We start from the raw sequence: 184,902 nt of genomic DNA, 5'->3' as shown, positions 1-184,902 counted from the left end.
CCGGCGCCGCGGCTGGCGAGCAGGTCGTCCTCGTTGACCGTCACGTCGCCGCCATTGGCTGCCGGCGTCAGGTCGGTGATGGTCGGCGGCGTGTTGCCGATCGAGATCGTCAGCGTGGTGTGCGAGGTGTCGCCGTCGCCGTCCTTGATGGTGTAGGTGAAGACGTCGTCATGGCCGCCGGCGGTGCCGGCGTCGCGGACATAGGTGTAGGAGCCGTCGGCATTGAGCGTCAGCTTGCCGTAGGTGCCCTGGATGACGGAGCCGACGGTGGCGGCGCTGTCGAGATCGGCATTGGTGTTGCCGGCCGCGACGCCGACCACGGTTGCGCCGTCGGCGCCCTTGGTGTCGGCGCCGGCCGCATTGCCGTCGCTGCCCGCGCCGGTCATGACGTTGCCGCCGATCGAGGCGAACGAGCCCGCAGGCACGGCATCGGTGTCGGCGACCGCGGTCGGCACGTCGTCGACGATGTTGACGGAGAGCGTGCCGGTGGCGTTCTGGCCGTCCTGGTCGGTGAGCGAGACGGTCATGTTCTCGAACAGGCTGTTGGTGCCCTGGCCGGCGGCATGCGCCTCGTTGTCGTTGAGCGTGTAGGTGTAGCTGACGACGCCGGTTGCGGCATTGTAGCCGGTGACGTTGAGCGTGTTGCCGAGCGCCGTGGTGAAGGAGCCGGCGCTGAAGACGCCGTTGGTGATGAAGGCGTGGCCGTCGATGCTGAGCGTGGCGATGCCGTCGGGCGAGGCGATGGTGAAGGTGCCGCCCTGGGTGGTGCTCTCCTTGGAGGTGTCGGAGCCGGCCGATTCACCGGCGCCGCGGCTGGCGAGCAGGTCGTCCTCGTTGACCGTCACGTCGCCGCCATTGGCTGCCGGCGTCAGGTCGGTCACGGTAGGCGGCGTGTTGCCGATCGAGATCGTCAGTGTCGTCGAAGACTGGTTTCCGTCGCCATCCGTCAGCGTGTAGTGGAATACGTCGTCCACCCCGCCCTTCGTCTCCGCGGCGCGGGTGTAAGTGTAGCTGCCGTCCGAGTGCAGCACCAGCGTGCCATACTCGCCGACGATCGACACTCCGGCGCCCGTTACCGTCTGCGCCGATCCCGCGCCGTCCTTGCCATAGGCCGACGTAACGCTCGCGCCGTCGGCGCCCTGGATATCGGCGCCTGTCGCGTTGCCGTCGCTGCCCGCGCCGGTGATGACGTTGCCGTCGATCGACGCGTGTGAGCCCGAAGGCACGGCATCCGTATCCGCAACAGCAGTCGGCGCATCGTCGATGATGTTGATCACGAGGGTGCCGGGAGGTGCGGCATCGCCGTCGGAGTCGGTCACGCCGACCGCGAAGCTCACACTCGTGCCGTCGCCCGAAGTGTTGGTGTTCAGCGTGTAGCTGTAATTGATCGTGCCGGTGCCGGTAGCCGCGTCGAAAGAATAGCTTGCGGTCAGCGAGCCTGTGGCGTCGGTGAAGGTCTGCGCCGCGGAGGTCAGCACATGGCCGCCGAGCGTGACTTGCGCCACGCCGTCCGGCGAGGTGAAGCCAATGGTGCCGGAAGTGGTCTCGGAGGTGTTGGAGTTGTTGCCGGAATCGCCGTCGGCGATCTCGCCGGAACCGGCCGGCAATCCGCCGTGTGGCGGCAGGCCGGCTTCGTTGACGCTCGCTTCGCCAATGGTCCCGATCGACGGCGTGGAGTCCGGCTTAAGCAGGGACGGGAACAGTTCGCGGTTCTCCGGCTGTCCGAACGCCAATGCCGTTGGCGGCAAAAGTGCCGACAGGCCGAAGCCGTCGCCGATCCCGCCAGGCGGCACCGAGAAGTCTCCGCCGGCGCTGCTTGGCGAGCCATTTCCGCCGGCCGAGATCGAGCCGTCGGCGCCGAAGGCGACATCGACATGGCTGGCTTCGAGCGCGGCGATCAGGGCAACGCGCGGCACCTCGACATCGCCGATGATGAAGGTCGGTACGTTGAGCGCGCCGTCCTTGATGACGATCTCGGCGCCGTCCGGCTGCACCAGCACCAGATTGTGCCCGTCGACCTTGATGTCGTCGATCGAGACATTGGCCGGAAGCTTCACGACATTGCCGGCCTCGGCGTGATATTCATGCGCAACGTACGAGGCTGCCGTGTTCGGTGCTGGCGCGTTTCCGGCAGGGGCGTTGGCGGCAGGAGCGTTGCCGTCCGCCGCCGGCTTGGCTGTGCTTTGTGCGTTCTGGGCGTTGCCGTCGCCCTTTGCCGGCGCGCCGCTTCCCACATCGACCGGCACAGGTTCGCCGGCCGCTGCTGCCGTCTGGCCGCCGGAGGCCTGGGCGACTTGGACGCCCGAAATGACACCCGAAATCGGCTGTTCGCCGACAGTCGCGTGCTCGTCCGAGAAATTTGAAACGGCGTCGAATTCGATACTGGTCGTCATAGCTCAAGCCCCCTTCGGCATTTCCCGGCAAGAGACATGCGGGGCTCGAACTTTGCAACGTACCTTCAATCTTTTTGATATACTTGAATATGCATGGATTTGCATTTTTTACACTTGGTAAATCGCAACGATATATCCAATTATATATCTTCAGGAGCGCCGCCGAACCGGCTGGGGAGCGCGGCGGCAGTTCGACAAATTCAAGTATAAATTTGAATAAAATTTGAGACAAAGCAGAATAGATTGATTCGCGGAAACTTACCCACCTTCCTTTCCGATAATTTGAGACAAGATCGGTAGCGTCCACAGTCAAAGGTGGGCGTCATGAAAATACAAAAAGCTGCCTCGTCGGCGTCGAGGGTCAAGGTTCTGCTGCTGGCAATCGGCCTGGCCGGTCTGCCGAATGCGTCGTCGGCCAGCGCAGTCTCCGTCGCAAGTCCCGCCTCTCAAACGCTGCCTGCGCCGGCCGATCTCGGCGGCGTTTCGCTGGCCAGATTGCAGCCATGGCAGCCTGTTGCCGCCTACCGGGTCGGCGGTACCGCCAGTGCCTATGCGCCTCTCGAAGTCCGCCCGGCGGCAAGTTCTGCGAGTGGAGAGGCTACCCCCGGCGTCGATCCGATCCGGATCGACCCGATCCAGGTTGACCCGATTCAGACTGGGGCGATCGTTCCGGGCGTGTTCGGGTCGGTCGCCTTGTCCATGCGCAACTTCCCGGTCGCCGCGCGCTGGGCGCCTGTCTACAAGGCGATTATCGACTGCACGGCCGGAAGTGCCTGCGATCGTGAGAACGCTGCGTTTGGGGAGATCGTCGGCATTGCAGCCAACAAGGCTTTTCGCGACAAGCTGGACTTCGTCAACAGCAGCATCAACCGGCTGATCGCCTATCGCAAGGACAGCGTCGTCTACGGCATGCTCGACTACTGGGCGAAGCCGTCGGAGATCCTCGAGCATCGCGCCGGCGATTGCGAGGATTTCGCGATCCTGAAGATGGCGGCGCTGTTGCGCGCCGGCATCCCGGCGCAGAGCATGTCGCTGGTCGTGTTGCAGGATCGCCGCCGGAAATTCTTCCACGCGGTGCTGTCGGTGAGCACCGGAAGGGGCACCTTCATCCTGGACAGCCTCAGCAACGTTGTGGCGATGGACCGCGATCTTCCCGATTATGTCCCGCTCTATTCCTTCAGCACCGACCGCGCCTGGATCCACGGCACGAAAGCCGGCGCACAGATCGCCGACATCGCCGGCGGTTTCGCGACAGTGGCGCCCGGCGAAGGCGCTTCGCCCGATGTGACGGTCACGTCGGCAGGCTCCGGTTTCGCAACGAAATAGGCGGCTCGCCTCTTTCAACCGTTTGAGACGAACGCCATCAGCAGCTCCGGCTCTGTGACTGGCGCGCGCACCGCGCTGAGCTGGCCCCTGTAGCGGCGCTCGCCGGCGCCGATGACGAAGCCGGTGGTGACGGGTGTCTCGCCATTGGCGTCGAGCCGGGCAAAAACGTCGACGACGTTGAGGTCCAGCGCCAGCTTGAGGTCCTGCCTGCCGTCGTCGCCCGGCGCGTTCGGCAGCTGGCGCCTGACCAATTGCTGGAACGGGGCATTGAAGGTCAGGATCTTTTTCGACGAAGACAGCGCGAAGGCGGGCGAGGGGCAGGCGACCAGGATCGCGTTGATGGTCCGGATCGAAGCGAGCTTGCGCAGTTCCATGCTTTCCTCGGCCAGGCCGCGCATGCATGCGACCCGGATCGCCGATGTGAGATTGCCCTGGTCGGGATGATTTTCGGCGATCTCCGCGACCAGCATGCCGATCGTGCATTTGCGGCTTTCGGCCATCTGCTTCAGCGACACCCAGAAAGCGCGCTCCAAACGGATGCCGCGGCGCACGCCGCCACGCGCCACGACGCGGAACTCCGGGCCGAAATCCTCGGCTGCGAGCGGCGGCAGCAGCCGGTCGCGCGGAGTGTCGGGGCGTGCGGCGCTATCGTTCACTCATCGCCTCCTGGCGCGCCTTGTTGATGGGCTTCAATAGATAGTTGAGGATCGTCTTGCGCCCGGTCTTGATATCGACCGAGCAGATCATGCCGGGGATAATCGAATAAGTCTTGCCGTTCCTTTGCAACGTGGATTTCTCGGTCGCGACGCGCACTTGATAGTAGGGCTCGCCCGTCTTCTGGTCGACCAGGCTGTCGGCGGTGATGTTGGAGACCTTGCCTTCGATGCCGCCGAAGATCGAGAAGTCGTAGGCCGTGACCTTGATCAGCGCGTCCTGGTCCGGCTGGATGAAGGCGACGTCGCGCGGCGAGACCCGCGCCTCGACCAGCAGCGTCTCCGAGGTCGGCACGATGCCGGCCACGACCGCGCCCGGCTGGACGAAAGCGCCGAGCGTGTTGACATCGAGCGTGTTGACGATGCCGTCGACAGGCGAGCGAATATCGGTCCGCGCCACCTTGTCGGTGGCGCCGCGAATGGTTTCGTCCACCACAGAGAGGTCCGCCAGCGCCTGCGTCAAGTCGCTCAATGCTTCCTGCTGCAATTGCAGGCCGAGCTCGTCGACTTGAAGCTGCGCCTCGGTGATGGCCGCCTTGCTCTTCTTGATGGTCTCTCCGGCAAGGTTGAGCTGCCCGCGCAGATCGGTCTGCTCCCGCTCGACGCGAATCTGTTCGGTCCTGGCCATCAGGCCTTTCTTGACCATCGATTCGACGAGCGCCGTTTCCTGGTCGCTGACGGCGAGGCTCTTGGACAGGCGGTCGGAATTGGCGGTTGCCTCGTCCAGTTCCTTCTCGCGCTGATCGAGACGCGACTTCAGCACCGACAGCTTGACTTGGAAGTTGTCCCGGCGCGCAACGAGCAGCTTCTGCTCGTTGTCGCAGATCTCCGGGGCAGTCTTCTGGATGTCGGACGGACAGGGGAACGCGCCCTCGAGATTGCCGCTCTGCTCGAATTTGAGCCTGGCAATGCGCGCCTGCAGCGCCCGCGCCTTGGCCTGCTCCTCACCCAGGCTCGAGGTGTTGCCTGTGTTGTCGAGGCGGATGATCAGATCGTTCTTCCTGACGGTCTGGCCGATCTTGACAGCGATTTCCTGGACGACGCCGGCTTCGCTCGCCTGGATGATCTGCGTCTTGGAAGCGGGGATGACCTTGCCGTCGCCGCGCGCGATCTCATCGACCTCGGCAAAGGATGCCCAGGCGGTGAAGGCCACGAACAGTGCCCCTATGATGTATACGGACGCCGAAGCGAAAAGCGGCGGCCGGTCGTCTTTTGCTAACATTCCCCAACGTCCCGGTCAGGCATTCGCCTTTTGCAATGCCTGGATGACTTGTTCCTTTGCTCCGTCCGCGACCACGCGCCCCTGCTCGATGACGATGAGGCGGTCGACCAACTCCAGCATGCTGTAGCGATGGGTCGATACGATCAGCGTCGTGTTGCGGTCGAACGCCACCTTGAGCTGCCTGATCAACTGCCGTTCCGAGGCCAGGTCCATCGAACCCGACGGCTCGTCCAGGAACACGATTTTCGGCTTGGTCAGCAGCAGCCGCGCGATCGCCACGGCCTGCCTCTGGCCGCCCGACAGATTGGTGCCACGCTCGCCGACATTCATGTCGTAGCCGCGCGGATGGCGAGAGACGAAGTCGTCGACGCCCGCGGCCTTCGCCGCATCGATGATTTCCTCGTCGGTCGCGTCCGGCGCGGCCATCAGGAGGTTTTCCTTGATCGTGCCCGAAAACAGGTCGCCGGCCTGCGCGACGATACCGACCGCGGCACGAACTTCGGACGGGTGGTATTGGCGGATGTCGATGCCGTCGAGCAGCAGTTCTCCGGACGTCGGCAGGAACAGCCGGCCGATTAGGCGCCCCATCGTGGTCTTGCCGGAGCCGATGCGGCCGATGATGCCGATGCGCTCGCCGGGGCGGATTGCAATGTTGAGCCCGTTCAGAACCTCGTTTTCGGTGCCTGGATAGGCGAAGCCGACATTCTTGAACAGCATCGCGCCGCTGCGGATCGGCCGGTTGACGAAGCCAACCGTGTCGGGCCGGTCCTCCGGCTGCGACATGATCGTATTGACGATCCTGAGCGACAGCACGGCTTGCCGGAAGCGGGAGAGTGTGATGGCGATCTGGCCGAGCGGCGCGACCGCGCGGCCCGCCAGCATGACCGTGCCGATAATCGCGCCGGTCGAGACCTGGCCTTCCGAGAAGGCATAGGCGCCGGCAACCACCAGGGCGACGGTGACGAATTGCTGGATGGCGCCGGTGATGTTGCCGGCAGCGGCGGAAAGCTCCTTGATCTTCTCCGAGGTGTTGGCGGCGTTCTTCGAGTGCTCGCCCCATTTGCGCAGCAGATAGGCCTCGGCGCGCAGCGACTTGATCGTCTCCAGCGTGGAAATGGACTCGACCAGGAGCGCCTGGCGCTGGGCAGATTCGTTCATCGAGGCGGCGACCCGCCTGCCGATGCGCCTCTGTGTCACCAGACCGACAATGACGGCGATGACGAAGGCGAGCGCCGGTATGATCACCAGCCAGCCGCCAATAGCGTAGATGACCAGCAGGAAGACGAAGACGAAAACCGTGTCGATGAAGACGCTTATGGTATTCGAGGTGAAGAACTCGCGCACGAACTCATATTGTGTGACACGATTCGCGTATTCGCCGGTCGATCCCGGCCGCGCCGAAAGCGACGAGTTGAGCACTTTCTCGAACAGCAGATAGGAAATCCTGAGATCCGCCTTGCGCCCGGCATAGTCGATAAGCGAGGCACGGGCCGTCTTCAGCAACAGGTCGAACAGGATGGCCGCGCCGATCCCGAGCGCCAGCACCCAGAGCGTCGAGATCGCCTTGTTCGGCAGGATGCGGTCGTAGACGTTCATGGTGAAGATCGGCGAGGCGATCGCCAAGAGGTTGATGAAGACCGCCGACAGCACGACCTTCGAGTAGGTGCGCCAGAACGCCCCCATCGTTCCGGTCAGCCAATGGCGTCTTTCGATCTTCGGCGCCGTGCCGACCGTCATCTCCTCGGCGGTGTTGGCATAGGTGATCGAGAATGAGGCGCCACCGCTGATGTAGCTCTCGGCAAGCTCCGATTTGCCGATCGTGGTGCGGCCGTTTTCCTGCGGCGCCGTGAGGAACTGCCCGGTTTCCGTTTCGGCGAGCAACGCAACCGGCAGTTGGCTGGCGCGGAAGACGATGGCCGGAAGATCGACCCGGCCGCGCACGAAATCGCGATGGTTGAACGCCTGGACCTCGAGACCGATCCGTTCGGCCAGATGCCTGATGTCGTCCGGCTCGATGCGCGTGTCCGAAATCGGCACCCCGGCAAACAGCACGGTCTCGGCGCTCGGCCGGCCGAGATAGGCTGCAATCGCCGAGAAGCAGGCTTTGAAAGCCTCCTTGGGCGAGATGATATTAGGTTGCTGGTTCACGATCCGCCCGAAGGACCAGAGATCGATGCTTACATCGGCTACTTCTTCCTGACCGGCGCGAGGATGTCGAACGGCAGATCGTTCTTCTGCTCCGATGGTGTGCGCGCATAGGTTTCGGTATCGGCTGTCGCCGGCGTGCCGAATTCGCTGCGCGCGTAGGCGGCTGCCTGCTTGGCCGGCTGGATGTTCAGCGTCTTCAGCAACTCCCCGGTCGCGGCCAGCAGCCGGTATTGGGCAAACAGCGACGCGTAGGACGAGGTGTCGGCCAGCGTCGCGGTGTTGAAGCGCGTGTTCTGCGCATCGAGCACGTCGAGCAGCGAGCGCTGTCCGACCTTGAACTGCTCGCGGTAGGAGGCAACCAGCCTTTCGTTGGTTGCTGCCTGCAGGCGCAGCGTCTGCGCAAGTTCCGCCTGGCGGAAGCGGCGGTCCCAAGATGTGCGGACGGCTTCCTCGATCTCGCGCAGCACCTGATGCAGCGCGAGGCGCTGCTCGCTGGTGCGGCGGATCTGCTCCTGCTCGTTGGCTTTGTCGATGCCGCCGCGATAGAGATTCCAGCGCAGCACCACCCGAGCCTGCAGGTCGCTGGTGTCGCCGTCGTCGCCGTCGATGTCATAGCCGCCCCGCGCGACACCCTCGGCGGTGATGGTGGGGCCGTATTTCGCCCGCGCGGCGTCGACCAGCGACGCGGCAGCATCGATGTCGCTGTTGGCCATGTGGACGCGCGGATTGTTCTGTCTGGCAAGCCCGATCGCGTCATCGAGCGAGCGCGGCAGCGCGCCGGCCACATCGGCCGGCCGCGACGGGTTGGTCAGCGGCTTGCCGACATTCTTGAAGAAGCGGATCTTGGCCGCTTCCAGTTCCTCGGTCGCCTCCTGCATCCGCGCCTTGGCGGCGTAAAGCCGCTCCTCGGCCTGCTGCCGGTCGGCATCGTTGAGCGCGCCGCCCGCGATGCCTTGCTTGATGTCGCCGAGTATAGACTGATGGAAGCCGAGGTTCTTCTTCGCTTCGGCGACGATCGACGCCTGCAGCATGTATTCGAGATAGTCCTGGACGACGGCAAGCCCGATGAATTCGGACCGTTCCAACACCCTGAAGGAAGCTCCGTCGACGCGCGAGGCCTGGCGGTTCAATTCGGCCCGTCTCGCGCCACTGTCATAGAGCGTCTGTGAGACGGTGAGGTCCGCTTCGTTTGGATAAAGCGCGTCATGGTCCTCGTCGAGCGCTCGCCGGGAGTCGTTATCCAGACGGCGGACGCCGGTCGACGCTTCGAGATCGACGCTGGGAAGATAGAGCCCTTTCGCCTGGCGCAGCTCGAATTCGATGGCTTCGCGGTTTTCGATCGCCTGCCCAATCTCCGGATTGGATTCGACCGCGACTGCTACAGCTTCCTTGAGCGTGAGTGCGCTGGCGCTTCCGCAAGCCAGCATCGACACCGTCATGGCAAGCGCAAAGCGCCAGCCGACGGTCACTTTACCCGTCCTGGTCATTTCTACCCCGTGACTATCCCCGCGCCTTTTTGTTTTTGTCAGCGCTTATTTCGCCCAAGCCTGCCACCGGAGCTTGCAACGAGTATCTAGCAGATTTTTCGCGGATGGGAGGACTTATTGATTTGGAGCGCTCCAAAAGCACGGATTCCAGCCATTAGTTCCGGCGGATGTAGCAAAAATGGCACAGAAAACGATCCTCGCCGAGGGCGCCGTTCAGTTGAAACCGACCGCGAACACTATTTTCCCTAAATAAACAGTAAGTCCGCACAAAGGAATCGACCGAGGCGTCGCTCACCGTGCCAACTTTGGCGGTCAGATCGGCACTTGGCATGAACCGCGGCATCTGCCCTTCCTCCGGACATGGCCAAGGCTTTGAAACACCTGAAGGTTGCGGATTGCTGCGGGAAATCTGCGCCGGTCCTGCAAGACGTGCGCACGAAATTGCCATGGGTGGCTGGTTTTGTTGGCAAACGGGGATCGTTCCCTGTATTGCGGGCTGAAGCAAAGCATGGACGTTCTTGTATGACAAATGTCGCCCTGACCGGGCTTGCCCGCGATCTCGCCCGGCGCGCCGCCGACGGCCGCCCCGTGCGCATCGGCGTCATCGGTTCCGGCGAGATGGGCACCGATCTGGTGACCCAGGGCATGCTGATGCCGGGCATTTCGATTGCGGCCATTTCCACGCGCCGCCCGCACACGGCTCGCGACGCGATCCGCATCGCCTATGGCGACGATGCAATGGCTGCCGAAGCCGAGACCGCCTCCAAGGTAAGCCAGGCGATAGAAAGCGGCAGGATCGCCATCACCTCGAATGAAATGCTGGTCACCAATCCGCTGATCGACGTCGTCATCGATGCCACCGGTAAACCCGGCGTCGCCGCCGATTTCGACCTGATGGCCATGCAGCATGGCAAGCATCTGGTGATGATGAATGTCGAGGCCGACGTGACCATCGGCTGCTACCTCAAGCAGCAGGCGGATCGGCTCGGCGTCGTCTATTCGGTCGGCGCCGGCGATGAGCCGTCGAGCTGCATGGAGCTGATCGAGTTCGCCTCGGCGCTCGGTTATACCATCGTCTCGGCCGGCAAGGGCAAGAACAACCCGCTCAACCACGACGCCGTTCCCGACGATTATCGGGATGAAGCGCTGCGCCGGAACATGAACCCGCGCATGTTGGTCGAGTTCGTCGACGGCTCCAAGACCATGGTCGAGATGTGCGCCATCGCCAACGCCACCGGCCTGGTGCCCGATGTTCCGGGCATGCACGGTCCGAAAGCCGACCGTGATCAGCTGGCCAAGGTGCTCATCCCGCGCGAGGACGGCGGCATCCTGTCGAAGAAGGGTATCGTCGACTACACGATCGGCAAGGGCGTGGCGCCTGGCGTCTTCGTCATCGTTGAGGCGACGCATCCGCGCGTCGTCGAGCGCATGGACGATCTCCATGTCGGCCACGGCCCTTATTACAGCTTCTTCAGGCCGTACCACCTGACCTCGCTGGAGGTGCCGCTGACCGCAGCCCGCATCATGCTCTACGGCAAACCCGACATGGTGCCGCTGCCTAAACCGGTGGCCGAGGTCTGCGCGGTCGCCAAGCGCGACCTCGCCGCAGGCGAGATCTTCGACGCCATCGGCGAGACCTGCTACCGCTCCTGGACCATGACGGTCGCCGAGGCGCGCGCCAGCCGTGCCGTGCCGGTCGGACTGCTCGAAGGCGGCAAGGTCCTGAAGCCGGTCAGGAAGGGCGAACTCCTGACCGCCGACAACGCCACGCCCGACCAGACGACCAAGCTATTTGCCCTGCGCCAACTGCAGGACGAGATGCTGTATGGCGTGAGGACTACTTCCCCAGCTCTATCGATCTGAGCCGCGCCGCTTCCACCGCGTCGGTCAAAAGCTTCGTCAGCCGGTCTTCGCCCATCAGCACTGCAAGCGCTGCGGCGGTCGTGCCGTTCGGGCTGGTGACCTGCTGGCGCAGCACGCCCGGCTCCTCATCGCTTTCGGCGGCAAGCGAGGCTGCACCATAGACGGTCTGCAGGGCGAGCAGCTTGGCTGTCTCGGCCGGCAAGCCGGCCTTCTCGGCGGCGACCGTCAGCGCCTCGATGAAATGGAAAATATAGGCCGGGCCGGAACCGGAGACCGCGGTCACGGCGTCCATCAGGCTCTCGTCGTCGATCGTCGTCACGACACCGCTCGCCGACAGCAGCTCGGCGACGAAGCGCCTGACATTGTCGGGAACGAGCGGGTTGGAAAACACCACCATCATGCCCTTGCCGATCGCCGCCGGCGTGTTCGGCATGCAGCGCACGATCGGCGCGAGCCCGCCCAGGATCTCCGCGAAGGTCGCGACCGGCGTGCCCGCGGCGATGCTGACGAAGGTGGTCCTGCCGTCGCCGAAGCGCTTGTAGCTTGCCGTCACATCGCGGATGACCTGCGGTTTCACGGCGATGACGACGAGATCGGGCATGGCATCGGCGGGAATTGCGGATGCGTCGGCCGCGGCGCCGCAACCAAGATGTTCGGCTCGCCTGCGCAACTCGGCATTGGGCTCGACCACGAACACCGCCGACGGCTCGAGCTTGCCGGATTTCAGCCAGCCAGAGAGCATCGCGTAACCCATATTGCCGCAACCGGCGAGAACGAGCCTGATGGTCATCGAAACCTCCGCAAAGAGGGCTCTCCTTAGCCGCTCGCGCGGTTGCGGAAAAGTCCAGTCTCAAGGAGATCGATCGGCCAGATCAGTCGGGGCGGCGAGCCGAGAGAGGTCGCAGCGACACTTGTCGTAGGCCAAGCACGCTGCGGCCCTGCCGGCGATTCCGCGAGGCGGTGCGCGTTCTGACCGAAAGCCGCTCGCGCCGCCGCTATTTCTAAAACACCCCGTCTTCGCTAAAAGCGGCCTTCGATAAAAGCAGCCGGTTTCGGGTTTACGGCATCCGACGACGTTTTGACGGGATTGGCCTGTCGAATTTTCGTGAAAATGCCGCGCGGCATTGACCGCTTGCGCGCCGCGTTCGCGTGCCGACTGCTGGATTGAGGATCAGGGCTGCGTGCGAGGCGTGGCCGCGCAACAGTGTTGAAGGTGAATGATGGCCGAAGTGATCGACGGGAAGAGTGTCGCCGCAGACGTGGTATCGAAGGTCAAGGCGCTGACCGCCGAGCTTTCGGCCAAGGGCGCGACCAGGCCCGGTCTGGCGGTGGTGATCGTGGGCGAGGATCCGGCAAGCCAGGTCTACGTCGCCTCGAAGTCGCGCACGGCCAAGGAGTGCGGCTTCCATTCGCTCCAGCACACGCTGCCGGCTGAGACGACCGAAGAGCAGCTGTTGAAGACCATCGGCGATCTCAACGCCGACCCGTCGATCCACGGCATCCTCGTGCAACTGCCGCTGCCCGGCCATATCGATGCCGGCAAGGTCATCCAGACGATCGCGCCGGAAAAGGATGTCGACGGCTTCCACTTCATCAATGTCGGCAAGCTCGGCACCGGCGAGCTCGAGACGGCGTTCGTGCCCTGCACGCCCGCCGGCTCGATGCTGTTGATCCAGCGCGTGCGCGGCAAGGACCTTTCCGGCCTCAATGCAGTCGTCGTCGGCCGCTCCAACATCGTCGGAAAGCCGATGGCCAATCTGCTGCTCGCCGCCAACTGCACCGTCACCATTGCCCATAGCCGTACCAAGGACCTGCCGGCGCTGGCGCGCACCGCCGATATCCTGGTCGCCGCCGTCGGCCGTCCCGAAATGATCAAGGGTGATTGGGTGAAGCCCGGCGCCACCGTTATCGATGTCGGCATCAACCGCATTCCGGCGCCGGAGAAGGGCGAAGGCAAGTCGCGGCTGGTCGGCGACGTGGTCTATGCCGAAGCGGCCGGGGTCGCCGGCGCCATCACGCCGGTCCCCGGCGGCGTCGGACCGATGACCATTGCCATGCTGATGGCCAACACTGTAGCTTCCGCCTACCTCGCGGCTGGATTGAGGCGGCCGTCCTTCTGATCGGAAAGCAGCATCCTTGCCGAATCTTACTGCTCCTGTTGAACGGCCGGTCATGAGCGATCCCGTTCAGGGCGGGCGGCAGTTCGGCTTCCTGCTGGTCGACAAGTTTTCGATGTTCTCGCTGGCGGCGGCGATCGATTGCTTCCGCTCGGCCAACCGTCTGCTCGGCCGCGATTATTACGGCTGGACGACGATATCGGCGGATGGCGACGCGGTCATGGCTTCCAACGGCCTTCCGCTCAAGATCGACTATTCAGTCGCCGACATGCCGCCGGTCGATATCCTGTTCGTCTCGGTCGGGCTCACCACCGAGTTCCCCGGCAAGAGCAAGGTGCTGGCGGCGCTGCGCAGCTGGGGCCGCCGCGGCAACGCGCTCGGCGCGCTCTCGGTCGGCTCCTATCTGCTCGCCGAGGCCGGCCAGCTCGACGGCTACCGGTGCACTATCCACTGGGAAAACCGCGCCGGCTTCATGGAGCGTTTTCCGGACATCAACTGCACCGGCAACGTTTTCGAGATCGATCGCAAGCGCTACACCTGCGCCGGCGGCACCACCTCGATCGATCTGATGCTGGAGATCGTGCGCGGCGATTTCGGCTCCAACCTCGCCAATGGCGTCGCCAACCAGTTCCAGCACGAGCGCATCCGCTCGGCCGGTGACCGCCAGCGCGTCGGACCTGAGCGCGACCTCACCGGCAAGTCGGAGAAGCTGAGACGTATCGTTGAGCTGATGGCCGACCATCTCGATGAGCCTTTGTCGGCGGTGCAGCTTGCCAAGTCGGCGGGCCTGTCGGTGCGCCAGGTCGAGCGCCTGTTCCTGCGCCATCTCAACGTGACGCCGGGCCGCTACTACATGCGGCTCAGGCTCGAGCGGGCGCGCGAATTGCTGCGCCAGACCAATATGCCGATCCTCGACGTCGCGATCGCCACCGGCTTCACCTCCCACTCCTATTTCGCGCAAAGCTACCGGCTGCAGTTCGGCCGTCCGCCGTCGGAAGAGCGCCGAACCACCTATTGAGCGACTTGCCGGCCATCGGACTTGTCTGCAAAGCCCGGCTCAAATAGCTTTCCCGGCGCGGACGGGGGTTCACTCAGGAGATTTTCATGGCGGGACTGGCACGGAGCGTTGCTGCGGCGATCCTCCTTTTGTCGATGACCACCTTTGGCTTTGCCGCCAACAAGGTCATCATCATTCTCGATGCATCCGGCTCCATGTGGGCCCAGATAGACGGCAAGCCGAAGCTCGAGATCGCGCGCGAATCGCTGCGCACGGTGCTGCAGTCGGTGCCGGGCGACGACGAGATCGGCTTCATGGCCTACGGGCATCGCCAGAAAGGCAGCTGCGCGGACATCGAGCTGATCGTGCCGCCGCAGGCGGGTTCGGCGAGCGCGATCTCGGCGGCCGCCGACAGCATGAAATTCCTCGGCAAGACGCCGCTGACGGCGGCCGTCAAGCAGGCCGCCGAAGCGCTGAAATACACCGAGGACAAGGCCACGGTCGTTCTCATCACCGACGGTCTTGAGACCTGCGGTGGCGATCCGTGCGCGCTCGGCAAGGAGCTGAAGGAGACCGGCGTCGACTTCACCGCCGACGTAGTCGGCTTCGGCCTGACCGCCGACGAAGGCAGGCAGATCGCCTGCCTCGCCGAGAACACCGGCGGAAAATACATCCAGGCCTCCGATGAGAAGGCATTGCAGCAAGCGCTGGTCGAGACCGTCGCGGCGCCGGCGCCCGCGCCAGAGCCTGCTCCGGCCCCGGCGCCGGCGCCTGCACCCGAACCCGCCAAGCCTGAATTCAACTTCATGCCGAGCGTCGTCATGGCTGAAGGCGGCGATGCCATCACCGACGGCAATGCCTGGGAGATCTACAAGGCCAAGTCCGACGCCTCGCGCGGCGATCAGGTCATGACCGAGTATGGCGAACTCAAGATCAATCTCGAGCCGGGCGATTACATTGTCGTCGGTCGCGCCGACGAGGCAAGGAGCGAGCAGAAGATCAAGATCGAAGCCGGCCAGACCTACAGCCCGTTGTTCACGCTGAACGCCGGAACCTTGGTTATCCACCCGCATGCGAGCCAGGGCTCGGAGATCAGCGGCGAGGCGCGTGTCGACTTCGCCTATCCGGGCGGCAGCACGACCCACTATGGCGACACCAAGGCCACCGTGCCCGCCGGCGAGCAAAAGGTGACGGTGCAGATCGGCGCCGGCACGGTGACCGAAACCATCCAGCTTGCCGCCGGACAGACGGTCGAGAAGGATATCGTGGTCGGCGTCGGCCATGCCGTGCTTAACGCCTACTACACCGCCGGCGGCGACAAGGCCGACAATTCCGGCATCGGCTTCGAGATCGTCAAGGCGAAGAAGAAGATCGACGGTTCGCGTGAAAGCGTGGAGCACTCCTACGGTCCGGACAGCAAGTTCTGGCTGCCGCCGGACGACTATGTCGCGCTAACCACGCTCGATCTCGCCGTTGTCGAACAGCCCTTCAGCATCAAGGCCGGCGACAACCAGGATGTGAAGGTGGCTCTCGGCGCCGGCGTGCTGGCAATGTCGGCGCCCGGCGCCTATTCGATCGAGGTGTTCTCGTCAAAGAAGGATGCTGAGGGCAAGCGCAAGTCGCTCGGCCTGACCTATGGCGACAGCTGGCAACAGACTATCCCCGCCGGCGACTATGTCGTCGTGCGGCACATGTCCGATCAGGGCCAGGACAAGGAAATGCCGGTGACGATCAAGGCCGGTGAGCGGAGCGAGATCACCGTTCAGTAGGCATCGCCGTCCGCAAACGAACGAAAAAGGGTAACCGCTGTTTTGCCCCCCACGTTGCCCGCTGACGCCTGATCTGTGATCAAGGTTCCATGGATGAGCGAGAAGCAGTTTCTCCATGGACACGACATTGGAGGTTCTCACGACACGGCGGGGCCGACGTGAGGCGCATCGCCAATGGCCGGATGAGGTCAAGGCACAGATCGTTTCGGAGGGCTTGCGTCCGGGCGTGACGGTGAACGAAGTAGCGGAGCGCCACGGGCTGGAGGCCAACCATCTGTCGTCCTGGCGAACGCTGGCCCGGCAGGGCAACCTAGTTTTGCGTGCGCCAGAGGAGATCTGCAAACTCAATGCTGTTGACCCGCAGGCCTACTTGACCACCACGCTTACCGCCATCGTCAACGGCCACAAGCGGAGGCGGATCGATGAGCTGCTGCCTTGGAACGATCCGCTTGAGTAACGCGTGCACAAAAATCGGGCCGGGCCGAAGCGGACAACCCTGGTTAGAGCGTCATAGCTTGACCAGTTGCTTGCCGAAGTTCTCTCCCTTCAACATCCGAACGAAAGCGTGGGGCACGGTCTCGATCCCTTCCGCAACATCTTCCCGTGTCTGAAGCAGTCCCTGTTTGTACCATGACAGCAGATCGGCAATCGCGGTCTCGTATTCTCCTTCGTGGTCGTCGAGCAAGAACCCTTCTATGCGCGCACGGGTGATTAGTGTCCTTCTGAGATGCCTGACACCGATATCAGGCTGGTCAAACCGGTTGGCCAAGGCAATAGTCCCGACAACCACCACCCTGCCAAAGATGTTGAGGTTTAACATGGCTGCATCGTGAATCGGCCCGGCGGTGTTGTCGATAAAGACATCGACGCCGCTAGGGCATGCGGTCGCGACATCTGCCACGAGATCAGCGGAGCGTCGATGATTGACTCCAGTCCGATATCCAAGCTCCCTGCACCATTCCAGCTTCTCGTCCGAACCCGCAACAGCGACTGGGTCGAACCCTTTGATCCGCGCGATCTGTCCCGCAATCTGCCCCACAGCTCCTGAAGCGGCAGAGATCAACACCGTTTCCCCCACCTTCGGAGTTGCGGTTTTGAGGAGGGCAAAGTAGGCGGTGAGACCGGGCATGCCAAGATAGCTCAGTACGGCCTGAATCGGAGCGTCGGTTGTCGTCACGGGCTTGGCTGACGCGGCCGGGATCACGCTGAACGGCTGCCAACCAAAATGATCGCTCATCACGAGGTCGCCTGGCTTGAAGTCTGGAGACTCAGACGTAATTACCTCGCCAATTCCGCCGCCACACATTAGATCGCCAATTCTAAAACCAGCAGCATAATTCTTCGCGGGGCTGATCCGACCGCGCATATAGGGATCGACGGAGAGCCACAGAGTTTTCACCAGCAGCTCACCATCCGCAGCCTCGGGAATTGAACGCTCCTCCAGGCTCCAGTTCTCGACGGAGGGCATTGCGGAAGGGTAGCTGCGAAGTATCCAGCTAGGATTTTTGGACATGTCCGTCTCCTCAATTTGAGCGTTCGCCCCATTGATGCATGATTTCGGCTTCCGTGTTAAAGAGCGCACGGTGAGAGACATTATTTTGAATTTCGGAAGAATGGCGGATGGATATGATCGAGGCCATGAAGGTAGCCGTGGCAGTCGCCAGGCATAACAGCTTCTCTTCTGCGAGCCGGGATTTGCGCCTTTCCGCTGCCTCGGTAAGCCGCATTGTGGCAGACTTGGAGACCGATCTCGGCGTACGTCTCTTTAACCGCACCACCAGGCAGATCAATCTGACGGATGCCGGGATGGAGTTCGTGCAAAAGAGCACCGGCCTCCTGGAGGAGCTTGATCAGATGCGGAGCGCAGTACGCGAACGCCACGAAACCCCTCGCGGCCAACTCCACGTCTCCTGCGTAACGGCGTTTGGTAATGAGTGCCTGGCACCAGCGGTTCCTGAGTTCGTGCGACGGTTCCCGCAGCTCGATGTCTCAATCGACCTTGGCAATCGTTTGGTTGATCTCATTGGCGAGCACTTCGATGTCGCCATCCGGGTAGGACCGTTGAACGATTCATCCCTGATTGCGCAGAGGATTTTCACGCAGAGGATCGTGTTCGTCGCGACACCCCAGTTTTGCCAGCAATATGGGACACCCAGGACCTTGGACGAGATCAGGGCGTGCCCATCCGTTACTCAGGTCAGCGGGGAATGGGGGCGCGTTCATAAGTTTTCGCATCAAGGAAAGGTCATTGACTTCGAAGTGCCGCAGCAATTGACAATGAACTCAGCGCGAGCGGTGAGAAACGCCTGCCTAGCGGGAGGGGGGTACTCCCTCTTGGGCGATTTCATGGTCGCCCAGGATATAGCGGAGAACCGCCTCGTGCGGCTGCTGCCGGATCATGAACCCATGGAGCAACCGATCTTCGCCTTCTACGCTCAGCGACGTCACACCCCACGTAAAGTCAGGGTGTTTATTGATTATTTGGCGGAGGTCTTCAGTGGCAAGAATACCTCGTGAGACCTCTTGTCTAGGTGCCGATGGCACACCGCTTACGACAAAGGGCGGCTCCGAGCGGCGGCTCAGAGCCGCTCTTTTTTTAGCAGATTGACGTTAGGCATTTGCGAAGGCGGCGGCGCCGTGGTCGGCGCGGCCGACCAGTTGGCGAAAGCCGGCGAACAGCTCGCGGCCGAAGCCGAACTCGTTGCCGATCAGGTCGGCATCCGCCGTGCGGCGCAGCGCGAACTCCGTTCCCGGCACCAGCACCTCCAGCGTGCCTGCATCGGCGTCGAGGCGAATGATGTCGCCGTCATGGATCCTGGCGATCGGCCCGTCCTCGACCGCTTCCGGCGTCACATGGATCGCCGCCGGCACCTTGCCGGAAGCACCCGACATGCGCCCGTCGGTCACCAGCGCGACGCGCTGGCCGCGATCCTGCAGCACGCCGAGCACGGTGGTCAGCTTGTGCAGTTCCGGCATGCCGTTGGCCTTCGGCCCCTGGAAGCGGATCACGGCGACGAAGTCGCCGGTCAGCGTGCCCGACTTGAAAGCTTCGTTCAGCCCCTGCTGGCTGTCGAACACCTTGGCCGGCGCCTCGATGACGCGCCGTTCGGGCTTGACCGCAGAGGTCTTGATCACGGCATGGCCGAGGTTGCCGGCAAGCACCTTCAGTCCGCCGGTCGGCTGGAACGCCTTCTTGAACGGCGCCAGCACCTTCTCGTCGCCGCTCTCGAGCGGCGCCGCTTCACGCACGACGCTGCCGTCGGCGCCGAGCTTTGCCTCGACAGCATAGGGCCGCAGGCCTTCGCCCCAGACCGTCTGCACGTCCTCGTGCAGCAAGCCTTCGTCGAGCAACTCGCGGATCAGGAAGCCGAGCCCGCCGGCGGCGTGGAAATGGTTCACGTCGGCGAGTCCGTTCGGGTAGACGCGGGCGAGCAGCGGCACGGCCTCCGACAGGTCGGAGATGTCCTGCCAGGTAAGCGAAATTCCGGCTGCCGCGGCCATGGCGATGAGGTGGATGGTGTGGTTGGTCGAGCCGCCGGTCGCGTGCAGGCCGACCACGCCGTTGACGATCGAGCGCTCGTCGATCATGCGCCCGACCGGCGTATAGGCATTGCCGAGCGCGGTGATCGCCAGCGCGCGCTTCGCCGCCTCCCTGGTCAGCGCGTCGCGCAGCGGCGTACCCGGGTTGACGAAGGAGGCGCCGGGCGTGTGCAGGCCCATGATCTCCATCAACATCTGGTTGGAATTGGCGGTGCCGTAGAAGGTGCAGGTGCCCGGCCCGTGATAGGATTTGGACTCCGCCTCGAGCAGCTCGGCGCGGCCCGCCTTGCCCTCGGCGTAGAGCTGCCGGACCTTGGCCTTCTCGTCGTTCGGCAGGCCCGACGTCATCGGCCCGGCGGGGATGAAGACCGCCGGCAGGTGCCCGAAGGTGAGCGCCGCGATCACCAGCCCGGGCACGATCTTGTCGCAGACGCCGAGGAAGACGGCGGCGTCGAACATGTTGTGCGAAAGGCCGATCGCCGCTGCCATGGCGATCACGTCGCGCGAGAACAGCGACAGTTCCATGCCTGGCTGGCCTTGCGTGACGCCGTCGCACATTGCCGGCACGCCGCCGGCGACCTGGGCGATGCCGCCCGCTTCGCGTGCCGCGGCCTTGATAAGCGCCGGAAAGGTCTCGAACGGCTGATGCGCCGACAGCATGTCGTTGTAGGAGGTGATGATGCCGAGGTTGGGCACGCGATCGCCGCCGAGCGCGACCTTCTCCGATGGGCTGCAGACGGCAAAGCCGTGGGCGAGGTTGCCGCAGGAGAGCACCGCGCGGTTGGCGGCGCGTCCCGACGCCTCCGCGATGCGGCCGAGATAGGCTTCGCGGTCGGCTTTCGAACGTTGGCGGATGCGTTCCGTGATGGCTTCGATGTCGCGTCTGGCTGTCATGGCTGGTCCTTTCGGGCCCCGGAAAACGTCCTCCCACAGCCTCCGGGGCTGTTCCTTTGCTGAAATCAGGGTGCCCAGAACACCTCTACCGGTATCGGCGCCGCCTCGAGCACGTTGCGGACGGGCTTTTTCATGCCCGCTCCCATCGCGCCGTCGAAGGCGATGCGCTTATCCTCTCCCTCGATGTGGAGCGCGATGAAACCGGCGGCAACGATCCGCGCCATCGACAGTGTCAGCCGCGGCTCGCCGGCGCTTTGCGCATGCACGGGCAGCACGATGCGCGGGGAGGACGGGTCGATGAGCTCGGCGAGATTGCGGGCATCGGGAAAGAAGGAGGCCGTGTGCCCGTCGGCACCCATACCAAGCACCACCACATCCAGAGGCCAGGGCAATGATTGCAGGGCCTCGCTGTCCGACGCCGCTGCGTCCTCGATGGTCGCCGCCTCATGGTAGAGCGGCACGAAGCGCGCTGCCGCTGCCTTGTTCTGGAGCAGGTTGGCCGCCACCAGCCCGGCATTCGAGCGCGGCGAGGAGGGCGGCACGAAACGTTCGTCGACCAGCGTCACGGTGACCTTGTCCCAGGCGATCGGGATTAAAGAGAGCGCGGCGAAAAACTTTGCCGGCGTCGTGCCGCCGGATACGGCGAGGAATGCGGTGCCGCGGTCGGTGATCGCCTTGGTCAGGCGGGCGGCGACGTGGCCGGCAAGGGCCGCCGCCAGCTGCTGGCGGTCGGCAAAGCCGTTCCAGGCGTAAGCGGCCCCGCTCAATTGCTCTCGTGCCATGTCCGTCCGTCACGTTCGATGAGCGCGATGGAGGCCGACGGACCCCAGGTGCCGGCCGTATAGCCCTGCGCTTCCTGCCTAGCGCTTTCCCAGGCGTTCTGGATGGGATCGATCCACTTCCAGGCCGCCTCGACCTCGTCGCGACGCATGAACAGCGTCTGGTTGCCGCGCACCACATCCATGATCAGCCGCTCGTAGGCGTCCGGCGCGCGGCTGTGGAAGGACTGCGCGAAGCTCATGTCGAGCGAGATCTGGCGCAGCCGCATGCCGCCCGGCCCCGGATCCTTGATCATGATGTACTGCTTGACGCCTTCGTCCGGCTGCAGCCTGATCACCAGCTGGTTGGCGAAGATCGGCCCGGCGCTGTCGCCGAAGATGGAATAGGGGATCGGCTTGAATTCGATGACGATTTCCGAAACGCGGGTCGCCAGCCGCTTGCCGGTCCTGAGATAGAAAGGAACGCCGGCCCAGCGCCAGTTGCCGATCTCGGCTTTGAGGGCGACGAAGGTCTCGGTGTTGCTGTCCTTGCCGAGTTCCTCCACATAACCCTTGACCGGCCCGCCGGCGGAGGCGCCGGCGCGATACTGGCCGCGCACCGTGTGTTTCGGCGCCTCGTTGCCGTTGATGCGCTTCAGCGCCCGCAGCACCTTCAGCTTCTCGTCGCGCACGGCGTCCGCGTCCATCGAGGACGGTGTTTCCATGGCAACCAGGCAAAGCAGCTGCAGGATGTGGTTCTGCACCATGTCTCGCAGCGCGCCGGCTTTGTCGTAGTAGGTGACGCGGTCCTCGAGACCCACGGTCTCGGCCACGGTGATCTGCACATGATCGATATGGGCGGAGTTCCACAGCGGCTCATAAAGCGCGTTGGCAAAGCGCAGCGCCATCAGGTTCTGCACCGTTTCCTTGCCGAGATAGTGATCGATGCGGAAGATCTGGCTTTCGTGGAAATCGTCACCCACGGCGTCGTTGAGCGCTCGTGCCGAGGCGAGGTCACGGCCGATCGGCTTCTCCAGCACGATGCGCGAGTTCGGGGTGATCAGCTTGTGTTCCTTGAGCTGATGCGAGATGTCGCCGAACAGCGCCGGCGCCACCGCAAGGTAGAAGGCGCGGATGCGGTCGCTGTCGCCGATGGCCTTCTTGAGCTTGTCGAAGCCGACGCCGGAGGTGGCGTCCGCCGAGACATAGGAAAGCCGAGCAAGAAATGTGTCCAGTTCCTTCGGCTCGATGTCGGCCGGATTCACATGGTCCGATATCGCTTTCTTGGCGAAGGTCTGGAACTCGGCATCGCTCATCTTCGCGCGCGACGTGCCGATGATGCGCGTCGGCTCCGAAAATTGGTGGTCGCGCTGGCGGTGGTAGAGCGAGGGCAGAAGCTTGCGCTCCGACAGGTCGCCGGTACCGCCGAAGATGATGAAGTCGAAAGGCTCGACAGGGATGATCTGGCTGGTCATGGTCAGTCCGGTTTGATGCCGCTAGCCGGTAGCGGGGCTGATATATTCTAATCGATTTAAATCGTCCAGTGTCATGGTGTCACATCCGAGACCAATCGCTGGACAATCGATTGGGCCCAAATGCGGCCTTGACACTGGCGCCACCGGGAGGCTTGTCGGCAAGCAACAGCTTTCCGGAAGCGTTCGCGCCTGCAACATAGAACCTGAATGTGACGAAAGCTAAGGGAGAATGGCGACCGCCGGCCCTTCAATGATGGGGAAAACCATGCGTCTGCAAAACAAGGTTGCCATCATCACCGGCGCGGCGTCGGGCTTCGGCGAGGGCATGGCGAAGCGCTTCGCCGAGGAAGGCGCGCGCGTCGTGGTTGCCGACCTCAATGCCAAGGGCGCAGCGCGCGTGGCGAAGGAAATCGGCGACAACGCGATCTGGACCCAGACCGACGTCTCGCAACGCTCCGAATTCGACGAGATGGTGTATGCCGCCAAGAGCGCCTTCGGCCGTGTCGACATCATGGTCAACAATGCCGGCTACACCCATCGCAACGGCGACATGCTCGGCGTCGACGAGCAAACCTTCGACCTGATCACCGCTGTCAACATGAAGGCGATCTATCATGCCGCGCTTGCCGTGGTGCCGATCATGGACCGGCAGGGCGGCGGCGTCATACTGACCACGGCTTCGACAGCCGGCATCAGGCCGCGGCCGGGCCTCACCTGGTACAACGCCTCCAAGGGATGGGCGATCACCGCCACCAAGTCGATGGCGGTCGAACTCGCCCCGAAGAACATCCGCGTCAATTGCCTCTGCCCGGTCGCCGGCGAGACCGGCATGCTGGAGAAGTTCATGGGCGCCGACACGCCGGAGATCCGTGAAAAATTCCGCGCCTCTATCCCGCTCGGCCGGCTGTCGACGCCGCTCGACATCGCCAACGCGGCCCTCTGGCTGGCTTCGGACGAGGCGGCCTTGATCACCGGCGTGGCGCTGGAAGTCGACGGCGGGCGCTGCATCTGAACCGAGGTCGCGGCGGCTGCAGGCCGCCAAGAGCGTCCAGATCAGGCGCCGGTCTTGACGAAGCTCTTGTAGATCCAGCCGCGTTTGCCGTTATAGACGATCTCGCACCATTTTTTGCAGCTCATCACCTGCACAGCTGACTTGGCAGGCACAGTGACGATCGCGGCGGCGCCGTTCTTCGGGCCGGAACGCATGGTAACAGCCCTCAGGACGCGTCCATTGGTGCCAGTGCCGGCGTTTTCGGGCTTCGGCTCGTCCTGGGCCGCATCGTCGGGTGCCGCCGGCTGAGCCTCGGCAACCTGGGGCTTCGCGTCCGGGATGGCGGCGGTCTGGGCCGCATCCATTTTGTCGTCAGGCTTTTTTGCGCCTGCCGCTTGGGCAGCCGCCGGCGCAGGCGCCGCGACCTCAGCCAGAGCGGCCGAAGCATCGTTTCCGGACGCGGATTCGGCGAAGGCGGCAACGGCCGGTTCGTCGTTCTGCGTCGCCGGCTTCTCTGCGGCCTGAGCGGATGAGGCCGGCGGAGCATCCGCCGCGGGCGCAGGCTCACCAACCGTGCCGTTCCAGCGGGGATTGTTGGAAGCCAGTGCCGGGATGGCGGCTTCTCGGGATGCAGTCATGGGCGAAACCGCATCGGCCTTGCGCGCGGCTTGCGGCGCGGCGGCGACACTGACAGCGCTCGATACCGTCGGAGCGATTTTCTTCGTCTTGACCGGGATCGCGGGGACGGTCTGCTCCGTTTTCGCGATCGCCTGCCGCTCATTGGCCGGCAAGGCCAGCCAAAGCGCCACCGCCGCTACGCCAAGCAGCGCCGCGGTGCCGACGGCCGCGATCACCAGATGCGCGTTCGACTGCAGGCCCTGCCAGAACGAGGGCCGCATGTCATAGCCGAACCGCACGGCAAAGTGCCGTCGTTCCGGCGCACCGAAACTGAAGGGCTCGTTCACCTAAACCACCTCCAACAACCGGGCCGACGTTCTTTCGATCTTGCCGCAAACCATTGGCGGCTGATCGGCATCGGTCCCGAAATTTCCAGCGGGCAGGCCCGCGCAAATCCCCGTCTTATCGCCCAGAACCGGCATCTTTTACCGCCGATTATGGCATCAGTGCGCCTTTTTGCGAAATTCTGCGCGTTTGTTAAGGATTCCGCAACGTGCCGTTAGGGAAGCGGACTTGTCGAATTAACAGCTTCTGCACATGTTCCGGCTTCAGATCCTGCGGCGCAGTGCGAACCAGTTGAGCGCCAGAAACAGCAGCGGTGCGCGTAAACAACAGCTGTCCGGGAAGGCGGGAATCTTCAGATACTCGATCAGCTTCAGCGGTCGCGATTGCCCGCGACCGTCTCGGCGTAGAGCTTGCCGAAGAAGTTGGACAGCATGATGCCGTGGCCGGAATACCCGCCCATCGAGGCATGCGGAAACGCAGGTGAATGGTGAATAGTGAATGCTTTGCTAGAGCGCTCTGGCTGCGTTCACCCATCCAATATGAAATTACTCACCATTCACTATTCACCCATTCACTCGACGAAGTGGCCGCTCACACATTCAGCAACAGATACTCCCGCTCCCAAGGGCTGATCACTTCCATGAATGTCTCGAACTCGGCTCGCTTGATGGCCGCATACGTGGCTGCGAAGGATTTGCCGACAATGGCGCCAAGCTCCTTGTCGGCCTCGAAAAGGTCCACGGCCTCGAGCAAGCTGCGCGGCAGGTCGATCTCGTCCTCGTTGGCGGTCGTCAGCACCGGCGGCTCGGCCTGGACCTTGTTGTTCATGCCGATCAACCCGCAGGCAAGCGAGGCGGCAAGCGCCAGATAGGGATTGGCGTCCGAGGACGGAATCCGATTTTCGACGCGCCGCGCCGCTGGATCGGAACGCGGCACGCGGAAAGCCGTCGTGCGGTTGTCGTAGCCCCACTTGTTGTTGACCGGCGCCGACGCAGCCTGCGTGAGCCGCCGATAGGAATTGACGTAAGGCGCAAGCATCACTAGCGCGTTCGGCACGTGTTTCTGCATGCCGCCGATGAAATGGAAGAACGCATCAGTTTCGGCGCCGTCCTCGGCCGAGAAGATGTTTTTGCCGGTCTTCTTGTCGACCACCGACTGGTGGATATGCATGGCCGAGCCAGGTTGCCCCTGGATCGGCTTGGCCATGAAGGTGGCGTAGATTTCGTGCTTCAGCGCCGCCTCGCGGATCGTGCGCTTGAACATGAAGACCTGGTCGGCAAGCTCGATCGGATTGCCGTGACGCAGGTTGATCTCGAGCTGGCCGGCGCCCTCCTCGTGGATCAGCGTATCGATCTCTAGGCCTTGCCGCTCCGAGAAATGGTAGATGTCGTCTATCAGTTCGTCGAACTCGTTGACGCCCGCGATCGAATAGCCGGCGCCGCCGCCGATCGGCCGCCCTGAGCGCCCGACGGGCGGCGTAAGCGGATAGTCCGGATCGGGGTTCTTGCGTACCAGATAGAATTCGATCTCGGGCGCCACCACCGGCTTCAGCCCCCGGTCGTCATAGGCGGCCAGCACGCGCTTCAGCACGTTGCGCGGCGTGAATTCGACGGAGCGGCCATCCTGGTGGACGAGGTCGCAGATCACCGCGGCGGTCGGATCTTCCTCCCAGGGCACGACGGTCAGTGTCGAGAGATCGGGCAAGAGCTTCAGGTCGCCGTCGTCCTCCGGATAGTGGAAGCCATTGCCGTCTTCCGGATAGCCCCCGGATATCGTCGTCATGAACACGGCTGAAGGCAACGCCAGCGATGTGTTGGAGGTGAATTTCTTCGACGGCATCATCTTGCCGCGGGCGACGCCGGCCTGGTCCGGCGTGATGCACTCGATGTCCTCGATGCCGCGCCACTCCAGCCAGGCGCTGGCTTCCTTCCAATTCTTCACACCGCGTTCGTTTTTCAAGAAGGCAGGCGTGCGGGCGCGTCCCCCCCGGCTCGACGGACGGACTTCCTTTTTTTCAGGCGGCATCATTCACCAGATTGTGTTGCGGATTTCAAAGTATAGCCGGGCGCCGTGGCGGAAGGAAAGGGGAGGCGCCCGCGTCGCCACAGGCAAGCCGAGACGCAGCCCAAAGGAACCGGCGTGCCTGTCTTCTTGCTGGCGGCGCAGCGCCACAGGGTCTAGATGAGCCTGTAAGCAAAGGGTCGCACATGTCCACTCCACGTTTGACCACCATCGGCTTCGATGCCGACGACACGCTGTGGCAGAACGAGCAGTTCTTCCGCCTGACCGAGAAGCGTTTTGCCGCCTTGCTGGCCGAGCACGGCGATCATGAGCACATCGCGGCACGGCTGCTCGAAGCGGAAAGGCGCAACCTCGCCCTCTATGGCTTCGGCATTAAGGGCTTTACGCTGTCGATGATCGAGACGGCCGTCGCGATCACAAACGGCGAGGTGCCCGGTTCGGTCATCGGCGAAATCCTGGCTGCCGGCCGCGAGATGCTCAGCCATCCGATCGAGCCGCTGCCGCATGCCCGCGAGACGGTCGAAAAGCTGGCGGGCTCCTACCATCTGGTGCTGATCACCAAGGGCGACCTCTTCGATCAAGAGCGCAAGCTCGCGCAGTCGGGAATGGGTGATCTCTTCGATGCCGTCGAGATCGTCAGCGACAAGAGCGCAGCCACCTATGCCCGCATCTTCAGCCGCCATGGCGACGGTCCGCAGAACAGCATGATGGTTGGCAACTCGCTCAAGTCCGATGTGGTTCCCGCCATCGAGGCCGGTGGCTGGGGCATCCATGTGCCGCACGAATTGACCTGGGCGATCGAACACGCCGAGGCGCCTGTCGCGGCGCCGCGTTTTCGCGAGATCGCAGATCTCGGCGAGTTGCCGGCACTGGTCGAGGCAATAGCGAAGCCCGGCTGAGCGTCGCCTCTGCCTAGCCGCGGCCGACCAGGCGATCGATTACTGGTTGCAGCCTTTCGGGCGTGATCGGCTTGGCGACCACGGCGTCGACCACGCTCGACAGGCCGAGGCTGTCCGGCGTGCCATTCCTGGTTGAAAGCAGGATCACGGCGGGCCGCGCCTTGCCGGAAGCGCGCCGCAGCGCGTCGATGCCGGACAGCAACCTGTCGCAATCCCTGTCGTCGGGTCCGCCATCGAGTATGATTGCGCCGGGAACCAGGCCGGCCAAAGCTTTCTCGGCCGCCTCCGGTGGCTCCGAAATCGGCTTCAGCCCGGACTTTTCCACGATTTTCGATACGACGACCCGGTTGATCGACGATTTGCCGACCACCAGCACCTTGGAGATATCCGCCGGCAGCCGGGCCGCCGCGCCACGGTCCGCCGGTTTCATTGGTTTTTCAGAGTCGTCACGATTGGCGGGACACATGTATGGCGGAGGCTCTGGTTCAATGCAGGGTTGAAACCTTAAGCGCGCAATTGGCGCGAGATCGCCAGCGGTGTCAAGCAAAAATAGTGGAAAATGATAATATAGGAAGAATTGCTAAAATCCGGCGCAAGTTCTCCCCAGCGCCACGGCCACAATTCGAAAAAACGAACGTCCCCCGGAACGTATAGCACACGGGAGACACTCGCGAGTGATTGTTGACGTTACGTCAGCCTTGGTTCTGATGGGTGACGATCACTGGGATCAAAAGATCACCCCAGTTGCCGTCTCCGCCATGGTGCCTGGCAGAGCGCACCAGCTCGACGGACACACCTGCTTCGACCGCCTTCATCACAGACTGGTTGAGCCTGTGCAGGTCGTTGGCAAGCATGCGGATCGTCGCCTGCTGATCGACGCTCATCGCGCTTGATTGTTCTTCGGCCCGTTCCTTGACCCGGCTTATCGATGCCATTGCTGTTCTCCTCGACGTAAGTGCCCTTCGGGCGTTTCCTCTGGTGTTGTCATTACTCGGCCGCCGGCCTGAACTGGGCGTGCTCGGTCGACTCATGCATGGCGGTGGTCGAAGACTGGCCGCCGGAGATCGCCATCGAAACGGCATCGAAATAGCCGGTGCCGACTTCGCGCTGATGCTTGGTCGCGGTATAGCCATGGACCTCCGCCGCGAATTCCGCCTCCTGCAGTTCCGAATAGGCCGCCATCTGGCGCTCCTTGTAGCCGCGGGCCAGTTCGAACATGCCGAAGTTCAGCTGGTGGAACCCGGCCAGTGTGATGAACTGGAATTTGTAGCCCATGGCGCCGAGTTCCTTCTGGAACTTCGCGATGGTCGCGTCGTCCAGGTTCTTCTTCCAATTGAACGACGGCGAGCAATTATAGGCGAGCAGCTTGCCCGGGTGGTGCTTGTGCACCCCTTCAGCGAACTTCCTTGCCTGCTGAAGATCCGGCTTCGAGGTTTCGCACCAGATCAGGTCCGCATGCGGCGCGTAGGCGACGGCGCGCGCGATGCAGGGCTCGATGCCGTTCCTGACGTGATAGAAGCCCTCGACCGTGCGGCCGGCGTCATAGTCGACGAAAGGCCGGTCGCGCTCGTCGATGTCGGAGGTGAGCAGCTTGGCGGCTTCCGCGTCGGTGCGCGCCACCACCAGCGTCGGCGTGCCCATCACGTCCGCTGCAAGCCGGGCCGCATTGAGGTTGCGGATATGCGCTGCGGTCGGGATCAGCACCTTGCCGCCGAGATGGCCGCACTTCTTCTCCGACGCCAACTGGTCCTCATAGTGGACGCCAGCGGCACCGGCCTCGATGAAGGCCTTCATGATCTCGAACGCGTTGAGCGGCCCGCCAAAGCCGGCTTCGGCGTCGGCGACGATGGGCGCGAACCAGGTCTCGACCGAAAGACCCTTGCCTTCGGATGTCTCGATCTGGTCGGCGCGCTGCAGCGTGCGGTTGATGCGCTTGACCAGCTCCGGCGCCGCATTCGCCGGATAAAGCGACTGGTCCGGATACATGGCCGACGCGGTGTTGGCGTCGGCCGCGACCTGCCAGCCCGACAGATAGATCGCCTTCAAGCCCGCCCTGACCTGCTGCATGGCCTGGTTGCCCGACATGGCGCCGAGCGCATTGACGAAATCTTCCTCGTGGATCAGCTTCCACAGCCTGCTCGCGCCCATCTCCGCAAGCGTATGGCGAATCTGGACCGAGCCGCGCAGCCGCTTCACGTCCTCCGCCGAGTAGGGCCGTTCGATGCCGTCGAAACGGCCCTCCGGCGCGGACGGGACGAGGTTGTAAAAATCAGTCATCGATTGCTCCAGGTCAGTCTTGCTTGTTTAGATGGCCCGTTTGAGGGACGTATCTGTGGGCCGTTCACGTGTTACATTGTTTACATTGCGCCGCAAAAGTCGCCAGAAAAACCGGAGCTTGCCCGCTAAAATACGGGAAAACTGGTGTTGCGTTTGACAGGTCGGGGCTGTAAATCTGTCATGATTGTAAAAAGCTGGATGAGCCCGCGACGGCGCGCCGTTATGTAAAACTCTTTTCAAGGTAGCCGATTGGCCGAGCAGAAGATTTTCGCCGGGCCGCGCATCCGCCGGCTTCGCAACGCCAAGGGCCTGACCCAGACGGCGATGGCCGAAGGCCTGGGCATCTCGCCGTCCTACCTCAATCTCATCGAGCGCAACCAGCGGCCGCTGACGGTGCAGCTGATCCTCAAGCTGGCGTCGGCCTACAAGATCGACCCGCACGAATTGCAGGGCGAGACCAAAGGATCGATCGCGGCGCTGAAGGAAGTGTTCGGCGATCCGCTGCTGGCCGGCGAACTGCCGGGCGACCAGGAACTGATCGACCTCGCCGAGATCGCGCCGAACGCTTCCGCCGCGATGGTGAAATTGTTTCGCGCCTATCGCGAGCAGGCCGATCGGCTGTCGGATCTCAATGAACTCCTGGCGCGGGAGGGCAGGGCGACCGCATTGTCCGGCACGCGCCTGCCTGTCGACGAAGTGCACGAGACTTTCGAGCGCAGGCCGAACCATTTCGCCGCGCTGGAGGAGGAAGCCGAGGCCTTCATTTCGCTGCTCGATCCAGGCGACGACCTGTTCGGCACGCTGAAGGCGTGGCTAAGGCGCGAGCACGGCATCGTGGTCAAGGTGCTGCCGGTGGCCACCATGCCGAACTGGCGCAGGCGCTACGATCGCCATTCGCAACGCCTGTTCCTGTCAGAGCGGCTCTCCCCCTTCGATCAGCTGCGCGAGGTCGCCATGGAGGCGAGCCTGATGCGCATGACGGTGGCCGTGGCGGGCGAGATCCAGACGTTGAAGCTCGGCACGGACGAAGCGCGCCGCTTAGCCCGTTTCGAGCTCGGCCGCTATGCGGCGCACGCGCTGATGATGCCCTATCACGCCTTTCATGCAGCGGCCGTCCGCGCCCGCTACGACATCGACGTCTTGCGTTCGCGCTTCGGCGTCTCCTTCGAGCAGGCGGCAAACCGCCTGACCATGCTGCAGCGGCCGAGCGCCTCAGGCGTACCGTTCTTCATGCTGGAGGTCGACAGTGCCGGCAACCGCTTCCGCAAGGCGGGCAGCCTGGGCTATCCGCAAAGCCGTTTCGGCGGCGCCTGTCCGAAGCTTCCTGTCCATGCGGCCTTTTCGCAGCCGGGCCGGATCCTGGTCGAGGCGGTGGAAATGCCGGACGGGGCCGAGTTCCTCTGCATCGCCCGCACGCTCGAAGGGCCGCAAGGCGCCTTCTCCGAGCGGCCGCGGCGCACGGCGCTTCTGCTGGGCTGCGACATCGGCTTTCGCGACGAGATCGTCTACAGCGCGGCGCTGCCCGGACCGTCCGCCGCCAAGGCCGCGCAGAGCACGGCATATGCAACGCCGGTCGGCCCGGCCTGCAGGCTCTGCGAGCGCGTTGGCTGCCTGGCGCGCGCCGAGCCGCCGGTGACCCGGCCGCTTGGCCTCGACGAGATGGTGACGGGTCTCAGCGCCTTCGATTTCCAGGGGTAGCACCCCCGCCAGCCGCAGCGGTTCGGCGGCCCGCAAGCCGGCTTTGTCCTACATTTCAGCGGATGCTGGATCACGCCTGGCTCGAGCATTTGCGCTACGCGAATGGGATATGGTGTGGTCGTCCGTGGTGGATCGTGCCGCCGGCAAATCGCTGACAGTCTCGCCTATGACCGATACCGCCTCGTCTCGCGTTGCCTTGGCCGCCGTCTCGCCGCGCGAGGAGCGGATCGGCATGCTGCTGGTCTTCCTGTCGGCGCTGATGTGGAGTTTTGGCGGCACCATCGCTCGCTTCATCCATGTCGGCGACAGCTGGACCGTGGTGTTCTGGCGCTCGATCTGGGCGGTGGGCTTCCTCGTCGCCTTCATGCTCTGGCGCGACGGCTGGCGCGGCACCTGGAGATTGTTCCGCGACATGGGCCTGCCTGGGCTGGGCGTCGCTCTCTGCTTCGCCACCGCCTCCACGAGCTTCATCGTCGCGCTCGCCTACACGACGGTCGCCAACATCTTGTTGATGCAGGCCGGTGTCCCGCTTCTGGCGGCCATGCTCGCCTGGGTGCTGTTTCGCGAACGCGTGACCCCAGGAACCTGGGTCGCCATTGCCGCCGTCATCACCGGCGTGGCCATCATGGTCTCGGAATCGCTTGACGGCGCCGTCTCGCCGATCGGCGATGGCCTGGCGCTGCTGATCGCGGTGATGTTGTCGTTCGCGACCGTGATCACCCGGCGCTTTGCCCATGTGCGCATGGTGCCGGCCACTTGCCTCGGCGCATTGCTCGCCGGTGCTTTTGCTGCCTCGCAAGCCACGGAATTCACCGTCTCCGGGCGCGACATGGGCTTTCTCTTCGCCTTCGGCGTCATCAATCTCGGCGTCGGTCTTGCTTTTTTCGCCATGGGCGCCCGCCTGGTGCCCGCGGCCGTCGCGGCGCTGCTCGGCACTTTCGAGCCGATCCTCGGTCCGATCTGGGTGTGGCTCGTCCATTCCGAGGTGCCGTCGGGGCGCACCATCATCGGCGGCGCGGTCGTCATCGCCGCGCTGCTTGTTCATATTGCGTTTGAGTTCAAGCGGCAGACCCGGCCCGAGCGGCCGGGCATCACCGGGCTGCCGTCTCCCAATTGATGCTCGCGTGTCTTCCCCATTGACAACTCCGCTGCGGGCCGGGCAGGCTGCAATTACGGCAACAACAAGACAGGCGTATCTTGCCAAGTGACTCCGCCGGCCTCATCGAGGCCGGACCGCATCGTTACATCTCTGCTTACGCCGCGGCCAACGCCGCTGAGGCCGTCCGAACAGCTTCCTGGAAAGGAGGCAAGGGCGGCGCCCGTCACTCAACGATCCGGCGCACTGCCAGGCGCGCGCGCTTGTGGCTCTCCGGAAATCTCCATAGTCTGAAACAAACGCCGTCCCGCGCCCATGTCGCGACGAGCCGGCACGGGAACACTCACCAAAGGAGAATATCATGATCCGCAAAGCGCTCTTGCTTTCGGCGACTTCGGCCTTTCTGACGCTCTTCGCCGCGAGCGGCCATGCCGACGACCGCGTCGTCAACGTCTATAACTGGTCGGACTATATCGACAGCTCGATCATCGAGGACTTCACCAAGAAGACCGGCATCAAGGTCGTCTACGACACTTTCGATTCCAACGAGATCCTGGAGACGAAGCTGCTGGCCGGGGGCAGCGGCTATGATGTGGTGGTGCCCAGCGCCAATTTCCTGGCGCGCCAGATCCAGGCCGGCGTCTTCCAGAAGCTCGACAAGTCGAAGCTGCCGAACATCTCCAACATGTGGGATGTCATTTCGGAGCGCACCGCCAAGTATGATCCGAACAATGAGTATTCGGTCAACTACATGTGGGGCACCGTCGGCCTCGGCTACAACGTCAAGAAGGTGCAGGCGGCACTCGGTACCGACAAGATCGACAGCTGGGATGTGTTCTTCAATCCTGAGAGCCTCGCCAAGCTCAAGGATTGCGGCGTCTATGTGCTGGATTCCCCCTCCGACATCATTCCGGCCACGTTGAAATATCTCGGCCTCGATCCAAACAGCACCTCGCCCGAGGATATCGCCAAGGCCGAGGCAGCCCTGCTCAAGGTCCGGCCGTATATTCGCAAGTTCCATTCCTCGGAATACATCAACGCGCTGGCAAACGGCGACATCTGCCTGGCGATCGGCTGGTCGGGAGATGTGTTCCAGGCGCGCAACCGCGCCGAGGAGGCCAAGCAGGGCGTCGAGATCGGCTATTCGGTGCCCAAGGAAGGCGCCCAGATGTGGTTCGATCAGATGGCGATCCCCGCCGACGCGCCGCATGTCGCCGAAGCGCATGAGTTCATCAATTACATGATGACGCCGGAAGTCATCGCCAAATCCTCGAATTATGTGCTCTACGCCAACGGCAACAAGGCTTCGCAGCAGTTCGTCGACAAGGCCCTGCTGGAGGACACCTCGGTCTATCCGGACGAGGAGACGACCAAGAAGCTTTACACCGTCCAGCCCTACGATCCCAAGACACAGCGCATCATCACGCGCACCTGGACCAAGATCGTCACCGGCCAATAGGCATCGAGAGGCGATCCCGGCAGAAACGGCCGGGGTCGCTTTCTTTAGGAGCAATTCCAGCAAAAGTGTGGGACGGTTTTCCGCCCGGAATTGCGTCAAAAACAAAAAGCTGAAGCGGTTCGGCGTTTCCTCGAAACCATGAACCGTTCCAGCGGAACGAAACAGACCCGGAGTGGGACATGAAATCGCTTGGCAGCATCCGCAGGGATTTCGCGCCATGGAATGATCCGAGCGCCAAGCCGTATATCCAGTTCGACAAGGTGACCAAGAAGTTTGGCGACTTCACCGCCGTCAACAATCTGTCGCTGGCCATCTTCGAACGTGAGTTCTTCGCCCTGCTCGGCGCCTCGGGCTGCGGCAAGTCGACCCTGCTCAGGATGCTCGCCGGCTTCGAGGAGCCGACCGCGGGGCGCATTCTGCTCGACGGCCAGGACCTGCGCGGCATTCCGCCCTATAAGCGGCCGGTGAACATGATGTTCCAGTCCTACGCGCTGTTTCCGCATATGACGGTGGAAAAGAACATCGCTTTCGGCCTCAAGCAGGAAGGCATGCCCGCTCCCGATATCGAAAAGCGCGTCGCCGAGATGCTGAGGCTGGTCAAGCTCGAGCAGTTCGCCAAGCGCAAGCCGCACCAGCTTTCCGGCGGTCAGCGCCAGCGTGTGGCGCTTGCCCGCTCGGTCGCCAAGCGGCCGAAGGTGCTTTTGCTGGACGAGCCGCTCGGCGCGCTCGACAAGAAGCTGCGCGAAGAGACGCAGTTCGAACTGATGGACCTGCAGCAGGAACTTGGTCTTACCTTCGTCGTCGTCACCCACGACCAGGAGGAAGCCATGACCATGGCCGACCGCATCGCCATCATGGACAGGGGCGAGGTGATGCAGGTGGCGACGCCGGCGGAAATCTACGAGGCCCCGACGTCGCGCTTCGTGGCGCATTTCGTCGGCAATGTGAACATGTTCGAGGGCAAGGTTGCCGAGCGGGCAGCGAATACGACGCGCATCACCGGCGCGACCGGTGCGCAGATCGTCGTCGATAATGCCGCCGACACCACCAAGGGCGCCGACATCGTCTTCGCGATCCGGCCCGAGAAGATCAAGGTCTCGTCGAGGAAGCCGGCAGATGCCGTCAATGCGCTGGAAGGCGAAGTCTATGACGTTGCGTATCTTGGCGACATGACCGTCTACCACATCAAGCTCGACGACGGACAGATGGTGCGGGCAAGCGCGTTGAACGCTGCCCGGGTCAGCGAGGACCCGCTGACCTGGAACGACCGCGCCTGGGTCTCCTTCCGGCCGGACGCCGGCGTCGTGCTGACAAGGTAATAGGGCGGCCATGACCAATATCGCCGCCGCCCCTTCCTCGGCCGAAACCGCCGCTCAGTTGCCGACCAAGCTGGCGAAGGGTTTCGTCGACCGTCTCGTTATCATCGTTCCCTATCTCTGGCTGCTGTTCTTCTTCCTTGTCCCGTTCATCATCGTCTTCAAGATCTCGCTGTCGCAGACGGCGATCTCGATGCCGCCTTACACCCCGGTGCTCGATTTCGGCGACGGCATTTCCGGATTCTTCGCAGGCTTTCGCGAACTCAACTTCGACAATTACACCTGGCTGACTCAGGACGCGCTTTACTTCAACGCCTATGTGACCAGCCTGATCATCGCGGGCATCTCGACGGTGTTGACGCTGGTCGTCGGCTATCCGATCGCCTATGGCATGGCGCGCGCGCCGGCGACGATCCGGCCGACCTTGCTGATGCTGGTGATCCTGCCGTTCTGGACCTCGTTCCTGATCCGCGTCTATGCCTGGATCGGCATCCTGAAACCCGAAGGGCTGCTCAACCAGGTGCTGCTCGCCAGTGGCCTGATCAGCCAGCCGCTGGTCATCCTCAACACCTACACCGCGATCTTCATCGGCATCGTCTATTCCTATCTGCCCTTCATGGTGCTGCCGCTCTACTCGTCGTTGGAGAAGGTGGACTATTCGCTGATCGAGGCGGCGCAGGATCTCGGCTGCCCGCCGATCGGCGCCTTTTGGAAGATCACCTTCCCGCTGTCGCTGCCGGGCGTGATTGCCGGCTGCCTGCTGGTCTTCATCCCGGCGGTCGGCGAGTTCGTCATACCGGACCTTCTCGGCGGCTCGCAGACGCTGATGATCGGCAAGACGCTGTGGAACGAATTCTTCGCCAACCGCGATTGGCCGGTCTCGTCGGCGGTGGCGGTCATCCTGCTCCTGGTGCTGACCGTCCCGATCATGTTCTTCCAGCAGGCTCAAGCGAAAGCCCAGGAGCAAGGCAAATGAACGGCACCTGGAGCCGCTTCAACATCACCTCGATCGTGCTCGGCTTTGCCTTTCTCTATCTGCCGATCGTGCTTCTCATCGTCTTTTCCTTCAACGAATCGAAGCTCGTCACCGTCTGGGGCGGCTTCTCGACGAAATGGTACGTGTCGCTGTTCCACAACCAGGGCCTGATGGACGCCACCTGGGTGACGGCCCGCGTCGGCGTCATCTCGGCGACCGTTGCGACCGTGCTCGGCACGCTGGCGGCGATCACCTTGACCCGCTACACACGCTTCAAGGGGCGGGTGCTGTTTTCCGGCATGGTCTTTGCGCCGCTGGTGATGCCGGAAGTCATTACCGGCCTGTCGCTGCTCTTGCTTTTCGTGGCCGTCGGACTTGACCGAGGCTTCTTCACCGTCACGCTCGCCCACATCACCTTCACCATGTGCTTCGTGGCCGTCGTCGTGCAGTCGCGCCTGGTCTCCTTCGACCGCTCGCTGGAAGAAGCCGCGATGGACCTCGGCGCGCCGCCGGTGAAGACCTTTTTCCAGATCACCTTGCCCGTCATCTTGCCGGCGATCATCTCCGGCTGGATGCTGGCCTTCACGCTCTCGCTCGACGATCTGGTCATCGCCTCCTTCACCTCGGGCCCTGGCGCCACGACGCTGCCGATGAAGATCTACAGCCAGGTGCGCCTCGGCGTGACGCCGGAGATCAATGCCGCCTGCACCATCCTGATCGCTGTCGTCGCGATCGGCGTCATCATTGCCTCGATCGCCAACAAGCGCCGCGAGGTCCAGCGCCAGCGCGATGAGCAGGCGGCGCAACGCGGATAGGGAACAAAGACGGGCGCGACCTGCGCCTTGTTCTATTGGCCTGAAACGCCGCGGCTGATCGGCGAGATGAACGGAGTGCTCCAGTTGCCGCCGACGAAGAACAACGATTGCTTTGGGGGCTGCGGCGCCTGCACCGCTGTCTGACCGGCGGTAGCCGGTTGTTGGGCCGGCTGTTGCTGCGCAGGTTGTCCGTTCGGGATGATGCCGCCCGAGAGCGCCAGCCCGCGCCCGGTATAGGAGGCGATGCCCGAAAGCCAGATCTTGTACTTCTGTGCATTGACCTCTGCCTTGTCCAGCCGCGCCACACCTTTCGAGATGCTCGCCTTGATCTCGGCGCCGTCGATGGGCAGCGAGCCGTCGGCGACGTCGTCGAGGGCGAAGAATCCGCCCTGTTCGTTGCGCTTGAGAAAGGCAGGCAGGTTGAGGCCGTTGATCGAGCCCGGCCCGAACGTCGCCGAGAAAGACCCGTCGGCGTTCTCGAAGATCGAGTCCCAGGCCTTGCCCGGCCCCTTCAGAATGACCGAGACGGTTCCGGTTCCGGCCGGCACCAGCCGCGTCATCCCCGCCGCGGTGGCGAAGGCGCCGGTGTCGACGTCCGATGCCAAAAGCCGCAACTCGACCTGAGTGCCGTCCGGCTTGCGGTCGAAGCGCAGGCTGCTCTGGATGTTGCCGTTGAAGGCCGACGCGTCGGAGATGTCGAACACGGCAAGCCCGTTCTTGACCTGCGCGGTCGCGGCGACATCGGCAAGCTGGATCGGGCCGGCGGTGGCGTGCGCCGCCGACAGCCTGAGATCGAGGTTGATCTTGTCGGCGAAGCCGGTGTCGAACTCGCCGGGGCCTGCCTGGCCGGCCGGAGCGATCGGCGTGAAAGCGGAAAGGACCGATCGAAGATCGAGCGCATCGAACGCAAGCGTGCCGGAAACAACGGGAAGGGGCTCGCTGAACGAAAAGTCCAGCGCTCCCATGCCGGGGTTGTTGTCCAGCGCCACCGTCGTGTTCTCGAACTTCGCGCGCCCCGCCGAGGCCGCCACCTTGCTCGCGACCGAGACGGAGCCGATCGCAGCACCAGGCGCCATGCCGGCCTGCGACCATTCAAGCAGGCGTCGCAGCGAAGGGGCGGTGAATTTCGCTTGGCCGTCCAGATAGCCGTTCTCCGACATCGAGGCGACGCCGTCGAAAGAAAGTGTGGCGGGCGCCGCCTTGAAGGCGAGCGTGACGGGCGCGACCCCTCCGGCAAACAGCACCAGCGGCTTCGCCGAGGAAAAATCGATCTGGACGCTTTCGCCGCGCCATATGCCGGTCGCCGTGAGCGCGGCGTCGCTGTTCATCGCCGCCCAGTTCACCTGGCCGCTGAGGCTGCTCAGGATCTCGGTATCCTTGCCGCCAACCGAGGTCACGACGCGGCCGTCGCGGAACTCGACGATGCCGAACGGATCGGAAGGGAGTCTGCCGAGGTCGGGCTTCTGCGGGTTCGCGGTGACCACGCCGCGCGCAGTGTCGATCGAGCGGGTGATGCGGCCGCCGGTCGGCAGCGGCGGCAGATAGAGGCCGTTCGCCTTGCGCTCCACCCTGATGGTCGGCCGCACCAGCCTTGCCGTTGAGAATTGGACGTCGCCCTGCACGGCGGCCATGGCCGAGAGATCGACTTCGACGCGCTCGGCTTCGATCACCGGCGGCGCGTCGGTCTCCGTCCATTGCGACAGCGTCACATCGCTGAGGATTGCCCGGAACTTAGGCCACACCTCGATGCGCGGCGAGCCGTCGATCGTCACGCGAAAGCCGCTCCAGGCGCTCAATTCCCAAGCGATGCGGTCGCGTACGATGCGCGTCGAGGCAATCAGCGGCAAGGCAGCGACGGCGAGCGCGATGACCAGCACCGCAACGCCGATTACCCATACCCCGCGCCGGATCAAAGATGATCTCATCTCGCCCCGTGAGTTCCATTGCCGACAAATCGCCCGACGGGTGTAGCCGAGCGCCGACGCTTTTCAAGTCTTTATGGCCCTCCGATGGCGTTTGCGCCGTGTCCTTGTCGGCCATTTCAACAAAATCTTGCTCTGCTGCGCTGCGGTATGCATAAGCGATAAGCCCGTCCGGTCCGCCAACGCCACGCCGGTTTTTGGACAACGACGCAGGCGACATCAGGCTTAATTGCCGCAATCGCGACGCGCTTTGGGAGGAACGATATGGCTGCCGACACCCCCTTGTGGACGCCGACGCAGGACCGGATCGCCTCCGCGCCCATGACTGCCTTCATGAAAGCTGCGGCTGGCAAGTCTGGCCAGGCTTTCTCCAGCTATGCCGAGCTCCACCGCTGGTCGATCGACGACCGCGAAGCGTTCTGGGACCTCGTGTGGGACTTTTGCGGACTTGTCGGCGACAAGGGCGAGCGGGCTCTGGTCGATGGCGAGAAGATGCCTGGCGCCGCCTTCTTTCCCGACGCGAAACTCAATTTCGCTGAGAACCTTCTGAAAAAAACCGGCGGCAGCCTGGCCATCGTCTTCCGCGGCGAGGACAAGGTCGAGCGCCGGCTGTCCTGGAACGAGCTCCATGCGCTCACTTCGCGCCTGCAGCAGCTCTTCCTGTCGATCGGCGTCAGAGAGGGCGATCGCATCGCCGCCATGATGCCGAACATGCCGGAGACGGTCGCTGCCATGCTGGCTGCCGCCTCGATCGGCGCGGTCTGGTCTTCCTGCTCACCTGATTTCGGCGAACAGGGCGTGCTCGACCGTTTCGGCCAGATCGAGCCGGTCGTCTTCATCGCGCCTGACGGCTATTGGTACAACGGCAAAGCCATCGAGGTCGCCGACAAGATCCGCGCGGTGGCCGAGAAACTCGCGACCGTGCGCAAGGTGCTGATCGTCGACTATCTCGGCACGTCGGCCGATGTCGCCGCCACCATCGACAAGGCCGAGGCGCTGGAAGGAGCGCTCTCGCCCTTTGCCGCCAGGCCGCTCGCCTTCGAGCGGCTGCCTTTTTCGCACCCGCTCTACATTCTGTTCTCCTCCGGCACGACCGGAATCCCGAAATGCATCGTGCACTCGGCCGGCGGCACGCTGATCCAGCACGTCAAGGAGCAGCGGCTGCATGCCGGCCTGCTGGACGGCGACCGCTTTTTCTACTTCACCACCTGCGGCTGGATGATGTGGAACTGGCTGGTCTCGGGCCTCGCCTCGGGGGCGACGTTGCTGCTCTATGACGGTTCGCCCTTCTACCCCGACGGCAATGCGCTGTTCGATTTCGCCGATGCCGAGAAGATGACCTATTTCGGCACTTCGGCGAAATTCATCGATTCCGTACGCAAGGCAGGGCTGAAGCCGATCGACAGCCACGACCTTGCAAGCGTGCGGACCATCTCTTCCACAGGCTCGCCGCTGTCGCCGGAGGATTTCCGCTTCGTCTATGACGGCATCAAGAAGGACGTGCATCTCGCCTCGATATCCGGCGGCACCGACATCGTTTCCTGCTTCGTGCTGGGTGTCCCGACCGAGCCGGTCTGGACCGGCGAGATCCAGGGGCCGGGCCTCGGCCTGGCGGTGGACGTGTGGGACGACGACGGCAAGCCGGTCCGGCAGGAGAAGGGCGAACTCGTCTGCACCAAGGCATTCCCGTCGATGCCGATCGGCTTCTGGAACGATCCGGACGGCAAGAAGTACCACGCGGCCTATTTCGAGCGCTTCGACAACATCTGGTGCCATGGCGATTTCGCCGAATGGACCGCGCATGGCGGCATGGTCATCCATGGCCGCTCCGACGCCACGCTCAATCCAGGCGGGGTGAGAATAGGCACGGCCGAGATCTACAACCAGGTCGAGCAGATGCCGGAAATCCTGGAGGCGCTCTGCATCGGCCAGGATTTCGACAACGACGTGCGCGTCGTGCTGTTCGTGCGGCTGGCCGCCGGCGTGAGCCTCGATGAGGATCTGGAAAAGCGCATCCGCGCCAGAATCCGCTCGGGCGCCAGCCCCCGCCATGTGCCGGCGAAGATCGTTGCCGTCACCGACATCCCGCGCACCAAGTCGGGCAAGATCACCGAGCTTGCCGTGCGCGACGTGGTGCATGGTCGCGCCATCAAGAACAAGGAAGCGCTCGCCAATCCCGAAGCGCTGGAGCTGTTCAGGAACCTGCCGCAGCTTGCCGATTAGGTCTTCCCGGCATGGTTAAGAAATAGTGTCGATCCAATTTACCTAGATTTCACGAGTGGTACACATTCGTAAATTTTTTTGGCTCCCGGTAAGGACTTGTTAAGGGACGGCGCCGATAGTCGCGTGTAACTTGAGGGAGAAATCCCGTTCCTCGTCCCCTGAGGTTCAGCTCAAGCCCCGTTGTGACAGCATCCCATTTTCCAAGGCGTCCTCCAGGGCGCCTTTTTCTTTGACCGAAGCTTGTCTTGCGGATCGTTATTCGGCCAGCACGCGCGTCGATGGGAACACGACCTCGACCAGCGTGCCTTCGCCAGGTGTCGATGTGATAGTGAAGCGGGCACGGTTGGCCTCCACCATCGCCTTGGTCAGAGGCAGCCCGAGGCCAGTGCCGTCGCCGCGGCCGCGTTTGAGCGCATTGATCTGCTTGAAGGGCTTCAATGCCTGCTCGATCTCGGCCGGCGTCATGCCGATGCCGGTATCGCGCACGCGCATGACGACGTCGCCGGAGGTCTCGTAGGCGGTGGACACAATCACTTGGCCGCCGGCCTGGGTATAGCGGATGGCGTTGGAAAGTATGTTCAGCGCAATCTGGCGCACACTCCTCAAATCCGCCACCACTTCCGGCAGCCGCGAGGCGAAGCTCGAGCGGATGATGACGCGCTCGCGGTTGGCCTGCGGCTGCATCATCGCCACCGTTTCGGCCAGCGTGTCGTTGAGCGACACCGCCTCATAGGCCATCTCCTGCTGGCCGGCCTCGATCTTGGAGATGTCGAGCAGGTCGTTGACGAGGTCGAGCACATGGTTGCCCGAACGGTTGATGTCACGCAGATAGTCGCGGTAGCGGTCGTTGGCGACCGGGCCGAACTTCTCGTCCACCATCAGTTCGGAAAAGCCGATGATAGCGTTGAGCGGCGTGCGGATCTCATGGCTGATGCGGGCCAGGAAATCCGTCTTCTGCGAGGAGGCGCGCTCGGCCACGGCGCGCGCTTGGGTAAGGTCTTCCTCGGCCCGCTTCCACTGCGTGATGTCGCGCACGACGGCGCAGAAGCCGCTGTCGTTGGGCAGCCTGCCGATGGTCATGAACAGCGGGATGAAGCGCCCTTGCGCCTCGCGGCCGATCACCTCGCGCCCGTCGTTCAGCAAGCTCGCCACGCCAGGTTCGGAAAGGCCGACGAGATAGTCGCGCGCCGCGCGCTGGCTCTCGATGGCGAACAGCGAGGCAAAGGGCTTGCCGGCGATCTCGTCGCTGTCGAAGCCGAACAGGGCTTCAGCCGGGCGGCTGATCGAGCGGATGTTGCCGTCGCGGCCGATCAGCACCACGCCGTCGGTGGCGGTGTCGATGATGGTGCGCATTTCGGCGATGCGCGACTTCAGTTCGGACACGTCCGGCTGCTGGTTCGGCTCGTCATTGGCCGCGCTGAGATGGGAGGAGGGCGCCTCGTCCTCGCCCGAGCGACGAACCACCAGCATCAGCGCCTTGCCGCCGCGCCACGGCACCGAGCGCAGGAGCGCATCGATCGGGAATTCCTGGCCCTGGCGGGTTGTGACCTTCAGCGAACGGTCGCTTTCGTCGCTCTCGCCATCATCGGCGTAATGGTCGGCGAACAGCGCGCCGAGCCCGCCGGCATCGGCAAGGTCTTCCAGCGCGTCGTAGCCGGTGAGCTCCAGGAACGCCTCATTGGCATAGTGCAGCACGTCGCCGGAATGGATGAGCAGCGGCACAGGCAGCCTGGCGAGGATGGACGTGTCGGGAGCCCTGTCGCCTTCCCCGGTGGAGAAAGCCGAGGGCACGAAGCCCTCGAGCTTGAGCGGCGGCACCGTGAGGCGCGGCCTTTTCGGTGGCGGCGCTTTCGCTTCGCCAGGCTGTCCAGCCGCGGGCAGGGCGCCATCCCTGTCGGAACCGGCCCAGTCCTCGCTGTCTTCCGCGTCGCGAAAATCGTCGGCGGTCATGCCGTCGTCGTCGCCAGCGCCTGCCTCAGGGGCAGGGGCTTCGGCTCCTGGCCGCTCGGCCGTCGGTTCGGCTGCCCTTTCCGCCGCTGCGGTTTGGCGCCTGTCGGGACCCGCTTCCTCCGCTTCATCGGCGGCTTTCTCGCGCCCGGCATAGTTGAGCAGCGACCCGGAGGCGGCGGGCGTTTCGTCTTTCCCAGCGGCTGCCTCGGGAACATCGAGGCCATCGAGCCGAGCCAGATCCTTCTGATCTTCCGCCTCGGTCTCCGCTTCGGCCGTACCAATGGCCTCGTTGCCTTCCGGTATGGCCGGCTCAGGCGAGGTCGCGTCAGTCGCGTTCAGATCGGAGTGGTCGGTCTTCCTCTCACCGGCCAACGGTTGTTCGGCCGTGGGAGCAGCCTTGTCGGCGGTTGCAGCCGCATCTAATTGCTTTTGAGCACCCGCGGTTGCGCCGCTTGGCGGCTCGGCCGGTCCCGAACTGTCCTTCCGCAGCCGCTCGCCGATCTCGCGAAAGGCGCTGCGCTCGAGGATCGACAGCCCTTTCTCACTCGCCGGCCTGTCATTTCCCGGCTGCTTGTCGTTGGCCGGCTGCCTGTGCTCGGCCAGCCGGATCACCTTGTCGGCATAGCGGCGCTCCGGCTTGGGCACGATGGTCAGCGCCGGCACTTCGCCCAGGAACGGGTCGGCAGGTTTCGCCGGCTCGGCCGCGGGTTGCCCGGCGGCAGGTTCGGGTTCTGTCGGAGCGGCGCCATTGGGCACCAGCGCCATGCCGAGCGCTTCCGGGTCGACAACGGCGTCGCCGCTGCGCGCGACGCCGAAGCCGCGGAAGCCTTCGAAGGCGCGGCTGCGGCCATAGACCGGCAGCGCCGCAAGATCGACGGGGATCTTCAGGTCCGTGCCCGCCACCGGCCACAGCACCGAGCGTCCCGACCAGGTATCGCGCCGCTCGAGCAGAGTGGCGATCTCGCCCGATGCGTCGAGGCCGAAAGTCGTCGCGACATCCCTGAAGCGGCGACCGATCACATCGGCGGCGGGTTTGCCGACGATATCGGCGAATTCCGGCGACAGCGCGCTGAACTTGCCTTCGGCGTCGGTCCGCCAGACGAAACGCAGCGGCGGCGCCGAACGGTCGATTTTGCGCGCCGCGCTCGGCTCGGCCGCCGCCGTTCCGGCGGTGTGCTGCCGGCTTCCGGCCGCGACCTCCGCCGGTCCGATCTGTGGCGGCCTCTCCGGCCCCTTCACGTCGTGGCCGCCGGCATTGAAATACCAATGGTCATGCTGCGCCGGGCCGGCACCGCCTGCCAGCGCAGCATCCGGCGCGTGGTCGGCCGTGGCCGCGGTCCCTTGCGTTGGCTGGGCGTCATCCGTGGCCGCTGCCGGGACCGCGTCTGCCTTTTCGCCCTTTGCCGCGGCCGGAGACTGGGTATTGTTCTCTCGGCTCGGCTCGGCGATGACTGTGGTGTTTTTGTCTTCGGAGATGGTGGGCGCGCCTTCCGGCGCTGCCGACTTACCGGCGTCGGGCTGGTCGTTCCGCTCGCCGTCGAGCTGGTCTTCGTCGATCACCACCAGGAGATGGCGCGCGTCGGTCAAGCGCGCAAGCCCGGCCGGGTACGAGGTGCTTGCGCCGGGAACAAGCCGCTTGACGATGCGGTCTCCAGCACTTGCCACGTCCGCGACCAGGGCAGCGAGCGTCTCCGGCCTGATGCCGAGCGCGGCAAATCCCTCCGAAGCCGCCTCGACATGGCCTTGGGCGTCGACGAAGGCGATGAAATGTCCGGCCTCGGTGAAGCCGCCAATGGCGCGGCTGGCTATTTCGGCGGCGCCGCGCGAGCCGGTCTGCGCCGCGGGCATCGCCAGCATGATCGCCTTTTCGCCGTCCGGCATCGTTACCGCGCTGGCGAGCAAGCCGACGGCGCGGCTGACCATGCCGGTCGCCAGCCGCACGGTGACGGCGCGGTCGCTGCCGATATCCGGAAAGCCGCTGGTCGCCATGATCTGCCGCCTGGCAATTAGCGGCAGCCGCGCGGAAGCGCCGATGATTGCTTCGATTTCCGGATAGCCGAATACCGCGGCACCTGGCCCGTTGGCCCAGATCACCTGCTCGAGATCGGCCGACAGTATGGCAAGCGCGTCGCCGGCGGCGAAGCGCTGGCGCACCGCGTCGAGCACGGCGACGTCGAGGAAGGAGTAGTTTTCAGGCGGCATGCGCTGGCAGACCTTCCAGGCGGGCTTTTTGAGTTAACGCTTTGTTAATAAAAGCGTACGGGACCAAGGTCCACAAGCCATGCCGTGTATCGGCCGAAATCTCTGGGCTCTTGGTTAATGGCGGGGCGATTTTTTATGGTGCAGTGCAACAAAGATATTGCAATGCACAAAACTTGCCTTTATATTGCCATCATACATGAACGAGACGGCTTTCCGTCAAAGCCGCTGCCCTTGAAAGGTTGGAAAATGTCCAAGACTGCCAAGACCGAGACCATCGAGAACGTTGAATTCCCGAGCTTTGACGCTTCCAAAGCCACCGACCAGATCCGCGCCTTCGCCGAGAAGGGCGTCGAGCAGTCGAAAGAGGCCTACACCAAACTGAAGAACGGCGCCGAGGAGACCCAGAAGGTTCTGGAGTCGACCTACGAGACCGCCAAGACCGTTTCCGGCGATGTCTCGCTGAAGACCATTGCCATCCTTCGCGCCAATGCCGAGGCCAGCTTCTCGCACCTTGAAGCCCTGGTCGGCGCCAAGACGCTGTCGGAAGTCGTCGAGCTGCAGACTGCCTTCCTGCGCAAGCGCGCAGAGATGGCCGTCGAGCAGGCCAAGGACTTTCAGGCCGTCGCCTCCAAGGCTGTCGAGGACGTCTCGAAGCCGGTGAAGACCGCTTTCGAGAAGGCGTTCAAGGACATCAAGGCGGCCTGATTTCAGGCGCAACTCAACGATGCATCAAAACGTCGCATTTCGTCAGACAAATGGATGTGCGATGAATTGATGAGATGAATACCCGGAGTGTGAAACCTCCTCCCTTTGCTCTCCGGGGTGACCAGCCAGCTCCTCCTCCCGCTGGCTCGTAACAGGAAAAGGCCGGCACCTCCTCCCGCCGGCCTTTTCTTTGCCCAATCAGGACTGCGCGGGTTCGTTCATCGGATCTTTGCCTCATCAAAGGCCTTGAATTAGACTCCGATAATCCGTATTGGACGCATCGCCGACGACGGAGCGGACACGGGGAATGATTTTCTCTTCGGATTGCGCTCAGGCGGATGTGCCGTTGTAGCTCAGTTGGTTAGAGCACCAGATTGTGGATCTGGGGGTCGCTGGTTCGAGCCCAGCCAACGGTACCATCGATTCCTGGCGGTCACGTCGCGCTTCCGGCCGCCGCGTCCCAATCCTCAATTGGGTGACGAAGCATCGCCGGGCGACGAAGGGCAGCTCAGGCTGAGCAGCCCGCGCACCTCGCAGAAGGCCAGGCGCCTCTCATAGCCGGTCTGATGGCCGACGGCCTCGTTCTGCGCCATCGTGAAAAGACCTGCACGACACTGACTGCGAGCAGTGTCAGGGCCGTGTTCCGAAGCGCCTGTTCGGCAGCCGTCCCGCCGCCCGCAACCATCACGCCCTGCGCCTGGTCGATGGCGCGCCGCAACGAATGTGGAATGAGAAGCTGCAGCGTCGCGGCAACGAAAGTCGAGGCGATGGTCATCGCCACCTGCCAAGTATGGCGCAGCGTCATGCCCAGATGCGCAGCAGGGGTGCCGAGACCTTTCCCCGAAGGCTGTCCGCCACCTGCCTGACGCGGCGGAAAGAAGCAGGCACGACGATCAGAGTCGACATTGTATGGGGATATCACTATATAGCGGCGGCTTTCGGTTTCTCGCACCTTGGCTGCGCCTGCGAGATCGCCGTAAATGCGTGGTGTTGTGACGGAAATCGGTCTGAAAAACCGGAAGAAAGCAAGTAAAAACAACAGAGCGGATCTTTGACGGTCCTGGCCAAAGCATCATCCTCAACAATCTGAACGTGTCCCTCGAACCTTTCCAGTCCTTCGGCTCCGCGGACCCTGGGCAAGACATCTTGTCCCATGGGCAAGGCATCTTGTCCCATTGGCAAGACGTCTTGCCGGCAGGGGCCGACTCGGCTCGAATGGGCCTGCGTCCCGTGGCGGGACGCGAGCGTTCATGACTACCAACCGGCATTGCCGCTAGGGAAAAGCAGTATGAGTGAACATGCGATCGAGTTCTTGCGCGGATGGATTGGCGAAAAGGTCCAATGCCAGCATTCGCCGGTGAAGATCGACGAGCAGGCCGAAACTCTCGCCAAGGAGTGCTGCGCCAAGGCCGCCGAGGAAGGCATCCTTCTGGAAGACATCCAGGAAGAGGTCGGCGACATCCAGGAACTGATCGCTTCGCGCCTTGAGGAAGTCGCCGAGGAGAGCGAGCAACAGACGACGTCGGACAAGCCGTCCGAATAAGATACCGTGCGCGCGGTTTGTCTGAGCTCAGCCGGGCGTCCGGCTTAGCCGAAATTGTCCTTCAGCCACGCCTTTGGCAGCGCCGGCACGAAATTGCCGTCGCGCCCGGTCATGTCCTCATTGGCGACGAGCGCGTTGAGGATCGCCTCCTCCACCCCTTGCACCACAGCATCGAAGAACGGGTCGATATCGACATCGGGAATGAACTCCGCGCGGGCGACGCGGCCTGAAGCCGCCAGCGCGGCCTCGGGATTGGCGGTCGAGAAGGCAAGAAAGATATCGCCCGAACTGTGGTAGCCGTAGCCGCCGGTCAGGGCGATGCCGAGCGGCACGCGCCTGGCGAGGCGCTTCATCTGGTGCGGCAGGAATGGCGCATCGGTGGCGACGACGGCGATGATCGAGCCCTTTTCGGCGCGCGGCGTGCCTTCGCGGATCGCCGGCTCGGCGAGTTCCGGCCCGACATGCCGGCCGCGAATGGTGAAGTTGCGCCGCTTGCCGAAATTCGCCTGCACGAACACGCCGAGCGTGTAGCTTCTGTCCTGCCATTCGACGATTCGCGAGGCGGTGCCTGACCCGGCCTTGAAGCCGAACGAGATCATGCCGGTGCCGCCGCCGACGCTGCCTTCCTCAATCGCGCCGTCCTTCGCGCCGTCGAGCGCCGAGGCGACATGCTCGAAGCTCACATGGTGGCCGTTGATGTCGTTGAGGAAGCCGTCATAGGTCTCCGCCGCCACCGGCAGGCCCCAGGCGCTGTCGAGCGCCGCCGGCAGCATCCGGCTCATCCAGCGTAGCGCTCCGTCGCGGGTAAGGCCGCAGGAATGGGTGTTGGTGATGGTAACCGGCAGGTTGAAGGCGCCGGTCTCCTCGATGATATGCGTGCCGGTCAGCTCGCCATTGCCGTTCTGGCTGAACACGCCGGCAAACACCGGCGTCGCCAGTTCGCCCACAGGTCTCGGCAGGATCGCAGTCACGCCGGTGCGCACCGGTCCTATCCCGACTTGCAGCGGGCCCCCGCCGGCAATCAGCGTCGTATAGCCGACCGCGACGCCCGGCACGTCGGTGATGGCGTTGAAGCGGCCGGGCGTGCCGTCCAGTGCGATGTTGAACGAGCGCAGGCGCGGCTTGCCCGACGGCGTGCGCAGATGCGGGTCGCTCCTGCTCATTTCAGAACAACGAGCCCTGGTTGCCCGGCTCCTTGGCCTTGCCCGAGGGCTTGGCGGCCAACTTCGGCCGCGCGCCGCCGCTGGTGGCGATGGCCTCTGCATTGCCGTCGGCGAACTCCAGCTGCAGCGCCGCACCCGGCGCCAGCTCCGCGACGCGCTTGACGACGGTCCCATCGGCGTCCTTGACCAGCGCGAAGCCGCGCGCCAGCACGGCCTTGTGCGACAGCGTGGTGAGCAGCCGGTCGGCCTGGGTAAGAGCGGCACGCAGGCGGTCAAGCCGCCGCGCCATCGCCTGCTCTTGGCGGCGGGTCAGTCCGGCCAGCGTGTCGGCCTGCAGCTTCTGGCGCCTGACGACCGGCGCCGGCGACAGCCTTGCCGAGTTGCGCTGAAAGCGCGCCCGGCTTTGCCGCACAATTGCGAAGAACGCGGCCCGCGCGCGAGCGATGTCGCGGCCTGTCAGCCTGCGCGTCTCATTGAGGCGGCGCGACAAGGTGGCCGGCGTCAGCCGCTGCCGTTCCAGCCTTGCGCGCTTGCGTTCGATGCTCACCGTCAGCCCGCGGCCGAGCCGGCTCGTCGCTTCGTCGAAGCGCCTGCGCGGCAACGCCAGCAGCTGGTCGGGTGAGGGGAGCGCCCGCGCCGCGGCGCGCACCGCCTGGCGCTTGCGATCCAGGTGCCGCGAGGTGCAGGCACTAAGCCGCGCGCCGAGATTTGCCAGTGTCGCTTCGAGCTCCGCCTTGACCGGCACTGCCATCTCGGCGGCGCCCGTCGGCGTCGGCGCCCGCATGTCGGCGACGAAGTCGACCAACGTCCAATCGGTCTCGTGTCCGACGGCCGAGATGATCGGGATGCGCGAGGCGGCGACGGCGCGCGCCAGCCCTTCGTCGTTGAAACCCCAAAGGTCCTCGAGGCTGCCGCCGCCGCGCGCCACGATCAGGAGATCGGGCTGGCGGATTGCGCCGTCCCAGGTCAGTGCGTTGAAGCCGTTGACGGCTGCGGTCACTTCCTTTGCGGTCGTGTCGCCCTGGACCCGGACCGGCCACACCAGCACAGTGAGCGGAAAACGGTCCTTGATGCGATGGATGATGTCGCGGATCACCGAGCCCGTGGGCGAGGTGATGACGCCGATGACGCGCGGCATGAATGGTAACCGCCGCTTGCGGCCGGCATCGAACAGGCCTTCGGCCTGCAGCCGCCGCTTGCGCTCTTCCAGCAGCGCCATCAGCGCGCCGGCGCCGGCCGGCTCCAGATTGTCGATGACGATCTGGTAGTTGGATTTTCCGGGATAGGTCGTCAGCCTGCCGCTGGCGATCACTTCCATCCCTTCCTCGGGGCGGAATTTCAGCCGCGCCATGGTGGTCTTCCAGACCACGGCCTCGATCCGCGCACGGTCGTCCTTCAGCGCGAAATAGGCGTGTCCGGAGGAATGCGGGCCGCGGTAGCCGGAAATCTCGCCGCGCACCCGCACATTGCCGAAAGCATCCTCGACCGTGCGCTTCAACGCGCCGGAAATCTCGCTCACCGTATATTCGGTGGCATTGCTGCGTGATTCGGTTGCTGCTTCGCTCATGCTCTGATTGGGGAACGCTTATCGGGCGGCGTCAAGGCAGAGCTGAAATCTCGCTAATATTATAACGCGATCTTAAGCCCGATTTGCTTTGACTGGCGGTAGCAAGAGCCAGCCGGAAACACATGAGCGCAACCGCCAACACCAGACCTTTGACGCATCAGGTGACGCTGACCGTGCTGACGTTGGCCGTCTTCGCGCTGGCCATGGTCGTCGGCTTCGGCATCTACGCGGCGGCTCAGGCTGACAACGCCTCGCTCGAACGGCAGAAGATATTCATCGACGAGGGTTTGAAGGACCAGATTGCGTCTGTTCAGCGTGAGCAGGAAAGCGTTGCGGTCTGGGACGACGCGGTCGCCAATGTCAGGGCCGGCAATTGGACCTGGATCGAGGAGAACCTCAGCGTCTGGATGTATACCTATTACGGTCACAACCGGGTCTACATTCTCGATGCCGCCAATCGTCCGGTCCATGCCATGCAGGAAGGTAAGGTGGTCGATGCGTCCGCCTATGGCGATGACGAGCCTGCCTTGCAGCCATCCATCGAGAAGCTGCGCCGCATGCTGGCTGAGCCACAGAAGGCGGACGCTTCCGGCCAGCCGGCCAAGATGGTCGCGGAGGACCTTGTGTCGCTCCAGGGAAAACCGGCGATCCTAAGCGTCATGGCGCTGGTGCCGAGTACGGACCGGGTCACGCAGGCGCCCGGCACCGAATATCTGCACGTTTCGGTGGAGTTCATCAACGACGCGGTCATCGGCAAGATCGCCAAAAAATATCTGCTCGACGGCGCGCGTCTCGTGCCGCTGTCGCAATCGGTCGGAGCCGCTGCGGTGCCTCTGGTCGATTCCCGCGGTATCATCCTCGGTTATGTCGGCTGGGACCAGGAACGGCCAGGTCTCACGCTGGTGCGCAAGATGGCCCCGGCGCTGGTCTTGGCGCTGCTTGTCGCGGCCGGCGTTCTGGCGTTTCTGCTGCGCAGGCTCCGCCGCGCCTCGTCCGCGCTGCAGACAAGCCAGGACGAGGCGCAATATCTCGCATTCCACGACACGCTCACCGGCCTGCCCAACCGGGCTTTGTTCGAGGACCGCTTGCGTCGGGCCCTGCTCAGGGCCAGCCAGGATATGGCGGTTCACGAGATGGGAAGGGTGGCGCTGCTTTATCTCGATCTCGACCGCTTCAAGCACATCAATGACACGCTCGGCCATCCGGCGGGCGATGAGCTTGTGCGTCAGACAGCGGCCAGGCTCCAGCACACCGTTCGCGAGGTGGACACCGTGGCGCGGCTGGGCGGCGACGAGTTCGCGCTGATCCTCGTCGACATCCGCGATATCCGTGCCGCCGAGGATATCGCCGAGCGGCTGCTGCAGAAGTTGCAGGAGCCGTTCAAGCTCATGGAAGATCAGGTCTTCGTCAGCGCCTCGATCGGCATCGCGCTATCGGACGGCGGCGAAACGGATGCCGACGATCTGCTGCGCGAGGCCGACATCGCGCTTTACGAAGCCAAGAAGAACGGCCGGGGCCGGCACCAGGTCTTCGCCGGCGACATGGACGACCTGCTCTTGCGCAAGCGCACAGTCGAGACCGAGCTTCGCAAGGCTCTCGACGGCGGGACCAGCATCAGGCTCGCCTACCAGCCGGTGTTCGCGGCGAACGGCAAGACGATCCTCGGCGCGGAGGCGCTGATCCGCTGGGGGCATGACGTGCATGGCGCATTGCCGGCGGCGCAATTCATTGCCATCGCCGAAGAGCGCGGCATGATCGGCCAACTCGGCGCGTGGGTGCTGCAGGAGGCCTGCCGTTTCGCCGTGCGAACCGACCTGCCGTGGCTCGCCGTCAACGTATCACCGCTGCAGTTGCGCGACGCCGGCTTTCCCGAACAGGTCGCGTCGATCCTTGCCGACACCGGGCTGGCGCCGCAGCGCCTGCAGTTCGAGATCACCGAAAGCGTGCTTCTGGACAACAGCGATGCTTCGAGGGCGGCTCTGACCACCTTGCGGCAGTTGGGCGTCGGCATCGTTCTGGACGATTTCGGGACCGGCTATTCATCGCTCAGCTACTTGCGTCGCCACGCCATCGATAAGCTCAAGATAGACCGCTCCTTCGTGCGGCTTCTCGATGGCGACGGCAACTCGGCCGCGATCGTCAAGGCCCTGATCGATCTTGCCATGGCGCTCGGGGTCGACGTCACCGCCGAGGGCGTGGAGACCGAGGCGCAGAAGATGCTGCTGGTCGCAATGGGCTGCCGGCAACTCCAGGGCTATTTCTTGTCGCCGCCGCTTGAGCCGGTCCAACTGCTCGGCCTTTCTGGTCTAGCTTCGCCGGACGAGATTCAGCCCGCCGCCGCTCGCGCCTGAACCCCTACCATCCAGGCAGGATCTGGTTTGCCTTGGTCCGCTTCATCTTGGCGAAGGCGAGTGCCGCGAAGTCGAAGCTTCCCGTCTCTTCGCTGACCGGCACGGAAATATTGTCCAGGCTTTCCGCGATATGGCGGGCCAGAGCATCGACGATCTCCGGCTGCGAGGTCTGGCCGCGCATGATGCCGATGCGGCAATCCGGCAGCGCGTCGAACCCGTCGGCCTCGCCGAGCACGCGCATGCCGGGCCTGAGCGCGCATTCCGGCAGCACCGAGATGGCGAGGCCGGAAAGCACGGCGGCGGTGATCACGGTCGCCGAGAAGCTGGAGAAGAGCACGCGGTATTCGCGGTTCTGCCGGTCGAGCACGTCGACCGCCGCGCGCCGCCAGATGCAGTTCGGCCGGCCGAACGCCATCGGCAGGATTTCCTGCTCATGCGTGGCGTGGTTGGCCGAGGTGACCCATAGAAGCGGCTCGCGGCGCACCACCTCCGACTGCCCGCGCGTGTCGTTATGCGTCACCAGCGCGAGATCGAGATTGCCGCGCTTGATGTGCTCGACCAGCCCCGGCGTCGGCTCGCAGATGACGGTAAGCTCCACACGCGGGTTGGAGCGCGAGAAGCGCGCCATGATCTCGGGCAGGAAGCGGTCCGCATAGTCATCCGGCGTGCCGATGCGGATCGTGCCTTCGAGCCGCTGGTCGTCGAAGGCCGCCAAAGTCTCGCGGTTGAGGTAGATCAGCCGCCTTGCATAGGAAAGCAGCCTCTCGCCTTCCTCAGTCAGCTTGTTGGTGCGACCATCCTTTTCGAACAGCGGCTTGCCGATCCGCTCCTCCAGCCGGCGCATCTGCATCGACACCGCAGACTGTGTCCGGTGCACCTCCTCGGCAGCCCGCGTGAAGCTGCCGGTGTCGGCAATCGAGATGAAGGTCTGCAACTGATCAAGATCGAGCGGCGCTTTCATCGGTCCAATCCATCATTCGTGTTGATGATAAAGATTAGAAACATTCGTTGGATTAATCAATCGCGGCGTGGCAAATTGCCATTGTCCACATGAAGGCACAGCATGTCGCCCAAAAGTGGCCTCCCGGTGTTGGGGGCAACGACATGCGTCACGTTAACTGTATCGAGACCGCAACGGCGTTCCTCCCAGGCGCCGATTGCATGGTTTCGTCCGCTCGACTCCGAAGGAGAGACTGACATGACCACGATCGAATTCGCCTCCGAGACCCCGCGCATCACCACGCGTCCGGCCGTTGCGACCCGCGTGCTCAATGCGGTCGCCGATGCCTTTCGCGCGTGGAAAAACCGCCGCGCCTTTTATCGCCTTGGCGAGATGTCGGATGCCGAGCTTGCGGATATCGGCCTGACCCGCGCCGACCTCCACGTCGCCGTCAGCGTGCCTTTCGGCCGCGATCCGACGGTGAAGCTGCGCGCAATCGCAGAAGAGCGCGTCGATATGATCGAGGACCTCGCCCGCAAGGTCGCCTGAGCGGCTTCGCCGGCTGCGTTTGCGCTCGCGCTGAACCTTTCGAGGGCTCGGCGCGACCAAGTTTCATGCAGGCTCCCACACTCCCTGCCGGTTCCCCGCCGGCCTGCCTGCACATTGCCCGGTTCCCCTCCAGGACCGGGCATTTTTCTTTTGAGTTGAGCGCCCTACCGTCGGTCCATCCCGCGCTTGAACTGGTCGAAGATCGTCTCCATGCCCTTCTGATATTCCTCGCGCTGCTGCGCGCCGGTCTCGAACATCCTGCCGAAGATGTCGTCGAATGGATTTCTCGGCCGGCCGCTCGGATTGGTTTGCGGCTGCGGCTGGGATTGCTGCGGCGCCTGCTGTCCGTCTGGCGTGCCGAAACCGCCGCCTTGCCGCAGCATTTCCTCGAACATCTTGCCCAGCGGATTGTCGCCGTAAGGGTTCGGCGCCTGCTGCGGTTGGCGTTGCGGCCGTTGGGCGCCGCCGCCGAACATGTCTTGCAGCACCTTGCCGAGCGGATTGTCGCCATAGGGATTTGGCGCCGGCTGCGGGGCCTGTGCGCCGCCTACCGCCTGCCGCATCATCTCCTCGATGATCTCGCCGAAAGGATTGCCGCCGCCACCGAAGCCGCCGGCGGCCTGCATCTGGCTGTTGGTCTGCTTGAACAATCCGCCCATCATCATCGACGCCATCGCCGGCAGCATCTGCTGCAGCACCTGCTGGCTAAGGCCGGTCGCCTGAGCGGCCTGGGCTGCAACAGCGCGTGACAGGTCCTTCGAGCCGAACAGATGGCCGAGAATGCCGTTGCCTTCATCGATGCCTTGCGGCGTGAAGGCCCGGGTTGCGTCCTCGAAATACTTGGCGTGCTGGCCGCTCGCCATCGCCGTCATGAAAGCACCCATTCCATAGGGATCGGCGGTGTTGCGCTGAAGCCCCTGTGAGAAGGCCGGCAGCAGCGCCTGCACCGCGGCCTGCGCCTGCTGCATCGAAAGGCCAAACTGCTGGGCCAGCGCCTGCATGCCGGCGCCGTTCTGGGCTTGCAAAAAAATATCGAACAGGGAAGGCATGAGATCTCCTCCGCAATATCCTCACGGAGGAGCCTATTGCGTTTCCATCACCGATTGAAGCAGCTTTTGCCGAGCCACGGCTCAGGTGGCCGGCGAACGGTCAGTAGGCATATTCCATGAACACCGGCTCGATCGAGCCGCCCCAGCGCGTGTGATATGCCGAAAGCATCTCCTCGGCGCTGGACGTGCCGCGCGCCACGACCTCGTCGAGCGTGTTGAGGAACGAGGTCTCGTCATAGCCGTCGCGGTTCTTCTTGGCGCGGTTCTTCAGACCCGTGCGGGCGATGGCCAGCACGTCGCGGGCAACCTCGCGCAAGGTGGCGTTGCGGAATGGCGCCGAAATCCCGTGCTCCGGCACGGCGTTGCGCATCGCCAGCGCTTCTTCGTAGGTCCAGCTCGAGGTCAGCGTCTCCGCGGCGTCGAGTGCCTGCTCGTCATAGAGCAGGCCGACCCAGAAAGCCGGCAGCGCGCAGATGCGCCGCCACGGTCCGCCGTCGGCGCCCCGCATCTCGAGGAAGCGCTTCAGCCGCACATCGGGGAAGAGGGTGGAGAGGTGGTTCGCCCAGTCGCCCATCGTCGGCAGGCCGTCGGGCACTTGCGTGCGCGCGGCACCCGCCATGAACTGGCGGAAGGTGTAGCGCGTCATGTCGTGATACTGCCCGTCGCGGATGACGAAATACATCGGCACGTCGAGCGCCCATTCGACATAGTCGGCAAAGCCGAAATCCGGCGCGAAGCAGAATTCGAGCATGCCGGAGCGCTGGTTGTCGGTGTCGCGCCAGATGTCGCCGCGCCAGCTCTGCAGCCCGTTCGGCCGGCTCTCGGTGAAGGGCGAATTGGCGAACAGCGCCGTCGACAGCGGCTGCAGCTTCAGCGCCACCTGCATCTTGCGGCGCATGTCGAATTCGCTTTCGAAGTCGAGATTCACCTGGATCGTGCAGGTGCGATACATCATGTCGAGGCCCTTGGAGCCGACCTTCGGCATGTAGCGAGTCATGATCTCGTAGCGCGACTTCGGCATTTTCGGCGTTTCGGCAAGCGACCATTTTGGGCTGCCGCCGAGGCCGAGGAAGCGGATGCCGAGCGGCTCGGCGATCTCGCGCACCTGCGCCAGATGCGCGTTGCCTTCGCGGCAGGTCTGGTGGATCGTCTCCAGCGGCGCGCCGGAGAGCTCGAACTGCCCGCCCGGCTCCAGCGAGATCGCGCCCTGGCCGGTCGGCTCGACCAGGCCGATGATGCGGCCGGCATCCATGATCGGATCCCAGCCGAGCTTTTCCTGCATGCCTTCCAGGATGGCGCGGATGCCGCGCTCGCCGCCATAGGGCACCGGCGCGTTGCCATCGACATAGAAGGGGAACTTCTCGTGCTCGGTGCCGATCCGCCATTTGTCGCGCGGCTTGTTGCCCGCCGCCAGATAGCCGACGAGTTCGTCGATGCCTTCGATGGGCTGGATATCGGTTGTGTCGCGCGCCATAAGAAAGCCCTCCGCAGCCGTCAGCTAGCCGCCGGGCGCTAGATGGACGAAATGCCAGTAGCCGATCAAGCGAAAAATCCTGAGCCACGCCTCAACTGGATTTGATCACCAGTCGCCGATCGTCGCCTGCATCACCGCGAGCGCCGCGACCGCCGCGGTGTCGGCGCGCAGGATGCGCGGCCCGAGCGGAATGGCGCTGACGAAGGGCAGCGCCCGCATCATCCTGCGCTCGTCATCGGAAAAGCCGCCCTCCGGCCCCACCAGCAGCGCGAGTTTTTTCTCGCTTACCTTCTGCAAGGCTGGCAGTGGATTGTTGGTCGAGGCATCCTCGTCGCAGAAGATCAGCCGCCGTTCCTTGTCCCAGCCGCCGAGCAGCCGCTCCAGCTTCTCTGCTTCGCACACCTTTGGCACCGCCAGGATGCCGCATTGCTCGGCCGCTTCGACGACATTGGCGCGCAGCCGATCAATGCCAGGCTTGGCCACTTGTGTGTGCTGGGTGATGACCGGTTGCAGGATGCCGGCGCCCATTTCGACCGCTTTCTGCACCAGATAGTCGAGCCGGCCCTGCTTCAGCGGGGCGAAGCAATAGACAAGATCGGGCAGCGGCGGCTGCGGCCGCTGCAGGGTAAGCACCTTGAGCCGCACGGCTTTCTTGGTCTTGGCGGCGATCGAAGCCGACCACTCGCCGTCGCGGCCGTTGAAGAGCAGGACCTCCGCGCCTTCGCCGAGCCGCATCACATGCGCGAGATAGTGGCTCTGCTGCTGTCCAGCATCGAATTCGAAGCCCGGTCCGAGATCGTCCGGCACGAACAGCCGCTGCATTTTGTAGTTGGCGCGCATGGCCGAGCAATGGGCGAGGCGCGGGTTGTCGTCAAGTATCGGCGGACGGATGCCAGACCGGCGCGTAACCATGTCTCAGCACCGAAACACTTGTGGCAGGCGTGAGCAGTCGCAGCGATCGCCCGGCGAGGCGATTGAACAAGAAGGGCTCGGCATAGCCTGCGAAGGACCATTCGAGCGCCTTGCCGGCGCGGAGCGCGTAGGCGGTCTCACCCTCGGCCACGACTGCTCCATCCGGCAAACCGGCGAGTTCGTCCGATGAGACGGTCGGCGGACGCCCGCCTGAGGCCAGCCGCTCCTTGTGCAGCCGCTTGTCGACCATCGGCGCGCGCGGTTCGGCAATGCCGAAGACCTCGCCGAAGCGCCGCACGAAATCGGCTGCCCGCGCGCGCCGGCAGAAGAAGCAGGGCCGGTGCCCGGCCGCGAGCGCCGTCACCTCGTCGAGAAAGAACAGCTCGGTCCAGCCGGCCTTTGCTCCAGGCCGATTGAGGCCCATCGGCTCGCGTCGCACGCCGCGGAATTGGCAGACGCAGATGATCCAGGCCGGCAGCGCCCAACGCTTCCTCAGAAGCGTTTTAGTCTCGGGGTCATGGATGATACCGCGATTACCGGTGAAGAGGCCGCGCTCGGGCACGGCATGGATGACGCCGAACGGATCGACCCGGTTCTGCAGTGGCATAGCTTTCTCTCCGGCGCGCGGCTTGGCTGAAACCGAGGCGGCATGATATCGCTCCCACGGTCATTTTCATGTCAGCAGGGATTCGGGGATGCGGGTGCTGGTGGTCCAGAACTACGACAATACCGGCCTCGGCCAAGTCGGCGCCGCTCTCGCGGAGGCTGGCGCCGAGCTTGACTTGCGCCGCCCCTACCAAGGCGATCCGCTGCCCCGGGACGCGAACGGTCACGATGCCATGGTGGTTCTGGGCGGGGGGCAGAATGCGCTGGCCGACGACGACTATCCCTATTTTCCCGCCTTGCTCGAATTGACGCGCGATTTCGCCGGCAAGGACCGATCGGTGCTTGGCATCTGCCTCGGCGGCCAGCTCGTCGCCCGCGCCTTTGGCGCCGACAACCACATCGGCGGTGCGGTTGAATTCGGCTGGTGCGGGGTGTCGCTGACGGCCGAAGCCAAGCACGACCCTGTTCTCGGCGCCTTGCCGGAAAAGTTCCCGACTTTCCAATGGCACGACGATACGTTCGACCTACCCGAGAAGGCCGTGCGGCTTGCGGGCAATGATGTCGCGGCGAACCAGGCTTTTCGTATTGGCCGCGCCGTCTATGGCTTCCAGTTCCATTTCGAGGCGGATCGCCCGCTGGTGCGCGACTGGAGCACCTCCTTCGCGGCGCTGATCGCCGAGCGCCATCCCGACTGGACCGGCAGGCTCGACTACGAGATGGCTAGCAACGGACCGCACGCCGACGCCGCAGGGCTCGCGATCGCGCGTGCCTGGGTGGCGACGATCTGACCGTCGCACCGCCGCGGAGCGTGACATAATTGGCACGCGGCGGCAGTTCCGCCTGGGGAAAACGCACTTCATTCTTGGTTTGTGTCCGGCCGCCCGCCTAAGAGGGCGCCCTCTGTATCGTCCGTGCAACCGCGATGAACCTGTTGTGTGATCCAAGCGACACACCGGCGATACAGAATCTGCTTAGAAGCGCGAAATCGTCGAAACATTGAGACGCATTTTATCGTTTCAACGCATTGGTAACCGCCTCGTGCACAGATGCAGAAAGCTCAACCAGAGATGACGTCCGTGAAAGCAGCGCTTTTGTCCTTTGTAATGCTGTCTGCCATCGTCGTGTGCGGCCTCGGCATTTATTCTGCCGACGCTGCAAACAATCACCAGGCCGTCGACGGCTACGGCGTCACCGCCGCGCTTCGCTAGAGCCTGATCCTTCCCGACAAACGGAAAGCTGATCCCACACTTGGGGTCATGGCCAGAACGCCATTCCCTCGACCGTCAGAATGCGCTTTTCAGCGCCGTCGACGGCAAGTGCGCTGAGCGTTCCCGCCTGCCAGGCGAGCGTGTCGAGATTGACGCGGTTGGCCATCACCTCGACGTCCGGCACCGGCGTATGCCCGTGCACGATCACTTTGGGATACAGCCCCGGGTAATTGTGGAAGACGTCGCGAATCCAGATCAGGTCCTGCTCGTTCTGGCTTTCGAGCGGCACCCCCGGCCGGATGCCGGCATGGCAGAAGAAGAAGTCGCCGAAGCACGCTGAAAAAGACAGCGAGCGCAGGAAGTCGACATGGGCTTGCGGCACTGCTTCGACCAAGGCCGCGTGTCCGTGCGCCAGCGCCTCGTCCGACCTGCCGAACCAGCTGCTGCCGGTCGAGAGCTTCACCCCGTATGACGCCGCCGTCTGGACGCCGCCATAGCGCATGAACAGACCCTCCGGATCGGGTTTGGCAAGGAATTCGAGCATGCCGATGTCATGGTTGCCGGCAAGCATGATGTTGCGGGGATCACGGCTCCGCGCCTCGATTAGGAATTCGATGACGTTCCTCGAGTCCGGTCCGCGGTCGACATAATCGCCGAGATGGATGATGCGCCAATCGGACTTTGGTCCGTACTCCAGATCGCTTGCTATCCGGCTGTGCATGGCGGCGAGCAGGTCATGACGGCCATGCACGTCGCCGATGGCATAGATGCGTATGCCTTTCGGCCCGCGCGCGTCGAGATAGTGGATGCCGGCTTCAGTCAAGGCGACGTCTTCCCGTGTCTGTCATCACGGGAAACTAGGGCGGATCGGTGAATAAGCCCCTAGCGCCGCAGCTGGTCCTTGCCCATGTCGGTTACCAGACGCTTACCGCACAGCGCCAGCGTGATGTCCATCTCCTTGCGGATGATCTCCAGCGCCTTGGTGACGCCCGCCTTGCCCATCGCGCCGAGTCCGTAAAGGAACGGCCGGCCGATATAGGTGCCCCTGGCGCCGAGGCAGAGCGCCTTGAGCACGTCCTGACCCGAGCGAATGCCGCCATCCATATGCACCTCGATCCGATCGCCGACAGCGTCGGCGATCTCTTCCAGCACTGAGATCGAGGAGGCGGCGCCGTCGAGCTGCCGCCCGCCATGATTGGACACGATGATCGCGTCGGCTCCCGTCTCGGCCGCCATCAACGCATCCTCCTTGTCGAGGATGCCCTTCAGGATCAGCTTGCCGCCCCAGCGCTCCTTGATCCAGGCGACATCCTTCCAGGACAGCTGCGGGTCGAACTGCTCCGTCGTCCAGGACGACAGCGAAGAAACGTCGCCGACACCCTTGGCGTGGCCGACGATGTTGCGGAAGGTGCGGCGCGGCGTGCCCGCTATCCCCAGGCACCAGCGCGGCTTGAGGGCGAGATCGATAATGTTGGCGAGCGTCATCTTGGGCGGTGCCGACAGCCCGTTGCGCACGTCCTTGTGACGCTGACCGAGGATCTGCAGGTCAAGCGTCAGCACCAGCGCCGAGCATTTCGCCGCCTTAGCGCGGTCGATGAGATTGACGACGAAATCCTTGTCGCGCAGCACGTAGAGTTGGAACCAGAACGGCTTCTTGGTCACCGAGGCGACATCCTCGATCGAACAGATGCTCATGGTCGAGAGCGTGAACGGCACGCCGAATTCCTCGGCCGCCTGCGCCGCGAGCATCTCGCCGTCGGCATGCTGCATGCCGGTCAGCCCGGTCGGTGCCAACGCCACCGGCATCGCCACCTTCTCACCGATCATGGTCGATTCCAGCGAGCGGTTGCTCATGTCGACCAGCACGCGCTGGCGGAATTTTATCTTGCCGAAGTCCTCCTCGTTGGCGCGGTAGGTGCTCTCCGTCCAGGCGCCGGAATCGGCATAGTCGAAGAACATCTTCGGCACCTTGCGGCGCGCCATGTCCTTGAGGTCGGCGATGGTGAGGATGTCGCTCATGGTAGTCCCCGCGTGATCAGTGCTTAGGAGCGTTTGCGTGTCGGTTCGATGTCGCCGGCTTCCGAGCGCTGCCTGAGCCTCAGCCGTGACACGCGCTGCCAGTCGCCGCTGCGCTCGGCCTCAGCCATGGAGCGCTCGACATAGGTAATGTGGTCCATCGCCGCCTTGCGGGCGGCGGCAGGATCCGCCGCCTTGAGCGCGGCGTGGATTGCCCGGTGCTGCTCAAGCAACGCCTCGCGCGCGCCGGGCACGGTGAAGACCAGCAACCGGTTCTGGAACACGCCCTCGGAGAGCAGCCGGTAGCAGGAGCGCAGCGTGTGCAGGAGGATGATGTTGTGCGCGCATTCGCAGACCGCGTGGTGGAATTCGACATCGATTTCCGCCTCGTCGTCGAAGTCGCCGGTACGGTGCGCCTCGTCCATGCGCGCCATGATGCGGTCGAGCAGCGCCAGATCCTCGGGCGTCGCTCGCCGCGCCGCGTATTCGGCCGCGATTGCCTCGACTTCGCGCCGGTATTCCAGATAATCGGTCACCGCCTTGCGGTGCATCGAGATCAGATCGGTCACCGGCTTGGTGAAAAGCTGGCCGATGACGTCGGCGACATGCGTGCCGCCGCCCGGTCTGGTGGTCAGCAGCCCGCGTCCTTCCAGCGCCTTCAGCGCGTCGCGCAGGATCGGCCGCGACACGTCGAACTGACGCGCCAGCTCGCGCTCGCCCGGCAGCCGGTCGCCGGTGCGCAGCACGCCCTCGAGGATCAGGCTCTCGATCTGCTGCACCACCTCGTCGGCGGTGCGCGAATGCTCGATCCTGGAGAAGATATCGCTCAATGGAAGCGCGCCTGGAAACGGAATGGATGTCGCGCAGATCTAAGCCTCCGTCGCCAACTGGTCAAATTATTTATCCAATTCGCCGAATCAGGTCGACTCCTCGGCGGCTCTGTGAATCGGCTGCAGCTGAAATTTGCTGTTTACGGCCCCTGCCGATTGCCGCAAGACAACGCGATTGCACGAAGGGTCGAAACCAGGGGGACCAGCCGTGTCGGACGCCAATCTCGAATTCCAGCCGCGTGCCCAGGGCAGCGTCATGGGCTTTCCGGCCCATGAGGGTCGCCCCGGCGCGCTAGGCGAGGTCCATGCTCGTCCGCACCCGCTGGTCGAGAAGCCGCGCGTGCTCATCCAACTCTCGTTCATGACCGAAGGCGGCTCGGCCGTCGACCTTGCCGTGCTGTCGGACCTGTCGCGGCGCTTGGGCATCGCAGCGCCCGAACGCCATGCCCGCCACCATGCCATGAAATGGGGCAAGGGCACCTTGCGCTGGGAACGGCACACGGAGTTCTCGACCTATCTCTGGGAAGGGCCGCTGGCCGAAAGCAGCCGGGGCCAGGAGGACTCGCCTTTCGGCAACGGCTTCTCGCCGCCGGGAACGGTGATCTCCGGCATCCGGCTCGAAATCCGCAAATGGACGCAGGCGAGCGAGAAGCTGATCGCCGGCTTCGATCCGACCAGCCTCTGCTATTCGCTGGTCGAGCGCGGTGCGGCGGCCATCGTCACCGACTTTCGCCAGGATGGTGACGGGCTGACCCGCATGCTGGTGCTCGACCGCGGCCTGACGCCGGCCAGCACCGGCGCCTTGTCGCAACGGCTGATCGACATCGAGACCTACCGGACGCTCGCCATGCTTGGCCTGCCGCTGGCGCTGACGCTGTCTGGGCGCGCCCGCCGCATCGAGGACCGGCTGGCGCAGACGACGCTTGAAATGAAGGCGGTCGAGACCCGCGATAGCCAGACCTTGCTCGCCGACCTCACCGAACTTGCCGCCGAATTGGAGGCCGATGCGGCATCCAGCCTCTACCGTTTCGGCGCCAGCCGCGCCTATGACGGCATCGTCAGCGAGCGCCTGGAGGCGCTGGATGAGGAGTCGGTACAGGGCTACGACACCTGGGCAGGCTTCCTGCAGCGGCGCATGGCGCCGGCGATGCGAACCTGTCGCTCGGTGGAGGAGCGCCAGGCGAACCTCTCGCGAAAACTCACCCGCGCCACCACGTTGCTGCGCACCTGGGTCGATGTCGACGTCGAGAAGCAGAACCGCGACCTGCTGGCCTCGATGAACAATCGCGCCAGGCTGCAGTTGCGCCTGCAGCAGACGGTCGAAGGCCTCTCCGTCGCTGCCGTCTCTTATTATGTCGTCGGCCTCATCGGCTATGTCGCCAAAGGCGCGTCGAGCTTCGGCCATGCCTTCGCGCCGGAAGTCGTCACCGCGGCTTCGGTGCCGGTCGCCATCCTGCTCGTCTGGTGGGGCGTGCGCCGCGTGCGCAGGATGCACTCCGAACCGGCCAAGCATCCGGGCGAGTGAACTTCCCCTCGACCGGGAGATTTCCCGAAGACCACAGAGAGGGCCGCGGCGCGAGAAGCTCCAGGATCGTCCTCGACGCCAGACGAGCCGGCGGTTACGTGAGGCGACCCCCCTGACCGCTTCGCGGCCATCACCCCTCGAGGGTCCCTCAAGCGGGAGAAAGCCAGCGGCAGATTGCCGCTGCGAAAGCTCGGCCGTCGTTCGCCATCCGATTTCGACCAAACCAGCGTTTGCAAGGAATGCTCCCGGCTGGTAAAAGATTTTGACCAGTCGAGTGGAGGAGGCTTCGATGTCCGGCCTTGCCATGCCCAAGCCAGATGCCGGGACGCTGCGCAGGCGCGCCGAGATCGTCGCCGACATGCGCATCATCGTTCCGGGCGAGGGCGTTGTCGACACGGCCACCGAGATGCGCGCCTTCGAGAGCGACGGCCTGACCGCCTATCGGCAACTGCCGCTGGTCGTCGTGCTGCCCGAGACGGTGGCGCAGGTCTCCCGCGTGCTGAAATATTGCAACGAGCGCAATATCCGTGTCGTGCCGCGCGGTTCCGGCACGTCGCTGTCGGGCGGCGCGCTGCCGCTCGAAGATGCCGTGCTTCTGGTGATGAGCCGCTTCAACCGCATCCTCGCGATCGACTATCCGAACCGTGTCGTCGTCGCCCAGCCGGGCGTCACCAATCTCGGCATCACCGCCGCCGTCGAGCACGAGGGCTTTTACTATGCCCCCGATCCATCCTCCCAGATCGCCTGCTCGATCGGCGGCAATGTCGCGGAGAATTCCGGCGGCGTGCACTGCCTGAAATACGGGCTTACCGCCAACAATGTGCTGGGCATCCAGATGGTGCTGATGAATGGCGAGGTGGTGCGGCTCGGCGGCAGCCATCTCGATCAGGAAGGCTATGACCTGCTCGGCGTCATGACCGGCTCGGAAGGCCTGCTCGGCGTCGTTACCGAGGTGACGGTGCGCATCCTGAAGAAGCCGGAGACGGCACGCGCGCTGTTGATCGGCTTTCCGACCAGCGAGCAGGGCGGCCAATGCGTCGCCGACATCATCGGCGCCGGCATCATCCCGGGCGGCATGGAGATGATGGATCGCCCGGCGATCCACGCGGCCGAGGATTTCGTCCATGCCGGCTATCCGCTGGATGTCGAGGCGCTGCTGATCGTCGAGCTCGACGGGCCGAGCGTCGAGGTCGATCATCTGATCGGTCTCGTAGAGGCGATCGCTTATCGCAATGGCTCGACCACCTGCCGGATATCGCAGTCGGAGCAGGAGCGGCTGAGCTTCTGGGCCGGACGCAAGGCGGCCTTCCCGGCCGTCGGCCGCATCTCGCCCGACTATTACTGCATGGACGGCACCATCCCGCGCAAGCAGCTGCCGCGCGTGCTCGCCGGCATGCGCGATCTCTCCGAAAAATACGGGTTGGGGGTCGCCAATGTCTTCCACGCCGGAGACGGCAATTTGCACCCGCTGATCCTCTACGACGCCAACGTGCCGGGGGAGCTCGACAAGGCCGAGCGTTTCGGCGCCGACATATTGCGGCTGTGTGTCGAGGTCGGCGGCGTGCTCACCGGCGAGCATGGCGTCGGCGTCGAGAAGCGCGATCTGATGCCCGAAATGTTCAACCAGACCGATCTCGAGCAGCAAATGCGCGTCAAATGCGCCTTCGATCCCAGCCATCTGCTCAACTCCGGCAAGGTCTTCCCGCAGCTCCGCCGCTGCGCCGAGCTCGGCCGCATGCACGTGCATCGGGGCCAGGTGGCGTTTCCGGACATTCCGAGGTTTTGATGGGAACGTCTCAGAACCTGGGTTCCTCGCCCCCGCTTCGCGGGGGGAGGAACCGGAGATTGCAATGACCACCTTCACCCCATCCAGCCCCGCCGAAGTCCTCTCCACCATCCAATGGGCCGCCGCGGAGGAAAGCCCGCTCGAAATCCTCGGCCATGGCTCCAAGCGCGGCATTGGCCGGCCGCTGCAGACCGAGCATTGGCTCGACCTGTCGACGCTCACCGGCGTCACGCTCTACGAGCCGGCCGAGCTGGTGCTTTCGGCACGCGCCGGCACGCCACTCGCCGAAGTCGAAAAGCTGCTTGCCGAGAACGGCCAGCAATTCGCCTTCGAGCCGATGGATTACGGGCCGCTGCTCGGCGGCGAGCCGGGTAAGGGAACGCTGGGCGGCGTGCTGGCTTCCAACCTATCCGGTCCGCGCCGGCTCAAGGCGGGTGCGGCACGCGACCACATTCTCGGCATATCGGCGGTTTCCGGCCGCGGCGAAGCCTTCAAGTCGGGCGGCCGCGTCGTCAAGAACGTCACCGGCTACGACCTTTCCAAGCTGATGGCGGGGAGCTGGGGCACGCTCGCCGCGCTGACCGACGTCACCTTCAAGGTGCTGCCGGCGGCGGAAACGGAGGTGACTTTGGCCATTCGAGGCCTGCTCGACGATGCTGCCGTTGCGGCTATGGCGCTGGCGCTGGGCTCCAGCGCCGAGGTCTCGAGCGCCGCGCACCTGCCCGAGCGGATCGCCGCGCGGGTCGCCGCCGGCCATCTCGGCAGCGATGCCGCGACGCTGCTGCGCGTCGAAGGCTTTGGCCCCTCGGTCGTCTACCGTACCGAGGCATTGCGGAACCTGCTCAGCAAGGCCGGCCCGCTGCAGGAAATTGCCGGCGAAGCGTCGAAGGCGATCTGGCGCGACATCCGCGACTGTGTGCCTTTTGCCGATGGCGGCGCAGGGCCGGTCTGGCGCGTCTCGATGCCGCCGTCTGAGGCGCATCACATGGTGATGGCGCTGCGCATGCAGGCGGCGGTCGATGCCTTCTATGATTGGCAGGGCGGGCTGGTGTGGCTTTCGATGCGCGAGGACGACCCAGAGGCGGAACTGCTGCGCGGTCTTATTCGCAAATATGGCGGCGGCCACGCCACGCTGGCGCGCGCGTCTGCCTCGCATCGCCCGGCGCTCCCCGTTTTCGAACCGCAACCGCCGCATCTGGCGGCGCTTTCCGCGCGGGTCAAGGCCGAGTTTGACCCGAAGCACATTCTCAACCCCGGCCGCATGGCGCCTACTTCCAGCTCTGCTACTCTTCCTCAGTCAACGGAGGGAGCAGCACCATGAGCAATGCCAATCCAGGCCCGGGCAGCGGCTCGCGCCAGACCGATCGCTGGCTTGAGCCGGGCCAGACCAACGCGCTGGTCATCTACATTCTCTATCTCGCCAGCCTTGTCGTCGGCGTCACGGGCGTTATCGGAATCGTGCTCGCCTACATCAATCGCGGCAAGGCGGGCGGCTATGTCGAAAGCCACTACACATTCCTGATCAGGACGTTCTGGATCGGCCTTCTCTACGCGCTGATCTCGGTGGTCCTGATGATGCTCGCGATCGGTTTCCTGCTGATGTTTGCGGTTGCCGTCTGGTTCATCGTCCGCTGCATTCTCGGCCTGCAGGCGCTGCAGCGTGGCGAGCCGATCAGGGACCCGCAAAGCTGGCTTCTCGGGCAATGAGAGCATGATCCAGCAAAGTGGAAACCGGTTTGCGGATCATGCTTAGACGATAAGGACATTTTTCGTGCAGACCAATTTTTCAGCCGCGCAGCTCGCTGACCCGCATGTCGCGGAATCGGAGAAGATCCTGCGCAAATGCGTGCATTGCGGCTTCTGCACCGCGACCTGCCCGACCTATGTGACGCTCGGCAACGAGTTGGATTCGCCGCGCGGCCGCATCTATCTCATCAAGGACATGCTGGAGAACGGCCGGCCGGCGGACAAGGAGATCGTCACCCATATCGACCGCTGCCTGTCCTGTCTTGCCTGCATGACGACATGCCCGTCAGGCGTGAATTACATGCATCTGGTCGATCATGCCCGCGCCCACATCGAGCAGACCTACAGACGGCCGCTGCTCGACCGGCTGACCCGCGCCATGCTGGCTTTCGTGCTGCCCTATCCGGGCCGCTTCCGCGCCGCGCTGAAGCTCGCCCGGCTCGGCCGGCCATTGATCGGCCTGTTGGAAAAGCTGCCGACCCTGAAGCCGGTCGCCGCCATGCTGAAGCTTGCGCCGTCGTCGACCCCGCCGGCATCGCCGATCGCCTCACCCGGGGTGCATGCGGGGCAGGGCACGAAACGCGGCCGCGTCGCCATCCTCACCGGTTGCGCCCAGTCGGTGCTCGATCCCGCCATCAACGAGGCGACCGTCTCGCTGCTGACGCGGCTCGGCGTCGAGGTCGTGGTGCCGGAAGGCGAGGGCTGCTGCGGCGCGCTGGTGCATCACATGGGCCGCGAGGATCAGGCATTGGCTTCGGCCAGGCAAAATGTCGACGCCTGGATGCGCGCAATCGACCAGGGCGGGCTCGACGCCATCATCATCACCGCGTCCGGCTGCGGCACCACCATCAAGGATTACGGCTTCATGCTGCGTCTCGATCCGGCCTACGCGGAAAAGGCGGCTCGTGTCTCGGCGCTGGCTAAGGATATCACCGAATATCTCGCTGCCCTCGACCTGCCCGAGCCGGTGCGCAAGCCGGGCACGATCGTCGCCTATCATTCCGCCTGCTCGATGCAGCACGGCCAGAAGATCACCCGTCAGCCGAAGGAGCTTTTGGCCAAGGCGGGCTTCGTCGTGCGCGAGCCGCGCGAGGGGCATCTCTGCTGCGGCTCGGCCGGCACCTACAACATCCTGCAGCCCGACATTTCGGCCAAGCTGCGCGACCGCAAGGTGAAAAATATCGAGGCGACCGGGGCCTCGTTGGTGGCCACCGGCAATATCGGCTGCATCACCCAGATCGCGTCCGCGGCGAAGCTGCCGGTGGTGCACACGATAAAATTGCTCGACTGGGCCTATGGCGGTCCGAAGCCGGAAGGCGTTTCCGAGAAAAGCCTGGTCGCCCCCGAATAGCTACTCAGCCGCCAGCTGGTCCGCCACACCGTAGGTCGCGCGGTAGAGCGCGCGCTGACGGTTGAGCGCCACCATGGTGTTGCGCAGCAGGATCGCCACCGTCAGCGGGCCGACGCCGCCCGGCACCGGCGTGATCCAGGAAGCGACCTCCTTGACGCTCTCGGTGTCGACATCGCCGACGATGCGGCTCTCGCCGTCCGGGCCGATCTCGGAATTGATGCCGATGTCGATGACGCAGGCGCCGGGCTTCACCATCTCGGCCTTGATCAGTCGCGGCCTGCCGACGGCGACGAACAGCGCGTCCGCGCGCCGCGCATGCGCCGCCACCGAGCGCGTCATGTGATGGCACACCGTCACTGTCGCACCCTCGCTCATCAGCAGAAAGGCGATCGGCTTGCCGACGATCTCGGAATGGCCGACCACCACCACCTCGAGGCCTTTCAGGTCGAGGCCGGTCTCTTTAAGCAGTTCGACCGATGCGGCCGCCGTGCAGGGCGCGAGGTCGAGCTGGTTGTAGACGATGTTGCCGATCGAGGCCGGATGCATGCCCTCGACGTCCTTCAGCGGGTGCACCGCCGCCTGCAGCGTCTTGATCGGGATATGCGCCGGCACCGGCCGCTGGATGATGATACCGGTGACGCGCGGATCGGCGTTGAGGCCGTGAATGGCGGCTTCCAGCTCGCCCGCCGTGATGTCGGCGGCAAAGCGCCGTTCCTCGAAGCCGATGCCGGCAAGCCCGGCCTTGGCGCGCTGGTTGCGCACATAGACGTCGACCGCGTCGGTGTCGCCGACGGTGATCGAGACCAGCTTCGGCGGGAAGCCTTCCGCTGTGGCGATGGCCGCTTCCTCGCGTACCGAAGCGATGATGCGCTGGGCGACCGGACCGCCCCTGAGATAGCGGCTGTCGTCGGACCGGGTCATAGGTGGAACCTCTGCCTTCTGGAGCAACTCCAGAAGGGCGGTTTTCCGTCCGGAATTGCGTAAAACCAAGATTGTGCGCTGCAATAGCAGAGGTGCGCCGGGAAATCAGCCCCGAATGCGAAGCATGCTGCTTCCGGGGCGACCCGTTGACGGGCTTGAAACGAAAAGGGCAGCGCGGTCTCCCGTGCTGCCCTTTCGTGACTGGCCGTATCCCCACACGGCCCGTCCCCCGTTAACTCGATGCCAGTCTAAGCATGTCTATCAAAGGCGCGCTATGGCTTGAGGGCAACAGCAAGCGCCAAAACTGCTCAGCGCCGCCTAACCGGCTGATTCGCAATTACTATATCACCTCGACGGTTGTTCCGACATTGACGCGCTCGTAGAGGTCGACAACATCCTCGTTGCGCATGCGGATGCAGCCGGAGGACACCGCGCCCCCGATCGTCCAGGGCTGGTTGGTGCCGTGGATGCGGTATTCCGTGGTGCCGAGATAGAGTGCGCGCGCGCCGAGCGGGTTCTCGATGCCGCCGGCCAGATAGGTCGGCAGGTAGCGACCCTTGGCCGCCTCGCGGGCGATCATTGCCGCCGGCGGGCGCCAGTCCGGCCACACTTTCTTGTCGGTGATCTTGTGCGTGCCCGACCATTCGAAACCGGGCTTGCCGGTGCCGACACCGTAACGGCGCGCCTTGCCGTCCTTCTCGACAAGATAAAGGAAGTTCTGGTGGGTATCGATGACGATCGTGCCCGGCCTCTGCGGCCCGTCATAGGCGACTTCCTGAGGCAGGTAGATCGGGTTGATCTGTGGCCGCATCACCATGCGCTTGGCAGGCTGCCGCACGGCTGCGGTGCGCTGCTGGTCGGGCTGCGCCTGGAAAAGCCGCCGCAGCGGCTGCTGGGTCGCCCGGCGGCTCGGGCGCACGATCCCTGGCGCATGGCCGAGCTGCAGCACCCAAGGCGCTGAAAGATCGGGGCTCACCATCACGGGCGGCCTGTCGGCATAACGGTCATTGGCGAAAGAGGTCGTCGCGCCGGCGGCAAGCACCGCGGCTGCGCCGAGCACGAAAGTGAACGCTGTCTTCATCGGAACGCACCTTGATCGTCGAACTCGTCCAAGAGCAGGGAAGAGCCCTCGGCGTGGCGATCCTTGGCGCTGAGCGGCAAGCAAAACATGAATCGGAATGCGTAAAATGCCGACTTGTCAGTAAACTTTGTGGTGTGGTTACCGGCCGGTTCAGGAATCTGGTAAAGCCACGGTAAAACCGACGCTTGCGCGCATTAACGGACGGATTTCTAACAATGGAACAAGAAAATGCCGGCCTGCTCGATGGCCCCGACGGTATCGCGCGCTGCTTCTGGCACGGCAATCTGCCGGACTATCTGGACTATCACGACCATGAATGGGGCCGGCCGGTAGCGGACGATCGCCGGCTCTTCGAAAAGATCTGCCTCGAAGGTTTCCAGTCCGGTCTCTCCTGGCTGACCATCCTGCGCAAGCGCGAGAATTTCCGCGAGGCTTTCGCCAATTTCGACTTCGACAGGGTGGCGGCGTTCACCGACAAGGATGTCGAGCGTCTGCTCGGCAATGTCGGCATCATCCGCCATCGCGGCAAGATCGTCTCGACCATCAACAACGCTAGGCGCGCCCGTGAAATGGCCGATGAATTCGGCTCGCTGGCCGCCTGGTTCTGGAAGTTCGAGCCGGGGCCTGACGAGCGGCCGACGGTTGTCGACCTTGCGCATCTGCGCGCCAATCCGACGACGGCGGTCTCGGTCCGGATCTCGAAGGACCTGAAGAAGCGCGGCTGGAGCTTCGTCGGCCCGACGACCGTCTACGCCTTCATGCAGGCGATGGGCTTGGTCAACGACCATCTCGAAGGCTGTGTCTGCCGGGCAGAGGTGGAGGCCGAGCGGCAGAGGTTCAAGAGACCGAAATAGCGTCACCTCTACCTGCCCCTTATGGCCCCCTTGTGGGCAGGTCGCGCCGAAGGCGCGGGTCGGGTCGCAAAACCGAGTTCTCGCCTCCGACGCTACGCGTCCTCAGATTGGAGGGTGGGGCAAGATCAGAGGCTACCGGCGCTAGTCAGAAACAGCCCGGCGATGATGGCCGCCACGGCGGCAAAGGCCGGGTAGATCACCAGCAGTCCGGTCACCAGCGCGTCGCGCACCGTCGGCTTGTGGGCTTCTGCCACGACCCCGAACGGCCCTGCGGGCTGCTGCGCCGGCTTGGGGGTGGCGCTGTCGGCCGGCCGGAGCTTGGGAACCGGCTTGCTCTCAATGATGTCTTCCGTGGTCGTCATGGCCCGAACCCTTATTTCGGCGCGCTTTATGGTCCTTGATTGTGTCGGCAGCATGCCGCGCTGGTGACGCAATTGTTTCGTTCTTGGCGCCGTTTTGTTTCGAAGGCGCGGCCTTTCCTTCTCGCACAAGGAGAAGGGAAGGCGCCAACCCTTGCCGCCCAAGGCGGTATCGTCTAGGACACGCCCGCTCGAAATAAGTCAGCGTTCACATAGCGAAAAGACCCATCCATGGCCGACAAATCGGAAAAGACGAAAGCGCGCCTGCCGCGCGGTTTTGCCGACCGCAGCGCAGAAGACATTCGCGCCGTCGAGAAGATGATGGCGACTATACGCTCGGTCTATGAGCTTTACGGTTTCGAGCCGGTCGACCAGCCGATGATCGAATATACCGATGCTTTGGGCAAATTCCTGCCCGACCAGGACCGCCCGAACGAAGGCGTCTTCTCGTTCCAGGACGATGACGACCAGTGGCTGTCGCTGCGCTACGACCTGACGGCGCCGACGGCGCGTTTCGTCGCCGAGAATTACGACCGCCTGCCGAAACCCTATCGCAGCTACCGGTCCGGCTGGGTGTTCCGCAACGAGAAGCCGGGCCCCGGCCGCTTCCGCCAGTTCATGCAGTTCGACGCCGATACGATCGGCACGCCGGGCGTCGCCGCCGACGCCGAGATGGCGATGATGATGGCCGACGTGATGGAGGCGCTTGGCATCAAGCGCGGCGACTACGTCATCCGCGTCAACAACCGCAAGGTGCTGGACGGTGTGCTGGAGGCGATTGGGCTTGGCGGTGAGGAGAATGCTGGGCGCAGGCTGACGGTGCTGCGCGCCATCGACAAGCTGGACAAGCTCGGCCCGGAAGGCGTGAGGCTGCTGCTTGGCCCGGGCCGATGGGATGGCGGCAAGGAAGGCGAAGGCGATTTCGCAAAGGGCGCGGGGCTGAACGACGCGCAGGCCGAATCGGTTCTTCTCGCAACGGCAAGGAACGGCCAGGCTGGCCAGGATTCCAGCGTCGGTGCCAACGCTGTGTATCAGGAAGGCGTCGGCGAACTTGCAACGATTGAAGCTCTGGTCAGGGCTGCAGAATATGGCGAGGACCGCATTGCGATGGACCGCTCCGTCGTGCGCGGCCTCGAATATTACACCGGCCCGGTCTTCGAGGCCGAGCTGCTGGCCGAGATCCCCAACGAGGACGGCCAGATCGTGCGCTTCGGCTCGGTCGGCGGCGGCGGCCGCTATGACGGGCTGGTCTCGCGTTTCCGCGGCGAGCCGGTACCGGCGACCGGCTTCTCGATCGGCGTCTCGCGGCTAATGACGGCGCTGAAGAACCTCGGCAAGCTCGACACTTCCGACGTCATTGCGCCGGTCGTCGTCCTGGTCATGGATAAGGATACGGAAAGCCTCGGCCGCTACCAGAAGATGGTCGCCGATCTGCGCGCCGCCGGCATTCGCTCGGAAATGTATCTCGGCGGCGCCGGTATGAAGGCGCAGCTGAAATATGCCGACCGTCGCGGCAGCCCGATCGCCGTCATCCAGGGCGGCGACGAGCGCGTCAAGGGCGAGGTGCAGATCAAGGACCTGATCGAAGGCGCGCGCCTGTCGGCCGAGATCACCGATAACGCGGAATGGCGCGCCGCGCGCCCGGCGCAGGTGACGGTGGCGGAGAGCGAGCTGCTCTCCGAGGTGAAGAAGATCCTGGCAGCGCAGGCCGAGGAGCGGGCACGTGGCAAGTAGGGCGCCAACCTCTCCTTCTCCCTTTGTGGGAGAAGGTGGCCGAGCGAAGCTCGGTCGGATGAGGGGTGTTCCAGGGAGCGCCGGCGTCTCATTCCTTCCAGCACCCCTCATCCGTCTTGGCGCTGCGCGCCAATCCACCTTCTCCCACAAGGGGAGAAGGGAAGGTGGCGGTTTATGACTTCCCGCTATCCCGCCATCGCCGCCGACGTCGCAAAACTCTTCGCCGCGCGCGACACCCACGCGGTCGAGGTGGCCGTGCTGCAGCCGGCCGACCCGTTCCTCGACATGGCGGGCGAGGATCTGCGCCGCCGCATTTTTCTGACCGAAAGCGAGACCGGCAAGACGCTGTGCCTCAGACCGGAATTCACCATTCCGGTTTGCCTTGACCACATCGCCAGCCAGGCCGGCACGCCTCGGCGCTATTCCTATCTCGGCGAGGTGTTCCGACAGCGCCGCGAGGGCGGCAACGAGTTCTTCCAGGCCGGCATCGAGGATCTCGGCGATCGTGATACCGCCGCCGCTGACGCGCGCTCGCTGGCCGACGCGCACGCGCTGCTCTCGCTGGTGCTGCCCAGCGTGCCGCTCGCCATCACGCTCGGCGACCAGACCTTGTTCGAGGCGGTGCTGGCCGCGCTCGGCCTGCCGCGTGGCTGGCGCATGCGCCTCGCCCGCGCCTTCGGCTCGGCGTCGATGCTGGAAGCGGCCCTTGCCGACCTCGCCAATCCGCCGCGCAACAGCCAGCTGTCGGGTCCGGTGGCCTTGCTGGTGCTCGACAGCGATACCGACGGCCTCGCCGCTTATATCGCCGCCGGCATGGAAGAGGCCGGGCTGTCGGCCTCCTCGGGCCGCGCCCCGGCCGACATCGCGCGGCGGCTGATCGAGAAGGCGCAACTGCGCAGCGTGCGGCTGTCCGACGAGGCGTTCTCGGCGTTGAAAGGATTTCTCGAGATCGACGTCGCGCTGGGCGGAGCAACTGAGGCGCTGGAAAAATTCGCCGCCGCTGCCGGCCTGTCCCTTGGCGCGGCGCTCGAAAATTTCGCCGCCCGCGCCGAGGCGATCGCGGCGCATGGCCTGCCGGTCGAAAAGATCCGCTATGACGCCGCCTTCGGCCGTCCGCTCGATTACTATACCGGTCTCGTCTTCGAGATTGCTGCGCAGGGTGGCGACCGTCCGCTGGTGGGCGGCGGTCGTTACGATCGGCTGCTGACGCTGCTCGGCGCGAAGAAGGCGATCCCGGGCGTCGGCTTCTCGGTCTGGCTCGACCGCATCGAAGCATTACGGGAGCCCACGCGATGATCACGCTGGCAATCCCATCCAAGGGCCGGCTCAAGGAGCAGTCGCTTGAAGTCCTGGCCAAGGCCGGACTGGCGGTCACTCTGCCCCAGGACGACCGCAAATACCGCGCCCGGATCGAGGGCCTCGACAATGTCGAGGTGGCCTTCCTCTCCGCGTCCGAGATCGCTGGCGAGATCGGCCAGGGCGCGGTCGATCTCGGCATCACCGGCGAGGATCTGCTGCGCGAAAACCTCGCGGGCTGGGAAGCACGCGCCGAGATCGTCGCCCGTCTCGGCTTCGGTCATGCCGATGTCGTCGTGGCGGTGCCGGATATCTGGCTCGACGTCGATACCATGGCCGATCTCGACGATGTCGCCGCCGATTTCCGCCAGCGTCATGGCCGGCGGCTCAGGATCGCTACCAAATACTGGCGGCTGACGCAGCAGTTCTTTTCGCTGAAGCACGGCATCCAGGTCTACCGCATCGTCGAAAGCCTCGGCGCCACCGAAGGCGCACCGGCGGCCGGCCTTGCCGACGTCATCGTCGACATCACCACCACCGGCTCGACGCTGCGCGCCAACCATCTCAAGGTGCTGGGCGATGGAATAATCCTGAAGTCGCAAGCCTGTCTCGTTGCTTCCAGGAAGGTCCGCGACGCGGCCGATGAGGCACAGTTGCGTGGCATCGCCACGAAGATGGCTGCGCTGGTCGCTTAACCCATACCTTCGGCGGGTTTCCACCGTCCCAGCAGGCTGATAGGCTGGCTCATCCCGGGAGGTGACGGCGATGGCGATCAAACTCGACGAGCTCATGAACGCCACCAATCTGCGCGGGCGCGGAACGCATGGCACCTTCATTGCTCCGATGGACGGCAGGGCGCATGTCTCGGGCGACCGTTCGACGCCGTTGCTCGACAAAACCATTCCGGAACTGTTCTCCGATACGGTGAGCAGATACGCCACGCTCGATGCCGCCGTCTTCGTCGGCCAAGACAAGCGCTTCACCTGGAGCGAGCTGTCGGATGCGGTCGACGCGCTGGCCGCCGGCTTCCTGGCGCTCGGCCTGGAGAAGGGCGATCGCGTCGGCATCTGGTCGCCCAACCGCTGGGAATGGGTGGTGACGCAGTTCGCCACCGCGCGCATCGGCCTGATCCTGGTCAACATCAACCCGGCCTACCGGCTCAGCGAGCTGGAATATGCGCTCAACAAGGTCGGTTGCAAGGCGCTGGTCACGGCGGTCAGCTTCAAGACCTCCGACTATCTCGGCATGATCGAGACGCTGGCGCCGGAGATCGCCAAGGCCGAGCCCGGCAAGCTCGAGGCAAAGAAGCTGCCATCGCTGAAGATCGTCATCCGCATGGGCGAGGACAACTCGCCCGGCATGTTCAATTTCGGCGATGTGCTCGCAATGGCCGGACGCGACGAGCATGACAGCCTCGATCGCATCTCCGAAAGCCTGAAGCCCGGCGACGCCATCAACATTCAGTTCACCAGCGGAACGACGGGCGCGCCGAAGGGCGCGACCCTCACCCATTCGAACATCGTCAACAACGGCAGCTTCGTCACCTCGGCGATCGAGCTCACCGTCGACGACCGGCTCTGCATCCCTGTGCCGCTCTATCATTGCTTCGGCATGTCGATGGGCACGATGGGCTGCGTCACAAAAGGCGCCACGATGGTCTTCCCGGGCGAAGGTTTTGACGCGGGCGCGACGCTCAGAGCCATCGCGCAGGAACGTTGCACCGGCCTTTACGGCGTGCCGACCATGTTCGTCGCCATGCTCGATCATGCCGATTTCTCTAGATTCGACCTCTCCAGCCTGCGCACCGGCATCATGGCCGGCTCGCCATGCCCGATAGAGGTGATGAAGAAGGTGGTGTCGCTGATGCATATGGCGCAAGTGACCATTGCCTATGGCATGACCGAGACCAGTCCGGTTTCTTTCCAGAGCAGCGTCGACGACCCGCTGGAAAAACGCGTCTCCACGGTCGGCCGCATCCATCCGCATGTCGAGGTCAAGGCGATCGGCGCCGATGGCGCCACCGTCCCGGTCGGCGAGCCGGGCGAGCTCTGCACGCGCGGCTATTCGGTGATGAAGGGCTATTGGGACGACGCGGAAAAGACCCGCGAGGCGATCGACGCGGACGGCTGGATGCACACCGGCGACCTCGCGACGATCGACGCGGAGGGCTACTGCAACATTGTCGGCCGGGTGAAGGACATGGTCATCCGCGGCGGCGAGAACGTCTATCCGCGCGAGGTCGAGGAATTCCTCTACCGCCACCCCAAGATCAAGGAAGTGCAGGTCTTCGGCATTCCCGACGACAAATATGGCGAGGAGATCTGCGCCTGGATCGTGCTGAAGCCCGGCCAGATCGCCACCGCTGAGGAGATCAAGGCCTTCTGCAGCGGCCAGATCGCGCATTACAAGGTGCCGCGCTACATCCGCTTCCGCACCGAGCTGCCGATGACGGTGACCGGCAAGCCGCAGAAATTCCTGATGCGCGAGGCAATGGTGGAGGAACTGGGGCTGGTGGCGCAGAAGACGGCGTGAGGCGGGATTGATCCGGAAATATTCAGCCTTCGCAAAACGCGCTCGAAGCGCAACTGCCGACCACGCGTTTGGATGGGATTATGGACAACGAGTTCCCAAATTTCGCGGCGCTGAAGGCCGCCAAAATCGAAAACGTGGACTATCGCATCGTCGTGCGGCGTGGCGCTCGAACCGGCAATGCGATCGTCCTCGCCCCGCACGGTGGGAAGATCGAGCCCCGCACCTCCCTGATTGCCGAGACGGTGGCAGGGAGCGATCTGGATCTGTATTGCTTTGAAGGACTGATGCCGCACAACAATCGCGAGTTGCACATAACGTCAAATAACTTTGACGAGGAATCCGCGCTTGACTTGGTGCGGGCGAAGTCGATTGTCGTTGCTATCCATGGTCGCCAGGATCGGGACGATCCCTCGACAATCTATATGGGCGGCAAGGATGCCGCGCTGATTACAGAGATAGTTCGGCGCCTCCAGGAAGCCGGCTTCAACACCAAAAGGGACAACCATATTTTTCCAGGCATCGGCGATTTGAACATCGTCAATCGTGGATTGACCGGCAAAGGAGCGCAGCTGGAGATACCCTTCTCCCTGCGCCAGCGGCTGGGGAACGAGCCGGAACTTTTGGGAAAATTCTGCACGGCGGTTCGCAAGGCGATTGACACCGTCGATGCCAGAAGCTGTTCGATCGTGTCCTAAAGCCGCCTCACCCAGACCGGCAAGGCGAGTACGCCACGCACGCGTGAAGTCCTAGCACGGGTGCTTTGTGGATGGTCGTTGTCGGGGAGGGAAACGGCGTGGACCACGGCATCTCGACGTTTCGGTGGGCTGGAACAGCCGGCGCCGCAACTCCTCGCGCATCCTCGGCAGCAGCGGGTCGGCTTTCTGCAAAGAAGTCGAACGCCGGGTGATCGGTCCGTCCGCTTCGCAATGATGTCGGCTGGGGTGTTTCCCACAGGCTTTTCCGCTAAATTCGCGGAAACGCAGGGGCTTCAATGACTGGTTTCGCGCGGTCGGTGACTTCCTACACGATGCCATTGGCCGCCCTGGTGATGGCTGTCGCGGTCAGAGCCAGCGGCCTTTCGGTGGACGAAGGTTCGCTGAACATCAGGATTGTCGTTGGAGCGCTTTCGAGTGCGATCATGTTCATCACAATTTTCGTGGTGCTCGACCACGCCGAGGCAGTGGCCCGGCGCGTGGGGGAGCCGTACGGGACGTTGGTGCTGACCTTTGCCGTGACGGCAATCGAAGTGTCGATCATCGTTTCCATGATGCTGCATGGAGAGAACAACCCGACATTGGCGCGCGAGTCCGTCTTCTCGACGGTGATGATTATCTCTACCGGCGTCGTCGGTACGTGTCTCACGCTTGGCGGCTGGCGTCATCGCAAGCAGGCAATCGTTCGGCAAGGGACCAGCGCGTATCTCGCGGTTCTGATCGCGCTGACTGTCATGACGCTTGTCCTGCCGACCTACACCCAGACGACGGATCCAGGCACGTTTTCGGCGGGCCAGCTTGGTTTTGTGAGCGTCCTTTCAGTGCTGCTCTATGCAAGCTTCGTGTTCGCCCAGACCGTTCGGCACCGGGACGACTTCGTCCAGGAACAGGCGCACGACGTTTCGATGCGAACTGCCCTTCACGAAAGCCTTTCTGTCGGCGTTCTGCTGCTGGTGAGCGGGCTGATCGGCATCGTCATGCTGGCCGAGCAGGTCGCCGCCGGTGTCGAGGACACGCTCGTTGCCTACCAGGTGACCCAGGCCGACAGTATCGTGGGAGCGATGATCGCCGGGCTGGTTTTGATGCCGGAGGCCATTTCGGCGGTTCGCGCCTCGCTCAACAATGAGCTGCAGCGCGGCCTCAACGTTGCGATGGGTTCGGCCTGCGCCACCATCGGTCTGACGATACCGGCGGTCGCGGCCGCCAGCCTGCTGACAGGCCGAGGGTTGACCCTTGGGCTTCCGGCGGCTGATGCGGTACTTTTGGCCCTGGCGCTTTTCATTTGCAGCGTAAGCTTCAGCACCGAAAGAACGACATTCCTGACCGGAATGGTTCATATTGTGGTGTTCTTTACCTACGTATTTCTCATATTTGTGCCGTGAAGGCTTGCAATCGAACGAGGGATAGAGAACTCGAGGTTGGGACCCGCACTATCGGATTTTCGAAGCGGGCAGCGTTAGCTCCGGTAAGCAGCAGAAGCTTCCGATACGGGGCGTTGGCTGAGAACTGGGATTGGGCAAAGCTCAGAAACCAGGGTCAGCTCGCCAGCACCGCATTATCCAATCCCCGTATGATCTTTGCCAGTTCCACGCATTCGTCCTGGCGCACCTTGCTGCGCCGCCATGCGAGGCAGATCATGCGCTGCGGCATCGGCTCCTGGAACGGCACGATCTTGAGGTCCGGCATGACGCCGGCGGCGCTTGCCGCCATTTCCGGAACCAGCGTCACGCCCAGCCCATGCGCCACCATCTGCAAGAGCGTGGTGAGACTCGTGGCGCCATAGCTTGCCATCGCCACCGGCCGAACATTGCCGCAGACGGCCAGAGCCTGTTCGCGCAGGCAATGACCTTCCTCGAGCAGCATCAGCCGTTCCAGCGCCGGGCTTTCCGGCGGCACGGGCGGCGAGGCGAAAGCCGGATCGCCGGCGGGCACCGCAAGGAAGAAGCGGTCCGGGAAGAGCTCTTCCGCGACAAGCCCCGGATGGTCGAGCGGCAGCGCGGCGATGAAAGCGTCGAGCTTGCCCGAGACATTGTCCTCGACCAGCGATGCCGTCACCGCCTCGCGCAGTTCGAGCTGCAGGCCCGGGAAATGCTTCTTTAGTTCCGGCAGGACCCACGGCAGGAGATAGGGCGCTACGGTCGGAATGATGCCCAGCCGGAAGCGGCCTTCCATCGCAGGGCGGCCGCGCCGGGCGGTTGTCTCGACGTCACGTATATCGGCAAGAATGCGCTCGATGCGCGGCTGCAGCACAAGTGCTTCGTCCGTCATCCGCACCGCCTTGCCGCCGCGCTCGAACAGAAGACAGTTCAGCCGCTCTTCCATTTCGGCGATCTGGGCGGAGAGCGCCGGCTGGCTGACGCCGGCAAGCTTCGCGGCGCGGCCGAAATGCAGCGTCTGCGCCAGCGCGTCGAAATAAAGCATCTGTCGCACGGTGAGGCCGATCATAAGGAAAGCTTATCAAAACGAACAGGAAAGGCAATTTGTCTTTATCGCCAAGCCGGCCTAGGCTGGAATCATTCCAGATTGGCGCGGCCGCTGGCCGGCCCCGAAATCTGCGCAGAATCAATCTCGGAAAAATCAAAACCCTGGAGAGTAAGATGGACGCGAAAACCGACGACAACAGCGCTGGCAAATGCCCCGTGGCGCATGGATCCGCCGGCAGGACCAATCGGGATTGGTGGCCGAATCTGCTCGACCTTGGCGTTCTTCATCAGCAGTCGAACCTCTCGGACCCGATGGGCGAGGATTTCAACTACGCCACCGAATTCCGGAGCCTCGATCTCGATGCCGTGATCAAGGACCTGCACCATGTGATGACCGACTCGCAGGACTGGTGGCCGGCCGATTTCGGCCATTACGGACCGCTCTTCATCCGCATGGCCTGGCACAGTGCCGGCACCTATCGCATCGGCGACGGGCGTGGCGGCGCCGGTGCCGGCCAGCAGCGGTTCGCGCCGCTGAACAGCTGGCCGGACAATGCCAATCTCGACAAGGCACGCCGGCTGCTGTGGCCGGTCAAACAGAAATACGGCCGCAAGATCTCCTGGGCCGACCTGATGATCCTTGCCGGCAACGTCGCGCTGGAATCGATGGGCTTCAAGACCTTCGGCTTCGCCGGCGGCCGCGCCGACGTGTGGGAGCCGGAGCAGGACGTGGATTGGGGCTCCGAAACGAAGTGGCTGGACGACCAGCGCTATTCCGGCGACCGTGAACTGCAGGGCCATCTCGGCGCCGTTCAGATGGGCCTGATCTACGTCAACCCGGAAGGCCCGAACGGCAAGCCGGATCCGGTCGCCGCGGCCCGCGACATCCGCGAGACCTTCCGCCGTATGGCCATGAACGACGAAGAGACCGTGGCGCTGATCGCCGGCGGCCACACCTTCGGCAAGACCCATGGCGCCGGCGATGCCTCGCTGGTGGGCGTGGAGCCGGAAGGTGCCGGCATCGAAGCGCAGGGCCTCGGCTGGTCGAGCAAACATGCCACCGGCATTGCCGGCGACGCCATCACCTCGGGCCTGGAAGTCACCTGGACCACGACGCCGACCAGATGGAGCAACAATTTCTTCGACAACCTGTTCAACTTCGAATGGGAGCTGACGAAGAGCCCGGCCGGTGCCAATCAGTGGACGCCGAAGGGCGGCGCCGGCGCCGGCACGGTTCCGGACGCGCACAATCCCTCCAGGCGCCATGCTCCGGCCATGCTCACCACCGATCTCGCGCTGCGCTTCGATCCGGCCTATGAGAAGATCTCGCGTCGCTTCCACCAGTACCCGGACCAGTTCGCCGACGCTTTCGCCCGCGCCTGGTTCAAGCTCACCCATCGCGACATGGGCCCGGTGGTTCGTTATCTCGGCCCGCTCGTGCCGAAGGAAGAGCTGATCTGGCAGGATCCGATTCCGGCGATCGACCACGAACTGGTCAGCGAAGAGGATATCGCCGCGCTGAAGGCGAAGATCCTGGCGTCCGGCCTCACGATTCCTGAACTGGTCTCAACTGCCTGGGCCTCGGCCTCGACCTTCCGCGGCTCGGACAAGCGCGGCGGCGCCAATGGCGGCCGCATCCGACTCAGCCCGCAGAAGGACTGGGAAGTCAACCAGCCCGCCCAGCTTTCGAAGGTGCTGGCAAAGCTCGAAGCCATCCAGCAGGAGTTCAACACGGCGCAGGCGGGCGAGAAGAAGGTCTCGCTCGCCGACCTGATCGTGCTCGGCGGCGCCGCCGCGATCGAGAAGGCCGCGAAGGACGGCGGCAATGAGGTGAACGTGCCCTTTACGCCAGGCCGCATGGACGCTTCGCAGGAGCAGACCGATGTCGAATCCTTCGCGGCACTCGAGCCGAGGGCCGACGGCTTCCGCAACTACGTCCGCGGCAGGCTGCCCATGTCGGTCGAAGCGATGCTGGTCGACCGCGCGCAGCTCCTCACGCTGACGGCGCCGGAAATGACGGTGCTGGTCGGCGGCCTGCGCGTGCTCGGCGCCAATCATGGCGGCTCAAAGCACGGCGTGTTCACCGACAGGCCGGGCACACTGACCAACGACTTCTTCATCAACCTGCTCAGCATGGCGACCATCTGGGATCCGGCGACCGGCTCTGGGCCAGACGCGGATGAGGTCTATGAGGCGCGCGACCGCAAGACCAAGCAAGTCAAGTGGACCGGCACCCGCGCCGACCTGATCTTCGGCTCGCACTCGCAATTGCGTGCGCTGGCCGAGGTTTACGGCTCGGCGGATGCCAAGCAGAAGTTCGTCAAGGACTTCGTGAAGGCGTGGACGAAGGTGATGAATCTCGACCGGTTCGAACTGGTCGCGAAGTAAAGCATGTCTCCCGAGAGTGGGAGCCGCTTTTCGGCACAAAGGCAACTAAAGCGCACGGAGCGAAACTGAAAGATCGCGATGCGCTTTAGCACTCATCCTCCCCAGAAGGCGCGGGTTCATGCCCGCGCCTTTTGCATTAGGTATCAGTCTTTTTCGAAGATGCCAGTCTTGGCGACGATGCCGGCGATCGCCCCGCCGATCAGTGGCGCGACGATGAACAGCCAGAGCTGGCCGAGCGCCGCCCCGCCCGAAAACAGCGCCGGGCCGATCGAGCGCGCCGGATTGACCGAAGTGCCCGTCACCGGGATCATGGCAAAGTGGAGCCCTGCCAGCGTCAGGCCTATCACCAGGCCGGCAAAGGCCGTCGTGTGCTTGGCGTTGGTGACGCCGAGAATGACGGTGACGAAGGTGAAGGTGCCGATCAGCTCCCACAGGAAGGCCGAGCTGATGTCCCATTTCGCCTCGTCCCAGCCATTTGCGCCGAAGCCCCCGGCGTGGCCGCCGGCCTGACCGGTGACGATGATCCACAGCGCCAGCGAAGCGATGATGGCGCCGATGATCTGCGCGATCCAGTAAGGCAGGACTTCCCTCGCCGGCATCCGCCCCGCAAGGAACACGCCGAGCGTCACCGCCGGATTGAGATGCGCGCCCGAGATCGGGCCGATCGCATAGGCCGCGGCGATCAGGCCGATGCCGAACGCCAGGCCGATCCCTTCCTGTCCGAGCGGCAGCGCGCCGCCGAAGCCGCCCGTGACGACGGAGGCCGTGCCTATGAACACCAACAGAAACGTGCCTAGAACTTCTGCCAGATAAGTCTTCATTGCCCTCTCCTCATAGGATCCGCCAAAACGCGTTTTCCGCGTCGCGAATCACAGGCGAAAGAGTATTCATGCCGGCAAAACTTGGAAAGCTGAGTGTTAAGCCAGCGGTCTTGCTTTGCATCCGCCAGTCAACACATTAGAGAAGTTTCATGTGCGAGGCGTTTTTCTTGTTATCCGCTGATCGCCGACTGCCGCGAAAGAACCTTCCGCCTGTTGCATGGACGATGGCATGGGACAGGTCGTTTTGGCTTCACCGCAAGAGAAGTGTTTCAATCGGAGCCGGAAAGGCTCTAAGAGCAGGGCTGGAAGCAACGATAGACGGAAGCAGGAATGAGACTGGGCGGAAGGCTGGCGGCGGCCATCGAAGTGCTTGAAGACATCGGCCGGCGGCATCGGCCAGTGGCCGACGCCTTGCGCGACTGGGGCTTGTCGCACCGCTTTGCCGGTGGCGGCGACCGCGCGGCGATCGGCAACATCGTCTACGACGCGCTGCGCCGCAAGCGCTCGGCCGGCTGGCTCTTCGGCGAGGAGACGCCGCGCGCCATCGGCTTCGGCGCGTTGCTGCTGGAATGGGGCCAGACGGCGCGGTCGCTGAATGACGCTCTCGACGGCGACAAATTCGCGCCGCCGCTGCTCAGCGCCGCCGAACTGAAAGCGGCAGCCTCCGGCAGGCTCGCCGATGCGCCGGATGCCGTGCGGGCCGATGTTCCGGACTGGTGCGCGCCGCTCCTCAAACACGCCTTTGGCGATGCCTGGGTCGAAGAGGGCGCGGCTCTCGCGATGCGCCCGCCGCTGGATCTCAGGGTCAATGCGCTGCAGGCAGACCGCGGCAAGGTGCTGACGGAACTCCAGGGCACCGGTGCAGCAGCTGCCGCAATCGCGCCGCACGGCATTCGCATCCCGCCGATCAATGGCGACGGCAGGCATCCGAACGTCCAGGCCGAGCCCGCCTTCCAGAAAGGCTGGTTCGAGGTGCAGGACGAGGGCTCGCAGCTTGCGGCAGCGCTCGCCGGCGCCGAGCCAGGCATGCAGGTGCTCGACTATTGCGCGGGCGCCGGGGGCAAGACCCTGGCGCTTTCGGCAGAGATGGACAATCGCGGCCAGGTCTTCGCCCATGATGCGGAAAAGGTCCGGCTGGCGCCGATCTTCGAGCGCATCCGCCGCGCGCACAGCCGCAACATCCAGGTCGTCAGCAAGCCTGCGGAACTCGCGCCGCTCACCGGTCACATGGACCTCGTGCTGATCGATGCGCCCTGCACCGGCAGCGGCACCTGGCGGCGGCGCCCGGACGCCAAGTGGCGGCTGACGGACAGACAGCTCGATGCCCGCAAAGGTGAGCAGCAGGCGATCCTCGACATGGCGCAGGCTTTCGTGAAGCCCGGCGGGCTGCTCGTCTACATCACCTGCTCGGTGTTCGATGCCGAAAACGGCGAGCAGGTCGCCGCCTTCCGCGAGCGCCACGGCGATTTTGCGCCGGTCGACCACCGCCAGCTCTGGGACGGCCGTTTCCCCGGCCACGAGGGCGCTGCGCGTATTGGCGAAGCCGGTGGCATCTCACTGTCGCCGGCGCTCAGTGGCACTGACGGGTTCTATTTCCACGCCCTGCGCAGGGCCGCATGAGGGCGGCCGGCATTTGCTGCGGTGCAACATAAGCGATTGCCTGTCCTGCCTGCCTCTGCAATAAGCTTCGCCAGCAAAAATGAGGCGAAGGCCATGGCAGCCAAAATCGTACCCGCTCCCGATTATGAGGATCGCGTCAGGACTTCCTTTGCCCGCCAGAAGGCCATGGCCACCATCGGTGCGGAGCTGACGCTGGTCACGCCCGGCATCATCGAGATCGAGATGCCCTATGCCCCTTCGCTCACCCAGCAGCATGGCTTCTTGCATGCCGGCGTCATCTCGACCGCGCTGGACTCGGCCTGCGGCTATGCCGCCTTCTCGTTGATGCCGCAGAATTCCAGCGTGCTGACCATCGAATTCAAGGTCAACCTGCTCGCACCGGGGAAGGGCGAGCGCTTCCTATTCCGCGGCTCGGTGACCAAGCCAGGCCGCACCATCATTGTTGCCGACGGCCAGGCCTATGCTTTCGCCGCCGATGGCGAGGCCAAGCTGATCGCCACCATGACCGGCACAATGATGACGGTGGTTGGCCGCGACGGCATCGAGGGGTGATCCATGGCCAGCGTTGCGCGGTTAGGGGAAAAATCCGTCCTCTTCGTCATGGCGGCCGAGGCCGAATACGGTCCGCATCTCAAAAAGCGGTTCACGCCGCTGATGACCGGCGTCGGCCCGGTCGAGGCCGCCGTGCGCCTCGGCGCCGAGCTCGCCACGTTGAAGGCCGAGAATGCGCTGCCGGATCTCGTCGTGTCGCTAGGCTCCGCGGGAAGCCGAACGCTCGAACAGACCGAAATCTACCAGGCCGTGTCGGTGAGTTACCGCGACATCGACGCTTCGCCGCTCGGCTTCGCGAAGGGCGCGACGCCGTTCCTCGACCTGCCCGTGACGGTGCCGCTGCCCTTCGTCATTCCCGGCATCAGGACCGCGACGCTGTCGACCGGAGGCGCCATCGTCACCGGGGCCGCCTATGACGCGATCGACGCCGACATGGTCGACATGGAGACCTTCGCCTGCCTGCGCGCCTGCCAGCTGTTCGGCGTGCCGCTGATCGGCCTGCGCGGTATTTCCGACGGCGCGGTCGATCTCAGGCATGTCGGCGACTGGACCGAGTATCTGCACGTCATCGACGAGAAGCTGGCGGCGGCGATAGGTCTGCTAGAGCAGGCGATTGCGTCCGGCGCGATCGGCCTTACTTAATGCATGTCGCCCAAAAGTGCGCAGCGGTTTTGGGAGAACGACATGCATCAGATGAAACTTGAAGCTCGTCGCCTGGGCCCGTTCGACGCGACGCGCTTTAGGCGTTTTGGCAAGGACCGAACGCCGCAACGCGCACCATTGCGCCGAATCGGTTCTTTCTTTAAAGGCTCGCCATGACGACACATCCCGACACCGTTCTCATCATCGACTTCGGCAGCCAGGTCACGCAGCTGATCGCGCGGCGCGTGCGCGAGGCCGGGGTCTACTGCGAGATCGTTCCGTTCCAGTCAGCCGCGGAGGGCTTCCGCCGCATCCGGCCGAAGGCCGTCATCCTGTCGGGCAGTCCGCACTCGACCGTCGACATCGGCTCGCCCCGCGCGCCCGACGAGGTCTTTTCGTCCGGCATTCCGGTGCTCGGCATCTGCTATGGCGAGCAGACGATGTGCGCTCAGCTCGGCGGCAAGGTCGAGGCCGGCCATCACCGCGAGTTCGGCCGGGCCTTCCTGGAGATCGAGGACGACTGCGCGCTGTTCGAGGGTGTCTGGGCCAGGGGCACGCGTCATCAGGTCTGGATGAGCCACGGCGACCGCGTCACCGCCATTCCGGAAGGATTCAAGATCGTCGGCACCTCCACCGGCGCGCCCTTCGCAGCGATTGCCGACGAGGCACGGAAGTTTTACGCGGTGCAGTTCCATCCCGAGGTCGTCCATACCCCGGACGGCGCGAAGCTGCTGAGCAACTTTGTCCACCATATCGCCGGCCTCAGCACGGGCTGGACCATGGCTGCCTATCGCGAGCAGGCGGTCGAGGCGATCCGCAAGCAGGTCGGCAAGGGCAAGGTGATCTGCGCGCTATCAGGCGGCGTCGATTCCTCGGTCGCTGCGCTCCTGATCCACGAGGCGGTCGGCGATCAGTTGACCTGCATCCTCGTCGACCACGGCCTGATGCGGAAGGACGAGGCGAAAAGCGTGGTGGAGATGTTCCGCCAGCATTACAACCTGCCGCTGATCCTGGTCGACGCTTCCGACCGCTTCATTTCGGCGCTGGAAGGCGAGAGCGATCCGGAAAAGAAGCGCAAGACCATCGGCCGCCTGTTCATCGAGGTGTTCGAGGAAGAGGCCAAGAAACTTGGCGGCGCCGACTTCCTGGCGCAGGGCACGCTCTATCCCGACGTCATCGAAAGCGTCTCCTTCTCCGGCGGCCCGTCGGTGACGATCAAGTCGCATCACAATGTCGGCGGCCTGCCCGAACGCATGAACATGAAGCTGGTCGAGCCGCTGCGCGAGTTGTTCAAGGACGAGGTGAGGGCGCTGGGCCGAGAGCTCGGCTTGCCCGAAAGCTTCATCGGCCGCCATCCGTTCCCGGGTCCTGGCCTTGCCATACGCTGCCCGGGCGGCATCACCCGCGAGAAGCTGGAGATCCTGCGCGAGGCCGACGCCATCTACCTCGACGAGATCCGCAAGGCCGGCCTCTACGATGCCATTTGGCAGGCCTTCGCCGTGCTCTTGCCGGTGCAGACCGTCGGCGTGATGGGCGACGGCCGCACCTACGAATTCGTCTGCGCGCTGCGCGCTGTGACCTCGGTCGACGGCATGACGGCCGATTTCTACCACTACGACATGAACTTCCTGGGCGCCGCCGCCACCCGCATCATCAACGAGGTGAAAGGCATCAATCGCGTCGTTTACGACGTTACGTCGAAGCCCCCGGGCACCATCGAGTGGGAATGATTCAGGCCCATCCGAACACCGCTGAAATTGCGCTAGAGTTCGATCTAAGTCACTGAGATAAAAAGTAGTTTTGGCCGGCAACCTTCGCCGGTTATCGGTGTGCGTCGTTTGGAGCTGCCGTACCGGTTGCCGGACCTCACCCACATTGCCACGATGATTTTTGACAGTACCGTCCATAGAGGGATTCTGACGGTACCTTTTCCACGCCAAGCAGCTGAAAACTAAAGGTAAATTCTGCAAATCAGCCCTCAAAACCTGATGACGGTACTTTAAGCTTCCGCGAAGTTCGGCCATCAGGCGATTACGTTCAATGGCTCGCCATAGCTACCATTTGCAAGGTCCACGAGCCCTGGCGGGAGCAAGGCGGAACAATCCGATTGCCGGCGAGTTTTCAAGATGAAGGGCGCATCTGTTTCGGAGGAAGACTGGGATGAAACGCGTCCTTGCCCAAAATGCGGTACGGCTGATGCTGGGCGGCGTAACCGCCTGTCTGCTTACGGTCGTTGATATCCCCAACCCGATTGCACCATTCTCGCTAGTGTCGCAGGCAAGGGCCGCCACCGAGGTTTCGATCAGCACATTCTACGAAGACCTGTCGTCCCATGGCGATTGGGTCTCGTATCATGGAGCGACCGTTTTCGTGCCAGTTGATGTACCTGACGATTGGCGCCCGTATACCTTGGGCCATTGGGTCTATACAGAGGAGTATGGCTGGCTCTGGGTATCCGACGAGCCATTCGGCTGGGCGACGTACCATTACGGCCGGTGGGGCTATGCCGACGATATCGGCTGGTACTGGGTTCCGGGCACTCGCTGGGCGCCAGCATGGGTGACTTGGCGTCGTGACAGGGAGCACATCATTTGGGCTCCGCTGCCGCCGCGCCGTGATCCGGACTTGATTTCAATCGAGGTAACCTTCGACACGACGCCGGATTATTACTGGGTTGTGGTCCCTAGCCGCGAATTCCTTGCTGCCGACGTTTCTGTCGCTGTTATCCGTGATAGGTCCGAATTTGTGCGGATTGTCGAGGCGGCCCAGCCGGCCGGCGACGTGACCATCCAGAACAACGTGGTGGTCAACAAAGTCATTGATGTTGATGTGATCGAAAAGGAGACGGACCAGAATGTGACTGCCGTCAAGGTCAGCAAGACCGACGCGCCCGAGCAGTCCGGCAAATTGGAAAATGACACGGTCGCGGTCTTCGAAGGTGAGGTGAAAGCCGACCCCAAGGCAAAACCAGCTAAGTTAAAGGACATCGAGCAGGTGAAGCAGGTTCAGGCTGGCCGTAAATCGAAGCCGACCGAAGGCGCAAGGGCCGATGGGGCGGAGCCGGAAGAGACCGCCAAGCCTGAGCAGCCCGCCGCCGAGCAGCAGGAGGCCGAGCCGGAACAGGCCGCCAAGCCTGAGAAGCCGAAGGGCAAGAAGCAGCCCGCCGCCGAACAGGAGGCCGAGCCGGAACAGGCGGCCAGGCCCGAGAAGCCGAAGGGCAAGAAGCAGCCCGCCGCCGAACAGGAGGCCGAGCCGGAACAGGCTACCAAGCCTGAGAAACCGAAGGCCAAGAAGCAGCCCGCCGCCGAGCAGCAGGCCGAGCCGGAACAGGCCGCCAAGCCTGAGAAACGAAAGGCCAAGAAGCAGCCCGCCGCCGAGCAGCAGGCCGAGCCGGAACAGGCGGCCAAGCCTGAGAAACGGAAGGCGAAGGAGCAGCCCGCCGCCGAGCAGCAGCAGGCCGAGCCCGAGCAGGCGGCCAAGCCCAAGCCACGAAGCCAGAAAAACAAGGCGTGCGATCCGCAGACTGACGCGAACTGCTAGGCGGCCGCGAAGGAAAGTCGATTGCACAGCCGCCGGAGTTACCCGGGGCGAGTCAGCGACACTCGTCTTTGCAGTCCGAGTCCCTGCGATTCTCCCCGACGTTCCTCGGCTCCGATAGCGTCGGATCCTTGGCGGCGGATGGGCCCAGTGCCGGGACGTTGTTCTGAACCGTCATGACCAATGTTCGGCGGCCGGCGCGCGCATGTCGGTGGGCGGGCACTGAACGCAGCAAGGACGAAGCAGTCGTGGCGCTCGAGGAGAAATTCACGCGCTATCGCCAGAGACGCTGACGGCTGGTCTGCGCTATGCCGAAGCGAAGGGCATGTGAAATCGGGGCAGGGCGATGTTGGAACCATTGCCATTTGCCACAGAAGCCGGGCTAGGCCGCGCGTGAGCCTTAGTGGGGTGCAGAAAACGCGTCAGGGGGCCCTATTTCGTTCACCAGTCGCGCGCCTGTCGAGCGGCGGCACTCGACAAAGCCGCCGGTGAACAACTCCTGGGACCTTCGCCCCTTGTCGAAGTTCGGTAGCTGGGCGGCGCTGTTGCGTCGGGATGGCATATCGGGCCCGATTGGAACGGGCTGATCAGAGGAGACCCGACAAAAGAGCCGTCCCTCACACCGTCGGGCTCTTTCAATGCATTGGCGGCGCTTTATCGAAGAGCTTTCCGGTGACCAGCTACACCGTTGAAACGATGTCGGGGACGGATGCAGTATTGCCTACGCGAGGACCACCTCACCTAAAGAAGCCGCTGAATGGGTGACCGGCCGCCACGTACAGGACCGGCGAGACGAGACCCAATGGGTTCGCGTCACCGACGACACCAAGCGAGCGGTCTACAATTTGCTCCAGATAGGAAAAGCCCGCCGCCGAGACGGACCGGGTCCCTCACTTGTTAGCCGCCCGCGGCGCAAAGATTTCAATTCCCAACATCTCTCGCCGTGCGACTACGGGGGTCGGCAGAAGGCAAACGGCGATTTAAAAACACGCAATAGAAAATTGCGATGAAAATAGAGGCAGAAGCCCAAAATTTGACAACGCGTTGAAGCGGAAGCGGCCGTTGAAAACTTGAGTTGAAATTATAACCAACTGTAACTGATCGATTTTTTTGCCCGGCACTTTGGACTGTCAGGTTTGGCACGTCGCTTGCACCCGCAATGTTGCAATGCAAAACAACCAGCTTGGGAGTGTGCAATATGAGGGGCAATTTCTCGACAATAACAAAATTGTTTTCGGCCGGCGTGATCGCTGCCGGCCTGTCGATATCGGCTCCCGCCAGAGCGGCCGACGACACGATCAAGGTCGGCATCCTCCATTCGCTCTCGGGGACCATGGCGATTTCGGAGACGACGCTGAAGGACGTCATGCTGATGCTGATCGAGGAGCAGAACGCTAAGGGCGGCCTGCTCGGCAAGAAGCTCGAGGCGGTTGTCGTCGATCCGGCCTCCAACTGGCCGCTCTTCGCCGAAAAGGCGCGCGAGCTGATCTCCAAGGACAAGGTCGCGGCGGTCTTCGGCTGCTGGACCTCGGTGTCGCGCAAATCGGTGTTGCCGGTGTTCTCGGAGCTCGACGACATCCTGTTCTACCCCGTCCAGTATGAGGGCGAGGAAAGCGAGCGCAACGTCTTTTACACGGGTGCTGCCCCCAACCAGCAGGCCATTCCGGCCGTCGACTACCTGATGAGCGCCGATGGCGGCTCGGTGAAGCGCTGGGTGCTCGAAGGCACCGACTATGTCTACCCGCGCACCACCAACAAGATCCTCGAAGCCTATCTGAAGTCGAAGGGCGTGCCGGCCGAGGACATCATGGTCAACTACACGCCGTTCGGCTTCTCCGACTGGCAGACCGAAGTCTCGGCGATCAAGAAATTCGGCTCGGCCGGCAAGAAGACGGCCGTGATCTCGACCGTCAACGGCGACGCCAACGTGCCGTTCTACAAGGAACTGGGCAACCAGGGCATCAAGGCCGAGGACATTCCAGTCATGGCCTTCTCAGTCGGCGAGGAAGAACTGGCCGGTCTCGACACCGGACCGCTGGTCGGCCACCTCGCCGCCTGGAACTATTTCGAGAGCGTCGACACGCCCGAGAACAAGAAGTTCATCGACGACTGGCACAAGTTCATAAAGAACGACAAGCGCACGACCAACGACCCTATGGAAGCCCACTATATCGGCTTCAACATGTGGGTGAAGGCAGTCGAGAAGGCCGGTACTACCGATCCGGACAAGGTCATCGACGCCATGGTCGGCGTCTCGGTGCCGAACCTGACCGGCGGCTATTCGACGATGATGCCGAACCATCATATCACGAAGCCGGTGCTCATCGGCGAGATCCAGGCCGACGGCCAGTTCGAGACCGTCTCGCAAACGCCCGGCCTTGTGATGGGCGACGAATGGTCCGACTACCTGCCCGATTCCAAGAACCTGATCTCCGATTGGCGCGCGCCGCTCAGTTGCGGCAACTTCAACGTCGCCACCGGCAAGTGCGGCGGCAAGGGCACCAACTGATCCTCCCAGGTCTGTCGGGTCGCCGCGTGGCCCCGCGATCCGAGACCGCGGCCCGGGCGGGCCTTCGCGTCCCGCCTGGGCAGAAATCTCAAACGTTCGAGATCCGCTGAAGCTGATGATCCTGTTGCGCGCGATTGGCTTGATGCTGCTGCTGACGATGGCAAGCCTGCTGCCGTCGAAGGCAGGCGAGGCCGATCTTCGCGCGGCAATAGCCAAGTTCGCTACAGCGACTAATTTCTCGGCCACGGAAGCCATCGTGCGCGAGCTCGCGGCCAGCGGCGATCCGGCCGTCGAAAGGCCGCTGTCGGCGCTCGCCGACGGCAACCTCTATATTCGCAAAGCCGATTCGCAGGTCTTCATCGGCAAGGACGCGGCGAGCGGTGTCGAACTGCTCGATCCTTTCAGCGGCGACAAGTCCGCCGATGCCGCCAAGGCCGATCTCACCAAGATCAAGGTCAACAACGGTCTTCGCCGCGCCATACGCGACGCGCTGGGGACGCTGACGCTGCGCGCCAAGGACGCGAGCGTGCGCCTTGCCGCCGCCGCGACCATGTTCAAGACGCCCGACGCGGCGAATATCGAACCGCTCGATGCCGCGATCGCTGCTGAGACCGACCCAGCCGTCAAGACGATGTTCGTGCAGGCGCGCGCGGCGTCGGTTCTGGTTTCCGACAAGCCGGAAGCCGACAAGCTCGCCGCCATCTCGGCCATCGCGACGCGCGGCGACCGCGATGCGCTTTCCCTGCTGACCTCCGTTGAGGCTGGCGCGCAGGGAGCGGTCAAGAACTTGGCAACCGCCGCGATCGGCCATATCAATTCGACGCTGGCATTGTGGGATGCCGGCCAGAACATCTGGTACGGCATATCACTCGGATCGGTGCTGCTGCTCGGCGCTATCGGTCTCGCCATCACCTTTGGCGTCATGGGCGTCATCAACATGGCGCATGGCGAGATGGTGATGCTCGGCGCCTACACCACCTTCGTCGTCCAGCAGGTGATCCGCACGTCGTTTCCGAGCCTCTTCGACTGGTCGCTGGTCATCGCGCTGCCGCTCGCCTTCCTGGTCTCGGCGCTGGTCGGCCTCGTCATCGAGCGCGGCGTCATCCGCTTCCTCTACGGCCGGCCGCTGGAGACGCTTCTTGCCACATGGGGCGTCTCGCTGATCCTGCAGCAGTCGGTGCGCACCGTCTTCGGCCCGACGAACCAGGAGGTCGGCAATCCGTCCTGGATGTCGGGATCGTTCGACATCGGTCAATTGGCCATCACCTGGAACCGGCTGTGGATACTGGTGTTCGCGCTGCTGGTGTTCGGTGTGCTGCTCTACGTCATGAAGCGAACGCCCTGGGGCCTGCAGATGCGTGCCGTCACCGCCAATCGGCGCATGGCCGCATCCATGGGCATCAGGACGCCTTGGGTCGACGCGCTGACTTTCGCGCTCGGCTCAGGTATCGCCGGGATCGCCGGCGTGGCGCTCAGCCAGATCGACAACGTCTCGCCCAATCTCGGCCGCGGCTACATTATCGACAGTTTCATGGTCGTGGTCTTCGGTGGCGTCGGCAATCTCTGGGGCACGCTGGTCGGCGCCTTCTCGCTCGGCATCGTCAACAAGTTCCTCGAGCCGTACGCCGGCGCGGTGCTTGGCAAGATCGTCGTGCTGGTACTGATCATCCTGTTCATCCAGAAGCGGCCGCGCGGCCTGTTCGCGCTGAAGGGCAGGGCGGTGGAAGCATGATCACGCAGCGCTTCTTCGGCGCCGACCGGCGCATCGCGATCGCCATCCTCGTCCTGCTGGCGGCGGCCGCCATCGTGCCGCTGCTAAACCTCGCGGTGTCGCCTCAAAGCGCTTTCTACATTCCGCCTTACATCGTCTCTTTGGTCGGGAAATATCTCTGTTACGCGCTGCTGGCGCTCGCGCTCGATCTGGTCTGGGGCTATTGCGGCATCCTTTCGCTCGGCCACGGCGCCTTCTTCGGGCTCGGCGGCTATGCGATGGGCATGTATCTGATGCGTCAGATCGGCTCGCGCGGCGTCTATGGCAATCCCATCCTGCCGGACTTCATGGTGTTCCTGAACTACAAGGAACTGCCCTGGTTCTGGCACGGCTTCGACCATTTCTGGTTCGCGGTGCTGATGGTGCTGGCCGTGCCGGGCCTGCTTGCCTTCGTATTCGGCTGGTTCGCCTTCCGCAGCCGCGTCACCGGCGTTTATCTCTCGATCATCACCCAGGCGATGACCTATGCGCTGCTGCTTGCCTTCTTCCGCAACGACATGGGTTTCGGAGGCAATAACGGCCTGACCGATTTCAAGGACATCCTCGGCTTCAACATCCAGGCCGACGCGACGCGCTCGGCGCTGTTTTCGGCAAGCGCCGTGACGCTGGCGTTCGCCGTCTTTGTCACCGCGGCGATCGTGCGCTCCAAATACGGCAAGCTGCTGATGGCGGTGCGCGACGCCGAAAGCCGCACCCGCTTCCTCGGCTGGCGGGCCGAGAATGTAAAACTCTTCGCCTTCAGCGTCTCGGCCGTCATGGCCGGCATCGCCGGCGCGCTCTACGTGCCGCAGGTCGGCATCATTAATCCCGGCGAGTTCGAGCCCGCCAATTCGATCGAAGTGGTGATCTGGACCGCCGTCGGCGGGCGCGGCACCATCGTCGGCCCGATTATCGGCGCGCTCCTGGTCAATGCCGGCAAATCCTGGTTCACCGGCGTGCTGCCTGAATTCTGGCTATTCGCGCTTGGCGGGTTGTTCGTCGCCGTAACGCTGTTCCTGCCCAAGGGCGTGGTCGGCATGTGGGATAGCTGGCGCGGCAAGGCCAGGGCGCTGCGCGCGGCCTCGCTCGCCGCGAAAGCCGGCATCGACCCGCCGGAAGCGCAGCCGAAGATCGAGCGCTCGGCGGCGAGAACGCCGGGCGCGTGGTCGGCCAACGGCCCCGAACCGCAGCCGGCGGAGTAAGCGACCATGAGCAAGTCGAACACCATCCTCTATCTGGACGGCGTCTCGGTCTCCTTCGACGGCTTTCGCGCCATCAACAACCTGTCGCTGGTGCTCGACAAGGGCGAGATGCGCGCCATCATCGGACCCAACGGCGCCGGCAAGACGACGATGATGGATATTGTCACCGGCAAGACGCGGCCGGACGAGGGCGAGGTATTCTTCGACGGTCGGGTCGATCTCACCAGGCATGACGAAGCCGAGATCGCCATGATGGGCATCGGCCGCAAGTTCCAGAAGCCGACCGTCTTCGAGAGCCACAGCGTCGAGGACAATCTGATGCTGGCGCTGAAGGGGCCGCGCTCGATCTTTCCAGCGCTCTTCCACCGCGGCTCGCCGAGCGGGGCCAGGCGCATCGACGCCATCCTCGGCATCATCCGCCTCGGCGACAAGCGCGGGGAGGTCGCCGCCAATCTCAGCCATGGCCAGAAGCAGTGGCTGGAGATCGGCATGCTGCTGGCACAAGACCCGAAGCTGCTCCTCGTCGACGAGCCGGTCGCCGGCATGACCGACGCGGAGACCGAGGAGACGGCGCGCCTGCTCAAGGACATCGCCCGCGACCATTCGGTTGTCGTCGTCGAGCACGATATGCATTTCGTGCGCGAGCTCGGCGTCAAGGTCACCTGCCTGCACGAGGGCTCGGTGCTGTCGGAAGGCACGCTCGATTTCGTTTCGGCCGACGAACGCGTCGTCGAAGTCTATCTGGGGCGCTGAGCATGATCTGGCGGGTCTCGTTGCATCGTTTCGACCTTTCCTTCCTCAGGTGCTGGAGAAGGGGCTGACCATGCTCGAAGTCTCCGACGCCACGCTCCATTACGGCGCCGCCCAGGCGCTGCGCGGCGTTTCGCTGAAAGCGGGCGCGGGCAAGATCACCTGCGTACTCGGCCGCAACGGCGTCGGCAAGACCAGTCTGATGAGATCCATCGTCGGCCATCATAGGCTGACGAGCGGAAGTGTTGCCTTCGAGGGGAAAGCGCTCGAGCGGAGCGCGGCGTATGACCGCGCCCGGTCGGGCATCGCATTCGTGCCGCAGGGCAGGGAAATCTTTCCCCTGCTCACGGTGCGCGAAAATCTGGAATCGGGGTTCGCACCGCTGAAGCGCGCCGACCGCAACGTTCCAGCTCATGTCTTCGAGCTGTTTCCAGGGTTGAAGCAGACGCTCGGCCGCCGCGCCGGCGACTTGTCCGGCGGCCAGCAGCAGCAGCTCGCCATAGGCCGCGCGCTGGTGATGCGGCCGAAGCTGCTCGTGCTCGACGAGCCGACCGAAGGCATCCAGCCATCAATCATCAAAGACATCGGCCGCGCCATCCGCTATCTGCGCGACCAGGCGGGGATCGCGGTGCTTCTGGTCGAGCAGTATCTGGATTTCTGCCGCGAGCTTGCCGACGAGGTCAACATCATGGATCGCGGCCAGATCGTGCATACCGGCCCCGCCGAGGATCTGGACAGGCCCGATGTACGCAAGCTCCTTACTGTCTAGGTTCAGTCGTCATCCTTTGGCCGAAGCGCCGCAAAACAATGTCGTTTCGATGGAAAGTCCGTAGAAGCGCGCCATGTTCTGCGCGGCATCCTGCGTTCGACATTAAGCCGATAGGGCTGAGCAAAGCATGGGATAAGAATCGCCGATCGGGGAATGCTCGTACAACGACACTTATGAATCGCTTGTCGCGCAGCGCCCACGCGTTCCAATCCGCGGCCGCGGTTTGCTGGGGGCGAACTCCAGTCTGAGCCATCCGAAAGCGACCTTTCTGCTCACCCAACAAGCCGTCATTCGGACAGATGGAAAGCTCCCTTCTTCCGCGTCAAAGGACGCCTGAGCCCAGGGGATCGACTCGCCTCGTCAGGCTCCGCGATTGAAGCGATCTATCCTAAAATCGTCGAGGGCCGTTTCGCAGTCGCCGGTGGTGATGAGCTCGGCCATGGCGTCGCCGACACCCGGACCGAGCTGGAAGCCGTGCCCGCTGAAGCCGAAGGCGTGGAACAGGCCCGGCGTCGTCGACGAGCGTCCCATGACCGGCAGCATGTCGCGGACATAGCCTTCGCAGCCCGACCAGGTGCGGATGACCGCGACTTGCGCGATCGCCGGCAGCAGCCGCGCGACGGCCCGCAATTGCGTCGGCAGGCGCATGGGGTCGGCGGCCGCATGGCCTGGATCGAGGTCCACCGACACTCTTTCGGCCGCGCCGCCGAAGACGATGTTGCCACGCTCGACCTGACGCAGATAGGCGCCATAGTCCTTGTCGCGCGTCCAGATGCCGACCACCGGCAGGATCCGGTGCGGCAGTGGCTCGGTCACACCCATTTGTGGACCGCGGGCATCGAGCGGGACCTCTTCGCCGAACAGCGCGGCGACGCGCGCGCCCCAGGCGCCGGCGGTGTTGAGCAGGCATTCTGCAGCGAAAGCGCCTTTTGAACTGGCGACAAGGAAACCGGAGTCGGTCCGCTCGATCTTTTCGACCCGAGCTTCGTCGATGATTTTCGCGCCCAGCTTGCGGGCGGCCTCGGCGAAGGCCGGCGCGATCAGCCGCGGATTGCCGCTGCCGTCATGCGCAGAGAACGACGCCGCGATCGCGTCCGGACCGAGGCCGGGAAAACGCGCGCGGATCTCGCGCGGGCTGAGCTGCTCCAGCTCGAGTCCCCAGGGACGCGCCGCCTCGGCATAGCTGCGCATGTCGGCGAGACCGCCTTCATCGAAGATCAGCCGCACGTGACCGGTGGCGCGGAATTCGACATCGCGCCCCAGCTTTTTTTCGGCCTCGCCCCACAGCCGGAGCGAGCGGTGGGCCAGCGGAAGCTGCGACAGATGACGCCCCGTGCGCCGGATGTTGCCGAAGGAGGCGACGGTTGCTCCACTGCCGATCCGGTTGCGCTCGATCAGCGTCACGCGGGCGCCGCGCCTGGCCAGGAAATAGGCGGAAGCCGTCCCCATCAGGCCGCCGCCCAGCACGATCACATCCATTGTCGTTCCTTAGCGCAGAGGGCTGATCCTGATCCATCTTGTCGGCGCCGCGGCAATGCGTCAAAGATGGCTTTGGATAAAAGCCATAAGTTTTACCTATGGAGTAGGAATGCGGGCCCGGCAGCTCGAAGTGTTCATCGCCGTCATGCGCGCGGGCACCGTGACCGCCGCGGCGCGAATGCTGAACATCTCCCAGCCCGCGCTCAGCCAGATACTGCTCCACACTGAGGACGAGCTCGGCTTCACGCTGTTCGAGCGGGTCAAGGGCAGGCTGCGGCCGACCCCTGAGGCGCTCGAGATCTTTCCCGATGCCGAGAGGCTGTCGGCGGGGCTCGACGGCCTGCGCCGCAAGACCACCGATCTGCGTCTCGGTCGGACTGGACTGGTGCGGGTCGCCGCCTCGCCGCCGCCGGCCATGGCGATATTGCCGCGCGCCTTCACCGCATTTCGGGCGCAGCATCCCGACATGCTGCTGCGTTCCCATAGCGCGCCGATCGCCGCGATTGTAGACATGCTGCGCGCCGGCGATGCCAGCCTCGGCGTGGCCATGGATGACCGCCTGCCTCCCGATATCGAGGCCGAGGTGATCGGCAGCGTCGGCTTCGCCTGCCTGCTGCCGCGCGGACACGCGCTGCAGAATAAGCCCGAGCTGACGCTCGCTGATCTCGTGGGGCAGGAACTGATATCCTATCGCGGCAACACGCGTCCCGCCGACGAGCTGGCCCACGCGGCCCGCGCGCAAGGCGTGGCGCTTTCGCCGTCGCTGGAGATCGACATTTCGATCTCTGCGGTCGGCTTCGTCCAGGCCGGCCTGGGCGTGGCTCTCGTCGACGCGCTGCTGCCGTGGCGCCAGTTTTCCGGCCTCGCTGTCAGGCCGCTGGCGGGCGGCCCGGAGTTCCCGATTGCGCTGCTCACGTCGCGCGCACGAGCCCTGTCGAGGGCCGACGAAACGATGCGCGATGACATCCGCGCGGCCTGCTCCGCCGTTCTCGGCGAGCATAGCGTCAAGGTATAAGTAGGACTTATATTCTTGCCCATCATCCATCTTGGACCGTGACTGTTCGCTCGTGCGAGTTTCCGAGCAGACAGAGAGGGACGCATCATGGATGGAGCCATTGCGGCGGATGAGGCACGGAAGGAGGCCGACTGGAAGGTCGGCGTCGACATCGGCGGGACATTCATCGATTTCTGCGCGCTCGAAGCAAACTCCGGACGCGTCGCTTCGCTGAAGGTGCTGACGACGCCGGAAGATCCGGGTGCCGAGCTGATGACGGGGCTCACCTTGCTAGCCGAACGCGAAGGCTTCGACCCGACCCATATGACGCGCTTCGTGCACGGCACGACGGTCGGCATCAACACCATCATCCAGCGCAAAGGCGCGCCGCTGGCGCTATTCACCAATGCCGGCTTCGAGGACGTGATCGAACTCGCGCGGCTTCGCATGCCGGACATGTATTCGCTGTTCTGCGCGCGGCCGGATCCGCTGATCTCGCGCGACATGGTCTTCGGCATTCCGGCCCGCATGCTGGCCGATGGCAACGAATCCCAGGCGCCCGACACGGCGGCGGTGGAGAGCGCGGTCGCGGCCGCGAAAGCGAACGGGGCGCAGGGGATCGTCGTGTCCTTCCTTCATTCCTGGCGCAACGCTGCGCAGGAGGCTTCGGTCAAGGCGGCGATCGCGCGCTTGGCGCCCGACCTCTTCGTCTTCACCTCCGCCGAGGTGTGGCCGGTCATCCGCGAATACGAGCGCAGCTCGACCGCCATTCTCAATGCCTATGTCCATCCGCGCGTCTCTGGCTATCTGACCGCGCTGGAAGAGCGGCTGAAGCATCGCGGCGTGCCGGCCCGGCCGATGCTGACGAAGTCGAACGGTGGGCTGATGAACGCCGCCGAAGGCAAGCGCGCCTGCGTGAATATGCTGCTGTCGGGAACGGCCTCCGGCGTCATCGGCGCCTCGTGGCTGGCGCGTCAGGCCGGCGAGGATAAGGTTCTCACCCTCGACATCGGCGGGACCTCGGCCGATTTCGCGCTCATCATAAACGGCGAGCCTCAGTTCGGCACCGGCGAGCTGATCGGCGAATTTCCGCTCCATATCCCTTCCGTATCGGTGAGCTCGATCGGCGTCGGCGGCGGCTCGATCGCCAGCGTCGACGCGCAAGGAGTGCTGCGGGTCGGGCCGGAATCGGCCGGTTCGACGCCGGGACCTGCATGCTACGGCCGTGGCGGCGAGCGGGCGACGGTGACCGACGCCATGGTGGTGTGCGGATGGCTCGGCCATAGCGAGATGGCCTATGGCCAGCTCAGGATCGAGACCCAACTGGCGCATCGCGTGGTCGGCGAGCTTGCCGCCCGGCTCGGCCGTCCGGTCGAGCAGACCGCGCAGGCGATCCTCGACATCGCGGTGTCGGAAATGTTCGTCGAGGTTGAGAAGCTCGCCTCGCGCGCCGGCGTCGATCTGCGCGATTTCACGCTGATGCCATTCGGCGGCGGCGGCCCGATGCTCGGCGCCTTCCTGGCCCGCGAGCTCGGCATCAAGCGCGTCATGGCGCCCCGCCGCCCCGGCGTGGTATCGGCGCTGGGTGGGCTGGTGGCTGATCTGCGCGGGGACTTCATCCGCACCATCTTCAGCCCGCTATCCGGCGCGTCGCTTCCCGGAATCCGCGAGGCCTTCGAGGCGCTGGCGCAGGAGGGCCGCGACTGGCTTGCGGCGCAGGGGCACGATGCGGCCGCGCAACTCACACTCTCCTGCGACATGCGCTACTTCGGCCAGAGCTATGAGATCGAGGTTGTCCTTTCGCCCCAATGGCTGGCGGACGGCGACGCGGCCGCGATCGAGCAGGCATTCCACCGCACCCATGAGCAGCTCTACGACTTCCACGATCCGGACGGCGCGATCGAGCTTGTGAATGTACGGCTGTCCGCGATAGGCGCAGGTCCGGCGCTCTCCTTCCCCGAGACCGAGGAGATCGACGTCCCGACCCATCCGGCGCGCCGGGTGCCGGTCTATACCGGTCTGACCGTCGAGACCGTCGACCTCCATGACCGCCAGACCCTGGTGCCGGGCAGCGCGTTTCACGGGCCTGCGGTGGTAGTGCAGGAAGATACCACCTTCGCCCTCCCCGCCGGAACGCAGGCGCGGGTCGATCGCCACCTCAATCTCGTACTGACTTTCGCGGAGTGACGCCTTGTTCGACCGCACAAATCTTCAGGTTCTGGCTAACCATGCCCGCGCGGCGGCCGAGAACATGGCCCACACGCTGCACCGCACCGCGCACTCCGCCTTCGTCAAGGAGACGCAGGATTTTACGGTGATGCTGATGGACCGCTCGGGAGCGACCTTCGCCGTCCCGATGGAGCTCGGCGCCACATGGTACCCCGGGCTTTCCTATCACCGTGCGATCGCCATGGTGAACGACTATCGGCCGGGAGACGTCGCCTTCACCAACGATCCCTATTCCGGCCACGTCGCCACGCACGCACCCGACACGCATTTGTGGAAGCCGGTCTTCGTCGACGGCGAGATCGTCGCCTGGACGGGAGGGCACATCCACAACACCGACATGGGCGGGGCTGTGCCGGCTTCGCTCAGCCGCGCGCTCACCGAAATCCATCAGGAAGGCGTCCGCTTTCCGCCGATGAAGCTGGTGAGGGAAGGTGTCTTCGACGAGACGATCCTCAGCATCATGAGCACCAATGTGCGCAAGCCGGACCTCAACATCGGCGACATCAAGGCGCTGGTCGGCGCACTCAACACCGGCGAGCGCAAGATCCAGGCGATGGTGAAGAAGTTCGGCAAGGCCGGCTTCGTCGAAGGCGTTGCCGCTCTTCTTGACCATGCCGAGGCGCAGGCGCGGGACGTGCTGCGCACCATGCCCGACGGCACCTGGCAATTCGCCGACTATGCCGATGAGGATTCGGTCGAGGCCAATCCCTGCCGGCTGAAGCTGACGCTGACGATCAAAGGCGATGAGGCCGTGCTCGACTTCACCGGCTCCGATCCGCAGCTCGGCTCCTCGCTCAACGTGCCTTCGGGCGGCGACCCGCGCCACACGATGCTGCTCGTCGGCGTCTATTACGTGCTCTACACGCTCAACCCGAAAATCCTGCTCAACGCGGGCCTCACCCGGCCGTTCACCTGCATCACGCCGCAAGGTTCGGTGCTGAACCCCGTCCATCCCGCCGCCGTCGGCATGCGCTCGCTCACCTGCGCCCGGCTGCGCTCGGTCATCTTCGGGGCCTTCTCGCAAGTGCTGCCGGAGCGCTTGCCGGCGGCGCCGGCCGGCAACAACTGCATCGTCAACGTCATGACCATCGATGAGCGCACCAGCCGGAGCGTCATCGCGGCGGTCAACCCCGTCGTGGGTGGCGGCGGCGCGATGCCGCATCGCGATGGCACCAATGGATCGGGCGCCGATGCTGCCTATCTCAAGAACACGCCGATCGAGATCACCGAGACCGAGACGCCGGTCGAGTTCGTGAAATATGGGCTCGCCCAGGACAGCGGCGGTGCGGGCCGCTGGCGCGGCGGGCTGGCGACCGAGATGGCTTTTCGTGTCTTTGCCCCCGACTCCCGGATTACGGCGCGCAATCGCGACCGCAGCTTCTTCCGTCCCTGGGGCGTGCTGGGCGGCAAGGCGGCCGGCCTGTCGGACATGGTCGTCAATCCGGGCACCGGCCGCGAGCGGCGGCTGGGCAACATCGACACGGCGGTGCTGCAGCCGGGCGACGTGCTCGAGATCCGATCCGCCGGCGGCGGCGGACGCGGCGACCCGTTTCAGCGCGAGCCCTGGCGGGTCGGTGAGGATGTGCGGCGCGGCTATCTCTCGCCGTCCGCAGCCGAAAGCGACTACGGGGTCGTTATCCGCGGCGGCGAAGTCGACGAGCGCGCGACGGAGCGGCTGCGCGCGAGGCACACGCCGTCCGTCGGCCATTTCCATTTCGGGCCGGAGCGCGACAGCTACGAAGCGCAGTGGACGCCGGCCGCCTATGACCGGCTCCACGCTCTGCTGGACGCCTTGCCGATCCACTGGCGGTTCTTCGCCAAGACGGAGATTTTTCGCCGCATGAAAGGTCGCTCCGGGCCGGAAGGCGTCCAAGCGGCCTTCGAGGCGGTCTGCGAACGTTTTCCCGAGCTGCCTCGTCCGGGGCCGGTACGAGAGGCCGCCGAATGATCACGGTCGGCCGCATCGTCCGGCTGGCCGAGCGCGATCGCGAGGAGGTGCAATTCCTTCTCGACGGTGAGACGCGCAACGCGCTGGACGGCGACACCGTGCTGACGGCAATGCTGGCTTCAGGACATGCGCTGCGGAGTTCCGAGTTCGGTCCCGAGCCGCGCGCGGGGTTCTGCCTGATGGGAGCCTGCCAGGACTGCTGGGTGTGGCAAGAAGGGGGACCGCGCCTGCGTGCGTGCACAACTCTTGTCGTCGAAGGCATGCGGCTGCGCACGACGCCGCCGGAGAACTGGCCGTGAGCGAGCCCTCATCGCCGCGCATCGTGATCGTAGGTGCGGGCCCCGCCGGCATAAGGGCCGCGGCGACACTGGTCGACGCCGGGCTCCATCCGGTGGTGATCGATGAAGGGCACCGCGCGGGTGGGCAGATCTATCGCCGCCCGCCTGCCGGGTTCGTCCGAACTCCGGAGCAGCTGTACGGCTCTGAGGCGGACAAGGCGCGCGCATTGCATTTGCTCTTCGACCGGATGGCCGATGAAGGGCGGCTCACTTATTGCGCGCGCAGCTCCGTCATCGCCGTGCATGAGGGGCGGCTGCATGTGCTGGGGGAGGGCGGCGCGGAGGTCGTCTTCTACGACCGCCTGATCCTCGCCACCGGCGCATCCGACCGCGTCGCTCCGGTCCCTGGCTGGCAGAACGCCGGCGTCTTCAGCCTTGGCGCGGCGCAGATCGCGCTCAAGGCGCAGGGCGTCGCGCTCGGACGGCGCATCGTGCTTATCGGGTCGGGCCCCTTGCTGACGCTGGTTGGCATGCAACTCCTCAAGGCCGGAGCGGATGTGGCGGCGGTGCTCGACACCTCTTCCTGGCGCCAGCAGATGCGCGGGTTCTGGGGACTTGCCGCCCGACCAATCGTGGCGTTGCGCGGGCTGGCCCTGCGGGCGCGGCTTGGTCGCCGCTACCACGCTGGCGTGACGCCTTTGCAAATCGAGGCCGATGGACGGGGTGTCACCGGGATGCGCTGGCGCGACGCCGGCGGCCGGGAGCGCGTCACCCCATGCGACATGATCGGGATCGGCTGGCACCTGCGGGCGGAGACTCATCTGACTGACCTTGTGGGATGCGCCTTCACCTATGACGAGCAATGGCGGCAGTGGCTCCCGAAGACCGACCGGATGGGACGGGCCGGCAATGGCATCTACCTGGCCGGTGATGGGGCTCGTCCTCTCGGGGCGGACGGCGCGGAGATCGCCGGGCGCCTTGCCGCGGCGGCGTGCCTTGCCGATCTTGGAAGCCCAGTGCCCTCCGTCGGCGCCGACCTGCGCAGGCTCGCACGGCTCGAGCGCTTTGCCCGCGGTCTGGCCCAGGCCTTTCCTTGGCCAGGCGCGATGGTGAGGGCGCTTCCCGACGATACGATCGTCTGCCGCTGCGAGAACGTCACTGCCGGGGCCGTGCGCGAGGGCACGACTCTCGGCGGCGGCGAGGCCAACAGGGTGAAATCGCTCTCGCGCGTCGGCATGGGGCGCTGCCAGGGGCGTTATTGCCAGTTGGCAGCCGCAGAACTCATCGCAGCCCACGCCGGCTGTAGGCCCGAGGATGTCGGCCGGTTTCGCGGGCAGGCCCCCATCCGGCCTGCCCCCATCGGTGCCTTTCTTCGGGAGAGCTGATGCAATCCGGAGGGTTCACCTGCCAAGCGAGGTCGGAATGTCGCGTTTGAAACTAGAAGTCGGCGACCTTGCCCCACGCCGAAGCAGCGAAACGCCGCGGATCGTAGGATTTCGGATCGACGATCGGCTCCAACCCGGTGACAAGATCGGCGACGAGGTGCCCGGCACCGGGTCCGATGCCGAAGCCGTGACCCGAAAATCCGGCAGCCAGGAAGAAGCCTGGAACGGCGTGGATCTCGCCGATGGCCGGCACGCCGTCCGGGGTGCTGTCGATGTAGCCCGCCCAGGCCGCGCTGATCTTCGTCTGCCGCAGCGGAGGCAGCAGCTCGAGCGCGCGGGCATGGGTCAGGCGGATGGTCGCCTGATCCGGCATCGGATCGAGGATACGCATCCGCTCCATCGGCGTCGGCCGGTCGAGCCGCCAGCGTTGGAGCGTTTCGTGGCCTGAGCGCACCCCCTGCAACCCGCCGGGCGCGAGGCTGCGCCAGCGCTTCAGGAACATGGGGACGAACTGCGAAGCGAAGCGCAGCTGCTGCGGCGTCACGTCGACGCGTCCGCGGCCGCTTATGGCGAGCGTGTAGCCGCCGTCACCGCGCCGCGTCGCCGAGATTTTTGCCGTGTGTAGCGCATCCGGCAAGCCCCCCGCGCCGGGCGAGACGGACAGTATGGAGGAGCGGATCGAGGCCTGCGGGAAGCGGAAGCCGAACTGACGGCAAAAGGAGGACGCCCAGGCGCCACCGGCCAAAACCGCCGCCTTCGTGCGGATCGTACCGCTTTCCGTGACCACGCCGCACAGGCGACCGCCCTCGGTCTCGATACCGCGCGCGGCGCAATTCTGATGCACCGTGCCGCCAAGCTGGACGATGGCGCGGGCGACCGCTGGCGCGGCCTGCGACGGATCGGCGGTGCCGTCGGTCGGCGAGAAGACGCCGCCTTTCCAGGTACGGCCGGTGGCGCGGCCCCGCCCGCTGGCCTCGGCGCTGTCGAGCATGTGCGTGGTGACGCCCGCTGTTCTGGCGAAGTCACGCCAGCGCGCCCAGCCGGCCAGTTCCGCCTCGTCATTGCTGAGATAGAGCAGGCCGCAGCGGCGAAAGCCGGTGTCCTGGCCGCTTTCGGCCGCAAAGCGCTCCCAGAGATCGAGGCTGCGCGTCGCCATCGGCAGCTCGCGGGCGTCGCGGTTCTGTTGGCGGCACCATCCCCAGTTCCTGCTGGACTGCTCGGCGCCGATGCGTCCTTTTTCGACAAGCGCGACCTTCAAGCCGCGCCTAGCCAGGTAGTAGGCCGCGAAGACGCCGACAATGCCGCCGCCGATCACCACCGCATCCGCGGATTGCGGCAGTTCGTCGGATGTCTCGATCTGTTGCAGCGGCGCGCGCATGGTCCTCTCTCTGCCTTTGAGGCTCGAATCTAGCGCGTTGCGCAGGCAGCCGCTGCCGCAGTTATGCTTCAGGCAGAATTTTATTCCGTAGCGCGCAATGAAATCGAGAGTCCCTGCGTGTCAGAGCAGGCCCATCGGATAGACAGGCCTGCGGGCTGTGGTAGTGTCACGGCTAGAGAAGTGGCGGCATTTTGTGCTGTGGCTTGCGTTCTTCGGAGATGGACGTGAAACTGGATCGGATCGACATCAAGATTCTGCATGAATTGCAGAAGAACGGCCGCATCACCAATGTGGAATTGGCCGAACTGGTGCACCTGTCGCCGAGCCCGTGCCTGATGCGGGTCAAGAAGCTCCAGTCGGAAGGTTATATCGAGGGCTATTCCGCGCAGGTCAACATCGGCAAGCTCGGCCAGACACTGACCGTGTTCACCGAAATCACCTTGAAGAACCATCGCCAGGTGGACTTTGCCCGCTTTCTCGCCGTCGTCGAGAAGATCGATCAGGTCATCGAATGCCACCTCGTGTCGGGCGGTTACGACTATCTGATGAAATTCGTGACCGCCGGGATTGGCGAGTACCAGACGATCATGGAGCGGCTGACCGATATGGATATCGGCATCGACAAGTATTTCAGCTTCGTGGTGCTGAAGTCGCCGATCGTCAAATCGCACATGCCGCTGCCCAGCCTGTTTCCCATGTAGTCAGCGGGTAGCTGTGCCGGGCGCTGCAGTTGTCTGCTGCGGTCCGGGCTACAGGACCCCGGGCTGCAATAGTGCGCGCAACGCTTTCAACTCGGCTTGCATCTCGGCGATCATCCAGGCGCGGATATCGGAGACGATCGACCGCACTGGCCGTGAGCGAGGTGCAATCAATTCATGGGTCCGTCCGGTGTTGATCTGCCTGTCCGAGGCCGGAACGAGCGTTGCCTGAAGCAGTGCCCTTGAGACATTGCTGAGCCAGCCGAGCGCCACGCCTTCTCCGTTCATCGCGGCTTGAAGCACGACCGCGTAGTCCGAGAATTCGAGCCATTTCGCCCTGCTGGTCTTGCGGTGGGCTACGCTGCCCCAGGCGTCCAGCCACTGCTCCTTGGCGTCGGTGAGATGAAGCAGGATATGACCTTCGCCGTCCGAGTCATGGTTCAAGCGGCCGTGGTGCGACAGATAGGATGGGCTGCACACCGGAACGATGATTTCCGGCGAGAAGGCCCAGCGGTGATAGTGGATGTCGTCGTCGGCCAGGATTCTGGTGGCAAGCTCGACATTCTCGGCGGGTCCTCGCAGAACGCCGGCGATGAGTTCGAACCTCAGGTCCACGTCGGGAAATCGCGTGTTGAACGCCGTTAACCTCGGAACGAACCAGTGCGTAGCGAGAGAGCTCGAGAGCGAAAGGGTAACCACCGGCTTTGCGGCACTGTTCCGCTTGATCGTGCCGATCGCCTCCTCGATGCCGTCAAATCCTTCCCGTACAGCCGAATAGAGGGCGCGCCCCTCCGGGGTCGGGGACAATCCCGTTGGACCGCGCGTGAACAGAGCCACGCCGAGATCGGCCTCCAGCTGAGCGATGCTGCGGCTGATCGAGGGTTGCGTGACGTTGAACTCGCGCGCTGCAGCCGTGAAACTTCCTGAACGGACAGCGGCCTCGAAAACGAGGAGTCCGCGTGCGGATGGAACGAGTTTTGCGAAGCCAGCCATACGCCAAGCGTATAGCCGCCCCAACAATTTTCAAGCTTTCCTGCAGTCCTGCAAATCGCGAACTATAACCCTCATGAATGGTTCGGAGCAGCATGTGCCGGCAGCGGCATTCCAAGCGGGGAGCACATCCGGCGATCCACTGCTTCAGCCGTTTCGGCTCAAGGGTCTAACGCTGCGCAACCGCGTCGTCAGCACCAGTCATGCCTCAATGCTGGACGAGGGTGGCCTGCCGCTCGAGCGCTATCAGCGCTATCATGAAGAGAAGGCGCGCGGCGGCCTGGCGATGACTATGGTCGGCGGCTCGGCGATGACGTCGCCCGATTCGAGCTGGGGCGGCGGTCAGCTGGATCTTTCCAGCGATCGCATCATCCCTCATCTCCAATCGCTGTCGCAGCGAATTCATCGCCACGGCGCGACGGTCATGTGTCAGGTCTCGCATCTCGGCCGGCGAGCTACTGCCTATGCCGGTCACTGGTTGCCCCCGGTTGCGCCGTCACGCGTCCGCGAGACGCGAAACCGGAATTTCCCCAAAGAAATGGACGCCGGGGACATCGACAGGATCGTCAAGGACTACGCCAGTGCCGCCAGGCGCTGCGTTGACGGCGGCCTGGACGGCGTCGAGACCGTCACCGGCGGCCATCTGATCGGCCAATTCCTGTCGCGCAGAACCAACAGGCGCACGGACGCTTTCGGCGGCTCGCTGGAAAACCGCGCGCGTTTCGGGCTGATGGTTCACGAAGCGATCCGCCGCGCGGTGGGCGACGACTTCGCCGTCGGGATCCGCTTCGTGATCGACGAGGCGGTCGACGACGGATCGGATTTCGAGGAAGGCCTTGCCTTCGCCCGGCTGTTCGAGCGCGAAGGCCATGTCGATTTCTTCAACTGCATCTTCGGCCGCATGGACACCGACTTGTCGCTGGCCGAGCAGAATATGCCCGGCATGTTTATCAGGAGCGCGCCGTTTCTGCCGTCGGTTGGGCAGTTCAAGCGGGAAACCAGGCTGCCGGTCATCCACGCCGCCGCCATCAGGGACGTAGCCACGGCGCGGCACGCGATCCGCGCAAACCTTGTCGATCTGGTCGGCATGACTCGAGCGCATATTGCCGACCCGCATATCGTCAACAAGGTGATGAGGGGCGAAGAAGACCGCATCCGCCCGTGCGTCGGCGCGTCCTACTGCCTGTACAAGAAGGTCCATTGCATTCACAACCCCGCCAGCGGCCATGAAACGACCGTCAGCCACATCATTGACCGGACCGAAACGCCGAAACGGGTGGTCGTCGTCGGCGGTGGTCCGGGCGGGATGGAGGCGGCCCGGGTCGCCGCCGAGCGCGGGCACAGCGTGACCTTGTTCGAAGCTGGGGCCCGGCTCGGCGGGCAGGTGCTCGTTGCGGCCTCGGCTTCCGACCGCAAGGATCTGATCGGTATAGTCGACTGGCGCGCCGAAGAGCTCGCGCGCCTGGGCGTGGATGTCCGCCTCAACACCTATGCGGACGCAGATGGAGTGCTTGCCGAGAAACCGGATGCCGTTATCGTCGCCACAGGCGGCATCCCGGACATGGAGTGGCTGGAGGGCGCTGAACATTGCGACAGCGTCTGGGATATCTTGACCGGGGTCATGCCCGCGAAGGCCGATGTGCTCATCTACGATGAGACTGGACGCCAGGCCGCCATATCCTGTGCCCTGCATCTTGCCCGCCTGGGACATGCGGTCAGCCTGGCCATGGCTGACGACACCCTTGCGATCGAGACACCCTATCCGGACCGGGTCAGTTTCCGCAAACTCGCGTCCGAACTCGGCATCCGGGTCGTCGGCGATCTGCGGCTCATCAAGGCAGCGCGCCACGGCAACGGCATCGCCGCCCGGTTCCGGCATGAGCTCACCGGTGCAGAAACGGAAATGACCGCGGCCCAACTCATTGTCGAGCGCGGCACGGCACCTGTGGAAGATACCTATCAGGAATTGCGTGCCCGCTCCGCCAATGAGGGCGTCACCGACATCGCGCTCATGACGGGAGTGGCGACAAAGGGGGTGCAAGGGCTCCAAGCTCCAGGATCCTTCGTCCTGCACCGCATTGGAGACGCGGTCGCCAGCAGGGACATCTACTCGTCAATCTATGAGGCCTACCGGCTCTGCTCGCAACTGTAGTCCGGCGAATCCCCTACGGTCAGTTTGGTCAGCGGTGGCCGTACTGGCTGACCAGCTCGGGGTCGCGGACGAGGCCGTCGAGCCAGGTCGGATCGAGCTTCGGCACGGAGGAGAACAGAAGTTTGGAATAGGGGTGCGTGGGCGACTTGACCTTGTCGGGCGTGATCTGCTCCACCCGCTCACCATTGTACATGACCATGATCTCGTCGCAGATGGCCTCGACGACGGAGAGGTCGTGGCTGATGAAGATATAGGAGAGCCCCAGCTCGCGCTGCAGCTCCTTGAGCAGCTCGATCACGGCGGACGCTACAACCGTGTCGAGCGCTGAGGTGATTTCGTCGCAGATGATGAGCTTCGGACCGGCCGCCAGCGCGCGCGCGAAGTTCACGCGCTGCTTCTGGCCGCCCGAGAGCTCCGAGGGGTGACGGTAGCGCAGCGACCTCGGCAGGCGCACCATGTCGAGCAACTCGTCGACACGCTTCGAGCGCGCCTGCCTGTCGAGCCCGTGATAGAAGGCCAGCGGTCGCGAGATGATGTCCTCAATGGGCTTGGCGGGATTGAGCGCGGTATCGGCATACTGGAACACGATCTGCATCTCGCGCAGTTGGTCGCGAGTGCGTTTCCGGGCGGCGCGCTCCAGTGCCTTGCCGTCGAAGACGATATCGCCGGTCGCCGCCGGATGAATGCCCGCGATGGCGCGCGCCAGCGTCGATTTTCCGCAACCGGACTCGCCGATGACACCGAGATTGCGGCCCTTCTCCACGATCAGGCTGACGGAATCGACCGCGCGGATAACCGGCTGCCCGTCACGTTTCACCGGGCCGTATCCGGCTATCAGATTGTCGATGCGAAGCAGCGGTTTTGGTCCGGAATCTTCATCGGCCCGTATCTGCCTCGACTTCGGCTCGAAAGCGGCCAGCAATTCCCGTGTATAGGGATGCTGGGCAGCCGAAAGGATTCCGGCCGTCGTGCCGGTCTCCTGCACCTCGCCGCCCTTCAGCACCACGATGCGATCTGCGATCTGGGCGACCACCGCGAGGTCGTGGGAAACATAGACTCCCGCTATCCCGCCCGCCTTCATCACCGACTTGAATGCTTTGAGCACGTCGATCTGGGTCGTCACGTCGAGTGCGGTCGTCGGCTCGTCGAAGATGACCAGCTTGGGATCGCCGATCAGCGCCATGGCGGCCGCCAGCCGCTGCAATTGCCCGCCTGAAACCTGGTGCGGATAACGGGCGCCGATACCGTCCGGATTAGGCAGCGACAAGGCCCGGAACAGCTCGACCGCGCGCTTTCGCGCCTGCTCGGGTGGCATCAGGCCGTGGATGCGCGTGACTTCGATCACCTGCTCCATGATGGTCGACGAGGGGTTGAAGGCGGCGGCGGCGCTTTGCGGAACATAGGCGATGTCGGTGCCGCGCAACCTGGCGCGTTCCCGCTCGGTAAGCGCAGCCATGTTCTTGCCGTTGACATTGATCTCGCCGCCAGTAATCCGGCAGCCGGGCCGCGCATAGCCCATGAGGGAGAGCGCCACCGTCGTCTTGCCGGAGCCGCTCTCGCCGATCAGGGCGACGATCTCGCCATCGGCGATGTCGAGGCTGACGCCCTTGATGATTTCGACCAGACGTCCGGCGTCGGTCTTTGCCTCGATCCGAAGGTTTCTGACCTCGACGAGATTGGTCATGCGTCCCGGTCCCTGATCTTCTGCGGCAGGTTGTCGATTAAGAGGTTGACGCTAATGGTCAGGCTGGCGATCGCCAGCGACGGCACGATGACGGCCGGGGCCGCGAAGGGCAGGCCGCCGATGTTCTCGCGCACCAGCGCGCCCCAGTCGGCTAAAGGCGGCTGCAGACCGAGCCCGAGGAAGGACAGGCCGGAGAGCAAAAGCACGATGAAGACGAAGCGCAGGCCGAAGTCAGCAAGCACAGGCCGGATGATGTTCGGCAGGATCTCGGAGCCGATGAGATAGATAGTGCTCTCGCCGCGGACGCGGGCGACGGTCATGAAATCCATGGTGTTGATGTTGACGGCAAGCGCCCGCGCGAAGCGGTAGGCGCCCGGGATGTAGATGACGGCGAGCGTCAGGATCAGCACCGGGATCGATGAGCCGACCGCGGCGACGACAACAAGGCCGAACAGCTTGCTGGGGATGGAGTTCATGGCGTCGAGGAAGCGGCTGAGGCAGGTATCGAACCAGCCGCCGGTGACGGCCGCGATCATCCCCAGCACGACCCCTGAAAAGCAGGCGATCGAGACGGCGGCAAGCGATATGCCGACGGTGTAGCGTGCTCCCATGAGAACCCTGGAGAGCATGTCACGCCCTAGATAGTCCGAGCCGAGCCACAGGCCCTGGCGCATCGGGCCGAAATAGTCGTCGTCGACGATATCGCCGATCGGATGGGGAATGATGTAGGGCGCGAAGATCGCGACCAGCGTCCACGCCAGAATGACCAGCGAGGCCACGACGCCCACGAGGTTGTAGCTGTGGCCCAGGAAGGACCGTCGGGAGGATGCCGCGCGCGCCACTGTCATCTGAGCCTCGGGTTGGACATGATGGCGACGATGTCGGCGGCCGTGATGAGCAGGAGATAGCCAAGGCAGAAGATCATCGCGCAGCTCTGGATCAGCGGCAGGTCGCGGGTCGCGACCGCATCGACCATCAGCTTGGCGATGCCGGGATAATTGAAGATCGTCTCGACGATGATGACGCCGCCGACCAGATAGGACAACGAGAGCGCGACCGCGTTGACGATCGGCCCAAGCGCGTTCGGAAGGGCGTGCTTGAGCACCATGCGGCTGCGCGAGGCGCCTTTGAGAAGCGCCATCTCGACATAAGGCGTTGAGAGCGTTTCGATCACCGCGGCGCGCGTCATGCGGATCATTTGGGCCGAGATGACGAAGGTGAGGGTAATCACCGGCATCGAATAGATGCGCACGAGGTCGGCAAGCGAGTGCGCCTCGTTGACCGAAGACAACGCCGGCAGCCATTTCAGATAAACGGCAAAGAGCAGGACGGCGAGGGTCGCGACCATGAATTCCGGCACGGAGATCACGCCGATCGAAAGCACGGTGACGGTGCGGTCGTAGACGGAGCCGCGCAACATGGCGGCGGTGATGCCGAGCGTCAGCGCCAGCGGCACCGAGATCAGCGTGGTGATGCCGGCGAGCTTCATGGTGTTGACGAAGCGCCCGCCGATCAGGGCCGCGACCGGCATTTCGTTGGCGTAGGAGGTACCGAGATCGCCGTGGAGCAGACCGACAAGCCAACGCAGGAAGCGCAGGATCGCCGGATCGTTGAGATGCATGGCCTCGCGCAGGCCGGCGACCGCCTCGGGCGTCGCCGCCTGCCCAAGCAGGATCGACGCCGTGTCGCCCGGCAGCATGCTGGTGGCGAAGAACACGGCGAACAGGACGATCAGAAGGGTGACGATCGCGATCGCCAGCCGCTTCAGCACGAGGTTTAGAACCCCAGACTTCATGGAAGCTCCCTGCGGTTGCGTTCGGCCAAACAATCTTGCGCAATGCAGTGCAGGGGACCGGCTGACCGGTCCCCTGCAGGCGCCTCTTAGGCTTCGAGCCAGAGGTATTCCGCCATTGCGTACCCCATCATGCCACCGAGCGGGTTCGCCTCCAAACCCTTCACCTTGCTGGAGAGGGCATCGACGTTGGAGATGTAGGCCGGGATGATGGTGCCTGCTTCCTCGGAGATCATGGTCTGCATCTGCCCGTAGATCTCCTTGCGCTTGGCCTGGTCGAGGAGGCCGCGCGCCTCGACGAGCAGCTTGTCGAACTTCTCGGACTTGTACTGGCTTTCGTTCCAGGGCGCGTTGGAGGCGTAAAGCAGCGAGAACAGGATGTCCGGCGTCGGGCGCGGATTGATGTTGCCGAAATGGACAGGCGCCTTGAGCCAGTAATTGTCCCAGTAGCCGTCGGATGGGACCCGCTGAACGTCGAGCTTCATGCCGATTTCCGCGCCGGCGGCCTGGATGATGACCGCCATGTCGATCGACGAGGTCGCGGCGTCCGAGGCGACCACCGGAATGGACTGGCCGAGCAGGCCCGCCTTCTTGAAGTGGAACTTCGCTTTGTCCGGATCGAAAGTCTTCGGCTTGAGGTCCGCATTGTGGAAGATGTTCGCCGGCGAGACGGGCTGGTCGTTGCCGATTTCGCCGAGGCCGCGCAATGCCGATTTCACGATCTGCTCGCGGTTGACGAGGTATTTCATGCCGGTCACGAAATCGGCCTTGCTGCCCGGATCCATGTCGAGCCGGATGTTGAGGTCCGTATAGTTGCCCGAGGTCGTCTTCGACAGTTCGAAGCCCTGCTGGCTCTGCAGCAGCTTCATTGCGCGCGGATTGATCGCGGCAGCAAAATTGATATCGCCGGAAAGCAAGGCGTTGACCCGGGCGCTGTCGTCGCTGATGGCGATGAATTCGAAGGAGTCGAGATAGGGCTTGCCCGACTTCCAGTAGTTCTTGTTCTTGGTGACGACCGAACGGACGCCCGGTTCGAACGTCTGCAGCACGAAGGCGCCTGTGCCGTTGCCCTTGGAGAAGTCGGTGGTGCCGTCGGCCACGATCATGAAGTGGTGCAGCGCCAGGATGGTCGGAAGGTCGGCATTCGGATCGGCCAGGGTGATTTCGACCGTCGATTTGTCGACCGCCTTGAAGCCGGTCATCTGTGCGGCGATCTTGGCGACCTTGGAGCCGACCGCCTTGTCGAGATGGCGCTTGAGCGAGAAGACGACGTCGTCAGCCGTCAGGTCCTTGCCGTCGTGGAAGGTGACGCCCTTGCGCAGCTTCACCGTCCAAGTCTTTGCGTCTTTGCTGTCGATGCTTTCGGCCAGTTCCATCTGCGTCTTGCCATCCTTGTCGAGGAAGGTCAGACGGTTATAGAGCGAGCAACACCGGACATAGTCGGTGGAGAGCGATGCCTTTGCCGGATCGAGCGTGTCGGCCGTCGATGACGACCAGCCGGCCGCCTTGAAGTTTCCGCCGGAGACCGGCGTGGCGGCGACGGCCTGCGTGGCACGGCCAAGCACAACGCCGCCCGCGGCAACCGCGGCGCCGCCCGCCAGCAGCATCTTGAGGAGTTCGCGGCGGCTCGCGCCTCGCCGGATGGCGTTTTCGACCATCGCATCGTCTGCTCCGGTCCAGTTGGTGATCTTGTCGGTCATGTCATTCCCCTTTCGTTGGTTGGTCAGGACGCGCGTCTTGCTGCGGCTTTTCCGGGCTTGGGTTCAGGTTCGTTCTTTCATGCTCTCCCGCACGGCCGCCGCAAATGCGGCCATCGAGGTGAAGTGGTAGTCCGGCACGGTGAAGCGCTCGGGCTCGATCGTGCCGCCATAGCCCTTCTGGGCATGACGGCGCTCGATCCAGCAGTTGGTCATGCCGAGCGCCCGGGATATGCCGATGTCGTGATGCTGGCTTTGCGCGACGTGCAGGATGTCGTCCTTGCTGTCGCCGCGCGACGCCACGAAATCGAAGACTTTCTGGAAAAAGGCGGGATCCGGTTTTTCCGTGCCGGTATCGTCGGCAGTGAAGGTGGCAAAAAAGGGCGATCCGAGCTGCTTCTCGAAATGGTCGAGAGCCCAGCGCCGGGCATTGGTCATGGCAATCAGCTTATGAGACGTCGCAAGGTCGGCCAGCGCCGCCCTGCTGTCGGAGAAGCCCTGCCAGACGCTGGCCGAGTCCCGCAGGCGGGCGCCGTATTTCTCCTCGGCCGGCAGGCCGAGCCGCGGTGCGATGACCATGTAGACACGTGCGAGATCGTCGGGGAACAGGTTCGCATCGGGCGTGTAGCGGGCCTGCCGGTAAAGGGCCAGCGCTTCTTCGCCGTCGATTGAGACACCGGCGTCCGCAGCGATCCCGGCCAGGCAGGTCGTTATGCCGCCTTCGAAGTCGATCAGCGTGCCGACCACATCGAAGGTCATGTATTTGAATTCGCTAAAGCCCCTGGCCAAGACTGGCTCTCCTCTGCGCGCGGCCGAATTACTAATGCTGAACAGAACAAAATTCCGTGCTGTCCGGGGCGTCGGCCTTTTTCAAAAGCCCGGAAATCCGGGCTTTCTGGCCTTGTCTTAAAAAGCAGTCTGGCACTTCCCCCGCGCTGGATTCGCCGAAAAGGCGCGAGGTAGCGGCACAAAATTGCGAAATCGTCTGCCGCGGCGATATTTCGAGATGCGAAAAATGCGTCGCCCTTCATGCAAGCGCCCGGCGGACATCGGCGTCGTCCAGCGTCTGGTCCAGCGTCCGGCGCGTGCGCTCGATGATCGCATCGATGTCGCCGTCGGTGCAGCAGAGCGGTGGGGCGTAGCCGAGAACCCCATGCGCGAAGGCGCGGATGATCAGGCCATTGTCCCACGCCCTGTCGAAGACGCGCCGCGCCGGCATGGCCGAGGCCGGAAGCGGCGTTTTCTTCTTTTTGTCGACCACCAGCTCGATGGCGGCAAGCATGCCGCGACCCCGCACATCGCCGACCAATGGATGGTCGCTCAAGGCAGACAGGCCCGCCATCAAGCGCGCGCCGGCCCTGGCGCCGTTCTCCAGAAGGCCTTCCTCATAGAGCTTCAGCACCTCGAGCGCGACGGCGGCGCTGACCGGATGGGCGGAATAGGTGTAGCCGTGGCCGACCGCCGAGGCGCCTGCGCCATCGGCGATGACGTTATAGACATGATCGGCCATGAAGACAGCGCCCATTGGCACATAGCCCGAGGTCAGGCCCTTCGCGGTGGTCATGAAGTCGGGAACGATATCCTCCTCCGTGCAGGCAAACAGGGGGCCGGTGCGGCCGAAACCGGTGATCACCTCGTCGGCGATGAACAGGATGCCGTATTCACGGCAGAGTTCGCGCATCGCCTTGATCCAGCCTTTCGGCGGGACGATAACGCCACCCGAGCCCTGGATCGGCTCGGCGTAGAAGGCGGCGACCCGCTCCGGCCCGATCTCCTCGATCTTCGCCTTCAGCGCGGCGAGCGATGCGGCGATGATCGCGTTCGGGTCATCGCCAACCGGATTGCGATAGGGATAGGGCGAGGGGATCTTGTGCTGCCATTCGAACGGAATGCCGAAACCGGCATGAAAGGCGGGCAGGGCGGTCAGGCCCGCGCCGACCACCGACGATCCGTGATAACCCTGCTCAATGGAAATGAACTGGTCGCGTTCAGGCTCGCCTCTGGCATTCCAGTAGTAGCGGACGAACCGGATCGTGCTGTCGACCGCGTCCGATCCCCCGAGCGTGAAATAGACGTGATTGAGATCCCCCGGCGCCCGGTCGGCCAGCTCCGAGGCGAGCCGGATGGCGGGCTCCGAGCCGAGATCGAAATAGGCGGTGGCGTAGGGCAACTCGCGCATCTGCCGGGCCGCTGCTTCGACGATGCTGTCGTGACCATAGCCGGCATTGACGCACCACAGTCCGGCGAAGCCGTCGAGAAGTTGCCGGCCGGACGCATCGGTCACGGTAGCGCCCTTCGCCGATTTCAGCACCCGCACGCCGAGCGCCTCATGGCCGCGATATGAGGCGACCGGATGGATGAGATGGGCGCGGTCGAGTTCGATCAGGGAATTGGCGAGCATTGTTGTCCTCCGGGCTATCCGAGCGCCTGGTTGGCGAGGGCGTAAACTTTTGGCCTGGCCTGTTCGGCCCCATTCTTGGCCGGACGGTCCATAGCGACGCCGCCGCCGACATGAGCGAGGCCGATTTCTCCGAGCCAGCCGGCGATGCCGGTCCTGCTTTCGGTATCCACGCGCAGGAAAGCGCCAGGGCGAGACGCGGCGAAAAAGCTGATCAGGGCCTTGGCGTCGTCTGCATTTCCGGCGATGACGGGGCCGATCACCTCGCCGCGTCCGAACGGGCGGATTGCGGCATAGGCCGCGATGACGCCACTGCGGCGGATGACGGCGAATTCACCCCGCTCGGCCAGCGCATCGATCAAAGCTTCACGGTCGGCGCCGTAGGCGTCACGGTCCAGGGCCTTGATTTCCGGCAGATGGTGCGCGCCCGCGGCTTCCACACCGTCGGAAGCCTCAAGCGCTGCCACCTGGCCCTGATGCTGAAGAATCGTGCCCGAGGGCACGAAGCCAAGCTTCTCATAAAGGGGCATGCCGTCGGTCGTGGCGACGAGCCGCAGCGGACGGTCGCCGGCAAGGGCGATGGCCCGTTCCATGAGCCGGCGCCCGAGCCCTTTGCCTCGCGCGTTCCTGTCGACGATCACCATGTTGATCATGGCGCAATCGGCACCGTAAGCCGTTACCAGGATTGTCCCTGCGACCCGGCCCTGGTCGTCGAGCGCAACCGCGCCGCTCGAAAGCTGCAGCGCCATCTGCCAATCCTGCGGGCGATGCGGCCAATTCTCCTGCCGAGATAGCCCGACTGCACCCTCGATATGATCCGGCCCGAAGTCCTGGAGTTCGATCTCGCCTTGCTGCATGATGCACCTTTCAGTCTGACCCCAAGTCTCGATCATCAGTGCGCCCCAGATCGTCTGAAGGTCTCGACTACGGCGGTATCATTCGCCGTTGCTGAGGGGGTGCGCCGCATCTTGTGCTGGCCCCTATGGAACTGGATGCGTTTAGCGCCTCGACCGGCGGCATCCTTCGACGCTCAAGATGCTACAGCGTGCCAAACGGAACCGCGGATACGGAACTTTCTGCTTTCGGCAGCCGCTTTTCGGTCAAGTGGGTCGCTTCCTGCCGGCCTATGATGAAAGATGTCCCAACACGGATGTGCTTCCACGGAGATCGACGGATATGGCTTCTTTTAGGCCCAAATACATCACCTTCGACTGCTACGGCACGTTGACCAATTTCCAGATGGCCGAGGCGGCGCGTGACCTCTATGGCAGCCAGCTCGACGAGCCGCGCATGCAGGCGTTCATTAAGAACTTCGCGGCTTACCGGCTCGACGAGATCCTGGGCGACTGGAAGCCCTATGCCGACGTCGTCCACAACGCGCTCGAGCGCGCCTGCAAGCGCAACGGCGTCTCCTTCAGCCCGGACGACGCCACGATGGTCTATGAGCGTGTCCCGACCTGGGGACCCCACGCGGACGTTCCAGCTGGCCTGGCGAAGGTTGCCAAGGAAATTCCGCTGGTCATCCTCTCCAACGCCATGAACGCGCAGATCATGTCCAATGTCGAGAAGCTCGGCGCGCCATTCCATGCCGTTTACACGGCTGAACAGGCGCAGGCCTACAAGCCACGCTTCAAGGCTTTCGAATATATGTTCGATAGGCTGGGCTGTGGCCCGGAGGATGTTCTTCACTGCTCGTCCTCGTTCCGCTACGACCTGATGTCGGCGCATGACCTCGGGATCAAGAACAAGGTCTGGGTCAATCGCGGCCACGAGCCGGCCAACCCCTATTACGGCTATGTCGAGATCGCCGACATTTCCGGTCTTCCGGGCGTGGTCGGGCTTTGAAACTGACGGATTGCAAATGAAGCTGGTCTCCTACTGGCACGACACCGCTCCAGTTTTTTCCGGCGGGGCGCACGGCCCGGTCGAGGGACACTACGACGCCGCCATCATCGGCGGCGGCTTCACCGGCCTCGCCGCCGCCCGCCAACTGGCGAAGGCCGGCGCCAAGGTGGCGGTGCTGGAGGCGGAGCGGGTCGGCTGGGGCGCGTCCGGACGCAATGGCGGGCACCTGAACAACGGCCTCGCCCACAGCTACCTTTGGGCCAAGGCGGAACTCGGCAAGGAGCGCGCGATCGCGCTCTACCGGGCGCTGGACGATTCCGTCGACACGATCGAGGCGCTGGTCGCCGAGGAGGGCATCGACTGCAACTTCCGCCGCGCCGGCAAGCTGAAGCTCGCCTCCAAGCCGCGGCATTTCGAAGCGATCGCCCGTAACTTCGAGGCCGTCCATGCCGAGGTGGATCCGGATACGGCGCTGCTGTCGCCGAACGATCTCAAATCCGAGATCGGCTCGCCCTTCCATGGCGCGATGCTGTCGAAGAAGAGCGCCATGATGCATATGGGCCGCTACGTGGCCGGGCTGGCGACGGCCGCGGTTCGCCATGGCGCCGTCATCCACGAGAATGCGGCGGTGACGGATCATAGGCAGTCGGGCACGCGGCATCAGCTGACCACCTCCCGCGGCCGCATCAGCGCCGACAATGTGCTGGTGGCGACCGGCGCCTACACCACGCCGAATTTCGGCTATTTTCGCCGCAGGATCATTTCCGTCGGCAGCTTCATCATCGCCACGCGACCGCTGAGCGACGCCGAGATCGCCGCGACCATGCCCGGCAACCGGACATGCGTGACCTCGATGAACATCGGCAACTACTTCCGGCTTGCGCCGGACAAGCGCCTGATCTTCGGCGGCCGCGCACGCTTTTCGGCGACATCGGACCAGCGCTCCGATGCCAAGAGCGGAGAGATTCTGCGGGCAAGCCTCGCGGCGATCTTCCCGCAGCTCGCCAGGGTGGAGATCGACTATTGCTGGGGCGGGCTGGTCGACATGACCAAGGACCGCTTCCCGCGGGCCGGCTACCATGACGGGGTCTGGTACGCGATGGGCTATTCCGGCCACGGCGCCCAGCTTTCCACCCATCTCGGCATGATCATGGCCGATGCCATGCTTGGTCGCGCGGACCGCAATCCGATGAAGGGGCTCGAGTGGCCTGCCATTCCCGGCTATTCCGGCAAGCCCTGGTTCCTGCCGATGGTCGGTCTCTACTACAAGGCGCTCGACCGGATCCAGTGATCGGGGCTGGGGTTTAACCCAGCCCGCCCATGTGGAAGCTCTTCAGTTCCAGATATTCCTCGATGCCGGCCTGCGCGCCCTCGCGCCCGAGGCCGGACTGCTTGACGCCGCCGAAGGGGGCTATCTCCATCGAAACCGAGCCGGTGTTCAGACCCACCATGCCGAACTCCAGCGCCTCGCCGACGCGCCAGGCGCGCTTCAGGTTCTCGGTGTAAAAGTAGGAGGCAAGCCCGTAAGGTGTGCCGTTGGCAAGCGCGACCGCTTCCTCTTCCGTCTCGAAACGGAAAAGCGGTGCGACCGGACCGAAAGTCTCCTCGCTGGCGAGTTCCATTTCGTTTGTCGCACCGGCCAGCACCAGCGGGGCGACATATTGAGGACCCTCCGGCAGCACCGGCTTCTCGGTGACGATCGTCGCGCCTTTGGCAAGCGCGTCCTCGACGTGCCGATTGATTTTCTCGACCGCCGCCATGTTGATCATTGGGCCGATGGCGACACCGGGCTGCGTGCCCGGTCCCACCGTCAACGCATTGACGCGGGCGCTGAGCTTGGCGGAGAAGGCGTCATAGACTCCGGCCTGGACGAGAATGCGGTTGGCGCACACGCAGGTCTGGCCGCCATTGCGGAACTTCGACGCCAGCGCCCCCTCGACGGCGAGGTCGAGGTCGGCGTCGTCGAAGACGATGAAGGGCGCGTTGCCGCCGAGCTCGAGGCTGAGCCTTTTCACGCTGTCGGCCGCTCCGCGCATCAGCAGCGAGCCGACCCTGGTCGAACCGGTGAAGGAGATCTTGCGCACGGTCTCATTCGCCATGATCTCGTTGCCGATCTCGGCCGGCATGCCGGTGACGATGTTGATGACGCCGGCGGGAATACCCGCGCGTTCGGCGAGCACGCCGAGCGCCAACGCCGAATAGGGCGTGAACTCGGACGGCTTGATCACCACCGTGCAGCCGGCGGCCAGCGCCGGCGCAACCTTGCGGGTGATCATCGCATTGGGAAAGTTCCAAGGCGTGATGATGCCGCACACGCCGACGGGTTCCTTCAGGACGATGATGCGGCGGTCTGATGTAGGCGAGGGGATGGTGTGGCCATTGATCCGGCGCGCCTCCTCGGCGAACCATTTGACGAAGGACGCTCCGTAGCGGATCTCGCCTTTGGCTTCGTCCAGCGGCTTGCCCTGTTCCGTGGTCAGGATCAGCGCGAGATCGTCCAGATGCTTAAGCATCAGACCATGCCAGGCCTCCAGCAGGGCGGCGCGTTCGGCGTGGGTCTTCTTTTTCCAATCCCGATAGGCGGAAGCCGCGGCCTCTATGGCCGCGCCGGCCTCCGGGCCGGCCATGTCGGGCACTGTGCCGATTGATATCTGTGTTGCCGGATCGATCACATCGACCGTTCTGCCGGAACCTGCCGCGACCCATCTGCCGCCGATCAGGCCGGCCTCGCGGAAGAGGCTTTTGTCTTTCAGGCTTTTCATGGAGAACGACCTCGCAAATCAGGTGAGCGCCGCGACAACGGCGGATGTGATGGCGTCCGTACGATCTTTGCCGGCCGTGGTTCCCACCCCTCGCGCCGTTGTCGCTTCGATCGCGTTCATGACGCCGCCGGCTGCGTCCTTTTCGCCCAGATGGTCGAGCATCATTGCGCCCGACCATATGGCGGCGATCGGGTTGGCGATGCCGAGGTGGGCGATGTCGGGCGCGGAGCCGTGCACGGGCTCGAACATGGACGGCGCCGAGCGGTCGGGGTTGATGTTGGCGGAAGCCGCGTAGCCGAGCCCGCCCTGGATCGCCGCGCCGATATCCGTCAGTATGTCGCCGAAGAGATTGGAAGCGACGACCACGTCGAGGCTCTGCGGATCCATGATCATGCGCGCAGCGAGCGCGTCGACGTGATAGCTGGTCACGTCGACGTCCGGATAGTCGGCGGCCAGCTTGCGCGTGATCTCGTCCCAGAACACCATTGAATATTTCTGCGCGTTGGACTTGGTGACGGAAGCCAGCCTGCCACGCCGCGCCCGTGCCTGCTCGAAGCCGAAGCGCAGGATGCGCTCGACACCGGCCCGGGTGAAGATCGAGGTTTCCACCGCGACCTCGTCCAGCGTGCCTTGATGCACACGCCCGCCGGCGCCGGAATATTCGCCTTCGGTGTTTTCGCGGATGCACAGAATATCGAAGCTCTCGGCCCGCAGCGGCCCCCTCACACCAGGCAGCAGCCGGTGCGGCCGGATATTGGCGTATTGCACGAATGCCTTGCGGATCGGCAGCAGCAGCCCGTGGAGAGAAACGGAATCAGGCACCTTCGTCGGCCAGCCGACGGCCCCGAGCAGGATGGCGTCGAAGCGGCGCAATGTCTCGATGCCGTCCTCGGGCATCATGCGGCCGGTTTCCTTGAAGAAACGACAGGACCATGGAAACGCGGTCCCAGTCAGGGCAAAGCCGGAGTGCTTGGCCACGGTTTCCAGCACCGTCCAGGCGGAGGCGGTCACATCGCGACCGATGCCATCACCGGGGATCAGGGCGATCGAGTAGGTCTTCATCGGCATCTCTTCACAGGCTGATCAGGACGCTCTTGGTCCTGCGGTTGGCGAGATAGGCCTCGCGGCCAAGGTCCTTGCCGATGCCGGAGCGCTTGTAGCCACCGGTCGGCAGGATGTGGTCGCGCGAGCGGCTGTAGCGGTTGACCCACACCGTGCCCGCTTCCAGCTTGCGCGCGAGACGGATTGTGCGAGACAGATCGGCGGTGAACAGGCCGGAAGCCAGTCCGTAGGTCGGATGGCTGGACAGCGCCAGCGCCTCGTCTTCGGCCTCGAAGGTCTGGACCGTCAGGACCGGGCCGAAGATTTCCTCGACGATCGCCGGATTGACCTGGTCGACATTGGCGATCAGCGTCGGTTCGTAGAAATAGCCGGGGCTGTCCATAAAGGTGCCGCCGGTCAGGCATTCGCCGCCGCCCTCGACCGCGGCCCGCACGATGGCGTCGACACGTCCCCGCTGCCGTTCCGATATGATCGGCGAATACCGCGTCGTCTCGTCCCAGGTCGGGCCGGGCTTCACTGCCTTCATCTTTTCCAGAATCGAGGCCGTCAGCTTGCCGGCCACACTCTTCTCGACGATCAGGCGCGTGCCGGCCACGCAGGCCTGGCCGGCATTGAAGGTGACGCTGCCGGCGATTGCGGCCGCCGCCTTGTCGAGATCGGCATCGGCAAAGACGAGCTGCGGGCTCTTGCCGCCGAGCTCCAGCGTCATCGGCTTGACGCCGGTGCGGGCGACGTTCTCCATGATCGCTGAGCCGGCGCGGGTCGAACCGGTGAAGCTGACCTTGGCGATCTCGGGATGGCCGGTCAACGCCGTGCCGGTCGTGGGACCGTCGCCGAGCACCACGTTGATAAGTCCTGCCGGCAGGCCGGCTCTGACGGCGAGCTGCGCCAAATGAACGGTCGAGAACGGCGTCATTTCGGACGGCTTCAGCACGACTGCATTGCCCGCGGCCAGCGCCGGGCCGAGTTTCCAGCCGGCCATCGAGATCGGAAAATTCCAGGGCGTGATCGCGGCCACGACGCCATAGGGTTCGCTCATGATCATGCCGAAACTGGCGTCGTCGGTCGGCGCGAGTTCGCTGCCTTCCTTATCGGCGAACTCGGCAAAGAAGCGGATCTGCTCGGCGGTCACGGCGATGTCGCCGGCGGCGAGCTGGCCGACGGGCCGGGTCGAGGACAGTGCCTCGATCCTGGCGAGCGTTTCGGCTTCCGCTTCCATCAAATCGGCCCAGGCGTGGAGCGCCCTGGTGCGCTCGCGCGGCCGGACGCCGCCCCAGTTGCTGGCTTTCAGCGCCGCCTTGGCACTTTCCACCGCCCGGTCCACCAAGTCCGCACCGGCCACGGGGCAAGCGGCATAGGACTTGCCATCGGACGGACGGCGCATTTCGATCGCACCCCCGGCCGAAATCAGCTCTCCATCGATGAAGTGGCCGACGGGAAGCGAGATTGTATCGGGATCGAAGCTCAGGCTCATGGGCAACCACTCGGCAGCATCGGCCTCAGCCTAGCCCGTGCCGACACGCAGCATGCGCTGTTCGGCGATCCGCCGCCGACGAATGTTGCGTGCTGGGGACAAGAGACGGCAAAATCTTCCGCGGCGGTCAGGGCCTGCGCGGGCGCTCGCTAGCCCACTGTGACGTAGATCTTGCGCACGGTCTCGATGGTCTTCCAAACACCCGTGAAGCCCGGCTTCATGACGAAGCTGTCGCCGGCCCGGTAGGTCACCGTTTCGCCGGCGTCGGGCGTGATTTCGACCACGCCGGCGAGGATATGGCAGAACTCGAAGGTTTCCCCCTTGATCGAGCGCGTTTCGCCGGGCGTGGCCTCCCAGACGCCGGTATGGACAAGGTCGTCCTTGGCCACGTCCTGCGCCCAGGTTTTGAAGGCGGGATTGCCGGCAATGAGCCGCTCCGGCAGCGCGGTCGATTCGCGGGGCGAAAAGCTCGGGTTGATATCGATGGACTTGAGCAGGGACAAAGGATGGCCTTTCCAGTTGAGTTTCAATAACCGCGCGACCGGTCGACGAGCCCGATGGGATCGAGCCCGGCGCGGTGGCGCTTGATGTTGTCGATGACGGCCTGGGCGGCGGTCGCGGGTTGGGTCACGCTGGCTATGTGCGGAGTGAGGATGATCTTCGGATGCGACCAGAACGGATGTCCCGCGGGCAGCGGTTCGGGATCGGTCACGTCGATCATCGCCGACGACAAATGGCCGCTATCGAGCGCGGCGACAAGCGCTTCGTGATCGAGCTGCGGGCCTCGACCCGTATGAACGAGAGCCGCCCCGTCAGGCAGTTTCGCGAACAGGCCGGCGTTCAGAAATCCGCGCGTCTCCTCGGTCAGTGGCAGCAGGCAGATCAGTATGTCACTGGCCGCCAGCATCTGCTCCAGCCCAAGCTCGCCATGATAACAGGTCACCCCTTCGAGCCGCCGCGGGGAGCGGCTCCATCCGGAGAGCTGGAAGCCGAAAGGTTTCAGCCGGTCGAGGACGGCTTGGCCAAGCTGTCCGAGGCCGAGCACGCCGATCCGGCGCGACGCGGCTTGAGGCTGAGGGATGTCGCGCCATTCTCCGGCGCGCTGCTGCGCCAGATAGGCCGGCAAGTTGCGGTGGAGCGCAAGCACGGCGAGCGTCACATACTCCTGCATCATGCGCACGATGCCCTCCTCGACCATGCGCACGATCTTCACCGGCGCGGGCACCGCGTCGAAGCGGAACTGATCGACGCCGGCGCCGATGGAGAACAGGATTTCGAGGTTGGTGTAGCGGTCGAGGTTCTCCGGCACCGTCCAGGTGATCAGGTAGCGCACTGCGTCGGGATCGACCGTAGCGGCATCGATCGTGAAGGGGAGGTCCGGCAACTCCTTAGCGAAGGCCTCGGCGAAGATCGCGCCACGCCGCGCGTCGGAATTGAAGAGGAATGTCATTCCGGCTGCTCCTTCAGGCCGCGCATCGCGCGCCCAGCGCCTCGATCATCTGCTGGCAGGCGGCGAGCTCGCTGGCGAGAATATATTCGTCCGGCTTGTGGGCGCGCCCGATATCGCCGGGGCCGCAGATGATCGCATCGAGCCCGGAGCCTTGGTAAAGTCCGGCCTCCGTCCCGTAGCTGACGGCGGCTAAAGGCGCTTCGCCGGTCAATTCGCGCAGCAGTCCCGCCAGAGCCGAGTCTTGCGGCAGCGACAGCGCCGGATAGGCGCTGATCGGCTTCCATTCAACAACATAGCCTTGAGCGGCAAGAGCTTCAGCCCGCGCCTTAACCGGGGTGAGCAAGCCAGCCGGTTCGATGCCCGGTATTGCGCGCGCCTCCAGGTCGAGCGTGCAGCTGTCGGGGATGATGTTGACCGACTGGCCGCCTGCGATCACACCGGCCTGCAGCGAGGAATAGGCCGGCTCGAAGGTTGGGTCGGACGGGCCATGCATCAGCCGCTCCGCTTCACTCACGGCGGCGCTCAGCACATCGGACATCGCATGGATGGCGTTAAGCCCAAGATCCGGTCGCGAGGAGTGGCCGGAGCGGCCGCTGATGATTACGCGGGCGGCCGCCTTGCCCTTGTGGCCGCGCACGGCGCGCATGCCGCTCGGCTCGCCGACGATGACGCCGAGCGGCTTGGCGCAAAGCTCGGGCAGCCCGGCGATCAAATGCGGCACGCCCCGGCACCCGATCTCCTCGTCATAGGAGAAGGCGAGGTGGATCGGTCTGGCGAGGCGCAGCCGCACAAGCGCAGGCACGGCGGCGAGCGCGGCGGCGAGAAACCCCTTCATGTCGGTGGTGCCGCGTCCGTAGAGCCGTTCGCTCTCCCGGCGCAGCGAAAAAGGGGCCGAACTCCATTGCGGCTCGCCGGCGGGGACGACGTCCATATGGCCGGATAGGATGTAGCCCGGAACCTCGGCCGGGCCGATGGTGGCGAAAAGATTGAAACGGTCGCCCTCTGGCCCTGGGAGCAGGGTGACCTTCGCGCCTTGTTCGGCGAGATGAGCCTCGATCCAGCCGGCAATGTCGCCGTTGGGCTTGCCGGCGACCGACGGAAAGGCGACGAGACGGTCGAGGATGTCGAAGACGTCCATTGCAGCCCTCAAGGCGTTAGGGTTCGCCGGCATCGATGCCGCATGCTGGCGAATTTCCGCAGAGGATGGGTGCGTTGCCACGCGATTGCATGCCGAAAGCGGAAGTGTTTCAGTTGAATCTTGCGTTGGTGCACGGCTTTCGAGCAAATCCTGTGGGGTTTGCTTGTCTAGCGTTGGCGGGCACGGGCGGTCTGCTCGCCCGTTGATTTTTGAGGGTTCTTTCAGGGCCATGGAAGTGAAGCCGTCCGAAAGCTTGAAAATCGATGCCTTCTCGATGCGTATCGGCGACGTCCAAGATGTCGACCTGGAGAGGTTGCACGCGCTCTCGCTGTCGGTGGGATGGCCGCATCGCGCCGAGGATTGGCAATTCCTGCGTGAATCGGGCCAAGGCTTCGTGGCGCTCGATGAGATCGGCCGGGCTCTCGGTTCGGCCATGTGGTTCCCGCATGGCGCCAATTTCGCCACCTTGGGGATGGTCATCACCTCGCCGCGGCTTCAGACGCAGGGGGCGGCGCAATGGCTGATGAAGCGGATCTTCGACAGGATCCCCGGGCGCGATCTGCGCCTCAATGCAACCCGTGCTGCGCGGCGGCTTTATCTCTCCCTCGATTTCCAGCCGGAGAAGACCGTCTATCAATGCCAGGGCATCGCCCGCGTGCCGACAGCGGGCCGGCCGACGGAGGCGCACGGTAGCGTCCGGACGTTGGACGCGGGCGATATTGCGGCAGCGATCGCGCTGGACGCGGCGGGATTTGGCGTGAGGCGCACAGCGCTCGTTGAAAAGCTCTTCGGGCAATCGGCCGGCTATGGGCTTTTCGACGGGAACAAGCTGACCGCTTTTGCCCTCTGCCGACCGTTCGGACGGGGCCATGTCATAGGGCCGGTGGTGGCGGGAAGCGACCCCGACGCCCTGGCGGTCGTCAGGCCGCACGTGGCCGACCATTCGGGATATTTCCTCAGGATCGACACGCACATGGACAATGGCGAGTTCGCCGCCTTCCTGTCGCACAGCGGAATGCCGGTCTTCGACACGGTGCTGACCATGTCGAAGGGCAAATGCCTCGCCGATTTTTCCGACGGCGGCTCGGCTAGGCCGAAGACCTATGCCTTAGCAAGTCAGACCCTCGGGTAGTTGTCTTCGGATTGCTTCCTTCCCCCGGACGGATGGTTGCCGAGCCGTCAGCCTAAACGGCTTCTACATGGGCGTTGGCTCGTTCCATGATCCACCCTCTGACGGTCCTCACCACGCTGCCTTTCGAGAGCTGGCTCTCCGAAAGATAATAGGTCCATGGACTGGCGGCTCGCACGGGGAAAGGCTCTACCAGAAGCCCGCGGCTGATATAGGTTCTGGCCAGCGAATATTGCGTGGCGACGCAGCCCGCGCCCATTGCCGCCAGTTCCAGCGCAATGTTCGAGGCGTTCGTGGTGATGCCTTTCTCATAATCCGAAATGTCGATCTGCAGCGCGTCGCCCATGCATTGCCAATATTCTTGGCGGCCATGCACGAAGATCCAGTCGACGTTGAGGATATCGCGCGGCGAGCGCAGCCCTTTCGGGCCGGACAGCAGGCCGGGTGCGCAGAGGATGGCGAGCTGGTCGTTCCACAGCGGAACGCCACTCGGCGGGCGGTCGTCGAAGCGGCGGGTCGAGATGGTGATGTCGGCGATCTGCTCGCTGAGGTCTTCCCAGATCGTGCCGTGCAGAACGACCTCGATCTCCGGATGGATTTGCCGGAACGCCGCCATGCAGCCGGCCAGCCAGTTTTCGGCCAAGCTCATCGGGCAGGAGATGACGACCGTCCTGTTGCGCGAGGAGGCGACGATCGCCTCCGTGGCGTGATCGATCTGGTCGAGCGCCTGCCGCAGCGTAGGCAGGAAGGCCTCGCCCATTTCGGTCAGCTTCAGGCTGCGCGGATAGCGCACGAAGAGCTGCCGGCCAAGATAGTGTTCCAGCCCCCGCACATGATTGCTGACCGCCGCCTGGGTGTAGCCGAGCTCGCTGGCAGCGAGGGTGAAGCTGAGATGCCGCGCCGAACACTCGAACGAGCGGATATAGTTCAGTGGGGGTGGCGGCTTCATGCGATCGCTCCTTGGCGAAGCGAAAACTAGACCGGCTTCGTTGGCCTCCGCAATCGCCTTGACCCCGATTTTTTTGTGCGATGGCGCCAAACTAATTACGTGCCTGGCCCATGAGACCAAATTATTCGTAGTTATCTTGGAGCGATCGGGACGCGAAAGGTGGCGCCATGGACCAGCGGACGGCGGAAGGTGGGTCTGCTTCCACCGTATTTGCCCGTGTTGCCGACTTCGTGCTGCGCAGGTCGGCCGGCGCGTTCCCGCGCGACGTTCTGAAATCGGCAGCCCTCCAGTTCCTCGACACGATGGGCATTGCCATCGCCGCCGGCCCGATGCAGGCCGGACAAATCGCGCGCGATGCCGCGGTTATGCTCTACGGTTCCGGCGCCGACCGGCACGCGGCGAGGATGATCTTCGACGGCAGGCGCGCCAGCATGGCCGGCGCCGCCTTCGCGGCGGCGACCCAGACCGACAATCTCGACGGCCATGACGGTTACCCGCCGACTAAGGGGCACATCGGCGTGGCGGTTATCCCGGCGCTGCTTGCGCTCGCAGAAGAAAAGCCTGAGTTGACCGGCCCCGAAGCGCTGGCCGCGATCGTCGTCGGCTATGAGATCGCGGGGCGGGCCGGCATTGCGCTGCACGCAACCGTCTCGGACTATCACACCTCCGGCGCGTGGAATTCTCTTGGCGTGGCGGCGGTCGCGGCCCGCCTGCTTTCGCTTGACGACGATCAACTGCGCCATGCTTTCGGCATCGCCGAGTATCACGGGCCGCGCAGCCAGATGATGCGCGAGATCGCAACGCCGACCATGCTTCACGACGGCTCAGGCATGGGGGCGCTGGTCGGGCTGTCGGCCGCCGTGCTTGCCGAAGCGGGTTTCGCCGGCGCGCCGGCCATCACGGTCGAGGCGCCGGAGGTCGCGGCACATTGGGATGACCTCGGCCTGTTCTGGCAGATGACCCGGCAATACATAAAACCGTATCCGGTCTGCCGCTGGGCCCACGCGGCGATCGACGCGACGCGCGCGCTTTGCCTGCAGCATGGGCTTCGGCCGGAAGACATACGCAAAGTCCATGTCAACAGCTTCCACTATGCGGCGACGCTGTTTGCCGGCATGCCGGACACGACATCAAAGGCGCAGTACAGCCTGCCCTTCGCCGTGGCCACGATGATCCACTATGGTCGAATCGGCGTGGAGCACATTTCGGGCTCGGGTCTGCGCGATGCCGCCGTCGCGGATTTGCTGAAGCGCGTCGAGGTGAACGAGGCGGCCAAGCACAGCGACCGTTTCCCCGCCGGGCGCTGGGCCGACGTGCAGATCGAGACGGTTGACGGCCGGCAGCTGGAGTCCGGAGATGTCCACGCACGCGGCGGCCCCGAAGCCCCGTTCAGCGAAGACGATATCGTCGCCAAGTACATGGAGTTTGCGTCGCCCGTTCTCGGCTCGACCAGGGCCGCCGCGATCCGGGACGGTATTCTCGGCCTGACCGACGCCGACCACCGGTTTTCCGAGGTGACCGCTCTGGTCTACGATCCTCCTGGCGGCCAGGGCAGTCATGCCGCTTAGGCTTCTCAAATACGGGCTTAGCCGCGACTATCCGGTGACGGGCGACATTCCTGCGACGCCTGAGCTGAAGCCGTCCTATGACGTGGTCATCGTCGGTGGCGGCGGGCATGGCTTGGCCTGCGCGCATTATCTGTCGAAATACCATGGTATCGCCAGCATCGCGGTGCTCGAAAAAGTCTATCTGGCCGGCGGCAATACCGCACGCAACACCACGACGATCCGCTCCAATTACATCACCCAGGAAGGCGTCGCCTTCTACAAGGAAGGCGTTTCGCTCTTCGAAGCGCTGTCGCAGGAACTCGACTTCAACGTCATGTTCTCGCAGCGCGGCCAGCTGACGCTCGCACACACGGAAGCGACGCTGCGCGCCTTCCATCTGCGCGCCGAGATGGGCAAGCATATGGGCACGCGCACCGAGGTGATCGACGCAAAAGAGGTCGAGAAGCTGGTGCCCGAACTCAACATGGATCGCGGCGGCGCGCTCGAGATCCTCGGCGGCCTCTGGCATGCCGATGGCGGCACGGCCCGCCACGATGCGGTTGCCTGGGGCTTCGCGGCGCAGGCCTCGCGCCGCGGCGCCGAAATCCACCAGCGCACCGAAGTTCAAGGTTTTGAGGTCGAGAACGGCCAGGTGCGCGCTGTGGTGACGAACCGCGGACGGGTCGCCTGCGGCTCCGTGCTCATCGCCGCCGGCGGCATGAACTACGATGTTGCGATGATGGCCGGCGTGGAACTGCCGATCCGCTGCTACCCCTTGCAGGCAATGGTGACGCAGCCGCTGAAGCCCTGGCTGCACACGCTGGTCTCGTCCGTATCGCTGCACACCTATCTGGTGCAATCCTCGCGCGGCGAGATCGTCATCGGTGGCGGCTCGGATCCGTACCAGCTCTATTCGACCCGCTCGACGCTGGACATGAAGGAGCATCTGGCGGAAGGCGCCGTGCATCTCTTTCCCTTCCTGCAAGGTGTGCGGGTGCTGCGGCAATGGGCCGGCATCACCGACATGACGCCGGACTACAGCCCGATCATGGGCGCCAGCCCTCTCGCCAATCTGTGGCTCGATTGCGGCTGGGGCACCTGGGGCTTCAAGGCGACTGCGGTCGCCGGCAAGCGCATGGCGGAAACCATCGCCAGGGGTCGGGTTCCCGACCTGCTGAAGCCGTTTGCGCTGGAGCGCTTCGAGAAGTTCCGACTGCTCAATGAAATGGGCGCCACGGCGGCGAGCCACTGACCATGAAGCTGCTTGACTGCCCCATGAACGGCCCGCGCAACATCGACGAATTCCAGTCCTTCGGTCCGCTGCGGCAGAGGCCCGATGCGGACGCTGCCGCCGACGCTGAGTGGGCAAGGCATCTCTTCCGCGCGGACAATCGAAAAGGTGTGGTGGTCGAGTGCTGGCGGCACGTGCCGAGCAACTTCTTCTTCCTCGCCGAGCGCGACGTCGTCACCAACGAAATCATCCGCACCTACGCCATTGGGAGCCGGCCATGACGCGGCTTGGCACGCCATACGGTTCGCGCCTCGACCGGACGCGGCCTGTCCGCTTCACCTTCGAAGGCAAGGCTTATCATGGCTTTGCCGGCGACTGCATCGCCAGCGCGCTGGCGGCCTCGGACCAGTGGGTCCTGTCGCGCTCGTTCAAATACCACCGGCCGCGCGGCATCATGACCATGGCCGGCGCGGAAGCGAACACGCTGGTGCAATTGCCGTCGGAGCCGAATGTTCCCGCCGACCTGACGCCGCTCCAGGACGGCATGATGGTGACGGCGCAGAACGTCAACGGCTCCCTGGAAAACGACCGCGATGCGGTGATCGACCGCTTTGGACGTTTCCTGCCGGTCGGCTTCTACTACCGCACCTTCATGGGTCCGAGACAGGACAGCTGGCTCCGCTTCTGGGAGCCGATGATCCGTCGCAAGGCGGGGCTCGGGATCGTCGACGTCAAGGCGCCGCATCTGAGTTTCGACAAGGCGCATCTTCACTGCGACCTGCTGGTCGTCGGCGCGGGGCCGGCGGGTCTATCGGCTGCGATCTCGGCCGCACAAGCCGGCGCCGACGTGCTGTTGTGCGACGACAATCCCGAAATTGGCGGTTCGCTGACCTATCGCCGCTGCGATCCGGGCATATTGTTCAGTCTGGCAGCCAAGGCAGCCAAGCTCCCCAATCTGCGCATCATGACCGGCACCATCTGCAACGGCTGGTATGAGGACAATTGGCTGCCGCTGATCCAGGGCAACCGGCTCTACCGAACCCGCGCCCGCGAGGTTGTCCTGGCGACAGGCGCCATCGAGCAGCCGGCGGTGTTCCGCAACAACGATCTGCCTGGCATCATGGCCGGCGGCGCCGTGCAACGATTGCTCCGCCATTACGCGGTGCAGCCTGGCCGGCGGGCAGTCGTGCTGGCCGCCAATGACGATGGCTACGACTGCGCGCTGGATCTGGTCGAGGCTGGCGTCGAACTGGCCGCGATCGTCGATCCTCGGCCAAATGCCGGCGACCGCGCCGGTGAGCTTCGGGCCAGAGGGATAGGGATCCTCGCAGGCGCCCCGATCGAGGAAGCTTCCGGGACGCGCGGCAACAAGCACGTCGCGCGAGTCCGCATTGGCAGCCGCTGGATCGACTGCGATCTCGTGGCGGTCTCCGTCGGCTCGGTGCCTGCCTGGCAGTTGCCCTGCCATGCGGGAGCGAGGGTCGGCTACGACGATGCGACGGCGCGAATGACGCTCAGTCTGCCGGTGGGCGCGGCCGTCCGGCTGGCAGGCGCCGTTGCCGGCAAATCGCGGTTGCAGTCTGCGATGGCCGACGGCCGCCGCGCCGCGCGCGAGGCTCTGGAGCGGCTCGGCCACGGCGATCCTCCTGACGTGCAGAACGAATACGAGCCCGAGCCAGCTGCCTGGGCACAACCGCTCGCCGGCAACGCAAAAGGTCGCGACTTCGTCGATTTCGATGAGGATCTGCAGGTCAAGGACCTCAGGAATGCGGTCAAGGAAGGCTATCGCGAACTCGAACTGGTGAAGCGCTTTTCCACCGTCGGCATGGGGCCGAGCCAAGGCAGGCATTCGGCGCTCGCCACGGCGCGGATTGTCGCCGAAGCGACGGGGCGCGGGGTTGGCGAGGTGGGCATCACCACGGCGCGGCCGCCGACCGGACCGGAGAAGCTCGGCGTGCTCGCCGGCCATCACGAGCCGTTGGAGCGGCGCACCGCGCTGCATGCGCGCCATCTCGCACTCAACGCTCGCATGAAGCCGATCGGTGCCTGGTGGCGGCCGTATTTTTACGGGCCGGAAGACCGGATAGACCGCCTGGTCCGCGAAGAGATCGCCGCGGTCCGCAACGGCGTCGGCATGCTCGACGTGTCGACTTTGGGCAAGCTGGAGATCCGCGGTCCTGACGCCGGCGCCTTCCTCGATCGGATGTACACGATGGCGCATGCCAACCAGCGCGTCGGCCGGGTCCGCTACTGCCTGATGCTCAACGAGATGGGCACGGTTATCGATGACGGCGTCGCCTATCGTCTCGCCGATGACCTGTTCTACGTCACCGCGACGACCGGCGCCGTCGCCCGCGTGCAGGCCGACATGCTGTTCTGGCATGCGCAGTGGCGGCTGAAGGTCGACGTGCTCAACGTCACGGCGGCATTTTCCGGCATCAACGTCACCGGCCCGAAGGCGCGTGAGGTCTTGCAGGCGCTAGATGGCGATATCGAATTCTCGCGCGACGCTTTCCCTTATCTCCACGGGCGCGAAGGCATGCTGGCCGGCCTGCCGGTGCGTGTGATGCGGATCGGCTTCACGGGCGAGGTGAGCTACGAGCTGCACTGTCCTTCGAGCTATGCGGTCGCGCTTTGGGACGCTTTGTCCGAGGCCGGCAAGCCGCATGGCTTGCGTCCCTATGGACTCGAGGCCTCGCGCATGCTGCGGCTTGAAAAGGGGCATATCCTGATCGGCCAGGATACCGACGCGCTGACCACGCCCAACGAGCTCGGTTTCGGCTGGGCGGTTTCGAAGAAGAAGCCCTTCTTCGTCGGCAAGCGGTCGATCGAGATGCGGACGAGGCTTGGCGAAAGGCGCCGGCTCGTCGGCCTCTCTTTCGAGGGTGCAAGCAATATCCCCGGCGAGTCCTGCCTGGTGCTGCGCGGCGGCAACCCGGTTGGGCAGATCACTTCGATTGGCTTTTCGCCAACGCTTGGCCACACAATCGCGCTGGCTTATGTCCATATCGACGACGCTGCTCCCGGCAGCAAGGTCACGGTGAAGTGTCGCAGCGGCGAATTGGTGCAGGTGCCGGTGGTCGGTCACGCCTTCTTCGATCCGCAGAACGTCCGGCAGGAGATGTAAAGATGGCCGGTCTTGCCATGCGAACATTTCCCCTGTCGCCGGACGGCTCGGCCGCCGAAGCAGTTCTGCCAAACGGGCAGCTGATAGTGACCGATCTGACGGCCCGATCGCGCTTCGGCATCAAGGGCCCCGGCAGTTCAGCCTGGCTCGAAGCGCAGGGTCTCTCCTTACCGCCCGTCAATCGCATCGCCATACAGGGCGGCGTCAGGCTGCTAAGACTTGGCAGCGAAGATTTCCTGGCGATTGACGATATAGGGGCCGGTGGCGCCGCCGCAAAGCTTATTGCCGACTGGCAGGCCGAGAAGGACCCGCGCGGCTATTGGTCCTGGCGCGAGGAGGGCTGGAGCTGGATGCGACTTTCCGGCCAGTCGGCAGAAGCGGTGATGGCGAGGCTTTGCGCACTGGACCTCAGGCCTGCCCGTTTTGCCGATGACGCGGTCGCGCAGACGCGCGTCGCCCATCTCGAAGCCGTGCTTGTGCGCAGCGTGGGGGGCTTCGACATCTTCTTCGACATCGCCTCGACAGCATTCTTTATCAGAACAGTCGACGCGGCGGCGCAGCTCGCCGACGGCGACACGACGACCCGGGAGAACCATCGATGAACAGCGTACAAGGCGTCATTGCGCCCATCCTGACGCCCTTCGACAAAGACGGCAGCGTCGCCCGCGATCTGTGGGTCAACCATGCGAAATGGGTGCTTGCTCAGGGCGCGCATTACCTTTCGCCGTTTGGGACGACCGGCGAGGCGCTGTCGCTGTCGCCGCGCGAACGCATGCAAGCCCTGGAGTGGCTGGCCGAGGCCGGCATCCCGGCGGATAAGATGATGCCCGGCACAGGCGTGACCGCGCTGCCCGAGACGCTCGAACTCAGCCGGCATGCCCTGGAACTCGGCTGCGCCGGCGTCATGGTGCTGCCTTCGTTCTTCTACACCGCGGCGGGCGATGACGGGCAGGCGCGCTACTATTCGGAACTGGTCGAGAAAGTCGCCAGCCCGAAGCTCAAGCTGATCCTCTATCACATCCCGCAGAATTCCGGGGTGCCGGTATCGCCGGCGCTGACGGCGCGGCTCAACGCGGCATTTCCCGAAACCGTTGTCGCCTACAAGGACAGTGCCGGGAACTGGGACAACACCGCGGCCGTGATCGCCGCGGCGCCCAACGTCTCCGTCTTCCCGAGTTCCGAAGGCCAGCTCACCCAAGGCCTGGCCGCCGGCGCGGCGGGTTGCATTTCCGCTTCCGTCAACCTCAACGCCAAGGCTATCCGCGCCGTCTATGACGGCGCGCGCGCCGGCCGCGACGTCTCGGCCGCCGATGCCGCCATAAAGGAATTTCGAAAGGCGGTTCAGACCGCGGGGCTGATCGGCGGCATGAAAGCGGCACTTGCCGTGCGCTCCGGCGACCAGCGCTGGCTCAACCTGCGCGCGCCGCATGAGAACACCAGCCCGCAGGCAGGCAAGGCTTTGCTCGAGACGCTGGGTCCTCTTGCCGATCACATTCCTGGTCCGAGGCGGGGCTGAAATGTCCGCGCGGCCAACAATCATCGTCAGCAGCGACGCGCCGGACGGGCCGATTGCGGCGCTGGCGGAAACCCATCCCGATCTCAGGGTGCTCGGCTGCGACAGCTACGAGGCGCTTCCCGACCTGATTGCGGACACCGGCGCCGAGGTGGTGTTCACCATCAAATTCGACCGGGGATCGCGCTATCCGCGCGCGGCGCTGGTCGAGAGCCCGACCGTGCGCTGGGTTTCGGTCGGCGGCTCCGGCACGGATCACCTGCGCCCCTGGGATCCGACAAGGGTGACGATAACCAATTCGGCCGGCGTCGCTGCCGACATGATGGCCGAATATGTCTTCGGCGCGATGCTTTCCTTCTCGCTCGGCCTGCGCGGCTTCGCACGCGAGCAGGCTGCCAGGAGGTGGACGGCCGGCAAGGTCGAGCCGATCCAGGGCAAGACGCTTCTGATCCTTGGGCTCGGCAAGACGGGGCAGGCGGTCGCCGTCCGGGCCAGGGCCTTCGGCATGACGACCCTGGGCGTGCGCGCCAGCCCGAAACAGACCTACCACATCGATGAGGTGCACGGCATGGCCGACCTGCCCAGCCTGTGGGGCCGTGCCGATTTCATCTTGTGCGCGGTGCCGCTGCTCGAAAGCACACGTGGCATGGTGGGCAGCGAAGCCTTCTCGGCGATGAAGCCTTCGGGGGTGCTGATCGACGTTTCCCGCGGCGGCGTCGTCGACGAGGCGGCGCTCCTTGCGGCGCTCGACGGTGGCCGGATCAAGGGCGCGGCGCTCGACGTCTTCGCCGTCGAGCCGCTGCCGCCGGCGCATCCGCTGTGGGGCTACGAGAACGTGATCGTCACGCCGCATTGCTCGTCCGTCTACGACGGCTGGGACGTGAAGTCGGCACGCATGTTTGCCGAGAATCTCACCCGCTACCGGCGTGGCGAGCCTTTGGCGAATGTCGTCGATCCGGGACGCGGCTATTAAGGAGGACAGGCCGATGACAGCGCATGACAGGCGAAGCGGCGGACGGCGCACCAGAGCGGCCGGGCGCAGTGGCGGCGGCATTGCGCAACTGCCCTGGCAGCGCGTCACAAACCCCTACGCGCCGATGCAGATCCTCGACGAGGAGCAGATGGACAAGCTCCACCGGACCTCGATGCGTATTTTGTCCGAACTCGGCATCCGCGTCATGGGCGAGAAGGTGCTGGGTATCTTCGAGGCCGCGGGCGCCATCGTTGATCGGGCCGAGAACACGGTGCGGATCGACGAGAGTATCGTCAGAGAAGCGCTTAGAAACGCGCCATCGTCCTTCTCGCTAAGCTCGCGCAATCCGGACAAGCAGATCCGCATCGGCAGCAATTCGCTGGTGTTCGGGCTGGTCGCCGGGCCGCCCAATGTGCATGACCGCATCAACGGCCGCCGGCAGGGCAATCTGGCTGACTATGAGAACTTCATCCGCCTCGCGCATCATTTCAACGCCATCCATATCATCGGCAACCAGGTGGTGGCACCTATGGAGCTGCCGGCGAATTCGCGCCATCTCGACACCTATCGCGCCAATCTCACGCTGTCGGATCTGAGCTTCCATTGCTCCGCGATCGGCCGCGGCCGCGCAATGGACAGCATCGCCATGACGGCGATCGCGCGCGGCACGACCATGGAGGCACTGCGCAATTCGCCGGGGGTCACGACGATCATCTCCGTCAACTCGCCGCGTCTGTTCGACGAGGCGATGGCCGAAGGCCTGATCGCCATGGCCGAGCACGGCCAGCCGGTGACGATCACGCCCTTCACCCTGATGGGCGCCATGACCCCGGTGACGCTGGCCGCGGCTCTTGCGCAGCAGAATGCCGAGGCCCTGTTCGGCGTGACGCTGACGCAACTGGTCAATCCCGGCACGCCGGTGATGTATGGCGCCTTCACGTCCAATGTCGACATGCGTTCCGGCGCGCCTGCCTTCGGCACGCCGGAGAACGCCAAGGCCAACATCGTCGCCGGACAGCTGGCGCGGCGCTATAACCTTCCCTACCGCACCTCCAATGCCAATGCCTCCAATGTCGTCGACCTGCAGGCGGCCTATGAGACCGAGATGGCGACCTGGGGCGCGGTGCTCGGCGGCGCGAACCTGATCTATCACGCCGCCGGATGGCTGGAGGGCGGGCTGACAGCCTCCTACGAGAAGCTCGTCCTCGACGTCGAGATCCTGCAGAACATGATGGAGTTCCTGCGGCCGATGCCGTTCGAGGAGGACGACCTCGGCTTCGAGGCGATCAAGGCCGTGCCGACCGGCGGACATTTCTTCGGGTCGGAGCACACCATGGCGCGCTACGAGACCGCCTTCTACCGGCCGATGCTGTCCAATTGGCAAAATTACGGCAGCTGGCAGGAAGCGGGCGGCCACGATGCGCTGGAGCGGGCGACGCAGCTCTGGCAGCAGGCACTCAGCGACTACGAGGAACCGGTTATGGATCCAGCCATCCGCGAGGAGCTGGACGCCTATGTCGCGCGCCGCAAGGAGGAGATCGGCGCCGGCGAGCCCTAAGCGCCTGGAGTTCAACGAAAGAAAGGGGAAGCGCATGACAAGACAGCATTTGCTGGGCACAGTGTTAGCCCTCGCTCTTACCGCATCGGCACACGCCGCGAACGTCAAGGTGATCAATGACGACGCTTGGTTCGCCGAGGGCCCGATCTGGCACCAGGACAAGCTCTTCTACGTCGAATACGGCCGCGGCACTGTGGACGTTTGGGACGGCAAGAAGAACGCGATTTTCTGGAAGATGGATGGCTGCGGCCCTTCGGCCGTGCTGCCGACCGCGACGGGCGAATTCGTCGTCACCTGCTACGACAACAACACGATCGGCCGCATCTCGGCCGACGGCGAGACGCTGCCGGCCTACGACAAGGACACCGACGGCAAGCCGTTCAGCGGCCCCAATGATTTCGCGCCGGACAAGGAGGGCGGCATCTACTTCACCGGCTCCGGCAAGGGCGGTCCGCTGATCGACGCGTCGGCCTACTACATCGGCAAGGACGGCAGCGTGAAGAAGGTGGCTGGCGACCTGCACAATGCCAATGGGCTGGTCATGTCGAACGACGGCAAGATGCTCTACCTGGTCGAAACCGAGGACAACCGCATCATCGAGTTCGATGTCGGGGCCGATCACAGCTTGAGCAACCGTCGCGTCTTCCTTCGGCTCGACGATCTGTTCCCGAACCAGCCGCATATCTGGCCGGACGGCATCAAGATGGACAAGGCTGGCGAGATGTATATCGGCCAGAGCCCGCGCTCCCTCGACGCGCCGGGCAAGATCATAGTGGTGGACAAGGACGCCAAGCTCTTGCGCACGCTTTCGGTGCCGTCGCCGTCCATGCCGAACTTCGCCTTCGGGCCCGATGAAAAGGAACTTTACGTGATGGCCCTCGACCAGATCGATGCAGCACCTTGGCACGGCAAGGTCTACGAAGTGCCGAATAAGTAGCTGCGATCGTCGTGATCGTCGGATAGGAAGGAGGCTGGCCGCTTTGCAGCCGGCCTTTGCTTTCGCGCGATGACCGCTCAGCCGGCCATCCAGCCGCCGTCCACCATCAGGTTGATCCCGGTGACGTATGTCGCAAGGTCGCTGGCCAGGAAAAGCGCCGCGCCGGCGACATCGTTCGGCTCGCCAAGCCGCGGCCATGGCGTGCGGCGGCGCGAATAGTCGAGCGCATCAGGGTCGTTGGCGATGCCCGGCTTGCCGGTGATGATCTTGCCGGGAGCTATCGCATTGCAGACGATCAGGTCCTCGGCGTGATCGACCGCGATCTGGCGCGTCATCTGCACGATCGCGCCCTTGCTGACCGAATAGGGGAAATCGCCCGGGCAGGCGACCATACCGTGCTGCGAGGCGATATTGATGATGCGCCCGCGTACGCCGTTGACCGGCTCCTGCCTGAGCATCTGCAGCACCGCCTGTTGCGAGCAGTAGAAGAAGCCGGTGACGTTGACGTCGATCACCTTCGCCCATTGCTCCGGCGTGGTCTGGAGCAGATTGGTCGAGGTATAGACCGCGGCGTTGTTGACCAGGATATCGAGCCGCCCGAACCGGTCCACCGCCTGCCGCATCATGATTATGACGGCCTCCTGATCGGCGATGTCCGTGGAGATGAAGATCGCCTCACCGCCAGCCGCTTCGATCAGCCGGACCGTTGTTCCGCCGCCTTCGATAGCTTCCTCGCGCGTATCGGCGACCACCACCTTCGCGCCGTCCTGCGCGTAGCGTTGCGCGATGGCGCGGCCGATGCCGGAGCTCGCGCCGGTGACAATGGCAACCTTGCCGTCCAGAAGACCCATCTTGCCTGCCTCAGCTTTCCCACCGCATCACTTGGCCTTGTCCCGGGTTGACCAGCGCGCCGTCACGCGTGATTTCCTCGCCGCGCAGGAACACCTGCCGCAAGGTGGCTGAAACGCTCCAGCCGTCAAACGGCGTGTAGCCGGCCTTTGACTTCTGGTCGGCATCGCGCATGGCAAAGGTTCGCGTCGGGTCGATGATGAGGATGTCGGCATCGTGGCCGACGGCCAGCCTGCCCTTGCGCCGGCCAAGCCCGAACCGGTCGGCCGGATTGGCCGCGCACAGGCGCGCGATGTCGCGCAGCCCAATCAGGCCTTCGTCGACGAGCTTGAGCATGACGGAGAGCAGCGTCTGCAGTCCGGGCACACCGCCCGGGATGTCCGCGAAAGCCGGATAGCTGGCGGCCTTCTCGGCAGGGCTGTGTGGCGCGTGATCGGTGGCGATGATGTCGATCAGCCCGGCCGCTACAGCCTCGCGGAGGCGCTGCACATCTTGCCTTGTCCGGAACGGCGGTGATCCCTTCAGCCGCGCGCCTTGCTTTTCGTAATCGTCCGCACAGAAGAACAGGTTCTGGGGTGTCGTCTCGACGCTGGCATCGGCGAGATCGCGCAGGCGCCGCCAGGTCTCGACGCCGAGCGCCGAGTTGATCTGGCGGACATGAACGCGCGCGCCGGTCTCGGCCGCCGCCAGCAGCGCCCGTGCGATGCCGTTGGCCTCGGCCAGTGGGGGCCGGCTTTCGCGGAACGCTGCGATGTCGCCAGAATGAACGCGCGCGGCGCTGCCCACCAGCAGCGATTGATCGCCGGGCGAGATGCCGACGATCGTCTTGAGCGCGCTCATCCGCTTCAGCGCGTGAAGAACGGTGTCCACCGTCGGAAAAAGAAACGGCTCTGGGACATCCGCCGTGAAAAGCTCGAACGACACCGGGGCAAGCGCCGCGAGCCTTTCGAGACTGTCCAGCCTCTCGCTGACAACAGCCTGGAAGCCGACATCGACGTTGAGCTTGCCTTCGGCCATCGACATCTTCTCGGCAAGCTGGTCTGCCGTCGCCGTCCAGGGCTCGTCGGTCGGCATGTCGAGCACCGTCGTCACGCCGCCGAGCGCGGCCGCATGCGTGCCCGACGAGAAGTCTTCCTTGTGGGTCAGTCCCGGTTCGCGCAGATGCGCGTGCGCATCGACGAGACCGGGCAGCAGCATACAGCCGCTGGCGTCGATCACCTTCCGTGCTTCGGCCGCGTCTCCTGGCTGGATCAGGGCCGCGATCCTGCCGGCGTTCATGGCAATGTCGCGGCGGGCTTCGCCCTCCGCGTTGACGATCGTCGCGCCGCTGATGAGGGTTTCGAACATTCCGCTGTTCAGCCGGCACGCTTGCCGGCCAACGTCCGGTGATTGTCCAGCCAGTACCGCGCGATGTCGGCGCGCCGCATGAAGATCGCCCCCGGCGTCTTTTGCACGTGCTCGATCACCTCGCGCAGGCCGGACGCCCGGTTCGGCTGACCCATCCAGCGCGCATGCACGCAGATGTTGAGCATCCGTCCGCCCGTCTCTTCCGCCTCCCAAAGCATGTAGTCGATGGCCGAGCGGCAATCCTCGGCGAAGTCGCGCGGATTGCTGTAACCCGGCGCGATGAGGAAGCGGCTGTCGTTGAGCGTCTTGGAATAGGGCACGACGAGGATTTTCTCCTCACCATGGTCGACGAAATAGGGCAGCTCGTCGTTGCAGGGATCGGAATGGTAGAGAAAGCCGCCCTCGCGCACCAGCAGATCGCGGGTGTTGACGCTTGGAAACGAGCGGCAGTTCCAGCCGAGCGGCCGCCGGCCAAGCACCTTCTCGTAAAGCGCGATCGCTTCGTGCAACTGCCGCTCCTCTTCCTCGCGCGGCATGCCGGGATAATCGGTCCAGCGCAGCCCGTGACCGAGCAGGTCGTGGCCGCGCGCATTCATCCACTCGGCGACGGCGGGATTCTTTTCCAGCGCCACCGCGCAAGCGGAGACCGTGATCGGCACATCGTAGCGGTCGAACAGCCGAGCCAGCCGCCAGACGCCGGCGCGACTACCGTATTCGAAATGCGTTTCGGTGCCGAGGTCGCGATGCGGTGAAAGGCCGGGGTTGTTGTACTCGCCCCAATTGTCGTTGCGGCCGTCATCCAGCCAGTTGTACTCCGACCCTTCCTCGTAGTTCAGCACGAGATTGATCGCGACTTTCGCGCCGCCCGGCCAGGTGACATAGGGCGGGTTCGGTCCATAGCCGACGAAGTCGCGCGGCTGGACCGGTTGTGAGGCAGCGCTTGTCATGGCAATCCCTCTCACTTCGTCTCGTTGGCCGAAATCCAGTCCATATAGGCGTGAAACGCCTCCTTGCCCGGGCGCGGCCGCCATGCCGTATCACGCATGATCCTCGCGATGTCGTAGGCGCCCCACATGCCGCCTTTCAGCGACACGTCCTGTACGATATTGGCGTCTTCTCCGGGCGTCATCTCAACCTTCAGCGCCGGAACGCGCTCCTTTGCCCAGGCGATGATCTCGCCGATGGTCTGGCCGGAGCCGGAGCCGATATTGTAGTGGCGGTAATTGAGCCGCGGCGCATCGAGCAGCGCGAGGATCGCGGCAGCGACATCGGTCGAGGCAAGATAGTCGCCCACCGGCTCCAGACTGTTCGGCCGGATCGTTTCGCCGGCCAGGGCCATGTGCGCAACACGGTTGGGGACATGGCGGAAGTTGCGGCTCTCGGTCGCGCGATCCATCGGGCCGTAGACGGAAGCAAGCCGGACCGAAACCGCCGACAGGCCGAACAGGTCGGCATAGCGGTTGGTCACCATCTCGGAGGCGAATTTGGAGATGCCGTAAAGCGTCAACGGCGCGACGTAGCCGTCCTCCGGCAGCGGCTCGCCGCTCCAGTCGGGGCCATTGTGTCGATAGATGGCTCCCGAGCTGACATAGATGAAGCGCTTCACGTTGGCCCGCGCGCGTGCCCATTCGAGCATGCGCACTGTGCCCATGAGATTGACATCGACGATGCGAGCCGGGTCCTCGGCCTCCGGCTGGCGCTTGGCCTCCGAGGCGCTGCCGCGCGAAATCGGTGTGATCGTCGCGCCATGTACGATCGCGGTGATGTGCTCGTTGTCGAGTGCGGCGGACCACCCCGCCGGGTCGAGGATATCCGCGCTGATCACTTTGAGCCGGTCGCGCACCGGAGCGAAATGCCTTTCGGCCGCGGCGTCGAGGCCGGCGCGATCCAGGATGACGGCGCGCGCGGCAGGGTCGCGGTCCAGCCAGGCACGCGCCACCACGCTCATGACGAAGCCGGTGCCGCCTGTGACGAGAAGGGTCATGTCTTGGAGCCTCCTATGCTGGAAATTGATTCAACGCACCGCATAGCCGCCATCCACCAGGAGGTCCGTGCCGGTGACGAAGGAAGCGTCGGACGAAAGCAGAAAGGCGCAGGCGGCTGCGATCTCTTCGGGCTCGGCAATTCGTCCGAGCAGATGCGCAGGTCCTAGACCCTTGTCGGCCGCCTCCAGACTGGACCAGCGCTGCAGCAGGCGGGCGGTCGCGACCGCTCCGGGCGACAGGCTGTTCACCCGGATGTTCTGATCCGCATGGTCGATCGCCATCGCCTTCGCCAAATGCACAAGCCCCGCCTTCGCCGCGCAATAGGCCACCGCCTTGCCGACGGCGACGCGCGCGAATTGCGAGCCGATGAAGACGATCGACCCGCCGCCGCTCGATGCCATCAGCGGCACCGCGAATTTGGAGATCAGGAACGCGCCGGTCAGGCCGACGTCGAGTTCCAGCCGCCACTTGTCCACTGCAAGGTCGGCGACGGTGCCGTCGGTCGAGGGAGCCGCGGCGTTGTGGACCAGACCGTCCAGCCGGCCGAATGCTTGAGCTGTCGCGTCGACAGCATCTTGGACCGAGTCCGGATCGGTGACATCACAGTCGACAGCCAGAGCATTCGGCCCAAGGCTGGCGGCAAGCGCCTTCGTCGATGCTGTGTCCCGATCCGAGCAGGCGACACGGGCTCCCTCTTCGGCGCAGCGGCGCGCGATCGCCGCGCCGATGCCGCTCGCGGCGCCCGTGATCAGAACGAACTTGCCATCCAGACGGTGGGGAAGGGCGCTGTTCACGGCTCGCCTCCGCACGGCTGCGCAACCGCGACACCGACCGGGCGCCGCCGCAGATTGATGCAAGCCGCAACCGCCACCAGAATGCCGCCGGTGCCGAGCACGAACAGCATGGCCTGCGGCGCGGTACGCTCCATCAGTCCGGCGGCGAGACCCGGCGTCAGGATGTTGCCGACCGAATAGAGCAGAAGCAGCGTCCCCGAAGCGGCCACCATGTGCCGGCTGTGCATGCGCGAATTGGCGAAGGCGATGGCCACAGGATAGACCGTGAGAGCGGTTGCTCCATAGAGGAAGAACAGCAGGAAGAGCAGCGGCAGCGGTCCGCTGCCCAGCCAGGCGATCGACGCGCATAGCGACACGGAAAGCAGTCCCTGGACAAGCAGCATGATGCGCCTGTCGAACCGGTCGGACAGCCATCCTATAGGCGTCTGCGCCAGCATGCCGGCAACGCTGACGGTCGTCACCAGGCCGACAGTGGCGGCGGCGGACAGTCCGATCTTGGCGCCGTAGATCGGCGTCAGCACGAAAATGTTCATGTTGGTGATGCCTGCCTGGAAGATGCTGACCACCGTTACCGGAGCGAGACGCAGCAACTGGACGACGCCATAGCGTTCGTCCTGCGCCGGGATATCGGCCAGGGACGGCTCGGTTTGCTCGGCGGGCAGGGCAGGCCAAGGCCTGGAGACAAACCGTGCAAGCGCCGACAAGAGCACCGTCGCCGCGCTGACGGCGAACAAATGCGGCGAATGCGCGCCGACGATCTCCAGCAGCAGCTGTCCGAACAGCACCGCGACCGCCGTCGTCAGCATGTAGATGGAGAACAGCCTGCCGCGATTGTGCTGGTCGGCATAGAGGTTGATCCAGCTTTCGCAGACAACGAACATCGCCGCCATGGCAAGGCCGCCGAGCAGTCGGAAGCAGAGCCATGCCGGCATGGAATCGGTGAGCGCGAACCCCGCGGCGGCGAGGCTTGCAAGCACGGTTATGGCGAAGAAGGCGCGCTCATGGCCGACGCGCGACACCAGCGGACGCGCGACGAGGCAGCCGATGAGAAATCCGACCGGGTAAGCGGTCAGCACCAATTGCACTTCGGAGGGGTCGATTCCCGGCGCGCTCAATGCAAGCGAGACCGCGGTGGTCAGCATGGCGCTGCCGGTGCCGGCCAGGCAGATGCGCGCCATGATCGACAGGATGGCGCGCGACCGTTCGGCCTGACGCCAGAGGCGGCCCAGTGAAGCTGGCCTCGTCATGAACGGTCGCTCGCCTCGTCCGGATGCCTGGGACTCTCCAGCGCTTCCGCCGGAATGTGGCAGGCGATCTCGTGCGTGGCGGACATCCTGCGGATCGGTGGCGGTTCCCTGTCGCAGATCGAACCCAGCTTGCGATGGCAGCGGCTGGCAAAGCGGCAGCCGCGCGGCACATCGACGGGGCTCGGCGTGTCGCCGGTCAGCGTGATGCGGTTGCGCTCTGCCCCTTCCGGTTTGGTGCTGCGGATCGCCGAGATCAGCGCCTCGGTGTACGGATGGGTCGCACCGCCGAAGATCTCCTCGACGGTGCCTTTTTCCATCACCTTGCCGAGATACATCACCACGACCTTGTCGGCGACGTGGCGCACCAGCGCCAGGTCATGGCTGATGAACAGCATCGTCGCATGCCGGGTCTTCTGGATGTCGAGCAGCAGCGTCACCACGGCCGCCTGCACGGAGACATCCAGCGCCGACACAGGCTCGTCGGCGACGATCAGCGACGGATCGGAGGCGAAGGCGCGGGCGATGGCGATGCGCTGCTTCTGCCCGCCGGACAACTGGCTCGGCCGGCGGGCGGCGAAGTCCGGCGAAAGCCGGACCATCTCCAGCAGCTCGCGCATGCGCTGGTCGATGGCCGCCTTGCCCTTGCGGATGCCGAACTTCTTCAGCGAGCGACGGATCGAGAAGCCGGCGCTGTGCGACGGATTGAGCGTCGAGTCCGGGTTCTGGAACACCATCTGGATCGATTGCAGCAGGGGCTTCAGCCGCGCGCTCGCTTCGATCGCGGCGATGTTTTCGCCAGCCATGCGGATTTCGCCCGAAGTGGCGCGGTCGAGGCCGGTGACGATACGCGCCAGGGTCGACTTGCCGCAGCCGGATTCGCCGACCAGCGCGACGATCTCGGCCTTGCCGGCCTCGAAGGATACGGCCTCATTGGCCTTCAGCGTCTTGTGGTGACCGAGGTGATAGAACTTGGTGATGTCGGAGAAAGTGATCTCGGCTGCCGGTGCCGCACTCTCGCCGGATAGCGGCGGAAGCTCGCGATGAGCCACCTCGAGTTCGGGCCAGCGCACGCAGCGCACAACATGCCGCTCGCCGACCGGTTCCAGCGTCATGCCGGGCCGGTCGCACAGGCCGGCGCGGAAACCGGCGCAGCGCGGACCAAACAGGCAGCCGCGCGGCCGCTCCGACGGCAGCGGGATATGGCCCGGAATGGCGGCAAGCGTGCGACTGTGCTTGCCGTGCCCGATATCGGGAATGCAGTCGATCAGCCCTTGCGTGTAGGGATGGCGTGGCCGGCCGAACAGCTCGCACGTCGGCGCCTCCTCGACCAGCTCGCCGGAATACATGATGCCGACCCGGTCGCAGCTTTCGGCGATCAGACCGAGATTGTGCGAGATGAACAGCAGGCTGGTTCCATAGCGACGGCGCAGCTCGCCGATCAGATCGATCACCGCCGACTCCACCGTCACGTCGAGACCGGTGGTCGGCTCGTCGAGCAGGAGCAGCGACGGCCGCCCGAGCAGCGCCATGGCGATGACGACGCGCTGCTGCTGGCCGCCCGAAAGCTGGTGCGGATAGCGCTTCAGCATGTCGCCGGCATCGGGCAGGCGCACGTCTTTCAGCATGGCGGCTGCCATGTCGAGCGCCTCGACGCGACTTGCGCCGAGATGAAGCATCGGCACCTCGGCAAGCTGCGCGCCGATCGTTTTGACCGGATTGAGCGCGCTCATCGGGTCCTGATAGACCATGGCGATGCGCCGCCCGCGTATGGCGCGAAGCTTATGCGCCGGTGCGTTGACCAGTTCCTCGCGTTCGAAGCGGATACTGCCGCCGGCGACGACGCCTGTCGCACCGAGATAGCCCATGATCGCCATCGCCGTGGTGCTCTTGCCGCAGCCGGATTCGCCGACCAGCCCGAGGCTTTCGCCGGGCTTCACCTCGAAAGACAGCTTCGGCACCGCAACGATCGTCTCGGCCTTCCCGCGAAACTCGATGCGCAGATCTCGGACAGCGAGGAGCGGCGTCTCGGACGCACGCTCGCCTTTCGTCGAAATTGGCTCGGCGACCATCGTCATGGCTTCCAGGCCTCCCGCAGGCCGTCGGCCAAAAGATTGAAACCCAGAACCAGGCTGACGATGGCGATTGAGGGCAGCACCGACATCAAAGGCCAGACGTTGAGCACCGTCGTGCTTTCCTTGACCATGCCGCCCCAGTCGGGATTGGGCGGCGGCAGGCCAAGGCCAAGGAAGCCGAGGATGCCGATGGTGATGATGGTGTAGCCGATGCGCAGACAGGCATCGACGATCAGCATGCCGCGGCAGTTGGGCAACAGCTCGACAAGCATGATGTATAAAGTACTTTCGGCGCGCAGCCTTGCGGCGGCGATGTATTCCTGCTCCTTCAGGCCGAGTACCAGCCCGCGCGTTATTCGCCCGATTCCTGGCGCCGAGGCGATCGTCGTGGCGATGACGATGTTGATTATCGATGGCCCGATATTGGCGATCAGGATGACGTAGAGGACCAGCACCGGGAAGGCGAGGATGATGTCGGAAAGGCGGCTGATCACGGCATCGATCCAGCCGCCGTAATAGCCGGCGATCATGCCGAGCGTGATGCCGACGATCATGGCGACCGCAACCGAAAGCGGCGCGACGACCAGCACGGTGCGGGCGCCGAAGATCAGGCGAGACAGCTCATCGCGGCCGAGAATGTCGACGCCGAGCCAATGCGCCGCCGATGGCGTCGGGTCGGCTAGCGCCATCACATCCTGCTCGGTCGGAGAATAGAGCGGCAGCACCGGTGCGAGGATCGCCGCAAGCACCCAGAAGCCGACCAGGAACAGCCCGACCAGTGCGGTAGGCGAGCGCAGGATGCGCGCCCATTTCAGGCGTGCCCTGCCCGTTGCCTTGACGGCTGTCGCCTCCATAGCTCTTTGCTCGACCAGTGCGCTCATCGCAATCTTATGCGTGGATCGAGCAGCATGTAACCGAGATCGCCGACGAATTGCGTCGTGACCGCGATGGCGACGGTGATCAGCGTGGCCGCCTCGATGGTCGCGATGTCGCCGAACAGGCTGGCATCGAGCAGCAGCCGACCGAAGCCGGGATAGGCGAAGACGAGTTCGGTCACCACCACGCCGCTGATCAGGAAGTTGATCTGCAGGAGCAGCACCGTGAACGGGGCGATCATCGCGTTTCGCAGGGCATGGCCGATGACGACCTGGCGCGTGCTCATTCCCTTCAGCACCGCGGTGCGGATAAAGGGCTTTTCCATCACCCCGATCATGGACACGCGGATCATGCGCGCGACATAGCCGAAATCATAGATGACGAGCACCGCCACCGGCAGCACGAGCTGCGAGGGAACGGACCAGCCGCCCTCTGTATCGAGCGGGCTGGTGCCCGGCAGCACGGGCCAGAGAATGACGAATAGGGTGACCAGAAACACGCCCGACGCGAATTCCGGGATCGAGGTGAAGGTTATGCAGATCACCGACAAGAGCCGGTCGAGCACGCCGCCTTCCTTCAGGCCGGACAGGATGCCGAAGACGATCGACAGCGGCACGATCAGCAGAAAGGCCAGCCCGGCCAGGATCGCCGTATTGCCGAGCCGGTTCCAGATGACGTCGTTGACGGGCAGCTTGTTCAGCGTCGAATAGCCGAAATTGCCGAAATACTGCGCGCCGCGCGGATCCTTGAAATTGAGCCCGGTGCTCGGGTCCTGGAGCGGATCCGGAATGATGCCGAGCAGCACGCCCGCCCAGCGCCCGTAGCGCACCAGCAGCGGATCGTCGGCCCTCAGCTTCTTGGTCAGGAAATCGACCTGCTCTTGCGTCGCGAACGGCCCGAGCGATTTGCGCGCGACGCTGCCCGGGGTGAACTCGCAGACGGCGAATACCAGAAACGACGCCGCGACCATGGTGAGCAGCATCATCGCCAGCCGTTTCGCCACGAATATTGCCATCAGCCGGACGTTTCCGTTCTGGGTGCGAGTGGAAAGGAACGCCCGGCCGTTCTGTCGCCGGCCGGGCGCAGCGTGGTCTAGGCGGAGGCGACCGCATAATCCTTGGCGAAGATGTACTGTGATGGATGCAGTTCGAAGCCCTGCACCTTCTTGTCCATGACGGTCGAGAAGATGCGCCAGAACGGCTGCACGATCGGGCCCTCGTCCTGCATGATCAGCTCGATCTTCTCCATCACCTTGCTGCGCTCCTTCGGGTCGAGAATGCCCTCGGCCTGGGTGAGCAGCTTGTCGAATTCGGCGTTCGAGAAATGCGATTCATTCCAGGCGGCATTGGAGCGGTAGGCGAGGCCGAGCGTCATGATGGCGAGCGGGCGGTGGCCCCAGGCGGTCAGGCTGAAGGGCGCGCTGGTCCACACTTCCCAGTACTGCGCGCTCGGCAGCGACTTGATGTTGGCCTTGATGCCGATGTCCTTCAGCTGTTCGGCCATCGCCTGTGTCGTGTTGAGCTCCCAGATCGGGTCGGGCCGCGTCACCAAATCCAATTCGAAACCGTCGGCATGGCCGGCGTCGGCCATCAGCTTCTTCGCCTTCTCGACGTCGCGCGGCCATTTGGGCAGCGCGGCATATTCGGGGTGCGACGGCGCCACATGGTGGTCCTCGGCCGGCGTGCCGGCGCCGAGCAGGACGGTCTGGATGATCTTGTCGCGGTCGAGCGCATGGCGCATGGCCTGGCGCACGCGCTTGTCCTTGAACTGCTCGACATCGGGATGCATGCGCATGACGATGGTCTGCGTCGTCTCGACCTTGTGGACCGAGACATGCGGGAAGGCCTTCATCGAATTGATCTGCACCGCGTCGGCTTCCGACAGGCCATCGACCTGCTTGGACGCCATCGCGGCGATGCCGGCGCCGGGATTGTCGCCGAGATCGACGAATTCGAACGTGTCGAGATGCGCGGCACCGCCCCAATAATCGGCCCGCGCCTTGTACTTCGCGCCCTTGCCGACCGTGTATTCGACCATCTCGAAGGGACCGGTGCCGTTGGCGCTCGGGCCGAAGGCGCCATTGTCCTTCGGATCGAGGATGAACATCGGATAATGGAAGAGATGTTCGGCGACCGCGATCTGCGGCGAGAACAGGTTCAGCCGCACCGTGCTGTCGTCGACCTTCTCGATCGCCTTGTCGGACCAGAGCCGGCTCGACTTCTTCGGATTGCCCTTGTCGTCCTTCTCGCCGGTATCGTACTCCTCGACGAGATAGCCGGTGAACAGGCCGAGCACCGAGGAGCCGACTTTGGGATCGCTGACACGCTTCAGGTTCCAGACCACGTCGTCGGCATTAAGCGCCCTGCCGTCACGCCATTTCACATCCTTGCGGATGTGCAGCGTCCAGGTCTTCAGGTCATCGCTGACGTCCCACTTCTCCAAGAGATAGGGGTGAGTGATGTTGTTGCGGTCGGTAAAGGTCAAATATTCGCAGACCTGGCGGATGACGTTGGATTTTTCGGCGAAGTCGGCCAGATGCGGATCCTTGATCTCCATGCAGCGCATGCCGATGCGCAAATTGCCGCCTTTCGGCAGGTCGCCGGCACGCGCTTGCGTCGCCGGGTCGATGATGCCGGCCATGGCATAGGCCGCGCCGGCCGAAAGCCCGAGCAGCGTCGACTTGCGCAAGAAGTCCCTGCGGCTGATCTCGCCGTCGTTAAGCTGATCGAGCAGTGTCGGAATATAGGGATGCGATGTCTTGTCCAAGGTCTTAACCTCCGAGTTGTCGCGATGCGCGTGCCGGACATGGCGCTTCGGCGCTGTCTTTTCGACTGATGCGGAACCGGTTTTGAAGGCCGCGGCGCGACCGCGCCGCCGGACCGTCAAGACGCATGGACGACGAGAGGCATGCCGGTCTGACCGGTCTGTATCCGCGCTCGGAATGCAGGTCCATGGCGGGTGGCTCCCATTGGTGGCGCCGCTGGTCGCGGCTGCTCAATTCCCCGCCAAAAGCTACACCCGGCCTCTATGCCTACAAACGAAGATTGATGTGGCTATGACCTCGTTTTTTTTGCTCTTAACTGCCCCGAAAAGCAGCAGCCAGCCCCAATAGCAGGCTTTACAGTCGTTTCCCGAGCTTTCTACATTGCCGGCGTTCGAAAAAGTGGGGTCATGTTGTCGGCACAAGAGCCAGCACGGACCCCTGTTGTTATCCGGCCCGTCGCCCGGCCGTCCGGCTCCGGCACACAGCCACAAGGAACACGTAAATGCGGACTCATGCCCAGGCTGTTGTGATCGGCGGCGGCCTGATCGGATGCTCGATCCTCTATCATCTGACCAAGCACGGCTGGAGCGATGTCGTGCTGTTCGAGCGCGACGAGCTCACCTCGGGCTCGACCTGGCATGCTGCGGCCAACATTCACGGCTTGCACGACTCGACCAATATCAGCCGCCTGCAGCATTATACCATGGCGCTCTACAAGGAGCTGGAGAAGGAGACTGGTCAGGGCTGCGGCATCTTCCAGCCGGGATCGCTTTATCTCGCCCAGACCGAGGCGCGTGAACATCAGCTCCGGCTGCAGGAAGCCAAAGCGCGCCGCTACAAGATGAACTTCTACGAGGTCGACCGCGCGGAGGCCGAGCGGCTGCACCCGCTCGTCGACTTCGACGGCATACGCTGCATCATGTACGAACCCGAAGGCGGCAATGTCGATCCTTCGGGCGTGACGGCCGCCTACGCGGCCGGCGCGCGCCAGCGTGGCGCCGAAATCCACCGCTTCACCGCGGTGACCGGAACGGAGCAGCAGCCGGACGGCAGCTGGATCGTGCGCACCACCAAGGGCGACGTCCGCACGCAATGGGTGGTGAACGCCGCCGGACTGTGGGCGCGTGAGGTCGGCGCGATGGCCGGGTTGGCGCTGCCCCTCATACCGACCGAGCACCAGTATTTCGTCACCGAGACCATCCCAGAGATCGCCTCGATGGGCCGGCGTCTGCCTTCGGTCGCCGACCGCGATGGCGAATATTACCTGCGTCAGGAGGGCCTCGGCCTGCTGATCGGCGCCTATGAGCGGGCGATGAAATTCTGGGCCGAGGACGGGACGCCGCAGGATTTCGGCCACGAGCTGTTCCCGGACGATCTGGAACGCATCGAGGAGAACATGATGCGCGCGATCGCCCGCGTGCCGGCGGTCGGCGCTGCCGGCGTCAAGAGGGTGATCAACGGACCGATGATCTGGTCGCCGGACAGCGCCGCGCTGTTCGGCCCGGTGCCGGAGCTGCGCAACTATTTCTGCTGCGCCGGCATCATTCCGGGCTTTTCGCAATCCGGCGGCCTCGGGCGCCTGGCGGCCGAGTGGATGATCGAGGGCGAGCCGACGCTCGACATGTTCGGCTGGGATCTCGCGCGCTTCGGCCACTGGGCGGGCAAGGCATTCGTCAAGGCGCGCGTGCAGGACCAGTACAGCCATCGCTTCAAGATCCATTTCCCAAACGAGGAGCGCGCCGCTGGACGGCCGGTGCGCACACGGCCGGCCTATTCCATGCAGAAGGAAAACGGCGCGGTGTTCGGCCTGAACTTCGGCTGGGAGCATCCGCTGTGGTTCTCGATCGACGGCGAGCCGCGCGAGGAGACGATCGGCTTCACCAGGCAGAACTGGTGGCACCCTGTCGGCCGCGAGGCGCGCATGCTGCGCGACCATGTCGGCATCATCGACATCTCCAACTTCGCCAAATACGAGGTGAAGGGGCCGGGCGCCGAGGCCTGGCTGAACGCGCTTTTCGCCAACAAGATTCCCTCGCGGGTCGGACGATCCTGCCTGACGCCGCTGATCGGCAAGCGCGGCGGCATCGCAGGCGACTTTACCGTCACCAAGCTGGCGGAGGACGAGTATCGCGTCTTCGGCTCCGGCATGGCCGAGCACTATCATCAGCGTTTCTTCAAGATGCTGCCCTTGCCGGAGGGCACGACGTTCCGCTCGCTCACCGAGGACATGTGCGGCTTCAACGTCGCCGGGCCGAAGTCGCGCGCGGTGCTGCAGCGCCTGACCAATGACGATTTGACGACGGCGTCGTTCCCCTTCATGGCCTCGCGCCGCATCACCGTTGCCGGCCTCGATGTCATTGCGCTGCGCGTCTCCTTCACCGGCGATCTCGGCTGGGAGCTCTATTGCGAGGAGAAGGACCAGACCGCTCTTTACAACGCCCTGCTCGACGCGGCGCGTCAGGAAGGCGGCGGGCCGGTCGGCTCGCGCGCGCTGATGTCGCTCAGGGTGGAGAAGGGCTATGGCAGCTGGGGCCGCGAATACTCGCCCGAATATTGGCCGCAGGAAGTGAAGTTCGACCGCCTGATCAAGATGGATAAGGGCGACTTCCTCAACCGCGACGCCTACGCCGCGCTGGCATCGAAGCCGGCCCGCGACGAGCTGATCATGATCTCGATCGAGGCGAAGGATGCCGACGCCACGGGCGGCGAGCCGATCTTCCTTCCCGATGGCACGCCGGTCGGCCAGGTCACGTCTGGCGCCTACGGCTATCATGTCGGCATGTCGCTGGCGCTCGGCTATGTGAAGGCGGGCTCGGTGAAATCCGGCGATGCCGTCACCGTCGCGATCCTCGGCCGGCCGCACAATGCCGTGTTGCTCGAGAGGCCGCCCTTCGATCCCGATGGCAAGCGGCTGAGGGCCTGACCGGTGCTTGCCTGCCCGGTGACCCGCAACAGCACAGCGGCGTGAGCGGCACGAATGGCGCGGCGCTCGCATCAACTGGTCGTAAAAGGCGGTAGGGTCGCTTTGGATGTCGGTTGGCGGGATTGCGACGTCGGCATCGATGACGGCCGCATTGCGGCGATCGATTCAGGCCTGCAAGGTGGGCAAACCATTGACGCCGCGGGCCTGTGGGTGATGCCTGGCGGCATCGATGCCCACTGCCATCTCGACCAGCCTGTTTGGGGCGGGGCCGGTAACGCCGACGATTTTGAATCGGGCTCCATCTCGGCCGCATTCGGCGGCACGACCTGCATCGTGCCCTTCGGCATGCCGGGTCCAAATATGACCACGGTGGATGCGCTCGAACGGGCGATGGGCTGCGCGGCCGGCCGTTCCATCATCGACTACGGCCTCCATGCGGTGGTGACGATGGGGACCGGCGCCAACGTCGAGGCACAACTTAGCCAATTGGCCGGGCAAGGCATTGCTTCGGTCAAGCTTTTCATGACCTACCAGGGCTTCGCGGTCGACGACGACCTGTTCTTCACCGTGCTCGATACGGCGAGGAAGCTCGGCTGGATCGTCATGGTTCATGCCGAGAACGATGCCGCCATTCGGCGCACGCGGCAGCGGCTGATCGAGCTTGGCCGCACCGAGATGCGCTATCACGCCGTGGCGCACAGCGAGATCATGGAGCGCGAGGCGACCCATCGGGCTCTGGCGCTGGCGGAGATGACCGGCACCCGCATGACCATCGTCCATGTGTCGTCGCGGCAGTCCGCCGAGGAAGTCGCGCGGGCGCGTCAGCGCGGCGTCGACGTCGCGGCCGAAACCTGCCCGCAATACATCTTCCTCGGTGCCGCGGACCTCGCCCGCCCAGGCAGGGACGCCGCCCGCTTCGTCTTTTCGCCGCCGCCGCGCACGCCGCATAGCCGCGAGCATCTCTGGCGGCTGCTGGCGGACGGCGGCATCGACCTCTGGTCGTCCGATCATTCGCCCTATTATTTCGCCGACAAGATCGGCAAGGCGCCGGAGCCAGGGTTCACCACGACATTGAGCGGTATTCCGGGCCTGGAAACCAGGCTGCCGCTGCTGTTTTCCGAAGGGCTGCTGACGGGGCGCCTTTCGCTGCAGCGATATCTGGATCTGACCTCGCGCAATGCCGCCGCGATCTACGGTCTCGACCACCGCAAGGGTCGCATCGCCCCCGGCCTGGACGCGGATCTCGCGCTCTGGGACCCGGCACGCAAGTGGACCATCGGCCACGAAATGCTGCACTCGCGCGTCGACTTTTCGCCTTACGAAGGCAAGGCGGTGACGGGCAAGCCGATCACCATGCTGCTGCGTGGTGAGCCGCTGATCGCGGGCGAAAAGCTGCAGGCGCAAGCTGGTTTCGGCGGCTTCGTCGCGCGCCGTCCGTCCGATCCGGCAAAGGCCGGCACGGCTGTGGAGGACACCACGCCATGGCTCGACCCCTGATTGGGCGACTTGGAATATCGGCCTGGCAGAACGTCGGACTTACAGCTTGGGTCGCAAGGTCCGAAATGTGACCGAGTAGCGGTGTTCTGCGAGCGGCGGAATGCTGTGCTCCCATTCGTTGCGCGCCGGACCGGCCATGAGATAGGCGGATCTCGGCTCGACCTCGATCGTCTGCCGGTCCCATGTCGCGCCGTTCCTGCGGCGCAGCCGGAAACTGCAGGATGCCAGCAGGGAGACGCCTGCGACGAGCTCGAAATGGGGCTTGTCGCGATGCCAGCCGATGCCCGCGCCAGGCCGGTATTCGTTGATCAGCACCTGCGAGAACTCCGACGCGGGCCGACCGGCGAAGTCGGCGACCTTGTCGCGAAGCGGCAGCAGGAAGTCGGGTATGGCCGGTGCTTCCACGACCTCGCGGCGGTCGTAGTCGTAACGCAGCCCGAAGCCGACAACCTGCCTGTTGGCTAGATGGCCGTGGAAGTCGAAGGGCTTGAACGGCAGGCCTTCGATGCAGCGCACCAACGCGCTTTCTTCGTTGCGCGTGATCAGCTCCGGCCGGTAGCGGAATCCTTCCGGCAGGCTGTTCGGGACACCGAAAAGATCTCCTTGGCGGACTTGCGCCGTGGCGCTCGATTTCGTTGACGGCATAAACCTCAGATAGGCAATTCGGCAGGTCTCGCAAGGCCCTGATCCGTCGGCAGCCGGTGCGACGGAACCCATTGACAGCTCCGGGAATTACGCATTGGCCAACGGGGCGCTCGTCATGCCTTCCACCGCCATCCGGAACATCTATTACGACCCGGCGACGAAGATCCTTTCGGTATGGTTTGTCCCGAGCGGCGACCGCTATGACTATGAGCAGGTTGAGCCAGAGACCCACGCGGCATTCAAGGCTGCTCGGTCCAAGGGCCGGTTCTTCAACGAGTTCGTGCGCGACCGATACAGCTTCCATCTGGTGGCGCAAGGACCGCAGCATTGAACCAGAGCCCCGCTCCCATGCCCTGCTCGAAACCACCCCTCCTGTCGTTGGGCAGGGCCTGTTAGCCTTATTGCTCAGCTACGGTTCGACAACTGGAGAATTGGTATCTACCGGTGTGACTTTCGATCGGTTGTGCGAGCTTGCGCAGCGCCGGTGCGCACCGCCGCGTGGCAGTCAACCCCCCCTTGCGCGGAACGTTCCTCTGCTGTCCCGGCGTGCTCTGCCTCCGACTTCCGTCGATGCTGTCACAGTCGCGTGAGCTTCCGGGCCTTCGCCTGCAAAATTCGGAACAATGCCCCCGTTGAGAGGTTAGCGCCCCATAGCCAGCCCCGATGACAGCCAGCCTGGGAGCGAGCCATGTCCCGAATTTTTGCGCCAAGCGCGACCGGCCTCAGCCGGCGAAGCTTCATGACAGCTACTGTCTCAGCCGCCGCGGCGGCGCCCTTGCTCAGCTCCCCAACGAGAGCGGCAAGACCGGCCGCGACCCGTTCCGGCTTGAGGGAAAAGGTCGCGGTGTCCTTGCGCATCAACAAGCAGCCTTACGAGCTTTCGCTGGATGCCAGGACCAGCCTGCTTGACGCCCTGCGGGACCATGTCGGCCTTACCGGCACGAAAAAAGGTTGCGACCATGGGCAGTGCGGCGCCTGCACCGTTCTGGTGGACGGAAAGCGCGTGCTCTCCTGCTTGAGCTTCGCCGTGATGAACGACGGCAAGGAGGTGACGACCGTCGAAGGGCTTGCCTCGAGCGACGGCAAGCTGCATCCGATGCAGCAGGCCTTCATCGACCACGACGCGTTCCAGTGCGGCTACTGCACGCCGGGTCAGATCATGTCGGCCATCGGCTGCGTCAACGAAGGCCACGCCAACTCCGAGGACGACATCCGCGAATATATGAGCGGCAATATCTGCCGCTGTGCGGCCTACCCGAACATCGTCGCCGCGGTCGTCCAGGCGCGCGATCAGGCGAGAGGAACCTGACGATGCGCCCCTTCATCTATGAACGGCCGACAGATGTCTCCGCCGCGGTCGCCATCGCATCCCGCTTTACCACCGAGGACGACCAGCCGACACGGGCGAACGCGCAGTTCATCGCAGGCGGCACCAATCTTGCAGACTATATGAAACTTGGGGTGGCGGCGCCCAACCGGCTGCTGGACCTCAACCGGCTCGAAGAGCCAGGGCTGAGGCAGATCAGGGTTACCGACGACGGCGTGCGCTTCGGCGCCCTGGTGCGGATGGGCGAGGCTGCCGACCATGGCGAAGTCAAACGCCGCTATCCCGTTATTGCCGAAAGTTTGCGGCTGGCGGCAAGCGGCCAGATCCGCAACATGGCGAGCCTTGCCGGCAACATGCTGCAGCGAACGCGCTGCGAATATTTCCGCGAGCCCTCCTGGGCCTGCAACAAGCGGGTGCCGGGTTCGGGCTGCGCGGCGATGGAAGGCTTCAACCGCCAGCACGCGGTGCTGGGCGCCAGCGATGCCTGCATTGCCACCTATCACGGCGACTTTGCCCAGGCTCTGATTGCGCTCGATGCCGTTATTCGAGCCGAGGGGTCTCGCGGAGCGCGCGAAATTCCCTTTGCCAGGCTGCATCGGCTGCCCCGCGACACGCCGCATATCGAGACGGATCTGGCGGCGGACGAGATCATCACCGCCATCGAGGTGCCTGCCTTACCGTGGGCCCGGCGCTCGCGCTACCTGAAGATCCGCGACCGCGAGTCTTATGCCTTTGCGCTGGCCTCGGCGGCCGTTGCGCTCGACCTCGACGGCGACAGCGTCCGCGAGGCAAGGATTGCGCTCGGCGGGCTGGCGACGGTGCCGTGGCGCGCCGGCGAGGCCGAAGCGGCCCTGCAGGGCAAGAAGCTCGACGAGGCATCGGCAGGTGCGGCGGCGGACGCTGCCTTTGCCGGTGCCGAACCGCGCCAGCACAATGCGTTCAAGATCGAGCTCGGCAAGCGGACGCTGGTGCGCGCGCTGCTCGAAACGCGAGACATGAAGGTGTGACCATGGACCCAGCCGCTCCGAAGCCCAAGGAGAACATGGGCGAACCGCTGCCGCGCGTCGATGCGCGGCTGAAAGTCACCGGGCAAGCCCACTATCCGGCAGACCTGCCGACGGCAAACCTGGCCTATGGCGCGCTGGCCACCAGCAGCATCGCCAAGGGCAGGGTGACGAAGCTTCACCTGGACGATGCCCGTGCCGTGCCCGGCCTTCTCGACATCGTCACTTATGGCGACATGGACAAGGTCGAGAAGCCGAAATTCGGCAACGCCGGCGCGACCTCGATCGGACCGCTGCATGACAGGACGATTTTCCACGACGGCCAGATCATCGCCTTGGCCGTTGCCGAGACATTCGAGGCGGCGGAGGAGGCAGCCCAGTTGATCCGCGCCGATTACGAGGAAGAGAAGCCGTCCGCGAGTTTCGATAGTCCCGGCACCAAAACCATTCCCGCCGCCGGCAAGAGTCCGCTGTTCAAGGAGGATGTGAAAGCAGGCGATTTCGACGCCGCCTATGCAGCCGCCGCGGTCAGGATCGACGCTCGGTATTCAACGCCCACCCAGCACCACAACCCGATCGAGCTGTTCTCCACGACGGCATTTTGGCAGGGCGATCAGCTCATCGTCCACGAGCCGTCCCAGAACGTCACCGGCTGGAAGGCCGAACTTGCGAGAGAATTGAAAATCGATCCGGCCAATGTGCGCATCGTCAGTCCCTTCATCGGCGGCGCCTTCGGCTCAAAAGGACCGATGACGCCGCGCACCGCCATCGTCGCAGTAGCCGCAAAACGTCTCGGGCGTCCCGTGCGCTGCGTGACGAGCCGCATGCAGGCTTTCGGCACACAGACTTACCGGGCCGAAACCCGCCACCGCATCCGGATCGGCGCCGGCGAGGACGGCCGCATCACCGCTTTCGCGCACGAAGGATGGGAGGTGACATCGCGCCCTGATCCCTATGTTGTCGGCGGCACCTCGGCGACCGGCCGCATGTACGACTACGGCTCGGTGTTGACGCGTGTGTCGCTGGTCCAGGCAGATCGCAACACGCCGGGCTACATGCGTTCGCCGCCCGAGACACCTTACGTCTACGCGCTGGAAAACGCGATGGACGAGATGGCGGTGGCGCTTGGCATGGACCCGGTCGAGTTCCGCCGCATCAATGAGCCGAAGGCGGAACCGATCGGCAAGAAGCCCTTCTCCAGCCGCTCGCTGATCCAATGCTATGAACAGGCGGCCAATGCCTTCGGCTGGGCGAAGCGGGACCCGAAGGTCGGCGCGATGCGTGACGGCGACTGGCTGATCGGCATGGGCTGCGCCACCGCCATCTACCCCACCGCGGTGGCACCATGCGCGGCGCGCGTGCGCCTGACGTCGGATGGCGATGTGCGGGTGCAATGCGGCTCGCATGAGATCGGCACCGGCGTCCGGACAGTGGCCGCCCAGATGGCCTCGGAACGTCTTGGCGTTTCGATCGACAAGGTGACCGTCGAAATGGGCGACAGCAGCCTGCCTCCGGCCCCGGTCTCAGGTGGTTCGATTTCCACCGCAAGCGTCTGCTCGGCGGTTCTGAAGGCTTGCGATGCCATCCGGGCGAAGCTCTCCGCCGGAGCCACGGCCGAAGGCGGCCCGCTTGCCGGCTCACATAACGAGGAACTGGACCTTGACGGCGGCAAGCTTGCGGCCAGGGGCGGAGCGTCCGCGAAGATCGAGGACGTCATCAAGGCGATGCAAATTGGCGCGATCGAGGAATATGCCGAGTTTGCCCCGAAAGGCGCGACGCCTGAGGCAGTGAAGAAACTCTATGCCGGTCAGTCGGAGTTCCATGGCGGCGATCAGGACGAGGACTCGGTGAAATACGCCTTCGGCGCGGAGTTCGTCGAAGTTCGCATCAACAGCTATACTCGGGAAATCCGTGTGCCGCGCATCGTCGGCGCTTTCGCGGCCGGCCGCATCATGAACACGCGCACCGCGCGCAGCCAGCTGATGGGCGGCATGATCTGGGGCATCGGCCAGGCGCTGCATGAAGCGACCGAGGTCGACAGGCGCTATGCCCGCTACGTCAACCGCGACCTGCAGGATTACCTCGTGCCGGTCAACGCCGACATCAGGGACCTGCAGGTGATCCTGGTCCCGGAGGTAGACCACGCCGTCAATCCGGCCGGCGTCAAAGGCTTGGGCGAACTCGGCAATGTCGGCACCGCCGCCGCCGTTGCCAGCGCGGTCTACCACGCGACGGGCAAGCGCATCCGCGATCTGCCGATCAGGATCGACCAGCTTATCGCTTGACGATGCGGCGAGCGGCAGCGCACCGCGATCTGCTCATCAATCCGCTGATTGCCGAGCCGCCGGTGCAATGCGAGCACCCCCACCCGCATTGCACCGGCGGATAGCTTCCGTTCACAACCCGTCGAATTTTCCCTGCCCGCTTGCCAGCGAGCGCCCCGCTTCGGTTTCGGCGAAGCAAAGGACAGAAAAGACTTCTTTTTGCGATCCGGCCCGGATGTTCTCTTGCCGACCCTAGAACACGCGAACGCTCGCCTGGGAGGCGACGCATAACGAGAGCGGCTCGAAATGTCCGCCCTTCCGCCGTTCGATCGCGCATCTGCGCCGTTTTGGCGAGGTGCAAGGTTGCGGGCGCCGGGTCCGGCAGCTATGTCGGGCCGGACATTCCCGGCGAGAAGGCAGAACCGATGAACGTCCTTTCCACGTCCAAATCGCACGGCGGCATCCAGGGCGTCTATTCGCACGCGTCGGAAGTCTGCGCTTGCGACATGACCTTTGCCGTCTTCGTGCCACCCCAGGCGAAGGACGGGCCTTTGCCGGTTTTGTGGTATCTCTCGGGGCTCACCTGCACCCATGCCAATGTCATGGACAAGGGCGAATACCGGCGCTTGGCGGCCGAGCTTGGACTCGTCGTCGTCTGCCCCGACACCAGCCCGCGCGGTCCGGACGTTCCCGATGAGAAGGACAATTGGCAGTTCGGCTGCGGCGCCGGCTTCTACGTCGATGCCACGCAAGCGCCCTACGCGAAGAACTATCGCATGTACTCCTACGTCACCGAGGAGTTGCCGGCGCTTATTGAGGCCAAATTCCCGGTCGACATTTCGCGCCAGTCGATCTTCGGCCATTCGATGGGCGGGCACGGCGCGCTGACCATCGCGCTGAAGAACCCTGAGCGCTTCCGGAGCTGCTCGGCCTTCGCGCCGATCGTGCAGCCGACGACGGCGGGCTGGTCGCGGCCGGCGCTGGAAAAATATCTGGGATCAGACGAAAAGAGCTGGCGCGCCTGTGACGCCACGCTGCTCATTGAGGACGGCCATCGTTACGGCGAACTGCTCGTCGACCAGGGCAGCGCCGACGGCTTCCTCCAGGATGGTCTTCGTCCCTGGCTGCTCGAAGAGGCGTGCAAAAAGGCAGGCATCGCGCTGACGCTGCGCATGCAGGAGGGCTACGATCATTCCTACAATTTCATCTCGACCTTCATGGACGATCATTTGAAGTGGCACGCCGCGCGGATGGCATAGGCAGCGCAAACGCCCACCAGCCCTGAACCTGAAGTTGGATGGCCGCGACGCAATCCGGCGATCAAACGCGTCTTCTCATTGCGGTGAATAGGTCTCTGGAGTAATTTAGAACTTGGTTGGATGAGACGCATGCCCGCTGTCGTTATGCATGCGGTCTGCTCTGGTCCCGGCAGATTGTGAACTCTTTAACAGACCTCGGCGCCGCAAGCTGCGTTCCTGTGGCCGACAGGTCATAGCAGTTAAGGATTTGCCATGCTGCGATGCTGCGCGTTCCTTGCAGCCCTGGTTCTCGTGAGCTTCACGGCCTTCGAAGCTCATGCGGAGCGCAGGGTCGCCTTTGTGATCGGCAATTCCGAATACCGCGACATCCCGGCTCTCAAGAACCCGGACAAGGATGCCGAGGATGTGTCGAACACATTCCGCCTGGCCGGCTTCGACGTGTTCGTCGCCAAGGATCTCACCAAGCTTCGGTTCGAGGAGCAGTTCCGAAACTATCTCGCCGCGGCGGACGGTGCCGATCTCGCCGTCGTCTACTATTCGGGCCACGGTTTTCAGATCGGCGGCGAGAATTTCCTCATCCCGGTCGATGCCTCGCTCAAGGCCGCGGCCGACATCGAGGTCCAGGCGATCAAGCTCGACGACGTGCTGGAGCAGCTGCGGGCGAAATCGAAGATCCAGGTGATCATCCTCGATGCCTGCCGCAACAATCCGTTCCCGCGCAAGGACTATTGGTTGCGGGACCAGCTGATTGCCGCGGGCGGCACCGGACTTGCGCAGGTGAAGAGCTCGCTGAACACGCTGATTGCCTTCGCCACCGAGCCGGGAGCCGTCGCCTATGACGGAGCGAGCGATCTCAGTCCCTTCTCGTCCGCCTTCTCGCGTCGGGCGCTGGCGCCCAACCAGGAGATCCGCACGGTGATGGCGGCGGTTCGCCGCGACGTGGTCAAAGCCACCGATGGCAAGCAGGTTCCTTGGGAGAATTCGTCGCTGATCGACGAGGTGGTGCTGATGCGCCGCGCCAGTCGACCGGCACTGCCGCCGGTGCTGGAAAAGGTCGTGCCGTCGGGCGTCGGACCGGTGGCGCTTGACCTGCCGGAGCCGGTCGATGTCGACGGCGGCGCGGTCACCGTCAGCATCGAAAGGCCGCCGGCGCTTGGACGCCTGACGCTGGACGGCAAGCCTGTCGCTGTCGGCCAGCCGATTGCGGGCAAGGATCTGCCGCGTCTTAAGCTGGACGTGCCGAAAGGATCCGGCGCGCAGGAAGAGGTCGACATGCTGGCCTATGCCACGCATGACAATTGGGGCGGTCAATCCCAAGGTATCCTGGTGTTTCGGGTCAAGAACGGGAACGCGGCCGAAGGGCAGCAGCTCATGGCTTCGCTCGAGGCCGAGCAGGAGCAGCAGGTGCTGGAGCGCGGCATTCACATCACCGGCGCCGCCGAGGCGATCGAGAACCGTGACGTAAGCGTCCCGGTCGGTGTCGGCCCCGTGCCGCTGAAGCTCGTTTTTCCGACCAAGGATCCCGCCGTCAGCGTGAAGCTTGCAAGCTATCCGGCAACGGGAACGCTGTCGCTGCCGGACCGGACCTTGTCTCCGGATTCAAGCCTGATGGCCGATGAAGTCGACCACTTGCGCTACGAACCCCAGATCGGCGCCGTCAAGCCGCTGAGCGTCGGCTTCGAAATAAGGGCCGACAACACGCCGTCGAAGCCGGCGACGATGAAACTGTCGCCAAGCGTCGACGCCTGTGACAGGGAGGCCGGCGAGCCTCTCGACCTGCAGGGCGTCGTCCCCGGCCTGCTGCCGAACGAAATCAGCAGCAACGCCGTGGATGTCTGCCGGGCAGCGGTGAAAGCCTATCCCGACGTCGCCCGCTTCCGCTACCAGCTCGGGCGTGCGCTGCTTGTTGCCGGCAAGGTCGACGAGGCCAAGAAGGCGATCCAGGAGGCTGCCGACATGGGGCATGTCCGGGCGGTGTTCGAGCTTGGCTATCTCAACGCCACGGGAACGGGAATGCCCGTCAATCGCAAGCAGGCCAATACCTTCTATGCCGCAGCGTCCGACAAGGGCGATCCGTATGGAATGACCTCGTGGGGTCGCGCTTTGTTCAACGGCTATGGCGTCGATCGTGATGCCACCAAGGGCCTGGACCTGCTGCTCAAAGCGGCGGCGATGGGGCACACCTATGCCATGAACGACCTCGCCGCGATTTTTACGGAAGGTCGTAACGGCGTACCTGCCGATCCGGCTCGCGCCGTGGCCTTCCTCAAAGCGGGCGTCGAACGGCAGGACATGTATTCGATGAACCTGCTCGGCCGAAATTATCTCGCCGGCACTGGGGTTGAGAAGGATCCCAAGAGCGCGCTCGAACTCTTCCAGAAATCCATGGATCTCGGCCAACCCTACGCTCCCGGCAGCTTGGCGCGTATGTACAGGGACGGTGTCGGTGTGCAGCAGGACCTTGCTGAGGCGCAACGCCTTTTCGAGGTAGCGACCGACCGCGGTGATCAGTCGGCCGCATATGATCGCGCGGCCCTGGAACTGCAGCGGGGCAACAAGGCGGACCAGCCTCTCGCCGTACGTTACCTTGCTTTCGCGGCGGCGCTCGATGTTCGCAACGAAATTCCAGATGCCAAGGCCACGCTGGCGAAGTTCGGAGCTAAAGCGAAAACGGCGGCCCTGAAACAGCTGCGTGGGGAACTCAAATCAAAGATTTCGGCGGAAGGCTCGTTGGACGTTCAACTGGTCAAGACGGCCAGAGCGGTCTGGGAGCAAGCCAATCCGCGTCGGGACTTGTTCTGATCAACAAGGAGGCAATGGTGGGCAGGGCATCGAAACTGGCAATCATCGTAACATTCCTAACTGGAGTTCTGGCTGTCGCGGGGTGCACCGCCGTGACGCCCCAGGTCGAACCGGAGCCGACGACGAAGCAAAAAGTCGTTCGGACAACGACCACGCCAAAGGTGATCAAGCAGAAGAAGGTCACCGCGAAGAAGCCGATCGAACCGGCGGAGGTAACAACTGAAGCTCCGCCTCCAGTTATTCCAGCGATGGGCGGAGGCGGTAGCGGCGGCAATAGTGGTGGTGGCGGCGGCTGGGGAGGTTGACCCCAAGGGGCGCAAGGCGGCTATACGTGATCGCCGACATTCGAGCAGGCTTGGCTAGTTTGAGCAGGCTTGGCTAGTAAGCATCGGCCGGTTGCTGCTGCGCCTCCATCTCCGCCATCTCGATGCCCATTTCGACGAAGGCTGAAAGCACGGCAAACCGGTCCGCGAGCGATACCCGCGCAAGGCCTGCCAGAATCCCCGCGCTGACGGCATGGGCGGTCGGAAATTCGGCTGTCGCCTGATCGATGCCCGAGCCGCCGTCGCGCCAGCCTGCTGCCAAAGCGATCCAGGAAACCGGCGTCGCGGGCGGCACCTCCACGGCCTGGGCCACCGCCTCGCGATGGTCGGGATTGCCGGGTTCGTCGACCCAGTCGCCGACGAGCCCCAGCAATTCGAGGTCCGTGTCGCCGAGGAGTTCGGCAAGGTTGCCCAGGCACTCATGCGCCCACCAGATCGCGGCCCGCTCGGGCAGCAGATAGGCGCAGAAGGTGATTGCCTCCTCCGGAACGCGTCCAGCGAGCAGCGCGCGGCAAAACTCGATCGAGGGTTGGTCTGTCGGGACCGCTTTCATGTCCCGGGCAATGGCCGGGCAAGCGCTGAAGAGATCCCGCGCCGTCCTGAACCGGAGCCCCCTCGCCATGGCTGCCACGCCCTTATTAGGAATAGAGATACTGAAGCCCCAGCGGAGGCGCTGGTCAAGCATTAGCTTTAGCAAATGACGGGCGCTCGCAGCGTGTGTTTGTTCACAGACAATCGGCGCGAGATTTGCTATCGTCCGCCGCAGCGAGATCCGCTCAAACAGGGAGTAACGGTCATGCGGTGGGCCAGTTCAGCCTTTGCATTGGCGGCCGTGCTTTTTTCGACGCACGTTTCCGCTGATCCGCTTCAGAAATCCGAAGACATCGTGAAGTTCTTCACCGGCGCGGGCAATCTCGGCGCGACGCGCGGCATCTGCGTCGGCACTGAAGAAGAGTGCAAGAGCAAGAACGACCAGACCGCGGCCCCGACCAAAACCGGGCTCGACATGATGATCAATTTCGCGCTGGATTCCGCCCAGCTCGACCAGACCGCGCGCACCGAGCTCGACGAGTTCGCCAAGGCGCTGAAAGACAACCGGTTGAGTTCGTTCAGCTTCGTTGTCGAAGGCCACACCGATGCTTCGGGTTCGGATCGCTACAATCAGGAGCTGTCGCAGCGCAGGGCGAAATCGGTTGCCGCATTCCTGACCGCGAACGGCGTACAGGCCACCCGGCTCGAAGCTATTGGTCTCGGCAAGTCCCACCCGCGCGTCGCCAATCCCTACGATCCGGTGAACCGCCGGGTCGAGATGCGGATCAGGACGGAATAAGCCGCACGAATCACTCACGCTGCGAACAGCGATCGACGGCAGCGCGACAGAGCCTCAAAGGGTCGCCTGGATCGAGCTTATCAGGGCCGTGACGGCCTGCTTGTATTTCTCGAACTCCGGCGAAGTCTGTCGGACCTGGGTCGTGGTCGTCTGCTGGTTCTGATCGGACGACGCCAAGCGGGTCACCTTCTGACCCATTTTCCGCTCGGCCCAGTCGACGACGTAGCTGGTGGTCTTGCCGGTAAGGAAAGGGTTGGCCTGGATCACGGCGGAGCCGAGCACTGCGCTCAATTGCGCCGAGCCGGGCGCCCCCAGCACTTGGGCAGCCCCCTCCATGCCCAGGAAATGGCAGAGATAGAGCCGCCCGGCGGTGATCTGGTGGCCGCGGGCGCGAAGATAGGCTTCGCCCTCGCGCGCCAGATTGCGCACCATCTCGCGCGACAGCGTGGCATCGTAGCGGAGCGCGAGCAGGTCGGCGGTCGACAGCGAGCGGGCGAGATCGGGCCGGTAGGTGTTCATCATCCGGATCCAGGTCTTGGTGATGAACTGACCGGCACCGGTCGCCGAGGAGAGCGGGTTCTTGGCTCGCGCTTTGCCGCCGCTTTCGACATGGACGATGCGGTCGGTCAGCGTCTCGACGGCAGCATCGCCGTAGCCGCCGCCGGCGCCGCCGGACGCATAGGTGGCGACCGTGGTGACCGTACCCAGCGGATCGATCGCCTGGCCGCTCTGGTAGAGCTCGAAATGCAGGTGCGGGCCGGTCGAAAGTCCGGTGGTGCCGATATAGCCGATGACGTCGCCGGCCTTCACTTTGGTGCCGACGGCGCTCGCGATGGCGAATTTCTGCATATGCGCGTAGCGCGTCTCGCGCCCGCTGGCATGTGCAATCTTCACCAGATTGCCATAGCTGCCGCCATCGCCCTGGAAGGTGATTTCGCCGTCGAAGGCGGCCATGATCGGCGTGCCGACCGGAGCGGCCCAGTCGACGCCTTTATGAATGCGAACGGTGCCCAGGATCGGGTGTTTGCGCGGGCCGAACGTCGAGGTCATCACCCCGCTCACCGGCGTCACCATGCCGTTGGTGACGTTGAGCGAGCGAACCTCGTCATTGCCCGTCACGCACGCATACTGGCCATCGCTCTGCTGGAAGACGAAACAGTCGAGCGTCTTCTCCGTGCCCTGAACGCCGACATAGAGGACCCGTCCTGAGATTTCGCCCTGGCCGCGCGGCGTCTGCGAGTAGATCAGCACCAGCCGCTGGTCCTCGCTGGCGAAGGCGTCGAGATCCTGTCCTCGCGACAGATACATGATGGCCTCTCCGATCACGCTGGTCGGAACCTTGTTGCGGGCGGCCGTCGAATATATCGCATCGAGCAGGCGATATTGGCGCTTGGGCCCGCCTTCGTCGGATGCGCCTGAATAGTTGAAAAGGTCCTCCCGCACCCACGGGTCGACGCCCGACACGAACGCGCCCGCAGCATTGCGCGTCAGCGTGCCGACATAGACATTCCTGGCGTGGATCGAGACCTGCATAAGCGACATGGTGGTGGTCTCGCGGTTCGGCCTGAATCCGCGCATCGCCACGACAAAGCCCGCCCCCAGCCCGTCACGGTTGAACAGCGTCTTCAGCGCTTCGCCCGCCAGCTTCGCGTCGTCGGCGGAGAAATGCGCATCGGCGACGACGCTGTCCAGGCTGCGGTCGTTGAGGATTTTTACGAATGTGTCCTCGGTCGCCTCGAAGCGCTGGTATTCGCTGCTGACGGTCGCAACGGTCGTGTTGTTCTCGATCTGGGTCTTCTTGAAAGCGGGAAGGGCGGCCTCGCCCTGGTCGACGGTCTCGCCCCAGCCCGCTTCCGGATCATCGGCATCCGCCTTGGGCGCTGAACTGGCAGGAGCTTCGCTCTCGTCGGGTGCGGCCTGAAGGTCGTTCTCAAGATCGCCTTGCTGGTCGTCGGCTGCGCCCGGAGCGAGGGGGGCGGCTTGCCGATCCTGTGGCGCCGTTGCAGGAGATTTCGGCACGGTCTGCCGCTGCGCCTGGAAGAAGGCGAAATCCTCCTGCGTCGAGGGGATCGTCGTCATGAATTTTTCGCTGGCGCTCAACATTACATCGGACAGGATTTCGATCTGCGGCGAGGCGCCGGAACTGTCGAGCTCGGCCGGGCGCGCGACGGTCTTGCCCTTGGCCGTGTCGGCATCGGGCGCGAGCGTGATCCACATCGGATCGCCGGCGAGGTCGATGATGGCCGGCACATAGACCGAAGCGTCGGGCGGCACGTCATCCATCCCCTCGACCGGATGCAGTTCCTCGTCCTCGTCGCCGAAGGACCAGTAATCGCGTGTGAGGTAGAAACCCGTAGCTGTCGAGACGAGGACGAGTGCCGCAACGCCGGAAAAAATCCAGCGCCACAGCTTGCGCCGCCGCTCGGCAAGGCGCGCCTGCTTCTTCAGTTTGAAGCTCGTGTCGATGCTGTGCGTCACTGGCCGTTCCCGCTCAGGAAATAGGTCCAGCGCACCTGCTCCTGCGTGTCGACCTCAACGAAGCGCGCCGCGATATGGCCGCGCTGCCAGCATTCGTCGATGCCGCGGATCGAGAAGCGGCGCCGGTCGATGCACATCTCGATCGATCCGGTGAGGATCGCATGGCCGAAGACGTCCGTGGCGTAGATGTAGATGTAGCGGTTGGTCAGCTCCTCGCGGATGACGTTGACGCACTGGTTGGCGCCGATCGTCCACCAACCGTCGGTCTGGTCGGCATCGTCGACCTTCTGTCCAACGGCGAGGTTGACGACGTCGAGCGTCTGGTTGCAGACGGTGAATTCGGCATGTGCCTTGTTGACGGACAGGACGGAGAGCAAAGCCATGCCGGCAAGCGCAGCAAGCTTCATGCGGCCGATGCGATCAGCAACAGGCCGGATCGGTCCGCGCTCCTTGCGTGACTGGGAAAGGGTGGAAGAGAGCAGGCGGCAGAGAACCATCGGCGTCCGCGCTATCCGCCAAGCCGGAAATACTTGGCGGTGGCCGAAAATCCGGAATCGTCCGTCTGGATCTCCTTAAGGATCCGGGGCAGCACTTCCGAGGCGGGGGTCGGGCCCGCGAACATCGCGGCCTGGACGTCCCGTGGCCCGGTGATCACCAGGATGACCTGAGGCAAAGCCTTGCCGGCCGCCTTGTCGTCAGCGGCGAGATCGATGGCGATCTTGAAGGTCGCCCTGTCCGGCTGCGCGACCATGCGGCTGTCGAGGTTGAAGGCGGTGCCATTGTGGTTGATCAGCAACACGCTGGAGATGAGCCCCCCGCGCGTCACCAGCGTGCCGCTGATCGGTGATCCGTCGGGCACCGATGTCCGGTCGAGCACGAGCTGCGGTCGTTCAGCTTCGCTTCGGTCGAGAAGGTGCAGGAAGGTGGGTACGCCGCATTGTGATGGGGTAATCAGGCGCACGCTGATGTCCGGCTCGACGTTGAACCTGGACTGGAACGCACCGAGCAGTTGCTCGAAAGGCTGCACGGCCGTTCCGAAACCCTCGATCGCCGCGGATGTGCCCGTTGCCGATGTCAGGGTCGCGTAGAAGCAATTGCCGCCGCTGAAGTCGCGCACCCAGGAGGCGCGCTGAGCCAACGCGTCGGTTTTGTTTGACGGCGGCGGAACCTGGGGCTTTGGCAGATTGATTGCGACGTCGGTATTTTGAGATGGCTTGTTGGCCGGCGGTGGCTGCGGCAGTGGTGCCGGTTGTGTGGTCGAGACTTTCGGCCTTGCCGGCTGAGTAGCCGCTTCGGGCGCTGCCGGCTGGCGCGCAGTCGAAGCCGGCGCCTGATTTTGGTTTTCCGTAACTTGCGGCGCCGGCGTCTTCGACTTCGACAATTTGGACAGAGCGTCGACGAGGTCGGATGCGCTCGGTTTCGTCGCCGGCGGTTTTGCTTCCGGCGCCGCAGCAGCTTCCGCTGTCGGGCTCGACGGCTTTTGGTTTTCCGCTGCTTTCGGCAGGGGTGCCGGCAAGTTCTCGACCGACGGCTGAGCCGGTTCGGCCTCCGCCGGCTGCGAGGCTTTCGCCTGGTTGTTTTTGGCCAGGCTCTCTGAAGGGGCAGGCGGTGTCGGCTCGGATTTCTGTCCGGTCTCTACTTGTGCCTGTTTCTGGGCAGTCTTGTCCTGCGGTTGCGGCGCAGCCGACAGGGCAGGCTGTGTCGGCTTCTGCTCAGTCTCGGCCTGCTTCTGGACGGGTTGTGTCGTGTCTTGCGGTTGCGGCAGAGCCGGAGCGGCAGGTTTTGCCGGCTCAACGGTGGCTGAGCTGTCCGCCTTCCGTGCTTCCGGCTGCGGTTCGGCCGGCGCTTGCGGCCGAGGTTGCGGTGCCTCTGGCTGAGGCATCGATGCCTCCGCTACCGGCTGGGGCGCTTCCGCGACGGGTTTTGCCGCCGGCTTCGGCGTAAGAGGCCCAGGCTTTTCAACGGCAGGCGGAGTGACCAACGCGTCGCTGAAATAGACGCCGGCCGCCGCCAGGACTGCCAGAACCGCGACGCCGCCCGTTATGGCCGGGATCCGCGAGGGCTTTCGCTCCGCAGGTCGGCTTGACGCACTGGCCGGAGCCGCCGCCGGCGCCGGCCTCGGTTGCGACAGGTGCGCAGGCCGCACATGCGGAACGAAACGCGGTTCGTCGGGAACAGCAGAAGCCGGGGGACTGGTGTTTGGCAAGGCCGTCCAGCCGGCGCGCGGCAAGCCGGATCGTTCCCGCGGAGCAAACGATCCGGGCCGCGGCAAGGTCGCGTCGAGATCGTCGTCACGCGTTGCCCTGGCGATCTCGGCCATGCTGGCGGGCCGGTCTTGAGGATCCGGCTGCAACATCGCTTCGATGAGTTCGCGGAAATCGGGATCGATGTCCGACAAGTCCGGCACGGTGCGGCGCTTCTCGATGACCTCATATTGCGAGCCGCTCATGTCGAGCGGCTTCCCGCGCAGCGCGGCCGCCAGCACCAGGCCGAGGCTGTAGATATCGGATTGCTCGCTGACCTCCCCGCCATAAAGGCCGAGCTGTTCGGGAGAGACGTAATTGTATTTGCCGGCGAATTTGCCGCCGATCAGCGTCTCGCCGCCGACATTCGCCGAGCGCGCGATGCCGAAGTCGATGATCTTGGCTCGCTCGACCCGGCCGCCCGGCAGGATGATGTTGTCGGGCGAAAGGTCGCGGTGGACCGCGCCGGCCTGATGGACGGCGCTCAGGCCCGAGGCGAGGCGATGGCAAAGCCGACGCACGTCCGGTGGCGCCATCGGGCCGCGCCGCATGACATCGAACAGCGACTGGCCGTCGACGAACTCCATCGCCAGGTAGGGGCGGCCGATCCCCGGATCGATGGTGAAGACGTGGTATCGCACCACCGCGTCATGCGACAAATGGTTGAGGATCGAGGCTTCCTTGCGGAACAGCGACAGAATGGTTTGGTCGCGCGCGAACTCGGGCAGCACGATCTTGATCGCGACATGGTCGCCGGTCTGGATATTGTGGCCGCGATAGACTTCGCCCATGCCGCCGGATGCGATGCGCTCGTCGAGCTCGTAGATGCCGCTGAGCTGCGTGCCGACGCCGGTATTTGCGAGGTTCGGCGAAATCCGCGTCCTGTCGTCGTCGCTCATCTGTCTCAGCCCCTGGACCGATCCGCATCGAGCGGTCCGTTGCGTCCGTCGCCGATCCTGACCAGCACGATGGTGACATTGTCCGTTCCGCCGCGCGCCAGCACCGTCTCCAGCAGCTTCTCGCACGCGGCTTGCGGCGGCGCGGACTTCACCGCCGCTTCGATCTCCGCGTCGCTGACATGCGCGGTGAGCCCGTCGGTGCTCAATACGAAGATATCCCCCGGCATCAGCTCGCCTTGCTGAAAATCGATCTCGAGTTCGTCGCTGACCCCGACGGCGTGGGTGATCACATTGCGGCGCGGCCAGGTGAGCGCTTCCTCGGCGCTGATCATGCCCCGGTCTAGCAGCTCCTGGACTTCGGTATGATCCCTGGAAATCTGCGAGATGGCGCCGCCGCGTACCAGATAGATGCGGCTGTCGCCGGCCCACAGGCCCGCGAACCGCCCCTCCATGGCGAGCAGGGCGGCGAAGGTGGAGCCGATGGTGATGCCGCGCGAACGCGATATGTTGCGGATCTCGGCATTGGCGCGGCTCAGCCGGTCCTCGAAACGGGCGCGAAGGTCCGGCGCCGAGCTCGCAATGCCGATCGTCGCCAGGTGGTCGACGATGCTGGCCGAAGCGACCTCGCCGGCCTCATGGCCGCCCATTCCGTCGGCCACCACCCAAAGGCCGGCTTGTTGCTCGACCAGATAGTTGTCTTCGTTGTGGTCGCGCACACAGCCTTTGTGGCTGACGCCGAAACTCTCAATGGAAAGGGCGACAGTGCTCAATTTGCCACCAAGCGCTTCGCGAGCGTCCTCTGTGACGAACGATGGGCCGCGTGCCCAGGCCAGTTTGCCACAAGCGCATACTTTAGAGTATCAAAATGAAGGCGGGAGACGGTGCTGCTCGGGAACGATCCGATCGACCATGACGGCGCCATCTCAGAATGCCTTCGGACAGCTGAACCCGGACAGCGCCGGGAGCAGGAAGGGATTGGCGCCAGAGCCGCTCTCCATCTTGTAGGCGACGTCGCGTCCGCCGATCACGAAGCGCGCCTCGGCGCCGGCGCCGTTGCTGGTGACGCTCGCCTTGTCCAGCAGGCGCTTCAGAGCCCATGGCCCTTCGAATTTGAGGGCGGACTCGCGGCCGGGCATCTCCGGCGTCAGGCTGAGGCTCGCGGATCCGGAAGCGCCGCCGCCCGGCCATGTCACCGTGCTCGGCGCATTGCCGGCCTGCGTGCTTTGCACCGTCTGCCCATCTATGTTGAGCACCGCGCTGTCGACCTCGCTGTTCAGAGAGGAGGGCGTGAAGGTGATCGAGACCGACGGCGCCGAACCGCCGGAGGGGAAGAAGGCGCTGCGGACTTCCGCCGCCGCCTGGAACGCCTTCAAGGTCGATTTGGCGAGGTCGCGGCTGGAACGGGCCTCCTGCTTCCAGGTCCAGTCCTGGCCTGTCATGTCGATCAGCGGCGCCAGGTTCTGCGCAAAGAACCGGTCCATCAGGCCGCCCGGTGCGAACAGTTTGGCGAAATCGGCAAGAGAGATTTCCTCGCTGCCGTCGCCGGCAAAGGGATAGTGGCCGTTGACGGCTTCCTCGCAGGGGCGCGTGACCGTCTCGTCGAGCATCTGGTTGAGGTTGGCTACCGAAGTCTCGGCGACATTGCCTTCGAACTCGTCCGCCGCCGCGTCGACCATGCGCGCGAGCTGCTTGGGCAGGCGCGAGGCATTGGCGCGCATCGTCGAAATCTGCAGCTTCAGGTTCGCGTTGACGCGCTCCGTCTGCGCGGGGACATCCGCTGCCAGCTTCACGCTCTGGTAGATGTCGTGGAAGTTTTGCGTCAGCGCATCGAGCGGGCGGCGACCGCTGGAGCCGCTCACCAGCGCTTGGAACGGCCTGAACTGCGCCTCGACGGTGGCGCCGACATTCTGCGTGGCGGACGAGCTTGCCCCGGCGCGGCTCTGCGACTTGCCGCCGGCGATCTGCAGACCGATGCGGGCGAGACCCTTGGCCATAACGACCGGGTCCTGCTGCGCCGTTCCGGTGTCGCCTGCGAAGGCGGCGCCGTCTTTTGTCAGGGCGGTTTCATCGGCAATGGCCGTGAACAGCCGGTCCAGCGGCGAGTCCGGCGAGGCGGCGGCCGAGAGCGTGATATATTGCGGCTTGTCCTTCAGCATCGCCTTGAATTTCAATTGGTCGAGCGCGCCGTTCCAGGCGGAGGCGAACTCCTTGCCGTAGCGATCGATGAGTTCGGGGCCGAGCCTGGGCAGGTCCTGATCGATGCCGCCCTGCTCGCCGCCGCCGCCGAGAACCCACTGGTCATCGACCAGCATTTGCGCGATGCGCGAGAGCTGCGGCAGGTAGAAACCGTTGAACCCCGCCTTGGTGTAGAGGCCGGGAACGCCAAGGTCGGCGAGCTCTGCGCCGTCCATGCGTTCGAACAGCAGCTGCGCCTCCGGACCGGCTTTGGCGGCAACGGAAAAATCCTGGAGCCTTGCCGCATAGACCGCCGATCTGATCAGCGCCGACGCGCGGTCGGCAAGGCTCATGCGTCCGAGCGAGCGTTGCGCGGCCTCGACCAGCGGCTGGTTGAGCTCGAACACCGGGTCGTAGGCATCGTCGAGCGCCAGCATGGCGCGCAGATGCTTTTCGAGCTGCGCGCGGCCTTCGCGGTTGTTCTCGCCGGGGTAGCGGTTTTCCTCCCAATCCTGCTTCATCCAGGAGACGATGAGCTCGTCGTCGACCTTGGGCGCCTTGCCGCCCAGCATCAGATAGATCTTCAACGGTTCGTAGAGCGCGATCGGGTCGGCCATCTTGGCCTGGATCGTGCGCTCCGCCTGAACCAGCAGACGCGAGCGGAAGCTACGCTCCAGCGCCTGCCGATAGGCGGATTTGGACGCCGACAGAAGCCTCTCCCGCTGGCTGAGCCCGAAACTCTCCTCGATCGGCTTCGTTTGGCCGGCGGTCTCATATCCCGCCGGCAGGTTGCGCAGTTGATCGAGCGGGCCGATGACGTTTTCGAGGTCGACATCGGTAACGGTCGTGCTCCTGAGCAGCGAATCCGCGCCGTCCCGATACTGCGCCATCGCCTGTCTCGTGGAGCCGATCAGCGACTCGTTGGCAAAGTAGCTGAGGCCCAGCACGCCGAGCGCTGCAAAAGCTGCCAATGCGATTGCGGCGAGGCTGCCGAACCTGGCGAGCCTGGCGCGCCGCTCCGCTGTCCTGTCGAACGAGACCCAGCCGGCCTCGGGGAAGATCACCTTCGCCAGAAGATCATGCAGGAAAAAGCTCTTGCCGGTACCGGAAAGATGCGCCTGCGAAGCGCTGCCGAAATTGCGGCCGATCGCGCCCAGCACCTGGTCGATCGGTGTTCCTTCCTGCGTGCCCGAAGAGAAATAAAAGCCGCGCAGGCTGACATTCACCTGGGCCCGCGAGGCATCGAAAAGGCTTGTGACGAACCGCACGACGCGGGTTCGCAGCGCGACGAACTGGGCCGGGAAGCCGAAGATCGCGATGCGCGCCACCGGATCGGCCTCGTCCTGCAGGCGGTCGGCGATCTCGTCCGCAAGCTGCCTGGCCAGCGCGTCGAACTCGGCCGAGGTTTCGCCGACCATGTTCCTGTTGCGGTCGGTGGTCTGGAACGTCGCGCCCCAGACCTTGCGCCGCCGGGCCTCGTCGAGATCGCCGAAATAGTCCATGAAGCCGGCAACGAGGTCCGCCTTGGTGAAGAGCAGGTAGACCGGGAACTGGATCTTCAGCGTCTCGTGCAGCTCCCGCAGCCGGCTTCTTATCTCGGTGACATGCGCGTCGAACTGCTGGTCGTCGAAGCCGATCAGATCGGCGACGCTGATTGCGAGGATCACGCCGTTGATCGGCTGCCGGGTGCGGTACTTCTTGAGCAGTCCAAGGAAGCGGAGCCAGCTCGCCTTGTCGCGCTCGGCATCCGAATCCTGCGTCGTGTAGCGGCCGGCCGTATCAATCAGCACGGCATCCTCGGTGAACCACCAGTCGCAGGACCGCGTGCCGCCGACTCCGGCCAGCGGCTGGGCATTGCCGGAGCCGGCAAGCGGAAATTTTAGCCCCGAATTGACCAGCGCCGTCGTCTTGCCGGCGCCCGGCGGGCCGATGATGATGTACCACGGGATCTCATAGAGGAAGTTGCGCCTGCCGCTCGACTGCTTCAGGGTCGCGATGGCCTCGCTCATACGCGCCTCGAGCACCTCTGAATCGTCGTTGCGGTCGCCGCTGCGTACGATGCCCGTTTCAAGCGCGTTCTGCGCCTTGCGCGCTTGCCAGAAGCGGATGCCGTAGAAGAGCGCGAGCAGCGCGACGGCCACGTCGATGATCGTTGTCCGGAGCCAGACCGGTCCGAGCGGACGTGTATCGGCATACTGGATCAGCGGCCCGGCATACCAGACCGCAGCCGAGAAGCCGGCAAGCGCGAGCAGGCTGAACAGCCGCAGCACCCAGCGCATCAGTGCCGCTCCCCGCCGCGCGCGCTCACAACGTCTCCTCCTTCGGGATCATCACGTCGACGCGGCGGTTTTTGGCGCGGCCATCAGCCGTCGCATTGTCGGCGATCGGTTCGTCCTCGCCCTTGCCGTCGACCGCGGCCCGCGATGGGTCTTTGAGCTCGTTCGCCACCATTGACTGGACGGCTTTGGCGCGCGCGACGGAAAGATCGAAGTTCGATTTGAACTGGCTCGACTTCTTCGGCTTCACATTGTCGGTGTGGCCGACGATCCATATTGGTCCGGGCTCGGCATCGAGAGCCGTGGCGATGTCCGCGGCGATGGGCTGGAACTCCGGCTTCAGCTCGGCTTGCCCGGGCGTGAACAAGAGCTGGTTGCTGATTTCGACCACGATGAAGTTGCCCTTGGTGCCGACCGTCAGCCCGCCGCCGGCGATTTCGCTGGCGAGCGCGGCGCGTATGCGGTCGATCTGGGTTACGGTGGGAACGGCAGGAGGCGGCGGGGTGGCTTCCGGCGGAGCGGCTACAGCCGGCTCGGCAACCGGAGCGACGCTCGCGCGCTCGATGGTGACCGGCGTCGAGGGATTGAGCGCCAGCAATTCGCCGGCTGTTGCGTCGCCCTCGTCGGTGATCAGGATCCGTAGCCCGAAGAAGGCCGCCGTCACCAGCGTCGCCGCGGCGGCCGCGACCGCCCATAGCGGCAACCGCGCCCGGGGCTTTGACAGCGCCGCCGCCATGCCTTGCCAATGGGGCGAGATGTCGTCCCCGGCGCGCGGTTGAAAATAGCGGATCGTGTCGTAGACGTCGCGCCGGACGCGTTCGAGCGCGTCCCGTTCGCCGACCCTCCCACGATACTGGCCCTCGAACCCGAGCGACAGGCACGCATGCATCAGTTCGAGGAGGTCGTGATGACCCTCCGGCCGGGCCAGGATATTGTTCAGCGCCTCGTAGAAACCGGCTCCCCCGGTGGGCTTTGTGTGGAAGAACCGCGCCACCAGGCTGTGCCCGATCCAGCCCTCGTCCTTCGGCCAGGGCAGGTTGCCGACCAGATCGTCGGCGGTCTCGCATAGAGCAAATTTAGCAATCCGCGCGTCTTCCTCGGCGATGCCGGCTTTCGCCATCTCCCGCTCGAATGTCTCGATCGCTTCGGTGATGTGTTCTGCCAAAGGGGCCGCCTGCCGCTCGACCGGCATCAGCCGCAACTGGCTGAACAGCACCAGCAAGGGCGCCGCGGCCGCGAGGATTGGATTTGCCGCGGCGTAATTCACGCCATCCGCGGCACTAAGCAGGATTCCCTGTTGCAACGCGGGCGCCGCCGCTGCAGCGGCAGCCCCGGGAACCGGGTTTTGAACGACCACGGTTCCGGAGGACCAGCCTGTCGGCATCCGCCGGCCGACGCCGGGGTCGAAAACCGTCGATTCCCTGGCGGGTGTCGCAGCGGGCTCAGCGCCAGCCGACGAGGAACTCGCGGGAGCCGCGGGCGAGCGTTGTCTAGGCCGTGGCGCTCGGATGACGGTCTTGTCCGCCGGCCGGGAGGGATCGTCCTTCGAACTCATCGTCGATCCACCGTCGTGGCGCGGCGAACATTTCCTTGACGGGAAATGAGGTCGGCTGCCGGCTTTTCATGCCGAGCTTTGGGGGCGGGCCGGATGGAAAGGCTCATCTCGCCGAAACATGACATTGCTGCACACGCCCCAAGCCACGCCGCTTTGCCCGCCAGGCAAGCTTCCGTACGTTATCCTAACCGTACAGGCAGCTGATTGAAATCGGAAAGCAGGATGCTCGAAGCAGCGCTTTCTTCTGTGAGACCCGTCACATAGCCCCGGTCTACTACTTCTGCTTGCTGGCCTTGGCGTAGGCTTCGCTGAAATAGGCCAGGAAGACGTCGAGCATGCCGTTTTCATGCTTCTCCTCCATCGTCCGCCAGGTGGCGACGAGGGCATCCCACGCCTGGCTCTTCTTGGATGAGAAGGAGGCCGGCGGCAGCTTCCTGGCGATGGCCTCCGGCGACAGGTCGTCGAGCAGCCTGGAAAGCGCTGCCTGCATGGCGGCGTAAGTTGCCAATTCATGCGTCTTGAGGTCCCGGAAGGCGTCCTCGACGCTGTGCGCGGCGTCGAGATAGCCGGTCCGGCGTTTGGCGAACATGATCTCCAGTATGTCGTCGGTGCCGGGAACGAATTTCAGCGGGTTGTTGTTTTCGGCGCCGATCATCGTGCGGTTGGCGCTCTTGGCCAGCACCTTGGCCGCCGCGCGCGCCTTGAGCAGCAGCGAAAGTTGCTCGATCGTGGTCCTGAGCACGGTACCGATCTCGGCGGCCACCTCATGCGGATCGCGCGATTGAAGCAGGTCGGGCGGAATGCCGGCCGCCTTCGCGATGTCCTGCAGCAGCATTTCGGTTCCCGCCGGCTGCCTACCCGGCTTTGCCGGCGCTGGGGGCAGACGCAGCGCCGAAGATGTCGATGCCGCTCCCGGCCCGGGCCGCTGTTCCGTCCGACTGAAGAAGGGCTCTTTGCCGAGCTCCAGCGGTCTGCCCGTCGATGGCGGCAGCTCGCGTTGAGTCGACGCGGGCCGGGTTCGCGGGTGGCCGGCGGCGGCGCCTTCCTCGTCAATTGATACCGCAACGACATAGCGGCCGATCAGCATCCGATCGCCATGCGCCAGCCGGTGCGGACCGGCCATGCGCTGACTGGAGCCGTTGACGAAAGTGCCGTTGCGCGAGATGTCGTAGAGCCAGAAGCCGCCCGCCTGGAAGCGGACTTCGCAATGCCGGCCCGAGATGATCTTGTCCGGATCGGAAAGCGTCCAGTCGCAATTCTCGCGCCCGATCTCGAAACTGCGGTCGCGGGCGGCGTAGCTCGCGGCGGCGCCGGATGGCAGCCTGTCGACATTGCTGATCTGGAGCGAGATGAACATCCGGAAGCGTCGCCGAACTTGGTCAACAAATGCTTATTTTTCACGCAACTCCGAACGGAAAATCGCTATGCGGTGTTCCGGGAATTGCTCTGGCATTCTAGCAGCTTGCGAGCGCGGCGGGAGAGGAGCGTTTCACACCGGCGCTTGGCGGGTTTAGCCACAGCTGTTGTTTGGCCGCCACCAAACATGTGCTACGCTGAAAACGGTCCGGTGCGGTGGGTGCGAAAAGTTCCCGAACGTGATGCGGTTAACATAGCGGGAGCTTTAATCCATCATACTGGCGGCCGCGTCCAGGAGGGGCACGACCCATGCCGAACGAACGCGCCACGGTTGTGCAGACGCCCGTTGGCGGCGATGTGCTGACCTTCACCCATCTCGTCGGGCGCGACGAGATCAGCCGTTGTTTCGCCTATACGGTCGGCTTCGTCTCCAAAAGCCACGACGTCGATCCGCTGAAGATGCTGGGCGGCGTCGTTTCGGTCGAGGGCGAATCCGATCCGAAACGCTGGTTCAGCGGGCTTGTGTCGGAATTCAAGCTCATCCGCATCGAGGACAGGCTCGGCTTTTATGAGGCGATGGTCAGGCCATGGCTCTGGTTCCTCGGCAACACCACCGATTGCCGCATCTTTCAAAATATGACGGCGGTCGAGATCGTCGAGAAAATCTTCTCGAAATACGGCATCGCGAAATTCGAGAAGCGGCTGCAAGGGTCTTACCCGCAGCGCGAATATTGCGTCCAGTATGACGAAAGCGATCTGGATTTCGTGCAGCGGCTGCTCGAGCACGAGGGCATCTTCTATTTCTTCGAGCATGACGAGGGCAAGCATACCCTGGTGCTCTGCGACGCGATGAGCAAGCTGAAGCCGGCACCCGGCTACGAGAAGGTGCTCTACAATTTCGAGGGCCAGGGCTCGCGGCGCGACGTCGAATACATCACCGAATGGATTCCCGGCAGCGCGGTGCGGCCGGGGGCCTATGCACACACCGACTATGATTTCGAGAAGCCCGGCGCGGATTTGATGGCGAAGTCCGCCCAGCCGTTCAGCCACAAGGAGGCCGCGGGCGAGAACTACCGTCAGCCCGGCGCGCATCTCGACGTCGGGCGAGGCGACACGATTGCGGGAATTCGCCGCGAGGAACTCCAGGCAGTGCACCAGCGCAGCACGGCGGTGGGCACCGTGCGCGGCCTTTTCTCCGGCTGCAAGTTCAAGCTGGAAAGCTTTCCGCGCGACGACCAGAACCAGGACTATCTGGTGATCAGCGCCGAATACCGGCTGTTCGACCCGGGCTACCGGACCCAGAACGAGGCCCATAGCGAGAATTTCAAGGTGGTGCTCGGCGTGGCGCCCACCAAATTGCCCTACCGGCCGCCGCGCATCACGCCGCGACCGATCATGCGCGGTCCGCAGACGGCGACGGTGGTCGGCCCTTCGGGCGAAGAAATCTTCACCGACAAGTATGCGCGCGTGAAGGTGCAGTTCCACTGGGACCGCCTCGGCAAGAAGGACCAGAACTCTTCCTGCTTCGTGCGGGTGTCGCAAACCTGGGCCGGCAGCGGCTGGGGCTTTATCCAGATCCCGCGCATCGGCCAGGAGGTGATCGTCGACTTCATCGAAGGCGACCCGGACCTGCCGATCATCACTGGCCGGGTCTACAACGCGTCGCAGATGCCGCCCTACGGGCTGCCGGGCAATGCGACGCAATCGGGCTGGAAGTCCAATTCCTCGAAGGGCGGCGGCGGTTACAATGAGCTGATGTTCGAGGACAAGGCCGGCTCCGAGCTGGTCAATTTCCAGGCGCAGAAAGACCACCATCTGCTGATCAAGCACGACCGCAACAAGCTGGTCCAGCACGACCAGTCCGACCGCATCGACCATGACGCCAAGCACTCCGTCGGCCACAACCTCGATGAGGACGTCGGCAACAACAAGACGGTCAAGATCGGCGTCGACCAGACCACCAACATCGGCAGCAACGACACCGAAACGGTGGGCGCGAACCGTAAGCTAACGGTCCATGCGAATGAGACCATCCATGTCGTGGCGAATTCGACGGAGAATATCGACGCCAACCACTCGCAGACGGTGGGGCTGGTGCAGACGGTGACGGTGGGTGCGGCGCGCGTCGATACCGTGGGGGCGGCTGAAGCGAGGACCGTGGGCGCTTCGCAGACGAACACGATCGGCGCGTCGCGGAGCGTGACGGTAGGAACTGGGCAGAGCCACGATATTGGAGCGGCTGATAGCTGGAACATCGGAACCGGGCAAAGCGTCAATGTCGGCGCCGATCAGAGTTTCAAAATTGGAGGCGGTCAGACTACTGAAATCGGCAAGGGCCGCAGCGCCAAAATTGCAGAAGACGATGCTACGCAAGTGGCTGGCGCACGCGCACTGAAGATTGGCAAGGGCAGCGTGGTCGAGATTAACGAAGACGGTGCTATCAGAGTTGGGAAAGATTTGGTGATCGACGCGGGAGACTCAATCGTCATCAAGTGCGGATCAGCTGCAATCGGCATGAAGAAGGACGGCACGATCACGATCGAAGGCAAGGATATCACGGTCAAAGGATCGGGTAAGATCAACGTGAAGGCTTCTAGCGATATCACGATGAAAGGTTCGGAAATAAAGCAGAATTGAGGGCGTTAAAAAATGACACGGACGGCCGAACGGATCGACGGAGTTGTGATCGGTATATTCCTGGGCTTCGGCGAGAATGCCCCCTTGGTCGTCTTTCCGGGCAACCTGCGAGAGACGGCTGTTCCCGCGCGTAGCCTTGCAGAACTCACTTCGGAAATGATTGGCGCAGAGGTAGCTCTGCTGTTTCAAGACGGAGATCCCGGTCGACCGCTTATCGTGGGGCGCATCATTGATTCCGTTCCCAAGTCGGATACTTCGACGGTGATTCGAGACGGTGATCGAATCCGAATTAGCGCCAACGAGCGTATCGAGCTTCGCTGCGGCAAGGCGACCATCGTCATGGAGAAGGATGGCCACATCACAATACGGGGTACGTATTTGACAAGCCACGCCAGCGCGGCAAACCGTATCCGCGGCGGCTCGGTCAATTTGAATTGATGCCCGCGCCAGTTCTTCGCGAAATTGTCCGTCAGCATGCCGAGATGGCGGCATTCTTATGGACCGTTTACGACTACCATCTACTCCACCCTGCCGAAAATCCTGACATGGATGACGTGCGCCTTGGCCGTCTGATAGAGAGACTGGAGGCGCATCTTGATGGATTAAGGGAAGCAGGTGAAATTGGCAGCGAAATTGCGAAGGAGCGTTACGATGAATACCCCGAACTGGGAGAATTGTTTGTAGTTCGCATGTTGTCTGTGTCCAATCCGCCGAGGATCGCTGATCTTGACGCCGCCAGAGTTCGCGCATGGCTCGTCGCCAATAGAGAATAGCCAACTCGGCGGCCTATTTCGGCGCGTATTCACTTAAGCTAGAGCGGCGGATTTTCATGTGAGTCCATAGCCTGCGGCAGTGAAGTAGTTTCTGCATTCTGTTGGGGAGAACAGATTGCA

General features: G+C 64.2%; 146 protein-coding genes, 1 tRNA gene and 3 pseudogenes. 80 read left to right on the top strand and 70 right to left on the bottom strand.

The window, feature by feature from the left end; translation table 11 throughout:
• On the bottom strand, positions 1–2,393 hold a 2,393-nt coding region (locus P9254_RS22400), incomplete at its 3' end, for a beta strand repeat-containing protein (protein WP_278103901.1).
• A 324-nt stretch (positions 2,394–2,717) separates the two neighbouring features.
• Here P9254_RS22400 and P9254_RS22395 point away from each other — a divergent pair.
• Positions 2,718–3,719, top strand: coding sequence for a transglutaminase-like cysteine peptidase (locus tag P9254_RS22395; protein ID WP_278055359.1), 1,002 nt, complete (start codon positions 2,718–2,720; stop codon positions 3,717–3,719).
• 14 nt (positions 3,720–3,733) lie between these two features.
• Here the strand turns inward: P9254_RS22395 and P9254_RS22390 are convergent, their stop codons facing one another.
• Genes P9254_RS22390 through P9254_RS22375 form a run of 4 tightly spaced genes read right to left on the bottom strand, consistent with a single transcriptional unit; the run spans position 3,734 to position 9,289 of the window.
• Positions 3,734–4,375 (bottom strand): ribbon-helix-helix domain-containing protein, encoded by a 642-nt coding sequence (locus P9254_RS22390; RefSeq protein ID WP_067327220.1) that lies wholly within the window; start codon positions 4,373–4,375, stop codon positions 3,734–3,736.
• The gene (locus P9254_RS22385; RefSeq protein WP_066989331.1) at positions 4,365–5,654 is read right to left on the bottom strand and encodes an HlyD family type I secretion periplasmic adaptor subunit; all 1,290 of its coding nucleotides are present in this window, start codon (positions 5,652–5,654) and stop codon (positions 4,365–4,367) included. The genes P9254_RS22390 and P9254_RS22385 overlap by 11 nt, the downstream gene beginning before the upstream one ends.
• A 15-nt stretch (positions 5,655–5,669) precedes the next feature.
• Entirely contained in the window at positions 5,670–7,802 is a 2,133-nt protein-coding gene (locus P9254_RS22380) for a type I secretion system permease/ATPase (protein WP_082953988.1), read from the bottom strand.
• Between the two features lie 38 nt (positions 7,803–7,840).
• Positions 7,841–9,289, bottom strand: a complete 1,449-nt coding sequence (locus P9254_RS22375) for a TolC family protein (RefSeq protein WP_278055358.1) — start codon at positions 9,287–9,289, stop codon at positions 7,841–7,843.
• Positions 9,290–9,811: 522 nt separating this feature from the next.
• Here P9254_RS22375 and P9254_RS22370 point away from each other — a divergent pair.
• Positions 9,812–11,152: an NAD(P)H-dependent oxidoreductase gene (locus P9254_RS22370; protein WP_095832237.1), complete on the top strand. Its 1,341-nt coding sequence runs from the start codon at positions 9,812–9,814 to the stop codon at positions 11,150–11,152.
• On the opposite strand, the gene proC is transcribed toward P9254_RS22370, so the two are convergent.
• The gene (gene proC / locus P9254_RS22365) at positions 11,127–11,942 is read right to left on the bottom strand and encodes a pyrroline-5-carboxylate reductase (RefSeq protein WP_067327223.1); all 816 of its coding nucleotides are present in this window, start codon (positions 11,940–11,942) and stop codon (positions 11,127–11,129) included. The two genes, P9254_RS22370 and proC, sit on opposite strands and share 26 nt — an antisense overlap.
• Positions 11,943–12,372: 430 nt before the next feature.
• On the opposite strand from proC, the gene folD reads away from it, so the two are divergent.
• The 5 genes and pseudogenes from folD to P9254_RS22340 form a co-directional block, all read left to right on the top strand.
• Positions 12,373–13,272 (top strand): bifunctional methylenetetrahydrofolate dehydrogenase/methenyltetrahydrofolate cyclohydrolase FolD, encoded by a 900-nt coding sequence (gene folD, locus P9254_RS22360; protein WP_278055356.1) that lies wholly within the window; start codon positions 12,373–12,375, stop codon positions 13,270–13,272.
• Between the two features lie 52 nt (positions 13,273–13,324).
• Entirely contained in the window at positions 13,325–14,287 is a 963-nt protein-coding gene (locus P9254_RS22355) for a GlxA family transcriptional regulator (RefSeq protein WP_278055354.1), read from the top strand.
• An 86-nt stretch (positions 14,288–14,373) separates the two neighbouring features.
• On the top strand, positions 14,374–16,035 hold the full coding sequence (locus P9254_RS22350; RefSeq protein ID WP_278055353.1) for a vWA domain-containing protein: 1,662 nt from the start codon (positions 14,374–14,376) through the stop codon (positions 16,033–16,035).
• A 115-nt stretch (positions 16,036–16,150) separates the two neighbouring features.
• A pseudogene (locus P9254_RS22345) lies at positions 16,151–16,357 on the top strand (transposase); the annotation flags it as partial.
• 9 nt (positions 16,358–16,366) lie between these two features.
• Positions 16,367–16,492: pseudogene (locus tag P9254_RS22340) on the top strand (transposase domain-containing protein); the annotation flags it as partial.
• A gap of 51 nt (positions 16,493–16,543) precedes the next feature.
• On the opposite strand, the gene P9254_RS22335 reads toward P9254_RS22340, so the two are convergent.
• Positions 16,544–17,548, bottom strand: a complete 1,005-nt coding sequence (locus tag P9254_RS22335; RefSeq protein ID WP_278055352.1) for an NADP-dependent oxidoreductase — start codon at positions 17,546–17,548, stop codon at positions 16,544–16,546.
• 107 nt (positions 17,549–17,655) lie between these two features.
• Here P9254_RS22335 and P9254_RS22330 point away from each other — a divergent pair, with 107 nt between their 5' ends.
• Positions 17,656–18,552 (top strand): LysR family transcriptional regulator, encoded by an 897-nt coding sequence (locus P9254_RS22330; protein WP_278055351.1) that lies wholly within the window; start codon positions 17,656–17,658, stop codon positions 18,550–18,552.
• 93 nt (positions 18,553–18,645) lie between these two features.
• On the opposite strand, the gene edd is transcribed toward P9254_RS22330, so the two are convergent.
• From edd to zwf, 3 genes are all read right to left on the bottom strand, one after another.
• On the bottom strand, positions 18,646–20,469 hold the full coding sequence (gene edd, locus P9254_RS22325; RefSeq protein ID WP_278055349.1) for a phosphogluconate dehydratase: 1,824 nt from the start codon (positions 20,467–20,469) through the stop codon (positions 18,646–18,648).
• 65 nt (positions 20,470–20,534) lie between these two features.
• On the bottom strand, positions 20,535–21,251 hold the full coding sequence (gene pgl / locus P9254_RS22320; protein ID WP_278055347.1) for a 6-phosphogluconolactonase: 717 nt from the start codon (positions 21,249–21,251) through the stop codon (positions 20,535–20,537).
• Positions 21,233–22,702: a glucose-6-phosphate dehydrogenase gene (gene zwf, locus P9254_RS22315; RefSeq protein WP_095801102.1), complete on the bottom strand. Its 1,470-nt coding sequence runs from the start codon at positions 22,700–22,702 to the stop codon at positions 21,233–21,235. The genes pgl and zwf overlap by 19 nt, the downstream gene beginning before the upstream one ends.
• Positions 22,703–22,967: 265 nt before the next feature.
• Here zwf and P9254_RS22310 point away from each other — a divergent pair, with 265 nt between their 5' ends.
• Positions 22,968–23,714 carry an SDR family oxidoreductase gene (locus tag P9254_RS22310; protein WP_066989311.1) on the top strand — a complete coding sequence of 249 codons (747 nt, stop codon included), beginning with the start codon at positions 22,968–22,970 and terminating at the stop codon, positions 23,712–23,714.
• Between the two features lie 41 nt (positions 23,715–23,755).
• Here P9254_RS22310 and P9254_RS22305 read toward each other — a convergent pair whose 3' ends face one another.
• The 3 genes and pseudogenes from P9254_RS22305 to P9254_RS22295 all read right to left on the bottom strand — a co-directional run bounded on the left by P9254_RS22305 (position 23,756) and on the right by P9254_RS22295 (position 26,684).
• On the bottom strand, positions 23,756–24,658 hold the full coding sequence (locus tag P9254_RS22305; protein ID WP_278055345.1) for an SH3 domain-containing protein: 903 nt from the start codon (positions 24,656–24,658) through the stop codon (positions 23,756–23,758).
• A 261-nt stretch (positions 24,659–24,919) separates the two neighbouring features.
• Positions 24,920–25,119, bottom strand: a pseudogene (locus P9254_RS22300) (FAD-dependent oxidoreductase); the annotation flags it as partial.
• A 128-nt stretch (positions 25,120–25,247) separates the two neighbouring features.
• Positions 25,248–26,684, bottom strand: coding sequence for a glutamine synthetase family protein (locus P9254_RS22295; RefSeq protein WP_164763839.1), 1,437 nt, complete (start codon positions 26,682–26,684; stop codon positions 25,248–25,250).
• Between the two features lie 179 nt (positions 26,685–26,863).
• Here P9254_RS22295 and P9254_RS22290 point away from each other — a divergent pair, with 179 nt between their 5' ends.
• A complete protein-coding gene (locus P9254_RS22290) occupies positions 26,864–27,577 on the top strand; it encodes an HAD family hydrolase (RefSeq protein ID WP_278055344.1) in 714 nt (237 codons plus the stop codon).
• A gap of 13 nt (positions 27,578–27,590) precedes the next feature.
• On the opposite strand, the gene P9254_RS22285 is transcribed toward P9254_RS22290, so the two are convergent.
• From P9254_RS22285 to aceA, 3 genes are all read right to left on the bottom strand, one after another.
• Positions 27,591–28,007: a response regulator gene (locus P9254_RS22285; RefSeq protein WP_164747267.1), complete on the bottom strand. Its 417-nt coding sequence runs from the start codon at positions 28,005–28,007 to the stop codon at positions 27,591–27,593.
• A gap of 262 nt (positions 28,008–28,269) precedes the next feature.
• Positions 28,270–28,512 (bottom strand): SMc00767 family acetate metabolism repressor, encoded by a 243-nt coding sequence (locus tag P9254_RS22280; RefSeq protein WP_066989302.1) that lies wholly within the window; start codon positions 28,510–28,512, stop codon positions 28,270–28,272.
• A 52-nt stretch (positions 28,513–28,564) separates the two neighbouring features.
• Entirely contained in the window at positions 28,565–29,854 is a 1,290-nt protein-coding gene (aceA, locus tag P9254_RS22275) for an isocitrate lyase (RefSeq protein WP_067327261.1), read from the bottom strand.
• 249 nt (positions 29,855–30,103) lie between these two features.
• On the opposite strand from aceA, the gene P9254_RS22270 reads away from it, so the two are divergent.
• From P9254_RS22270 to P9254_RS22245, 6 genes are all read left to right on the top strand, one after another.
• The gene (locus P9254_RS22270) at positions 30,104–31,552 is read left to right on the top strand and encodes a helix-turn-helix domain-containing protein (RefSeq protein WP_095801100.1); all 1,449 of its coding nucleotides are present in this window, start codon (positions 30,104–30,106) and stop codon (positions 31,550–31,552) included.
• 166 nt (positions 31,553–31,718) lie between these two features.
• Positions 31,719–32,669: a DMT family transporter gene (locus P9254_RS22265; RefSeq protein WP_067327997.1), complete on the top strand. Its 951-nt coding sequence runs from the start codon at positions 31,719–31,721 to the stop codon at positions 32,667–32,669.
• 340 nt (positions 32,670–33,009) lie between these two features.
• Positions 33,010–34,107: a polyamine ABC transporter substrate-binding protein gene (locus P9254_RS22260; RefSeq protein ID WP_278055342.1), complete on the top strand. Its 1,098-nt coding sequence runs from the start codon at positions 33,010–33,012 to the stop codon at positions 34,105–34,107.
• A gap of 179 nt (positions 34,108–34,286) precedes the next feature.
• The gene (locus P9254_RS22255; protein ID WP_278055339.1) at positions 34,287–35,426 is read left to right on the top strand and encodes an ABC transporter ATP-binding protein; all 1,140 of its coding nucleotides are present in this window, start codon (positions 34,287–34,289) and stop codon (positions 35,424–35,426) included.
• A 10-nt stretch (positions 35,427–35,436) separates the two neighbouring features.
• Positions 35,437–36,399: an ABC transporter permease subunit gene (locus P9254_RS22250; protein WP_278055337.1), complete on the top strand. Its 963-nt coding sequence runs from the start codon at positions 35,437–35,439 to the stop codon at positions 36,397–36,399.
• Positions 36,396–37,214, top strand: a complete 819-nt coding sequence (locus P9254_RS22245; RefSeq protein WP_278055335.1) for an ABC transporter permease — start codon at positions 36,396–36,398, stop codon at positions 37,212–37,214. The genes P9254_RS22250 and P9254_RS22245 overlap by 4 nt, the downstream gene beginning before the upstream one ends.
• Before the next feature lie 32 nt (positions 37,215–37,246).
• Here the strand turns inward: P9254_RS22245 and P9254_RS22240 are convergent, their stop codons facing one another.
• A complete protein-coding gene (locus P9254_RS22240; protein ID WP_278055334.1) occupies positions 37,247–39,139 on the bottom strand; it encodes an AsmA family protein in 1,893 nt (630 codons plus the stop codon).
• Positions 39,140–39,400: 261 nt separating this feature from the next.
• On the opposite strand from P9254_RS22240, the gene P9254_RS22235 reads away from it, so the two are divergent.
• On the top strand, positions 39,401–41,359 hold the full coding sequence (locus tag P9254_RS22235; protein WP_278055332.1) for an acetoacetate--CoA ligase: 1,959 nt from the start codon (positions 39,401–39,403) through the stop codon (positions 41,357–41,359).
• A gap of 255 nt (positions 41,360–41,614) precedes the next feature.
• Here the strand turns inward: P9254_RS22235 and P9254_RS22230 are convergent, their stop codons facing one another.
• Positions 41,615–45,511: a PAS domain S-box protein gene (locus tag P9254_RS22230; RefSeq protein ID WP_278055331.1), complete on the bottom strand. Its 3,897-nt coding sequence runs from the start codon at positions 45,509–45,511 to the stop codon at positions 41,615–41,617.
• A gap of 246 nt (positions 45,512–45,757) precedes the next feature.
• Here P9254_RS22230 and P9254_RS22225 point away from each other — a divergent pair, with 246 nt between their 5' ends.
• Positions 45,758–46,216, top strand: a complete 459-nt coding sequence (locus tag P9254_RS22225) for a phasin (RefSeq protein WP_066989279.1) — start codon at positions 45,758–45,760, stop codon at positions 46,214–46,216.
• A gap of 342 nt (positions 46,217–46,558) precedes the next feature.
• A tRNA-His gene (locus tag P9254_RS22220) sits at positions 46,559–46,635 on the top strand.
• 89 nt (positions 46,636–46,724) lie between these two features.
• Here P9254_RS22220 and P9254_RS29125 read toward each other — a convergent pair.
• Positions 46,725–47,255: a hypothetical protein gene (locus P9254_RS29125; RefSeq protein ID WP_442920336.1), complete on the bottom strand. Its 531-nt coding sequence runs from the start codon at positions 47,253–47,255 to the stop codon at positions 46,725–46,727.
• 249 nt (positions 47,256–47,504) lie between these two features.
• On the opposite strand from P9254_RS29125, the gene P9254_RS22210 reads away from it, so the two are divergent.
• Positions 47,505–47,759 (top strand): DUF768 domain-containing protein, encoded by a 255-nt coding sequence (locus P9254_RS22210; RefSeq protein ID WP_067327302.1) that lies wholly within the window; start codon positions 47,505–47,507, stop codon positions 47,757–47,759.
• A 44-nt stretch (positions 47,760–47,803) separates the two neighbouring features.
• On the opposite strand, the gene P9254_RS22205 is transcribed toward P9254_RS22210, so the two are convergent.
• Entirely contained in the window at positions 47,804–48,922 is a 1,119-nt protein-coding gene (locus P9254_RS22205; protein ID WP_067327304.1) for a DmpA family aminopeptidase, read from the bottom strand.
• A 1-nt stretch (position 48,923) separates the two neighbouring features.
• Positions 48,924–50,489: an exodeoxyribonuclease VII large subunit gene (xseA, locus tag P9254_RS22200; RefSeq protein ID WP_127240021.1), complete on the bottom strand. Its 1,566-nt coding sequence runs from the start codon at positions 50,487–50,489 to the stop codon at positions 48,924–48,926.
• 122 nt (positions 50,490–50,611) lie between these two features.
• Between xseA and P9254_RS22195 the strand changes: the two genes are divergently transcribed.
• Positions 50,612–52,840 carry a bifunctional diguanylate cyclase/phosphodiesterase gene (locus tag P9254_RS22195; protein ID WP_278055328.1) on the top strand — a complete coding sequence of 743 codons (2,229 nt, stop codon included), beginning with the start codon at positions 50,612–50,614 and terminating at the stop codon, positions 52,838–52,840.
• 4 nt (positions 52,841–52,844) lie between these two features.
• On the opposite strand, the gene P9254_RS22190 is transcribed toward P9254_RS22195, so the two are convergent.
• Complete coding sequence (locus P9254_RS22190; protein ID WP_067327315.1) at positions 52,845–53,801, bottom strand: LysR substrate-binding domain-containing protein; 957 nt, start codon at positions 53,799–53,801, stop codon at positions 52,845–52,847.
• Between the two features lie 237 nt (positions 53,802–54,038).
• On the opposite strand from P9254_RS22190, the gene P9254_RS22185 reads away from it, so the two are divergent.
• On the top strand, positions 54,039–54,329 hold the full coding sequence (locus tag P9254_RS22185) for a DUF1127 domain-containing protein (RefSeq protein ID WP_095801090.1): 291 nt from the start codon (positions 54,039–54,041) through the stop codon (positions 54,327–54,329).
• 164 nt (positions 54,330–54,493) lie between these two features.
• Here the strand turns inward: P9254_RS22185 and P9254_RS22180 are convergent, their stop codons facing one another.
• The 4 genes from P9254_RS22180 to P9254_RS22165 all read right to left on the bottom strand — a co-directional run bounded on the left by P9254_RS22180 (position 54,494) and on the right by P9254_RS22165 (position 58,371).
• Positions 54,494–55,378: a DUF937 domain-containing protein gene (locus P9254_RS22180; RefSeq protein WP_278055326.1), complete on the bottom strand. Its 885-nt coding sequence runs from the start codon at positions 55,376–55,378 to the stop codon at positions 54,494–54,496.
• A 100-nt stretch (positions 55,379–55,478) separates the two neighbouring features.
• The gene (locus tag P9254_RS22175) at positions 55,479–56,852 is read right to left on the bottom strand and encodes a glutamate--cysteine ligase (protein ID WP_278055325.1); all 1,374 of its coding nucleotides are present in this window, start codon (positions 56,850–56,852) and stop codon (positions 55,479–55,481) included.
• A 105-nt stretch (positions 56,853–56,957) separates the two neighbouring features.
• Positions 56,958–57,692 carry a 16S rRNA (uracil(1498)-N(3))-methyltransferase gene (locus P9254_RS22170; protein ID WP_278055692.1) on the bottom strand — a complete coding sequence of 245 codons (735 nt, stop codon included), beginning with the start codon at positions 57,690–57,692 and terminating at the stop codon, positions 56,958–56,960.
• A 31-nt stretch (positions 57,693–57,723) separates the two neighbouring features.
• Positions 57,724–58,371 (bottom strand): hypothetical protein, encoded by a 648-nt coding sequence (locus P9254_RS22165; protein ID WP_278055324.1) that lies wholly within the window; start codon positions 58,369–58,371, stop codon positions 57,724–57,726.
• An 88-nt stretch (positions 58,372–58,459) separates the two neighbouring features.
• Here P9254_RS22165 and P9254_RS22160 point away from each other — a divergent pair, with 88 nt between their 5' ends.
• Positions 58,460–59,158 carry a type 1 glutamine amidotransferase gene (locus tag P9254_RS22160; RefSeq protein WP_067327335.1) on the top strand — a complete coding sequence of 233 codons (699 nt, stop codon included), beginning with the start codon at positions 58,460–58,462 and terminating at the stop codon, positions 59,156–59,158.
• Between the two features lie 288 nt (positions 59,159–59,446).
• A complete protein-coding gene (locus tag P9254_RS22155; RefSeq protein WP_275955501.1) occupies positions 59,447–59,578 on the top strand; it encodes a hypothetical protein in 132 nt (43 codons plus the stop codon).
• 46 nt (positions 59,579–59,624) lie between these two features.
• Here the strand turns inward: P9254_RS22155 and P9254_RS22150 are convergent, their stop codons facing one another.
• From P9254_RS22150 to P9254_RS22140, 3 genes are read right to left on the bottom strand one after another with little or no spacing between them, the layout of a single operon-like run.
• Positions 59,625–60,401 carry a metallophosphoesterase family protein gene (locus tag P9254_RS22150; protein WP_278055323.1) on the bottom strand — a complete coding sequence of 259 codons (777 nt, stop codon included), beginning with the start codon at positions 60,399–60,401 and terminating at the stop codon, positions 59,625–59,627.
• A gap of 59 nt (positions 60,402–60,460) precedes the next feature.
• Entirely contained in the window at positions 60,461–61,597 is a 1,137-nt protein-coding gene (locus tag P9254_RS22145; RefSeq protein ID WP_067327342.1) for an alpha-hydroxy acid oxidase, read from the bottom strand.
• 23 nt (positions 61,598–61,620) lie between these two features.
• Complete coding sequence (locus P9254_RS22140) at positions 61,621–62,424, bottom strand: FCD domain-containing protein (RefSeq protein ID WP_278055321.1); 804 nt, start codon at positions 62,422–62,424, stop codon at positions 61,621–61,623.
• Positions 62,425–62,680: 256 nt separating this feature from the next.
• Between P9254_RS22140 and P9254_RS22135 the strand changes: the two genes are divergently transcribed.
• The 5 genes from P9254_RS22135 (at position 62,681) to glcF (ending at position 68,832) form a co-directional block, all read left to right on the top strand.
• A complete protein-coding gene (locus P9254_RS22135; protein ID WP_442920338.1) occupies positions 62,681–63,949 on the top strand; it encodes a DUF3422 family protein in 1,269 nt (422 codons plus the stop codon).
• 289 nt (positions 63,950–64,238) lie between these two features.
• Positions 64,239–65,735 carry an FAD-linked oxidase C-terminal domain-containing protein gene (locus P9254_RS22130; RefSeq protein ID WP_278055319.1) on the top strand — a complete coding sequence of 499 codons (1,497 nt, stop codon included), beginning with the start codon at positions 64,239–64,241 and terminating at the stop codon, positions 65,733–65,735.
• A 64-nt stretch (positions 65,736–65,799) separates the two neighbouring features.
• Complete coding sequence (locus P9254_RS22125) at positions 65,800–67,056, top strand: FAD-binding protein (RefSeq protein WP_278055318.1); 1,257 nt, start codon at positions 65,800–65,802, stop codon at positions 67,054–67,056.
• On the top strand, positions 67,053–67,442 hold the full coding sequence (locus tag P9254_RS22120; protein WP_127323855.1) for a DUF4870 family protein: 390 nt from the start codon (positions 67,053–67,055) through the stop codon (positions 67,440–67,442). Before P9254_RS22125 ends, P9254_RS22120 begins: the two co-directional genes overlap by 4 nt.
• A gap of 64 nt (positions 67,443–67,506) precedes the next feature.
• A complete protein-coding gene (gene glcF / locus P9254_RS22115; RefSeq protein ID WP_127323856.1) occupies positions 67,507–68,832 on the top strand; it encodes a glycolate oxidase subunit GlcF in 1,326 nt (441 codons plus the stop codon).
• Here the strand turns inward: glcF and P9254_RS22110 are convergent, their stop codons facing one another.
• A complete protein-coding gene (locus P9254_RS22110) occupies positions 68,833–69,753 on the bottom strand; it encodes a bifunctional 5,10-methylenetetrahydrofolate dehydrogenase/5,10-methenyltetrahydrofolate cyclohydrolase (protein ID WP_127323857.1) in 921 nt (306 codons plus the stop codon).
• A 340-nt stretch (positions 69,754–70,093) separates the two neighbouring features.
• Positions 70,094–70,834: a L,D-transpeptidase gene (locus tag P9254_RS22105; protein ID WP_127403499.1), complete on the bottom strand. Its 741-nt coding sequence runs from the start codon at positions 70,832–70,834 to the stop codon at positions 70,094–70,096.
• A gap of 215 nt (positions 70,835–71,049) precedes the next feature.
• Here P9254_RS22105 and P9254_RS22100 point away from each other — a divergent pair, with 215 nt between their 5' ends.
• Complete coding sequence (locus P9254_RS22100) at positions 71,050–71,688, top strand: DNA-3-methyladenine glycosylase I (protein WP_278055314.1); 639 nt, start codon at positions 71,050–71,052, stop codon at positions 71,686–71,688.
• A gap of 125 nt (positions 71,689–71,813) precedes the next feature.
• On the opposite strand, the gene P9254_RS22095 is transcribed toward P9254_RS22100, so the two are convergent.
• Positions 71,814–72,050 (bottom strand): hypothetical protein, encoded by a 237-nt coding sequence (locus tag P9254_RS22095; protein ID WP_278052814.1) that lies wholly within the window; start codon positions 72,048–72,050, stop codon positions 71,814–71,816.
• Between the two features lie 228 nt (positions 72,051–72,278).
• On the opposite strand from P9254_RS22095, the gene hisS reads away from it, so the two are divergent.
• The 6 genes from hisS to P9254_RS22065 all read left to right on the top strand — a co-directional run bounded on the left by hisS (position 72,279) and on the right by P9254_RS22065 (position 79,704).
• Positions 72,279–73,781, top strand: a complete 1,503-nt coding sequence (hisS, locus tag P9254_RS22090; protein WP_127246567.1) for a histidine--tRNA ligase — start codon at positions 72,279–72,281, stop codon at positions 73,779–73,781.
• Between the two features lie 174 nt (positions 73,782–73,955).
• The gene (locus P9254_RS22085; protein ID WP_278055313.1) at positions 73,956–75,077 is read left to right on the top strand and encodes an ATP phosphoribosyltransferase regulatory subunit; all 1,122 of its coding nucleotides are present in this window, start codon (positions 73,956–73,958) and stop codon (positions 75,075–75,077) included.
• Entirely contained in the window at positions 75,074–75,772 is a 699-nt protein-coding gene (gene hisG / locus P9254_RS22080; protein WP_278055311.1) for an ATP phosphoribosyltransferase, read from the top strand. The genes P9254_RS22085 and hisG overlap by 4 nt, the downstream gene beginning before the upstream one ends.
• A 70-nt stretch (positions 75,773–75,842) precedes the next feature.
• Positions 75,843–77,609 carry an AMP-binding protein gene (locus P9254_RS22075; RefSeq protein ID WP_278055309.1) on the top strand — a complete coding sequence of 589 codons (1,767 nt, stop codon included), beginning with the start codon at positions 75,843–75,845 and terminating at the stop codon, positions 77,607–77,609.
• Positions 77,610–77,689: 80 nt separating this feature from the next.
• Positions 77,690–78,304, top strand: coding sequence for a poly-gamma-glutamate hydrolase family protein (locus tag P9254_RS22070; protein ID WP_278055307.1), 615 nt, complete (start codon positions 77,690–77,692; stop codon positions 78,302–78,304).
• A 296-nt stretch (positions 78,305–78,600) separates the two neighbouring features.
• Positions 78,601–79,704, top strand: coding sequence for a calcium:proton antiporter (locus tag P9254_RS22065; RefSeq protein WP_278055304.1), 1,104 nt, complete (start codon positions 78,601–78,603; stop codon positions 79,702–79,704).
• Between the two features lie 154 nt (positions 79,705–79,858).
• Here the strand turns inward: P9254_RS22065 and P9254_RS22060 are convergent, their stop codons facing one another.
• Positions 79,859–80,767 (bottom strand): hydrogen peroxide-inducible genes activator, encoded by a 909-nt coding sequence (locus P9254_RS22060; RefSeq protein WP_278055302.1) that lies wholly within the window; start codon positions 80,765–80,767, stop codon positions 79,859–79,861.
• Between the two features lie 152 nt (positions 80,768–80,919).
• On the opposite strand from P9254_RS22060, the gene katG reads away from it, so the two are divergent.
• Positions 80,920–83,133, top strand: a complete 2,214-nt coding sequence (gene katG / locus P9254_RS22055) for a catalase/peroxidase HPI (RefSeq protein WP_278055300.1) — start codon at positions 80,920–80,922, stop codon at positions 83,131–83,133.
• Positions 83,134–83,276: 143 nt separating this feature from the next.
• On the opposite strand, the gene P9254_RS22050 is transcribed toward katG, so the two are convergent.
• Complete coding sequence (locus P9254_RS22050) at positions 83,277–83,954, bottom strand: MIP/aquaporin family protein (protein ID WP_278055299.1); 678 nt, start codon at positions 83,952–83,954, stop codon at positions 83,277–83,279.
• 330 nt (positions 83,955–84,284) lie between these two features.
• Here P9254_RS22050 and P9254_RS22045 point away from each other — a divergent pair, with 330 nt between their 5' ends.
• The 11 genes from P9254_RS22045 to urtE all read left to right on the top strand — a co-directional run bounded on the left by P9254_RS22045 (position 84,285) and on the right by urtE (position 97,285).
• Positions 84,285–85,574, top strand: a complete 1,290-nt coding sequence (locus tag P9254_RS22045; protein ID WP_278055298.1) for an RsmB/NOP family class I SAM-dependent RNA methyltransferase — start codon at positions 84,285–84,287, stop codon at positions 85,572–85,574.
• Positions 85,575–85,667: 93 nt separating this feature from the next.
• Positions 85,668–86,126, top strand: coding sequence for a PaaI family thioesterase (locus P9254_RS22040; RefSeq protein WP_066989431.1), 459 nt, complete (start codon positions 85,668–85,670; stop codon positions 86,124–86,126).
• Between the two features lie 3 nt (positions 86,127–86,129).
• Positions 86,130–86,768 (top strand): 5'-methylthioadenosine/S-adenosylhomocysteine nucleosidase, encoded by a 639-nt coding sequence (locus tag P9254_RS22035; protein ID WP_095825773.1) that lies wholly within the window; start codon positions 86,130–86,132, stop codon positions 86,766–86,768.
• A 42-nt stretch (positions 86,769–86,810) separates the two neighbouring features.
• Positions 86,811–86,945, top strand: a complete 135-nt coding sequence (locus P9254_RS22030; protein ID WP_278103900.1) for a hypothetical protein — start codon at positions 86,811–86,813, stop codon at positions 86,943–86,945.
• Positions 86,942–88,498 carry a glutamine-hydrolyzing GMP synthase gene (guaA, locus tag P9254_RS22025; protein WP_067327399.1) on the top strand — a complete coding sequence of 519 codons (1,557 nt, stop codon included), beginning with the start codon at positions 86,942–86,944 and terminating at the stop codon, positions 88,496–88,498. Before P9254_RS22030 ends, guaA begins: the two co-directional genes overlap by 4 nt.
• Positions 88,499–88,928: 430 nt before the next feature.
• A complete protein-coding gene (locus tag P9254_RS22020) occupies positions 88,929–90,308 on the top strand; it encodes a DUF6600 domain-containing protein (protein WP_278055297.1) in 1,380 nt (459 codons plus the stop codon).
• A 1,195-nt stretch (positions 90,309–91,503) separates the two neighbouring features.
• The gene (gene urtA, locus P9254_RS22015) at positions 91,504–92,814 is read left to right on the top strand and encodes an urea ABC transporter substrate-binding protein (RefSeq protein ID WP_278055295.1); all 1,311 of its coding nucleotides are present in this window, start codon (positions 91,504–91,506) and stop codon (positions 92,812–92,814) included.
• Between the two features lie 115 nt (positions 92,815–92,929).
• A complete protein-coding gene (gene urtB / locus P9254_RS22010) occupies positions 92,930–94,546 on the top strand; it encodes an urea ABC transporter permease subunit UrtB (RefSeq protein ID WP_278055293.1) in 1,617 nt (538 codons plus the stop codon).
• Positions 94,543–95,766: an urea ABC transporter permease subunit UrtC gene (gene urtC / locus P9254_RS22005; protein ID WP_278055291.1), complete on the top strand. Its 1,224-nt coding sequence runs from the start codon at positions 94,543–94,545 to the stop codon at positions 95,764–95,766. The genes urtB and urtC overlap by 4 nt, the downstream gene beginning before the upstream one ends.
• A gap of 6 nt (positions 95,767–95,772) precedes the next feature.
• Complete coding sequence (urtD, locus tag P9254_RS22000) at positions 95,773–96,519, top strand: urea ABC transporter ATP-binding protein UrtD (protein ID WP_127323950.1); 747 nt, start codon at positions 95,773–95,775, stop codon at positions 96,517–96,519.
• A 70-nt stretch (positions 96,520–96,589) separates the two neighbouring features.
• On the top strand, positions 96,590–97,285 hold the full coding sequence (urtE, locus tag P9254_RS21995; RefSeq protein ID WP_127323951.1) for an urea ABC transporter ATP-binding subunit UrtE: 696 nt from the start codon (positions 96,590–96,592) through the stop codon (positions 97,283–97,285).
• 360 nt (positions 97,286–97,645) lie between these two features.
• Here urtE and P9254_RS21990 read toward each other — a convergent pair whose 3' ends face one another.
• Positions 97,646–98,764, bottom strand: coding sequence for an NAD(P)/FAD-dependent oxidoreductase (locus P9254_RS21990; protein ID WP_278055289.1), 1,119 nt, complete (start codon positions 98,762–98,764; stop codon positions 97,646–97,648).
• Positions 98,765–98,873: 109 nt separating this feature from the next.
• On the opposite strand from P9254_RS21990, the gene P9254_RS21985 reads away from it, so the two are divergent.
• From P9254_RS21985 to P9254_RS21965, 5 genes are all read left to right on the top strand, one after another.
• Positions 98,874–99,779, top strand: coding sequence for a LysR family transcriptional regulator (locus P9254_RS21985; protein ID WP_278055287.1), 906 nt, complete (start codon positions 98,874–98,876; stop codon positions 99,777–99,779).
• A gap of 87 nt (positions 99,780–99,866) precedes the next feature.
• Positions 99,867–101,945 (top strand): hydantoinase/oxoprolinase family protein, encoded by a 2,079-nt coding sequence (locus P9254_RS21980; protein ID WP_278055286.1) that lies wholly within the window; start codon positions 99,867–99,869, stop codon positions 101,943–101,945.
• 4 nt (positions 101,946–101,949) lie between these two features.
• Positions 101,950–103,935 carry a hydantoinase B/oxoprolinase family protein gene (locus P9254_RS21975; RefSeq protein ID WP_278055285.1) on the top strand — a complete coding sequence of 662 codons (1,986 nt, stop codon included), beginning with the start codon at positions 101,950–101,952 and terminating at the stop codon, positions 103,933–103,935.
• Positions 103,932–104,234 (top strand): (2Fe-2S)-binding protein, encoded by a 303-nt coding sequence (locus P9254_RS21970; RefSeq protein ID WP_278055284.1) that lies wholly within the window; start codon positions 103,932–103,934, stop codon positions 104,232–104,234. Before P9254_RS21975 ends, P9254_RS21970 begins: the two co-directional genes overlap by 4 nt.
• On the top strand, positions 104,231–105,598 hold the full coding sequence (locus tag P9254_RS21965) for an FAD/NAD(P)-dependent oxidoreductase (RefSeq protein WP_278055283.1): 1,368 nt from the start codon (positions 104,231–104,233) through the stop codon (positions 105,596–105,598). The genes P9254_RS21970 and P9254_RS21965 overlap by 4 nt, the downstream gene beginning before the upstream one ends.
• A gap of 52 nt (positions 105,599–105,650) precedes the next feature.
• On the opposite strand, the gene P9254_RS21960 is transcribed toward P9254_RS21965, so the two are convergent.
• Positions 105,651–106,976 carry an NAD(P)/FAD-dependent oxidoreductase gene (locus P9254_RS21960; RefSeq protein WP_278055282.1) on the bottom strand — a complete coding sequence of 442 codons (1,326 nt, stop codon included), beginning with the start codon at positions 106,974–106,976 and terminating at the stop codon, positions 105,651–105,653.
• Positions 106,977–107,200: 224 nt separating this feature from the next.
• Here P9254_RS21960 and P9254_RS21955 point away from each other — a divergent pair, with 224 nt between their 5' ends.
• On the top strand, positions 107,201–107,677 hold the full coding sequence (locus tag P9254_RS21955) for an Lrp/AsnC family transcriptional regulator (protein ID WP_066989429.1): 477 nt from the start codon (positions 107,201–107,203) through the stop codon (positions 107,675–107,677).
• Between the two features lie 48 nt (positions 107,678–107,725).
• Here P9254_RS21955 and P9254_RS21950 read toward each other — a convergent pair whose 3' ends face one another.
• The gene (locus tag P9254_RS21950) at positions 107,726–108,667 is read right to left on the bottom strand and encodes a LysR family transcriptional regulator (RefSeq protein WP_278055281.1); all 942 of its coding nucleotides are present in this window, start codon (positions 108,665–108,667) and stop codon (positions 107,726–107,728) included.
• A gap of 73 nt (positions 108,668–108,740) precedes the next feature.
• Here P9254_RS21950 and P9254_RS21945 point away from each other — a divergent pair, with 73 nt between their 5' ends.
• Positions 108,741–110,816 (top strand): NADH:flavin oxidoreductase, encoded by a 2,076-nt coding sequence (locus tag P9254_RS21945; RefSeq protein WP_278055690.1) that lies wholly within the window; start codon positions 108,741–108,743, stop codon positions 110,814–110,816.
• 28 nt (positions 110,817–110,844) lie between these two features.
• Here the strand turns inward: P9254_RS21945 and P9254_RS21940 are convergent, their stop codons facing one another.
• The 7 genes from P9254_RS21940 to P9254_RS21910 all read right to left on the bottom strand — a co-directional run bounded on the left by P9254_RS21940 (position 110,845) and on the right by P9254_RS21910 (position 119,244).
• A complete protein-coding gene (locus P9254_RS21940) occupies positions 110,845–112,500 on the bottom strand; it encodes an ABC transporter ATP-binding protein (RefSeq protein ID WP_278055279.1) in 1,656 nt (551 codons plus the stop codon).
• Positions 112,497–113,348, bottom strand: a complete 852-nt coding sequence (locus P9254_RS21935; protein ID WP_066989179.1) for an ABC transporter permease — start codon at positions 113,346–113,348, stop codon at positions 112,497–112,499. Before P9254_RS21935 ends, P9254_RS21940 begins: the two co-directional genes overlap by 4 nt.
• The gene (locus P9254_RS21930; protein ID WP_066989177.1) at positions 113,345–114,295 is read right to left on the bottom strand and encodes an ABC transporter permease; all 951 of its coding nucleotides are present in this window, start codon (positions 114,293–114,295) and stop codon (positions 113,345–113,347) included. Before P9254_RS21930 ends, P9254_RS21935 begins: the two co-directional genes overlap by 4 nt.
• A gap of 86 nt (positions 114,296–114,381) precedes the next feature.
• Positions 114,382–115,992 (bottom strand): ABC transporter substrate-binding protein, encoded by a 1,611-nt coding sequence (locus tag P9254_RS21925; protein ID WP_095825758.1) that lies wholly within the window; start codon positions 115,990–115,992, stop codon positions 114,382–114,384.
• 63 nt (positions 115,993–116,055) lie between these two features.
• A complete protein-coding gene (locus tag P9254_RS21920; RefSeq protein ID WP_442920124.1) occupies positions 116,056–116,748 on the bottom strand; it encodes an HAD-IA family hydrolase in 693 nt (230 codons plus the stop codon).
• Between the two features lie 268 nt (positions 116,749–117,016).
• Positions 117,017–118,390 carry an aspartate aminotransferase family protein gene (locus tag P9254_RS21915; RefSeq protein WP_095801048.1) on the bottom strand — a complete coding sequence of 458 codons (1,374 nt, stop codon included), beginning with the start codon at positions 118,388–118,390 and terminating at the stop codon, positions 117,017–117,019.
• Between the two features lie 14 nt (positions 118,391–118,404).
• Complete coding sequence (locus P9254_RS21910) at positions 118,405–119,244, bottom strand: GNAT family N-acetyltransferase (RefSeq protein WP_278055688.1); 840 nt, start codon at positions 119,242–119,244, stop codon at positions 118,405–118,407.
• 319 nt (positions 119,245–119,563) lie between these two features.
• Here P9254_RS21910 and P9254_RS21905 point away from each other — a divergent pair, with 319 nt between their 5' ends.
• Both P9254_RS21905 and P9254_RS21900 read left to right on the top strand, forming a co-directional pair.
• Entirely contained in the window at positions 119,564–120,232 is a 669-nt protein-coding gene (locus P9254_RS21905; RefSeq protein WP_127324506.1) for a haloacid dehalogenase type II, read from the top strand.
• A gap of 16 nt (positions 120,233–120,248) precedes the next feature.
• A complete protein-coding gene (locus P9254_RS21900; protein WP_278055278.1) occupies positions 120,249–121,523 on the top strand; it encodes an NAD(P)/FAD-dependent oxidoreductase in 1,275 nt (424 codons plus the stop codon).
• A 13-nt stretch (positions 121,524–121,536) separates the two neighbouring features.
• On the opposite strand, the gene P9254_RS21895 is transcribed toward P9254_RS21900, so the two are convergent.
• From P9254_RS21895 to argE, 6 genes are all read right to left on the bottom strand, one after another.
• The gene (locus P9254_RS21895) at positions 121,537–122,994 is read right to left on the bottom strand and encodes an NAD-dependent succinate-semialdehyde dehydrogenase (RefSeq protein ID WP_278055276.1); all 1,458 of its coding nucleotides are present in this window, start codon (positions 122,992–122,994) and stop codon (positions 121,537–121,539) included.
• An 18-nt stretch (positions 122,995–123,012) separates the two neighbouring features.
• A complete protein-coding gene (locus P9254_RS21890; RefSeq protein ID WP_278055274.1) occupies positions 123,013–124,056 on the bottom strand; it encodes a tartrate dehydrogenase in 1,044 nt (347 codons plus the stop codon).
• 10 nt (positions 124,057–124,066) lie between these two features.
• Positions 124,067–125,530, bottom strand: a complete 1,464-nt coding sequence (locus P9254_RS21885; RefSeq protein ID WP_095801043.1) for an aldehyde dehydrogenase family protein — start codon at positions 125,528–125,530, stop codon at positions 124,067–124,069.
• Between the two features lie 149 nt (positions 125,531–125,679).
• Complete coding sequence (locus P9254_RS21880) at positions 125,680–126,033, bottom strand: cupin domain-containing protein (RefSeq protein WP_067328000.1); 354 nt, start codon at positions 126,031–126,033, stop codon at positions 125,680–125,682.
• Between the two features lie 23 nt (positions 126,034–126,056).
• A complete protein-coding gene (locus P9254_RS21875) occupies positions 126,057–126,980 on the bottom strand; it encodes a 2-hydroxyacid dehydrogenase (protein WP_095776343.1) in 924 nt (307 codons plus the stop codon).
• A 13-nt stretch (positions 126,981–126,993) separates the two neighbouring features.
• Positions 126,994–128,118, bottom strand: coding sequence for an acetylornithine deacetylase (argE, locus tag P9254_RS21870; protein WP_095825749.1), 1,125 nt, complete (start codon positions 128,116–128,118; stop codon positions 126,994–126,996).
• Between the two features lie 229 nt (positions 128,119–128,347).
• Here argE and P9254_RS21865 point away from each other — a divergent pair, with 229 nt between their 5' ends.
• Positions 128,348–129,250, top strand: a complete 903-nt coding sequence (locus tag P9254_RS21865) for a GNAT family N-acetyltransferase (protein WP_095776341.1) — start codon at positions 128,348–128,350, stop codon at positions 129,248–129,250.
• A 52-nt stretch (positions 129,251–129,302) separates the two neighbouring features.
• On the opposite strand, the gene P9254_RS21860 is transcribed toward P9254_RS21865, so the two are convergent.
• Positions 129,303–130,196 carry a LysR substrate-binding domain-containing protein gene (locus P9254_RS21860; RefSeq protein ID WP_095801130.1) on the bottom strand — a complete coding sequence of 298 codons (894 nt, stop codon included), beginning with the start codon at positions 130,194–130,196 and terminating at the stop codon, positions 129,303–129,305.
• A 167-nt stretch (positions 130,197–130,363) separates the two neighbouring features.
• Here P9254_RS21860 and P9254_RS21855 point away from each other — a divergent pair, with 167 nt between their 5' ends.
• The 9 genes from P9254_RS21855 to P9254_RS21815 are packed head-to-tail and all read left to right on the top strand — an operon-like array spanning position 130,364 to position 141,082.
• Positions 130,364–131,764, top strand: a complete 1,401-nt coding sequence (locus P9254_RS21855; protein ID WP_278055273.1) for an MmgE/PrpD family protein — start codon at positions 130,364–130,366, stop codon at positions 131,762–131,764.
• Positions 131,754–132,995 carry an FAD-dependent oxidoreductase gene (locus tag P9254_RS21850; protein ID WP_278055271.1) on the top strand — a complete coding sequence of 414 codons (1,242 nt, stop codon included), beginning with the start codon at positions 131,754–131,756 and terminating at the stop codon, positions 132,993–132,995. Before P9254_RS21855 ends, P9254_RS21850 begins: the two co-directional genes overlap by 11 nt.
• Before the next feature lie 2 nt (positions 132,996–132,997).
• Entirely contained in the window at positions 132,998–133,255 is a 258-nt protein-coding gene (locus P9254_RS21845; RefSeq protein ID WP_127239902.1) for a sarcosine oxidase subunit delta, read from the top strand.
• A complete protein-coding gene (locus tag P9254_RS21840; protein ID WP_278055269.1) occupies positions 133,252–136,101 on the top strand; it encodes a 2Fe-2S iron-sulfur cluster-binding protein in 2,850 nt (949 codons plus the stop codon). Before P9254_RS21845 ends, P9254_RS21840 begins: the two co-directional genes overlap by 4 nt.
• Positions 136,102–136,103: 2 nt before the next feature.
• Positions 136,104–136,703, top strand: coding sequence for a hypothetical protein (locus P9254_RS21835; RefSeq protein WP_278055267.1), 600 nt, complete (start codon positions 136,104–136,106; stop codon positions 136,701–136,703).
• Positions 136,700–137,617 (top strand): dihydrodipicolinate synthase family protein, encoded by a 918-nt coding sequence (locus P9254_RS21830; protein ID WP_278055265.1) that lies wholly within the window; start codon positions 136,700–136,702, stop codon positions 137,615–137,617. The genes P9254_RS21835 and P9254_RS21830 overlap by 4 nt, the downstream gene beginning before the upstream one ends.
• A gap of 1 nt (position 137,618) precedes the next feature.
• A complete protein-coding gene (locus tag P9254_RS21825; protein WP_278055264.1) occupies positions 137,619–138,587 on the top strand; it encodes a D-2-hydroxyacid dehydrogenase in 969 nt (322 codons plus the stop codon).
• 13 nt (positions 138,588–138,600) lie between these two features.
• Complete coding sequence (locus P9254_RS21820; RefSeq protein ID WP_278055263.1) at positions 138,601–140,145, top strand: trimethylamine methyltransferase family protein; 1,545 nt, start codon at positions 138,601–138,603, stop codon at positions 140,143–140,145.
• 34 nt (positions 140,146–140,179) lie between these two features.
• Positions 140,180–141,082, top strand: coding sequence for an SMP-30/gluconolactonase/LRE family protein (locus P9254_RS21815; protein ID WP_278055262.1), 903 nt, complete (start codon positions 140,180–140,182; stop codon positions 141,080–141,082).
• 77 nt (positions 141,083–141,159) lie between these two features.
• On the opposite strand, the gene P9254_RS21810 is transcribed toward P9254_RS21815, so the two are convergent.
• The 10 genes from P9254_RS21810 to P9254_RS21765 all read right to left on the bottom strand — a co-directional run bounded on the left by P9254_RS21810 (position 141,160) and on the right by P9254_RS21765 (position 153,018).
• The gene (locus tag P9254_RS21810; protein WP_278055261.1) at positions 141,160–141,933 is read right to left on the bottom strand and encodes an SDR family NAD(P)-dependent oxidoreductase; all 774 of its coding nucleotides are present in this window, start codon (positions 141,931–141,933) and stop codon (positions 141,160–141,162) included.
• Between the two features lie 10 nt (positions 141,934–141,943).
• Positions 141,944–143,278, bottom strand: a complete 1,335-nt coding sequence (locus P9254_RS21805) for a dihydroorotase (protein ID WP_278055260.1) — start codon at positions 143,276–143,278, stop codon at positions 141,944–141,946.
• An 8-nt stretch (positions 143,279–143,286) separates the two neighbouring features.
• Positions 143,287–144,225, bottom strand: coding sequence for a polysaccharide deacetylase family protein (locus P9254_RS21800; protein WP_278055259.1), 939 nt, complete (start codon positions 144,223–144,225; stop codon positions 143,287–143,289).
• Between the two features lie 11 nt (positions 144,226–144,236).
• Positions 144,237–145,262, bottom strand: a complete 1,026-nt coding sequence (locus P9254_RS21795) for an NAD-dependent epimerase/dehydratase family protein (protein ID WP_095825739.1) — start codon at positions 145,260–145,262, stop codon at positions 144,237–144,239.
• Between the two features lie 30 nt (positions 145,263–145,292).
• A complete protein-coding gene (locus tag P9254_RS21790; protein ID WP_127241809.1) occupies positions 145,293–146,057 on the bottom strand; it encodes an SDR family NAD(P)-dependent oxidoreductase in 765 nt (254 codons plus the stop codon).
• Positions 146,054–147,304, bottom strand: a complete 1,251-nt coding sequence (locus P9254_RS21785) for an MFS transporter (RefSeq protein WP_278055257.1) — start codon at positions 147,302–147,304, stop codon at positions 146,054–146,056. Before P9254_RS21785 ends, P9254_RS21790 begins: the two co-directional genes overlap by 4 nt.
• Positions 147,301–149,379 (bottom strand): ABC transporter ATP-binding protein, encoded by a 2,079-nt coding sequence (locus P9254_RS21780; protein ID WP_278055256.1) that lies wholly within the window; start codon positions 149,377–149,379, stop codon positions 147,301–147,303. Before P9254_RS21780 ends, P9254_RS21785 begins: the two co-directional genes overlap by 4 nt.
• Positions 149,376–150,257 (bottom strand): ABC transporter permease, encoded by an 882-nt coding sequence (locus tag P9254_RS21775; protein WP_245299494.1) that lies wholly within the window; start codon positions 150,255–150,257, stop codon positions 149,376–149,378. Before P9254_RS21775 ends, P9254_RS21780 begins: the two co-directional genes overlap by 4 nt.
• Positions 150,254–151,267: an ABC transporter permease gene (locus tag P9254_RS21770; RefSeq protein ID WP_066989127.1), complete on the bottom strand. Its 1,014-nt coding sequence runs from the start codon at positions 151,265–151,267 to the stop codon at positions 150,254–150,256. Before P9254_RS21770 ends, P9254_RS21775 begins: the two co-directional genes overlap by 4 nt.
• 77 nt (positions 151,268–151,344) lie before the next feature.
• Entirely contained in the window at positions 151,345–153,018 is a 1,674-nt protein-coding gene (locus P9254_RS21765) for an ABC transporter substrate-binding protein (protein ID WP_278055255.1), read from the bottom strand.
• Between the two features lie 500 nt (positions 153,019–153,518).
• Between P9254_RS21765 and P9254_RS21760 the strand changes: the two genes are divergently transcribed.
• Together P9254_RS21760 and hydA are read left to right on the top strand one after the other, a co-directional pair.
• Entirely contained in the window at positions 153,519–155,939 is a 2,421-nt protein-coding gene (locus P9254_RS21760; RefSeq protein ID WP_278055253.1) for a GcvT family protein, read from the top strand.
• A 54-nt stretch (positions 155,940–155,993) separates the two neighbouring features.
• On the top strand, positions 155,994–157,436 hold the full coding sequence (gene hydA, locus P9254_RS21755; RefSeq protein WP_278055251.1) for a dihydropyrimidinase: 1,443 nt from the start codon (positions 155,994–155,996) through the stop codon (positions 157,434–157,436).
• Positions 157,437–157,475: 39 nt separating this feature from the next.
• Here hydA and P9254_RS21750 read toward each other — a convergent pair whose 3' ends face one another.
• On the bottom strand, positions 157,476–158,081 hold the full coding sequence (locus P9254_RS21750; RefSeq protein WP_067327538.1) for an alpha-ketoglutarate-dependent dioxygenase AlkB: 606 nt from the start codon (positions 158,079–158,081) through the stop codon (positions 157,476–157,478).
• 94 nt (positions 158,082–158,175) lie between these two features.
• On the opposite strand from P9254_RS21750, the gene P9254_RS21745 reads away from it, so the two are divergent.
• The 7 genes from P9254_RS21745 (at position 158,176) to P9254_RS21715 (ending at position 167,042) form a co-directional block, all read left to right on the top strand.
• The gene (locus P9254_RS21745) at positions 158,176–158,412 is read left to right on the top strand and encodes a KTSC domain-containing protein (RefSeq protein WP_336619663.1); all 237 of its coding nucleotides are present in this window, start codon (positions 158,176–158,178) and stop codon (positions 158,410–158,412) included.
• Between the two features lie 357 nt (positions 158,413–158,769).
• On the top strand, positions 158,770–159,390 hold the full coding sequence (locus tag P9254_RS21740) for a (2Fe-2S)-binding protein (RefSeq protein ID WP_278103899.1): 621 nt from the start codon (positions 158,770–158,772) through the stop codon (positions 159,388–159,390).
• 2 nt (positions 159,391–159,392) lie between these two features.
• Complete coding sequence (locus P9254_RS21735; RefSeq protein WP_095801024.1) at positions 159,393–160,415, top strand: FAD binding domain-containing protein; 1,023 nt, start codon at positions 159,393–159,395, stop codon at positions 160,413–160,415.
• 2 nt (positions 160,416–160,417) lie between these two features.
• Complete coding sequence (locus P9254_RS21730; RefSeq protein ID WP_278055247.1) at positions 160,418–162,697, top strand: xanthine dehydrogenase family protein molybdopterin-binding subunit; 2,280 nt, start codon at positions 160,418–160,420, stop codon at positions 162,695–162,697.
• Positions 162,698–163,101: 404 nt separating this feature from the next.
• Positions 163,102–163,935: an S-formylglutathione hydrolase gene (gene fghA / locus P9254_RS21725; protein ID WP_278055246.1), complete on the top strand. Its 834-nt coding sequence runs from the start codon at positions 163,102–163,104 to the stop codon at positions 163,933–163,935.
• A 252-nt stretch (positions 163,936–164,187) separates the two neighbouring features.
• The gene (locus tag P9254_RS21720) at positions 164,188–166,737 is read left to right on the top strand and encodes a caspase family protein (RefSeq protein ID WP_278055245.1); all 2,550 of its coding nucleotides are present in this window, start codon (positions 164,188–164,190) and stop codon (positions 166,735–166,737) included.
• Positions 166,738–166,751: 14 nt separating this feature from the next.
• Positions 166,752–167,042 carry a hypothetical protein gene (locus P9254_RS21715; RefSeq protein ID WP_127323982.1) on the top strand — a complete coding sequence of 97 codons (291 nt, stop codon included), beginning with the start codon at positions 166,752–166,754 and terminating at the stop codon, positions 167,040–167,042.
• Between the two features lie 73 nt (positions 167,043–167,115).
• On the opposite strand, the gene P9254_RS21710 is transcribed toward P9254_RS21715, so the two are convergent.
• Positions 167,116–167,745, bottom strand: a complete 630-nt coding sequence (locus P9254_RS21710; RefSeq protein WP_278055244.1) for a DUF6931 family protein — start codon at positions 167,743–167,745, stop codon at positions 167,116–167,118.
• A 111-nt stretch (positions 167,746–167,856) separates the two neighbouring features.
• Between P9254_RS21710 and P9254_RS21705 the strand changes: the two genes are divergently transcribed.
• Positions 167,857–168,390 carry an OmpA family protein gene (locus tag P9254_RS21705; RefSeq protein ID WP_170950256.1) on the top strand — a complete coding sequence of 178 codons (534 nt, stop codon included), beginning with the start codon at positions 167,857–167,859 and terminating at the stop codon, positions 168,388–168,390.
• 54 nt (positions 168,391–168,444) lie between these two features.
• Here the strand turns inward: P9254_RS21705 and P9254_RS21700 are convergent, their stop codons facing one another.
• From P9254_RS21700 to tagH, 7 genes are all read right to left on the bottom strand, one after another.
• Positions 168,445–170,868 (bottom strand): peptidoglycan DD-metalloendopeptidase family protein, encoded by a 2,424-nt coding sequence (locus tag P9254_RS21700; protein WP_278055242.1) that lies wholly within the window; start codon positions 170,866–170,868, stop codon positions 168,445–168,447.
• Positions 170,865–171,275 (bottom strand): DUF1036 domain-containing protein, encoded by a 411-nt coding sequence (locus tag P9254_RS21695; RefSeq protein ID WP_278055241.1) that lies wholly within the window; start codon positions 171,273–171,275, stop codon positions 170,865–170,867. The genes P9254_RS21700 and P9254_RS21695 overlap by 4 nt, the downstream gene beginning before the upstream one ends.
• Before the next feature lie 101 nt (positions 171,276–171,376).
• The gene (locus P9254_RS21690) at positions 171,377–174,010 is read right to left on the bottom strand and encodes a serine/threonine-protein kinase (protein ID WP_278055240.1); all 2,634 of its coding nucleotides are present in this window, start codon (positions 174,008–174,010) and stop codon (positions 171,377–171,379) included.
• A gap of 5 nt (positions 174,011–174,015) precedes the next feature.
• Entirely contained in the window at positions 174,016–174,780 is a 765-nt protein-coding gene (locus P9254_RS21685) for a PP2C family protein-serine/threonine phosphatase (protein ID WP_066989102.1), read from the bottom strand.
• Positions 174,781–174,933: 153 nt separating this feature from the next.
• Positions 174,934–178,464: a type VI secretion system membrane subunit TssM gene (tssM, locus tag P9254_RS21680; protein ID WP_278055239.1), complete on the bottom strand. Its 3,531-nt coding sequence runs from the start codon at positions 178,462–178,464 to the stop codon at positions 174,934–174,936.
• A gap of 25 nt (positions 178,465–178,489) precedes the next feature.
• A complete protein-coding gene (gene tssL / locus P9254_RS21675) occupies positions 178,490–180,016 on the bottom strand; it encodes a type VI secretion system protein TssL, long form (RefSeq protein WP_278055237.1) in 1,527 nt (508 codons plus the stop codon).
• A 274-nt stretch (positions 180,017–180,290) separates the two neighbouring features.
• Positions 180,291–181,373 (bottom strand): type VI secretion system-associated FHA domain protein TagH, encoded by a 1,083-nt coding sequence (gene tagH, locus P9254_RS21670; RefSeq protein WP_278055235.1) that lies wholly within the window; start codon positions 181,371–181,373, stop codon positions 180,291–180,293.
• 308 nt (positions 181,374–181,681) lie between these two features.
• Here tagH and tssI point away from each other — a divergent pair, with 308 nt between their 5' ends.
• Genes tssI through P9254_RS21655 form a run of 3 tightly spaced genes read left to right on the top strand, consistent with a single transcriptional unit; the run spans position 181,682 to position 184,782 of the window.
• A complete protein-coding gene (tssI, locus tag P9254_RS21665) occupies positions 181,682–184,009 on the top strand; it encodes a type VI secretion system Vgr family protein (RefSeq protein WP_278055233.1) in 2,328 nt (775 codons plus the stop codon).
• A gap of 12 nt (positions 184,010–184,021) precedes the next feature.
• Complete coding sequence (locus tag P9254_RS21660) at positions 184,022–184,447, top strand: DUF6484 domain-containing protein (RefSeq protein WP_095825718.1); 426 nt, start codon at positions 184,022–184,024, stop codon at positions 184,445–184,447.
• Entirely contained in the window at positions 184,447–184,782 is a 336-nt protein-coding gene (locus P9254_RS21655) for a hypothetical protein (protein WP_095825717.1), read from the top strand. Before P9254_RS21660 ends, P9254_RS21655 begins: the two co-directional genes overlap by 1 nt.
• Positions 184,783–184,902: the final 120 nt, after the last annotated feature.

This window comes from Mesorhizobium sp. WSM4983 (genome assembly GCF_029625765.1).
In the GTDB taxonomy this organism is placed as follows: Bacteria; Pseudomonadota; Alphaproteobacteria; order Rhizobiales; family Rhizobiaceae; genus Mesorhizobium.
This window is presented reverse-complemented; position numbering and strand designations above follow the sequence as displayed.

Coding starts and splice junctions, on each gene's coding strand:
- P9254_RS21845 (WP_127239902.1), top strand. CDS start 132,998: ATGAAGCTGCTTGACTGCCCCATGAACGGCCCGCGCAACATCGACGAA.
- folD (WP_278055356.1), top strand. CDS start 12,373: ATGGCCGAAGTGATCGACGGGAAGAGTGTCGCCGCAGACGTGGTATCG.
- P9254_RS22035 (WP_095825773.1), top strand. CDS start 86,130: ATGGCCAGCGTTGCGCGGTTAGGGGAAAAATCCGTCCTCTTCGTCATG.
- P9254_RS22225 (WP_066989279.1), top strand. CDS start 45,758: ATGTCCAAGACTGCCAAGACCGAGACCATCGAGAACGTTGAATTCCCG.
- P9254_RS22100 (WP_278055314.1), top strand. CDS start 71,050: ATGGAACAAGAAAATGCCGGCCTGCTCGATGGCCCCGACGGTATCGCG.
- P9254_RS22185 (WP_095801090.1), top strand. CDS start 54,039: ATGACCACGATCGAATTCGCCTCCGAGACCCCGCGCATCACCACGCGT.
- P9254_RS22230 (WP_278055331.1), bottom strand. CDS start 45,511: ATGCCGCCTGAAAACTACTCCTTCCTCGACGTCGCCGTGCTCGACGCG.
- P9254_RS22095 (WP_278052814.1), bottom strand. CDS start 72,050: ATGACGACCACGGAAGACATCATTGAGAGCAAGCCGGTTCCCAAGCTC.
- P9254_RS21690 (WP_278055240.1), bottom strand. CDS start 174,010: ATGAGCGACGACGACAGGACGCGGATTTCGCCGAACCTCGCAAATACC.
- P9254_RS22125 (WP_278055318.1), top strand. CDS start 65,800: ATGACCACCTTCACCCCATCCAGCCCCGCCGAAGTCCTCTCCACCATC.
- P9254_RS22265 (WP_067327997.1), top strand. CDS start 31,719: ATGACCGATACCGCCTCGTCTCGCGTTGCCTTGGCCGCCGTCTCGCCG.
- fghA (WP_278055246.1), top strand. CDS start 163,102: ATGAACGTCCTTTCCACGTCCAAATCGCACGGCGGCATCCAGGGCGTC.
- P9254_RS22280 (WP_066989302.1), bottom strand. CDS start 28,512: ATGGCATCGATAAGCCGGGTCAAGGAACGGGCCGAAGAACAATCAAGC.
- P9254_RS22120 (WP_127323855.1), top strand. CDS start 67,053: ATGAGCAATGCCAATCCAGGCCCGGGCAGCGGCTCGCGCCAGACCGAT.
- P9254_RS22020 (WP_278055297.1), top strand. CDS start 88,929: ATGAAACGCGTCCTTGCCCAAAATGCGGTACGGCTGATGCTGGGCGGC.
- P9254_RS22135 (WP_442920338.1), top strand. CDS start 62,681: ATGGGCTTTCCGGCCCATGAGGGTCGCCCCGGCGCGCTAGGCGAGGTC.
- P9254_RS21900 (WP_278055278.1), top strand. CDS start 120,249: ATGAAGCTGGTCTCCTACTGGCACGACACCGCTCCAGTTTTTTCCGGC.
- P9254_RS22175 (WP_278055325.1), bottom strand. CDS start 56,852: ATGGCGCGCGACACAACCGATATCCAGCCCATCGAAGGCATCGACGAA.
- edd (WP_278055349.1), bottom strand. CDS start 20,469: ATGACAGCCAGACGCGACATCGAAGCCATCACGGAACGCATCCGCCAA.
- P9254_RS21835 (WP_278055267.1), top strand. CDS start 136,104: ATGGCCGGTCTTGCCATGCGAACATTTCCCCTGTCGCCGGACGGCTCG.
- P9254_RS21695 (WP_278055241.1), bottom strand. CDS start 171,275: ATGAAGCTTGCTGCGCTTGCCGGCATGGCTTTGCTCTCCGTCCTGTCC.
- P9254_RS22030 (WP_278103900.1), top strand. CDS start 86,811: ATGCATCAGATGAAACTTGAAGCTCGTCGCCTGGGCCCGTTCGACGCG.
- katG (WP_278055300.1), top strand. CDS start 80,920: ATGGACGCGAAAACCGACGACAACAGCGCTGGCAAATGCCCCGTGGCG.
- P9254_RS21910 (WP_278055688.1), bottom strand. CDS start 119,244: ATGCAGCAAGGCGAGATCGAACTCCAGGACTTCGGGCCGGATCATATC.
- P9254_RS21710 (WP_278055244.1), bottom strand. CDS start 167,745: ATGCTTGACCAGCGCCTCCGCTGGGGCTTCAGTATCTCTATTCCTAAT.
- P9254_RS21750 (WP_067327538.1), bottom strand. CDS start 158,081: ATGCCGTCAACGAAATCGAGCGCCACGGCGCAAGTCCGCCAAGGAGAT.
- P9254_RS22180 (WP_278055326.1), bottom strand. CDS start 55,378: ATGCCTTCCCTGTTCGATATTTTTTTGCAAGCCCAGAACGGCGCCGGC.
- P9254_RS22110 (WP_127323857.1), bottom strand. CDS start 69,753: ATGACCCGGTCCGACGACAGCCGCTATCTCAGGGGCGGTCCGGTCGCC.
- P9254_RS22075 (WP_278055309.1), top strand. CDS start 75,843: ATGGCGATCAAACTCGACGAGCTCATGAACGCCACCAATCTGCGCGGG.
- hisS (WP_127246567.1), top strand. CDS start 72,279: ATGGCCGACAAATCGGAAAAGACGAAAGCGCGCCTGCCGCGCGGTTTT.
- P9254_RS22195 (WP_278055328.1), top strand. CDS start 50,612: ATGAGCGCAACCGCCAACACCAGACCTTTGACGCATCAGGTGACGCTG.
- P9254_RS21855 (WP_278055273.1), top strand. CDS start 130,364: ATGGACCAGCGGACGGCGGAAGGTGGGTCTGCTTCCACCGTATTTGCC.
- P9254_RS21720 (WP_278055245.1), top strand. CDS start 164,188: ATGCTGCGATGCTGCGCGTTCCTTGCAGCCCTGGTTCTCGTGAGCTTC.
- P9254_RS21820 (WP_278055263.1), top strand. CDS start 138,601: ATGACAGCGCATGACAGGCGAAGCGGCGGACGGCGCACCAGAGCGGCC.
- proC (WP_067327223.1), bottom strand. CDS start 11,942: ATGACCATCAGGCTCGTTCTCGCCGGTTGCGGCAATATGGGTTACGCG.
- P9254_RS22160 (WP_067327335.1), top strand. CDS start 58,460: ATGCGGGTGCTGGTGGTCCAGAACTACGACAATACCGGCCTCGGCCAA.
- pgl (WP_278055347.1), bottom strand. CDS start 21,251: ATGGCACGAGAGCAATTGAGCGGGGCCGCTTACGCCTGGAACGGCTTT.
- P9254_RS22350 (WP_278055353.1), top strand. CDS start 14,374: ATGGCGGGACTGGCACGGAGCGTTGCTGCGGCGATCCTCCTTTTGTCG.
- P9254_RS22255 (WP_278055339.1), top strand. CDS start 34,287: ATGAAATCGCTTGGCAGCATCCGCAGGGATTTCGCGCCATGGAATGAT.
- P9254_RS21935 (WP_066989179.1), bottom strand. CDS start 113,348: ATGACAGTGGCGCGCGCGGCATCCTCCCGACGGTCCTTCCTGGGCCAC.
- P9254_RS21785 (WP_278055257.1), bottom strand. CDS start 147,304: ATGACGAGGCCAGCTTCACTGGGCCGCCTCTGGCGTCAGGCCGAACGG.
- urtC (WP_278055291.1), top strand. CDS start 94,543: ATGATCACGCAGCGCTTCTTCGGCGCCGACCGGCGCATCGCGATCGCC.
- P9254_RS22335 (WP_278055352.1), bottom strand. CDS start 17,548: ATGTCCAAAAATCCTAGCTGGATACTTCGCAGCTACCCTTCCGCAATG.
- P9254_RS22205 (WP_067327304.1), bottom strand. CDS start 48,922: ATGAGCAGGAGCGACCCGCATCTGCGCACGCCGTCGGGCAAGCCGCGC.
- P9254_RS21960 (WP_278055282.1), bottom strand. CDS start 106,976: ATGCGCGCGCCGCTGCAACAGATCGAGACATCCGACGAACTGCCGCAA.
- P9254_RS21865 (WP_095776341.1), top strand. CDS start 128,348: ATGGAAGTGAAGCCGTCCGAAAGCTTGAAAATCGATGCCTTCTCGATG.
- P9254_RS21875 (WP_095776343.1), bottom strand. CDS start 126,980: ATGACATTCCTCTTCAATTCCGACGCGCGGCGTGGCGCGATCTTCGCC.
- P9254_RS22190 (WP_067327315.1), bottom strand. CDS start 53,801: ATGAAAGCGCCGCTCGATCTTGATCAGTTGCAGACCTTCATCTCGATT.
- P9254_RS22330 (WP_278055351.1), top strand. CDS start 17,656: ATGGATATGATCGAGGCCATGAAGGTAGCCGTGGCAGTCGCCAGGCAT.
- tagH (WP_278055235.1), bottom strand. CDS start 181,373: ATGTTCATCTCGCTCCAGATCAGCAATGTCGACAGGCTGCCATCCGGC.
- P9254_RS21925 (WP_095825758.1), bottom strand. CDS start 115,992: ATGACCGACAAGATCACCAACTGGACCGGAGCAGACGATGCGATGGTC.
- P9254_RS21795 (WP_095825739.1), bottom strand. CDS start 145,262: ATGACCCTTCTCGTCACAGGCGGCACCGGCTTCGTCATGAGCGTGGTG.
- P9254_RS21950 (WP_278055281.1), bottom strand. CDS start 108,667: ATGGCTGGCTTCGCAAAACTCGTTCCATCCGCACGCGGACTCCTCGTT.
- P9254_RS21895 (WP_278055276.1), bottom strand. CDS start 122,994: ATGAAAAGCCTGAAAGACAAAAGCCTCTTCCGCGAGGCCGGCCTGATC.
- P9254_RS21805 (WP_278055260.1), bottom strand. CDS start 143,278: ATGTTCGAAACCCTCATCAGCGGCGCGACGATCGTCAACGCGGAGGGC.
- P9254_RS21890 (WP_278055274.1), bottom strand. CDS start 124,056: ATGAAGACCTACTCGATCGCCCTGATCCCCGGTGATGGCATCGGTCGC.
- P9254_RS22290 (WP_278055344.1), top strand. CDS start 26,864: ATGTCCACTCCACGTTTGACCACCATCGGCTTCGATGCCGACGACACG.
- P9254_RS21945 (WP_278055690.1), top strand. CDS start 108,741: ATGAATGGTTCGGAGCAGCATGTGCCGGCAGCGGCATTCCAAGCGGGG.
- P9254_RS21715 (WP_127323982.1), top strand. CDS start 166,752: ATGGTGGGCAGGGCATCGAAACTGGCAATCATCGTAACATTCCTAACT.
- P9254_RS21970 (WP_278055284.1), top strand. CDS start 103,932: ATGATCACGGTCGGCCGCATCGTCCGGCTGGCCGAGCGCGATCGCGAG.
- P9254_RS21985 (WP_278055287.1), top strand. CDS start 98,874: ATGCGGGCCCGGCAGCTCGAAGTGTTCATCGCCGTCATGCGCGCGGGC.
- P9254_RS22250 (WP_278055337.1), top strand. CDS start 35,437: ATGACCAATATCGCCGCCGCCCCTTCCTCGGCCGAAACCGCCGCTCAG.
- P9254_RS22235 (WP_278055332.1), top strand. CDS start 39,401: ATGGCTGCCGACACCCCCTTGTGGACGCCGACGCAGGACCGGATCGCC.
- P9254_RS22045 (WP_278055298.1), top strand. CDS start 84,285: ATGAGACTGGGCGGAAGGCTGGCGGCGGCCATCGAAGTGCTTGAAGAC.
- urtA (WP_278055295.1), top strand. CDS start 91,504: ATGAGGGGCAATTTCTCGACAATAACAAAATTGTTTTCGGCCGGCGTG.
- P9254_RS21815 (WP_278055262.1), top strand. CDS start 140,180: ATGACAAGACAGCATTTGCTGGGCACAGTGTTAGCCCTCGCTCTTACC.
- P9254_RS21740 (WP_278103899.1), top strand. CDS start 158,770: ATGTCCCGAATTTTTGCGCCAAGCGCGACCGGCCTCAGCCGGCGAAGC.
- P9254_RS21920 (WP_442920124.1), bottom strand. CDS start 116,748: ATGACCTTCGATGTGGTCGGCACGCTGATCGACTTCGAAGGCGGCATA.
- P9254_RS22130 (WP_278055319.1), top strand. CDS start 64,239: ATGTCCGGCCTTGCCATGCCCAAGCCAGATGCCGGGACGCTGCGCAGG.
- P9254_RS21730 (WP_278055247.1), top strand. CDS start 160,418: ATGGACCCAGCCGCTCCGAAGCCCAAGGAGAACATGGGCGAACCGCTG.
- P9254_RS22310 (WP_066989311.1), top strand. CDS start 22,968: ATGCGTCTGCAAAACAAGGTTGCCATCATCACCGGCGCGGCGTCGGGC.
- P9254_RS21860 (WP_095801130.1), bottom strand. CDS start 130,196: ATGAAGCCGCCACCCCCACTGAACTATATCCGCTCGTTCGAGTGTTCG.
- P9254_RS22370 (WP_095832237.1), top strand. CDS start 9,812: ATGACAAATGTCGCCCTGACCGGGCTTGCCCGCGATCTCGCCCGGCGC.
- P9254_RS22145 (WP_067327342.1), bottom strand. CDS start 61,597: ATGAGCGACATCCTCACCATCGCCGACCTCAAGGACATGGCGCGCCGC.
- P9254_RS21780 (WP_278055256.1), bottom strand. CDS start 149,379: ATGACGATGGTCGCCGAGCCAATTTCGACGAAAGGCGAGCGTGCGTCC.
- P9254_RS22060 (WP_278055302.1), bottom strand. CDS start 80,767: ATGATCGGCCTCACCGTGCGACAGATGCTTTATTTCGACGCGCTGGCG.
- P9254_RS22065 (WP_278055304.1), top strand. CDS start 78,601: ATGACTGGTTTCGCGCGGTCGGTGACTTCCTACACGATGCCATTGGCC.
- P9254_RS21735 (WP_095801024.1), top strand. CDS start 159,393: ATGCGCCCCTTCATCTATGAACGGCCGACAGATGTCTCCGCCGCGGTC.
- xseA (WP_127240021.1), bottom strand. CDS start 50,489: ATGAGCGAAGCAGCAACCGAATCACGCAGCAATGCCACCGAATATACG.
- P9254_RS21830 (WP_278055265.1), top strand. CDS start 136,700: ATGAACAGCGTACAAGGCGTCATTGCGCCCATCCTGACGCCCTTCGAC.
- P9254_RS22050 (WP_278055299.1), bottom strand. CDS start 83,954: ATGAAGACTTATCTGGCAGAAGTTCTAGGCACGTTTCTGTTGGTGTTC.
- tssL (WP_278055237.1), bottom strand. CDS start 180,016: ATGAGTTCGAAGGACGATCCCTCCCGGCCGGCGGACAAGACCGTCATC.
- guaA (WP_067327399.1), top strand. CDS start 86,942: ATGACGACACATCCCGACACCGTTCTCATCATCGACTTCGGCAGCCAG.
- P9254_RS21905 (WP_127324506.1), top strand. CDS start 119,564: ATGGCTTCTTTTAGGCCCAAATACATCACCTTCGACTGCTACGGCACG.
- P9254_RS22240 (WP_278055334.1), bottom strand. CDS start 39,139: ATGAGATCATCTTTGATCCGGCGCGGGGTATGGGTAATCGGCGTTGCG.
- P9254_RS21990 (WP_278055289.1), bottom strand. CDS start 98,764: ATGGATGTGATCGTGCTGGGCGGCGGCCTGATGGGGACGGCTTCCGCC.
- P9254_RS21885 (WP_095801043.1), bottom strand. CDS start 125,530: ATGAGCCTGAGCTTCGATCCCGATACAATCTCGCTTCCCGTCGGCCAC.
- P9254_RS22295 (WP_164763839.1), bottom strand. CDS start 26,684: ATGATGCCGCCTGAAAAAAAGGAAGTCCGTCCGTCGAGCCGGGGGGGA.
- tssI (WP_278055233.1), top strand. CDS start 181,682: ATGCCGAACGAACGCGCCACGGTTGTGCAGACGCCCGTTGGCGGCGAT.
- P9254_RS22395 (WP_278055359.1), top strand. CDS start 2,718: ATGAAAATACAAAAAGCTGCCTCGTCGGCGTCGAGGGTCAAGGTTCTG.
- tssM (WP_278055239.1), bottom strand. CDS start 178,464: ATGCGCTGGGTGCTGCGGCTGTTCAGCCTGCTCGCGCTTGCCGGCTTC.
- P9254_RS22285 (WP_164747267.1), bottom strand. CDS start 28,007: ATGAAACCGGCGGACCGTGGCGCGGCGGCCCGGCTGCCGGCGGATATC.
- P9254_RS21850 (WP_278055271.1), top strand. CDS start 131,754: ATGCCGCTTAGGCTTCTCAAATACGGGCTTAGCCGCGACTATCCGGTG.
- P9254_RS21940 (WP_278055279.1), bottom strand. CDS start 112,500: ATGACCAATCTCGTCGAGGTCAGAAACCTTCGGATCGAGGCAAAGACC.
- P9254_RS22210 (WP_067327302.1), top strand. CDS start 47,505: ATGAGTGAACATGCGATCGAGTTCTTGCGCGGATGGATTGGCGAAAAG.
- P9254_RS21825 (WP_278055264.1), top strand. CDS start 137,619: ATGTCCGCGCGGCCAACAATCATCGTCAGCAGCGACGCGCCGGACGGG.
- P9254_RS22105 (WP_127403499.1), bottom strand. CDS start 70,834: ATGAAGACAGCGTTCACTTTCGTGCTCGGCGCAGCCGCGGTGCTTGCC.
- P9254_RS21840 (WP_278055269.1), top strand. CDS start 133,252: ATGACGCGGCTTGGCACGCCATACGGTTCGCGCCTCGACCGGACGCGG.
- P9254_RS22260 (WP_278055342.1), top strand. CDS start 33,010: ATGATCCGCAAAGCGCTCTTGCTTTCGGCGACTTCGGCCTTTCTGACG.
- hisG (WP_278055311.1), top strand. CDS start 75,074: ATGATCACGCTGGCAATCCCATCCAAGGGCCGGCTCAAGGAGCAGTCG.
- P9254_RS22385 (WP_066989331.1), bottom strand. CDS start 5,654: ATGTTAGCAAAAGACGACCGGCCGCCGCTTTTCGCTTCGGCGTCCGTA.
- P9254_RS22170 (WP_278055692.1), bottom strand. CDS start 57,692: ATGCGCGCCAACTACAAAATGCAGCGGCTGTTCGTGCCGGACGATCTC.
- argE (WP_095825749.1), bottom strand. CDS start 128,118: ATGGACGTCTTCGACATCCTCGACCGTCTCGTCGCCTTTCCGTCGGTC.
- P9254_RS21980 (WP_278055286.1), top strand. CDS start 99,867: ATGGATGGAGCCATTGCGGCGGATGAGGCACGGAAGGAGGCCGACTGG.
- urtD (WP_127323950.1), top strand. CDS start 95,773: ATGAGCAAGTCGAACACCATCCTCTATCTGGACGGCGTCTCGGTCTCC.
- P9254_RS21810 (WP_278055261.1), bottom strand. CDS start 141,933: ATGGGTCTTCTGGACGGCAAGGTTGCCATTGTCACCGGCGCGAGCTCC.
- hydA (WP_278055251.1), top strand. CDS start 155,994: ATGGCGCGGCGCTCGCATCAACTGGTCGTAAAAGGCGGTAGGGTCGCT.
- P9254_RS21800 (WP_278055259.1), bottom strand. CDS start 144,225: ATGACAAGCGCTGCCTCACAACCGGTCCAGCCGCGCGACTTCGTCGGC.
- zwf (WP_095801102.1), bottom strand. CDS start 22,702: ATGACCAGCCAGATCATCCCTGTCGAGCCTTTCGACTTCATCATCTTC.
- aceA (WP_067327261.1), bottom strand. CDS start 29,854: ATGACTGATTTTTACAACCTCGTCCCGTCCGCGCCGGAGGGCCGTTTC.
- P9254_RS22375 (WP_278055358.1), bottom strand. CDS start 9,289: ATGACCAGGACGGGTAAAGTGACCGTCGGCTGGCGCTTTGCGCTTGCC.
- P9254_RS22040 (WP_066989431.1), top strand. CDS start 85,668: ATGGCAGCCAAAATCGTACCCGCTCCCGATTATGAGGATCGCGTCAGG.
- P9254_RS21930 (WP_066989177.1), bottom strand. CDS start 114,295: ATGAAGTCTGGGGTTCTAAACCTCGTGCTGAAGCGGCTGGCGATCGCG.
- P9254_RS22245 (WP_278055335.1), top strand. CDS start 36,396: ATGAACGGCACCTGGAGCCGCTTCAACATCACCTCGATCGTGCTCGGC.
- urtE (WP_127323951.1), top strand. CDS start 96,590: ATGCTCGAAGTCTCCGACGCCACGCTCCATTACGGCGCCGCCCAGGCG.
- P9254_RS22165 (WP_278055324.1), bottom strand. CDS start 58,371: ATGCCACTGCAGAACCGGGTCGATCCGTTCGGCGTCATCCATGCCGTG.
- urtB (WP_278055293.1), top strand. CDS start 92,930: ATGATCCTGTTGCGCGCGATTGGCTTGATGCTGCTGCTGACGATGGCA.
- P9254_RS21655 (WP_095825717.1), top strand. CDS start 184,447: ATGCCCGCGCCAGTTCTTCGCGAAATTGTCCGTCAGCATGCCGAGATG.
- P9254_RS21705 (WP_170950256.1), top strand. CDS start 167,857: ATGCGGTGGGCCAGTTCAGCCTTTGCATTGGCGGCCGTGCTTTTTTCG.
- P9254_RS21770 (WP_066989127.1), bottom strand. CDS start 151,267: ATGGCAATATTCGTGGCGAAACGGCTGGCGATGATGCTGCTCACCATG.
- P9254_RS21915 (WP_095801048.1), bottom strand. CDS start 118,390: ATGCTCGCCAATTCCCTGATCGAACTCGACCGCGCCCATCTCATCCAT.
- P9254_RS22070 (WP_278055307.1), top strand. CDS start 77,690: ATGGACAACGAGTTCCCAAATTTCGCGGCGCTGAAGGCCGCCAAAATC.
- P9254_RS22355 (WP_278055354.1), top strand. CDS start 13,325: ATGAGCGATCCCGTTCAGGGCGGGCGGCAGTTCGGCTTCCTGCTGGTC.
- P9254_RS22085 (WP_278055313.1), top strand. CDS start 73,956: ATGACTTCCCGCTATCCCGCCATCGCCGCCGACGTCGCAAAACTCTTC.
- P9254_RS21760 (WP_278055253.1), top strand. CDS start 153,519: ATGCGGACTCATGCCCAGGCTGTTGTGATCGGCGGCGGCCTGATCGGA.
- P9254_RS21660 (WP_095825718.1), top strand. CDS start 184,022: ATGACACGGACGGCCGAACGGATCGACGGAGTTGTGATCGGTATATTC.
- P9254_RS21775 (WP_245299494.1), bottom strand. CDS start 150,257: ATGAGCGCACTGGTCGAGCAAAGAGCTATGGAGGCGACAGCCGTCAAG.